The 223,207-nt window shown below is 64.2% G+C and carries 205 protein-coding genes, 3 tRNA genes and 1 pseudogene (2 of these 209 running past the window's edge); 102 read left to right on the top strand and 107 right to left on the bottom strand.

All coding sequences use genetic code 11. The annotated features are described in order from the left end of the window. The 4 genes in view from AC07R1_RS10110 to AC07R1_RS10095 are tightly spaced (at most 31 nt apart) and all read left to right on the top strand, a layout consistent with a single transcriptional unit that may run on beyond the window. Positions 1–658: the 3' portion of an SDR family oxidoreductase gene (locus tag AC07R1_RS10110; RefSeq protein ID WP_072452517.1), read on the top strand. 125 nt of this gene lie to the left of the window's left edge; only the last 658 of its 783 coding nucleotides appear in the window; the start codon falls outside the window, past its left edge; the stop codon is at positions 656–658. Between the two features lie 2 nt (positions 659–660). Beyond that, on the top strand, positions 661–1,119 hold the full coding sequence (locus AC07R1_RS10105; RefSeq protein ID WP_370059417.1) for a MaoC family dehydratase: 459 nt from the start codon (positions 661–663) through the stop codon (positions 1,117–1,119). 31 nt (positions 1,120–1,150) lie between these two features. Continuing rightward, positions 1,151–2,353 (top strand): acetyl-CoA C-acyltransferase, encoded by a 1,203-nt coding sequence (locus AC07R1_RS10100; RefSeq protein WP_342402311.1) that lies wholly within the window; start codon positions 1,151–1,153, stop codon positions 2,351–2,353. Positions 2,354–2,362: 9 nt separating this feature from the next. Further along, the gene (locus AC07R1_RS10095) at positions 2,363–2,746 is read left to right on the top strand and encodes a steroid Delta-isomerase (RefSeq protein ID WP_072452523.1); all 384 of its coding nucleotides are present in this window, start codon (positions 2,363–2,365) and stop codon (positions 2,744–2,746) included. Between the two features lie 45 nt (positions 2,747–2,791). Here AC07R1_RS10095 and AC07R1_RS10090 read toward each other — a convergent pair whose 3' ends face one another. After that, positions 2,792–3,262: an SRPBCC family protein gene (locus AC07R1_RS10090; protein WP_262212545.1), complete on the bottom strand. Its 471-nt coding sequence runs from the start codon at positions 3,260–3,262 to the stop codon at positions 2,792–2,794. 63 nt (positions 3,263–3,325) lie between these two features. Next, positions 3,326–4,102, bottom strand: coding sequence for an SDR family oxidoreductase (locus tag AC07R1_RS10085; RefSeq protein ID WP_342402314.1), 777 nt, complete (start codon positions 4,100–4,102; stop codon positions 3,326–3,328). 160 nt (positions 4,103–4,262) lie between these two features. Here AC07R1_RS10085 and AC07R1_RS10080 point away from each other — a divergent pair, with 160 nt between their 5' ends. Genes AC07R1_RS10080 through dmpG form a run of 4 tightly spaced genes read left to right on the top strand, consistent with a single transcriptional unit; the run spans position 4,263 to position 7,852 of the window. After that, the gene (locus tag AC07R1_RS10080; protein WP_370059415.1) at positions 4,263–5,090 is read left to right on the top strand and encodes an alpha/beta fold hydrolase; all 828 of its coding nucleotides are present in this window, start codon (positions 4,263–4,265) and stop codon (positions 5,088–5,090) included. After that, positions 5,087–5,878, top strand: a complete 792-nt coding sequence (locus tag AC07R1_RS10075) for a fumarylacetoacetate hydrolase family protein (protein ID WP_495110486.1) — start codon at positions 5,087–5,089, stop codon at positions 5,876–5,878. The genes AC07R1_RS10080 and AC07R1_RS10075 overlap by 4 nt, the downstream gene beginning before the upstream one ends. Positions 5,879–5,895: 17 nt before the next feature. Beyond that, entirely contained in the window at positions 5,896–6,804 is a 909-nt protein-coding gene (locus tag AC07R1_RS10070; RefSeq protein WP_475264154.1) for an acetaldehyde dehydrogenase (acetylating), read from the top strand. Between the two features lie 13 nt (positions 6,805–6,817). Then, positions 6,818–7,852: a 4-hydroxy-2-oxovalerate aldolase gene (dmpG, locus tag AC07R1_RS10065; RefSeq protein WP_072452537.1), complete on the top strand. Its 1,035-nt coding sequence runs from the start codon at positions 6,818–6,820 to the stop codon at positions 7,850–7,852. A 36-nt stretch (positions 7,853–7,888) separates the two neighbouring features. On the opposite strand, the gene AC07R1_RS10060 is transcribed toward dmpG, so the two are convergent. The 3 genes from AC07R1_RS10060 to AC07R1_RS10050 form a co-directional block, all read right to left on the bottom strand. Continuing rightward, on the bottom strand, positions 7,889–8,050 hold the full coding sequence (locus AC07R1_RS10060; protein ID WP_176876786.1) for a hypothetical protein: 162 nt from the start codon (positions 8,048–8,050) through the stop codon (positions 7,889–7,891). 137 nt (positions 8,051–8,187) lie between these two features. Then, a complete protein-coding gene (locus tag AC07R1_RS10055; protein ID WP_072452539.1) occupies positions 8,188–9,318 on the bottom strand; it encodes a helix-turn-helix transcriptional regulator in 1,131 nt (376 codons plus the stop codon). Positions 9,319–9,456: 138 nt separating this feature from the next. Continuing rightward, positions 9,457–10,500 (bottom strand): 3-ketosteroid-9-alpha-monooxygenase, oxygenase component, encoded by a 1,044-nt coding sequence (locus tag AC07R1_RS10050; protein ID WP_072452541.1) that lies wholly within the window; start codon positions 10,498–10,500, stop codon positions 9,457–9,459. 177 nt (positions 10,501–10,677) lie between these two features. Here AC07R1_RS10050 and AC07R1_RS10045 point away from each other — a divergent pair, with 177 nt between their 5' ends. Next, a complete protein-coding gene (locus AC07R1_RS10045) occupies positions 10,678–11,514 on the top strand; it encodes an SDR family NAD(P)-dependent oxidoreductase (RefSeq protein WP_072452543.1) in 837 nt (278 codons plus the stop codon). Next, a complete protein-coding gene (gene lipP1, locus AC07R1_RS10040; protein WP_495110485.1) occupies positions 11,504–12,430 on the top strand; it encodes a LipP1 family hormone-sensitive lipase in 927 nt (308 codons plus the stop codon). The genes AC07R1_RS10045 and lipP1 overlap by 11 nt, the downstream gene beginning before the upstream one ends. Before the next feature lie 95 nt (positions 12,431–12,525). On the opposite strand, the gene AC07R1_RS10035 is transcribed toward lipP1, so the two are convergent. Continuing rightward, the gene (locus AC07R1_RS10035) at positions 12,526–13,227 is read right to left on the bottom strand and encodes an EthD domain-containing protein (RefSeq protein ID WP_123724920.1); all 702 of its coding nucleotides are present in this window, start codon (positions 13,225–13,227) and stop codon (positions 12,526–12,528) included. 270 nt (positions 13,228–13,497) lie between these two features. Between AC07R1_RS10035 and AC07R1_RS10030 the strand changes: the two genes are divergently transcribed. Next, positions 13,498–13,941, top strand: a complete 444-nt coding sequence (locus AC07R1_RS10030; RefSeq protein ID WP_495110484.1) for a nuclear transport factor 2 family protein — start codon at positions 13,498–13,500, stop codon at positions 13,939–13,941. Positions 13,942–14,057: 116 nt separating this feature from the next. Here AC07R1_RS10030 and AC07R1_RS10025 read toward each other — a convergent pair whose 3' ends face one another. Together AC07R1_RS10025 and AC07R1_RS10020 are read right to left on the bottom strand one after the other, a co-directional pair. Next, positions 14,058–15,443 carry a DUF1329 domain-containing protein gene (locus tag AC07R1_RS10025; protein ID WP_123724918.1) on the bottom strand — a complete coding sequence of 462 codons (1,386 nt, stop codon included), beginning with the start codon at positions 15,441–15,443 and terminating at the stop codon, positions 14,058–14,060. Between the two features lie 23 nt (positions 15,444–15,466). Continuing rightward, on the bottom strand, positions 15,467–17,044 hold the full coding sequence (locus tag AC07R1_RS10020; RefSeq protein WP_072452552.1) for a DUF1302 domain-containing protein: 1,578 nt from the start codon (positions 17,042–17,044) through the stop codon (positions 15,467–15,469). Between the two features lie 255 nt (positions 17,045–17,299). Here AC07R1_RS10020 and AC07R1_RS10015 point away from each other — a divergent pair, with 255 nt between their 5' ends. Then, positions 17,300–19,048, top strand: coding sequence for an FAD-dependent oxidoreductase (locus AC07R1_RS10015; protein WP_495110483.1), 1,749 nt, complete (start codon positions 17,300–17,302; stop codon positions 19,046–19,048). Further along, positions 19,045–19,923 (top strand): SDR family NAD(P)-dependent oxidoreductase, encoded by an 879-nt coding sequence (locus AC07R1_RS10010; protein ID WP_368994729.1) that lies wholly within the window; start codon positions 19,045–19,047, stop codon positions 19,921–19,923. Before AC07R1_RS10015 ends, AC07R1_RS10010 begins: the two co-directional genes overlap by 4 nt. A 228-nt stretch (positions 19,924–20,151) precedes the next feature. On the opposite strand, the gene AC07R1_RS10005 is transcribed toward AC07R1_RS10010, so the two are convergent. The 6 genes from AC07R1_RS10005 to AC07R1_RS09980 form a co-directional block, all read right to left on the bottom strand. After that, a complete protein-coding gene (locus AC07R1_RS10005; protein ID WP_495110482.1) occupies positions 20,152–21,726 on the bottom strand; it encodes a FadD3 family acyl-CoA ligase in 1,575 nt (524 codons plus the stop codon). A 157-nt stretch (positions 21,727–21,883) separates the two neighbouring features. Beyond that, positions 21,884–22,630 (bottom strand): SDR family NAD(P)-dependent oxidoreductase, encoded by a 747-nt coding sequence (locus AC07R1_RS10000; RefSeq protein ID WP_072452559.1) that lies wholly within the window; start codon positions 22,628–22,630, stop codon positions 21,884–21,886. 101 nt (positions 22,631–22,731) lie between these two features. Beyond that, positions 22,732–23,823, bottom strand: coding sequence for a 2Fe-2S iron-sulfur cluster-binding protein (locus AC07R1_RS09995; protein ID WP_495110481.1), 1,092 nt, complete (start codon positions 23,821–23,823; stop codon positions 22,732–22,734). 2 nt (positions 23,824–23,825) lie between these two features. After that, entirely contained in the window at positions 23,826–24,593 is a 768-nt protein-coding gene (locus AC07R1_RS09990; protein WP_072452561.1) for a glucose 1-dehydrogenase, read from the bottom strand. Next, the gene (locus AC07R1_RS09985; protein ID WP_495110480.1) at positions 24,581–26,251 is read right to left on the bottom strand and encodes an FAD-binding protein; all 1,671 of its coding nucleotides are present in this window, start codon (positions 26,249–26,251) and stop codon (positions 24,581–24,583) included. The genes AC07R1_RS09990 and AC07R1_RS09985 overlap by 13 nt, the downstream gene beginning before the upstream one ends. A gap of 8 nt (positions 26,252–26,259) precedes the next feature. Next, positions 26,260–26,775, bottom strand: coding sequence for a flavin reductase family protein (locus tag AC07R1_RS09980; protein WP_072452564.1), 516 nt, complete (start codon positions 26,773–26,775; stop codon positions 26,260–26,262). Between the two features lie 258 nt (positions 26,776–27,033). Between AC07R1_RS09980 and AC07R1_RS09975 the strand changes: the two genes are divergently transcribed. The 12 genes from AC07R1_RS09975 (at position 27,034) to AC07R1_RS09920 (ending at position 39,312) form a co-directional block, all read left to right on the top strand. Then, positions 27,034–28,218 (top strand): acyl-CoA dehydrogenase family protein, encoded by a 1,185-nt coding sequence (locus AC07R1_RS09975; RefSeq protein ID WP_342402335.1) that lies wholly within the window; start codon positions 27,034–27,036, stop codon positions 28,216–28,218. Positions 28,219–28,340: 122 nt separating this feature from the next. Next, positions 28,341–29,462, top strand: coding sequence for an LLM class flavin-dependent oxidoreductase (locus AC07R1_RS09970; RefSeq protein ID WP_072452567.1), 1,122 nt, complete (start codon positions 28,341–28,343; stop codon positions 29,460–29,462). A gap of 210 nt (positions 29,463–29,672) precedes the next feature. After that, positions 29,673–30,578, top strand: a complete 906-nt coding sequence (locus tag AC07R1_RS09965) for a VOC family protein (RefSeq protein WP_072452569.1) — start codon at positions 29,673–29,675, stop codon at positions 30,576–30,578. Then, positions 30,575–31,462, top strand: coding sequence for a CoA transferase subunit A (locus tag AC07R1_RS09960; protein WP_072452570.1), 888 nt, complete (start codon positions 30,575–30,577; stop codon positions 31,460–31,462). The genes AC07R1_RS09965 and AC07R1_RS09960 overlap by 4 nt, the downstream gene beginning before the upstream one ends. A gap of 12 nt (positions 31,463–31,474) precedes the next feature. After that, on the top strand, positions 31,475–32,272 hold the full coding sequence (locus AC07R1_RS09955) for a CoA-transferase subunit beta (protein WP_072452572.1): 798 nt from the start codon (positions 31,475–31,477) through the stop codon (positions 32,270–32,272). 27 nt (positions 32,273–32,299) lie between these two features. Next, complete coding sequence (locus tag AC07R1_RS09950) at positions 32,300–33,169, top strand: enoyl-CoA hydratase (protein WP_072452574.1); 870 nt, start codon at positions 32,300–32,302, stop codon at positions 33,167–33,169. Positions 33,170–33,171: 2 nt separating this feature from the next. After that, on the top strand, positions 33,172–34,239 hold the full coding sequence (locus AC07R1_RS09945; protein WP_072452576.1) for an NAD(P)H-dependent flavin oxidoreductase: 1,068 nt from the start codon (positions 33,172–33,174) through the stop codon (positions 34,237–34,239). A gap of 11 nt (positions 34,240–34,250) precedes the next feature. Continuing rightward, entirely contained in the window at positions 34,251–35,006 is a 756-nt protein-coding gene (locus AC07R1_RS09940) for an enoyl-CoA hydratase family protein (RefSeq protein WP_072452578.1), read from the top strand. 10 nt (positions 35,007–35,016) lie between these two features. After that, a complete protein-coding gene (locus AC07R1_RS09935; protein ID WP_072452580.1) occupies positions 35,017–36,183 on the top strand; it encodes an acyl-CoA dehydrogenase family protein in 1,167 nt (388 codons plus the stop codon). Between the two features lie 10 nt (positions 36,184–36,193). Continuing rightward, entirely contained in the window at positions 36,194–37,270 is a 1,077-nt protein-coding gene (locus tag AC07R1_RS09930) for an acyl-CoA dehydrogenase family protein (protein ID WP_072452582.1), read from the top strand. Further along, on the top strand, positions 37,263–38,411 hold the full coding sequence (locus AC07R1_RS09925; protein ID WP_072452584.1) for an acetyl-CoA C-acetyltransferase: 1,149 nt from the start codon (positions 37,263–37,265) through the stop codon (positions 38,409–38,411). Before AC07R1_RS09930 ends, AC07R1_RS09925 begins: the two co-directional genes overlap by 8 nt. A 25-nt stretch (positions 38,412–38,436) precedes the next feature. Continuing rightward, positions 38,437–39,312 (top strand): SDR family oxidoreductase, encoded by an 876-nt coding sequence (locus AC07R1_RS09920; protein WP_072452586.1) that lies wholly within the window; start codon positions 38,437–38,439, stop codon positions 39,310–39,312. 6 nt (positions 39,313–39,318) lie between these two features. Here the strand turns inward: AC07R1_RS09920 and AC07R1_RS09915 are convergent, their stop codons facing one another. Continuing rightward, positions 39,319–40,086 (bottom strand): AraC family transcriptional regulator, encoded by a 768-nt coding sequence (locus AC07R1_RS09915; protein ID WP_370059406.1) that lies wholly within the window; start codon positions 40,084–40,086, stop codon positions 39,319–39,321. A gap of 99 nt (positions 40,087–40,185) precedes the next feature. Between AC07R1_RS09915 and AC07R1_RS09910 the strand changes: the two genes are divergently transcribed. The 7 genes from AC07R1_RS09910 (at position 40,186) to AC07R1_RS09880 (ending at position 48,847) form a co-directional block, all read left to right on the top strand. Beyond that, positions 40,186–41,319: an MFS transporter gene (locus tag AC07R1_RS09910; RefSeq protein WP_065363183.1), complete on the top strand. Its 1,134-nt coding sequence runs from the start codon at positions 40,186–40,188 to the stop codon at positions 41,317–41,319. Positions 41,320–41,468: 149 nt separating this feature from the next. Next, entirely contained in the window at positions 41,469–42,542 is a 1,074-nt protein-coding gene (locus AC07R1_RS09905) for an NAD(P)-dependent alcohol dehydrogenase (protein ID WP_026020156.1), read from the top strand. A gap of 92 nt (positions 42,543–42,634) precedes the next feature. Beyond that, positions 42,635–43,546 (top strand): universal stress protein, encoded by a 912-nt coding sequence (locus tag AC07R1_RS09900; protein WP_174395604.1) that lies wholly within the window; start codon positions 42,635–42,637, stop codon positions 43,544–43,546. Between the two features lie 433 nt (positions 43,547–43,979). After that, positions 43,980–44,363: a DUF2946 family protein gene (locus AC07R1_RS09895; protein WP_495110479.1), complete on the top strand. Its 384-nt coding sequence runs from the start codon at positions 43,980–43,982 to the stop codon at positions 44,361–44,363. 118 nt (positions 44,364–44,481) lie between these two features. Further along, on the top strand, positions 44,482–46,650 hold the full coding sequence (locus tag AC07R1_RS09890) for a TonB-dependent receptor (protein ID WP_495110478.1): 2,169 nt from the start codon (positions 44,482–44,484) through the stop codon (positions 46,648–46,650). A gap of 53 nt (positions 46,651–46,703) precedes the next feature. Then, positions 46,704–48,182, top strand: a complete 1,479-nt coding sequence (locus tag AC07R1_RS09885) for a PepSY domain-containing protein (RefSeq protein ID WP_495110477.1) — start codon at positions 46,704–46,706, stop codon at positions 48,180–48,182. Positions 48,183–48,316: 134 nt separating this feature from the next. Next, the gene (locus AC07R1_RS09880; protein WP_011062343.1) at positions 48,317–48,847 is read left to right on the top strand and encodes a DUF3087 domain-containing protein; all 531 of its coding nucleotides are present in this window, start codon (positions 48,317–48,319) and stop codon (positions 48,845–48,847) included. A 25-nt stretch (positions 48,848–48,872) separates the two neighbouring features. Here the strand turns inward: AC07R1_RS09880 and AC07R1_RS09875 are convergent, their stop codons facing one another. Beyond that, on the bottom strand, positions 48,873–51,473 hold the full coding sequence (locus tag AC07R1_RS09875; protein ID WP_495110476.1) for a hypothetical protein: 2,601 nt from the start codon (positions 51,471–51,473) through the stop codon (positions 48,873–48,875). Positions 51,474–51,805: 332 nt separating this feature from the next. Here AC07R1_RS09875 and AC07R1_RS09870 point away from each other — a divergent pair, with 332 nt between their 5' ends. Beyond that, positions 51,806–52,588 (top strand): sulfite exporter TauE/SafE family protein, encoded by a 783-nt coding sequence (locus AC07R1_RS09870; protein ID WP_011062341.1) that lies wholly within the window; start codon positions 51,806–51,808, stop codon positions 52,586–52,588. A gap of 16 nt (positions 52,589–52,604) precedes the next feature. Here AC07R1_RS09870 and AC07R1_RS09865 read toward each other — a convergent pair whose 3' ends face one another. After that, the gene (locus tag AC07R1_RS09865) at positions 52,605–53,225 is read right to left on the bottom strand and encodes a LysE family translocator (protein ID WP_495110475.1); all 621 of its coding nucleotides are present in this window, start codon (positions 53,223–53,225) and stop codon (positions 52,605–52,607) included. A 203-nt stretch (positions 53,226–53,428) separates the two neighbouring features. Here AC07R1_RS09865 and AC07R1_RS09860 point away from each other — a divergent pair, with 203 nt between their 5' ends. Next, the gene (locus AC07R1_RS09860; protein WP_145714180.1) at positions 53,429–55,876 is read left to right on the top strand and encodes a PAS domain-containing protein; all 2,448 of its coding nucleotides are present in this window, start codon (positions 53,429–53,431) and stop codon (positions 55,874–55,876) included. 9 nt (positions 55,877–55,885) lie between these two features. On the opposite strand, the gene AC07R1_RS09855 is transcribed toward AC07R1_RS09860, so the two are convergent. The 3 genes from AC07R1_RS09855 to ampC all read right to left on the bottom strand — a co-directional run bounded on the left by AC07R1_RS09855 (position 55,886) and on the right by ampC (position 58,896). Then, a complete protein-coding gene (locus AC07R1_RS09855; RefSeq protein ID WP_495110474.1) occupies positions 55,886–56,581 on the bottom strand; it encodes a hypothetical protein in 696 nt (231 codons plus the stop codon). A 129-nt stretch (positions 56,582–56,710) separates the two neighbouring features. Continuing rightward, the gene (pcsA, locus tag AC07R1_RS09850; protein WP_011062338.1) at positions 56,711–57,427 is read right to left on the bottom strand and encodes a phosphatidylcholine synthase; all 717 of its coding nucleotides are present in this window, start codon (positions 57,425–57,427) and stop codon (positions 56,711–56,713) included. A 296-nt stretch (positions 57,428–57,723) separates the two neighbouring features. Continuing rightward, a complete protein-coding gene (gene ampC, locus AC07R1_RS09845; RefSeq protein WP_011062337.1) occupies positions 57,724–58,896 on the bottom strand; it encodes a class C beta-lactamase in 1,173 nt (390 codons plus the stop codon). Between the two features lie 227 nt (positions 58,897–59,123). Between ampC and AC07R1_RS09840 the strand changes: the two genes are divergently transcribed. Then, the gene (locus tag AC07R1_RS09840) at positions 59,124–59,999 is read left to right on the top strand and encodes a LysR family transcriptional regulator (RefSeq protein ID WP_011062336.1); all 876 of its coding nucleotides are present in this window, start codon (positions 59,124–59,126) and stop codon (positions 59,997–59,999) included. Positions 60,000–60,002: 3 nt separating this feature from the next. Here AC07R1_RS09840 and AC07R1_RS09835 read toward each other — a convergent pair whose 3' ends face one another. From AC07R1_RS09835 to AC07R1_RS09815, 5 genes are all read right to left on the bottom strand, one after another. Further along, on the bottom strand, positions 60,003–60,221 hold the full coding sequence (locus AC07R1_RS09835; RefSeq protein ID WP_011062335.1) for a YXWGXW repeat-containing protein: 219 nt from the start codon (positions 60,219–60,221) through the stop codon (positions 60,003–60,005). 91 nt (positions 60,222–60,312) lie between these two features. Then, the gene (locus AC07R1_RS09830) at positions 60,313–60,780 is read right to left on the bottom strand and encodes a periplasmic heavy metal sensor (protein WP_011062334.1); all 468 of its coding nucleotides are present in this window, start codon (positions 60,778–60,780) and stop codon (positions 60,313–60,315) included. A gap of 8 nt (positions 60,781–60,788) precedes the next feature. Beyond that, on the bottom strand, positions 60,789–61,220 hold the full coding sequence (locus tag AC07R1_RS09825) for a hypothetical protein (RefSeq protein WP_011062333.1): 432 nt from the start codon (positions 61,218–61,220) through the stop codon (positions 60,789–60,791). Next, the gene (locus AC07R1_RS09820; RefSeq protein WP_015636390.1) at positions 61,217–61,798 is read right to left on the bottom strand and encodes an RNA polymerase sigma factor; all 582 of its coding nucleotides are present in this window, start codon (positions 61,796–61,798) and stop codon (positions 61,217–61,219) included. The genes AC07R1_RS09825 and AC07R1_RS09820 overlap by 4 nt, the downstream gene beginning before the upstream one ends. Before the next feature lie 48 nt (positions 61,799–61,846). Continuing rightward, positions 61,847–62,164: a YXWGXW repeat-containing protein gene (locus tag AC07R1_RS09815; RefSeq protein ID WP_015636389.1), complete on the bottom strand. Its 318-nt coding sequence runs from the start codon at positions 62,162–62,164 to the stop codon at positions 61,847–61,849. 540 nt (positions 62,165–62,704) lie between these two features. On the opposite strand from AC07R1_RS09815, the gene AC07R1_RS09810 reads away from it, so the two are divergent. Next, positions 62,705–63,520, top strand: a complete 816-nt coding sequence (locus tag AC07R1_RS09810) for an AraC family transcriptional regulator (RefSeq protein WP_011062330.1) — start codon at positions 62,705–62,707, stop codon at positions 63,518–63,520. 205 nt (positions 63,521–63,725) lie between these two features. Further along, entirely contained in the window at positions 63,726–64,142 is a 417-nt protein-coding gene (locus tag AC07R1_RS09805) for a hypothetical protein (RefSeq protein WP_011062329.1), read from the top strand. A 17-nt stretch (positions 64,143–64,159) separates the two neighbouring features. Here AC07R1_RS09805 and AC07R1_RS09800 read toward each other — a convergent pair whose 3' ends face one another. From AC07R1_RS09800 to AC07R1_RS09790, 3 genes are all read right to left on the bottom strand, one after another. Beyond that, on the bottom strand, positions 64,160–64,606 hold the full coding sequence (locus AC07R1_RS09800; protein ID WP_011062328.1) for a GNAT family acetyltransferase: 447 nt from the start codon (positions 64,604–64,606) through the stop codon (positions 64,160–64,162). Between the two features lie 41 nt (positions 64,607–64,647). Further along, positions 64,648–65,094 (bottom strand): hypothetical protein, encoded by a 447-nt coding sequence (locus AC07R1_RS09795; RefSeq protein ID WP_015636386.1) that lies wholly within the window; start codon positions 65,092–65,094, stop codon positions 64,648–64,650. Between the two features lie 69 nt (positions 65,095–65,163). Further along, a complete protein-coding gene (locus AC07R1_RS09790; RefSeq protein ID WP_123430448.1) occupies positions 65,164–65,739 on the bottom strand; it encodes a helix-turn-helix domain-containing protein in 576 nt (191 codons plus the stop codon). A gap of 124 nt (positions 65,740–65,863) precedes the next feature. Between AC07R1_RS09790 and AC07R1_RS09785 the strand changes: the two genes are divergently transcribed. The 4 genes from AC07R1_RS09785 (at position 65,864) to AC07R1_RS09770 (ending at position 70,173) form a co-directional block, all read left to right on the top strand. After that, the gene (locus AC07R1_RS09785) at positions 65,864–66,016 is read left to right on the top strand and encodes a hypothetical protein (RefSeq protein WP_011062326.1); all 153 of its coding nucleotides are present in this window, start codon (positions 65,864–65,866) and stop codon (positions 66,014–66,016) included. Positions 66,017–66,109: 93 nt separating this feature from the next. Beyond that, positions 66,110–66,610 carry a sigma-70 family RNA polymerase sigma factor gene (locus AC07R1_RS09780; protein ID WP_011062325.1) on the top strand — a complete coding sequence of 167 codons (501 nt, stop codon included), beginning with the start codon at positions 66,110–66,112 and terminating at the stop codon, positions 66,608–66,610. Positions 66,611–66,653: 43 nt separating this feature from the next. Next, complete coding sequence (locus tag AC07R1_RS09775; protein WP_065363193.1) at positions 66,654–67,637, top strand: FecR family protein; 984 nt, start codon at positions 66,654–66,656, stop codon at positions 67,635–67,637. A gap of 97 nt (positions 67,638–67,734) precedes the next feature. Continuing rightward, a complete protein-coding gene (locus tag AC07R1_RS09770) occupies positions 67,735–70,173 on the top strand; it encodes a TonB-dependent siderophore receptor (protein WP_495110473.1) in 2,439 nt (812 codons plus the stop codon). A 257-nt stretch (positions 70,174–70,430) separates the two neighbouring features. Here AC07R1_RS09770 and AC07R1_RS09765 read toward each other — a convergent pair whose 3' ends face one another. Continuing rightward, a complete protein-coding gene (locus AC07R1_RS09765) occupies positions 70,431–71,582 on the bottom strand; it encodes an MFS transporter (protein ID WP_011062322.1) in 1,152 nt (383 codons plus the stop codon). Between the two features lie 241 nt (positions 71,583–71,823). Between AC07R1_RS09765 and AC07R1_RS09760 the strand changes: the two genes are divergently transcribed. Further along, positions 71,824–72,294 (top strand): Lrp/AsnC family transcriptional regulator, encoded by a 471-nt coding sequence (locus AC07R1_RS09760; RefSeq protein WP_445495198.1) that lies wholly within the window; start codon positions 71,824–71,826, stop codon positions 72,292–72,294. Positions 72,295–72,475: 181 nt separating this feature from the next. Next, positions 72,476–73,465, top strand: a complete 990-nt coding sequence (locus tag AC07R1_RS09755; RefSeq protein ID WP_495110472.1) for a diaminopimelate epimerase — start codon at positions 72,476–72,478, stop codon at positions 73,463–73,465. A 69-nt stretch (positions 73,466–73,534) separates the two neighbouring features. Here the strand turns inward: AC07R1_RS09755 and codA are convergent, their stop codons facing one another. The 16 genes from codA to AC07R1_RS09675 all read right to left on the bottom strand — a co-directional run bounded on the left by codA (position 73,535) and on the right by AC07R1_RS09675 (position 87,722). Then, positions 73,535–74,791, bottom strand: coding sequence for a cytosine deaminase (gene codA / locus AC07R1_RS09750; RefSeq protein WP_072444590.1), 1,257 nt, complete (start codon positions 74,789–74,791; stop codon positions 73,535–73,537). Positions 74,792–74,961: 170 nt separating this feature from the next. Beyond that, complete coding sequence (gene codB, locus AC07R1_RS09745; RefSeq protein WP_019092929.1) at positions 74,962–76,233, bottom strand: cytosine permease; 1,272 nt, start codon at positions 76,231–76,233, stop codon at positions 74,962–74,964. A gap of 172 nt (positions 76,234–76,405) precedes the next feature. Beyond that, positions 76,406–76,603, bottom strand: a complete 198-nt coding sequence (locus AC07R1_RS09740; RefSeq protein WP_011062315.1) for a helix-turn-helix transcriptional regulator — start codon at positions 76,601–76,603, stop codon at positions 76,406–76,408. After that, positions 76,600–76,974, bottom strand: coding sequence for a hypothetical protein (locus AC07R1_RS09735; protein ID WP_065363198.1), 375 nt, complete (start codon positions 76,972–76,974; stop codon positions 76,600–76,602). Before AC07R1_RS09735 ends, AC07R1_RS09740 begins: the two co-directional genes overlap by 4 nt. 86 nt (positions 76,975–77,060) lie before the next feature. Beyond that, on the bottom strand, positions 77,061–77,684 hold the full coding sequence (locus AC07R1_RS09730; protein WP_011062313.1) for an NUDIX hydrolase: 624 nt from the start codon (positions 77,682–77,684) through the stop codon (positions 77,061–77,063). A 101-nt stretch (positions 77,685–77,785) separates the two neighbouring features. Next, positions 77,786–78,757: an ABC transporter ATP-binding protein gene (locus AC07R1_RS09725; RefSeq protein ID WP_342402374.1), complete on the bottom strand. Its 972-nt coding sequence runs from the start codon at positions 78,755–78,757 to the stop codon at positions 77,786–77,788. Then, positions 78,754–79,749 (bottom strand): ABC transporter ATP-binding protein, encoded by a 996-nt coding sequence (locus AC07R1_RS09720; RefSeq protein ID WP_342402375.1) that lies wholly within the window; start codon positions 79,747–79,749, stop codon positions 78,754–78,756. The genes AC07R1_RS09725 and AC07R1_RS09720 overlap by 4 nt, the downstream gene beginning before the upstream one ends. Beyond that, positions 79,746–80,645, bottom strand: coding sequence for a D,D-dipeptide ABC transporter permease (ddpC, locus tag AC07R1_RS09715; RefSeq protein WP_015636372.1), 900 nt, complete (start codon positions 80,643–80,645; stop codon positions 79,746–79,748). Before ddpC ends, AC07R1_RS09720 begins: the two co-directional genes overlap by 4 nt. A 1-nt stretch (position 80,646) precedes the next feature. After that, complete coding sequence (locus tag AC07R1_RS09710; protein ID WP_011062309.1) at positions 80,647–81,663, bottom strand: ABC transporter permease; 1,017 nt, start codon at positions 81,661–81,663, stop codon at positions 80,647–80,649. A 118-nt stretch (positions 81,664–81,781) separates the two neighbouring features. Next, positions 81,782–83,356 carry an ABC transporter substrate-binding protein gene (locus AC07R1_RS09705; protein ID WP_011062308.1) on the bottom strand — a complete coding sequence of 525 codons (1,575 nt, stop codon included), beginning with the start codon at positions 83,354–83,356 and terminating at the stop codon, positions 81,782–81,784. Positions 83,357–83,504: 148 nt separating this feature from the next. After that, a complete protein-coding gene (gene ddpX / locus AC07R1_RS09700) occupies positions 83,505–84,062 on the bottom strand; it encodes a D-alanyl-D-alanine dipeptidase (RefSeq protein ID WP_015636370.1) in 558 nt (185 codons plus the stop codon). Positions 84,063–84,094: 32 nt separating this feature from the next. Then, a complete protein-coding gene (locus AC07R1_RS09695; RefSeq protein ID WP_015636369.1) occupies positions 84,095–84,955 on the bottom strand; it encodes a MurR/RpiR family transcriptional regulator in 861 nt (286 codons plus the stop codon). A gap of 140 nt (positions 84,956–85,095) precedes the next feature. Next, complete coding sequence (locus AC07R1_RS09690; protein ID WP_011062305.1) at positions 85,096–85,602, bottom strand: nucleoside 2-deoxyribosyltransferase; 507 nt, start codon at positions 85,600–85,602, stop codon at positions 85,096–85,098. Positions 85,603–85,619: 17 nt separating this feature from the next. Next, positions 85,620–86,072 (bottom strand): GNAT family N-acetyltransferase, encoded by a 453-nt coding sequence (locus AC07R1_RS09685; RefSeq protein WP_015636367.1) that lies wholly within the window; start codon positions 86,070–86,072, stop codon positions 85,620–85,622. Between the two features lie 83 nt (positions 86,073–86,155). Then, positions 86,156–86,512 carry a 6-carboxytetrahydropterin synthase QueD gene (gene queD / locus AC07R1_RS09680; protein ID WP_011062303.1) on the bottom strand — a complete coding sequence of 119 codons (357 nt, stop codon included), beginning with the start codon at positions 86,510–86,512 and terminating at the stop codon, positions 86,156–86,158. A gap of 130 nt (positions 86,513–86,642) precedes the next feature. Continuing rightward, positions 86,643–87,722 (bottom strand): patatin-like phospholipase domain-containing protein, encoded by a 1,080-nt coding sequence (locus AC07R1_RS09675; RefSeq protein ID WP_342402385.1) that lies wholly within the window; start codon positions 87,720–87,722, stop codon positions 86,643–86,645. 161 nt (positions 87,723–87,883) lie between these two features. Here AC07R1_RS09675 and AC07R1_RS09670 point away from each other — a divergent pair, with 161 nt between their 5' ends. From AC07R1_RS09670 to AC07R1_RS09655, 4 genes are read left to right on the top strand one after another with little or no spacing between them, the layout of a single operon-like run. Beyond that, positions 87,884–88,192 carry a PepSY domain-containing protein gene (locus tag AC07R1_RS09670; RefSeq protein ID WP_011062301.1) on the top strand — a complete coding sequence of 103 codons (309 nt, stop codon included), beginning with the start codon at positions 87,884–87,886 and terminating at the stop codon, positions 88,190–88,192. After that, on the top strand, positions 88,192–88,509 hold the full coding sequence (locus tag AC07R1_RS09665; RefSeq protein WP_011062300.1) for a PepSY domain-containing protein: 318 nt from the start codon (positions 88,192–88,194) through the stop codon (positions 88,507–88,509). The genes AC07R1_RS09670 and AC07R1_RS09665 overlap by 1 nt, the downstream gene beginning before the upstream one ends. Further along, a complete protein-coding gene (locus tag AC07R1_RS09660; protein ID WP_011062299.1) occupies positions 88,509–89,177 on the top strand; it encodes a response regulator transcription factor in 669 nt (222 codons plus the stop codon). The genes AC07R1_RS09665 and AC07R1_RS09660 overlap by 1 nt, the downstream gene beginning before the upstream one ends. Continuing rightward, positions 89,174–90,487 carry a sensor histidine kinase gene (locus AC07R1_RS09655; RefSeq protein WP_495110471.1) on the top strand — a complete coding sequence of 438 codons (1,314 nt, stop codon included), beginning with the start codon at positions 89,174–89,176 and terminating at the stop codon, positions 90,485–90,487. Before AC07R1_RS09660 ends, AC07R1_RS09655 begins: the two co-directional genes overlap by 4 nt. A 58-nt stretch (positions 90,488–90,545) precedes the next feature. Here AC07R1_RS09655 and AC07R1_RS09650 read toward each other — a convergent pair whose 3' ends face one another. Continuing rightward, positions 90,546–91,301: a methyl-accepting chemotaxis protein gene (locus AC07R1_RS09650; protein WP_401402980.1), complete on the bottom strand. Its 756-nt coding sequence runs from the start codon at positions 91,299–91,301 to the stop codon at positions 90,546–90,548. Between the two features lie 102 nt (positions 91,302–91,403). Further along, positions 91,404–92,474 (bottom strand): annotated as a pseudogene (locus tag AC07R1_RS09645) (cache domain-containing protein); the annotation flags it as partial. A gap of 566 nt (positions 92,475–93,040) precedes the next feature. Here AC07R1_RS09645 and AC07R1_RS09640 point away from each other — a divergent pair. Together AC07R1_RS09640 and ctpM are read left to right on the top strand one after the other, a co-directional pair. Continuing rightward, positions 93,041–94,357, top strand: a complete 1,317-nt coding sequence (locus tag AC07R1_RS09640) for a Na+/H+ antiporter family protein (protein ID WP_170866353.1) — start codon at positions 93,041–93,043, stop codon at positions 94,355–94,357. A 191-nt stretch (positions 94,358–94,548) separates the two neighbouring features. Further along, positions 94,549–96,228: a methyl-accepting chemotaxis protein CtpM gene (gene ctpM / locus AC07R1_RS09635; protein ID WP_011062295.1), complete on the top strand. Its 1,680-nt coding sequence runs from the start codon at positions 94,549–94,551 to the stop codon at positions 96,226–96,228. 149 nt (positions 96,229–96,377) lie between these two features. Here the strand turns inward: ctpM and trhP are convergent, their stop codons facing one another. After that, on the bottom strand, positions 96,378–97,703 hold the full coding sequence (gene trhP / locus AC07R1_RS09630) for a prephenate-dependent tRNA uridine(34) hydroxylase TrhP (RefSeq protein WP_019092843.1): 1,326 nt from the start codon (positions 97,701–97,703) through the stop codon (positions 96,378–96,380). 159 nt (positions 97,704–97,862) lie between these two features. Here trhP and AC07R1_RS09625 point away from each other — a divergent pair, with 159 nt between their 5' ends. Then, entirely contained in the window at positions 97,863–98,924 is a 1,062-nt protein-coding gene (locus tag AC07R1_RS09625; RefSeq protein ID WP_011062293.1) for an AI-2E family transporter, read from the top strand. Here AC07R1_RS09625 and AC07R1_RS09620 read toward each other — a convergent pair. The 3 genes from AC07R1_RS09620 to AC07R1_RS09610 all read right to left on the bottom strand — a co-directional run bounded on the left by AC07R1_RS09620 (position 98,921) and on the right by AC07R1_RS09610 (position 100,022). Further along, on the bottom strand, positions 98,921–99,103 hold the full coding sequence (locus AC07R1_RS09620; RefSeq protein ID WP_495110470.1) for a hypothetical protein: 183 nt from the start codon (positions 99,101–99,103) through the stop codon (positions 98,921–98,923). The genes AC07R1_RS09625 and AC07R1_RS09620 overlap by 4 nt on opposite strands. 107 nt (positions 99,104–99,210) lie before the next feature. Then, positions 99,211–99,405, bottom strand: coding sequence for a hypothetical protein (locus AC07R1_RS09615; RefSeq protein ID WP_011062291.1), 195 nt, complete (start codon positions 99,403–99,405; stop codon positions 99,211–99,213). A 248-nt stretch (positions 99,406–99,653) separates the two neighbouring features. Beyond that, on the bottom strand, positions 99,654–100,022 hold the full coding sequence (locus AC07R1_RS09610) for a hypothetical protein (protein ID WP_015636359.1): 369 nt from the start codon (positions 100,020–100,022) through the stop codon (positions 99,654–99,656). Positions 100,023–100,271: 249 nt separating this feature from the next. On the opposite strand from AC07R1_RS09610, the gene AC07R1_RS09605 reads away from it, so the two are divergent. Next, entirely contained in the window at positions 100,272–101,090 is an 819-nt protein-coding gene (locus tag AC07R1_RS09605; protein ID WP_495110469.1) for a shikimate 5-dehydrogenase, read from the top strand. A 110-nt stretch (positions 101,091–101,200) separates the two neighbouring features. Here AC07R1_RS09605 and AC07R1_RS09600 read toward each other — a convergent pair whose 3' ends face one another. Then, on the bottom strand, positions 101,201–101,851 hold the full coding sequence (locus AC07R1_RS09600; protein ID WP_011062288.1) for a YceH family protein: 651 nt from the start codon (positions 101,849–101,851) through the stop codon (positions 101,201–101,203). A gap of 219 nt (positions 101,852–102,070) precedes the next feature. Then, the gene (locus AC07R1_RS09595; RefSeq protein ID WP_495110468.1) at positions 102,071–104,590 is read right to left on the bottom strand and encodes a flavin-containing monooxygenase; all 2,520 of its coding nucleotides are present in this window, start codon (positions 104,588–104,590) and stop codon (positions 102,071–102,073) included. 177 nt (positions 104,591–104,767) lie between these two features. On the opposite strand from AC07R1_RS09595, the gene AC07R1_RS09590 reads away from it, so the two are divergent. Both AC07R1_RS09590 and AC07R1_RS09585 read left to right on the top strand, forming a co-directional pair. Beyond that, positions 104,768–105,790, top strand: coding sequence for an AraC family transcriptional regulator (locus AC07R1_RS09590; RefSeq protein WP_495110467.1), 1,023 nt, complete (start codon positions 104,768–104,770; stop codon positions 105,788–105,790). Positions 105,791–105,862: 72 nt separating this feature from the next. Next, positions 105,863–106,372, top strand: a complete 510-nt coding sequence (locus tag AC07R1_RS09585; RefSeq protein ID WP_011062285.1) for a DUF1993 domain-containing protein — start codon at positions 105,863–105,865, stop codon at positions 106,370–106,372. A gap of 136 nt (positions 106,373–106,508) precedes the next feature. Here the strand turns inward: AC07R1_RS09585 and sstT are convergent, their stop codons facing one another. Next, a complete protein-coding gene (gene sstT, locus AC07R1_RS09580) occupies positions 106,509–107,741 on the bottom strand; it encodes a serine/threonine transporter SstT (protein ID WP_015636354.1) in 1,233 nt (410 codons plus the stop codon). A gap of 341 nt (positions 107,742–108,082) precedes the next feature. Between sstT and AC07R1_RS09575 the strand changes: the two genes are divergently transcribed. Beyond that, positions 108,083–109,240, top strand: coding sequence for an MFS transporter (locus tag AC07R1_RS09575; protein WP_019092848.1), 1,158 nt, complete (start codon positions 108,083–108,085; stop codon positions 109,238–109,240). Here the strand turns inward: AC07R1_RS09575 and nhaR are convergent, their stop codons facing one another. Beyond that, positions 109,241–110,146 carry a transcriptional activator NhaR gene (gene nhaR / locus AC07R1_RS09570; RefSeq protein ID WP_019092849.1) on the bottom strand — a complete coding sequence of 302 codons (906 nt, stop codon included), beginning with the start codon at positions 110,144–110,146 and terminating at the stop codon, positions 109,241–109,243. It lies immediately after the preceding gene. A gap of 134 nt (positions 110,147–110,280) precedes the next feature. Here nhaR and AC07R1_RS09565 point away from each other — a divergent pair, with 134 nt between their 5' ends. Both AC07R1_RS09565 and AC07R1_RS09560 read left to right on the top strand, forming a co-directional pair. Then, positions 110,281–110,532, top strand: coding sequence for a hypothetical protein (locus AC07R1_RS09565; protein WP_011062281.1), 252 nt, complete (start codon positions 110,281–110,283; stop codon positions 110,530–110,532). Positions 110,533–110,562: 30 nt separating this feature from the next. Further along, positions 110,563–111,318 carry a TerC family protein gene (locus AC07R1_RS09560; RefSeq protein WP_011062280.1) on the top strand — a complete coding sequence of 252 codons (756 nt, stop codon included), beginning with the start codon at positions 110,563–110,565 and terminating at the stop codon, positions 111,316–111,318. A 79-nt stretch (positions 111,319–111,397) separates the two neighbouring features. On the opposite strand, the gene AC07R1_RS09555 is transcribed toward AC07R1_RS09560, so the two are convergent. Next, entirely contained in the window at positions 111,398–111,568 is a 171-nt protein-coding gene (locus AC07R1_RS09555) for a hypothetical protein (RefSeq protein WP_011062279.1), read from the bottom strand. A 222-nt stretch (positions 111,569–111,790) separates the two neighbouring features. On the opposite strand from AC07R1_RS09555, the gene AC07R1_RS09550 reads away from it, so the two are divergent. Next, positions 111,791–112,465, top strand: a complete 675-nt coding sequence (locus tag AC07R1_RS09550; protein WP_495110466.1) for a peptidase C39 family protein — start codon at positions 111,791–111,793, stop codon at positions 112,463–112,465. 53 nt (positions 112,466–112,518) lie between these two features. On the opposite strand, the gene pbpG is transcribed toward AC07R1_RS09550, so the two are convergent. Continuing rightward, on the bottom strand, positions 112,519–113,457 hold the full coding sequence (gene pbpG, locus AC07R1_RS09545) for a D-alanyl-D-alanine endopeptidase (protein WP_011062277.1): 939 nt from the start codon (positions 113,455–113,457) through the stop codon (positions 112,519–112,521). A gap of 282 nt (positions 113,458–113,739) precedes the next feature. Beyond that, positions 113,740–114,594 (bottom strand): bifunctional methylenetetrahydrofolate dehydrogenase/methenyltetrahydrofolate cyclohydrolase FolD, encoded by an 855-nt coding sequence (folD, locus tag AC07R1_RS09540; protein ID WP_011062276.1) that lies wholly within the window; start codon positions 114,592–114,594, stop codon positions 113,740–113,742. Between the two features lie 280 nt (positions 114,595–114,874). On the opposite strand from folD, the gene AC07R1_RS09535 reads away from it, so the two are divergent. From AC07R1_RS09535 to AC07R1_RS09495, 9 genes are all read left to right on the top strand, one after another. After that, positions 114,875–114,951 (top strand) — tRNA-Arg (locus tag AC07R1_RS09535). 32 nt (positions 114,952–114,983) lie between these two features. After that, positions 114,984–115,059, top strand: a tRNA-His gene (locus tag AC07R1_RS09530). 57 nt (positions 115,060–115,116) lie between these two features. After that, positions 115,117–115,201: transfer RNA gene (locus tag AC07R1_RS09525), tRNA-Leu, on the top strand. 411 nt (positions 115,202–115,612) lie between these two features. After that, the gene (gene tig, locus AC07R1_RS09520; protein WP_011062275.1) at positions 115,613–116,923 is read left to right on the top strand and encodes a trigger factor; all 1,311 of its coding nucleotides are present in this window, start codon (positions 115,613–115,615) and stop codon (positions 116,921–116,923) included. Positions 116,924–117,015: 92 nt separating this feature from the next. Continuing rightward, entirely contained in the window at positions 117,016–117,651 is a 636-nt protein-coding gene (gene clpP / locus AC07R1_RS09515; protein WP_011062274.1) for an ATP-dependent Clp endopeptidase proteolytic subunit ClpP, read from the top strand. A 112-nt stretch (positions 117,652–117,763) separates the two neighbouring features. Continuing rightward, positions 117,764–119,047, top strand: a complete 1,284-nt coding sequence (gene clpX, locus AC07R1_RS09510; RefSeq protein WP_011062273.1) for an ATP-dependent Clp protease ATP-binding subunit ClpX — start codon at positions 117,764–117,766, stop codon at positions 119,045–119,047. Between the two features lie 162 nt (positions 119,048–119,209). Then, positions 119,210–121,606, top strand: a complete 2,397-nt coding sequence (lon, locus tag AC07R1_RS09505) for an endopeptidase La (protein ID WP_011062272.1) — start codon at positions 119,210–119,212, stop codon at positions 121,604–121,606. Positions 121,607–121,754: 148 nt separating this feature from the next. After that, positions 121,755–122,027, top strand: coding sequence for an HU family DNA-binding protein (locus tag AC07R1_RS09500; RefSeq protein ID WP_011062271.1), 273 nt, complete (start codon positions 121,755–121,757; stop codon positions 122,025–122,027). Positions 122,028–122,253: 226 nt separating this feature from the next. Then, positions 122,254–124,125 (top strand): SurA N-terminal domain-containing protein, encoded by a 1,872-nt coding sequence (locus AC07R1_RS09495; protein WP_495110465.1) that lies wholly within the window; start codon positions 122,254–122,256, stop codon positions 124,123–124,125. 69 nt (positions 124,126–124,194) lie between these two features. Here the strand turns inward: AC07R1_RS09495 and AC07R1_RS09490 are convergent, their stop codons facing one another. Beyond that, on the bottom strand, positions 124,195–125,160 hold the full coding sequence (locus AC07R1_RS09490; RefSeq protein ID WP_011062269.1) for an AraC family transcriptional regulator ligand-binding domain-containing protein: 966 nt from the start codon (positions 125,158–125,160) through the stop codon (positions 124,195–124,197). Between the two features lie 66 nt (positions 125,161–125,226). Here AC07R1_RS09490 and AC07R1_RS09485 point away from each other — a divergent pair, with 66 nt between their 5' ends. Continuing rightward, positions 125,227–126,105: a sterol desaturase family protein gene (locus tag AC07R1_RS09485; RefSeq protein WP_495110464.1), complete on the top strand. Its 879-nt coding sequence runs from the start codon at positions 125,227–125,229 to the stop codon at positions 126,103–126,105. 58 nt (positions 126,106–126,163) lie between these two features. Here the strand turns inward: AC07R1_RS09485 and AC07R1_RS09480 are convergent, their stop codons facing one another. Continuing rightward, positions 126,164–127,369 (bottom strand): MFS transporter, encoded by a 1,206-nt coding sequence (locus AC07R1_RS09480; RefSeq protein WP_495110463.1) that lies wholly within the window; start codon positions 127,367–127,369, stop codon positions 126,164–126,166. 124 nt (positions 127,370–127,493) lie between these two features. On the opposite strand from AC07R1_RS09480, the gene AC07R1_RS09475 reads away from it, so the two are divergent. Both AC07R1_RS09475 and AC07R1_RS09470 read left to right on the top strand, forming a co-directional pair. Beyond that, positions 127,494–128,393 (top strand): LysR family transcriptional regulator, encoded by a 900-nt coding sequence (locus AC07R1_RS09475; RefSeq protein ID WP_011062266.1) that lies wholly within the window; start codon positions 127,494–127,496, stop codon positions 128,391–128,393. A gap of 92 nt (positions 128,394–128,485) precedes the next feature. After that, the gene (locus AC07R1_RS09470) at positions 128,486–129,331 is read left to right on the top strand and encodes a DUF2242 domain-containing protein (protein WP_495110462.1); all 846 of its coding nucleotides are present in this window, start codon (positions 128,486–128,488) and stop codon (positions 129,329–129,331) included. Positions 129,332–129,336: 5 nt separating this feature from the next. Here AC07R1_RS09470 and aceE read toward each other — a convergent pair whose 3' ends face one another. Continuing rightward, complete coding sequence (gene aceE, locus AC07R1_RS09465) at positions 129,337–132,012, bottom strand: pyruvate dehydrogenase (acetyl-transferring), homodimeric type (RefSeq protein WP_495110461.1); 2,676 nt, start codon at positions 132,010–132,012, stop codon at positions 129,337–129,339. Between the two features lie 160 nt (positions 132,013–132,172). Here aceE and AC07R1_RS09460 point away from each other — a divergent pair, with 160 nt between their 5' ends. Beyond that, the gene (locus AC07R1_RS09460; protein WP_053152753.1) at positions 132,173–132,643 is read left to right on the top strand and encodes a MarR family winged helix-turn-helix transcriptional regulator; all 471 of its coding nucleotides are present in this window, start codon (positions 132,173–132,175) and stop codon (positions 132,641–132,643) included. 11 nt (positions 132,644–132,654) lie between these two features. On the opposite strand, the gene AC07R1_RS09455 is transcribed toward AC07R1_RS09460, so the two are convergent. Next, entirely contained in the window at positions 132,655–133,743 is a 1,089-nt protein-coding gene (locus AC07R1_RS09455; protein ID WP_495110460.1) for a transketolase-like TK C-terminal-containing protein, read from the bottom strand. Positions 133,744–133,957: 214 nt separating this feature from the next. Here AC07R1_RS09455 and AC07R1_RS09450 point away from each other — a divergent pair, with 214 nt between their 5' ends. Next, complete coding sequence (locus tag AC07R1_RS09450) at positions 133,958–134,083, top strand: hypothetical protein (protein ID WP_011062261.1); 126 nt, start codon at positions 133,958–133,960, stop codon at positions 134,081–134,083. A 28-nt stretch (positions 134,084–134,111) separates the two neighbouring features. Here the strand turns inward: AC07R1_RS09450 and AC07R1_RS09445 are convergent, their stop codons facing one another. Together AC07R1_RS09445 and AC07R1_RS09440 are read right to left on the bottom strand one after the other, a co-directional pair. Beyond that, positions 134,112–135,152 carry an AraC family transcriptional regulator gene (locus tag AC07R1_RS09445; RefSeq protein ID WP_077934513.1) on the bottom strand — a complete coding sequence of 347 codons (1,041 nt, stop codon included), beginning with the start codon at positions 135,150–135,152 and terminating at the stop codon, positions 134,112–134,114. 4 nt (positions 135,153–135,156) lie between these two features. Further along, entirely contained in the window at positions 135,157–136,287 is a 1,131-nt protein-coding gene (locus AC07R1_RS09440) for a carbon-nitrogen hydrolase family protein (protein WP_015636340.1), read from the bottom strand. 509 nt (positions 136,288–136,796) lie between these two features. Between AC07R1_RS09440 and AC07R1_RS09435 the strand changes: the two genes are divergently transcribed. The 4 genes from AC07R1_RS09435 to AC07R1_RS09420 all read left to right on the top strand — a co-directional run bounded on the left by AC07R1_RS09435 (position 136,797) and on the right by AC07R1_RS09420 (position 142,495). Further along, on the top strand, positions 136,797–137,864 hold the full coding sequence (locus tag AC07R1_RS09435; RefSeq protein ID WP_495110459.1) for a fatty acid desaturase: 1,068 nt from the start codon (positions 136,797–136,799) through the stop codon (positions 137,862–137,864). Positions 137,865–138,012: 148 nt separating this feature from the next. Beyond that, positions 138,013–139,158, top strand: a complete 1,146-nt coding sequence (locus AC07R1_RS09430) for an EstA family serine hydrolase (protein WP_011062257.1) — start codon at positions 138,013–138,015, stop codon at positions 139,156–139,158. A gap of 160 nt (positions 139,159–139,318) precedes the next feature. Further along, positions 139,319–141,358 carry an NADPH-dependent 2,4-dienoyl-CoA reductase gene (locus AC07R1_RS09425; RefSeq protein ID WP_011062256.1) on the top strand — a complete coding sequence of 680 codons (2,040 nt, stop codon included), beginning with the start codon at positions 139,319–139,321 and terminating at the stop codon, positions 141,356–141,358. 207 nt (positions 141,359–141,565) lie between these two features. Next, the gene (locus AC07R1_RS09420; RefSeq protein WP_495110458.1) at positions 141,566–142,495 is read left to right on the top strand and encodes a 1-aminocyclopropane-1-carboxylate deaminase/D-cysteine desulfhydrase; all 930 of its coding nucleotides are present in this window, start codon (positions 141,566–141,568) and stop codon (positions 142,493–142,495) included. Here AC07R1_RS09420 and AC07R1_RS09415 read toward each other — a convergent pair. The 3 genes from AC07R1_RS09415 to AC07R1_RS09405 form a co-directional block, all read right to left on the bottom strand. After that, a complete protein-coding gene (locus tag AC07R1_RS09415; RefSeq protein WP_011062254.1) occupies positions 142,486–143,040 on the bottom strand; it encodes a cytochrome b in 555 nt (184 codons plus the stop codon). The genes AC07R1_RS09420 and AC07R1_RS09415 overlap by 10 nt on opposite strands. A 202-nt stretch (positions 143,041–143,242) precedes the next feature. After that, complete coding sequence (phnX, locus tag AC07R1_RS09410; protein ID WP_495110457.1) at positions 143,243–144,070, bottom strand: phosphonoacetaldehyde hydrolase; 828 nt, start codon at positions 144,068–144,070, stop codon at positions 143,243–143,245. A gap of 101 nt (positions 144,071–144,171) precedes the next feature. Continuing rightward, entirely contained in the window at positions 144,172–145,281 is a 1,110-nt protein-coding gene (locus tag AC07R1_RS09405; protein WP_019095128.1) for a 2-aminoethylphosphonate--pyruvate transaminase, read from the bottom strand. A 110-nt stretch (positions 145,282–145,391) separates the two neighbouring features. On the opposite strand from AC07R1_RS09405, the gene AC07R1_RS09400 reads away from it, so the two are divergent. Then, the gene (locus AC07R1_RS09400; protein WP_161466494.1) at positions 145,392–146,252 is read left to right on the top strand and encodes a LysR substrate-binding domain-containing protein; all 861 of its coding nucleotides are present in this window, start codon (positions 145,392–145,394) and stop codon (positions 146,250–146,252) included. Positions 146,253–146,423: 171 nt separating this feature from the next. Here the strand turns inward: AC07R1_RS09400 and AC07R1_RS09395 are convergent, their stop codons facing one another. Continuing rightward, the gene (locus AC07R1_RS09395; protein WP_011062250.1) at positions 146,424–147,311 is read right to left on the bottom strand and encodes a LysR substrate-binding domain-containing protein; all 888 of its coding nucleotides are present in this window, start codon (positions 147,309–147,311) and stop codon (positions 146,424–146,426) included. A 286-nt stretch (positions 147,312–147,597) separates the two neighbouring features. On the opposite strand from AC07R1_RS09395, the gene AC07R1_RS09390 reads away from it, so the two are divergent. The 3 genes from AC07R1_RS09390 to AC07R1_RS09380 all read left to right on the top strand — a co-directional run bounded on the left by AC07R1_RS09390 (position 147,598) and on the right by AC07R1_RS09380 (position 151,226). Continuing rightward, positions 147,598–148,923, top strand: coding sequence for an MFS transporter (locus AC07R1_RS09390; RefSeq protein WP_019095130.1), 1,326 nt, complete (start codon positions 147,598–147,600; stop codon positions 148,921–148,923). Positions 148,924–149,021: 98 nt separating this feature from the next. After that, complete coding sequence (locus tag AC07R1_RS09385) at positions 149,022–150,413, top strand: FAD-dependent oxidoreductase (protein WP_047337316.1); 1,392 nt, start codon at positions 149,022–149,024, stop codon at positions 150,411–150,413. Between the two features lie 108 nt (positions 150,414–150,521). Beyond that, on the top strand, positions 150,522–151,226 hold the full coding sequence (locus tag AC07R1_RS09380; RefSeq protein ID WP_011062247.1) for a YebC/PmpR family DNA-binding transcriptional regulator: 705 nt from the start codon (positions 150,522–150,524) through the stop codon (positions 151,224–151,226). 65 nt (positions 151,227–151,291) lie between these two features. Here the strand turns inward: AC07R1_RS09380 and AC07R1_RS09375 are convergent, their stop codons facing one another. The 4 genes from AC07R1_RS09375 to zapE form a co-directional block, all read right to left on the bottom strand. Next, positions 151,292–152,605 carry a leucine-rich repeat-containing protein kinase family protein gene (locus tag AC07R1_RS09375; RefSeq protein WP_065363217.1) on the bottom strand — a complete coding sequence of 438 codons (1,314 nt, stop codon included), beginning with the start codon at positions 152,603–152,605 and terminating at the stop codon, positions 151,292–151,294. An 89-nt stretch (positions 152,606–152,694) separates the two neighbouring features. After that, positions 152,695–153,063 (bottom strand): hypothetical protein, encoded by a 369-nt coding sequence (locus AC07R1_RS09370; RefSeq protein WP_495110456.1) that lies wholly within the window; start codon positions 153,061–153,063, stop codon positions 152,695–152,697. Beyond that, entirely contained in the window at positions 153,050–153,664 is a 615-nt protein-coding gene (locus AC07R1_RS09365) for a hypothetical protein (RefSeq protein WP_047337314.1), read from the bottom strand. Before AC07R1_RS09365 ends, AC07R1_RS09370 begins: the two co-directional genes overlap by 14 nt. After that, a complete protein-coding gene (zapE, locus tag AC07R1_RS09360) occupies positions 153,661–154,791 on the bottom strand; it encodes a cell division protein ZapE (RefSeq protein ID WP_495110455.1) in 1,131 nt (376 codons plus the stop codon). The genes AC07R1_RS09365 and zapE overlap by 4 nt, the downstream gene beginning before the upstream one ends. A gap of 240 nt (positions 154,792–155,031) precedes the next feature. Between zapE and AC07R1_RS09355 the strand changes: the two genes are divergently transcribed. From AC07R1_RS09355 to AC07R1_RS09325, 7 genes are all read left to right on the top strand, one after another. After that, complete coding sequence (locus AC07R1_RS09355) at positions 155,032–155,532, top strand: Csu type fimbrial protein (protein WP_401025856.1); 501 nt, start codon at positions 155,032–155,034, stop codon at positions 155,530–155,532. Positions 155,533–155,634: 102 nt separating this feature from the next. Continuing rightward, the gene (locus AC07R1_RS09350; RefSeq protein ID WP_011062241.1) at positions 155,635–156,171 is read left to right on the top strand and encodes a Csu type fimbrial protein; all 537 of its coding nucleotides are present in this window, start codon (positions 155,635–155,637) and stop codon (positions 156,169–156,171) included. Positions 156,172–156,191: 20 nt separating this feature from the next. Next, positions 156,192–156,728, top strand: coding sequence for a Csu type fimbrial protein (locus tag AC07R1_RS09345; protein ID WP_015636327.1), 537 nt, complete (start codon positions 156,192–156,194; stop codon positions 156,726–156,728). A 4-nt stretch (positions 156,729–156,732) separates the two neighbouring features. After that, complete coding sequence (locus AC07R1_RS09340; protein ID WP_015636326.1) at positions 156,733–157,233, top strand: Csu type fimbrial protein; 501 nt, start codon at positions 156,733–156,735, stop codon at positions 157,231–157,233. A 46-nt stretch (positions 157,234–157,279) separates the two neighbouring features. Beyond that, positions 157,280–158,071 (top strand): fimbrial biogenesis chaperone, encoded by a 792-nt coding sequence (locus AC07R1_RS09335; RefSeq protein ID WP_015636325.1) that lies wholly within the window; start codon positions 157,280–157,282, stop codon positions 158,069–158,071. 119 nt (positions 158,072–158,190) lie between these two features. Next, the gene (locus AC07R1_RS09330) at positions 158,191–160,548 is read left to right on the top strand and encodes a fimbria/pilus outer membrane usher protein (protein ID WP_495110454.1); all 2,358 of its coding nucleotides are present in this window, start codon (positions 158,191–158,193) and stop codon (positions 160,546–160,548) included. A 32-nt stretch (positions 160,549–160,580) separates the two neighbouring features. Next, positions 160,581–161,570, top strand: coding sequence for a Csu type fimbrial protein (locus tag AC07R1_RS09325; RefSeq protein WP_011062236.1), 990 nt, complete (start codon positions 160,581–160,583; stop codon positions 161,568–161,570). A 3-nt stretch (positions 161,571–161,573) separates the two neighbouring features. On the opposite strand, the gene AC07R1_RS09320 is transcribed toward AC07R1_RS09325, so the two are convergent. Further along, on the bottom strand, positions 161,574–162,299 hold the full coding sequence (locus tag AC07R1_RS09320; RefSeq protein WP_065363221.1) for an anti-sigma factor family protein: 726 nt from the start codon (positions 162,297–162,299) through the stop codon (positions 161,574–161,576). Beyond that, a complete protein-coding gene (locus AC07R1_RS09315) occupies positions 162,296–162,802 on the bottom strand; it encodes an RNA polymerase sigma factor (RefSeq protein WP_065363222.1) in 507 nt (168 codons plus the stop codon). The genes AC07R1_RS09320 and AC07R1_RS09315 overlap by 4 nt, the downstream gene beginning before the upstream one ends. A gap of 167 nt (positions 162,803–162,969) precedes the next feature. Here AC07R1_RS09315 and AC07R1_RS09310 point away from each other — a divergent pair, with 167 nt between their 5' ends. Beyond that, the gene (locus tag AC07R1_RS09310) at positions 162,970–164,055 is read left to right on the top strand and encodes a catalase family peroxidase (RefSeq protein ID WP_065363223.1); all 1,086 of its coding nucleotides are present in this window, start codon (positions 162,970–162,972) and stop codon (positions 164,053–164,055) included. Continuing rightward, on the top strand, positions 164,052–164,591 hold the full coding sequence (locus AC07R1_RS09305) for a cytochrome b (RefSeq protein WP_011062232.1): 540 nt from the start codon (positions 164,052–164,054) through the stop codon (positions 164,589–164,591). The genes AC07R1_RS09310 and AC07R1_RS09305 overlap by 4 nt, the downstream gene beginning before the upstream one ends. A gap of 21 nt (positions 164,592–164,612) precedes the next feature. Here AC07R1_RS09305 and AC07R1_RS09300 read toward each other — a convergent pair whose 3' ends face one another. Next, positions 164,613–165,833 (bottom strand): MFS transporter, encoded by a 1,221-nt coding sequence (locus AC07R1_RS09300; protein ID WP_495110453.1) that lies wholly within the window; start codon positions 165,831–165,833, stop codon positions 164,613–164,615. 104 nt (positions 165,834–165,937) lie between these two features. On the opposite strand from AC07R1_RS09300, the gene AC07R1_RS09295 reads away from it, so the two are divergent. Next, positions 165,938–166,393: a winged helix-turn-helix transcriptional regulator gene (locus tag AC07R1_RS09295; protein WP_047337356.1), complete on the top strand. Its 456-nt coding sequence runs from the start codon at positions 165,938–165,940 to the stop codon at positions 166,391–166,393. A gap of 36 nt (positions 166,394–166,429) precedes the next feature. On the opposite strand, the gene AC07R1_RS09290 is transcribed toward AC07R1_RS09295, so the two are convergent. Both AC07R1_RS09290 and AC07R1_RS09285 read right to left on the bottom strand, forming a co-directional pair. After that, the gene (locus AC07R1_RS09290) at positions 166,430–167,584 is read right to left on the bottom strand and encodes a M14 family metallopeptidase (RefSeq protein WP_011062229.1); all 1,155 of its coding nucleotides are present in this window, start codon (positions 167,582–167,584) and stop codon (positions 166,430–166,432) included. 490 nt (positions 167,585–168,074) lie between these two features. Further along, positions 168,075–168,422, bottom strand: coding sequence for a DUF6124 family protein (locus AC07R1_RS09285; protein WP_015636319.1), 348 nt, complete (start codon positions 168,420–168,422; stop codon positions 168,075–168,077). Positions 168,423–168,553: 131 nt separating this feature from the next. Here AC07R1_RS09285 and AC07R1_RS09280 point away from each other — a divergent pair, with 131 nt between their 5' ends. Beyond that, the gene (locus tag AC07R1_RS09280) at positions 168,554–169,219 is read left to right on the top strand and encodes a LexA family protein (protein WP_011062227.1); all 666 of its coding nucleotides are present in this window, start codon (positions 168,554–168,556) and stop codon (positions 169,217–169,219) included. Between the two features lie 53 nt (positions 169,220–169,272). Here the strand turns inward: AC07R1_RS09280 and AC07R1_RS09275 are convergent, their stop codons facing one another. The 4 genes from AC07R1_RS09275 to AC07R1_RS09260 are packed head-to-tail and all read right to left on the bottom strand — an operon-like array spanning position 169,273 to position 174,834. Further along, entirely contained in the window at positions 169,273–171,219 is a 1,947-nt protein-coding gene (locus AC07R1_RS09275) for an acetyl/propionyl/methylcrotonyl-CoA carboxylase subunit alpha (protein WP_342402403.1), read from the bottom strand. Then, positions 171,219–172,034, bottom strand: coding sequence for a gamma-carboxygeranoyl-CoA hydratase (locus AC07R1_RS09270; RefSeq protein ID WP_495110452.1), 816 nt, complete (start codon positions 172,032–172,034; stop codon positions 171,219–171,221). The genes AC07R1_RS09275 and AC07R1_RS09270 overlap by 1 nt, the downstream gene beginning before the upstream one ends. A gap of 17 nt (positions 172,035–172,051) precedes the next feature. Beyond that, positions 172,052–173,659: a carboxyl transferase domain-containing protein gene (locus AC07R1_RS09265; protein ID WP_015636317.1), complete on the bottom strand. Its 1,608-nt coding sequence runs from the start codon at positions 173,657–173,659 to the stop codon at positions 172,052–172,054. Between the two features lie 11 nt (positions 173,660–173,670). After that, positions 173,671–174,834 carry an isovaleryl-CoA dehydrogenase gene (locus AC07R1_RS09260; RefSeq protein ID WP_015636316.1) on the bottom strand — a complete coding sequence of 388 codons (1,164 nt, stop codon included), beginning with the start codon at positions 174,832–174,834 and terminating at the stop codon, positions 173,671–173,673. A 228-nt stretch (positions 174,835–175,062) separates the two neighbouring features. Here AC07R1_RS09260 and AC07R1_RS09255 point away from each other — a divergent pair, with 228 nt between their 5' ends. Beyond that, positions 175,063–176,766 carry an AMP-binding protein gene (locus tag AC07R1_RS09255; protein ID WP_495110451.1) on the top strand — a complete coding sequence of 568 codons (1,704 nt, stop codon included), beginning with the start codon at positions 175,063–175,065 and terminating at the stop codon, positions 176,764–176,766. 611 nt (positions 176,767–177,377) lie between these two features. Here the strand turns inward: AC07R1_RS09255 and AC07R1_RS09250 are convergent. The 3 genes from AC07R1_RS09250 to AC07R1_RS09240 form a co-directional block, all read right to left on the bottom strand. Further along, positions 177,378–178,277: a hydroxymethylglutaryl-CoA lyase gene (locus tag AC07R1_RS09250; protein WP_248764852.1), complete on the bottom strand. Its 900-nt coding sequence runs from the start codon at positions 178,275–178,277 to the stop codon at positions 177,378–177,380. A 62-nt stretch (positions 178,278–178,339) separates the two neighbouring features. After that, positions 178,340–178,744: a MerR family transcriptional regulator gene (locus AC07R1_RS09245; protein ID WP_011062220.1), complete on the bottom strand. Its 405-nt coding sequence runs from the start codon at positions 178,742–178,744 to the stop codon at positions 178,340–178,342. Positions 178,745–178,869: 125 nt separating this feature from the next. Beyond that, the gene (locus AC07R1_RS09240; protein ID WP_011062219.1) at positions 178,870–179,805 is read right to left on the bottom strand and encodes a LysR family transcriptional regulator; all 936 of its coding nucleotides are present in this window, start codon (positions 179,803–179,805) and stop codon (positions 178,870–178,872) included. Between the two features lie 179 nt (positions 179,806–179,984). Between AC07R1_RS09240 and AC07R1_RS09235 the strand changes: the two genes are divergently transcribed. Then, positions 179,985–181,214, top strand: a complete 1,230-nt coding sequence (locus AC07R1_RS09235) for an acyl-CoA dehydrogenase (RefSeq protein WP_011062218.1) — start codon at positions 179,985–179,987, stop codon at positions 181,212–181,214. A gap of 42 nt (positions 181,215–181,256) precedes the next feature. Here AC07R1_RS09235 and AC07R1_RS09230 read toward each other — a convergent pair whose 3' ends face one another. Then, positions 181,257–182,639, bottom strand: coding sequence for a substrate-binding domain-containing protein (locus AC07R1_RS09230; protein ID WP_019092828.1), 1,383 nt, complete (start codon positions 182,637–182,639; stop codon positions 181,257–181,259). A gap of 294 nt (positions 182,640–182,933) precedes the next feature. Here AC07R1_RS09230 and AC07R1_RS09225 point away from each other — a divergent pair, with 294 nt between their 5' ends. Further along, entirely contained in the window at positions 182,934–183,266 is a 333-nt protein-coding gene (locus tag AC07R1_RS09225; protein WP_011062216.1) for a DUF1508 domain-containing protein, read from the top strand. Positions 183,267–183,314: 48 nt separating this feature from the next. Here AC07R1_RS09225 and xthA read toward each other — a convergent pair whose 3' ends face one another. Then, on the bottom strand, positions 183,315–184,127 hold the full coding sequence (gene xthA, locus AC07R1_RS09220; protein WP_011062215.1) for an exodeoxyribonuclease III: 813 nt from the start codon (positions 184,125–184,127) through the stop codon (positions 183,315–183,317). A 176-nt stretch (positions 184,128–184,303) separates the two neighbouring features. Here xthA and AC07R1_RS09215 point away from each other — a divergent pair, with 176 nt between their 5' ends. The 3 genes from AC07R1_RS09215 to AC07R1_RS09205 all read left to right on the top strand — a co-directional run bounded on the left by AC07R1_RS09215 (position 184,304) and on the right by AC07R1_RS09205 (position 190,421). Next, positions 184,304–184,954: a GNAT family N-acetyltransferase gene (locus AC07R1_RS09215; RefSeq protein WP_011062214.1), complete on the top strand. Its 651-nt coding sequence runs from the start codon at positions 184,304–184,306 to the stop codon at positions 184,952–184,954. Positions 184,955–185,019: 65 nt separating this feature from the next. Further along, positions 185,020–186,747, top strand: coding sequence for an autotransporter assembly complex protein TamA (locus AC07R1_RS09210; protein ID WP_015636311.1), 1,728 nt, complete (start codon positions 185,020–185,022; stop codon positions 186,745–186,747). Continuing rightward, entirely contained in the window at positions 186,744–190,421 is a 3,678-nt protein-coding gene (locus tag AC07R1_RS09205; protein ID WP_495110450.1) for a translocation/assembly module TamB domain-containing protein, read from the top strand. The genes AC07R1_RS09210 and AC07R1_RS09205 overlap by 4 nt, the downstream gene beginning before the upstream one ends. 4 nt (positions 190,422–190,425) lie before the next feature. On the opposite strand, the gene AC07R1_RS09200 is transcribed toward AC07R1_RS09205, so the two are convergent. From AC07R1_RS09200 to AC07R1_RS09180, 5 genes are all read right to left on the bottom strand, one after another. Further along, the gene (locus AC07R1_RS09200) at positions 190,426–192,906 is read right to left on the bottom strand and encodes a fimbria/pilus outer membrane usher protein (RefSeq protein ID WP_495110449.1); all 2,481 of its coding nucleotides are present in this window, start codon (positions 192,904–192,906) and stop codon (positions 190,426–190,428) included. An 85-nt stretch (positions 192,907–192,991) separates the two neighbouring features. Next, positions 192,992–193,741, bottom strand: a complete 750-nt coding sequence (locus tag AC07R1_RS09195) for a fimbrial biogenesis chaperone (protein ID WP_495110448.1) — start codon at positions 193,739–193,741, stop codon at positions 192,992–192,994. A 72-nt stretch (positions 193,742–193,813) separates the two neighbouring features. Further along, complete coding sequence (locus AC07R1_RS09190; protein WP_495110447.1) at positions 193,814–194,395, bottom strand: fimbrial protein; 582 nt, start codon at positions 194,393–194,395, stop codon at positions 193,814–193,816. 268 nt (positions 194,396–194,663) lie between these two features. Further along, on the bottom strand, positions 194,664–194,834 hold the full coding sequence (locus AC07R1_RS09185; protein WP_019092833.1) for a helix-turn-helix domain-containing protein: 171 nt from the start codon (positions 194,832–194,834) through the stop codon (positions 194,664–194,666). 21 nt (positions 194,835–194,855) lie between these two features. Continuing rightward, the gene (locus tag AC07R1_RS09180) at positions 194,856–198,029 is read right to left on the bottom strand and encodes a hybrid sensor histidine kinase/response regulator (RefSeq protein ID WP_495110446.1); all 3,174 of its coding nucleotides are present in this window, start codon (positions 198,027–198,029) and stop codon (positions 194,856–194,858) included. A 618-nt stretch (positions 198,030–198,647) separates the two neighbouring features. Here AC07R1_RS09180 and AC07R1_RS09175 point away from each other — a divergent pair. The 4 genes from AC07R1_RS09175 (at position 198,648) to AC07R1_RS09160 (ending at position 203,413) form a co-directional block, all read left to right on the top strand. Continuing rightward, positions 198,648–199,130: a MarR family winged helix-turn-helix transcriptional regulator gene (locus AC07R1_RS09175; protein ID WP_011062206.1), complete on the top strand. Its 483-nt coding sequence runs from the start codon at positions 198,648–198,650 to the stop codon at positions 199,128–199,130. Continuing rightward, complete coding sequence (locus AC07R1_RS09170; protein WP_011062205.1) at positions 199,120–200,589, top strand: efflux transporter outer membrane subunit; 1,470 nt, start codon at positions 199,120–199,122, stop codon at positions 200,587–200,589. Before AC07R1_RS09175 ends, AC07R1_RS09170 begins: the two co-directional genes overlap by 11 nt. A gap of 14 nt (positions 200,590–200,603) precedes the next feature. Then, positions 200,604–201,806, top strand: coding sequence for an HlyD family secretion protein (locus tag AC07R1_RS09165; protein ID WP_011062204.1), 1,203 nt, complete (start codon positions 200,604–200,606; stop codon positions 201,804–201,806). Positions 201,807–201,883: 77 nt separating this feature from the next. Then, the gene (locus AC07R1_RS09160) at positions 201,884–203,413 is read left to right on the top strand and encodes a DHA2 family efflux MFS transporter permease subunit (RefSeq protein ID WP_053152697.1); all 1,530 of its coding nucleotides are present in this window, start codon (positions 201,884–201,886) and stop codon (positions 203,411–203,413) included. Positions 203,414–203,607: 194 nt separating this feature from the next. On the opposite strand, the gene AC07R1_RS09155 is transcribed toward AC07R1_RS09160, so the two are convergent. Both AC07R1_RS09155 and AC07R1_RS09150 read right to left on the bottom strand, forming a co-directional pair. Then, positions 203,608–204,360, bottom strand: coding sequence for a UDP-2,3-diacylglucosamine diphosphatase (locus AC07R1_RS09155; RefSeq protein WP_011062202.1), 753 nt, complete (start codon positions 204,358–204,360; stop codon positions 203,608–203,610). Continuing rightward, positions 204,357–204,860: a peptidylprolyl isomerase gene (locus AC07R1_RS09150; protein WP_011062201.1), complete on the bottom strand. Its 504-nt coding sequence runs from the start codon at positions 204,858–204,860 to the stop codon at positions 204,357–204,359. The genes AC07R1_RS09155 and AC07R1_RS09150 overlap by 4 nt, the downstream gene beginning before the upstream one ends. 270 nt (positions 204,861–205,130) lie before the next feature. Between AC07R1_RS09150 and AC07R1_RS09145 the strand changes: the two genes are divergently transcribed. Together AC07R1_RS09145 and cysS are read left to right on the top strand one after the other, a co-directional pair. Next, positions 205,131–206,831, top strand: coding sequence for a glutamine--tRNA ligase/YqeY domain fusion protein (locus AC07R1_RS09145; protein WP_495110445.1), 1,701 nt, complete (start codon positions 205,131–205,133; stop codon positions 206,829–206,831). Positions 206,832–206,849: 18 nt separating this feature from the next. Then, the gene (gene cysS / locus AC07R1_RS09140) at positions 206,850–208,232 is read left to right on the top strand and encodes a cysteine--tRNA ligase (RefSeq protein WP_053159449.1); all 1,383 of its coding nucleotides are present in this window, start codon (positions 206,850–206,852) and stop codon (positions 208,230–208,232) included. Positions 208,233–208,300: 68 nt separating this feature from the next. Here the strand turns inward: cysS and AC07R1_RS09135 are convergent, their stop codons facing one another. The 14 genes from AC07R1_RS09135 to AC07R1_RS09070 form a co-directional block, all read right to left on the bottom strand. Beyond that, entirely contained in the window at positions 208,301–208,618 is a 318-nt protein-coding gene (locus tag AC07R1_RS09135) for a helix-turn-helix domain-containing protein (protein ID WP_053152691.1), read from the bottom strand. Next, complete coding sequence (locus AC07R1_RS09130; protein ID WP_053152689.1) at positions 208,605–208,955, bottom strand: hypothetical protein; 351 nt, start codon at positions 208,953–208,955, stop codon at positions 208,605–208,607. Before AC07R1_RS09130 ends, AC07R1_RS09135 begins: the two co-directional genes overlap by 14 nt. Before the next feature lie 237 nt (positions 208,956–209,192). Beyond that, positions 209,193–210,656 (bottom strand): NADH-quinone oxidoreductase subunit NuoN, encoded by a 1,464-nt coding sequence (gene nuoN / locus AC07R1_RS09125; protein WP_495110444.1) that lies wholly within the window; start codon positions 210,654–210,656, stop codon positions 209,193–209,195. A gap of 7 nt (positions 210,657–210,663) precedes the next feature. After that, positions 210,664–212,196, bottom strand: a complete 1,533-nt coding sequence (gene nuoM, locus AC07R1_RS09120; RefSeq protein ID WP_015636298.1) for an NADH-quinone oxidoreductase subunit M — start codon at positions 212,194–212,196, stop codon at positions 210,664–210,666. Between the two features lie 39 nt (positions 212,197–212,235). Then, on the bottom strand, positions 212,236–214,089 hold the full coding sequence (gene nuoL / locus AC07R1_RS09115) for an NADH-quinone oxidoreductase subunit L (protein ID WP_011062194.1): 1,854 nt from the start codon (positions 214,087–214,089) through the stop codon (positions 212,236–212,238). Further along, positions 214,086–214,409, bottom strand: coding sequence for an NADH-quinone oxidoreductase subunit NuoK (gene nuoK, locus AC07R1_RS09110; protein ID WP_011062193.1), 324 nt, complete (start codon positions 214,407–214,409; stop codon positions 214,086–214,088). The genes nuoL and nuoK overlap by 4 nt, the downstream gene beginning before the upstream one ends. A 4-nt stretch (positions 214,410–214,413) precedes the next feature. Continuing rightward, positions 214,414–214,914: an NADH-quinone oxidoreductase subunit J gene (gene nuoJ, locus AC07R1_RS09105; protein WP_011062192.1), complete on the bottom strand. Its 501-nt coding sequence runs from the start codon at positions 214,912–214,914 to the stop codon at positions 214,414–214,416. 9 nt (positions 214,915–214,923) lie between these two features. Beyond that, positions 214,924–215,472, bottom strand: a complete 549-nt coding sequence (gene nuoI, locus AC07R1_RS09100) for an NADH-quinone oxidoreductase subunit NuoI (protein WP_003223795.1) — start codon at positions 215,470–215,472, stop codon at positions 214,924–214,926. Between the two features lie 11 nt (positions 215,473–215,483). Continuing rightward, on the bottom strand, positions 215,484–216,491 hold the full coding sequence (gene nuoH / locus AC07R1_RS09095; protein ID WP_011062191.1) for an NADH-quinone oxidoreductase subunit NuoH: 1,008 nt from the start codon (positions 216,489–216,491) through the stop codon (positions 215,484–215,486). Beyond that, on the bottom strand, positions 216,488–219,202 hold the full coding sequence (gene nuoG, locus AC07R1_RS09090) for an NADH-quinone oxidoreductase subunit NuoG (protein ID WP_495110443.1): 2,715 nt from the start codon (positions 219,200–219,202) through the stop codon (positions 216,488–216,490). The genes nuoH and nuoG overlap by 4 nt, the downstream gene beginning before the upstream one ends. Positions 219,203–219,339: 137 nt before the next feature. Beyond that, entirely contained in the window at positions 219,340–220,695 is a 1,356-nt protein-coding gene (gene nuoF / locus AC07R1_RS09085; RefSeq protein ID WP_011062189.1) for an NADH-quinone oxidoreductase subunit NuoF, read from the bottom strand. Beyond that, a complete protein-coding gene (nuoE, locus tag AC07R1_RS09080; protein WP_011062188.1) occupies positions 220,692–221,189 on the bottom strand; it encodes an NADH-quinone oxidoreductase subunit NuoE in 498 nt (165 codons plus the stop codon). The genes nuoF and nuoE overlap by 4 nt, the downstream gene beginning before the upstream one ends. A 2-nt stretch (positions 221,190–221,191) precedes the next feature. Continuing rightward, a complete protein-coding gene (gene nuoC, locus AC07R1_RS09075; protein ID WP_011062187.1) occupies positions 221,192–222,973 on the bottom strand; it encodes an NADH-quinone oxidoreductase subunit C/D in 1,782 nt (593 codons plus the stop codon). Between the two features lie 70 nt (positions 222,974–223,043). After that, on the bottom strand, positions 223,044–223,207 hold the end of the coding sequence (locus AC07R1_RS09070) for a NuoB/complex I 20 kDa subunit family protein (RefSeq protein WP_011062186.1). 511 nt of this gene lie beyond the right edge of the window; the window shows 164 of its 675 coding nt (coding positions 512–675); the start codon falls outside the window, past its right edge; it ends in the stop codon at positions 223,044–223,046.

Raw genomic sequence — 223,207 nt, 5'->3', positions numbered from 1 at the left:
GGCGTTGATGCTCAGTGACATTCATCCGGGGCGGCTGGCCGAGGCAGTGGCGGGCATTCGCCAGGCCACCGGGCTTGAGGCGGTGCACGGCGAGTTGTGCGACGTTGCCGACGAAGCCCAGGTCCGGCATCTGGTGGCCTGCGGCGAGCGCGAACTGGGCGGGGTCGACGTGCTGATCAACAACGCCGGCCTTGGCGGCTCGCGACGCTTGCTGGACATGCCCGACGCGGAGTGGCAGCGGGTGCTGGATGTGACCCTCACCGGGACCATGCGCATGACCCGGGCGATCCTCCCGGGGATGATCCGCCGTGGTGCCGGGGTCATCGTAAACAACGCATCGGTGCTGGGGTGGCGGGCCCAGAAAGAACAGTCCCACTACGCCGCGGCCAAGGCCGGGGTCATGGCCCTGACCCGCTGCGCGGCGCTGGAAGCGGCTGAACACGGGATTCGTATCAACGCCGTCAGCCCGAGCATTGCCATGCACGACTTCCTGCGCCGCAGCGCACCGGCGGCGGTGCTTGAGCACCTGGCCGCCGGTGAAGCTTTCGGCCGCGCCGCCGAGGTCTGGGAAGTGGCCAACGTGATGATGTTCCTGGCCAGCGACTACAGCTCCTACATGACCGGGGAAGTGCTCTCGGTCTCCAGCCAGAGGGCCTGAACATGCCGCGGATCTTTGCCTCGCCCGCTGCCCTGGCCGATGCCGTCGGCGAGGAGTTGGGCGTCAGTGACTGGCTGCTGCTGGAGCAGGGGCGCATTGACCTGTTCGCCGATGCCACCGGCGATCACCAATGGATTCACGTCGATCCGGTGCGGGCCGCCAGCGGGCCTTTTGGTGCCTGCATTGCACATGGCTACCTGAGCCTGGCCCTGGTCAACCTGTTCCTGCCGCAAATCGTCGAAGTCCGCGGGCTGGCGATGGGGGTCAACTACGGTTGCGATCGGGTGCGCTTCCCCGCGGTGATCAGCGTCGGCTCGCGGGTGCGCGGCAGTGCCCGGCTGGTGGCCGTGGAGCAGGTCAAGGGCGGGGTCCAGGCGACCCTGCGGGTCAGCGTCGAGATCCAGGGCCAGGAACGTCCTGGCTGCGTGGTCGACACCATCAGTCGTTACTACCCGGCCTGAACCGGCCAGTTGTCTATTCGAGGATCAGAGCATGAACCAAGCCGTCATCGTTTCCACCGCTCGCACACCGATCGGCAAGGCCTTTCGCGGTGCCTTCAACGACACCGAGGCACCGCGCATGGGTGGCCATGTGGTGCGCGAAGCGCTGCGCCGCGCCGGGGTCGAGCCCGGTGAAGTGGATGATGTATTGATGGGCGCTGCTGCCCAGCAAGGCACTCAGGGCTACAACCTGGGACGCCTGTGCGCCATGGCCGCCGGCCTGCCCGCGACAGTGGCCGGGATGGCTCTGGATCGCCAGTGCGGCTCGGGGCTGATGAGCATCGCCACAGCGGCCAAGGGCATCATCTGCGATGAAATCGAGATTGCCGTGGCCGGTGGCCTGGAGTCGATTTCCCTGGTGCAGAACAGCCACAAGAACACCTACCGCAATCAGAGCGTGGCGGTGATCGAGCAAGACCCGCGAGCCTATATCCCGATGATTGAAACCGCCGAGATCGTCGCCCAACGCTACGGTATCTCGCGCCAGGCCCAGGATGCCTACAGCCTGGAGAGCCAACTGCGCACTGCCCGTGCCCAGGAGGCCGGGCGTTTCGATCGGGAGCTGGCGCCGATGAGCAGCCGCAAGGCGATCTTCGACAAGGCCAGCGGCGAAACCCGTTACGAAACCCTGACCCTGCAGCGTGACGAGTGCAATCGCAGCGACACCAGCCTGGCCAGCCTCAGCGCCCTGGAGCCGGTGTGGGGCGGTGGCGAGTGGTCCGGGCCCGGAAGCTTCATCACCGCCGGTAACGCTTCGCAGTTGTCCGACGGCGCTTCGGCCTCGGTGCTGATGAGTGCGCGGATGGCCGAGCGCCGCGGGCTGGAGCCCCTGGGTATCTACCGTGGCCTGGCGGTGGCCGGCTGCCACGCCGATGAAATGGGCATTGGCCCGATCTACGCGATTCCCAAGTTGCTCAAGCGTCACGGCCTGACGGTGGATCACATCGGCCTGTGGGAGTTGAACGAGGCCTTTGCCTGCCAGGTACTGCATTGCCGCGACACCCTGGGCATTCCCATGGAGCGCCTGAACGTCAACGGCGGCGCCATTGCCCTGGGGCACCCGTTCGGCATGTCCGGGGCGCGCATGGTGGGTCACGCCCTGATCGAGGGCCAGCGCCGTGGCGTGCGTTATGTGGTGGTCAGCATGTGCATTGGTGGTGGCATGGGGGCCGCCGCCCTGTTCGAAGTGGTCTAGGAGGCAGTAATGATCAGTAGCGAACGAATCCAGGCGATCATGGCCGGCTACGTGCAAAAGGTGGATGCCGGCGACATCGAGGCGATTGTCGCGCTCTACGCCGAGGACGCCGTGGTGGAAGACCCGGTGGGCCAGCCAGCGTTGCGCGGCCTGGCTGCCATTGGCGACTTCTATCGCCAGGGGCTGGGCCAGATCAAGGTCGCGGCGACTCTCACCGGACCGGTGCGGGCCACCCTCAATGGCTGCGGGGCAATGGCTTTTCGCGTCGATATGCTCTGGCAGGGCGAGCCCTGCTCGTTGCAGGTGATCGATGTCATGGAGTTCGACGAGCAGGGCCTGATCCGCTCGATGAAGGCGTACTGGGGCCCCGTCAACATCCAGCCGCAGGGCTGAAGGCCAGGGCGGCGGGGCGCCGTGTGCCTGCCTCGCCGCAACCTGCTACTTGAAGTCCGGATTCTGGGTGCGCCCGGTCTCGTAGAACGCCTTGAGATTCTCGGCGATCTGCCTCACTACCTGGTTCATGGCTTTGCCCAGCAAGCGTTCCACCAGGCGGCCGCCGTGCATCTGGTAATGCAGGCTGGTGATGACCCGGGTCGCGGGCCCGTCGCCCAGCAACTGATAGTGGAAGCATGCCTGGCGAAAGGGAAAGGGCGCACCGGCCTGTTCCCGGTGCAGGCGCAGGACAAAGCCCTGGCCCTCCTGCCACTGCACCACGCTTTCATCCAGCCATTGCCCGCCTTTGCGAAATACCCGGCGGCTGGCGCCCACCTGCTGTTCCGGCCCCGGGTGCAGGCGGCAGCCGGTCAGCCCTGGAACATAATGCGGGGCCAGGCGCAGATCGCGCAGGATGGCCCAGGCAGCGGCGCTGTCGAGGTTGAGCAGGACACTGTGGCTGGCAATTGCGGACATTGATGCCTCCTGGAAACGTTGAGCGATCTGCCGCCAGCGGCGGCAGCGTTTGGCATACAGGGTTCAGGCCCGGGCCTGGGCCGCATCGAGAAAGGCCGGCCGCTCGCCGCCGCCATGCACCAGCAGATCGCTGCCGCTGACATAGCGGGCCAGGGGCGAGGCCAGGTACAGGCAGGCATCCCCGATGTCTTCGGGGCGGGCCAGGCGTTGCAGGGGAATGCCGGCGGCGACCCGTGCCAGGCCGGCGGCGTCGCCATAGTGCAAGGCTGCCTGCTCGGTGAGAATCAACCCGGCACTGAGGCTGTTGAGGCGCACCTTGGGGGCCCACTCCACCGCCAGTGAACGAGTCAGGCTCAACAGCCCCGCCTTGGCTGCGCCGTAGGCGGCGGTGCCGGGGGAGGGGCGACTGGCGCTGACACTGGCGATATTGATGATGCAGCCGCCTTCGGCCTGGGCCTGCATCACCCGATTGGCCTGCTGGCAGAGGTTCAATGGTGCCAGCAGGTTGAGGCGGATGATCGCCTCGCTGAAGCGCGGCGAGGCGCTGGCGGCTTCGGCATGAGGCGCGCCCCCGGCATTGTTGACCAGCACATCGAGCCGGCCACAGCGCTCCAGCACCTGGTCGATCAGCGCCTGGGACTGCTCTGCCTGTCGCAGGTCGCAGGTGAAGAACAGGGCCTTGCGTGCGGCGCAGGCGGGCACCTGCTCCGGAGCCTGGCGCCCGCAGATCAGCACCGTGGCGCCACAGTCCAGAAAGCGCTGGCTGATGCCGCGCCCAACGCCCTTGCCACCGCCGGTGACCAGCACCACGCGGCCCTTGAAATCCATCGGATCGTGCATGCCTGCCTCGTTCTGGGCTGTTGTCGAGGCGTTGATCCTAGAGCGCGTGCCCTGGCCCTCCAACGTCCAAAGGGACTAGGTGGGCTAGTCCTGTCGGACGATGTTGCAGGCTCGTGGGCTGCCCACAATCGGCCCACTACAACAGGCCGGAGGACCGGAGATGAAGGCTTCAGCACAGGGGCGGACAGTGACGCTGCCCAACGGTATGCAACTGCATTACCAGGACATGGGCAGCGGCGATCCGGTGGTGTTCATCCACGGTAGCGGCCCGGGTGCCAGCGGCCATAGCAACTTCAAGGGCAACTACCCGGCGTTCGCCGCCGCCGGCTATCGCTGCATCGTTCCCGACCTGCCGGGCTACGGCGCCTCGGACAAACCGCTGGCCCAGTACACCCTGGACTTTTTCGTCGAGGCCCTGAGTGGCCTGCTCGATGCCCTGGACATTGGCCGCTGCGTGCTGATCGGCAACTCCCTGGGTGGCGCGATTGCCCTGCAACTGGCGCTGGACCAGCCACGGCGGGTCAGCCGCCTGGTGCTGATGGCCCCCGGTGGGTTGATGGACAAGGAGCAGTACTACCTGCGCATGGCCGGTATCCAGCAGATGGCCGCAGCGTTTGCCCAGGGGGAGTTGCGGGACGCCGCCGGCATGCGTCGCCTGCTGAGCCTGCAACTGTTCGACCCGAGCCTGATCAGCGACGAAACGGTCGCCGAGCGGGTCGCGGTGGTGCAGGAGCAACCCCAGGAGGTGCTGTCCACCATGCAGGTGCCGAACCTGACGGCGCGCCTGGCCGAGCTGAGTTGTCCGATCCTCGGTTTCTGGGGCGTCAACGACCAGTTCTGCCCGGCCTCCGGGGCGCAGACGTTGATGGAGCATTGCCGGCAGATCCGCATGCTGCTGCTCAGCGAATGCGGGCACTGGGTGATGGTCGAATACCGCCAGCTGTTCAACCGCCAGTGCCTGGACTTTCTTGCAGAGCCGCAGCCATGAGCCAGACCCTGAAACAGCAGTACGGCGAAGAGCTGTACCAGGCCCTGCGCCAGGGCCGGACCTTAGCACCGCTGACTGAACGCTGGCCGGCCATCAGCATCGAGGACGCCTACCAGATCTCGTTGTACGGCATCCAGCGGCGGGTGGCGGACGGCGATCGTATCGTCGGCAAGAAGATCGGCGTGACCTCGGCGGCGGTGCAACAGATGCTCGGCGTGCACCAGCCGGATTTCGGCTTTATCACCCAGGGCATGGCATTTGCCGACGGCGCGAGCATTTCCCTGTCGGGCAACCGCCTGATCCAGCCCCGGGCCGAGGGCGAGATCGCCTTCAAGCTCAAGCACGACCTGCTGGGCCCCGGCGTCACCGAGGCCCAGGTGCTGGCCGCCACCGAATGGGTGGCGCCGTGCTTTGAAATCGTCGATTCGCGGATTCACGACTGGCGCATCCGCATCCAGGACACCGTGGCCGACAACGCTTCCTGCGGGGTTTTCGTGCTCGGGGAGGAGCGGGCCGACCCACACCACCTGGACCTGCCCAACCTGCGCATGCAGGTGTTCAAGAACCGCTGCCAGATCAGCGAGGGGCTGGGTTCGGCGGTGCAGGGCAACCCCCTGACCGCGGTGGCCTGGCTGGCCAACACCCTGGGCGCTTTCGGGATTGCCTTCAAGGCCGGGGAAATCATTCTCTCCGGGTCCCTGGTGCCCCTGGAGCCGGCCCGGGCCGGCGATCACTTTTCCTTGACCATCGATGGCCTGGGCAGTGCCCGGGTGTCGTTCTGCGCCTGACCCAAGGGGGTATGTGAATGAGCAAGAAACTCAAGGCGGCCATTATCGGCCCGGGCAATATCGGTACCGACCTGTTGCTCAAGATGTGCCGTTCAGAATGGATCGAACCGGTGTGGATGGTGGGTGTCGACCCGCAGTCCGCGGGCCTCGAACGCGCCCGGGAGCTGGGCATCAAGACCACCTCGGACGGGGTGGCCGGTTTGCTGCCCCACGTCCTGGACGACGATATTCGCATCGCCTTCGACGCCACCTCGGCCTATGTCCACGCCGAGAACAGCCGCCAGCTCAATGCCCTGGGGGTGATCATGATTGACTTGACCCCGGCGGCCATCGGCCCGTTCTGCGTGCCGCCGGTGAACCTGCGGCAACACGCCCAGAGCCTGGCGCTGAACGTCAACATGGTCACCTGTGGCGGCCAGGCGACCATCCCCATGGTGGCCGCGGTGGCCCAGGTGCAGCCGGTCAGCTACGGCGAGATTGTCGCCACCGTGTCTTCGGCCTCGGTGGGCCCGGGCACCCGGCAGAACATCGACGAATTCACTCGCACCACCGCCGAGGCTGTGCAGCGCATCGGTGGTGCCCGGCGCGGCAAGGCGATCATCGTCATCAACCCGGCCGAACCTGCACTGATGATGCGCGACACCATCCACTGCCTGACCGACCAGGAGCCCGACCAGGCGGCGATCCGCGCCTCGGTGCTGCGCATGGTCAAGGAAGTGCAGCGCTATGTGCCGGGCTACAAACTGATCAACGGCCCGGTGTTCGACGGCAACCAAGTGAGCATCTACATCGAGGTCGAGGGGCTGGGGGATTTCCTTCCCAAGTCCGCCGGCAACCTCGACATCATGACCGCCGCCGGCTTGCGCACCGCCGAGATGTTTGCCGAAGAAGCCCACCGGGGCGCCCTGCAACTGCCTGTTCGTTGACCGGAGAATTGCCATGAATCTGCAAGGTAGAAGCGTTGTTCTGCACGACATGAGCCTGCGTGACGGCATGCACGCCAAGCGCCACCAGATCAGCCTGGAACAGATGATCTCGGTGGCCACCGGGCTCGACGCGGCGGGGGTGCCGCTGATCGAGATCACCCACGGCGACGGCCTTGGCGGCGCGTCGCTGAACTATGGCCTGCCGGCTCACAGCGACGAGGAGTATTTCGCCGCGGTGATTCCGCAGCTCAGACAGGCCAGGGTCTCGGCACTGCTGCTGCCGGGCATCGGCACCCTCGACCACTTGCGCATGGCCCACGAGCACGGGGTGAGCACGGTGCGGGTGGCGACCCACTGCACCGAGGCCGATGTCTCCAGCCAGCACATCGGCATGGCGGCGAAGATGGGCCTGGATACGGTGGGGTTCCTGATGATGGCGCACATGCTCAGCGCCGAGAAACTCCTGCAGCAGGCGCAACTGATGCAGAGCTACGGCGCCAACTGCATCTACTGCACCGACTCGGCGGGCTACATGCTGCCCGATGAAGTCAGCGAGAAGATCGGCGTGCTGCGCCAGGGGCTCAACCCCGGGACCGAGGTCGGTTTCCACGGCCACCACAACCTGGGCCTGGCGATCGCCAACTCCCTGGCGGCGATCGAGGCCGGGGCGGCGCGCATCGATGGTTCGGTGGCGGGGCTCGGTGCCGGGGCGGGCAATACGCCGTTGGAGGTGTTTGTGGCGGTGCTGGAGCGCATGGGTGTCAGCAGCGGGGTGGATCTGTACGCGATCATGGATGTCGCCGAAGACCGGGTGGTGCCCATGCTCGACCAGCCGATCCGGCTCGACCGTGATGCGCTGACGCTGGGGTACGCCGGGGTCTACAGCTCGTTTTTGCTGTTCGCCAAGCGTGCCGAGCGCAAGTACGGCATCTCGGCCCGCGAGCTGCTGGTGGAGCTGGGCCGGCGCGGCACCGTCGGTGGCCAGGAAGACATGATCGAAGACCTGGCGCTGACTCTGTCCCGGGCCCGTGGCGTACTGCCCACCTGATGCACAGGGCGCACCCTGGACACCCACACCGGGGGTTCAGGGCAGCAGGCCGCGTACCTGGGGCGGATAGCAGGGATTGGCGGCGCACTGGCTGAGCATGCTGGCGGCACGGTAGGCCGGTTTCTTGAAGACCTGATAGGCGCCGGCACTGGTGCCGATGATGATGAACAGCAGCAGACAAAGGGTGGATTTGCGCATGGCGAGCCTCCACGGCGGTGTTGTTCTTGTAGGTCGACCTTATGTCGTAGCCCTGGGTCCGGCCTCGTCCGATTGGACTAGCCGGCGGGACGCGAGCCGAGTGGTGCAGCGTCAGCCGGCGAACCTTCTTCGGGCGCTCAGCCCAAGGTGGCCACACTGCGCAGGATCAGGCGCACCAGCATGGTCTGGCGGGTGACCCCGGTCTTGGAGAAGGTCGAGCGCAGGTGGGCGCGGGAGGTGTTGCGGCTGATGCCCAGCTCCTGGGAGGCTTCGTCCAGGGTCAGGCCGTTGGCCAGGAGCATGGCCAGTTGGGTTTCGGCCGGCGTGAAGTCGAACAGCACCCGGACGATCTCCTGGGGCGCGCAGGACTGCTGCTCCGGGTCACTGATGAAGATCACTACCGTGGGGCAGCGCTTGCCTTCGCTCCAGGCCGAGAGCGGTACCGAGCGTACGATGATGCCCAGGTCGGCGCGCCCCGAGGGCCGTTGCACCCGCAGCGCCTCGACCACCGAAGGGTTGCTGCGTTTATGCGACAGCAGCGACTGTTTCACCAGGCGGCGAAATTCCTGGGTGTCGCGGGCGGTGCCGACCTGCAGGCCGTCGTTGACCAGTTTGATGCCGTCCTTTTCCTGGATCAGCCGCTCGGCCACCTGGTTGGTCTGCAACACCTTGCCGGTCTCGTCGAGGATGATGGTGCCGACCGCCATCTGGTCTACGGCGCCAGCATAGAGATTGCGCTCGGTTTCGATGCGGTTGAGCTTCATGTGCATCTTGATCGAGCGTTCCAGGTGCGGCACGAACTGCGCCAGCAGCTCCTTTTCCTGCTGGTCGAATGGCTGGTCGTCGCGTCCGCGGCTGATGCGCAGGCGACACTGGGCGCCTTCACTGGTGTTGATGTCGGCGCCCAGGATATGGAACACCCCCACCGGCTCCAGAAAGTTGCGGTAGAACTCCGATTGCAACCAGTCGTCGTTGGAGACGAACTCCGCCAGGGTCACCACCTGGCGGTTGGGCAGGTCGACGAACGGATCGAGGCTGAAGAAGTGAGTGTTGTAGGAGGTGGTGACCTCGCTGGAGCTGCCGGTGGTGTTGACCATCAGCCCATCCACCTGGGCGCTGGGTGGGCGCAGGATAAAGGTCACGTATTTGCTGTTCAGATGGAGGTTGAGCTGGTTGAGGAAGGTGGCCCATGGAATGTTTTCCATGGGCCCCTGGTAGAGATTGCCGATCAGGTCACTGAACGTCTCAAGGCTGAGGTTCTTCTGCATGGCGAAAACCGTTTTTATTATTGTTTGGGTAGTAGCGGTGGCCGAGAGTAGGGTCGGCATCGCTGGCGCGCAATGGTTCTTGCAAAGCATCTGATCGGCAGCTCTCCGGGGCGGATCAGGGGTGAAAAAGGTCCTGTGTCAGAGGTTCTGGCCCTCGCGTACGATGAAGTCCCGTGCCTCCTGGGTGCCGGCCGGCAAGGCTTCGATATCGGTGTAGAACTGCTCGTACCATTTGCGCAACTGGTACACCGGGCCGTCACCGTCGCACAGCAGCGGATTGTCCACCCGGGTCTTGCTGTGCCAGATCGCCACGTCCTCGTAGAAGGCTTCCTGGGCCTGTTGCACATAGGCCTTGGCCATCGCTTGGTTCTGTTCTTCGCTGAGGCCGGGGATCTTCTTCACCAGCACTCCGTAGCGCAGGGTGAAACTGTCCAGGTCGATGGGTACGTGGCAGTTGAGCAGGATCGAATGGATCGGCTGGCCGTTCATCGCGCCGGTCATTTCGGTGATCTGGTAGGCCGGCCCGAAGTAGGTGGCGGTGGTGCTCAGCTCGCTGTCGCCGGACAGGCGTTCGCTGCGGGCGCGCATTTCCTGGGTGGCCAGATGGCCTTCGAAGCGGTTGCTGAAGGCCTGCACCGGGGCACCATGGACTGTGCCGAAGTGCGCCATGTCGGCGACGTTGTCGATCAGTTCACGGCAGTTGGTCTCGATCTTCAGCTCCGCCACTTCCCAGTTGGCCCATTGTTCGTCGAAGCAGGCGTCGATCCGCGGTATGCGCTGCTGCTCGATGGGCGGGTTGCCTTGGGGGTCATTCCAGACAAACAACAGTTGGTTTTCCTCCATCAGCGGCCAGCTCTTGATTCGTGCCCGTGGCGGAATCCGCTTGGCGTAGGGAATGTCGTCGCAGACGCCGTCGGCGCCCCAGCGCCAGGCATGAAAGGGGCAGCGCAGCGCGTTGCCTTCGATGCAGCCGGTGCTCAGGTCAGCGCCCATGTGCGGGCAGTAGCCGTCAAGAATGTGCAACTGGCGGTCTTCGCCCTCGAACGCCACCAGCCGGGTGCCGAACACATCCAGGCGGTGGGCCTTGCCGTCGCGGTACTGGGCCGCCAGCCCCAGGCAATGCCAGCCTCTGGCGTAGCGTGATTGCAGGGGTTGAGTCTCGATTCGGTGCAGGGTGTTCATCTCTTGTTCTTCTCCGGGTCACGGTGGGGCCGCCGTGGCCTCAGGCCGAAGCCCGGCGGTGCTTGCACTCCTGATCGATTCTGCCGCCCCTGTGCCTTGGGGCATCGTCTGAATGGACGATGGCCAGTGCCGGCCAGCCGGCTCTACTGAGGCCTTTGACCACCGCAGGAGTTATCGATGAGCAGTCAAACAGGGCAGGTAGCAGTGATTACCGGCGCCGCCAGCGGGATTGGCCGGGGCCTGGCCGAAGAGGCCGCACGGCGTGGCATGCGCCTGGTGCTGGCGGACCTGGATGCCCCCGGGCTGGCTCGGGTCTGTGACGCCTTGCGGGCCAACGCAACCGAGGTGGTGAGCCGGGTTACCGATGTTGGGCAACTGGCCCAGGTCGAGGCCTTGCGCGATTGCGCCGTCGAGTCCTTTGGTGGCGTCGACCTGCTGTTCAACAATGCCGGGGTGATGCAGACCGGCTACAGCTGGGAGATCAGCCAGGCCCAGTGGCAGCGCATGCTCGACATCAACCTCAACGGAGTGATCCACGGCATCCGCAGTTTCCTGCCGCTGCTGCTGCGCCAGGGCCGTGGTGGCCATGTGATCAACACCGCGTCCCTGGCCGGCTTGCTCAGCAGCCCGTTGCTGGCGCCTTACAACGTCACCAAGCAGGCGGTGGTGGCGCTTTCGGAAACCCTGCATTACGAACTGGCGCTGCTGGGCGCGCCCATCGCGGTTTCGGTGATCTGCCCGGGCCCCGTGGCCAGCGCCATCATGGGTTCGAACCAGCACAGCGATGCCGCTGGCGATGGCTTGAGCCAGTTGCTCGATGGACGCATTCGCGAGGGCATGAGCCCCGCCGAACTGGCCACGCTGGTGTTCGATGCCATCGATGCCAAGCGTTTCTGGGTTTTGCCCCACAAGGATTTCAAGGAGGCCCTGCAGCGCCGGGTGCGCAGCATCCTCGACGAAACCAATCCGCAGTTCCGTATGCCTGACACCGAGGGGGCCGACCATGTCTCTTGATCCGCAGATCGCCGCTGTACTGCAATCTCTGGAGGGCTTGGCGCCGCCGGACTTCAGCCAGCTGGACGCGACCCAGTACCGGCAGTTCGCCGATAACCTGATGGCCATGCCCCCTGGCGCGGCCATGCATGAAGTGCGCGAGTTGCGCGTGGCTGGCGATGCCGGCGAACTGGATGCCCGGCTCTATCGTCCGCTGGATCAGGAGCGCCTGCCGCTGCTGGTGTTCTTTCATGGTGGCGGTTTCATCATGGGCACCCTCGATACTCACGATTACCTGTGCCGGGCCCTGGCCAGCCAGACCGGGGCCGTGGTGGTGTCGGTGGCTTATCGGCTGGCACCGGAGGCGGCTTTCCCGGCCGCGCCGCTCGATTGCTACGCGGCCATGTGCTGGCTGGTGGAGCACGCGGCCGAGCTGGGTATCGACGGCTCGCGCCTGGCGCTAGCCGGGGACAGTGCCGGTGGCAACCTGGCCTTGGCGGTCAGCCGCCTGGCATCGCAGCGCCAGGGACCGAAGATCCGCCACCAATGCCTGTTCTATCCGGTACTCGACGCCGCGTGCGACAGCCCTTCCTACCGCGACTTTGCCGAAGGCTACATGCTGACGGCCGCGATGATGAGGTGGTTCTGGAGCCTGTACGGTGCCGGAGCCTCCCTGGTCGATGAACCGCTGGCCTCGCCGTTGCGCGCGCAAGATCTGGGCGACCTGCCGCCCACGACCTTGATCACCGCCGGGTTCGACCCGCTGCGCGATGAGGGCGAAGCCTTCGCCAGGCGCTTGCAGGCAAGCGCTGTACCGGTTCGGTTGCAGCGCTGCGAGGGGATGATCCATGGCTTCATCAGCCTGTCGCCCTTTGTCGAACGCGCCGCCCAGGTGCTGGCACAAGCAACGGCAGAGCTGCGCAAGGCGCTCGGCTGAAGCGACAGCGTCGGCCTTCGGGTGGCGAAGCCCGATACCAAAGCCCGACGCCTGGCGTCGGGCTTTGGCGTTGCGCGAAAGTGCCCGGCCAGGCGTCAGAATCGATATTGGCTGGTGGGCAGTACATCGATCTTGTCGAAGTCGATAAAGCGCGCACAGCTTTGCATCATGGCCGCCAGGTTTTTCTCGAACCGTGCTTCGTCCCCCGTTGCGTCGAAGAAGGCCTGGGGGTCGGTCATCGCCGCGGGCGGGAAGCATTCCTCGACAATGGCGTCGATGGGCGGCGCGTCCGGGGTCAGGGCCGCCACCACCAGGTTCTGCACGTACTGGAAGTTGTCCTGGGTGACGATGGCAACCTCTGTGTGCTGGTTGCGCCATATCTCCAGCCAGGCCTGCGGGGTCAGGCGCGGCGGGCGTGTCAGCAGGGCCACCTGGGCGAAGCCGTAAGTCCGCTCACCGGGTGAGGGAGGGAAACGGGTGTTGCGGATCGCTTCGGACTCGCACACCAGATAGGCCGCCAGGCGGGTCGTGGCCTGTGCCAATACCCGGTCGAAAGGCGCCCGGGGAGCGGCGTTGGCGCTGTCCAGCCACAGCGACAGGCAGGCATCCGGCAGCGGTGGCCGGTTCTCCTGGCGCAGGGCCGCAGCGGGAGCGACTTCGCTATCCGCCAGGTTCAACTGCAGGCCCTGGGCGCCCAGGGCCTGCAGTTGCCCTATGACCTCGTGGCGCACGTGCCGGGCGAATGTTTCATCGGTGCTGCTGGGGTCACGCCAGAGCAGATAGATGACTTTTTCCATGGCGGGCAGATTCCTCTGTTGATGGTCGACGGCAGGTGGGTCCTGCGAAGGACAGGGTCGGGCCTGAGCCACTTTGCCGAATCCACCAAACGGACTAGTGCCCGTGGGGCAACCGCTTCGTGAGTGGGATCGAGCGCCAGGGGCTAGTCCCAACAGACGATCAGCCGGCGCCGGCCGGTCGATACACTTCCTGGCATGTGCGGCTGGTGAACAAGCACGCACGATGACCGCCACCCGGCGTCGATCCACGATGATTGCGAGGCCTGTGCCATGACTCTTGAACAACGTATTGCCCGCCTGGAGGCGCTAGAAGCGATCCGCCAGTTGAAGCATCGCTACTTGAATGCTTGTGACTTGAAGCAGGTGGAGGTGATCCGCGACTGCTTTGCCGAGGGCGAGATACTGATCGACTACGGCCCACTGGGCAGCTTTCGCGATCGCGACAGCTTTCTCGCGCTGTATCAGGAACTGGCTTGCCAGCCACGAGTGATCGACATCCACCATGGCGCCAACCCGGAGATTGAATTGTTCGGCGAGGATCAGGCCCGGGGGCGCTGGGCGCTGTACTACTTCAACCTGGATGCCGAGAGTGGCGCCACGCGCCAGTTGGGGGGGATCTACCAGGACCGCTACCGGTGTATTGCCGGGCAATGGAAGCTGGTCGAATGCTGTTTCAGCGCGCACTCGATGGTGGCAGGGCAAGTACCAGCCTGAGCCTGAAGCGCCGCAGGCAGGCGATTTTGCAGCCTGCCGGGCATGGCTGGCGGGCTGGCCCGCCAGCCGGCGCGATAGCCAGCCCGGGAGTGTGAACCGCCCGGGCCAGCCGGGGTTCAGCGGGTACCGAGCTTGCGCAGGTTGCCCGGGGTGAAGTCGTCATCGACGAAGTTGCTGGCATTGAGCTTGGCCGGTTTCTGGTCCACCAGCAGTCGGTCGACCAGGTAGGAGCCGGCGATCAGGTCCTGGTAGATCCCCAGGCGCGCCTGGTAGCGCTGCATCTCATAGGCGTAGACCGAGGTTTGCATGTTGGTGCGCCACAGCTGGCCACGGCTGTCGTAGTTGTCGGCCAGGGTGGCGGCCCAGGTGTCCTCGTCAAGGTAGAGCACGCGCTTGGCATAGATATGCCGTGCGCCTTCCTTGAGGGTCGCCTGCAGGACCCAGACCCGGTGCTTCTCGTAGCGCATGTACTGCGGGTTGACGTGGCCGGTGGTGGCGAGAATCTGCGCAAGATTCACGCTGGAATCGTCGATCCGGTAGTTGTGATAGGGAATGTAGATCTCTCGTTTGCCGATGATGGTCCAGTCGTAGCGGTCCGGAGCGCCGTTGAACAGGCGGTCCTCGTCCTGCACGCGAAAGCCTCCGGCGCCGGTGGGCGAGTCATAGGCAACCGTTGGTGCGCGTCGGACCCGGCGTTGCCCGGGGCTGTACTGCCAGGCCTGGCGCGGCGCGGCGGTGGGGGTGATGAACTCGCGACCGACGATGATCTCGCCCTTCTTGCGGATCGGCTCCAGGGTGGTCAGAAGGAAGTTGGTGAGCACGCCGTTGGCGCTTTCGGGGGTCTTGTCCGGGGCCGACCAGATCGAATAGATCTTGTAGTTGACCTGCTCCAGCACCTGCTCCTTGTTGGAGTACACCACCGCCTGCTGGTAGTTGGCCTCCTCGGTGTAGGCGCGGCCGGCCAGGGTGTGGTTGAACATCAGTTCACTGCCGTTTTTGGGGATCGGGAACGGCGAGGCGGCCCAGGCGTTGCGGGTGTCGTTGCCGTCGTTGATCAGCTCGGCGTTGACGGCGTTTTTCCTGATGTCGTCATACAGTCGCTGGTCGAAGCGAAAGTCCCGGTGGCTGGGGTATACCGGCATGGTGAAGGTCTGCGGGTAGCGTTTGAACAGCGCCTTCTGCCCATCGGTGAGGTTGGCGGCGTACTGCTGCATGTTCGCCGCGGTGATCACGAACAGCGGTTTTTCCGCCGCATAAGGATCGGGGTAGGGGCTGCCGGGGCCGTCGTACTTGAGCTGAGGGGGCAGGCCCAGCCACTTTCCCGACCAGGCAGGAATGCTGCCGTCGGCGTTGCCGGCCCGCTCCGCACCCATGGGGGTCAGGTCCCGGTCTAGCCGGGCGGCTTCCTCGGGGCTGACCTTGGCCTGGGTCGCCAGGCTTGCGGCCAGCAGGCTGGCGGCCAGGGTCGTGCGCAACAACTGAGTGTAGATAGTGCTCGACATGCTGTGCTCCTTGGGGCAGGGAATCAGAACCGGTACTTGAAGTTGAGGGCGAGGTTGTCGCGGTCCGCCAGCGGGCTGTTGTTGGCGTTGCCCAGGTAGGCGTTGTAGCGGGCCTCGATGGTGAAGTTGCCGAGGTAGCGCCAGGAGCTGCCGATGCTTGCGCGGTCGTCGCCCTGGCCCGAGTTGATCGAGCCCACCAGGGAGCTGTCGTTGTGCGCGGCGGTGCTGAAGGTGATCGGGACCGAGAGGTCCCAGCCGGTGAACACGTCGTTGTAGTCAAAGCTGGCCTGCACTGTGTAGCCCCAGGCCGAGCGGTCGTAGAGCAGCTTGTCGGTACCCGGCAGGCTGAACCCCGGGGCCAGCTGGGTCGGCTGCGAGCTGTCGTTGCTCAGCACCTGGTTGTACACCAGCTCGCCAGTCAGGGTGGTGTTGTCGGCCCATGAAGTGGGCCCCAGCACTTCGATCACCGAAACCTGGGCTTGCAGGGTCTTGGCTCGCACCGGGCTGGCGAAACCGTTGTCCACCATCACCGGCTGGCCGTCGCGGTAGCTGACCTCGCCGGCGATGCTGGTGTCGCCAAGCACCGTGGAGAAGCTCGCGCCGTACTGATCGATGTTGTCGAAGTAGATTGCCCGGTAGCTGCCCAGCTGGCTCTGGAAGTCCAGGGACGGGGTCTTGTCGTGGTAGCGCGAGTAGTACAGGCCGAACTCGGTGTTGTTCAGCGATTCGGCGGCGTAGGTGAAGGCCAGGCCGTATTGGCCGCTGTTGCTCGGGGTGTCGTTCTTCAGGCGATGGACAAAGCCTGTGGCGTCGTTTTCCCCTCCGCGATCGATGTAGTCGGTGGTGGAGAAAAAGCTGCCCACGCCGAACAGGTCGGTCTTCTGCCACTGGTACTGGTAGTAGGCCTGGACGTCCAGGCTGTCGCTCAGGCTGAACTGGGTGAACAGCTGGCCCACCGGCAGCAGCACTTCCTTGACCTCGACCCCGGGGGTGGTCGACTTGGTGGCGTCCACCGGGCTCTGGGCCGCGGAGATCCCCGGGTAGAACAGGCTTTCGCCCCAGCTCACCACCTGCTTGCCCAGGCGCACGTTGAGGTTGTGCCCGGACAGGTTCCAGGTGCCATAGGCATAAGCGTCCAGCAGGCGCAGGTCGTTGCGGTGCTGGTCGATGGTGTCCTGGGAAAAACGGTCGGGACGGCTGCAGTTGCCGCCGGCAAAGCAGTTGGAGGTGCCACTGGGGTTGTCGTTGTCGCGGTCGTAGACGTTGTCGTAGAAGCCGTCGGCGCGAATGAAAAAGCCGTAGTCGTCACGCCAGCGCAGGTTGGCTTCGGTAAGAAAGCCGCTGCGATTGTTGATCAGGCTGCCCCTGGCGAAAGCGTTGTCGCCATCGTTGCCGTTGGCATTGGCCACCAGCTTGTGGCTCCGGGATTCGGTACGCCAGGCCAGGCTGTAGGTCAGGGTGGTGTCCCAGTCGACAGTCAGATCCTCGTTGGGCTGGAAGGTCATGGCGCTGGCCGGTCCGCCCAGCCCGCCGGCCAGTATCAGCAGGGCAGTGTGCAGTCGGGGGAGTAGCGATGGTGGGGCGATTATTGTTTTTGTCATCTCGTCCTCGTGCCCAGGTCAGGCCCGCCCGACCTGCGATGTAAGGGGGGGGAAGTGCAGCAGGAGCGACTATGGAAGCAGCGGCCCGCCCGGACATCGTCCAACCAGACTAAGTGTTTTGGCCGTGGCGGGCGCTAGTCCCATTGGACGATGCCCGGGCCTCGAGGCTGCCGAACAATCCCGGGACCGACTGCGCCGGAGTCCGGGCCGGTGGCGGCGGCTTCCTGCCTGTAGGCGCCTTGCGGAGATGCGCGGATGAAACACGCCAAGATCAAATGGGATGAGTGCTGCGATGTATTGGTGATAGGTTCCGGCGCAGGAGGCATGACCGCCGCGCTGCGGGCCCATGACCTGGGGCTGAACACGTTGCTGATCGAGAAGAGTGGCGAATACGGCGGCACCTCGGCGGTGTCCGGCGGTGGCATCTGGATTCCCGACAACCACCGGATCCAGGCCCTGGGCGGTAGCGATTCGGTGGCCGAAGGGATCGCCTATGTCCGCGCGGTGACCCACGGCGAGATCGACGACGGGCGCATCGAAGCCTATGTCGAGCAGGGCCGGGACATGGTCCGCTACCTGGAGGCGCAGACCCGGGTGCGCTTCGAGGCCCAGCCCGCTTACTCCGACTACTACCCGCAGGTGCCCGGTGGCAAGCCCGGCTATCGCTCCATGGACCCGCAACCCTTCGATGCCGCCGAGCTGGGCGAGGAGTTCCTGCGCATGCGGGCGCCTTCCCCCGGCACGCTGATGATGGGGCGCATGGCGATGACCATGAAGGAGGCGCAGGTGCTGCTGTGTCGTGGCCCCGGCTGGCTGCGCCTGACCCTGCGAGTGATGTGGCGCTACTGGCGTGATCGCGAGGGGCGGCGGCTGTCGCGTCGCGACCGTTTCCTGACCCTGGGCAATGCCCTGGTGGGCGCCTTGCGCTGTTCGCTGCAGGATCGCCAGCGGCCGCTGTGGCTCAACTGCGCCTTGCAGGAACTGCTGATTGTCGGTGAGCGAGTCGGCGGCGCGCGGGTCTGCCGCGACGGCCAGACCCTGAACATCAAGGCGCGCCATGGGGTGATCATCGCCGCCGGTGGCTTCGAGCGTAACCAGGCCATGCGCGAGCAGTACCTGCCGCAGCCGTCCCAGGCCCGGTGGAGTGCCACGCCACCGCACAACACCGGCGACGGTATTCGTGCCGGCCAGGTGATTGGCGCCCGTACTGCCTTGATGGACCACGGCTGGTGGGCGCCCACTACCCGGGTTGCAGGTGAGGAAAAGCAGCGTGCGCTGTTCGTCGAGCGCACCTTGCCTGGCTGCGTACTGGTGAACTCGGCAGGGCAACGCTTCGTCAACGAGGCGGCGCCCTATACCGATATTGTCTATGCGATGTATGAGAACAACCGGGCCGAAGCGGTCAGCGTGCCGTGCTGGATGATCTTCGACGCCGAGTTCCGCCGCAAATACCCCTGCGGCGCGCTGTTGCCCGGTTATGCCCAGCCCGACTGGCGGCTGCCGGAACACCTGCAGGACTACTTCTACAAGGCCGCCAGCCTGCCGGACCTGGCGGCGCAGATCGGCATCGACGGCCCGGGCCTGATGCGTAGCATCGAGCGTTTTAACATCATGGCCCGGGAGGGCCGGGACCAGGATTTCAACAAGGGCGAGTCGCTGTTCGATCGCTACTACGGCGACCCCCACGTCGGCCCCAACCCTTGCCTGGCGCCCTTGCTCAAGGCGCCGTTCTACGCGGTGCGGGTGGATGCCGGGGACATTGGCACCAAGGGCGGCCTGCTGACCGATGCCAACGCCCGGGTGTTGCACGAGGACGGCCATCCGATCCTCGGTCTTTACGCAATCGGCAACAGCGCCGCATCGATGATGGGGCGCACGTATCCGGGAGCCGGCTCGACCATCGGCCCGGCGATGACTTTCGGCTATATCGCCGCCAATCACATCAAGACGCAAAGCCTGCGCCAGTCGCAGCCGGCGTCCTTTCTGGCAAGGAGCAGTCAATGAAGAGCAAGGAACCCCAGGTGGCCCTGGTCACCGGTGCCAGTCGCGGCGTGGGCCGTGGCATCGCCCTGGCCCTCGGGGCACAGGGCATGACCGTCTACGTGACCGGGCGTGCGCCGGAAAAGGCCGGGGCACGGCTTTATGAACAGGCGCTGCAAGGTTCATTGGCGGACACCGCGGCAGCCATTACCGCCGCCGGTGGCCGGGGCATCCCGGTGGTCTGCGAGCATGCCGACGACGCCCAGGTGCAGGCCCTGTTTGCGCGGATCGCCGAGGAGGCCGGCCACCTCGATCTGCTGGTCAATAACGTGGCCGCCATCCATGAGCGCTTGATCGAGCCCGGGCCGTTCTGGGACAAGCCCCTGGAGTTGGTGGATATCCTCGATGTCGGCCTGCGTTCGGCCTACATCGCCAGTTACTACGCCGCGCCGTTGTTGCTGCGCAGTGCCCAGGGGCTGGTCTGTTTCACTTCGTCGTTCGGCGCCGGCTGCTACATGCACGGCCCCGCCTACGGAGCGCAGAAGGCCGGTTGCGACAAGCTGGCGGCGGACATGGCAATCGATTTTGAAGGGCGTGGCGTAGCGGCGCTATCACTGTGGCTGGGGCCGCAGTTGACCGAGCGCACGCGGATTGTCGGCGAGCACCACGGCGAGCAGTACCAGGCCTTTCTCGCGGACGCCGAGACCCCGCAGTTCAACGGCCGGGTCATTCATGCGCTGCTCAATGATCCCGGGCTGATGAGCCTGTCCGGGCAGACTCTGATCACCGCGGAAATCGCCCCGGGCTATGGCATCAGCGAGGATCAGGGGCGCCAGCCGCCGTCCCATCGCTCATTGCTGGGCGAGCCCCGGCGCCAGCATCCGGCGCGGGTGATATAAACCCCGGCGCAACGAGCGCAAATTAGCCGGTGGCTAGGGAGCTTGCTCCCGCGGGGGGCGGAGCCGCCCCAATGCCAGCCACCGGGTTTCGGCACTCGCACACTGATTCAGGCATTCCACAGGCACCGCGCAAAGCGGCGGCAAAAACGCGGCAGTCAGGCTCCGCAGGCTGGCCCGTCCCAAGGAGGGACGCGCCTCGCCAGCCGCACTTGGCACCCTGTGCCAGCCTCAATTGCGGCTTTCGGCCCACTGGCGCAACACCTGCTTGGTCACCTTTCCCGCCGCGTTCAGCGGCATGGCTTCCAGCACCTGGAATCGTCGCGGCACCTTGTAGTTGGCCATCTGTTCTCGGCACCAGCCCAGCAGTGCTGTCGATTCCAGGAGTTGTCCCGGCGTGGCCAGGACAAAGGCCATGGCCACTTCGCCGAGGCGCTCGTCCGGTATACCTATTACCGCCGCCTGGGCCACCCCGGGAAACTTCAGCAGGCACTGCTCGATTTCCGCCGGATAGACGTTGAAACCGCCGGTAATGAACATGTCCTTGAGGCGGTCGGTGATACGCAGGTAGCCCTGCTCGTCGAGGACCCCGACGTCACCGGTATTGAGCCAGCCATCGGCGTCCAGCACTTCCTGGCTGGCTTGCGGGTCGTTGAGGTAGCCCTGCATCAGGTTGTAGCCGCGGATCTGTATTTCCCCGGGGACATTGGGCGGTTGGCACTGGCCGTCGGCGGCGACGATCCGCACCTCTACCCCGGGCATCGCCCGGCCGCTGGTCTGGGCGACTCGCAGCGGATTGTCGCCGGGGCGGCAAATGGTGGCGAAACCGCAGACTTCGGTCAGGCCGTAGGCCGTGACGATGGTGGCAAAGCCCAGCTCGTCGCGCATGCGTCCGATCATGTCCACCGGGATTACCGCGGCACCGGTCACCGCCACCCGTAGTGAGGACAGATCGTAGGCATCGCGCCGGGGGTGAGCCAGTAGCGACTGATAAAGCGTCGGCGGGCCGGGCAGCACGCTGATGCGCTGGCGCTGCACGCATTCGAGCACCGCGTCGACGTCGAACACCTGCTGGGGAATGATGGTCGCACCGCGCATCAGCGCCGCCAGCCATCCCGCCTTGTAGCCGAAGGAGTGGAAGAACGGGTTGACGATCAGGTAGCGATCGCCTTCGCCCAGGCCGACCACGTCGCTCCAGTCGCGCACTACCCGCAGATTCTGCCCATGGCTGGTCATCACGCCCTTGGGCTTGCCGGTGGTGCCGGAGGTGAACAGTACATCGGACAGGGTTTGCGGGCCGAGCTGTTCCTGACGCAGGCGCAGGCTGCTGCCGGGCACTCGGCCGGCCAGGGCCATGAAACTGTCCCAGTCCAGGGCCGCCGGCGAGGGCGAGCGCAGGCTGATGATCTGGCGCAGTTCAGGCAGGCTTTCGCCGGCAAGCATCTGCGGATAGTCGACGCCGAGGAACTCACCGATGGCGAACAGCACGCAGGCGCCGCTCTGGCGCAGGATATAGCCGGCCTCGTTGCCCTTCATCCGGGTGTTGAGCGGCACCAGGGCGGCGCCGACGCTTTGCAGGGCGCCGGCGGCGACAATCCACTCCCAGGTGTTGGGGGCCCAGATCGCCACTCGGTCCCCGGCCTTGACCTCCAGGGCCAGCAAGGCCCGGGCGGCCTGCTGACGCAGGCGGTCGAGCTGCAGGTAACTGATGCTGCCGGCGTCCTCGATGGCCGGGCGGTCGCCGTAGGCCAGGGCTGCCCGGGCGAACAGATGAGCGATGGTGGGAGCGTTGAGCGCAGACGGCATGGTGCCTCCTCAGGCAGAGGATTGTTGAATGAAGGGGGAGGCGGCCTGGCAGAGAGCCAGGCCGCTAAGAACCTGTTCACGATCTGCTGCGCTTAGCTCATGCGGCGTTAAAAGTGCCTGAGCGTCGCTCGCTAGATCGTGAACAGGCTCTAACCACTCAGGCTGGCGGTGGCGCGAAGCGGCGGCCGGCAGAGAAACCGCCGTCCACGGCGATCATCTGGCCGCTGACGAAAGAGGCCTCGTCGGAGGCCAGAAACAGCGCCACGGCGGCCACTTCTTCCGGTTGCCCGGAACGGTTGAGCATGTGCTGGGAAGCGAAGTAGGCGTGGAATTCGGCCTGTTCGCGGACCATGCTGGTCATCGGCGTTTCGATCAGCCCCGGGCACAGGCCATTGACGCGGATGTTGGCGTAACCGTAGTCCACCGCCATGGAGCGGGTCAGCTGGTTGATACCGCCCTTGGACACGTTGTAGGCGACATTGCCGTCGCAGCCTTGCAGGCCGAAGATCGAGCCAATGTTGATGATCGAGCCGCCGCGTTGCGCCTCCATGGCTCCCAGCAGGTACTTGCTGGTGAGCATGCTGCCGGTCAGGTTGATGTCCAGCACCCGTTGCCAGTTGGCGGTGCTGGTCTGGGTCACGCTGCCCTGGTCGGCGACGCCCGCGGCATTGACCAGCACATCGACCCGGCGATAGTGGCCGATGATTTCTTCCATCACCTGTTCGACCTGGGCCTCGTCGCGCACGTCGAGGGTCATGAAGCGCCCGGGAAAGTCCGCCGGTGCGTTGCCGATGTCCAGCCCCACCACCTGGGCACCCTCCGCGGCGAAGCGCCGGACGCAGGCCAGACCGATACCTGAAGCCGCGCCGGTGACCACCGCGACCTTGTTTTGCAACCGAGCCATGCATACACCTCTTTTATTGTTGTAGGCCAATCCTGGCGGTCGAGTCTAATCGTTGCCCGGCGCTGCCGGGTCGTCCGTTGAGACTAGAGGCGCAGGCGCCCCTAATCCGGAAAGCGCACCCGCACCACCGGCGTGTCGGGGTGGCTCTGGCAGGCCAGCGTCCAGCCATCGGCCAGCTCCTGGGCACTGAGCACGGCGTTGTGGGCCAGCCGTGTGCGGCCCTGTTCCACCCGGCACATGCAGGCGCCGCAGATGCCTTCCTCGCAAGACGCCGGCACCTCCAGCCCGGCGGCCCGGCAGCTTTGCAGCAGAGTCTGCCCCGGGTGCCAGGCCAGGCTGTGGGCCTGGCCTTCGAGTTCGACGGTCAGGCTCTGGCAGGACTGCCCGGCGGTGTGCTCGACCTGCTGCTGTGCCTGGGGTTGCGGGTCGGGCGGCGACAGGAAACGCTCGACATGGATCGCCTGGCGTGGCTCACCCAGGTCTAGCAGGGTGCTTTCCACAGTGTCCATGAAGGGCGCCGGGCCGCAGATGAAATACTCGCCGCCCCGGCGCGCATGCAGCAGTTGGCGAACCTGGGCCGCAGTGACGAAACCCTGAACCGAGTCCAGCAGGTGCAGGACTTCCAGACGCGGCTCGTGGGTCCGGGCCAGCTGTTGCAGTTCGTCCTTGAAGATCACCGAGGCTTCGTCGCGGTTGGCGTAGACCAGGGTCACCGGCCGGCGCCCGGCGTGCAGCACCGACTTGAGGATGGAGAACACCGGGGTGATGCCCGAGCCGCCGCCGAACAGCACCAGCGGACGCTGCTCGTCGCTATCGGCATTGTTCTCCAGGCAGAAGTGCCCGGCCGGGGGCAGCACCTCCAGCCAGTCACCGACCTGCACCTGCTGGTTCATCCAGTTCGATACCCGGCCCCCGGCCACACGCTTGATCGTGACCTTGGGCTGTGGATCGCACAGGGGCGAGCTGGCCATGGAATAGCAGCGGGTCAGCAACTGGCCCGCGCAGGGCACGCGAAAGCTCAGGAACTGCCCCGGTTTGTAGCGAAAACGCTCACGCAACTCGCTGGGGACATCGAGCACCAGGGAGCGGGCGTCGGCGGTTTCCTCGATCACCGCGGCCACCTGCAGGCGATAGCTGCCAGCGGCCGATGCGGCGCTGTCCGATACGCTGGCGTTGAACATTGGCGTGCCCATCTTCACCTCGGCTCATAGATCCCGCTGATCAGTTGCGCGTTGTCGACGAGTATCTCCGCGCCATTGACGAAGCGCGATTCGTCGCTGGCCAGGAACAGCACCGCGTTGGCCACATCACGCGGCGCGCACATGCGGTTCATCGGGTCCTGGTCGAGGGTTTCCTGGGGCACCGACTGGCCGCCGATGAGGGCCTGGGTCATCGGTGTGTTGATGCCGTCCGGGTGCACGCTGTTGCAGCGGATGCGGTAGCCCTGCAGCTTGCAGTGCACGGCCACGGAGCGAGTCAATGCCGCCACCGCGCCCTTGGAGGCGGAGTAGGCGCAGAACAGCGGCAGACCGCCCAGGGCCGCCACCGAGGACATGTTGATGATCGAACCGCCGCCGCTGTGCTTCATCGCTGCGATGGCGTACTTGCAGCCCAGGAAATAGCCGTCGCTGTTGACGGTCAGCACCTTGCGCCACAGCTCCAGCGACGTGTCCTCGATATTGGCCATGGCCAGGATCGCCGCATTGTTGACCAGCACATCGAGGCGACCGAAGTGCTGCACGGTGGTTTCCACCACCCGCTGCCAGTCGTCTTCGCGGGTGATGTCGTGGGCCAGGAACAGGGCGTTTTCGCCGATCTGCGCAGCCACTTGGTGGCCGGCTTCCTGGTTCACGTCGGTCAGTACGACCTTGGCGCCCTGGCTGGCCAGCAGCAGGGCGTCCTCACGGCCGACACCGCTGGCGGCGCCGGTGACGATGCAGACTTTGCCTTCTACACGTTGCATGGTGATTCTCCTGATGGTGCGGGTTGAGCCGCGGTTTGCCCGGCCACATGACGGGCGGCCCGGCGCGCGGAATAGATGCAGTCGGCCAGAGACAGGCCCGACACATAGAGGTTGGAAGCGACGCCCACGGCGTTGCGCCCGGCGCTGTAGAGGCCGGCGATCGGTGTGCCCTGGGCATCCAGCACCTGGCTGCTTCGTTCGCAGACCCTGAGGCCGCCGAGGGTGATCACCGGGCAAGGGAACAGGCGGCTGGCAAAGGACAGGTCGAGGACATACCAGGGGCCCTGTTCCAAGGAGGCGAGCATGGCCGCGGACTTGCCAAACGGATCGGCGCATTCGCCCCGGGCGCTCTGGTTGTAGCGCTCGACGCTATCTTTCAAGGCCTGCTCCGGCAGGCCGCAGCGCCGGGCCAGGGTTGCCAGGTCGTTGCTCCGTCGGGCGTTGAACAGCAGGTTGAGCAGCACTGGCAGGCGCTGGAACTGCCAGACCTGGCCCGGGCCTATCTGTTTCAGGGCCTGGCGCACCAGTGTCCGGTTGAGCACCAGCAATGCACGCCCCTGCTGCTGTTCGACCATCGCCTGGCCAAGGGTGGCGCCATATTGCTCTTCGTTGGCGTAGCGCTGGCCCTGGCCATTGACGATCAAGCCCCGGGCCCACGCCAGGGGCGGGTTGATGAAACGCCAGGCGCTGACCTTGTCCATCCGCGCGACAGCGGCGCCCACGCTCTGGCCCAGGGCGATGCCGCTGCCGTCGCAACCACCGGCGCCCAGGGGCAGGCCGGCAAGGTAGCGCGGCGCATGCTCGGCTACCCAGAGGCGGTTGAGAATGAAACCGCCGGCGCTCAGCAGGACGCCTTTTCTGGCGCTGATCAGCCGGCGTTCGGCGCTGCTGGCTTCGATGCGTTGTTGCCGTTTGCGCAGGTGGCGGGCCAGGGCCGGAACATACATGTGCAGGGCCTGGGCCCAGCGCTCGAGGCGTGCATGGCGGTGCGCGGCGCGGCTATCTGGAGCCAGGCGCCAGGCTTCGACGCCGACCACCCGCTGTTGATCGTCGACCACCAGGCGGCGTACCGCGCATTGGCTCTGCAGGCGCACGCCCTTGGCCAGGGCGCTGTTCTTGAGCGCCTGGAACAGGTGCGCTCCGGACAGGCCCGGGCCTTTGCAGCGATGGCCTCGGGGAGCGGGGGCCGCCAGCGCTGCATAGCGCGGCAGGGCTTCGTTGCCCGAGTAATAAAGATAGAAGCGGTCGCTGGGGTAGGAGGTCTTGTGCGGTGGCACGCTGGCTTCAAAAGCCACGCCCTGGCGCTCCAGCCATTGCAGTTGCCCGGGACTGGCGGCGCAGAAGTCGGCCAGGGTGCGCTGGCCGACGGCATCGCCGACTTCCTCGCGCAGGTAGTCGAACATCGCCTCGTGGCTGTCGTTGTAGCCGGCCTGGCGCTGGTAGGGCGTGCCGCCGCCGGCATAGATCACCCCGCCGCTGAGGGCGCTGGCGCCACCGCCGGCAAAGCGGTCCAGGGCCAGCACCTGCAGGCCCTGCTCGGCGGCCTCGATGGCGGCGCAGGCTCCGGCGGCACCGAAGCCCACCACCAGCCAGTCACAGGCGTCGTCCCAGTGGGGCGGGGCGTGAGTGTCGATGCGCAGCGGCGCGCGGCAGTCCATGTCCCGAATCAACCGGCGCAGGCCTGGGTTTGGGCCGGCTGGGCGGTGGTGGTGTAGCGGCCGTCGAGGTAGACCAGCGGGGTGATACTGGGGCTGGTATGGATGCGCACGATACGCCCGATGAACACAGTGTGGGTGCCGTAGCTGAAGTGCCCGTCCTGGCGGCACAGAATCGCCGACTGGGCGTCCCCCAGGTAGGGAATGCCTTCGTCGCTGGTCAGCCAGTTGCCGCTGCTGAAGCGTGCCTCGCCCTTGATTGCGCCGCTGCACAGGTGGGCCAGGGCCTGCTGCTCCAGGCCGAGGATGTTCACGCAGAACCCGGCACCGGTGGCCAGGGCTGCGTGGGAGGAGGCGCTCTTGTTGATGCAGATCAGCAGCGATGGCGGCTCGGTGCTCAGGGAGTCCACCGCGGTGGCGGCCATGGCAAAGCGCTCGGCGCCGTTGCTGGTACTGATGATGGTGACCGACTTGGCCAGGCGGCGCATGGCCTGGAGCATGTCTGCTTGCAGATTGACGTCTTTCATCGCACAGCCCTCGTTCGTGGTGCATGGAGTGCGATGAATTCTGGCAACGGGGCAGGGGGCCAACATCGTCCAAGGGGACTAGGACCTGTCGTCAAACAGCAACAGGCCCTGACCCCGGAGGAAATCCGGAAGCCCGGGCATATGGTCCGTTTGAGGGATGCCGGGTGGGCGGACGGTTGTTTGAATGCGCCGCAACAGGCGGTTGCCCGCCGTAGCACGCGCGCCCCGGCGGACGGGGTTCCCAAGGAGAACGACCTGATGCTCAACCACGATGTGCTTCGCCAGCGTCTCTACCAACAGGCCGAGGAACTGGTGCCGGTCCTGCGCGAACGAGCGGCCGAGGCCGAGCGGCTCGGCCGCTTGCCGGACCAGACCCTGAACGATTTTCAGCAGGCCGGGTTCTTTCGCATTCTGCAACCGGCACGCTGGGGCGGTTACGAACTGGAGCCGAATGATTTCTTCCGGGTGCAGATGACCCTCGCCGAGGGCTGCATGTCGTCTGCCTGGGTGCTGGGGGTGGTCGCGATCCACAACTGGCAACTGGCGCTGTTCGATGACCGCGCGGCCCGGGACGTGTGGAGCGAGGACAGCAGCGTGCTGATTTCCTCTTCCTATATGCCGGTGGGACGGGTGGCGCGTACCGAGGGTGGTTTCACCCTGAGCGGCCGCTGGGGCTTCTCATCGGGCTGCAAGCACTGTGACTGGGTGTTCCTCGGCGCCATGGTGCCGGCCGCGGAACCCGGCGGCGCGCCGGACTACCGGACCTTCCTGGTGCCGCGCCAGGACTACCAGATTCTCGACAACTGGGACGTCATGGGACTTGCGGCCACCGGTTCCCACGACATCCTGGTGGAGAACGCCTTCGTTCCCGAGTACCGCACCCATCGTGCCCTCGACGGGTTCATGCAGGACAGCCCGGGCAACGCGGTCAACGATGCCCCGCTGTACCGCCTGCCGTTCGGGCAGATCTTCGTGCGCGCAGTGTCGTCCTCGGCCATCGGAGCCCTGCAAGGAGCGGTCGCGCAGTTCATTGCCCATAACCGGGCTCGGGTGGGGGTCAATGACGGTCGCAAGATGGTCCAGGACCCAGCGGCCCAGTCGGCCCTGGCCAACGCCATGGTATGTGTCGACGAATGCCGGACGGTGCTGCTGAGCAACTTCGAGTTGATGCTGCAACGGGCCCGGGAGGGTACGCCACTGGGCATGCAGGAGCGGGTGAAGATGCGCTACGACTCGTCGCTGGTGGTGCAAAAGTGCGCCACGGCGGTGACCGACCTGATGTTCAACAGCGGCGCCTCGACGATCTTTCGCGGGCACGGCATCAACCGCGCCTTCCGCGACATCCATACCGGCCGTGCCCACGTCGCCAACCATCCGGCGAAGTACGCCTGGAACCTGGGCAGCGTCGCCATGGGCCAGGACAGCAGCGACTTTTTCCTCTAGGCGGCAGGCCTCGACAGCCCTAGTCCGTTTGCGTGATTCCGCCGGCCGGGCTTTGCCCGAGCATGCAGGCCAAGGCACGAGCAGCACGCCGAGCCTGCTTTTTACGACCACAAGGATCGAGCATGAAATTTTCCCTGATTTATGAAGCCCAGACCCTGGACGCCAGCCGTGCCGGCGATCGGCAGGTCTTCGAAGAAACCGTCGAGCAGGCCGTGCTCGCCGACCAGTTGGGGTTCGACACGTTCTGGTGTGTCGAGCACACGGCGCTGACCAACTATTCGCACATGTCCGCCCCGGAAACCGTGCTGGCCTTTGTCGCCGGCAAGACCGAGCGCATCGGCATCGGTCACGGCGTGGTCTGCCTGCCACCGGCGATGAACCACCCGGTCAAGGTCGCCGAGCGCATCGCTACCCTCGACCTGCTGTCCAAGGGCCGGGTGCATTTTGGCGTGGGCAAGGGCGGCACCCAGCAGGAGGCCGGGACCTTCGGCTACGACCTGGCGACCCTGCAACCGCAGATCGACGAGGCCATGTACCTGATCCCGAAAATCTTCGTCCAGGACGAAATCGAGCACCACGGCGACTTTGTGCAGATCCCCAAGCGGCCGATCCACCCCAAGCCCTACCAGGACCCGCACCCGCCGATGTACCTGGCCTGCACTAACACTGAATCGCTGAAGAACGCCGGCGGCCGGGGCATGGGCGCCCTGGTGCTGGGCTTTGGTGGCCCCGAGGAAATCGCCAAGAAGGTCGAGGTCTATCACCAGGCCTGGGACAGCCGCGACCCTCGCCAACAGGTGGGCTTCCGGCCCAACCGGCACATCGCCGCGCTATGCCCGGCGATCGTCCTCGATGACAACCTGGAGGCGCGGCGCATTGGCATACGCGGCCAGCGCTATTTCATGGAGTCCCTGGGCTACTGGTACGGCGGCGGCGAGCGCCCGGACCCGGCGAAGTGGCAGGACGATACCTACGTCGACGGCAGTGGCCAGAGCGTGATCAAGTCGCGTTTTGCCTCCGAGGAGGTCAGCGTGGATTTCTCCGATCCGACCATGGCCATGATGAACCCCAACCACGCCTACGGCACCGTGGATGACTGCATCGGCTATGTGCAGCGCCTGGTGGATGCCGGCGCCGACGAGATCCTGTTCATCTGCCAGATGGGCACCGTGCCGCAATGGGCGCAGTTGGAGACCCTGCGCAATATCGGCGAGAAGGTCATTCCGCATTTTCGCAAGGCCTGACTCTTAGCGCTGCAAGCTTTTGGCCACGCCGCTTTGCCGTAAGGGCAAAGCGGTTTTTTTGTTTTTGCGCCGGGGCATTTACGGCCGCTTTCGGCACACAGATGCGCTAGTCCCATTGGACGATGCCGGGGCCGCGCTCAGGCGATTAAATCCTGCTGCATAAGGCCTCCTTGCCAGGAGGACGGGTTGAGCTGAACGAGGAGTGCTTGCATGGATATTCGCGGGTTGGGCTACGTCACCTTGCGGTCACGGGACCTGTCGCAGTGGCGCCATTACGCCAGCCAGGTGCTGGGGATGATGGTCGTGCCGGGGGCTGATGAGCAGCACTTGTACCTGAAGATGGACGACCGGCCCTACCGGATCCTGGTCCAGCACAGCAACGAGGACGGCTTCGGCGCCTGCGGCTGGGAAGTGGCCGGAAAGGATGCCTTCGAGCAGGCCCTGGCGCAGCTGCAACAGCACGGGGTGACAGCGCACCGTGGCAGCGCCGCGCAGGCCGAGGAGCGCAAGGTCCAGGAGCTGGCGCATTTTCTCGACCCCGATGGCAACCGCCATGAAGTGTTCTGGGGACCGCGCCAGGATTTCGCCCGGTTCGTCTCGCCGGTGGGGCTCAAGGGGTTTGTCACCAACGACCTGGGCATGGGCCATGTGGTGCTGCCGGCGCCGAGCTTCGAGCGCTGCCGCGAGTTCTATGAGCAGGTCATGGGGTTTGGTCTCTCCGACCTGATGAAGGTGCGTTTCACCCCCGACCCGGCCGAGCCGCAAAAGGCTTTGCACTTTCTGCACTGCAACAACGCCCGCCACCATTCCCTGGCGATCTTCGAATGCCCCATGCCCCATGGCTGCGTGCACCTGATGGTGGAGGTCCAGGGGCTGGACGAAGTCGGTCGCGCCCTGGATCGGGTCCACGCCCACGGGGTGAAGCTTTCCGCGACCCTGGGCCAGCACACCAACGATCAGATGATTTCCTTCTACATCAAGACCCCATCGGGCTTTGACCTGGAATACGGCTGCGACGGCCTGGTGGTGGACTGGCAGCAACACACGCCGTTCGAGAGCACGGTGGTCAGCCATTGGGGCCATGACTTCAGCGTCGGCCGGGAGCAAGCACAATGAGCCAGGACAAGACCCTGAGCACCGCGCAGATGGTCGCTCAGTTGCGCGATGGCATGACCCTGGGCATCGGCGGCTGGGGGCCGCGGCGCAAGCCCATGGCACTGATCCGCGAGATCCTGCGTTCGGACCTCAAGGACCTGACGGTGGTCGCCTATGGCGGCGCCGACGTCGGCATGCTGTGCGCCGCCGGCAAGATCCGCAAGCTGGTGTTCGCCTTTGTCTCCCTGGATTTCATTGCGCTGGAGCCTTACTTCCGCAAGGCTCGCCAGCAGGGCGAGTTGCAGGTCATGGAAATCGACGAAGGCATGCTTCTGCTGGGGCTGCGGGCGGCAGCGATGCGCGTGCCGTTCCTGCCCACGGCGGCGGGCCTGGGCACTGATGTGTTGCGCCACAACCCCGAGATCAAGCTGATCGCCTCGCCCTACGCCGACGCCCGGGACTGGGTGGCGATGCCGGCGCTGAAGCTGGATGCGGCGCTGATCCATGTCGACCGTGCCGACAGCCGAGGGCTGTGCCAGATCGGCGGACCGGACCACTACATGGATGACCTGCTGGTGCGTGCTGCGGCCCGTACCTACGTGACCTGCGACGAGCTGCTGGAGCGCGACACCCTGCACAGCGATCCGGGGCAGGCCCGGCAGGTGTTCTGGGAGCCCAACCTGACCAGCGCCGTGGCCCATGTGCCCGGTGGTGCGCACCCGTCTTCCTGTGCACCGCTGTATGGCTTCGATGTCGCGCATTTCAATACCTACAACGCCTCTGCGCAGCGTGCCGATGGCTGGCAGGAGTACCGCCGCGAGTACGTCGACTGCAGCCATCAGGACTACCTGGACAAGGTCGGCGGCCTGAAGGCCATCCGCCAACTGCCGTTGCCGATTTTCTAAGGAAGCCTCGCCATGAACAGCAGCACTTACAGTCTCGCCGAACTGATGATCTGCGCGGCCTCTGAAGCCTTCGCCGAGGACGGTGACGTCCTCGCCACCGGGATCGGGGTGATCCCGCGGCTGGCCGCTTCCCTGGCCATGCTCAGTTGCAACCGCCAGTTGCTGATGACCGACTCCGAAGCCTGGCTGGTGGCCGAGCCGGTGCCCCTTGGCCCGCGTGATGGTTACCAGCCCAAGCGCGATGCCTGGATGGGCTTTTCGCGGATCTTCGACAACCTCTGGGGCGGGCGGCGCCATGCCATGGTCGGCCCGTCGCAGATCGATCGTTTCGGCCAGGGCAATATTTCCTGCATTGGCGACTATGCCCGGCCCAAGGCACAGATGCTCGGGGTGCGCGGTTTTCCCGGCAACTCCATCAGCCATGCCAACTCGTTTTGCGTGACCAGCCACAGCCGTCGGGTGTTCGTCGAAGGCGAGGTGGATGTGGTGGCTTCGGTCGGCTACAACCCGGCGCGCCTGGCCCGGGGCTGGTCCCTGGACGACATCGACCTGCGCCTGATCGTCAGCGACCTCTGCGTCCTCGATTTCCAGGGCCCGCAACGGCAGATGCGCGTGCGTTCGCTGCACCCCGGGGTGAGCCTTGCCCAGGTGCAGGACAACACCGGCTTTGCCCTGCATGTGCCGCAGCATTGCCCGACCACGGCGGCACCCACCCTTGAGCAGTTGCAACTGATCCAGCGCCTTGATCCGCACAACCTGCGGGCCCTGCAACTCAAAGACAACCCGCCGGGGCTGCGCAGCGTCGGCTGAGCGGAGCCCGTTTCGGAGAGCCAAGCAATGCCTGAACACAACGATAAGAACCCGGAGCCTGTGGTGCTGTACGAAGTGCGCGAGGGAGTGGCCCTGGTCACCCTGAACCGTCCGGAGTACCACAACGCGCAGAATTCGCGCATGACCTACGCCCTGGACGCAGCCTTTCGCCGGGCCTGTGACGACGACGGGGTCAAGGTCATCGTGCTGCGCGGCGCCGGCAAGCATTTCTCCAGCGGCCACGACATCGGCACCCCGGGCCGCGACGTCGACCAGAGCTTCGAGCGTGCCAGCCTGTGGTACGACCATGTCGACAAGCCCGGTGGCGAGTTTCTCTATGCCCGGGAGCAGGAGGTCTACCTGGGCATGTGCCGGCGCTGGCGGGAGATGCCCAAGCCGACCATCGCCATGGTCCAGGGGGCGTGCATTGCCGGCGGATTGATGCTGGCCTGGGTCTGCGACCTGATCATCGCCAGCGACGACGCCTACTTCGCCGACCCGGTGGTGCGCATGGGCATTCCTGGGGTCGAGTATTTCGCCCATGTGCATGAACTCAATGCCCGCATCGCCAAGGAGTTCCTGTTCCTCGGCGAACGCATGCCAGCGGCTCGGGCGCTGCAGATGGGCATGCTCAACCGAGTGGTGCCGCGTGCCGAGCTGGAGCGGGAAACACTGGACATTGCCGGGCGCATCGCGCAGATGCCGCGCCTGGGCCTGCAACTGAGCAAACAGGCGGTGAACAACGCCGAGGACCTGATGGGCAAGCGCTCCAGCATGGACATGGCTTTCGGCCTGCATCACTTTGCCCATGCCCACAACGAACTGGTCTCCGGCGACCGGCTGGGGGGGTACGACGCTCGGGCCATGGCCCGTTCCCAGCGCCGCGAGGGTGCCTGAACATGGCGATTGCCCTCGATACGCCGCTGACCGAACTGCTCGGTTGTCGCTACCCGATCATCCAGACCGCCATGGGCTGGGTCGCCGACCCCAGGTTGGTGGCGGCCACCGGCAATGCTGGCGGCTTCGGCTTTCTCGCCGGGGCCACCATCGAGCCGCAGCAGATGGAGGCGGCAATCCTCGAAACCCGGCGTCTGACGGCGCAGCCGTTCGGGGTCAACTTCCATCTGTACCAGGCCAATGCACCGCAGATTGTCGAACTGGTGCTCAAGCACCGGGTGCGCGCGGTGAGCTACAGCCGTTCGCCGGGCCAGCAGATGATTGCCCGGCTCAAGGACGCCGGGGTGGTCTGCATTCCCACGGTGGGCGCGCTCAAGCACGCGCAGAAGGCGGTGGCCATGGGCGCCGACGCGGTAGTGGTGCAAGGCGCCGAGGGCGGCGGGCACACCGGCACGGTGCCGACCTCGCAGTTGCTGAGTCAGGTACTGGCCGCGGTGCCGGTGCCGGTGGTGGCGGCTGGAGGGTTCAAGGACGGCGCCGGCTTGGTGGCCGCCCTGGCCCAGGGGGCGGCGGGCATCGCCATGGGCACGCGCTTTCTGATGAGCGCCGACAGCCCGGTGCCCGCGGCGACCCTGGCGCGTTACCTGGCGGTCAGCGACCCGGCGCAGATCATCGTCAGCCGGGCCGTCGACGGCATGCCGCAGCGGATGATCCGCAACGAATTGCTCCAGCGCCTGGAAACCGGTGGAGCCTTGCGCCGCCTGTGGCTGGCCCTGGGAAGCGGGCTGGCCTACCGCCGGCACAGTGGTCTGAGCCTGGTCCAACTGTTGCTGGCGGCCTTGAACCAGCAGCGGAGCGGCGGGCTGACCCTGGCCCAGAGCCTGATGGCCGCCAATGCACCGATGGTGATCCAGAAAGCCATGGTTGAAGGCCTTCCGGCCGAAGGTGTGCTGCCTGCCGGTCAGGTTGCCGCCAGCATCGACAACCTGCCCGGCTGCGCCGAATTGATCGAGCAGATCGTCCAGGACGCGCAAGCGCGCCTGGAGGACCTGTGCCGCCGTCTCTCGTGAAGGAGCCCCCCATGCAAGCATTCAAAGTGAGTATCGAAAACGGCATCGCCGAGCTGGTGTTCGACCGGCCCCCGGTGAATGCCTTCAACTGCCAGGGCTGGGCCGACATCGCCCGGGAAATCCAGCGGCTGGGCCAGGCCCCTGAAGTCCGGGTGATTCTGATCCGGGCCGAGGGCCGGGGCTTCTGCGCCGGGGTCGACATCAAGGAGCTGGCTGCCGACAGCGACCTGATCGTGGCGGTGAACAAGGGTAACTACGACACCTTCAAGGCCATTCATCGCAACCCCAAGCCGGTGATTGTCGCGGTCCATGGCTTTGTCCTGGGCGGCGGCATCGGCATCTGCGGCGCCGCCGACCTGGTGCTGGCCGCCGACTGCGCGCGCTTCGGCGTGCCGGAGGTGGACCGCGGGGCCATGGGCGGCGGCGCGCACCTGCAACGGTTGTTTCCGTTGCAGAAGGTGCGCCACATGTACTTCACCGGACAGATGATCGATGCCGCCGAGGCCTGGCGCCTGGGGGCGGTGGAGCGGGTGGTCAAGCGCGAGGAGCTGCGCGCGGCGGCCCTGGAGGTGGCCCGGACCATCGCCGCCAAGAGCCCGGCCATGATCGCCCTGGCCAAGGAAGCCTTGAATGCCATCGAGGATGGCGACCTCGAAGACAAATACCGCCGTGAGCAAGGCTTGACCCTCGAAGCCTATCGCTCGCTGGACTCCCAGGAAGCCCGTGACTCGTTCGTCGAGAAGCGCGCTGCTCACTTCAACGGCTGAAGGCACTTGCATGAATCTGAACTACACCCCCGCGCAGCAGGCGCTGCGGGCCGAGGCCCGGGCCTGGCTGGAGGCCAACGTGCCCGACCAGCCGCTGGCTTCCTTCGACACCGAACAGGGCTTTGCCCAGCACCGGGCCTGGGAGGCCAGGCTCAACCAGGGGCGCTGGGGCATGGTCACCTGGCCCCGGGAGATGGGCGGACGCGGCTGCGACCTGATCCAGTGGCTGATCTTCGAAGAGGAGTATTACCGCGCGGGGGCTCCGGCGCGGGTCAACCAGAACGGTATCTTCCTCCTCGGTCCGACCCTGATGGAGTTCGGCACTGAAGAGCAGAAAATGCGCTTCCTGCCGGCCATGGCCACGGGTGAGCAGATCTGGGCCCAGGCCTGGTCCGAACCCGGTGCCGGCTCGGACATGGCGGCGATCCGCTCGCGGGCCGAACGGGTCGGCGACCACTATGTGCTCAACGGCCAGAAAACCTGGTCGACCCGGGCAGTCTGGGCCGACTGGGCGTTCGGGATCTTTCGCACCGACCCCGAGTCCCGGCGCCACCACGGCCTGACGTTCATCCTGGTGCCCCTGGACAGCCCGGGGGTGACCGTGCGGCCGATCCGCCAGCTCAACGGCCTGCCGGGTTTTGCGGACATCTTCTTCGATGACGTCAAGGTGCCGCTGGAGAATGTCCTGGGCGGCGAGGGCCGGGGCTGGCACGTGGCGATGTCCACCGCCGGTTTCGAGCGCGGGCTGCTGCTGCGTTCGCCGGCGCGCTATCAGGAAAGCGCGCGCCGCCTGGTGCAGCTGTACCAGGCCAACCGCGCCAGCGCCGACCTCGACCCGAGTATCGGCGAGGCGGTGATGCGCGCCTGGCTCGATGCCGAGGCCTATACCCTGAACACCTACATGACCGCTTCGCAGTTGGTCCAGGGCGGCAAGATTGGCCCGGAATCGTCCACCAACAAGATCTTCTGGTCCGAGCTCGACCAACGCTTGCACGAGATTGCCATGAGCATTCTCGGCCAGCGCGGCGAGTTGCTGTCCGATGCTCCTGCGGCCGGCGACGTCGGCCAGTGGCTGGAGGGCTTCCTGTTCGCCCAGGCCGGTTCGATCTACGCCGGGACCAACGAGATCCAGCGCAACATCATTGCCGAACGCATGCTGGGCATGCCCCGGGCCTGAGGAGCAGACCATGGATTTCAGCTTTACTCCCGATCAATTGCTGTTCCAGGACAACCTGCGCAAGTTCCTGATCAACGAGGTGCCTCCGGAACGCTTGCGCGAGCTGTGGCAAAGCCCCAGCGGCCGTTGCGAGCGGCTCTGGGGCCAGTTGTCGGACCTGGGCCTGAACCTGCTGACGGTGCCCGAACAATACGGTGGCATGGGCCTGCAAATGGTCGATGTGGTGCTGCTGGCCCAGGAGTGTGGTTATGCCGCCCTGGCCGAGCCCTGGGTGGACACGGCGCTGATCGGCGTGCCGCTGCTGGCGGCCCTCGATGAGGCTCGGGCAGCGCTGAAGCAGCACTGGCTGACGCGTATCGCCGAGGGCGGCACGCGGCTGGCGGTGGCGCAGCCGGGGCAGGTTCTGGTCAGCGATGCCCATGTCGCCGACCTGCTGTTACTGGCCCACGGTGATGAGGTGCATGCGCTGGAGCCGGCGGCGGTGCGTCTGGTTCGCAACGAATCGATGGACCCCAGCCGCCAGTTGTTCCAGGTCCACTGGACGCCCAGCGCTGCCACCTGCGTGGCCGACGCTACTCAAGGCCGACAGCTCTGGGCCGAGGCCTTCAATCGTGGCGCTGTGGGGACGGCGGCGCAGTTGCTCGGCCTGGCCCGGCGCATGGTCGACCTGGCGGTGGACTACACCTTCGAGCGCAAGCAGTTCGGCCAGCCGGTGGGGTCGTTCCAGGCGGTCAAGCACCTGATGGCCAATGTCGCGGTGCAGGTCGAGTTCGCCAAGGGCCCGCTGTTTCGCGCGGCCTGGGCCCTGGATCAGGGTGGTCCCGGCCTGGACGCGCACGTCTCTCACGCCAAGCTGGCCTGTGCCGAGGCGGCCTTGCTGGCCGCGAAGAACGCGATCCAGGCCCATGGCGCCATGGGCTACACCTGGGAAGTCGATCTGCAACTGTTCATGAAGCGTGCCTGGGCCCTGGACAAAACCTGGGGCGACCGTTGCCTGCACAAGGCACGGGTGCGCCAGGCGCTGTTCGACCCGCAGGCGCCGCTTGGCGCCGGCCAGACCTTTGAATGTGGAGGCAGACATGCCTGAAGCCTATATCGTTGATGCCCTGCGTACCCCCACCGGACGGCGCAAGGGCGGCCTGAGCCGGGTCCACGCCGCTGACCTGGGGGGCCATGTGCTGCGCGCTCTGGTGGCACGCAACGGCATCCCCGAAGTGGACTACGACGACGTGATCTTCGGTTGCGTCGACACCATTGGCCCCCTGGCCGGGGATATCGCCCGGACCAGCTGGCTGGCTGCCGGGCTGGCCGAGGAGGTGCCCGGCACCACCATTGACCGGCAGTGCGGTTCGTCCCAGCAAGCGGTGCATTTTGCCGCCCAGGCAGTGATGAGCGGTACCCAGGATGTGGTGATCGCCGGTGGTGTGCAGACCATGACCCAGATTCCCATCGCCTCGGCCATGAGCGCCGCCGAACCCCTGGGCTTCAGCGATCCGTTCAGCGGTTCCGAGGGCTGGGTGCGGCGCTACGGCCCGCAGCCGCCGACGCAGTTTCGCGCGGCGCAGATGATTGCCGAGAAGTGGGGGCTGTCCCGGGGGGCGCTCGAGGAGTACGCCCTGGAGTCCCATCGCCGGGCCTTGCAGGCGCAGGAACAGGGGCGCTTTGCTCGAGAGATCCTGCCCCTGGCTGGGGTCGAACAGGACGAGACGCCGCGCCACACCAGCCTGGCGCAAATGGCCGAGCTGGAATTCCTGTTCGGTTGCGACCGGGTGACGGCGGCGGTATCCAGCCAGACCTGCGATGCCGCCAGCGCGCTGCTGATCGTCTCCGAAACCGCGCTCAAGCGTTATGGCCTGACCCCGCGCGCGCGTATCCATCATTTGAGCGTGCGCGCCGCCGACCCGATCTGGATGCTCACCGCGCCGATCCCCGCTACCGCTCATGCCCTGCGCCGCGCCGGCATGCGCCTGGAAGACATCGACCGGGTAGAGATCAACGAAGCCTTCGCATCGGTGGCCCTGGCCTGGCTCAAGGAAACCGGTTATCCCCACGCCCAGACCAACGTCAATGGCGGCGCCATTGCCTTGGGTCATCCCCTGGGCGCCACCGGCACCCGGCTGATGTGCAGCCTGCTGCATGAGCTGGAGCGCAGTGGTGGGCGCTTTGGCCTGCAGACCATGTGCGAAGGCGGCGGCCAGGCCAACGTGACCATCATCGAACGTTTGTAGAGCAGCAGCCCGAGGACTCGTAAAGATGAATATCTGTGAAAACCGCGTTGTGATCATCACGGGGGCCGGCGCAGGCCTGGGCCGCTGCTATGCCCTGGCTTTTGCCGAGGCCGGCGCCCGGGTGCTGGTCAATGACATCAATCGCGCAGCGGCCGATGCGGTGGTAACGCAGATCACCGGCCAGGGCGGCAGCGCCGTGGCCAACAGCGACGACATCACCGACTACGAGGCGGCCGGACGGATTGTCCGGCAAGCCCTGGAGTGCTTCGGTGATCTGCATGTGCTGGTGAACAACGCCGGAATTTGTCGCGACCGCATGTTCAGCAGCCTCAGCGAGGCCGACTGGGACCAGGTAGTGGCCGTACATCTCAAGGGCCATTTCTGCATCGCCAGCCACGCCGCGCGCTACTGGCGGGATCGGGCCAAGGCCGGGGTTGCGGTCAGCGGGCGGATCATCAACACCAGTTCCGGGGCCGGCCTGCAGGGCTCCGTCGGCCAGTCCAACTACTCCGCGGCCAAGGGCGGCATCGCCTCCCTGACCCTGGTCCAGGCCGCGGAGTTGCAGCGTTACGGGGTGACCGTGAATGCCTTGGCTCCGGCGGCGCGAACCGGCATGACCGAGCAGGTGTTCGCCGAAGTGATGAAGAAGCCCGAGGCCGGTTTCGATCACTTCGCTCCGGAAAATGTCGCGCCGCTGGTGGTCTGGCTCGGTTCTGAGGAGTCTGCGGGGGTCAGCGGGCAGATGTTCGAGATCGAAGGCGGCAAGCTCGCGCTGGCCGAGGGCTGGCGTTCCGGGCCGAGTCTGGATCGCCAGGCGCGCTGGGAGGTGACGCAGATAGGTGCGGCGGTGGCGCAACTGCTGGAGCAGCGGGCGCCGGCACAGAAGGTCTACGGTAGCTGAGGCCTTTCAGGTGTTGAAATACGCCCGCGGCGTGGTGCCGGTCATGGCCTTGAAGAAGGCGATGAAGATGCTGTCGCTGGCAAAGCCCAGTGCGCAGGCGCTGTAGCCGATGCCGCGGCCTGTGGCGAGCAGTTCGATGGCGCGCATCAGCCGCCACTGCTGGCGCCATTGCTGGTAGCTCAGGCCGGTTTCACGCTGGAAGATCCGGCCGATGGTACGGCTGCTGGCGCCGACCCGGGTGGCCAGTACCTGCAATTGCGGCGGCAGTTGCTCCAGGTCCGCCAGCAGCGGTTGCAGGCGTTTGTCCCGGGGCAGGGGCAGCGACAGGGGCTGGTGCAGGGCCTGGCGGATTTCCTCGATGCACAGGCCCAGCAGGTGCGGGTAGCGGCCCTGGCTCCAGTCGCAGTCAAAGGCGGCCTGGGCCATGGGTTCCAGCACGGCCTGGAGCAGCGGGCTGACTTCGATCACCGCCACTTCGGCCGGCAGGCGCTGGCTCAGTTCGGCGCTGAAGTACAGCGAACGGTAGTCCACGCTCTGCTGCATTTGCGCGCGGTGCGTGACCCCCGGGGGAATCCACGCCGCCCGCGAGGGCGGCAGCAGGCACAGGCGATGGTCCAGGGTGATCCGCGTGCAGCCCTGGCGGGTGTACAGCAATTGCCCGCGGCGGTGGCGGTGCAGGCCGGAGTCGTGGTCGCCGAGGGTCGCGGCGATGCCCAGCAGGGGGGCGTCGAAGCGGTCGGGGTCGAAGAGTGCCTGTGGTTCGAGCCAGGCCATGATTGGCGTATTTCCGATGTTTGTTGGCAGGGTTGCGATAATACGCCAGGCGCCGCTGCCTAGAATCGCCGGCATGTTTTTTTTGCCGAGCACTGCCTGATGAATCCCCGTTCCCTGCTGCCCCTGGCCCTGGCCCTGCTGATGTTCCCGCAGCTCGCCCAGACCCTCTACAGCCCGGCCCTGGCCGATCTTGGCCGGGCCTTTGGCGTGGCCCCCGCGCAAGCGGCCCAGAGTCTTTCGGTGTTTGTCCTGGGGTTTGCCCCGGGGGTGCTGCTGTGGGGGCGCTTGAGCGATCTTTGGGGCCGGCGCCCGGCCTTGCTGGGTGGCCTGACGCTGTATGTCCTGGCCATCGGGCTGCAATTGCAGGTGCAGAGTTTTACCGCGCTGTTGCTGTGCCAGGCCCTCGCCGCCCTGGGCGTGGCGGCGGGCTCGGTGGTGACCCAGACCCTACTGCGCGACCTGTTTCGCGGCAGTGAACTGGTGCGGGTGTTTTCCCTGGTGGGCATGTTCCTGGCGGCCAGCCCGGCCATTGGCCTGTTCAGTGGGGCCGGGCTGGTGCGGGCCTGGGGCTACCAGGGCGCGCTGGCCGGGTTGCTGGTGCTGGCCCTGGCCTTGCTCGGCTGGTGCGCCCGGGCCTTGCCGGAAACCCGTGCGCCGGCGCCGCACCTGGCGCCCCTGGCCGGGACCTTGTGGCAGATGCTCAGGGACCCGGGCATCTGGCGCTCGGCGCTGCTGGTGGCGCTGTTCAATGTGGCCTTGCTCAGCTACTACAGCCTCGGGCCGTTCCTGTTTCGCGACCTGGGGTGGGGCGAGCAGGGCTTTGGTTACAGCGGTGCGGGCCTGGCCCTGGCTTCGGGGCTGGGGGCCTGGCTCAATCGTCGGCTGCTGGGGCGGGGCTGGTCCGGTGACACCCTGCTGCGGCTGGCGGCCCTGGCGGTGACCCTGGGTGGCCTCGGGGTGACAGCGCTTGGGCACAGCCTGTGGTTGCTGCTGCCCATGCTCGGCGTGGTGCTGGGCTTCGGCCTGGCCATCCCCAATATCCTCGGCTCGGCGTTGGCGGCCTACAGCGACCGGCTGGGCAGCGCCGGGGCCGGGTTCGGCCTGTTCTACTACCTGCTGATTGGCGCCGGGTTGCTGTTGGTGGGCTGGGGCCAGGCCCTGGGGCCGACCCTGGGCCTGTGCGGGGTTGCGGCGCTGTTGTTGTGCCTGGTGCGGCGCCGGCAGCAGGGCTGAAGGGCGAGTTTGCGACACACGGTCGCCCCAGCGGCCGCCAAGGGGCCATTGTTTGACCATGATCAAGCCCTTCCCCGGGGTATCCGCGCAGTCTGTCAGCAGACCTGCGGATTCGCGCAGACCCCTTCCCGGCAATGGAGATCGGCAACATGGCCAAGATGAAAGCAGCGGTATTCGTGGAGAAGAACCGCATCGTGCTGGAAGACAAGGACATCCCCGAAATCGGTCCGCTGGACGCCCTGGTGCGGATCACCACCACCACTATCTGCGGCACCGACGTGCACATCCTGCGGGGTGAATACCCGGTGGCCAAGGGCCTGACCATCGGCCACGAGCCGGTGGGGGTGATCGAGCGCCTGGGCTCCCAGGTACGCGGCTTCCACGAGGGCCAGCGAGTGATCGCCGGGGCCATCACCCCCAGCGGCCAGAGCTACGCCTGCCTCTGCGGCTGCGGCTCCCAGGACGGCCCGGACACCCGCCACGGCTTCCGCGCCACGGGCGGCTGGAAGTTCGGCAACACCATCGATGGCTGCCAGGCCGAATACGTGCGTGTGCCGGACGCCCTGGCCAACCTGTGCCCGATCCCCGACGGCCTGAGCGATGAAGAAGTGCTGATGTGCCCGGACATCATGTCCACCGGTTTCTCCGGCGCCGAGCGTGCCGAGGTGAACATCGGCGACAGCGTGGCGGTGTTCGCCCTGGGCCCCATCGGCCTGTGCGCGGTGGCCGGAGCCAGGCTCAAGGGTGCCACCACCATCATTGGCGTCGACACCGTGGCCGCGCGCATGAGCGTGGCGCGGGAGCTGGGGGCGACCCATGTGGTGGACTTCAAGCAGGGCGACGTGGTCAAGCAGATCATGGACCTCACCGACGGTCGCGGGGTCGATGTGTCGATCGAGGCCCTGGGCACCCAGGGCACCTTCGAGTCGGCGCTGCGGGTGCTGCGCCCGGGGGGCAAGCTGTCGAGCCTGGGGGTTTATTCCAGCGACCTGCGCATTCCCCTGGATGCCTATGCCGCCGGCCTGGGCGACCTGAGCATCCTCAGCACCCTGTGCCCGGGCGGCAAGGAACGCATGCGCCGGCTGATGGAGGTGGTCGCCAGTGGCCAGGTGGACCTCAAGCCGCTGGTGACCCACCGCTTCAAGCTCGACGATATCGAGGCCGCCTACGAGCTGTTCGCCAGCCAGCGCGACGGCGTGATGAAGATCGCCATCACCCCATGACCCGTGTCACCGGGCGCCCTTGATACCGGTCAAGGCGCCCGGTAGCACGGCATTCCACACTCAAGCTCACGTATCGCCCAAGGAGGAGCACCATGAGCCAGTACCAGCGTCTGTTGCTGATCGCCGATCCACAGCAGCACCAATCCCCCGCGGCGCGCCGTGCCGTTGCCCTGGCCCGGGCCAGCGGCGCGGCGCTGCACGCCCTGGTGTTCGTCGAACCGCCGGCGCGCACCTACCTGTGGGAAGAACACCTGGAAGACAGCGAGCGCGAAGCCTACCTGCAGCGCCACGAGCGCTGGTTGCAGGTGGAAGCGCAGTGGATGGCCGAGGAGGGCGTGCAGGTCACCACCCAGGTGATCTGGAGCACCCAGGTGCTCAAGGACATGCTCGCCTACATCGACGAGTTCCGGCCTGACCTGCTGATCAAGGACGTGACCCTGGAGTCGGCCCTCAAGCGCGTGTTCGTCACCCCGCTGGATTGCCACCTGCTGCGCGAGGCGCCGGTGCCGGTGCACCTGGTCAACGACGCGCCGCACAAGCTGCCCCGGCGGATTGTCGCCGCGGTGGACCCGGCCCAGTCCGACACCCAGATCCGCGGGCTCAATACCCAGATCATCCAGACCGCCCACGCCCTGGCCCTGCAATGCGACGCCCAGTTGCACCTGCTGTACGCCTACGACCTGATGCCGATGCTCGATGGCGTGGCGCCGGTGGCGTCCACCGCCTGGAGCGTCAACTGCCTGGACGAGTTGCGCGATTCCCTGCACAAGGAATTCGAACGCCTGGGGGATGAGCACAACGTGCCCCAGGAATTCCGCCACTTCATCATGGGCCCGCCGGTGCCGGGCATCGCCCAGTTCGTCGACGAATACCTGGTGGACGTGGTGGTGATGGGCACGGTGCACCGCACCGGCTTTGGCCGCTTGATCGGCAGCACCACCGAACGCGCCTTGTACTCGATGCCGGGGAGCATCCTGGCGGTGAAGGCGCAAAACCAGAACTGAAGCCCTCGCTTGGACCCCGCCAGCGGCCAACCTCAGCCCGGATCATCGCCCTGGCGACCTGGCAGGTACGGCAGCCGCGGCGGGGGCTGTGTGTCGGGGCACATAGCCTGACGATAAGGATGAAGGGTGACGCTGCTTGTAACCGCTGCCGAGCTTGCGAGGCTGCGACAAGGGCCGCAGGACCTTCAGCACTCTCAAGAGCGGCGCCTGCTTCGCAGTCGTTCGCAGCCTGCGGCGGCTACAGGGACCGCATGGGCTGGGAGCTGCTTTGAAGGTGAGGCGATGCGCCTTCTTTTTAGTTCTGGTCCGACACTGCACTCTTCGGGAGTCGGCTATAAAGCTCGCCACAACCTCACCGCTGGCAGGCCCATGAGTCTCGCTTACCCTGCATGGGTGATTTTCCGCCGCTTTTTTCACTGTTAATCTTGCCGCCATGACCCATGCCTCCCCCCATCGCCCCCACATTGCCTGGACGCTGTATTTCTGCGTGCTGTTCAACGTGTTCGTCTGTGGCCTGGGCCACGGGCAGATGGCCGGGCTGGAGCTCAATGGCGTCGGCGGGCAATTCTGTTCCGCCATGAGCAACCCGGGCCCGGCCCTGGACGGCGACTTCAGCGATCAGGCCGCCGCCGGTGGGTTGAGCACGTTCATGTGCCCATTGTGCTCGGCCGTGAGCCTGGGCATCGCGCTGCTGTTTTGCCTGGGCTGGATGCTGCGCCGCCAACGCCCGCCACGGCTGGGGGGCGAGCAACGCAGCAAGGCACCACCGCGCTCTTGCTGGCCTGCGCTCAATCCCCGGGCACCTCCTCTGGGCTGACTCGCTCCGGCGACCGTCATCGGCGGTCGCGCTTTCTCGTCCTCCGGCACTAGCTGCACGGTCGCTCCGGCGACTGCTGCCGGACGCTGTTCGATGATTTTTTTTCGAGTCCGAGTCCATGAAACACCTCAATCGCTCCCCCCACTGCGCGGCGCTGTGCTGCGCCCTGTCGTTCAATGCCCTGGCCGACTCCCCGCTGGAGTTGCCGCAGATGCGCATCAGCACCGACGAAGAACGCAAGATCGGCCTGCAACTCGATACCCAGGGCAGCACCGGTTCGCGCCTGGGCCTGACGCCCCGGGAAACCCCGGCTTCGGTCAGTGTGGTCAACCGCCAGCAGATCGAGCAGCGCGGCGCCGCCAATACCCAGGACATCCTGGCCAGCGTGCCGGGGATGAACGCGGCCTCGTCCCCCGGGGTGCCGGGCTTCGTGTCCTATCGCGGCTTCTCAGGGGCGCAGATCACCCAATTGTTCAATGGCATCAGCGTGCAGTACGACTCCATCGCCGCGCGCCCGGTGGACAGCTGGATCTACGACCGGGTCGAGGCCGTCGGCGGCCCGTCGAGCTTTCTCTACGGCGCCGGCGCGGTGGGCGGTTCGATCAACTACATCACCAAGCTGCCGTCGCGCACCGAGTCGTTCAATGAAGGGCGGGTCAGCTATGGCTCCTACGACAGCACTGAAACCTCCTTCGGCTTCAACCACGCGCTGAACGAGGGGGCCGGCCCGCGGCATTACGCGCGCCTGGACCTCAGCCACACCACCAGCAACGGTTATGTCGACCGTGAACAGCGCGACGCCTGGACCACGGCCTTCTCCCTGCTGACGGATTTCAACGACCAGCTGTCCCACACCCTGGCCTACGAGTACCAGGACGAGCGCGTCGACAGCCCCTACTGGGGAACCCCGGCGCTGAACCCGTTGGGGGGCAAGATGGAGGTGGACAAGAGCCGGCGCTTCAAGAACTACAACGTCCGTGATGGCCGTTACGAACAGCGGGTGCAGTGGTTGCGCTCGATCATCGACTATCAGGTCGATGACCGTACTTCGCTGCGCAACACCCTGTACCACTACAACGCCGACCGCGAATACCGCAACCTGGAGACCTACGCCTACAACAGCGACAACAGCCAGGTGGTGCGTTCCGGCATCCTGCTCCAGCGCCACGCCCAGGAGCTCAACGGCAACCGCTTCGAGCTGCTGCATCACAACACGCTGTTCGGCCTGGACAGCCAATGGTCGGCGGGCATCGACTACAGCCACAACGTGATGAGCAACTTCCCGCGCTCGGTGTCGGGCTCACTGCCCGGCGTTGATCCGGGCGATTTCGACCCGGGCAGCTTCTGGGACTTGCCCGGCATGCAGCGCGGCTTCGACAAGAACCGCCGCAACCAGGTGGACACCTGGGCCCTGTTCCTGGAAAACCGCCTGCAACTGAGCGAGCGCCTGTCCCTGCTCAGCGGCCTGCGCCACGACCAGATCGACCTGCAGGTGACCAACTACCGCGCCGTCACCGAGGCCAACCCGGCGTTTTTCCAGCGTAAGTACCGCCCGACCACCGGGCGCCTGGGGCTGGTCTACGAGCTGACCCCGGCGGCCAACGTGTACGTGCAATACAGCACCGCCGCCGACCCGCCGGCGGGCATCCTGACCACCGCCAGCTATGGCCAGGTGCGCGACTTCGACCTGAGCACCGGCAACCAGTGGGAGGTCGGCAGCAAGGTCGATTTCCTCGACGGCCGCGGCTCGGCGACCCTGGCCGCCTACCGCATCGAGCGCAAGAACCTGTCCACCGCCGACCCGAGCAACCCCGGCAGCAGCCAGCCGGTGGGGCAGCAGTCTTCCCGGGGCGTGGAACTGGCGGCGTCGCTGCGGGTGACGCCCAGGCTGCTGGCCGAAGGCAACTTCGCCTACGTCGATGCCCAATACGACGAGTTCTATGAAAACGTCGGCGGGCGCCCGGTATCGCGCAAGGGCAACAGGCCTACCAACACCCCGGACAAGGTCGGCAACCTGTGGCTGACCTATGACCTGGCGCCGTCCTGGCAGGTGGGCAGCGACGGCCGCTACGTGTCTTCGATGTACGCCAATGCGGCCAACAGCCGCTACGCGCCGGCCTACACGATCTTCGGTGCCTTTGTCGGCTATCAGGTGAACGCCGATACGCGGATCACCGGGCGGGTGCGCAACCTCACCGATCAGGTCTACGCCCGCACCACCGCGCCGAGCCAGCTGTACCTGGGGGCGCCGCGGACCTTCGAACTGGCGCTGCAAACGCGCTTTTAACCTGAGCCAGCGGGGCGCCCGGTGGCGCCCCGCGCATCTGCGAGTTGCCTGTGATGAAGCGTTACCTGTACCTCTGGCACCGTTGGCTGGGCATCGTTGCCTGCCTGTTCATGGCCCTGTGGTTTATCTCCGGGGTGGTGATGCTGTATGTCGGCTACCCCAAGCTGACCCCGGCCGAGCACCTGGCCCACCTGCCGGTGCTGCAACTGGAGCCTGCCCCAGCCGACCTGGGGCAGGTGCTGCACGCCGCCGATCCGCACCAGCCGCCCACCCGCATCCGCCTGACCACGGTGGCGGGGCAGCCGCGCTACATCCTTGAATACCCCGGGCCGCGCAAGGTGGCGGTCGACTCCCAGAGCGGCCTGCCGGCGGCGCCCCCCGATAGGGTCGAAGCCCTGGCCGCGGCCCGCCAGTTCGCCCCCGAAGCGGTGGCGCGTGATCGTGGCGTCGTGCAGGAAGACATGTGGAGCCTGTCCCGGGCCCTGGATGCCGACCGGCCGCTGCACCGGGTGGCCATTGCCGATGCCGAGCGGCGCCTGCTGTATATCTCCGGCACCACCGGCGAGGTGGTGCGTGACGCTACCGCCAGTGAACGCGGCTGGAACTGGATCGGCGCCTGGCTGCACTGGCTGTACCCGTTGCGGGGCATCGGCATCGATGGCGCCTGGGGGCCGATCGTCACCTATCTGTCCCTGGCCGCCACCCTGATGGCGGTGCTCGGCCTGGCGGTGGGCGTGCTGCGCTGGCGCTTCAAGCGCACCTACCGCAACGGCTCGCACTCGCCGTACCAGGGTTTTGCCCGCTGGCATCACCTGGGGGGCATGCTGTTCGGCGTGCTGCTGATCACCTGGATCTTCAGTGGCCTGATGTCGATGAACCCGTGGAAGCTCTTCAGCAGCGCCCAGCCCTTGTCGGTGGCGGCGTACCAGGGTGGTCCACTGGGCGCCCTGGCCTTCCCGCTGAATGCCGGGCAGGTCCTGCAACGCTTTGCCGATGACGGCCTGCAGGCCCGGGAACTGGAGTGGCGGATGATCGCCGGCAAGGGGTATGTGATTGGCTATGACGGCGCCGGGCGTACGCGGATCTTCGACATGGCCGGGGATCGGGTCCAGCGCCGGTTCCACCCCGGCACCTTGCAGCAGGCGGCCTGGGCCATCCGGCCAGGGCAACCGATGCTCGTCGAGCAACTTGCCGCCTACGACTTCTATTACTACGCCCGGGAACCGCAAAGCATGATGGGCCACCTGCAGCAGCGCCTGCCGGTGCTGCGGGTGCGTTTCGACGACCCGGCGCAGACCTGGCTGCACCTGGACCTGCACACCGGCGCCATCGTCGGCCAGTTGGACCAGCCGCGCCGCGCCTCGCGCTGGCTGTTCGCCCTGCTGCACAGTTGGGACTGGCTGCCGCTGCTGGCCAACCGGCCGTTGCGGGATCTGTGGATGATCGCCTTCAGCGCCGGAGGTTTGCTGGTCAGCGCCAGCGGGGTGGTGCTGGGCTGGCGGCGCCTGGGGCGGTCGTTGCAGCGGCGTTGACGCGGGGGCAGGGGAATACACCGACCTGGATCAGCCTAATGGGATATTTTTCCCGTTTAACCCACCGGCGGCCGGTCCAGCGGTGATAATGCGCGCCAGCCACTCACGTTCAGCCATTGGAGCCCGTCGCGCCCATGTTCGTCATCACCCCGCAGGACCCTGAGACTTACCGTCGGCAAACCCGGCGCAGCACCTTGATCATCGCGCTGGTGTTCATTGCCCTGGCCATGCTGTTTTCCAGCGCGGCGGTGGCGCTGTTCGGCCAGCCCGGCGGGGACAACCTGCTGTGGAACGCGGCAGGTGTATTCACCGGCCTGCTGATCAGCGCGGCGTTGTTGCGCAGTGTGTTCTGGAGCAAGCCGTGGATGGCGGCGGCGGTCTATGGCTGGCGCCTCAAGCGCAGCCTGATGCGGGTGACCAACGTCATGCACCAGGTCACCGCCGGGGTTGCGGCGGGTGATCCTGCGGCCCTCAAGCTGCTGCGCTTCTATCACCTGGGGCTGATCCAGATGCACCAGCTGGACGCCAACTCCAGCGCCCACGGGCAGATGCACGGTGAGGTGGAGCGGCATCTGGCGCTGCTGGCCGAGCATGGCATCGACCCGCACCAGGAACGCCTTGAAGCGCAATGGCTGGAAGCGGTGAAGCGGCACAAGACCCCTTGACCGGCAGGCCCCGGTGCTGCCGGGGCTATTGCAGATACCGCCACAACGCCTGGGCAATCTCGCTGGGCTGGCACTGGGTGCCGAAGACTGCCTGGCCAATGCTCAGGCCCAGTTGCCGGTAACTCTCGAACTGCGCCTCGTCGAAAAACTGATCCACGGTGCTCTGGTTGGGAAAGCCCGGATTGGTCCGGGCGTAGTTCAGCACGTCCGGCGTCAGCCCGGCGATCAGCCGAGGCTTGAGCACCAGGATCCGGCAGTGGGGCGTCTGGCACAGGTCATCGTCACTGCCCGGGGAGTGGGCATGGACGTTGAGCAGCAGGGCGCATTTCTGGTTCTCGGCGCTCGGTGGCTGGCGGAATTCCTCAAGGCTGGCAAACACCGTCTTGAGCTGCGGATGGCTCAGAACCCCCTGGTCTTCGCGGATCTCCAGCGCCTGGTCGATGCGCGCCAGGCGCACCAGGTTGGCCAGGTCGTCGAACTGGTAGTCGGGGTCGCAGCCGGCGTCGCAGGTGACGATCAATTCCACCTTGCGCTCCTTGCGCAGCAGTTCGTAGGTACCGGTGTTTTCGAAGTGCCCGCCGTCTGACAGGTACTGGTAGTCGCGGCGGTAGCCGTGAAAGCGCGCGGTCAGTTCATAGAACAGGTAGGCCTGGGTGCCGTAGCGGGTCCAGGGCTTGAGGTCCCGGGGCACCCAGTGCTGTTGCCCGGGGTCGAGGAAGTGGCTGGGCCACCAGATGCCCAGGCGCACGTTGGCCAGCCCCAGCACCAGCGACATGCCGAGGCTGGTGGCGCGACCCAGGCCGGTGCTGAAGGCGGCGCCGGAGACGCCGATCCACTGGCCCAGGGTCAGCGGGCTCATGATCTCCGAGGCCGGGCCATGGTCGAGGTCGCGACGATAGGCCGTGCCATCGAGAATGTAGCGTTCTGCCGGGCATTCGGCGCTGGGGGCCGGGCTGTCGGGTGCCCAGTTCGGCGCGATGCACAGCGGCTTGCCCTTGCGGTCGCGCTGCACCAGTTGTTCGGCCGGGTCGACGGTCAGGTTCATGGTGACGTTGATCAAGTGCACCGGGCCGGCACTGGGGCTGGCGTAGTACTGCTGCAGCGACAGGTCGTCGCTGGACATGGGCTCGGCCACGCTCATGTAGGTGCGGCGCTGTGCGGCCGGGCCGTTGAAGCGTCGGCCATTGGAGGCGCCCAGGTAGGCGCGGATCAGCCGCGCCGAGTAGAAGGCCTGCAGCGATGAGGTATTGAGGAAACCGATGAAGCGCCCGCTGATGTGGGTCAGCACGGCCGCCAGCAGGCTCAGCGCCGCCAGCCGCCAGGCCACCGCGTGGTCGCCGGACACCACCCCGCCGTCGTGGGCGATCCACTGCACCAGCAAGCCCCAGCACAGGCACAGCAGGCTCAGCAGCAGGCCGCCGGCAATCAGCGCGAGCACGTCCAGCGGCAGCTTGTGCATCCAGCCCGGCAGGCGTTTTTCATCCTTGAGCAGGGCCAGGCGCCGCACCAGCCACACCAGGCCCACCAGCAACAGTAGGCTGCCCAGGGCCCTCAGGTCGTGCAGGTAGCTGTACAGCGCCTGGGCCGCAGTCACCAGCAGGGCGAGAAAACCCAGCACCGCCACCGCGGCCATCGCCCGGCCCAGGGCGCGGGTGATCTGCACCCGATAGTTGCGCACGCTGTTGGCGCAGGCGTTGTCCTTGGCCGGGTCGCGGTTGTCGGCCAGGCGCCGCACCAGTTGCCGGGTGATCAGCAAGGCGCAGCTGCCCACCAGGGCACAGCCCAGGGTCAGGGCGCCCACGGCCTGCCACTGGGCCAGCCAGTAGGCCAAGGCGCCGCTGAGCCACAGGCCGATGACTATGCCGAGCATGATCCGGTACGCCGCGTTGCCCATGCTCGGCGGCCGGTCCAGGTCGCCCTGGGGAATGACCAGCCAGTACGCCACGGCGCAGGGCAGGGCGAACAGCACGCCGGCCATCAGCGGCCAGAGCAGCAGGTTGGCCTGGCTCAGGACCTGGAACAGGCTCAGCAGGCTGAGCAGCAGCACGATGGGCAGGCCGATCATGGCCTGCAGCGACAGCCAGTTGCGCCAGGTCATGGCCAGGGCGTAGAGCATGTCTCCGGAGCCGGTGGGGGTCAGGTAGCGGCCGTTTTCCCGCAGCCAGGCCGCGGGGCCCTGGCCCGGTGGCCGGGTGGCGTAGTCGACGCCGGTGCTGATGCGCCCCGGCGGCTCGAAGCGCAGGGCCTGGTAGGCGCTGTGGGCGGCATGGGCCACCGGGTCCTGGGGAGCCTGCGGCTGCAGGCGCCCGGGGAGGAACAGGCTGCTGAAGAAACTGCCGATATAGCCACCGCCGCTGACCGTGGACAGGTAGTCGATGCGCGACAGCAGGCTGTGTTCGCGTGCGCCCGCAGGCTGTGGTTGCGCCACGACGGGGGCCGGAGCCCGGGCCATGGCCTGCAGCACCCCAAGGCCGAAGGTTGCACTGCGAATGCCGCCACCGGACAGTGCCAGCCCCCAGTTGCCCCGGCCGGGTGCGCCGGTTTTGGGGGCTTCCTGTTGCAGGCTCTGGCGCCTGAAGCGGATGCGTTGGTGCTCGATCTGGTACGAGGTGTCGGCAGAGGTCATGGGCCTTCCTTGGAATCGGGTGTGAGGCACGAGCCAGGGGGAGTGCCAGGCCGGGTGCCCCGGCAAGCGTCAGGCAGAATACCGGATGCCGCGGCCCAGATGTGCAGCGCAGAGCGTTCGGCGTCTGTCGGCAAGTGTTTTTTTTAGCCGCGTGCCAGGGGCGCCGTGGCATGTGGCGGCTGCAATTGCGCAGGGGCTGCCATGCGCCTTGTGCATGAAAAAAATGGTCCTGGTTATAACGTTAGATTTTATTCATATAAATGGACATAAGCTTTAGCCGCTATGCTGCCGCCAGTTTTTGACCTGGCCGCGTGATTTGTAGGGCTTTATTGATGGATGTGGGTAACTTCGGTTTTGTAGTCGCGGGCCTGGTAGTGGGTTTCATCGTAGGCATGACGGGTGTGGGGGGCGGTTCGCTGATGACCCCGATCCTGCTCTGGTTCGGCATCAACCCGGCCACGGCCGTGGGCACCGACCTGCTGTACGCGGCCATCACCAAATCCGGTGGGGTGCTGGTGCACCAGAAGAACCGCAACATCGACTGGCGCATCACCGGCTGGCTGACCCTGGGCAGCGTGCCGGCGGTGGCGCTGACCCTGTGGTTCCTGAAGAATCTCGACACCGACCCCCAGGCCCTGAACGCGGTGATCAAGCAGGGGCTGGGGTTCGTCCTGCTGCTCACGGCCCTGGCCATTGTCTTCAAGAAGAAACTCATGGCCTTCGCCCAGCGCCATGGCAGCGACTACCAGCCCAGCCCCGGCGGGCTCAATGGCCTGACCGTGGTCACCGGGGTGATCCTGGGCACCATGGTTGCCTTGACCTCCATCGGCGCCGGTGCACTGGGCACCGTGGCGCTGTTCATCCTCTATCCGTTCCTGGCCACCAAGCGCCTGGTGGGCACTGAAATCGCCCACGCCGTACCCCTGACCCTGGTGGCAGGCCTGGGCCACGCCAGCATGGGCAACATGGACTGGCACCTGCTGGGTTTCCTGCTGATGGGCTCCTTGCCCGGGATCTGGATCGGCAGCCACATGACCGGGCGCATTTCCGACGAGATCCTGCGCCCGTGCCTGGCGGTCATGCTGTTTTCCATCGGTTACAAGCTGGCCTTCTGAAACCTGGCGCGGCGTTTCAGCTGCGCCGATACAGCGCTAGAAACCCCGCCAGCGCCGGCATCGCCGCACCGCAGCATTGATTGAGCCGGCGCATGCCGCTGGCGGTCAGGAACTTCGCCGCCTGCACGCCACCCGCGGCGTACAGCCCCATCACCAGCACCTCCACCACCGCAGTGACCAGCGCCAGAGTGGCGTACTGGATGAAGACCGGCTGGGCGGGGTCGACGAACTGCGGCAGGAACGCGGTGAAGAACAGCAGCACCTTGGGGTTGGTCATGGCCACCGAGAAGCTGCGCCGGAACACCTCGACGCACCGTGACCCGGCCTGCACCTGCTGGGCTCCGAGGGCCTGGGGCGCACTGCGCCAGAGCTGGATGCCGAGCCAGGCGAGGTAGCACACCCCGAGCCATTTCAAGGCCATGAACAACTGCTGCGAGGCCATCAGCATGGCCCCCAGCCCGAGGCCCACGGCAGCGATGATCAGCACATCCGAAAGCGCCGCACCGGCCATGCCTACCGCCACCAGCTGGCGATTGCGCGAGGTGCCGTTGGCCATGGCCAGGAGTGAGGTCGGCCCGGGAATCAGGGCACCGATAAAACAGCTGGAGGTGTAGAGCAGCAAGGTGGTGGTATTCATCGCGCAGTTCTCGGCGGGCAGGTGGCAATGCCGGTGCAGAATGCCCCAGGCCGGCGCGGGTTTAAAGGCATTCGCCGGGCACTTTGGCCGCCGTTGTCGAATCAGCGTTGCCGCTTGCCAACTTCTGCGGATCCACGGGGTCAGTTATCCTGCGCTGGCCATTGGATGGCAGTGTTGCCTTTTTCCTTTTCTGTGATGTGTTCATGACTACTTCCCCACCTCGTGGTGCAGCGCCCAAGACCTCCCGCGGCGGCGAGATCGGTGCTGCAATCCGTCGCTTCGACTGGTCGCAGACCGCGGTGGGCCCTCGTGAAGGCTGGCCCGGCCTGCTGCGCAGTACCTTGAGCCAGATGCTCGAGTCCCCGGAGAGCCTGTACCTGCTGTGGGGGCCGCAGATGCAGTTCTTCTTCAACGATGCCTACCGCCCGGTCCTCGGCCCGCGCCTGGCCAATGCCCTGGGGCAGACCATCCAGACCCTCTGGGCCGATGCCTGGCCGGATGTCCAGCCGATGGTGGAGCAGGCGTTTCTCGGTTACTCCTGCCGCCACGAAGACCTGCCGGTGAACATGCAGCGCTACCCTGGCGAAGAGCTGACCTGGTGGTCGTTCTCCATGAGCCCGGTGTATGACGAGGACGACGAACAGGTGCTCGGAGTGCTGTGCCACACCGTGGAGACCACCGATCGCGTGCTGCTGGCCCGGCACGCCCGGCAGACCGAGGCGCATCTGCGCGAAACCCGCGAGCTCAATACCCGGGTGCTGGCCGCCAGCAACGACTGCATCAAGGTGCTGGACCTCGATGGCCAGCTGTCGTTCATGAGCGAAGGTGGCCTGCGGGTCATGGAGGTCAGTGATTTCAATGCGGTGCGGGGCTGTCCCTGGCCGGACTTCTGGCAGGGCCAGGGCCACCAGGAGGCCCGGGATGCCATTGCTGCCGCGCGCCAGGGCCGCTCGGCGCGGTTCCAGGGCGCCGCCGACACCCTCCAGGGGCGCACCAAATGGTGGGATGTGCAGGTTACGCCGATGCTCGACGCGGCCGGCCAGCCGGAGAAGATCCTCTGCATTTCCCGGGACATCAGCGCCACCCGCGAGGCGCAGGAGGAACTGCGGCGGCTCAATGAGTCTCTGGAGCAGCGGGTCCAGGAGCGTACCCAGGAGCGCGACCGGATCTGGCAGCTGTCCACGGACCTGATGCTGGTGGCGGACTTCAATGGCCGCATCGTCGCCGTCAACCCGGCCTGGACCCAGCTCCTGGGCTGGCAGCGCGAGGAACTGGAAGGCAGCAGTTTCTACGATTTCATCCACCCCCAGGACAGCCTGGCCGCAGCGGGGGCGGCGGCCGATCTGTCCCGGGGCGAGAGCTTTTCGCGCTTCGAGAACCGCTTTCGCCACCGCGACGGTTCCTATCGCTGGATGGCCTGGAGCGCCGTGCCGGACCCGCGCCACATTCACGCCGTGGGCCGTGACATGCAGGCCGAGCGCGAGGCCGCCCAGGCGCTGCGCAAGACCGAGGACATCCTGCGCCAGGCGCAGAAGATGGAGGCGGTGGGGCAACTGACCGGTGGCGTGGCCCACGACTTCAACAACCTGCTGACGGTGATCCGCTCTTCCACCGACCTGTTGCGCCGCAACCTCAGCGAAGAGCGCCGGCAGCTGTACATCAAGGCGATTTCCGACACCGTCGACCGCGCCAGCAAGCTCACCGGCCAGCTCCTGGCGTATGCCCGCCAGCAGAACCTGCGCCCGGAGACCTTCGACGTCGGCGCCAGCGTGCAGTTGCTGGCGCAGATGATCAATCCACTGATCGGCGCCTGCATCGAACTGCGTATCGAGTTGCCGCAGCAGCCTTGCTACATCCACGCCGATGCCGGCCAGTTCGACACGGCGCTGATCAATATGGCGGTCAATGCCCGGGATGCCATGCAGGGCGAAGGCTTGCTGGTGGTGGCTGTGGAGCGGGTGGCGCAGATTCCCCCCAGTGCCAGCCAGGGTGCCCAGGCCGGGGACTTTGTCGCGGTATCCCTGACTGATACCGGCGCCGGCATCGACCCCCAGCAGATCGAACGGATCTTCGAACCCTTCTTCACCACCAAGGAGGTGGGCAAGGGCACCGGCCTGGGCTTGTCCCAGGTGTTCGGTTTCGCCCAGCAATCGGGTGGCGGCCTGGCGGTGCACAGCCAGCCGGGGCAGGGCACGTGCTTTACCCTCTACCTGCCGCGCGCGGAGGCCCTGGCCGGCTTGCCGACGCCAACCCAGGCGGTGGTGCCGATGATCGACGGCCAGGGCATGACCCTGCTGGTGGTGGAGGACAATCCCGAAGTCGGCGTGCTGCTGGCCCAGTCCCTGAACGAGCTGGGCTACCAGACCGAATGGGCCACCAGCGCGGCGGAGGCCCTGCGCCGCCTGGGCGAGGAGCGGACCCGATTCCAGGCGGTGTTTTCCGATGTGGTGATGCCGGGCATGAGCGGTATCGAACTGGCCAGCCGGATCCGTTGCGACTACCCGCGGTTGCCGGTCATCCTCACCAGCGGCTACAGCCCGGCCCTGGCCCAGGGCCAGACCCGGGAATTCGTGTTCCTGCAAAAGCCCTACTCGGTGGCGGAACTGGCCCTGGCCCTGAGCGCGGCGATCGGCCAGCCCGAGGTGCCGTAGGCACCCGTTTCAACTCAGGCTGGCTTCGATCACCAGGACATTGGCGCTGGCGGTGCGCACGTTGAAGCAACGCGTGGGGCTGATGGTGGAGCCTGCTTCGATCAGCACTTCCTGTTCATGTTCCATGCCGGCGCCGCCTTTGCGATAGACCACGGCCTTGCGGTTGCCGTAGGGCGCGCTGAGGATCCAGATCGCCGGGGCGGGGTTGAGGGCCGGGAGCAGGTCGTTGTACGCATGCCAGGCGGCAATCTGCGGGCACAAAGAGGTCGAGAGCGGTTTGTTGGTGACGAAGGTTGCTACCTCGCTCGGGCGGCAGGAACCACCGTGGAACAGCACCTGGCCGGGGGCGATAAACCGTCCGAAGTGCCTGACCTCGGTATTCAAGGTGTCCGCAGTGAACTTGCCAGATGCTCTTTGATACTCCTTGAGCGGTGCGGAATCCTTGAGGTAGGGCATGGCCGCCTTGGCTTGCCTGAGCTGGGGGTGCACATGGAGTTGGCGGCGGAATTCGTTGACCACGCCCGAACCGCCGTAGTGGCCCAGGGTATGCAGCACAAAGTCCCTGGCGTTACGCACGGTCTGTTGCACGCGCAAGGGCCGGGTTGGCCAGTTGTTCTTCAGCTCGGCCTCGTGATACAGCCGTTCCCGCTCATCCGGAGGGCTGTCGCTGATGGGGTAGAGGTCGATCAAGGGAAGGTGGGTCATGGGGGGCTGGCCTGGTACTCATCCGCGGCGGGCGGCGGGCAAATAGTCGCCAAGCCTCTGCTGCAGAGGCTTGGGCGCAGGAGTCTTGCATGCTTGCCGGGCCCCGGCAATGGTTCGCGCGGCCCGGGTTCAGCTGGCCTTGCTGAACCATTCCTGGGCCGAACGCCACAGGCACACGCCGAGAAAGTAGGCCGATGCTGCCAGCCACAAGCCCATGATCGGCGGGCTGTGCAGCGGGTGGCTGAGGATCAGCAATGCGCCGCTGAGCAGCCAGACGAAGGTCACGATGATGTTCAGCCCCATCCACTTGCGTACCCGGAACGGATGCAGGAACTGCACCCGGGTGGCGGTCAGCAGGGCCAGGGCGAAGATGCTCAGCAGGCTCAGCCAGGGGCCGGGCTCGATCAGATAGAAGCACAGGGCGACCACGTTCCAGGCCGCGGGAAAGCCCTGGAAGTAGTTGTCGTGGCTCTTCATGTTGACGTTGCAGAAACACAGCAGCGACGACAGCAGGATCAGCGAGGTGGCCAGCAGCGCGCTGTATTCCGGCAGGGGAATGTAGCGGTAGATGAACAGCGCCGGGATGAACACATAGGTCAGGTAGTCGATCACCAGGTCCAGCACGGAGCCGTCGATGTTGGGCAGCACCGAGCTGGTCTTGACCTTGCGCGCCAGGGAGCCGTCGACGCCATCCACCAGCAGTGCCACCCCCAGCCATAGCAGGCAGGCCTTGGGCTGGTTGTCGAACAGTGCCAGGGTGGCGAGCAAGGCACTGACCACCCCGGTGGCGGTGAAGCCATGGGCGCCCCAGGCTTTGATTCTGGCGATCTGCAGGGTCGATATCACGGACGTTTCTCCAGCGGCTGTGGTGCCCGGGCGATGTCCGGCGCAGCAGCGCCGGCAAGCCTGGCCAGGTTGCAGTTATCGACCGGAAAGCCTGGCAGAAGGTTCAGCGCGAACCTTGAATCAGGCCCGGCGCCGCAAGCGCCGGGCCAGTGGCTGGCCTGGCCCGAGTGCGCGGTCGAGGGGGCTGGTTTGAGTCTAGGCGCCACTCTGGACGAGGCAACAGAAAAAACGCCACGTGACCGAAGGTCAGGTGGCGTTGCGGGCAGGCGCAGGCACCGGAGGGGCTGCCGGGTTGATTACTTCCCGGTCTCCAGGGCCGTGAGGATGGCGTGGGCGGCCTTGATCCGTTCCTCGTTGGGGTAGTTCTTGTTGGCCAGCAGGACAATGCCGATCTGCTGGCTCGGCACGAACACTACATAGGCGCCGAAACCGCTGGTGGAACCGGTCTTGTTGTACAGCGCGTCGGCCTTGGGGGCTGCGGCGGGGGTCAGCCATTGCACCGGGTGCGGCTCAAGGGCCATGGCCGATGAGTTGCCCGCCAGCAGGCGTGCCAGGGGCACCGGGTAGGCGTAGCGCTCCCAGCCCAGGCCCTGGGTCATGTCGCCGACCTGGTAGTAGCCGCTCTGGGTCGCCACCATGGCTTGTTGCAGGGGGCGGTCGAACTGGCCCGGTTGCAGGTTGCCGGCAATGAATTGCAGCAGGTCCGGGGCGCTGGTCTTGACCCCGTAGGCTTCGGCATCCAGCGGCCCGGGGCTGAGGCGGATCGGCCGGTTCTGCTTGTCGTAGCCCTGGGCGTAGTGCCCCAGTTGGTCCTTGGGCAGATGGATGTAGCTGTGCTTGAGGCCGAATTTGGGAAACAGCGTCTGCTCCATCAGCCGGTCGAAGGGCTGGCCCAGGCTGCGGGCGGCCAGATAGCCGAGCAGGCCGATGCTGGGGTTGGAATACTGGCGTTGGGTGCCGGGGCTGAAGGTGGGTTTCCAGGTGTTGTAGTAGTCCAGGGTCTTGTCTTCACCCTGCACCTCGTCGGGGAACTGCAAGGGCAGGCCACCGGCGGTGTAGGTGCCCAGCTGCAGCAGGCTGATGCCGTCGAAGGCACTGCCGCGCAGGGCCGGCAGGTACTGGCTGGCGTGGTCCTCAAGGGCCAGCTTGCCGCTGGCCTGGGCGTAGCCGGCGAGGGTGGCGGTGTAGGTCTTGCTCACCGAACCCACCTCGAACAGGGTGTCGTTGTCCACCGGCTGTTGATTGTCCTTGGAGGCAACCCCGTAGTTAAAGTAATGTCGCTTGCCGTTGGCGATGATCGCCACCGCCATGCCGGGAATGCCCTGCTGGTGCATCAGCGGGCGGATGGTGGCGTCCACGGTGGTTTTCAGAGCGCTGTCCGCGGTGGTCTCGGCGAAGGCGCTGGAGGCGCCCAGTAGCAGTGCGCAGGCGCTGATGACGCTTAGTCCGGTCAAGGTTGTGTGCCGCATGATTGGTTGGTTTCCCTGGGTTCTGGTTATGTACGCCGCGTTTGTCCCAGCGGCTTTGCGGCCCCGGCGTTCTTCGTGGGAACGCTCCGGGCGGCCTGCCCGCGAAGCCTTCCTGGCACAGGAGGGCGTGGCCGGTGCTGCGCGAGCGAGGCCAATGTAGGCAGTTTACGGCACATCGACAAACGACCATATTTCGCACGAGCCATTAGAAAAACTAGGGAATGCCCATGCTCCGTCCCCATCTGCCCCTGAATGCGCTGCGGGCTTTCGAAGCCTCGGCCCGGCACTTGAGTTTCACCCGTGCGGCCATCGAGCTGTGCGTGACCCAGGCGGCGGTCAGCCACCAGGTCAAGAGCCTGGAGGCCCAGCTCAACGTCACCCTGTTCAAGCGCCTGCCCAGGGGCCTGATGCTCACCAGCGAAGGCGAGACCCTGCTGCCGGTGCTGCGCGAATGCTTCGACCGCATCGCCCAGACCCTGGGACGATTCGAGGGTGGGCACTATCGTGAAGTGCTGACGGTGGGCGCGGTGGGCACCTTCGCCGTGGGCTGGCTGCTGCCGCGGCTGGAGGACTTCCAGGCACGCCATCCCTATGTCGACCTGCGCCTGAGCACCAACAATAACCGGGTGGACGTGGCGGCGGAGGGCCTGGACTATGCCATCCGCTTTGGCACCGGGGCCTGGCACGGCATCGAGGCGCTGGCGTTGTTGCAGGCGCCACTGTCGGTCTTGTGCGTGCCGGAACTTGCCCGCCAGTTGCACAGCCCGGCGGACCTGCTGGGGCAGACCTTGCTGCGCTCCTACCGCACCGACGAATGGCCGCAGTGGTTCCAGGCGGCGGGGCTGGGGGCCAACAGCCTGTTGCCCCAGAGCGTGGTCTTCGACTCGTCCCTGGGCATGCTCGAAGCGGCGCTGCAAGGCCTGGGCGTGGCCCTGGCGCCGCCCTTGATGTTCCAGCGCCAGTTGGCCAGTGGCGCGGTGGTGCAGCCCTTCGACATCGGCATTGTCACCGGCAGCTACTGGCTGACCCGCCTGCAATCCCGGGCCGAAACCCCGGCCATGGGCGCGTTCAAGGCCTGGCTGCTGGAAGCGGTGGCCGGCTAGCCATCAATAGCGCCAATGCCCCGGTGTCCAGACCCACTGGCCGGCGTGCCAGCGGTAATGCCCGGCAACCCAGTGATAGCTCGGCGCCGGCGCCATCGGAATCACCTCGACAATGGGCGGCGGCGGTGGCGGCCGGCGAGGATGGGCCGGGGCCACCACGCAGCCTGCCAGGGTGGTGCCAAGCAAGGTGGCGATGAGAATGCTTTGGATCGTACGAAGCATGGGCGGTTTCCTGAGGGGGGCAGTGGGCCCGCGGCCATCGCGGGCGGTTGAGGGTTGAACGTGGCCCGGGGCGAAATCCGTCGCCGGGCCTTCAATCTCTATTGGCTGCGCGGTTTTTCCCCGGGCCCCGCAGGTACATGGCGTCCACCAGTTGCTGGCGCTCCTTGAGCGACAGGCTGCCGGCAAAGTCGGCCAGGACCTCGTCGACCCGGGCCCGCAGGGCGATGTCGGCATCCCGGGACTTGCCCAGTTGGGCATCCAGGGCATTGCGGTCCAGTGGTTCGGCCCCCAGTTCACGCACCACCGCCTGGCGCGCCTCGCGCCCGGCGATGATCAGCGGCTGGCTATCGATGCGAGTCTGGCGCAGCAACTGGCGCAACTGGCGCCGGCGCTCTTCCGGCATCTGCGCCATGGCCTGGCGCAGGCCGTGCTGGGGTACCGCCAGGGCCTGGGCCGGCTTGGGGTGGCCAAGCCACTGATAGAGGCCGCCGGCCACGCCGCCGATCAGGAACACGTTGATCAGCAGCGACAGCACCAGGCAGGTTTTCAGCGCACGCATGGACAGGCTCACTGTTCGGCCTCCTCGGCATTGATGCTCAGGACGAATTCCGCATCGCTCTGGTCGAACACGCTGGGCAGGGCCTCGGCGGAGGTCGACAGCGGCAGGCTCAGGGCCACCGCAAGCATGCCGGCGGCGACTCCGGTAAGGCCGACCCCGACCCAGCCCAGGGAGGCCAGCCAGCCGGCGTAGCGGCTCCAGAACGGCGCGCCGGGCTGCTGCGCGGCGGCGATGATGCGCTGGGCCAGGGCCGGGCTCGGTGCGGGCACCTGGTAGCGGTCCAGCTGGCTGTCGAGCCAGTGCGCCTGGCGCAGGGCTGCCACGGCCTGGGCATCACCGCAGTCGAGCAGGGCCTGGGCGGCGGCGCGTTCAGCGCTGGGCCAGCGTTGCAGGTCGGCGCCATAGGCGTCGGCCAGGTGCACGAAGCGTTCGGGGGTCATGGTTTTCTCCTTCCTGAGAGGTCCGCGCCGGGGGCCTCGGCGAGGTGGCTGCGCAGGTTGCGCCGGGCCCGCGACAGCAGGCTTTCCAGGGCTTCGACGCTGATCTGCATCAGCGCCGCGGCCTCGGTGTTGGACAGTTCCTGGTAGTACTGCAGGACGATCGCCTCGCGCTGGCGATCCGGCAGCTGGTCCAGGGCCTGGGCCATGCGCCGGCTCTGCGCGCTGGCCTCCAGTTGTTCATCGGGCGCCGGGCGGGTGTCCAGTGCCTCGCAGGCGTGCTCGCTATCGACCGGCACATGCTCCTTGCGCCGGCGCAGGCGGTCGTAGCACAGGTTCAGCGCCACCCGGTGCAACCAGGTGTCGAACCGTGCCTGTTCGCTGCGCCAACTGGCGGCCTGTTTCCAGATCCGCAGGAAGCTCTCCTGGGCGATGTCCCGGGCTTCGTCGGCATCCCCCAGCAGCCGGCTGGCCAGGGCCAGCAGGCGCGGCAGCTTGCGCGTGACCATTTCCTTCACGGCCTGCGCGTCGTTGTTGCCGATGCGTTTGAGCAACTCCAGATCCGGGTCGGTTTCGTTCAAGTGGGCAAGTCTCGGTGCGCTAACGGGGTAGTCCAGGGCATCACGGCATCAGCGCACCCAGCGGCCTTCGACCCAGTACCAGCGCGGCCCATGGGCCTGCCAATGGCCGGGCATCCAGTGCCCGCGCTGCATCACCGGTTGCCAGTGGCCGGGCACCCAGACGTAGCCGTGCCCGCGCCAGCGCCAGTTGCCGCGGTCCCAGGCGTAGCCGGGGCGGGCCACCGGCATCGGCTCATAGCGCATGGGCGGTGGTGCCTGCTGGATGATGATGGTTTCGGCATAGGAGGGCGTGCTTGCCAGCGCACCAAGTGCCAGGGGGATCAGCAGCAACGTGCGCAGACGCAGCAGGGAACGGACAAGCTTCATGATGACTCCTTCAGGCCTGCGTTCGCTGATGAACGCAGCTGATGGGTTCAACGATAGATGGGCGGGGAATCCGTCGCGGGCAAATGAAATTTTTATCCGCGCCCGGTTCAACCCGGGTTCAGCTGGCGGGGGCAGGGCGCGGGCAGCGGCGGCTGGAAATATTTGTGCAGGGGCGGCGACGGATCTCTGCGCGCTGCGCCGTTGAATCAGTAACCGTGCAGCCACGGCTGGCGATGGTCGCCAGTGGCGCTTGCCGGTCGTATCACTGAACCCATGAGGAATTCACCATGTCCCGTCGCATTGCACTGCTGATTGTCATGGCCACCCTGCTCTCCCTGGGCGGTTGCGTGGTTTACCCCGGGCACTACCACGGCTGCTGCTATCGCTATGGCTATTACCGCTAGGGCGCTGGGATGAATAGCGGTGTGCCCCGCGGTTCTTGGCTAACCCCCAGGGGCCCGGCACAATCCTCGACCTTGCAGGGCTTGCCTGGCCGTCAGACGGATGGCGGGCATGGCCCGATGCCGTGGAGGAAGGTGGATGCCCGTCTTGAACGAACAGGATCAGCCCCAGGATCCGGATGCGATTGCGCGCCCGGTGTGCGCCTTGCGCATCTCGACTCAGGAACAGCGCTGGGAGCGGCCGTGGCACAGCCATCGCAAGGCCCAGCTGCTGTTCCCATTGTCCGGCGTGCTCAGTTGCGAGAGCGCCGAGGGCCTGTGGCTGGCCCCGCCGCAATGCGCGGTATGGATCCCCAGCGCCACCGACCATCGGGTCCAGGGGTTGGAGAACGCCCTGGGCTATTGCCTGTTCGTCGAACCCGAGCATGCCCGCTCACTGCCGCAGGCCTGCTGCACCCTGGCAGTGTCGCCCCTATTGCAGGAGCTGCTGCAACGCTGCGCGCAATTGCCCTATCTCTATGACCAGCAGGGTGCCGAGGGGCGGTTGATGGCCGTGGCCCTGGACGAGCTGGCGGCGGCGCCCCGGGAGCAGATCCACCTGCCCATGCCCCGGCATGAACAGCTGCGGCGCCTGGCCGGGCAGATCCTTGAACAGCCGGAACGCCGCCTGAGCCTTGGGCAATGGGCCGAGCAGATCGGCCTCAGCGAACGCAGCCTGAGCCGTCTGATTGTGGCCGAGACCGGCCTGAGCTTCGGCCGCTGGCAGCGCCAGTTGCACATTCTTCTGGGGCTCAAGCAATTGGGCCGGGGCGACTCGGTGGAACGGGTCGCGCTGACCCTGGGCTATGACAGCGCCAGCGCCTTTATCCGCATGTTCAAGAAAGCCGTCGGCCAGCCGCCGGGGCGCTTCTTTGCCGAACGCCGCCAGGCCCTGGAACACGACCTACCCCTGTAGCCGCTGCCGAGCCCGCGAGGCTGCGCAAAGGCTCGCAGGGCCTTGCTTGACGCACACCAGCGCCTGCAAAACCGCCACGGCCACCTCCATCACTGCGGTCGTTTGGCCGGATTGATCAATAATTTGTCAATCTCGACTGATGCGGACAGGTTCATACGGGAAGATGATAACCATTCTTGTTTGTCAGCTTTCTTGAGGTGTTCCCATGTACTTCGATCATCAGCATTTTCCCCTGGTCTGGATGCGCCCCGCCAAAGGCGCCGGGCAGCCGGGAGTCGAGCCGTTCCAGCAGTTGGAGGCGTTGATGCAGCGCGGTCAGGCCTTTGTCCTGATGAGCGATGCCATGCCCGATCCTGCGCAGCGCAACACCGAGCAGAGCAAGGCATTGCTCAAGCAGGGGGCGTTATGGATGAAACGCAACAAGGCGGCGATCCGTCGCTGGATCAAGGCCATGATCGTCATCGCCCCGGAACCCGAGGCCCAGGCCGGGGTCGAGGCCTTTGCCGATACCTATGAAAAGTTCTGGGGTTATCCGCTGTTGCACAGTGCCTCGCCGCTGGCGGCCGCCAGCCTGGCCCAGCAACTGCTGGCGCCACCGCGCAGCAACCGGCACAACTGGTGAGGGCGGGGCGGCGGCCCCTAGCCACGCAGGTGTTCGGGGAGGTTGGCGCTGATCACCTTGCCCATGCTGATCCGCGGTTCGACCTGATAGCCCAGGGCCTGGTAGAAGCTTTGCACGGCGGCGTTGCTGCTGAGGATCTGCAGGTTGATCTTCAGGCAGCCGCGGCCCTGCAGGGCTTGTTCGCCATGGCGCACCAGGGCTCGGCCAGTGCCGAGCCGGCGCTGTTGCGGGTCCACCGCCAGGGCGTAGAGCCAGCCGCGGTGGCCGTCATAGCCGGCCATCAGGGTGCCTATGACCTGTCCTTGGTCCAGGGCGACGAAGAACAGAGCGTCATCCACCGCGAGCTTGCGGTCGATGGCCAGGCTCGGGGTGTTGTGGGCCGTGTCGTAGCCGAAGCTGCGGTTCCACAGGTCGATCACGGGCTGGCGATGGTGGGGGTTGCTGTATTCGACGATCTGGATCATGGCGTGGCTCGCTAAAGTGGGGGAGCACAGAAGGGCGGGTTTCAGTCCTGATGGCCGGGCCAGGTTTCGGTGGGGAAATAGGCCTCCAGCCCCGGTTCCTTGTGGTCCACTCCGTCCCGGGTCCAGTAGCAGCTCAAGCGTGAGTAGTTGTCCAGGTCGCCGCGCACCAGGCAGGTGGCGTTGTGCCCCGGCCAGCTGAAACGCAGCACATCGGCCTCGGCCATGGTGGCCCGTTCCACTTTGCCGGTGGCGGTGGTGGTCTTGCCGTCGATGGTCTTGACCAGGGTCAGGGCCTGGTTCTCGTAGCGGATCACCGCGGTGCCCGAGTAGGTCGGCCCGCCATCGGGCTCCTTGCCGATCAGCATGAACTGGCCGGGCACCATGCTGTAGTAGATGTGAAGGTCCTGGTCCTGCTTGGGGGCGGCCTGGGCAGCAAGGCTGGCCAGCAGCAGGCCGAGGAGGGGCGCGCGGCGGGAGAAATACGGCATTGATGCTCACTCCTGTTGAGGCGGGGGGCCATGATTCCAGACTTGGCCCTGCAGATAAATGCCCGGGCTCTAGCGATGTTCGATGATCAGGATCGCCGTGGTGTCGGCCTCCAGGGCTTCGAACACGTGGGGCAGGTCGGCGCTGTAGCGGATGTAGTCGCCGGCCTCCAGGCTCACCGGGCTGTCCGCAGGCCCGGCCAGGGCCCGCCCGCTGCAGATCACCAGGTGTTCCACGGTGCCCGGCAGGTGGGCCTTGGACTGGCGCGCCTGGCCGGGTTGCGCCTTCAGGCGATACAGGTCGCGCTGCGCCCCCGGCGGGCAGTCATCGAGCAGGGTCGCCGCGTAGTGGGCATCCTCGGCATGGGCGGTGGTGCCTTCGTGGGCACGGATGACTTTCAGCTGATGCGCCGGTTGCTGGAAAAACCGCGTCACCTGCAAGCCCATGGCCTGGGCCAGGGCCCACAGGGTCTCGATGCTCGGGTTGCCCAGCCCGGCTTCCAGCTGGGACAGGGTGGACTTGGCCACCGCGGCCCGCTTGGCCAGTTCCGAAACGGAGAAACCAGCGTTCAGGCGCTCGCGCTTGATGGCCATGGCCAGCAGGCCGATGGGCGACAGGGAGGTTGGGTCGTTCGTTTTATCGTTCATATCTCTATTAAATCATCCTTGATTCTCTTGACGCAGATAAATTTTGCTGTTCATTATATCGGTTAATTGTTCGGTATAAATAAAACAAGGGCGCCGAGATGAACCGATTGTACAAGGCGGGCCCATGGGCCTGAGCCTGCGCCTGATGGTCATTCCGTACCACGAAATCTACCTGGCCGTGCATTGCCTGGCCCACCTGCAACAGTGCCTGGGGGACTGGCTGGTGGCGGGGCAGACTCACCTGTTTGTCGAGTCGCCGCGCTGGTACAGCCGCTAGGGCCGACCGCCGGGCGCGAGGTGGGCGGTGAATCCATTGCCTGCATTAATGCGAAGCATTACTATTCACGCCCCACTTCCCCAGCGCCCCGCGATGACAGCCAAGCCGCCCCGCAGACCAGGCTTTTTCGAGCACTACGAAGAGTTGATCGGCACCTGGACCCGGCGCTTGCGCAATCGCCAGCAGGCCGAGGACCTGGCCCACGACACCTTTGTCCGGGTGCTGGAATCCGATGCCGCCACGGTGCAGCAGCCGCGCGCCTACCTGCATCAGACCGCGCGCAATATCGCCGTGGATGCCTTTCGCCGAGAAGACCGGCGCGGTGCCCTGGAAGAACAGGGGGTCCACCTCAGCGTGTCGCCCAGCGGCGACCCGGAGCATTTCATGCACGCGATCCAGTTGGCCGATTCCATCGAACGGGCGCTTGGCGAGTTACCGGTCAACTGTCGCAAGGTGTTTGTCTGGCAGAAGATCGAGGGCCTGACCCAGGCCGAGATCGCCGAGCGCCTGGGGCTGTCAAAGAACATGGTGGAAAAGTATATGATCCGCACCCTGCGGCATCTGCGCGACCGTCTGGACGGGTCGGCCCCATGATCAGTCGTGGCGATTTCTCACCCTCTGCCAAACAGGAATTTGCATGATGGACAGCCGCGATTGCGCCAGCGCGCAGGCCAGGATTCGTGACGAGGCGGCGGCCTGGTTCACGCGGCTGCAGGAGCCCGAGGTGAGCCCGGAGCAGCAACTGCGGTTCCAGCAGTGGCTGGCCGAGGATCCGCAGCACCGGCACGAGTTCCAGTTGCTCGAAGCCCTGTGGGCGGCCACCGACCTGGTGCCCAGGGCGCGCCTGCAAGCGCTGTGCGCCACCCCGCCGGCCAAGGCCCGGCGGCGCCCGCTGCTGCGCTTTGCCCTGGCTGCCGGGGTGGCGACGCTGGCCGTGGGCCTGGGGCTGTTCAGTGGCCTCAACCAGCCGGTTTCCTACAGTGCGCAATTCGTGACCGCCCTGGGCGAGCGCCGCCATGTGGCCTTGCCCGATGGCTCGCAGGTCGACCTGAACAGCCGCAGCCACCTGCAGGTGCGTTATGCCCGGAACCAGCGGCTGATCGAGCTGGTGGAAGGCGAAGCCCTGTTCAACGTCGAGCACGACACGGATCGGCCCTTCGTGGTGGCGGCGGGAGCGGGCAAGGTCACGGTCACCGGCACCCGCTTCGATGTGCGCCGCGATGAACGCCAGACCCGGGTGGCGGTGGAGCAGGGCCGGGTCAAGGTGCAGGGGCGCGACGCCGCGACGGATGATTTCATTGCCCTGACCCCGGGCCAGGGCACCCATGTCGATGAGCACGGCAAGGTGGCTCAGGCCTACGCGGTGAACCCCGAGGCGCTCACGGCCTGGCGCAGCGGCAAGCTGGTATTCAACAACGCCTCCCTGGCCGAGGTGGTGGCCGAAGTCTCGCGTTATCGCGAACAGCCCCTGCGGGTGGCCAGCGCCGCAGTGGGTGAGCTGCGCCTGACCAGCGTGTTCAAGTCCGACGACACCCAGGCCCTGCTCAAGGCCCTGCCGAGCATCCTGCCGGTGGAGGTGCGGACCCTTGCCGACGGTAGCCAGGAAATTTTTTCACGTTAGATTCAGGTTTTTTTTCAGTTCATCGTCTTCTTGTCCAACTGCAACTGGTTTGCATTAACAGACGCACCTTTGTGTGATCGACAGGACTGCCGCCGACGTGAAAAAAATAGCCGTTTCTCCCGCCGTATCCCCGTTGCCCGCGCGCCGCTGGCTGCCCCTGGCCCTGGCCCTGGCGGTCAGTGCGGCCTTGCCCCAGGCCCAGGCCGGGCAAGCCGCCATTCACATCCAGGCCCAGCCGCTGGGCCAGGCCCTGAGCCAGTTGGGCCTGCAGACCTCGTTGCAGGTGTTCTTCAGCCCCGAGCTGGTGGTCGGCAAGCAGGCCCCGGCGGTGGACGGCAACCTGTCCCCGGAACAGGCCCTGGGCCAGTTGCTCCAGGGCAGTGGCCTGCAATACCGGATCGACGGCGGTTCGGTGACCCTGAGCCCGGCTCCGGCAGCCACGGGCGGTGCCCTGGAACTGGGCACCAGCAGCATCAGCGTGGTGGGCGACTGGCTGGGCGATGCCGATGTGCAAAAGGTCCAGAACCACCCCGGTGCACGTACGGTGATCCGCCGCGAGGCCATGGTGGAGCAGGGCGCGATGAACGTCGGCGACGTGCTGCGCCGGGTGCCCGGGGTGCAGGTCCAGGATGCCAACGGCACCGGTGGCAGCGATATTTCCCTGAACGTCGGCGTGCGCGGCCTGACCTCGCGCCTGTCGCCGCGCTCCACGGTGCTGATCGACGGCGTGCCGGCGGCCTTTGCACCCTATGGCCAGCCGCAGTTGTCCATGGCGCCGATTTCCTCCGGCAACCTGGACAGCATCGATGTGGTGCGCGGCGCCGGTTCCGTACGCTACGGGCCGCAGAACGTCGGCGGGGTGATCAACTTCGTGACCCGGGCGATTCCGGAAAAGGCCACCGGGGAAATCGGCACCACCCTGGAAACCTCACGGCAGGGTGGCTGGAAGCACATCGACACGGCTTTCCTTGGCGGCACTGCGGACAACGGCCTGGGGGTGGCGTTGCTGTATTCCGGGGTCAACGGCAATGGCTACCGCGAGGGCAACAACGGCAACGACATCGACGACGTGATCCTCAAGACCCACTGGGCACCCACCGAGCAGGACGAGTTCTGGTTCAACCTGCATTACTACGACGCCACCGCCGACATGCCCGGCGGCCTGACCCAGAAGCAGTACGACGCCAAGCCCTACGACTCCGATCGCGACTGGGACAACTTCAGCGGCCGGCGCAAGGATGTGTCCTTCAAGTACCAGCGCCAGGTCGACGACCGCACCCAGTTCGAAGTGCTGACCTACTACTCCGACAGCTTCCGCGGCAGCAACATTGCCGCCAGCGACCAGAAGACCCTGGTCTCCTACCCGCGCACCTACTACACCTTTGGCATCGAGCCACGGGTGTCCCATGTGTTCGACCTGGGGCCCACCACCCAGGAAGTCAGCGTGGGTTATCGCTACCTCAAGGAAGGCATGCATGAACAGGCCAGCCGCGTGGCCCTGGTGAACAACCAGCCGGTGCTCACCGCGGATTCCGACGGCCATGTCTACCAGGACCGTACCGGCGGCACCGAGGCCAATGCCTACTACATCGACGACAAGATCGACGTCGGCAACTGGACCATCACCCCGGGCATCCGCTTCGAGGACATCAGCACCAACTGGCACGACCGGCCGGTCCCGGGCACCAACGGCGTGCGAGTGCAGGAGAAGCGCCGCAGCATCGACAGCAACGAACCGCTGCCGGCCCTGAGCGTGATGTATCACCTGTCCGATGCCTGGAAGCTGTTCGCCAACTACGAGACTTCCTTTGGCAGCCTGCAGTACTTCCAGCTGGGCCAGGGCGGCAAGGGCGACCAGACCGCCAACGGCCTGAGCCCGGAGAAGGCCAAGACCTACGAGATCGGCACCCGCTACAACGATGATGTGTGGGGCGGTGAAGTGACGCTGTTCTACATCGACTTCGACGACGAGCTGCAATACATCAGCAACGACGTGGGCTGGACCAACCTGGGGGCCACCAAGCACCAGGGCCTGGAGGCCTCGATGCATTACGACCTGGCAGCCCTGGACCCGCGCCTTGACGGCCTGACCGCCAACGCCGGCTTCACCTACACCCGCGCCAGCTATGAAGGCGAGATCCCCGGCTTCAAGGGCCGCGACCTGCCGTTCTACTCGCGCCAGGTGGCCACTGTCGGCCTGCGCTACGACATTGACCGCTGGACCTACAACATCGACGCCTTCGCCCAGTCCAAGCAGCACTCGCCGGGCACCGGGGTGAACGCCAACGGCAGCTTCAACGGCAACTACATCACCGATGGCAGCGCCGATGGCCGGTACGGCGACATGCCGGGTTATGTGCTGTGGAACATCCGTGGTGGCTATGACTTCGGGCCGCAGTTGTCGAACCTGAAGCTGGGGGCCGGCGTGAAGAACGTCTTCGACCGCCAGTACTTCACCCGTTCCAGCGACAACAACTCGGGGATCTACGTGGGCGCGCCCCGGACCTTCTTTGTCCAGGCCAGCGTCGGCTTCTGACCCCCGCAACAGGCGCCGGCTTGCCGGCGAATCCCCAGAGCGGCGCAGGTTCTGGGAGATGGGCCATGGCTGGCGGCCCCTCGCTGGCAAGCCAGCTCCTACAGGGAAGGCGGCGCCTGTAGGAGCCGGCTTGCCGGCGAATCCCCCGAGCGGCGCAGGTTCTGGAGGATGGGCCCTGATTGGCGGCCCCTTCGCTGGCAAGCCAGCTCCTACAGGGAGGGCGGCGAATCCCTGGTGCAATGCTGTGCTTTAGTGGCTCAGACCTTGAGCACCTTGCCGCTGGCGGCCACCGCCAGCAGCAGGACGGCGATCAGGCCGAAGGCCGCGCTCAGGCTGCTGCCATGGGCAATGAAGCCGATCACCGCCGGCCCGGCCAGGATGCCGGCGTAACCCAGGGTGGTGATGGCCGGCACGGCGATGCTTTCGGGCATGACGTTCTGCTTGCCCACGGCGGTGTAGAGCACCGGCACTATGTTCGAGCAACCCGCGCCCACCAGGGCATAACCCACCAGCGCCGCCTCCCAGGCCGGGGCCAGGGTCGCCAGCAACAGGCCAGCGGCGGCGGTGGTGCCGCCGATGATGATCACCCGGCGCGCGCCCAGGCGATGGACGATGGCATCGCCCGTCAGGCGGCCCAGGGTCATGGTCAGGGCGAAGGCGGCGTAGCCCAGGCCGGCGTAGGCGGCATCCAGGTCGCGCTCGGCGGTGAGGAAGACCGCGCTCCAGTCCAGCACCGCGCCTTCGGCGAGGAACACCACGAAGCACAGGCAGCCGATGAACAGCACCACACCATGGGGCACGGCAAAGGCCGGGCCCGAGCTCTGGCTGCCATAGGGCAGCATGTGCGGCGCGGCCTTGAGCAGCGCCAGCAGCATCAGGGCGATCACCACCAGGGTCGCGCCCAGTGGCGACAGGCCCAGGCCGAGCAGGGCGCTGACCCCCGCGGCGCCGACGATCCCGCCCAGGCTGAACAGCCCGTGAAAGCCCGACATCATGGTCTTGCCGCTGGCCCGCTCGACAATCACCGCTTGCAGGTTGACCGTGGAATCCACGCCGCCCAGCCCGGCGCCGAACATGAACAGCGCGGCCATCAGCAGCGGAATCGAGGTCAGGGTGGCCAGCAAGGGCAGGGCCAGGCAGATCAGCAAGGTGCCGCCGGCCATCACTTTGCGGCAGCCGAAGCGCCCGGCCAGGGCGCCGGCAATCGGCATCGCAAGGATCGAACCCACCCCCAGGCACAGCAGCAACAGGCCCAGGGTGCCTTCGTCGAGCCCGGCCCGGGCCTTGGCGTAGGGCACCAGCGGGGCCCAGGCGGCAATGCCGAAGCCGGCGATGAAAAAGGCGATGCGCGTGGACATCTGTTCGAGGCGGCCGGGGGTGGCCTGGAAGTGGGTGTTGCTGGCAGTCATAAAAATCCTTGGCGATCGAACTCGCTGCCGGCCGCCTGATGCCCCCATGGCGTGATGGCGGCCGGGTGGGGATTGTGACAAATCTGGCCCTCGAAGGTTGCAGAAATCCGCAGCGCAGTGCTTCTGCACAGGGTTGCGGGTGAAATAAATTTGCGCAGGCTGGCGGTTTGTTTCGCATAATCGGCGGCTGTGCACAAAAACGTTGCAGTGCGTGCCGTTCCTTCCCGGAGTTTTCCTGCCCATGAATGCCAGCCTCGACGCCTACGACCTGAAGCTGCTCGCCGAGCTGCAACGTGACGCCAGCACCGCGCAAAGCGAGCTGGGGCTGCGGGTCAACCTGTCCACCGCGGCGGTCAACCGGCGGCTCAAGCGCCTCTGCGACGAGGGGGTGATCGAGCGCTACAGCGCCATCGTCGCGCCGGACGCCCTGGGGCACGAACTGAGCATTATCGTCGAGGTGGAAGTGGAGAGTGAGCGCATCGACCAGATCGACGCCCTCAAGCGCAACTTCCAGGTCTGCCCCCAGGTCCAGCAGTGCTACTACGTGGCCGGCGAGTGCGATTTCGTGCTGATTTTCTGCGTGCGCAACATGGCCCAGTACACCCAGCTGACCCGCGAACTGTTCTTCGACAACCCCAACGTCAAGCGCTTCAAGACCCTGGTGGCGATGAACCGGGTCAAGGTCGGCCTGGAAGTGCCCACGGCCGGCTGAGGTTCAGGGGGCCTGCGGGGCTTGCCCGAGAAAGCCACGAACCCAGGGGCTTCTGTGGCAGGTGGCGTCGGCTGGGGTACCGCGCACAGGTCGTCTTGCCGGCCTGAGCCGGTGTTGTCCTCTGGTCGAGCCGCCGGTTTCTCCGTAATGTCAGCGGCTCGGTTTTCCAGGAGGCGGTGTGATGGCGGCGTTCTACGATGCACGGGGCAACATCTATGGGGTGGTGACACCCGCGCGGTTGCGCAGCCTGGGGGTCGCCTTGCCCGACAGCGCCGCCCAGGCCGCGCGGGACCGGCGCTTGTGGAGCGAGCAGGCCATCGCCGCCCTCTGTGACTGGGCTCCGGGCACCCGCCCGCCGGGGGCCAAGGCCCACCGTAGCGACGGTCTGCTGGTGGGGCCGTTCCAGGACGTGGCGCCCTTCGATCTGCTGATCGTCAACACCGACGGCACCCTGGCCGAGCGCAGTGGCAATGGCCTGACCATCTTTGCCCAGGCCCTGGCCGAGCAGGGGTTGCTGGCCGAGCAGGGGCCAACCCTGTTGCAGGTGCACCATGACCAGCCCACCGGTACCTCGCCGGTGGCCACCGTGGTGGAGCCGGCCCGGGTGGCGGGGGTGCCAGGGTTCTGGCTGGACCTCGGCCAGCCGTCCTTCGGGCCCGAGGCGGTGGCCGCCATTGGCGTCGAGGCGGTGACCTTGAACGGTCGCGAGCTGAGCCGGGTGGCGCCGTTGCAGGCACTCGACCCGCGGTGGGAGCATAGCCAGTTCGTGCGCATCGGCAACCCGCACTGCGTGACCCTGCTGGAGGATGCCGAGGCCTTGCCCGGCAACCCGCAGATGCTCGAAGCGCCCCTGGCCGAAGGGCTGACGGCCACTGCTTTTGCCTTGCCCCTGGGCAGCGGCGAACCGTGCCCGGCGGGGGTCAACCTGCAATGGGCGGCGCGGGAATCGGCGCAGCGCATCGTCGCCCGGGTGTTCGAACGCGGCGAAGGGCCGACCGCCTCTTCGGGCACCAGCGCCAGCGCCGTGGCCTGCGCGGCGTGGCGGGTGGGCTGGGTCAAGGCTGGCGAGGTGCAGGTGGTGATGCCCGGCGGCACCGCGCCGTTGCGCCTGGAGGAACAGGATGGCGAGCTGCGCCGGGTCTGCCTGTTTGGTCAGGCCGTGCGCTTGTAGCTTCTTGCCGGCGAAAGCGATCTGACGGGCGCCTTCGCCGGCAAGCTGGCGCCTACGGTTTTTTGCAGGTCATGCGTCTTGCCATTGCACCTGGGCCATCTGCCGTTGCATCAGCACTTTGCCGTGGCGGATGGAGTACAGCGCCAGGCCCTGGCTGCGGATCATTTCGTAATCGCTGTCGGCAGACAGGATCAGCAGGTTCGCCGGGCGACCTTCTTCGATTCCGTAGCGCTCGCCCAGGGCCAGGGCCTTGGCGCTGTTGTCGGTGACCAGGTCCAGGGCGTTCTGCAAGTTGCGGTAGCCGAGCATGTGGCAGATGTGCAGGCCGGCTTCCAGTACCCGCAGGATGTTGCCGTTACCCAGGGGGTACCAGGGGTCGACAATCGAGTCCTGGCCAAAGCACACGTTCATCCCGGCCTCCAGCAGCTCATTGACCCGGGTCACGCCGCGGCGTTTCGGGAAGCTGTCGAAGCGCCCCTGCAGGTGGATGCTTTCGGTGGGGCAGGAGACGAAGCTGATGCCCGAATGCCCCAGCAGGCGGAACAGCTTGGCGCAATAGGCGTTGTCGTAGGAGCCCATGGCGGTGGTGTGGCTGGCGGTGACCCGGGAGCCCATGCCCCGGCTGCGCGCTTCTTCGGCCAGCACTTCAAGAAAGCGCGAATGCGGGTCATCGGTTTCGTCGCAGTGCACGTCCACCAGGCAATCGGTGCGTTCGGCCAGGTCCATGAGGAACTTCACCGAGCTCACGCCCTGGTCCCGGGTGTATTCGAAGTGCGGAATACCGCCCACCACATCGGCGCCCAGGCGGATGGCTTCTTCCATCAGCTCGCGGCCGTTGCGGAACGATTCGATGCCCTCCTGGGGGAAGGCGACGATCTGCAGGTCGATCAGGTGCGCGCTTTGCTCGCGCACTTCGAGCATGGCCTTGAGGGCGGTGAGGTCCGGGTCGGTGACGTCGACATGGGTGCGTACATGCTGGATGCCGTGGGCGGCCAGGGCGCGGATGGTCTTGTGGGCGCGGGCGCGGGTGTCTTCGGCGGTGATGGTGGCCTTGCGTTCGCCCCAGCACTCGATGCCTTCGAACAGGGTGCCGCTCATGTTCCAGCGCGGCTCGCCCGCGGTGAGGGTGGCGTCCAGGTGAATGTGCGGTTCGACGAAGGGCGGCACCACCAGGTTGCCGCCGGCATCCAGGTGCTCGGGGCCGAAGGCCGGCGCGGCGGTGGGGGCGTCCGGGCCCTGCTGGACGATGCGGGCGATGCGGCCGTTTTCCAGGTGCAGTTGGTGCAGGCCTTCACGGTGGCGCAGGCGGGCGTTGGTGATCAGCATCGGAGCGGTTCCTCGGGTCGGGCAATCAGCGGTTCAGCCGTGGGATCCGGGCGGCGGCCCTTGTCCCTCGGTCATTGGGCTGTGCTTCAACCGGTACCGGTCGAAGCAGGCAGGTGGTTCGGGGCGGGTCATGATAGACCCGGAACGCGCCGGGAGGGCAAGGCCCGGGTTCAGGCCCGGGCGTCGAGGGTGGCGCTGGTGCGGGCGCCGAGCCAGGCGCTGAGCAGGACATAGCTCAGGCTGGCCACGCCGATGCCCACCAGCGGCGCGACCCAGGGCGAGCAGAAGGCCGCCAGGGTGCCCAGGCCATAGGCGGCCAGGCCCGGCCAGTTCCAGGCCGGCAACTGGCTGTCGGCCAGGCGCGGGTAGCGGCCACGCCAGCGGTAGAAGAAGTCCGCCATGATCACCCCGCCAATCGGCGGAATCACCGTGCCCAGCAGGATCAGGTAGGGCACCAGCAGGTCGTACATGCCGAGCATCGCCAGCAGGGTGCCGATCAGCGCGCCCACCAGGGTCACGGTCTTGCGCCGGTCGGTGCGCAACAGGTTGCAGCCGGCCACGGCGAAGTTGTAGATGGTGTTGTCCTGGGTGCTCCAGATGTTCAACAGCAGCATGGCCATGGCCGCCATGGCAAAACCCTGGAGCAGCAGCACTTCGACCACGTCCGGCTGCTGGTAGACGATGGCGCCGTAGGCACCGATCAGCACCATCAGGCCGTTGCCGATAAAGAAGCCGATCAGGCTGGCGCTCACCGCCACCCGCGCCGAGCGGGAAAAACGGGTCCAGTTGGTGGCCTGGGTGGCGCCGCTGACGAAGGTGCCGAACACCAGGGTGATGGCGCTGGAAAGGTCCAGGCTGGCGCTTGGCGTGACCCCCAGCAAACCGTCGAGGCCGCCGACCTGCCGGGTGGCCACCCACATCGACAGCAGCAACAGCAGGCCCATGGCCGGCACCGCGATCCAGGACAGGATCTCCAGGCCGCGATAACCGATGTAGGCGGTGGCGCAGAAGGCCATGCCGAACAGCAGCATCAGCCCCAGTACCGCACCCGGATCCAGCTGGAAATACTTGCCCAGCACCACCGCGGCGGTGGCGGTGCCCCAGGCGTACCAGCCGATCTGGGTGAAACCCAGGATCAGGTCGCTGAGCTTGCTGCCCCGTTCGCCGAAGCAGAAGCGCCCCATCAGCACCGTGTTCAGCCCGCTCTTGAAGGCGATGTAGCCGAGGCTGGCGGCGTAGATCCCCAGCAGTAGGTTGCCGACGAGGATCACCACCAGCAGGGTGGTGAAGTCGAAGGCCACCCCCAGCTTGCCGCCGGCGAACATGGTGGCAGTGAAGAAGGTGAAGCCCAGCAGCACCATGGCCATGGAGGCCAGGCCCTTGCGGGCGTGCTGCGGAACTTCGCTCAAGGGGTAGTCGTTGCCGGGTTCGTGCTGGGTCATGGGCCTGTCCCTGGTCGCAGTGATGCCACGCTGTTGCAGGCGCCGTGCCAATCCTTGACGGCAGGGCCGGGCGCCCCAGCAGTTATAGCCGATGCCCGTGCCCCTGCACCGGGTGCCTGTGGCCCGGGGGCGAAAGCGGTGCACCCTTGGGCCAGATTGGTTCACCGGCGGTTCAGTCCTCGTCGGGGCTGAAAATGCTTTCGATGGGCATCTCGAAGGCCCGGGCAATCTTGAACGCCAGGGGCAGGCTGGGGTCGTAGCGCCCGGTCTCGATGGCATTCACCGTCTGCCGTGACACCTCGAGGCGGGTGGCCAGTTCGGCCTGGGACCAGCCTTGCCGGGTGCGCAGTTCGCGCAGTTGGTTGTTCATCGGTAGCGCCGCACGCCGGCCACCGTGGCCAGGGCCCAGACCAGCCCCATCACGGGCCATACGTAGAACATCGAGAGCCGGGGCAGGCCGGCGGTTTCCAGGAAGCCGTAGCTGAAGGTGATCAGCGCGGTGCAGACAAAGGACAGGCCCAGGGCTTCGAGCTGGATGCGCCGGGCCAGTTCGTCCATGCGTCGCAACTGGCGCACCACCGCCAGGGCCATGGCCACCATGGGGACCACCGGCACCAGGGCCAGGGCGATCTTGCCCGGGCCCGGGTTCATGTCCGCCAGCCAGTGGCTGCTCAGCAGCACGCAGGCGATGTAGGCCAGCAAGGCCAGGCCGAATTCCCTGAAATAGCGTTTGGTGCCCATGGGCGATCTCCTTTTAGTAAAGTGTCCTTTACATTAGGGGAGGCGCTTTTTCATGTCAAGGGTGCTTTACATTAACGCCGTCACGCTCAGTCGAAGAGGGCCACGCTGCGCCGGCCTTCGTGGAAGTCGAAGGCCTCCTGGATATCCCGTTCCACAGTGCGTCCCTGGGACAGCGGCGGCAACTGGTCCGGGGCGAAGAACGCCGCGTCGCTGGTTTCGCTGCCGGCCATCGGGGCCTCGGCGTCTTGCCGTTCGCAGAGGAAGTAGAGCTTGTAGAAGTCCCGGTGATCGGGCTTGTAGGGCCCCTTGGCCTTGTGCCGCAGGCCGTACAGTTGGCGCACCGAAACCTGCAGCCCGGCTTCTTCGCGGATTTCCTTGATGATGTTCTGCGCCGCCGACAGGCCCACATCGGCGTAGCCCCCGGGCAAGGCCCAGAGGCCGTCGTGCTGCTCGCGCACCAGGAGGATCTTGCCGTCCTCGATCAGCGCGCCGCGCACTTCCACCATCGGCGTCGAGTAGCGCTGGGCGAAGTCCGAGACCAGTTCGTTGATGCGTTCCAGGGGCACGTTGCCCAGCTGCGCGAGCATGTCGTGGGCGATCTCGGCGACTTCCTGGTAGCGCTCGCGATCATGCACGTCGCGGCAAAAATGCAGGCCGGTGGAGGCGATGGCTTGCAGGCGTTTGGCGTGGGTCAGCCAGCTGCTTTCCATGAGAGAGGTTCCTGCAACGTCAGAGAGAAGGCGCTTGTTTTAAGCCCTGGGCGCGCCGGGAGCAAGCACCACGCCGTGGCCGGCGGCGTGGCGCGGTGGGATCACCCGGTGAGCTGTTGCCGATGGCAACGCACTTGCTGCGTCGCATCGCCCAGCAGCTGTTGCGGCAGCTCGCAGCCCGGGCCGCGGCGGCTGCAGCGGTCGAAGAAGAAACAGCCGGCGGGCAGCTTGCGGTTGCCCGGCAGTTCGGTGGGCGCCGAGAGCTGGCTGTCCGCCAGGGGGGCGCCCAGGCGCGGCACTGCATCCAGCAGCAGTTGGGTGTAAGGGTGGCGCGGGCGCTCCAGCACCTGTTCGGCGCTGCCCAGCTCCACGATCTGCCCCAGGTACATCACTGCCACCCGGTCGGCCATGTGCCGGACCACCGAGACGTTGTGGGAGATCAGCACGAAGGTCAGGCCGCGGCTGCGTTGCAGGTCCGCCAGCAGGTTGAGGATCTGCGCCTGCACCGAGATGTCCAGGGCCGAGGTCGGCTCGTCGAGGACGATGATGTCCGGGTTCGACGCCAGGGCCCGGGCAATGGCGATGCGCTGGCGTTGGCCGCCGGAGAACTGGTGCGGGTAGCGCTCCAGGTATTCGCCGCGGATGCCTACCTGCTGCGCCACCTTGGCGGCGATCTCGCGCATCTGCGCCATTGGGGTGTTGCCCAGGGCGAACAGCGGCTCGGTGATGATCTTCCAGATCGGCAGGCGCGGGTCGAGGGACGACTGCGGGTCCTGGAACACGATCTGCACGTGGCTGTGGCGCTCGCGGTCGCTGGCGTAGGCCCAGCGCAGGTCGCCGCTGCTGGGCTTGACCAGGCCCATGAGCAGTTGCGCCAGGGTGCTCTTGCCGCAGCCGGATTCGCCGACGATGCCTAGGGTTTCCCCGGGGCGCAGTTCCAGGTCGATGCCGTTCAGGGCATGGGCGAAGGCCCGTGGCCGGCCCAGCCAGTCATTGCTCAGGGGAAAGCGCACCTGTACATCGTTGAGGCGCAGCAGCGGCTCGCTGCCGGCCCGGGGTTGCGAAGCATTCATTGGGCGGACTCCGGGGCAGCCAGCCAGCAGGCGCTCTTGTGCTGCTGGCTGGCGTTGATCGAATGCAGCGGCGGCCGTTGGGCACACACCGCCATGGCCTGGCTGCAGCGCTCGCGGAAGGTGCAGCCGCCGGGCAGGTGGGCAAGGTTGGGCACCTGCCCGGGAATGGTCAGCAGCGGCTCGCCGGGGCGCACTTGCTCCGGCAGGCCGCTGAGCAGGCCACGGGTGTAGGGGTGTTGCGGGTCGAGCATGACCTGGGCAGTACTGCCTTGCTCCACCACGGCGCCGGTGTACATCACATAGACCCGGTCGCAGAACTGCGAGACCACCGCCATGTCGTGGGTGATCAGGAGGATCGCGGTGCCCCGTTGCCGGGCTTTCTCGCGCAGCAACAGCAGCACCTGGCGCTGCACGGTCACGTCCAGGGCGGTGGTCGGCTCGTCGGCGATCAGCAACTGCGGATCGCAGGAAAACGCCAGGGCGATCATCACCCGCTGGCGCATGCCGCCGGACAGCTCGAAGGGGTAGGCCTGGAGCACCTGCTCGGGGTCGGCGATGTGCATGTCGCGCAGCAGGGCGATGGCCTTGGCCCGGGCCTCGTCCTGACTCAGGCGCTGGTGATGGATGATCACGTCGAGCATCTGCCGGCCGATGCGCCGGGTCGGGTTGAGGGCGGTCATCGGTTCCTGGAAGATCATCGCCGCGTCGCGGCCACGGATCTGCAGCAGCTGTTTTTCCGGGGTGGCGAGCATGTCGCGGCCCAGCAGGCTGAGGCTGCCGGAGGTGATGCGGTAGCTGCGCTCGGGCAGCAGGCGCAGGCTGAGCATGGCGGTCACCGACTTGCCCGAGCCGGATTCGCCGACCACGCCGACGATTTCCCCCGGGTTGACGTGCAGCGACACGCCGTTGAGGGCCTGCACATTGCTGCGGTAGGCGGGGAATTCCAGGCTCAGGTTGTCGATGTTGAGAACGGCGGATGAGCTCATGGTCATTTCCCCTGTTGCCGTGGGTCGAGCAGGTCACGGATGCCGTCACCCAGCAGGTTGAAACCGGTGGCGGTGAACAGGATCGCCAGCCCGGGAAAGGTCGAGTACCACCAGTTGTCGAGGATGAAGTTGCGCCCGGTGGCCACCATCGCCCCCCATTCGGCGGTGGGCTGCTGCGCACCCAGGCCAATGAAGCCCAGGGCCGAGGCCATGAGGATGGCGCTGCCGATGTCCAGGCTCAGTTGCACCAGCAGCGGCGGCATGGCGTTGCGCCCCACGTGCCAGCTGACGATGTGCCAGCGCCCGGCGCCGTAGGTCTGGGCCGCCTTGACGTAGCCCATCTGGCGGATGCTCAGGGCCTGGCCCCGGGCCAGGCGCACATAGAACGGAATGCGCACCAGGGTGATCGCCAGCATGGCGTTGAACAGGCTCGGGCCCAGGGCGGCGGCCAGGGCCATGATCAGCACCAGCGATGGCACCGAGAGCATGATGTCCATCAGGCGCATGATCAGGCTGTCGAAGCGCCCGCCGATGATCCCCGACAGGCAGCCCAACAGGCCCCCGGCCAGGCACGAGGCGAAGGCCACGAACAGGCCCACGCCCACCGACTGGCGGCTGCCGTGGAGCACCCGGCTGAACAGGTCGCGGCCCACTTCGTCGGTGCCGAACCAATGGGCGGCGCTGGGAGCGGCCAGGCGCTGGGCCAGGTTCAGGGCATTGGGATCATGGCTCGACAGCCAGGGGGCGAAGGCCATGCACAGCAGCACCAGCAGGGTCATGCACAGCCCGGCGATGGTCAGCGGGCTTTGCCGCACGCGGTAGCCCAGGTAGGCCAGGCGGGTGCGCCAGCCGCTGGCCTGGGCGGTGGGTTGTGGCAGGGGAATGTTCAAGGGAGCGGACATCTCAACTTACCTCGCCAATGCGCGGATCGATCACCCGGTACAGCAGGTCGATCGCCATGTTCAGCAGCACATAAATGAACGACACCAGGATTGCGAAGCCCATCACCGCCGGGAAATCCAGGGCCTGGATCGACTTCACCACGTAGGCGCCCATCCCCGGCCAGGCGAATACCGTCTCGGTCAGTACCGCGCCGTACAGCAAATCGCCCAGGGTCAGGCCGAGCACCGTCACCGAGGGGATCAGGGCGTTGGGCAGGGCGTGGCGCAGGATCACCGCCCAGCGCGACAGGCCGTAGGCCCGGGCGGTGCGGATGTAGTCTTCGCCCAGTTGGTCGAGCATGGCCGAGCGGATCTGCCGAGCCACCACCCCGAGGTTGACGAAGCCCAGGGTCACCGCCGGCAGGATCAGGTGCTGCAGGGCATTGAGGAACAGCGGGATGTCCCCGGCCAGCAGCGAGTCGATCAGGTAGAAGCCGCTGACCGTGGGCGGCGGCTCCAGGCCTTCGTCCAGGCGCCCGCTGCCGGGCAGCCAGCCGAGGTGGCCGTAGAACAGCACGATCAGCCCCAGCCCCAGCCAGAACGCCGGGGTGGAAATGCCGGTGACCGCCAGGGTGCGGGCGATCTGGTCGATGAAGCGGTTGTGATAGACCGCCGACAGCACCCCCAGCGGCACCCCCACCAGCACCGACAGCAGCAGGGCGGCCAGGGCCAGCTCCAGGGTTGCCGGAAAGAAGCTCTGCAGGTCCTCCAGCACCGGGCGGCTGGTGCGGATCGAGGTGCCCAGGTCGCCGTGCAGCAGGTCGAGCATGTAGCGCCCGTACTGCTGGTACAGCGGCAGGTCCAGGCCCAGCTGGTGGCGGATGTTCTGCACGATGGCATCGCTGGCCCGGTCGCCGGCGATCAGCCGCGCCGGGTCACCGGGAATCAGGTGCGAGATGGTGAAGGTAATCAGCGAAACCCCGACCACGACCAGCAACAGGCCGAGCAGGCGTTTGCGCAACATATTCAGGAAGGCCATGAGGCAACCTCGTTAACGCTTGACGAACGGCAGGGGGCACGACGGCCCCTCGCCGGGGACACGGCAACCCGGCGCCGCCCCGTTTCAGGGGCCGGCGACGGGGAACGCAGGGCCGGTCCTACTTGCTGATTTCGGCGATGTTGAACACCTGTTCCAGCATCGGGTGGAACACGTAGCCCTTCACCGAATCGCGCATCGGCAGGCTGTAGTTCTTCTGGTACAGGTAGGCGTAGACGTTGTCCTTGAGGACGATCTTCTGCGCCTTCTGGTACAACTCGATGCGCTTGGCGGTGTCGTTGGTGGCCGCGGCATCGCGGATCAGGCTGTCCACCTCGGGGTTGCTGTAGAACGAGCGGTTGCCCGGCAAGCCCTGCAGGCTGGAGTCGAACCAGAAGTTCATGAACATGTAGGGGTCGGCGAAGTCCGGGCTCCAGGAGCCGATGGCCACGTCGTAGTCGCCCTTGCCCACCCGTTCACGCATGGTGGCGTTGGCCAGCTTCTCCATCTTCAGGTTGATGCCCAGGGGCGCCAGGCCCGCTTGCAGGGTCAGGCCGATGGACTCCCAGTTGGCGTCCTTGTCCGAGTAGAGGTAGGTCAGGTTGCTGATTTTCTGCGGGACCTTGGCCAGGCTGGCCTTGGCGCCGTCGAGGTTCTGCTGCATCAGCGGCAGGCTCGGGTCGTGGGCCCACATGCCGTCGGGGATCGGCCCGTTCATCAGCTTGGCCTGGCCCTTGAGGATGCCGTCGACGATGCCCTTGTAGTCGATGGCCTGGACCAGTGCCTGGCGCGCTTCGACGTTGTCCAGGGGCGCACGCTTGTTGTTCAGGTACAGGTAGTTGACCCGCAGCGAGGGGAAGGTCTGGATCACGATGCCTGGCTTGCCGGCCAGGGTGCCGAGCTGGTCTTCGGGCATGTCCTCGATGATGTCCAGGTCGCCGCGTTCCAGTTGCAGGCGGCGCACCGAGGCCTCGCTGATGATCTTGATCACCACCTTGTTCAGGCTCGGCTTGGGGCCGGCGTAATAGCTGTTGGGTTCCAGCGTCAGCGCCTGGCCCTTCTGCCAGTTGCTCAGGCGGAAGGCCCCGGAGCCGGCGGTGTGGGTCGAGAGGTAGGCGTTGACGTCCTCGCCCTTGTTGGCCACGTCCGGGTTGATGATGCCGCCGCCGTTGTGGGCCAGGGTGTAGAGGAAGGGCGCGTAGGGTTTCTTCAGGGTGAAGCGCACGGTCAGCGGGTCGACCACGGCCACGCTCATGTCATCCGGGAAGGCGCCGGACGGGCCTTGCTTGAGCTGCATCAGGCGGTCGAAGGAGAACTTCACCGCGGCGGCGTCCACCGGCTTGCCGTCGTCGAACTTGTTGCCCGGCTTGAGCTTGAAATCCCAGGTCAGGTTGTCGGCGGAGGTGCTCCAGCTCTCGGCCAGGTCGCCCTGGACTTCGGTGCTGCCCTTGCCGTTCTCGACCTTGTAGGTCACCAGCTTCTGGTAGGCCGGGTAGGTCACGGCCCAGTCGTTGTTGTCGATGGTCACGGCGGGGTCGAGGGTCTGCGGGTCGGCGGCCTTGCCGATCATCAGGGTGTCCTTGGGCGCGGCGGCGCTGGCTGCCTGCCACGCGCCCAGGCTCAGGGCGGCGCACAGCAGGGACAGGGCGACACGGGTGGACAGACGCACATCAGGGTGATTGCGGTTAGGGGTCATGCCGGTTTCCTTGATCATTCGATGTTGGGAAGTTCGTCAGGTTTTTTATAAAAGCTATAACCGGGCAGTTGTTGCTGAAGCAGTGTTGCAGTAGGACCGGCTTGGGGCAGTTAGCTGCCTGTTGTTGTGGCCGGTGGGGAACGGGAAATCAGTGTTCGAAGGGCTGGTCGTGCTCCTGGATCAGGGGAAAGTCCTCGGCGTTGGGCAGCTCGTAGTGCCACCACTCGGTGGGGATCGCCTCGAAGCCGGCGCTGAGCATGATCCCCAGCAGCATCAGGCGGTTGCGCTGCACCTGGGGCGGCAGGTCGCTGTAGAACTGGTGCGACTTGGGCTCCATGGCGTCGAAGGCGGTGCCCATGTCCAGCGGCTCGCCGGTTTCATCCACCAGGGTCAGGTCCACGGCCACGCCCCGGGTGTGGTGCGAGCCCAGGCGCGGGTCGCGCACGTAGTCCGGGTTGGGCAGGGCCTGCCACAGCAGGTGCTGGGCGTAGGCCGGGCGGTAGGCGTCGTAGATGCGCAGGCCCAGGCCGGCCATGCGTGCCAGCTGGCTGGCCTTGTACAGGCAGGCTGCGGCGTCCTTGTGCAGCAGGCAGCGGGCGTTGCGATAGATCACCTGGCCGGCCAGGTTGTCGGCGCTGGCGTAGATCAGGTCGATCTGAAGCTGATGGCGCTGGGCGTCGATTTCGACAAGGGGGCTGTTGTTCACTCACTCACTCCATCTGGGTTAACGCTTGAAGGTCAGGACTCGAACTGGCCGAAGGCTTCCTGCAACTGTCGGTTCTTGGCCAGGCGCTGGTCCAGGCGCTCGCCATAGCCCTCGGCCACGGCGGACACCATCAGGTTGAACAGGCAGGTCAGGGGCGCGAGGGAATCCCAGAACTGGCCGACATCGGTTTTCAGTTGCAGCAGGTCCAGCGGGTAGTCCCGGGCCCAGGGGCACTGCAGGTCGGTGACCAGGGCCAGGGGCAGGGCGTTGGCATTGGCCACTTCGCAGAAGGTCTGGGTGATGCTGGAGTAGGCGCGAAAGTCGGAGATGATCGCGTAGGGCTTGGCAAAGCCGGAGTTCAGGGTCTCGGCGTAGATGCCTGAAAGCCCGTCCACGTAGTAGACCTTGGGCCGGATGTATTCCAGGTGGCTGTGGAAGGCGTTGAGGATGCCCCGGGTCGACTGGATGCCGATGATGAACACCGCGTCGGCCTCGACGATCTGTTGCACGATGGCGGCGAAGGGCTGGCTGCGGGCCAGGCCATAGACATGCTGGATGGCCTCGATCTCGCGATGCATCGAGCGCTCCAGGGCATCGTCCTGATGGGCTTCGCTGCGAAAGGCGCCGAGCCGATCGGTGATCAGCCAGGAGGCCGGGGCATCGCCGCGCAGGCCTTGCTTGACGTCATCCAGGTTGCGATAGCCCAGCGAGCGCAGGAAGCGCCCCACGGAAATCCCCGTGGTGCCGGCTTGCTGGGCGATGCTGTCGGCGGTCTCGAAGGGCAACTGCTGGAGGTTGGCCAGCAGGTAGGTGGCGATGCGCTTGCCGGTGGGGGTCAGGCTTGCAAACTGCTGTTCCAGGGTGACTTGGAAACTGTTCTTGTCCATGACCATCTCGCCGGGCGTTCGCTGGAAATGTTATTTGTGTTTCATTTTTGTATCTCGTGTTAGAAACATAACATCGGCTTTCGCGACAAGACAAGGCTTTTGTCCGGGGTGGTCGTTTTCGGCAGAAAGTGACGTTGCCGGCTATCTCAGCCCGATGGAGGGGAAGCGCTCAGCCAGCACCCGAGGTCGAAGATGGCGGCTTCCACACTGCTGCTGCGGCCGCTCCAGCTGCAGGCCAGCATCAGGTTGCGCGGCAGGTTGAAGTCCTCCACCGCAAAGCCCTGGGCGTCGCGCCCGGCGTGATCGTGGGGCACCTGCCGGCGCAGGGTGGCGGGGCCTTCGAAGTAGGCCCACACCGGTTTGCCCAGGGCGACCGCCGCGCCCACTTCGAAGGCGGTGCCGGAATCCGGCTCCAGGCCGCGAAAGTCATTCAGGTTGGCCAGCAATGCATCGCAGCCGCGGATCATCTGCAGGTTCTGCCGGTAGATCCACTGCGCGGTGGCTTCTGGCGTGAGGCGAGGTGGCGCCTGGTTATCCAGGGGAAACAGGCCGTGCAGGCCCTGGGCGCTGCACAGTTGCTTGAGGTATTCGCCATGGGCCGGGGCGTCGGCGCGAAACACATCGAAGCCGGCGAGGTAGATACGTGGAGGCATGGAGAGGGCTCCTGGGTTCAGTCCAGTGGCTTGCTCATGTACACCCGGTGCAGGCCGTGCTCCACGGCGCGGTGGGTTTCCACGTAGCCGTGGCGGCTGTACAGGGCGATGTTCTCGCTCATGGCTGCGTTGGTGTACAGGCGCACGCAACTGTGACCGGCGGCCACGGCCTGTTGTTCGGCAAAGGCCAGCAGTTGCCGGCCATGGCCCCGGCCCTGTGCCTCGGGGTGGACCGCCAGGTTGTCCAGCAGCAGGGCTTGATGGGCGTCCAGCAGGACAACGAAACCGGCGATTGCCTGCTGCTCCTCCAGGACCCAGACCTGCCGGGCCAGCACCAGGCACGAATAGTCTTCGAGCATGGGCGCCGGTTCCCGGCCGATCCGCGCGATATAGGGCGCATAGGCGCGCTTGGCGATGCCTTCGATGGCGGCGAGGTCGGGCAGGGCAGCGGGGCGAATGGTCGGCGGCATGGGCGCGAGTGCTCGGGTAACGGCGGGGTGGGGCAATCATAGGCATAAAAAAACCACCCCGTGGGGTGGTTTCTTCGGTGGGCTTATTCGCCGCGGTAAATGCAGCCGCTGGTGCAGGTTTCGTGGATGCGGATCGCACTCAGCTCCGGCAGCAGGGGCTTGAGCTCATTCCAGATCCATTTGGCCAGGACTTCGCTGGTGGGGTTTTCCAGGCCGGGAATGTCGTTCAGGTAGTTGTGGTCCAGGCGCTCGTACAGCGGCTTGAAGATCGCCTTGATTTCCGAGAAGTCGCGGATCCAGCCGGTGTGTGCGTCGACCTCGCCACTGAGGTGGATCGCCACCTTGAACGAGTGGCCATGGAGGCGGCCGCACTTGTGGCCCTCGGGCACGAAAGGCAGGCGGTGGGCGGATTCGAAGGTAAATTCTTTGAAGATTTCCACAGTGTCGGTCAGCTCTGTCAGATGGCTATCGCCCGGGGGCGAGTTGAGGCAGGCGGCGAGTTTATCAGCTTGCCCCGGCGCTTGCGGAAAAACCCTGACTAAAGGGTCAGTCCGCAGCGGCAAGCCTTCTCTAGAGGCTCTGCAGGCGCTCGCCCAGGCGATTCTGCGCCGCCAGTTCGAGGAATTCGTCCCCCAGGCGCCGGCTTTCGTCCATGGCGCTGCGCCAGTATTTTTGCCGGCCGGCGTCATCGCCCATGAAGCGCTTGAAGTCGTTGCGGTCCGGCAGCTTGCCGTAGGGCAGGCGCGCCAGGTATTCCTTCGATGGCGCCAGCAGCAAGACGTCCCGCAGGCGCTCCGGGCTGGCCCGGCGCCAGGGCAGGGTCTTGTCGAACCAGCCGGGGATCACCCGGTCGGTGAAGTGCGGGTAGAGCACGATGTCGCTGCCGCTGTAGGGCAGGTCCAGGTGGTAGTCCAGCAGGCCGCCGTCGCGGAAGGTGCCGGCCCCGGCGCCGGGCAGATCGCGCACGCCCTGCATGACCATGGGGATCGAGCCCGAGGCCAGCAGCGCCTGGCGCAGGTTGCCGCGGTCCAGGGGCACGAAGCGCGAGGGGAAGTCTTCCAGGGTGTGCAAGGGCGGGGCCAGGCGCGGGTCGTGCAGCACCAGGCGCTCGAAGTGCCGGGCCAGGCGCGCGCGGCCCCGCAGATTGTCGGCGATCACCGAGGACAGCCCCAGGCCGAGGCGCCCGCGATGGTCGTCGGCGAGCAGGCCGTGGCTTTTGACCACCATGATGTTCAGCCGGTAGTGAGGGTTGTCGAGGATCGAGGCGTCGCGGCCCTCCAGCAGGTCCTCGAGCATGCGCCGGGAGCTCTGGCTGATCTGCGCCATGGTCACGCCCTTGGCAAAGCTCTGGGCGTTGTACAACTGGCCGAGGCGGCGGATGCCTTCGGCGGCGTCCGGCAGGCAGGCGCTGGCGAAGCGCCAGGAACCCACCGAGGCGCCGATCAGCGAGCGTTCCCGGGGCGCCGATGGCAGCCATTCACCGAACAGCGCCAGGTCCAGGCCCTGGATGCCCAGGGCCTTGGGGCCGCCGGCGGCGCCGGGCAAGGTGCCGACTTCACGGGGGTGCAGGCCTTGCCGGCGGATGCGGGCCAGGGCGCGGGGGCCGGCCTTGAGGGTCAGGGCGGGAAACTTGATATGGATGGCGGTCATACCGGGCTCACTCTTGAATCAGCCGCCGAGTATAGAGACACCTGGGGCCGCGGGCCGAGTGAAACCTGTGTCAGACCCATGCTGGCCATTCAGTTTCAATTAAGTTGCCTTGGGTATGGTCTGCGGCATCGGCCTTTGGCCACCGACTTTGGAGAACTGCCATGAAGACCCTTGCCGCGCTGTTCGGCGCCAGCCTTGTCGCCCTGACCGCCAGCCTGGCCCACGCCCGCGACCTGGGGCCGGACGAAGCCCTGAGACTGCGCGACGCTGGTACCATTGTGTCCTTTGAAAAACTCAATGCCACGGCCCTGTCCCGGCATCCTGGGGCGAGCATCAGTGAAACCGAGCTGGAAGAAGAGTACGGCAAGTACATCTACCAGGTTGAACTGCGCGACCCGCAGGGGCTGGAATGGGACCTGGAACTGGACGCCGTGAGCGGCCAGGTACTCAAGGATCATCAGGACACCTAATGAACCGCACTCTGCGCACCGCCGGCAGCCGTGCAGCCCTGGCGCTGCTGCTGTTCTGCTCCCTGGCCATGGCCCGCGACCTGGACCAGGACGAGGCCCTGCGCCTGCGCCAGCAAGGGGTGATCCTGCCCCTGGAGCAACTGCTCAAGCAGGCCATGGACCGTTACCCCGGGGCCAAGCTGCTGGAGGCCGAGCTGGAAGAAAAGCACGATGTGTACATCTATGAAGTCGAGCTGTTGACTGTGGACGGGGTGGTTCGCGAGCTGGACCTGGAAGCCGCCACCGGGCGTTTGTTGAAAGATGAGGAAGACGACTGATGCGCCTGCTTGTGGTGGAAGACCACGTATCCCTGGCCGATGAACTGCTTGAAGGCCTGAACCGCCAGGGCTACGCCGTGGACTGGCTGGCCGACGGCCGCGACGCGCTGTACCAGGGCGCCAGCGAACCCTATGACCTGATCATCCTCGACCTCGGCCTGCCCGGGGTGCCGGGCCTGGAGGTGCTGCGAAAGTGGCGCGCCGATGGCCTGGCAACGCCGGTGCTGGTCCTCACCGCCCGCGGCTCCTGGGCCGAGCGCATCGAGGGGCTCAAGGCCGGCGCCGACGATTACCTGAGCAAACCGTTCCATCCCGAAGAGCTGCACCTGCGGGTCCAGGCCCTGCTGCGCCGCTCCCATGGCCAGGCCAACCAGCAGACCCTGCAGGCCGCCGGGCTGCACCTGGACGAGGGCCGGCAATGTGTGGTCCGCGACGGCCAGGATGTCTTGCTGACCGCCGCGGAGTTCCGCCTGTTGCGCTATTTCATGCTGCACCCGCAGCAGATCCTGTCCAAAAGCCACCTGGCCGAACACCTCTACGACGGTGAAACCGAGCGCGATTCCAACGTCCTTGAAGTTCACGTCAACCACCTGCGGCGCAAGCTGGGCCGCAGTGTGATCGAAACCCGCCGCGGCCAGGGTTATCTGTTCGGCGGAACCGCTTCGTGAGATCGATCCAGCGCCGCCTGAGCCTGGGCCTGATCACGGTGATGGTGGTGGTCGGGCTGCTGCTGGCGCAGACCAGCCTCTGGCTGTTCGAGGTGGGCCTGCAACGCTACCTGGAAGCCGGCCTGCGCAACGACAGCGAGAGCCTGCTGCTGGCCCTGGTGCGCGGTCCTCAGGGGCTGCAGCTGGATGAACGGCGTCTGTCGCCGGCCTACCAGCGGCCGTTTTCCGGGCACTATTTCCGTATCGATTTTGCCGATGTGCACTGGCGCTCGCGCTCGCTGTGGGACCAGGAACTGCCGCAACTGGAGCGCGCCGGCCTGCAGGGCAACCTGCAACTGGGGCCGGAGGGCCAGCAACTGCTGGTGCTGCGCAGCGACTACAAGCGCCTCGGGCAGTCGATCTCCATCAGCGTGGCCCAGGACTACACCCCGGTGCGTGAAAGCTTCCAGCGCATGCGCCAGATCGGCCTCGGGCTGGGGCTGGCCGGGCTGCTGCTGATCCTGCTGCTGCAACGCCTGACCGTGCGCCGCGCCCTGCGCCCGCTGGAAACCGCCCGCGAGCAGATCGCCCAGTTGCAACAGGGCCAGCGTTCGCAACTGGATGCCCAGGTGCCGGTGGAACTGGAGCCCCTGGTGGCGCAGATCAACCACTTGCTGGCCCATACCGAAGACAGCCTCAACCGTTCCCGCAATGCCCTGGGCAACCTGGGCCATGCCTTGAAGACCCCGCTGGCGGTGCTCCTGAGCCTGGCGTCGAGCCCCAGGCTCGACGGCCACCCCGAGGTGCGCAGGATGCTCCAGGAACAGTTGGAGCAGGTGCAGCAGCGCCTCAATCGCGAACTCAACCGCGCGCGGCTGGCGGGGGATGCGCTGCCCGGGGTGCTGTTCGAGTGCGATGCCGAGCTGCCGGGGCTCCTGGCGACCTTGAACATGATCCATGGCCAGCACCTGGAACTGAGCTACCAGGCGCCACCGGGGCTGCGCCTGCCCTGGGACCGGGAAGACCTGCTGGAGCTCTTGGGCAACCTGCTGGACAACGCCTGCAAATGGGCGGATGCCCAGGTGCGCCTGAGCGTGGAAGAGCGGCCGCAGGGCTTCTGCCTGGCGGTGGACGACGACGGTCCGGGCATTCCCGAAGCGCGGCGCGATGAGGTATTCGGCCGGGGCACGCGCCTGGATGAACAGACCCACGGCCACGGGCTGGGCCTGGGCATCGTGCGCGACATCGTCGACGCCTGCGGTGGAACCCTGAACCTGGGGGAAAGCGAGTGGGGCGGCTTGCGGGTAGAGATCGAACTGCCCAGGCGCTGAACTTGCCGGGCGCCAGGTTCGGCGCCCGTGGCGGCTATCGCAGCCTGCGGCAGCGGGGTCAGACGCGGAACTGATCCATCAGGCTCTGTTGCTGGTTGGCCAGGCTGTTGAGCGACTGGCTGACCCGCGCCGATTCATTGGCCTGCTCCGACAGCGATTCGGTGACATCGCGAATGGTCGCCACGTTGCTGTTGATCTCTTCGGCCACCGCGCTCTGCTGTTCGGCGGCGCTGGCGATCTGCAGGTTCATGTCGCTGATCACGGTTACCGCATCGCCGATCTGGCGCAGGGCGGTGACCGCCTGGCCCACTTGTTCGACGCTGCCCTGGGCCTGGCGATGGCTGTTGTTCATCGAACCCACCACCTCCCGCGTGCCGTTCTGCAGTTGCTCGATCACCAGGCGGGTTTCTTCCACCGACTCCTGGGTGCGCTGGGCCAGGTTGCGCACCTCATCGGCCACCACCGCGAAGCCGCGGCCGGCTTCCCCGGCGCGAGCGGCTTCGATGGCCGCGTTCAAGGCCAGCAGGTTGGTCTGCTCGGCAATCGAGCGGATCACTTCCAGTACCGTGCCGATCTGCTCGCTGTTGGCGGCCAGGCCTTCGACCTGGGTCATGGCGGCGCTCATGTCGGCGGCCAGCAAGTCGATGCTGCGGGTGGTGTGGTCGATCACGTTCAGGCCCTGGCGGGTGGCCTGGTCGGCATCCCGCGCGGCCTGGGCGGCCTGGGCCGCGCTGCGGGCCACGTCCTGGGCGGTGGCGCTCATTTCATGGGAAGCGGTGGCCACCTGGTCCACCTGGCGATACTGCTGCTCCATGCCGGCGCTGGTCTGGGTGGCGATGGCCGAGGACTGGTCGGCGGTGCCGCGAGCGTCCTGCACCGAGCGTTTTACCTCGGCGATGATCGGCTGCAGCTTGTCCAGGAAGCGGTTGAACCAGCCGGCCAGTTGGCCCAGTTCGTCCTGCTTGTCGTAGGCCAGGCGCCGGGTCAGGTCGCCTTCGCCGCTGGCGATGTCTTCGAGCATGTGGGCCACGCCGAGGATCGGCCGGGTCACGCTGCGGGCCATCAGCCACACCAGCAACAGGCCCACCACCGCGGCCAGCAGGCCCAGGCCGAGCTCGATCAGGGTGCCGCTGTTGTTGCGCGCATCCAGCTCGCTTTTCAGGGCTTCGGCCGGGCCTACCAGGACTTTTTCCGGCACATCCAGCAGTACGCCCCAGGCCTTGCCACCGGGGATCGGGGTGAAGGGCGCCAGCACCTTGAGTTCACGGTTGCTGTGCAGGCTCTGGGTCTGGGTGCTGTTGGCCAGCAGGCGGATCAGCTCGGCGCCGTTGGTGGTGTCGACGCTGTCCAGGCGCTGGCTGAGCTTGCTGGCGTCCGGGCTGTAGCCGGCCAGCAGGCCCACCGGGCTCAGGATGCTGACGTTGGTCTGGCCGGCATAGAGGCGCTTGCTGGCGCTCTGGCTGATGGCCTGGAGGCTGTTGAGGTTGATGTCCACCGACAGCGAAGCGATGACTTTGCCGTCCACCATCAGCGGGAAGACGATGCTGGTCATCAGCACCTTCTGGCCGTCGATGTCATAGAAGTAGGGTTCGATCACGCAGGGCTTGAGGGTGCTGCGCGGGCAGGTGAACCAGGCGTTGGCCGGCTGGCCGCTGGGGCCGGTGCGGGTGTCGCTCATGTCGCTTTCGGGCAGTGACATGGAGGTCAGCTTGCCCGGGGTGGGTTGGGACCAGTACAGGGCGAAGCGGCCCTTTTCGTTGCTGCCCAGTTCGCTCTGGCCGCCGAACAACTCGTCCTTGCCGTCCAGGGCGTTGGCTTCGAACACCAGGGACAGGCCCAGCAAGTCGGGGTTGGCCTGCAGCGCCGACTTGACCTGGCGGGTCAGGTCCTCGCGCAGGTCGAAGGCGTCGAGGAAGCGTTTCTCGGCCTGTTCCCGCAGGAACAGCACCTGGCGCGAGAAGCCGTGGCCGTATTGATAGGCGTCCATGAATTGCTGGCGAATGCCCAGTGCCTGGACTTCACCCTGGGCCTCGATCCGCGCCTGGGCGGCTTCGTTGAGCATCTCCATGCTCGAGGCCTTCACCAGCTCGGAGCTGAGCTCCATGCGATACAGCGAAAGCCCCACCAACAGCGACACGATGCCCAACAGGCAGAGTCCGGCCAGCAAGGTGATTTTCCATTGGATGGAAAGTTGTCTGAGCGACATGGAGACGTCCTTTATTCGATAAATATCTGAGACTTTGCACTGTAGCGGCCGACCAATGGCGTTCTTTAAACGCTTGTTCGAAATAAACCGCGAGGCGCTGGGGCTGCTGTGCAGCCCAGCGCGAGCAAGCTCCCTCACCACGGGTACGGGGTTGGTCTTGGGGGCTTTACGAGCAAGCTCGCTCCTGCGGGCGGCGGGGTGCGGGGTTTTGACAAGCCGGGTCGGCTGCTGCAAAGTGCGCCCCCCTAATAAGAACCTCTTTCATTTCGATGTCGGCAGCCCGCTGCCTTCCGGTCGGTCACAGGCTTTTGCGCCATTTTTAGCGGCGCAGTAATGAGGTAACGATGATTAACGCAGTAATTGCCGCGGTTGGCGTAATGCTGGTGCTCAGCCTGTCCCGCGTGCATGTAGTGATCGCCCTGATCATTGGCGCCCTGGTGGGCGGCCTGGCCGGCGGCCTGGGCATCGAGGCCACGCTCAAGGCCTTCAATAGCGGCCTGGGGGGCGGTGCCACCGTGGCCATGTCCTACGCCTTGCTCGGTGCTTTCGCCGTGGCGATTGCCAAATCCGGGCTGGCCCACGCGTTGGCGGACAAGATCCTGCTGCTGGTGGACCGGCAGGACGCCAACGGCGGCGGCCAGGTCAAGTGGCTGCTGATCGGCCTGCTGTGGGTGGTGGCGATTGCCTCGCAGAACATCCTGCCGATCCACATTGCCTTCATTCCGCTGCTGGTGCCGCCGCTGCTGTATGTGCTGACCAAGCTGCAACTGGATCGCCGGCTGATCGCCTGTGTGATCACCTTCGGCCTGATCACCCCCTACATGTTCCTGCCGGTGGGTTTCGGCAACATCTTCCTCAACGAAATCCTCCTGGCCAACGTGGCCCGCAGCGGCGTCGATATCAGCCAGGTCAACGTCACCCACGCCATGGGCATTCCCGCCCTGGGCATGCTTTGCGGCTTGCTGCTGGCGTTCTTCAGCTACCGCAAGAAGCGCGTCTATGACCTGGACCGCATCGAGAAGGTCGAGCAGGTGGCGGTGCAGTACAACCCGCGGACCCTGCTGGTGGCCGCGGCGGCCATAGTCGCGGCGTTCGTGATCCAGCTGCTGCTGGACTCGATGATTATCGGTGCCTTGTGCGGTTTTCTGATTTTCTCGGTGTCGGGCATCGTGCGCTGGCGCGAGACCGACGAGCTGTTCACCGAAGGCATGAAGATGATGGCCATGATCGGCTTCATCATGATCGCCGCCTCGGGGTTCGCCGAAGTGATGAAGGCCACCGGCGAGGTCAATTCCCTGGTCCAGGCCTCGGCGGCCTGGATCGGCCACAGCAAGGGCGTGGGCGCCTTGCTGATGCTGCTGGTGGGCCTGCTGGTGACCATGGGCATCGGCTCGTCGTTCTCCACGGTGCCGATCCTCGCGGCGATCTTCGTGCCTTTGTGTGTGCAACTGGGCTTCAGCCCGCTGGCCATCGTCTGCATCGTCGGCACCGCCGGTGCCCTGGGCGATGCCGGTTCGCCGGCCTCGGACTCGACCCTGGGACCGACCTCGGGCCTGAATATCGACGGCCAGCACCACCACATCTGGGACACCGTGGTTCCGACCTTCCTGCACTACAACCTGCCGCTGCTGGCCTTCGGCTGGGTGGCGGCCATGGTCCTCTGATCATCTCGCTCTCGTAGACGTCGGGGGTTGTCGTAGGAGCTGGCTTGCCAGCGAAGGCATCGCCAAGGTCGGTGCAAGGCTCGAGGGCCCCTTCGCCGGCAAGCCGGCTCCTAGGGGTTCAGGCTCAACTTTTTTTTTGGCGTGCCGTTAACGGCATATCACGCCAATAAAAAACCAAGAGTGAGCCCCCTATGCGCTTGAGCCTGAAGGCCAAAGTCCTGTCCCTGGCAGTACTCCCGGTACTGCTGTTCGCCCTGGTGATCAGCCTGAGCACCGTGCTCATGCTGCGCCAGCAGGCACAGAAGGAAGTCGAGGAAACCCGCAACCGGCTGCTGACTGAAGCCAAGGCCACCCTGCAGAGTTATGTGGAAGTCGCGCTGACTACCGTCAAGCCGCTCTACGATGCGGCGGCGCAGGGCGATCAGGCCGCCCGGGCCGAAGTGGTCAAGCTGCTGTCCAATATCAGCTATGGCAAGGACGGCTACTTCTTCGGCTACGACTCCGAGACTGTGCGCCTGTTCAAGGGCAACAGCCCGGACGGCGTGGGCAAGAGCTTCAAGGACAACCGCGACCCCAATGGGGTGTACGTCAACCGCGAGCTGGTGCGGGTCGGCAAGGACGGCAGCCACTATGTGCAATACAGCTCGACCCAGCCGGGCAGCGACGTGCTGGTGCCCAAGCTGGGCTACACCGAGTACCTGCCCAAGTGGGACATGGTGCTGGGCACCTCGGTCAACCTCGATGGCATCGACGCCCAGGTCGCCGCAGTGCAGAGCAGCGTCAACCAGCGCATGGAAGGCATGGTCCTGAGCATCCTCGGGATCGCCGCGGTGGTGCTGGTGGTGATCGCCGCCCTGGGCATGCTGGTGGCCAACACCATGCTGCGCCCGCTGAACCTGATGAAAGCCAACCTCGACGATATCGCCGCCGGCGAGGGCGACCTGACTCGGCGCCTGGCCATTACCAGCCAGGACGAACTGGGGCAGTTGGCCGGCTCGTTCAACCGCTTTGTCGACAAGATCCACGGCCTGGTGCGGCAGATCACCGAGATGACCGGCCAGCTCACCGAACTGGTGACCCAGGTCTCGGATCAGGCCCAGCGTTCGGAACAGGCCATGGAGCGCCAGCGCCACGAGACCGATCAGGTGGCCACGGCGATCAACGAAATGTCCTCCGCAGCCCACGAGGTGGCCCGCAGTGCCCAGGGCGCAGCCGTTGCCGCCCAGCAGACCGATGAAGAGGGCCAGGCGGCCAAGCGCGTGGTGGATGGCAGCATCCAGCAGATCCATGCGCTGGTCAGCGATATCCGCAACAGCGGTACTTCCCTGGACAGCCTGCAGCAGGACGTGACGTCGATTGTCAGCGTGCTGGACGTGATCCGCTCGATCGCCGAGCAGACCAACCTGCTGGCCCTGAACGCCGCCATCGAAGCGGCTCGGGCCGGGGAGGCCGGGCGCGGTTTTGCGGTGGTGGCCGACGAAGTACGGGCCCTGGCCAGCCGCACCCAGCAGAGCACTCAGGAAATCCAGGGCATGATCGACCGCCTTCAGCAGGGCACCCGGGTGGCGGTGGACGCCATGCGCCGTTCCAGCGATGCCGGCGACGGCACCTCGGTGAAGGCCAACGAAGCCGGGGCGTCGCTGGACACCATGGCCCAGTTGATCGGCACCATCAATTCGATGAACGCGCAGATTGCCAGTGCGGCGGAAGAACAGACTGCGGTGGCCGAGGAGATCAATCGCAGCGTGCATCAGATCGCCGTGGCGGTGGACAGTGTGGCCGATGAAACCCAGCGCGGCGCCCAGACTTCCCGCAGCCTGGCGGACCTGGGTCAGCGCCTGGGGCGGCTGGTGGGACAATTCCGTATCTGAGGGCGGGGCGCCGGTGGCTGGTGTAGCCGCTGCCGAGCCTGCGAGGCTGCGAAAAGCCCCGAAGGGCCTTGCGTGGCGGTCTTTTGGCAGCCCACCAGAATGTCCCACCGCCCCCGTCAGCAGCTACATCAGGGTGTTAACTGCACGGCTCAGGCGCTGATATCGCGCATCAGCAGGCCAAAGCGCAGGTCCACCTGATCAGGGATCGGCAGATACACCGTATGGCCGTCCCCTGGCGCCACTTCGATGGCTTCGCCCTTGGCGTTCTGCAACTGGTGCAGGTCGAAGTGGAAGTTGCCCCGAGGGGTCATCAGTTCCATGTGATCGCCCAGGGCGAAACGGTTTTTCACCTTCACTTCGGCCAGGCGGTCGCGGCGTTCGCCGGTCAGTTCACCGACGAACTGCTGGCGCTCCGACACCGAGCTGCCGTTCTGGTAGTTCTGATACTCGTCATGCACATGCCGGCGCAGGAAACCCTCGGTGTAGCCGCGCTGGGCCAGGGACTCCAGATCGCTCATCAACTGGCGGTCGAACTCGCGGCCAGCGGCGGCATCGTCGATGGCCCGGCGATAGACCTGGGTGGTGCGTGCGCAATAGAAGTGCGACTTGGTGCGCCCCTCGATCTTCAGCGAGTGCACGCCCATGCGGGTCAGGCGCTCCACGTGCTGCACCGCCCGCAGGTCCTTGGCGTTCATGATGTAGGTGCCGTGCTCGTCTTCGAAGGCCGGCATCAGCTCGCCCGGGCGATTGGCTTCCTGCAGCAGGAACACCTGGTCGGTGGGGGCGCCCAGGCCCAGGGTCGGCTCCGGCTGGTAGCTCTGCACGATGTCGCCCACGGCATTCTCGGTGGCCGCCTGGGCGCTGTATTTCCAGCGGCAGGCATTGGTGCAGGTGCCCTGGTTGGCGTCGCGCTTGTTCATGTAGCCCGACAGCAGGCAACGCCCGGAGTAGGCCATGCACAGCGCCCCGTGGACGAAGACTTCCAGCTCCATGCCCGGCACCTGCTGGCGGATTTCCTCGATCTCCTCCAGGGACAGTTCCCGGGACAGGATGATCCGGGTCAGGCCCTGCTGCTGCCAGAACTCGACGCTGGCCCAGTTCACCGTGTTGGCCTGCACCGAGAGGTGGATCGGCATCTGTGGGAAGTGCCGGCGTACCAGCATGATCAACCCCGGGTCGGACATGATCAGCGCATCCGGGGCCATCTCGATCACCGGCGCCAGGTCCTTGAGGAAGGTCTTGAGCTTGGCATTGTGTGGGGCGATGTTGACCACCACGTAAAAGCGCTTGCCCTGGGCCTGGGCCTCGCGGATGCCGAGGGCCAGGTTGGCATGGTCGAATTCGTTGTTGCGTACCCGCAGGCTGTAGCGCGGCTGGCCGGCGTACACCGCGTCGGCGCCATAGGCGAAGGCGTAGCGCATGTTCTTCAGGGTGCCGGCGGGGGCCAGGAGTTCGGGTTTGGCGAGGAGCGTCATGGGGCTGTCGGTCGCAAAAGGTCGCGAGGGTAAGCCAGTGCGCTAGGGTATTCATTGATCTGGATCTATGCCGACAGCAGAAAAAACGGCACTCGGCGCCGCGGCCGGGGACTAAGCCTCAGGACGCTGATTTTCCGCGTGACAGACCTGGACCTGTAGATGAACCAAACCAACCTGCAAAACAAAAGCCTGCTGCTGTTGCTGGCACTGGTGACCCTGGCCTTTATCTGGATTCTGCTGCCGTTCTACGGTGCGCTGTTCTGGGCAGTGATCCTGGGCATTGTCTTCGCCCCCTTGCAGCGTCGGCTGCAGGCCCGCTTCGGCTGGCAGCGCAACTTGACGTCCCTGTGCACCCTGTTGATCTGCCTGGTGATCGCGATTCTGCCGGTGATCATCACCAGCGTGCTGCTGGTGCAGGAGGGGGCCGAGCTGTACAAGAAAATTGAAAGCGGCCAGCTGGATATCGCCGCCTACCTGGCTCAGTTCAAGCACAGCCTGCCGCCGTACTTCCAGCACCTGCTGGACCGCTTCGGCCTGGGCGAACTCAAGGGGCTGCAGGAGAAGGTGGTCAAGAGCGCGATGCAGGGCAGCCAGTACCTGGCGACCCAGGCTTTCAGCTTCGGCCAGGGCACCTTCGAGTTCGTGGTGAGCTTCTTCATCATGCTCTACCTGCTGTTCTTCTTTCTGCGCGACGGCCCGGAGCTGGTGCGCAAGATCCGCACCGCCGTGCCCCTGGCGGAATACCAGAAGCGCCGCCTGCAATTGAAGTTCAACCGAGTGGTGCGCGCCACGGTCAAGGGCAATGTGCTGGTGGCGGTGACCCAGGGCGCCCTGGGGGGCTTGATCTTCTGGTTCCTCGACATTCCCAGCGCCTTGCTCTGGGCGGTGCTGATGGCGTTCCTGTCACTGTTGCCGGCCGTGGGGGCGGGGATTGTCTGGGGGCCGGTGGCGGCCTACTTCCTGATCAGCGGAGCGATCTGGCAAGGGGTGGTGCTGGGGCTGTTCGGGGTGTTCGTGATCGGCCTGGTGGATAACCTGCTGCGGCCGATCCTGGTGGGCAAGGACACCAAGATGCCGGACTACCTGATCCTGATCTCGACCCTGGGAGGGCTGGCGATCTTCGGCCTCAACGGCTTTGTCATCGGGCCCCTGATTGCCGCGCTGTTCATGTCCAGCTGGGCCCTGTTCGTCGAGACCCGGCCCCGGGTGCAGTTGCCCTAGGGCTGGACGATGTGCAGCGCCAGTTGCCGGGACAGGGTCTGGGCGGCGGGCAGGGAGGTCAGCGGGCCGCTGACCATCTCGCCGTCGCGCACCAGGTACCAGCAAGCCAGCAACCCCAGTTCCCTGAGCGATGCGGGGACCGCGCTGCCGATGACGGACATGATCTGAATCTTGGGCATGACAACCTCCTCGATCTGAGGGGGTTACCTTACAAAGCCCCAAGTGCTACGAAAAATCACCCAATCTGATAGTGGACATTGATGCCGGTGCTACCGCAGCCGGCAGTTCAGTCCACCACCTGGTCGAGCATGTGCAGCACTTCCTGCTCGTTGAGCAGGCCCTTGCGCACCAGGTTCTGGGCCAGCAGCGAGAGGAACTTGGCGCTGCGGTGGCCTTCCAGGTGCTTGAGTTCGGTCAGGGCGTCGTACACCCGGCTGGAGGTGCAGAGGCCGGCGACGCGGTGCGGGTTTTGCGTGGGCATGGATTCGTCCTTGTTGTTATGGGCCTGTGGCGAGCGGACTGTGTCGATCTTGTCGTCCTTGAATGACACAAACATGACAGTCGCATGTCGCTCACCGCAGCCGTGGGATCAGTACACTATTGCCAGATTTAAACGCAAATACTGTTCCAGTCACGACATGCTTGAGAATTATTCAGACATTCGGATAGTGGCAAAATGCAACAAGCCCCGCTTTGGGGGCGGGGCCTGTTGTTTGATTCTGCCAGTGCTTACCAGCGGCCGGGACCCGGGCCGTAGTAGTAATGCGGGTGGCCGTAGTAACCGCGAGGTGGCCCGTAGTACACCGGTGCCGGGCGGTAGTAGACCGGTTGCTGCACATAGACCGGTGCCGGCTGGTAGTAGACCGGTGGTGGCGGTGCGGCATAGACCGGCTGCGGTTGGACATACACCGGCGCTTGCTGCACATAGACCGGGCGATCCTGGTTGGCGATCACCGAACCCACTACGGCAGCGCCGACAACAGCACCCAAGGCGGCGGGCCCGACCCAGCCACCACCACCGTGGGCTGAAGCCTGGCCTGCGACAGCGAGTGCACCAATGAGCAAGGCTATCTTGGGGATTTTGGAGATCATGGTCATTCCTCGGTTCAACCCCAGCGTTTATGGTCTGCACCAGACTCAAGAACTGACGCGGGGATACTTCTAAGACAGCGGTTCCTGCGAAATCTGCACAGCCGCTGAGTAAATATTGTGTAAGGTCTGTACCGGTCTCTTTACCGTCATCCCTGGGCGGTGGCGAAGGCCGGTGAACACGCGCCGATATGATCAGGCCAAGCGGCGCGCCAGACCAATCCCGTCCATCTGAAAGTGCCGAGCGAGGAAACCGATATGCAAATGAACCCCAACAAAGACACTCAGTTGTGCATGTCCTTGTCCGGGCGCCCGGGGAATTTCGGCCTGCGTTTTCACAACCACCTGTATGAGCAGTTGGGTCTCAATTTCTACTACAAGGCCTTCAGCAGCCAGGACCTGCCCGGCGCCGTCGCCGGGATCCGGGCGCTGGGCATCCGCGGTTGCGGGGTGTCCATGCCGTTCAAGGAAGACTGCATCGCCCTGGTGGATGAGCTGGATGCCTCGGCCCGGGCCATTGCCTCGATCAATACCATCGTCAACACCAACGGCCATCTCAAGGCCTACAACACCGACTACATCGCCGTGGCGCAATTGCTCGCGGGCCACGGGGTGCCTCGAGAGTCGAGCTTTGCCCTGCGCGGCAGCGGTGGCATGGCCAAGGCCGTGGCCAGTGCCTTGCGTGATGGTGGTTATGCCAACGGGGTGATCGTGGCCCGCAACGAAGTGGCCGGGCGCGCCCTGGCCAGCTCCCTGGGTTATGAGTGGCAGGCCGAGTTGGGCAGCCTGCGGCCGCAGATGCTGATCAACGTCACCCCGATCGGCATGAGCGGCGGGCCAGAGGCGCATCAGCTGGCGTTCGACGCCGAGGCGATAAAGGCGGCGCAGACGGTGTTCGATGTGGTGGCGGTGCCGCCGGAGACGCCGTTGATCCTGCGGGCCCGGGCCGAGGGCAAGCAGGTCATCACCGGGCTGGAAGTGATTGCCATCCAGGCGCTGGAGCAGTTCGTGCTTTATACCGGGGTGCGCCCGAGCGAAGAGCAGTTCCAGAAGGCCGTGGCCTTCGCCCGCCCCTGAGCCCGAAGCCCTGTCACCGCTGCCGCAGGCCGCGACAAGGCCCGCAGGGCCAGCAGGGCCCTGAAGCCCCCTTCGAGGTCGATCGCAGCCTGCGGCAGCGGCTCCGGGGTTCAGCCTTCGAGTTGGGCCAGGCGCTCTTCCAGGGCAGCGATCCGCGCTTCCAGTTCTTCGATGCGTTCCACTGAAACCGCGCCGCCGGCGCTGCGCTCAACCGGGTTGCTGCGGGCGGCGAGGATTGCCTCGATGTCCGCCGGGTCACCCAGGGCGTGGGTATAACGGTCTTCGCGCTGGCCGGCCTGCCGCGGAATGTGCAGGGCCAGGCCCCGGGCAATCAGGCGTTCGAGCTGGTGCAGGACCTGTTCGCTGTCTTCGAAATCATGCATGCGCCCGCTACGGGTCAGCAGTTCGTTGACCGTCTGCGGGCCACGCAGGAACATCAGGCCGCACAGGATCAGTTGCGCCGGCACCAGTTCCAGGGCCTTGTCCAGGCGCTGTTCCCAGCGGTCGGCGCGGCTGCCCATCACCAGGCGGGTGAAGCCCCGGGCTTCGAGGGCACGCAGGCTTTGCCCGACCTGGCCCTGGGTCAGGTTCATCACCGGTTCGCGGCTGGTTTTCTGATTGCAGGCAATCACCAGGGCGTTGAGGGTCAGGGGATAGGTTTCCGGGCTGGTGGCCTGCTTTTCGATCAACGAACCCAGGATGCGGATATCGGTACTGCTCAAGCGCAGTGCTTCACCGGGTGTGTCGTGCTCGCTGCTCATAAGTGCTGGTCCCTTGGTCACTGATGGATGGATCATGAAAAAACGCCACCGGGCGCTGGAACAGCGTCCGGGTTTTCTGCGTGGCCGGGTCGGCCACTTTCGAGGGGCTCTGTTTTACCTCCAGAACCCGGATCTTGCCATCAGAACTTGGCGCGGCCCGCGCCGGCGCCGGTTGACCGGGCCGCCCCCGCCACCATGCTTTGGGCGAGGGCGGCCGGTTCAGCTGGGTTGCGGATCTGTTGCAGGCTGTGTCGTACGGGGTGAGTCGGCTGCCTGCGGGGCTTGGCCTGCGGTCTCCAGGCACTGGCGGGCAAACCGGGCGAGGCCCAGCAGGGCGTTTCTCGCGGAGCGCAGGTAGAACGCCTGCAACTGGAACACATGCCAGCGGCCCTGGTGGATTTCCAACTGGCAAGCCACCCCGGACTGCCTGGCACGCTCAGCCAGGCGCGTGGAGTCGGATAGCAGCAGTTCCTGGTCGCCCACCTGGATCAGCATCGGTGGCAAGCCGCGCAGGTCTGCTTCCAGGGGGCGGTGGCTCAGTGCTTGAACGGGCGCTGCGTAGGCCTTGAGGGCTTGCTCCAGCCAGTCGCGGCGGATCATCGGGTCGGCCTCCTGGCGCGATTGCATGCTGGCGCCGCCCAGGTCCGGATCGGTGACCGGCGACAGCAGCATCAGCCCGGCGGCAATCCCGTCTCCACGCTCCTTCAGGGCCAGGGCCAGGGCCAGCACCAGGGCGCCGCCGGCGGAGTCGCCGGCAATCAGCAGCTTGTCCGCCGGGCAGAGCTGGGCGCGGATCGCGTCGTAGCAGGCCAGGCAATCCTCCAGCGCGGCGGGGTAGGGGTGTTCCGGGGCCAGCCGGTAGTCCGGCACCCACACCGCGCAGCCGCTGTCTCTGGCCAGGCGGCTGGTGACGCTGTAGTGAGAGCGCGGGCTGCCCAGGCAGAAGGCGCCACCGTGCAGGTAGAGAATCACCCCCTTGGGCGCCCTGGTTCCGGGTTCGACAATCTGCAACGAGAGCCCGTCCAGCTGCATGCTCCGGCGGTTCACGCCCAGGCAGCCGGCCATCAGCCATGACAACCGGTCGACGATCTTGCGCTGGCTGGCCAGGGGCCGGGGCGGGCCGATCAAGGCCCTGAAACTGACCCGCAGGAAAACCCGCAGGAAGGCTGCGTTGGCCCGCTCCAACCAGTCCTGGGGGGCGGCTATGCGTTGCCCGTCGCAGGCTGGGGATTGGGTGTCCAGCGGGCTGGACAGGCGATAGGCCGCCAGCCCGGCATAGCGCGCCAGCCAGCGGTAGGACCAGGTGAAGCCTGGCCAGTTGGTGCTGTTGTGCCCCCGTTCGTCGACATACCAGCTCTTGCAGCCGCTCCACACCGAAGTGGCCAGGCGGCGCTGGATGCCCAGTTGAAAGCGCTGGTGGCGCTGCTCGTCTACTTCCACATGGCTGGCGCCGCTGTCCAGCAGGGCCTGGCGGGCCTGCATGACGTGGGAAATCTGGCTTTCCAGCATATGGATGATGGAGTTGTGGCCCAGGTTGGTGTTGGGCCCGTAGAGCATGAAGAAGTTGGGAAAACCCGGCACGCTGATGCCCAGGTAGGCCGCCGCGCCACCTTGCCAGGCCTGGTTCAGGTCGAGCCCGTCGCGTCCGGTGATGCGCATGGGCGAGAGGAACTCGGTGGCGGCGAAACCGGTGCCATAGATGATCGCGTCCACGGCGTGTTCCTCGCCGTCCAGGGTTTCGATGCCGTGCTCGGTGATCTGCCGGATGCCTCGGGTCAGCAGGTGCACATGGGGCTGGTCGAAGGTCTTGAGGTAGTCGTTGGACAGCAGGATGCGCTTGCAGCCGATGGGGTAGTCCGGGGTCATCTGGCGGCGCAGTTCGGGGCTGGCGACCGAGGTGTGCAGCAGCTTCTTGAACGGGCCACCGACCACCCACTTGGTCAGGCCCTGCAGGCGCGTGAAGCCCAAAGCCCGGGATTCGAAGTGCAGGTAGTGGGCCGCACGCACCAGCTTCATCTTCCAGGGTTGGCGCAGGAAGCGCTGCTTTTCCTCGGCACTGTAGGGGCGGTCGGCCTTGGGCATGATGTAGGCCGGTGAGCGTTGGAAGACCTTGAGTTCGGCCACCTGCCTGGCAACCTCCGGGACGAACTGGATGGCCGAGGCGCCGGTGCCGATCACCGCCACCCGCTTGCCCGCCAGGGGATAGTCATGATCCCAGTGGGCGGAGTGGAAGACCCGGCCGCGGAAGCTGGCCATGCCCGGCAGGTCGGGCAGGGCCGGGCGGCTCAACTGGCCGGTGGCGCTGATCAGCAGGCGGGCGGCATGGCGCTGGCCATCGGCGCAGGTGACATGCCAGCAGGCATTGGCGGTATCGAATTCGGCATGGCGCACCTCGGCGCCGAAGCGGATATGGGGTTTGAGCTCATAGACGCCGGCACAATGTTGCAGGTAACCATGGATTTCTGCCTGGGGCGCGAACACTCGGGACCAGTGCGGGTTGGGTTCGAAGGAAAACGAATACAGGTGCGAGGGCACGTCGCAGGCAGCGCCGGGATAGCTGTTGTCGCGCCAGACGCCGCCCACGTCCTGGCCTTTTTCAAGAATGACGAAACGGTGCACGCCCGCCTTGCGCAGGGCGATGGCCATGCCCAGGCCGCCAAAGCCGCTGCCGATGATGATGGCCTCCAGCGGTGTGGCCGAGTCGGGGGCGGGGTGTGTAGCAGGTGCGAATTCGCGCATGACGACCTCGTTGTTATTGTTGTGCGGCGCAGGGTTGATGCTCCCGGGGCCACTTCCTTGTTTCTGCGGTGCAGCCCCGATCAGTGAAGCATGCGGGGAATAAACCGTGGACCCCATGCTGTAACGGGACAAGTGCTTTAGTATTTGGGCCAACACCTTTCTTCACGAGCCGCGCCCATGAGCACTCAGTCGTTCACCCGGGGACCGTCCAGCGCCTTGCTGCTGCTCGGTTTCGGCTGCGAAAAGGGCTTGGCGCCAGCGCGGTTGCTGGCCGGTTGCGGGCTGTCCCGGGAGCAGTTGCAAAACCCCAACAGCCTGCTGTCGGCGGCCCAGGAGTTGCGCCTGGCCAGTAACCTGCTGGCGCTGCTCGGCCAGCCCCGGGGCCTGGGGTATGCAGTGGGGGCGCGTTATCACTTCTCCACCTATGGCCTGTTCGGCTACGGCCTGATCAGCAGCGCCACCCCGGCGGATGCCCTGGCCCTGGCCTTGCGCTTCCTGCCGCTGACCTATGCCTTTGCCGAGATCGGCTACCGGGTGGAGCCGGGGCTCGGGGTGCTGACCTTTGCCGAGCCTCGGGTGGCGGACCCCTTGTTGGCGCAGTTCCTGTTACAGCGGGACATGGCGGCCGCCGCGACGCTGATGCAGGAAATAGTCGGTGCGGATTTTCGCCTGCTGCGTTTCGGCCGCAGTGTCAGCCCTGAGCTGGAAGGGGACGAGCCGGCGCAGATTCTCGGGGTGCCCGCCGACTATCGGGCCGACGCCAATACCCTGGCCTTCGACCGGCGTTTCCTGCACCGGCCCTTGCCCCAGGCCAACCCGCTGACGGTGGCCATGTGCGAGCAGATGTGCGCGCAGTTGCTGGAGCGGCGACAGGCCCATCAGGGGGTTGCCGCGCTGGTCCGCCAGCACCTGGATGCCGTGCCGGCGGCAAGCGTACCGGACTTGCCGGCCATGGCCCGGCTGCTGTGCACCAGCGTGCGGACCTTGAAGCGACGCTTGCAGGAGGAGGGCACCTGCTATCGGCAGGTACTGGCCGGGCATCGAGGCGCCCGGGCCCTGGAGTTGCTGGGCAATCCGCGGCTGAGCCTGTCCCAGGTTGCCGAAAGGCTTGGCTTCAGTGACCTGTCGAGTTTTTCCCAGAGCTTCAAGCGCTGGTTCGGCGTGGCCCCCAGCGTGTATCGCCAGGAGCGCTGCGGATAAAGGCCCCGTGCTGGCGTGCTGTGGCTATAATCGCTGCTCGCTGTATTCCCGCCATTCCCTGTCGAGACTGTCATGACTATTTCCCTGTACGCCGCTTCCGTTCCTGTCTTCAAGCAAATGCTCAATGCCTTGAGCGACGTGCTGCACAAGGCCGAAGCCCACGCCACGGCGAAGAACATCGAGCCCAACGCCCTGCTGCAGGCGCGCCTGTACCCGGACATGTTCCCGTTGGTGCGCCAGGTGCAGATCGCCGTGGACTTCGCCAAGGGCGTATCGGCGCGCCTGGCCGAAGTCGAGCTGCCCAAGTACGACGACACTGAAACCACCTTCGCCGACCTGCAGGCGCTGATCGCCAAGGTCCTGGCCTTTATCGACGGCATCCAGCCGGCGCAGATCGATGGCAAGGAAGGCATCGAGATCGTGACCCGTCCGGGCACCCCGAAAGAGAAGCGCTTCAGTGGCCAGTCCTACCTGCTGACCTACGGCCTGCCGCAGTTCTTCTTCCACGTCACCACCACCTACGCAATCCTGCGTCACAACGGTGTGGAAGTGGGCAAGCGCGACTACATGGGCGCGTTCTAAACCCCAGGCGATAAAAAAGCCCGGCCAGGTTGACCCTGGCCGGGCTTTTTTGTGGCTGCTGCCGCAGGCTGCGAACGGTCCGCAGGGAGCGGGTTCGGCAGTGGCTACAGGGCCATGCCGATCCGGGATGTGCGCATCAGGCCGAGGCTTGCGCCTTGTCTTCCTGGGCCATGCACGCGGCGGCGGTGAAGAGTACGTCGGTGGAGGAATTCAGCGCGGTTTCCGCCGAATCCTGCAGCACGCCGATGATGAAGCCTACGGCCACCACCTGCATGGCGATTTCGCTGGGAATGCCGAACAGGCTGCAGGCCAGGGGAATCAGCAGCAGCGAGCCGCCGGCCACGCCGGAAGCACCGCAGGCGCAGATGGCCGCGACCACGCTGAGCAGCACGGCGGTGGGCAGGTCGACGGCGATACCGAGGGTGTGCACGGCGGCCAGGGTCAGCACGGTAATGGTGATTGCCGCGCCGGCCATGTTGATGGTGGCGCCCAGCGGGATCGACACCGAGTAGGTGTCTTCATGCAGGCCCAGGCGCTTGCTCAGTTCCAGGTTGACTGGAATGTTGGCCGCCGAGCTGCGGGTGAAGAAGGCGGTGATGCCACTTTCGCGCAGGCAGGTCAGCACCAGCGGGAAGGGATTGCGGCGGATCTTCCAGAACACGATCAGCGGGTTCATCACCAGGGCCACGAATAGCATGCAGCCGATCAGGACCGCCAGCAGGTGCAGGTAGCCGAGCAGGGCGTTGAAGCCCGAGGTGGCCAGGGTCGAGGCCACCAGGCCGAAGATCCCCAGGGGCGCGAAGCGGATCACTACGCGCACGATGACGGTCACCCCGTTGGACAGGTCATCGAGCACGGTGCGGGTGGTCTCGCCGGCATGGCGGATGGCCACGCCCATGCCAATGGCCCAGGCCAGGATGCCGATGAAGTTGGCGTTCATCAGGGCGCTGACCGGGTTGTCCACAACGCTCAGCAGCAGGCTTTGCAGCACTTCGGTGATCCCGCCGGGCGCGCTGATGGCCACGTCGTGGGTGGACAGCACCAGGGCGGAAGGAAACAGGCTGCTGGCGATCACCGCCACCACGGCGGCGGCGAAGGTGCCCAGCAGGTAGAGCACCAGGATCGGCCGGATATGGGTTTCCTGGCCGTGCTTGTGGTTGGCGATGGAGGCCATCACCAGCACGAACACCAGGATCGGGGCCACGGCCTTGAGCGCCGAGACGAATACCTTGCCGATAAAGGTGGTGGATTTCGCCACCTCCGGTGCCAGCAGTGCCAGGGCGATACCGGCGATCAGGCCGATAACGATCTGCGTGACCAGGCTCAGGCGTTTGAGGGAATGCAGAAAGGAAGGGGGTGAAGCGCTCATAGCGGTATCTCTGTTTTTTTTAATGTGCGGAGCCTGCCGGTCGCCAGCGCCGGTGGTTGAACCGCCAGGCACAGACGCAGTCTGAAAAGGCGACGGGCGATCGAGACGTTTGAAGGGTAGACGAACTCGACAGGGCCTGTTTTCAGCAGGGGGCGGACTTTATCACAGCAGGCCGGGGTTACCGCGTCGATGTGACGATCTGCCACTTGCCCCTTGCAGAGCCGTGCACGCGGTGGTTGCCCGGAGCCGGGCGCACTCTGTTAAGATTCGCCATCCCCTTTTTCTATCCAGTCAGCGGGCCCTTCGGGCTGTCGCTGCTGTCGCTGTTTCTGGAGTTCTGCATGCTGTTGCCCATCCTGCTGTTGTCGGCCGCCGGTTTTACCGTGCTGACCACGGAGTTCATCATCGTCGGCCTGTTGCCGTCGATTGCCCGCGACCTGCAGGTCAGCGTGTCCCAGGCCGGGCTGCTAGTGACCCTGTTCGCCTTTACCGTGGCTGCCTTCGGGCCATTTCTGACCGCCTACTTCGCGCGTTTTCCCCGCAAGAAGCTGTTTATCAGCGTGCTGGTGATGTTCGGCCTGGCCAATACCCTGGCGGCGCTGGCGCCGAACATCTGGGTGATGTCCCTGGCGCGGCTGGTGCCGGCCCTGGGGTTGCCGGTGTTCTGGGCCCTGGCCAGCGAGACGGCGGTGGACATCGTCGGCCCGGACTACGCCGGGCGGGCGATTGCCAAGATCGGCTTCGGCATTGTCTGCGCCACGGTGTTCGGGATTCCCGTGGGCACCCTGATTGCCGATGCGTTCGGCTGGCGCAGCGCCTTCGGCATCCTGGCGGTGGTGGCGTTCGCCAAGGCCCTGTTGCTGTTTATCTACCTGCCGCAAACCCGCCAGCACAACGAGCAGGTGAGCCTGCGGGCGCAGTTTCGCATCCTGCGCAGCCCGCTGATGCAAGGGCATGTGCTGCTGTCGATCCTGGTATTTAGCGGCATGTTTACTGCCTACACCTACCTGGCGGACATACTCGAGCGCCTGGCCGGGTTCGACGGTGCATTGGTGGGCTGGTGCCTGATGGGCTTTGGCGCGGTGGGCCTGATCGGCAATTCCCTGGGCGGCCGGGCGGTGGACCGTCACCCGCTGATCGCCTCCATGGTGTTCTGCGCACTGATGATCGGCGGCATGGTAGCCCTGGTGCCGAGCATTCATTCGACCCTGGGGCTGGCAGCGGCCATGGCCATCTGGGGCGTGACCCAGGCGGCGATGTTCCTGGTGAGCCATGTGCGCTTGATCAAGGCGGCTCCCCAGGCGCCGGCCTTCGCCGCTTCGTTGAACATTGCCGGGGCCAACCTGGGCATTGGCCTGGGGGCAATGGTCGGCGGCCGGGTGATCGATACCCTGGGCCTGGGCAGCCTGGGGTTCGCGGCCTCGGGTTTCATTCTGCTGTCGATCGCCCTGGCGCTGCTGCTGATGAAGCTCAAAGCGCCGAGTGCCTGCGCTTCCTGATCAGAGATTGAGGGGCGTGAACAATTCCCGTCGCGCCCCTTCGGTAATGGCCACGATGCCGGGGTGCTTGACCTTGCGCTCCACGGAAATGGCGTAGAACGACTCGGCCACGGCATCGGTCTGGCCAATCAGTTGCACTCCGTACTGTTGCATGACCTCGTCGGCAATCACGCTGGGGGCGATGAAGATTCCACTGCCGGATTGGCCAAAGGCCTGCATCAGGGCGCTGTCGTCGAATTCACCGATGATCCGTGGCTGCAACTGTTGCTCGGCGAACCAGCGCAGCAGGCGGCTGCGGACCACGGTTTCCTGCCCGGGAATCAGCAGTGGCGCGCCGTGCAGGCCCCGAGGGAAGTCAGCGCCGTGCCGCCGCGCCAGCTCCTCGGTGGCGAAGAAACTGATGCCGCATTCCCCGAGCTTCTGGCTGTAGCCCTTGATGTCCAGGTGCGAGGGCATCGGGCTGTCGGAAATCACCAGGTCCAGGCGCTGGATGGCCAGGTCCGCCAGCAGGCGTTCGAGCTTGTCTTCGCGACAGGTCAGGCGGATCGGCTCGCTGAGCTCCATGGTCGGGGCGATCAGGCGATAGACGATGGACTTGGGCACCACATCCGCCACGCCGACCCGGAACTGGATCTGCTGTTCGTCGGGGCGGGCGCGGAGCATGGCTTCCAGCTCGCCCCCGAGCTGGAACATCTGCTCGGCGTAGGGCAGGGCCTGGCGTCCGGCTTCGGTCAGCTCCAACTGACGGCCAACCCGGCGAAACAATTCGATGCCGTAAGTCTGTTCCAGCAGGCTGATCTGGCCGCTGATGGTTTGCGGGGTCAGGTTCAACTGGTCGCAGGCGCGGACGATGCTGCCGGTCTTGGCCACAACCCAGAAATAATGCAGCTGGCGGTAGTTGAGCATGGGCACATTCAGTTCGTAAAAAGCGAAGTATAACTGCTAAAAAAACGAATTTTCCTGAAGTATCACTCTCCTTAGAATGCCTCGCTATCGCCGGGGCCCTACTTGGTCCCGTCCGTTCTATCGAGGAATACGGCATGTCTTTCAAAACCTTGGGCGCAGCGTCGCTGCTGGCCCTGTCTATGCTGACCCTGGCGGGTTGTGACCAGGCGGAAAAAAGCGCGCAGCAGATGCTGGGCAAGGCGGCGGAGTCGGCCAAGCAGGCCATCGACGATACCCACAAAGCGGCGGAACAGGCGCTCAGCGATGCGACTCAGAGCGTGACCGGCAAGGAAAAGCCAGAGGACGACAGCGAGAAGAAACCAGCGCCTGCGTCCCAGGAAATCTGATCTTTCATACAACCGAGTCAGGATTGACCCATGGATTACCTTTTACAGCTCGCTGCAAGCCCCACCGCCTGGGTCGCCCTGGCCACCCTGGTGGTGATGGAGATCGTGCTTGGCATCGATAACCTGATCTTTATCTCCATCCTCACCAACAAGTTGCCGCAAAAGCACCGGGCCAAGGCACGACGCATCGGTATCGGCATGGCCTTGATCCTGCGCCTGGCGCTGCTCAGTACCATTGCGTTCATCGTCCAGCTCACTGAGCCGGTGATTGAAGTGATGGGGCAGAGTTTCTCCTGGAAGGACATGATCCTGATTGCCGGTGGCCTGTTCCTGGTGTGGAAAGCCACCACGGAAATCCACCACAGCATGGACCCTGAACCTGAGCAGGCCAAGAACGAGACTCCGGGCGTGGCTATCGGCTTTGCCGCAGCGATCGGTCAGATCCTGTTGCTGGACATGGTGTTCTCCATCGACAGCATCATTACTGCAGTCGGCATGACCGAGCATTTGCCGATCATGATCATTGCCGTGGTGGTGTCGGTGCTGGTGATGCTGCTGGCGGCCGAACCGCTGGCCAAGTTCATCAATGACAACCCGACCGTGGTGATGCTGGCCCTGGGCTTCTTGATCATGATCGGCATGACCCTGATCGCCGAAGGTTTCGGCGCCCATGTGCCCAAGGGCTATGTGTATGCGGCGATGGCCTTCTCGGCGGCCATTGAGAGTCTCAACATGCTGGCCCGCCGGGCCCGGCAGAAGCGTCAGGCGGCCCATAGCGACGCTTGATCCGCAGCCATGACTGGCGGCCGCCTGTACTCCTTGGAGTCAGGCGGCCGCTTTGTTTCAGGGGTAGGGGAAACCTTGATCAGTGGGCAGCGGCAGGACGCCGGGCGCTCTTTCCAGCCTTGATGGCGGGGGCTGCTTGCCGGGGCTGATGATGGTGGCGGCGGGTGATGCGCAGCACGCCCCAGAGCATAGCGGCGGCTACCGCCAGCCAGCCGAGGATCAGCATCAGGATGGTCGTTGTCAGGCTCATAAGTGCCTCCTTTATGCCCCGTGCGGGGCACACACTCTTAACAATCGACAGTCTAGTAGCCTGTGTGTTTCAAGCTATTGACCAATAGTCGAGAGTCTTCGAACACTTCGCTCTATGGTTTTCAATTAACTGGCGCCTAACGCTATACCCTTGCCCGCGGGCGCCCTATTATCAGGGCCCCAGCCGGAGGCGGGTCGCCCGGTGTCTGAATTGAGAGCAAAGATGGTGCGGGTATTTCCTCGGTTTCGAGTGGCGCTGCTGGCCAGCGCCTGTGTCTTGGCCCTGGCCGGTTGTGCCGGTAGCGTGCAGCCTGACATCCAGCGCCTGCCGGAACGTGTCGAACTCAACAGCGTGCCGTCTTTCCGTGGCCAGATGTACCAGAGCGGCCCAGGTGCACTGGCCAGCATGCTGTCGCAGCAGGGCGTGGTGATCACGCCCGGTCTGCTGGACAAGCCATTGCATCTGCCGGGTGCCGAGGCGCAGTTGCAGCAGAACATGCAGAACCTGGCGCGTGAATACGGCATGGTCGTCTATCCCCTGGATAACCAATTGTCGGCGTTGCTGACGCAGGTGGCGGCGGGTTACCCGGTGCTGGTGCGCTTTACCGAGGGTTCGACATTCTGGGCTGAGCCGCGCTATGCCGTACTGGCCGGCTACAACCGCGACAAGCAGACAGTGCTGTTGCGTGGGGCGAAAAGCCGTCGGCAACTGATGAGCTTCAGCGAGTTCGAGTCATCCTGGAAGAATGCCGGCAGCTTTGCGGTATTGATCCAGGCCCCCAACCAGTTGCCGGCCAAGGTGGATCGCCAGCGTTGGTTGAAAGCCGTCAATGAATTGTCCCAGGCCGGCCAGGAGCAGGCGGCAGCCCGGGCGAGCAAGGCACTGGACAGTCATTGAGTGTGCTACAGACAACAACGGCGCCTGAGGGCGCCGTTGTTTTTTGCCGGGTATCAGTGTGAGGCCTGGGGAGCGGCGACCTGACGGTTCTTCAGGTTCTTGTCCGCTTTGTAGCGCAGGGCGACGTCCGGTACCGAGCCGCTCTTACCGGTTTCGACCCAATTGCGGATGCGGCTGGCATCGGCGAAGTGGGTGTATTTGCCGAAGGCATCGAGAATCACCAGCGCTACCGGGCGATTACCCATGCTGGTGACCAGCACCAGGCAGTGGCCGGCCTGGTTGGTAAAGCCGGTCTTGGTGATCTTGATGTCCCATTTTTCCTTGTTCACCAGATGGTCGGTATTACGGAAGCCCAGGGTGTAGTTGGGCTTGCGAAAGGCTACGGTCTTTTCCTTGGTGGTACTCAGTTCGCTGAGCAGCGGGTACTTGCGCGAAGCCACCAGCAACTTGCTCAGGTCACGGGCGGTGGAAACGTTGTGGATCGACAGGCCTGTAGGCTCCACGTAGCGGGTGTGGGTCATGCCCAGGGACTTGGCCTTGGCGTTCATTGCTGCGATGAACGCCGCGTAGCCGCCCGGGTAGTGATGGGCCAGGCTGGCGGCAGCGCGGTTTTCCGAAGACATCAGGGCGATCAGCAGGGTGTCCCGGCGGCTCAGCTCACTGTTGAGCTTGACCCGGGAGAACACCCCTTTCATTTCCGGGGTATCGCTGATGTTCATGGAGATGTATTCGTCCAGGGGCAGCTTGGCGTCCAGGACCACCATGGCGGTCATCAGCTTGGTCACCGAGGCGATGGGGACTATCACGTCCGGGTTGCTGGAATAGATGACTTTGTTGGTCTGCAGATCCAGCAGCAGGGCGCTGCCGGACGCGATATGCAATTGTGAAGTGTCTCTTGGCGCCGCGGTGGTTTCGCTGGCGTCGACGCTGTGCGCGATCAGTGTGCCGGACACAGCAAACAACAAGCTGAGAATGGAGAGACGAATTTTCACGCGGGCGGACTCGATAAAGAATGGATATGCCGTTGGGTAACGGGCTTTCTGGGAAAAACGTTACATTTTATGAGTATGGCTGAAGAACTGTCGATTGTTCTTCCACGGTCAGCCGAAAGCCCTTAAAAATAAAGAAAAAACACGTTTTTTTCCTGAACGGTAGGGCTTTGCGCAGCAATGGGCGTGGGCTAAGAGTCAGGGGTGATAAAGAGCCCGGGTGGCCTTTAATTTCAGAATAAAAAAACCCGCCATTGGCGGGTTTTCTGTTGCGGGGTAGCAAACTCAGCTGTGCAGCGATTCGGCTGCGTACAGCGTGTTTTCCAGCAGGCAGGCGCGGGTCATGGGGCCGACGCCACCAGGTACTGGAGTGATCCAGCCGGCGCGGGGCAGGGCGGTTTCATACACCACATCACCCACCAGCTTGCCGTCGTCCTGGCGATTGATGCCAACGTCGATGACGATTGCGCCTTCCTTGATCCACTCGCCCTTGACCAGGCCCGGCTTGCCGGCGGCAACTACTACCAGGTCGGCACGGCCGACATGACCTGCCAGGTCCTTGGTGAAGCGGTGGGTCACGGTCACGGTGCAACCGGCCAGCAGCAACTCCATGGCCATCGGGCGACCAACGATATTGGAAGCGCCGACAACCACTGCATCCATGCCGTACAGATCGGCACCGGTGCTTTCCAGAAGGGTCATGATGCCCTTGGGGGTGCAAGGGCGCAGCAGTGGAATGCGCTGGGCCAGGCGACCGACGTTATAAGGATGGAAACCGTCCACGTCTTTGTCCGGGCGAATACGCTCCAGTAATAGAGAAGCGTCCAGGTGCTCGGGAAGCGGCAACTGCAGCAGGACGCCATCGATGTTCGGGTCATCGTTGAGGCGGTCGATCAAGCCGGCCAGGTCCTCTTGAGTGGTGTTGGCGGGCAAGTCATAGGCTTGGGAAAGGAAGCCGACCTCTTCGCAGTCTTTACGCTTGTGCGAGACATAAACTTGAGAGGCCGGGTCGCTGCCGACCAGAATCACCGCGAGGCCTGGAGTACGCAGGCCTTGCTGGCGACGCTCGGCGACGCGTTTGGCGATCTGCTGGCGCAGGCTAGCGGCGATCGCCTTGCCGTCGATTAGTTGTGCAGTCATGACGCGTGATTAACCATCGAGAGGGTGAGAAAAAGAGAACGCATTCTCGCATGTCGGAACGTGAGGGCAAAGGCGCTTGGTCTGCAAATTCCCCTAAGCCCTTTAATTAAATGAATTTTTTTCAAAAAAGAGTTGACGACCTAACGGACCGTCTATAACATTCGTCGCACTTGTCGGGCACAGCCTAGCACTGGTTAAGAAGGTCGGGCAGAGTTGATGTTTAACTCGTAACGACTGAAAGCAATTAGTTTGTAATCGTTAAAGAATACAGATTAATAAGGCGCCCGTAGCTCAGCTGGATAGAGCATCCGCCTTCTAAGCGGATGGTCGCAGGTTCGAGTCCTGCCGGGTGCGCCATTAGGCAGCTTTGGCACAAGTAACGCAATATGGTGGGCGTAGCTCAGTTGGTAGAGCACAGGATTGTGACTCCTGTTGTCGTGGGTTCGATCCCCATCGTCCACCCCATATTCGAAGAAGGCGCCAGATTAATAGTCTGGCGCCTTTGCTTTAAAAGCTTGTTACGCGGACGTGGTGGAATTGGTAGACACACTGGATTTAGGTTCCAGCGCCGCAAGGTGTAAGAGTTCGAGTCTCTTCGTCCGCACCAATAAAGTAGCTAGTTAATAGCAGATAACGGCGCAGCACCTGAAAAGGGCTGCGCCGTTTTCGTTTCTGGATTCGATACCTCTAAGTGGCTGCATCCGATGAGCCGGTTGAGTGGCAGAATGTTGTCCTTTGGTCGTTGAAGGTTCCGGGTTTCAGCTATTGGCTGGCGTTTTTCAGGGGAGTGCTGAACGACTCCTTCTATATATAGAAGGGTTGAAGTAGAGGCCCTGGTTTGGTTCGCAATATTTGCTCTCATGGCGAGGCTCAATCCTTTGTCCCCGCCTTCACATTGCCGGCGGTTTTTTACCCGTTTTCAGTAGGGTGACTTCTTGAGTTTGACCCTCTAGAATGCATGCCCTTGATTCTGGGGTCGGAAAACGGCCGGCTAACGTCTGTGCAACGAGGAATATCCATGCAAGTTTCTGTTGAAAATACTTCTGCTCTTGAGCGCCGCATGAGCATCACCGTGCCGGCTGAGCGCATCGAGAGCCAGGTCAACAAGCGTCTGCAGCAGACTGCCCAAAAGGCCAAGATTCCAGGCTTCCGTCCTGGCAAGGTTCCAATGAGCGTGATCCGTCAGCGTTACGAGGCTGATGCGCGTCAAGAAGCAGTAGGTGATGTGATCCAGGCTTCCTTCTATGAAGCCGTTGTCGAGCAGAAGCTGAACCCTGCCGGCGCTCCTTCGGTCGAGCCTAAAGTGCTGGAGAAGGGCAAGGACCTGGAGTACGTTGCCACTTTTGAAGTGTTCCCAGAGTTCACTGTTGCCGGTTTCGAAAACATCGCCGTTGAGCGCCTGAGCGCTGATGTGGCTGATGCCGACCTGGATAACATGCTGGAAATCCTGCGCAAGCAGAACGTGCGTTTTGAAGTGGCCGATCGTGCTGCGCAGAACGACGATCAACTGAACATCGATTTCGTTGGCAAGGTCGACGGTGAAGTCTTCGCTGGCGGTTCGGCCAAGGGTACCCAGCTGGTGCTGGGCTCGGGTCGCATGATTCCTGGCTTCGAAGAAGGCCTGGTAGGCGCCAAGGCGGGTGAAGAGCGCGTCCTGAATCTGACCTTCCCTGAGAACTATCAGAACCTGGACCTGGCCAACAAGGCCGCCGAGTTCACTGTGACTGTCAATAGCGTTTCCGAGCCTAAGCTGCCAGAGCTGACCGAGGAGTTCTTCGCTCAGTTCGGTATCAAGGAAGCAGGTCTGGAAGGCTTCCGCGCCGAAGTTCGCAAGAACATGGAGCGCGAACTGCGTCAGGCCATCAAGTCCAAAGTGAAGAATCAGGTCATGGACGGTCTGCTGGCCTCCAACCCGATCGAAGTACCGAAGGCGCTGCTGGACAACGAAGTTAACCGTCTGCGCGTTCAAGCTGTCCAGCAATTTGGTGGCAACATCAAGCCGGATCAACTGCCAGCCGAGCTGTTCGAAGAGCAGGCCAAGCGTCGCGTGGTGCTGGGTCTGATCGTTGCCGAGGTTGTTAAGCAGTTCGATCTGAAGCCTGATGAAGACCGCGTTCGCGAGCTGATCCAGGAAATGGCTTCGGCTTATCAGGAACCTGAGCAGGTCGTGTCCTGGTACTACAAGAACGAGCAGCAATTGAACGAAGTTCGTTCGGTTGTGCTGGAAGAACAAGTTGTGGATACTGTTCTGCAGAAAGCTAGCGTGACCGACAAATCGGTCTCCTACGAAGAAGCGGTCAAGCCGGTAGAAGCACCTCAAGCCGACTGATTTTCTTCTCGTTCGAAGCACACACCATAAGCCAGCCTTCGCGCTGGCTTATGCGTATTCAAGACGTGACTATTTGGGAGTGACTGCAGAGCATGTTCCGTAATTCGTATATTCAGCAGAACTCTGATATCCAGGCCGCAGGCGGCCTGGTCCCGATGGTTGTCGAGCAGTCCGCTCGTGGCGAGCGCGCCTACGACATCTACTCGCGCCTCCTCAAGGAGCGAGTGATCTTTCTGGTGGGCCCTGTAGAGGACTACATGGCCAACCTGATCTGTGCGCAACTGCTGTTCCTTGAAGCGGAAAACCCGGACAAGGACATCCATCTCTATATCAACTCCCCGGGCGGTTCGGTGACAGCTGGCATGTCGATCTACGACACCATGCAGTTCATCAAGCCTAACGTTTCAACCACTTGTATTGGCCAGGCATGCAGCATGGGCGCGTTCTTGCTGACAGCCGGCGCTCCAGGCAAGCGTTTCTGCCTGCCAAACTCCCGAGTGATGATTCACCAGCCACTGGGCGGTTTCCAGGGCCAGGCATCGGATATTGAAATCCATGCCAAGGAAATCCTCTTCATCCGTGAGCGTCTCAACACGCTGATGGCCAAGCATAGCGGGCGCACCCTGGAAGAAATCGAGCGCGATACCAATCGCGATAACTTCATGAGCGCCGAAGCTGCGCGTGAGTACGGGTTGATCGACGAAGTCATCAACCAGCGCCCCGCTTAAAATAAGCAGCTCAAAATAGGCATGGTCGGTTGTTCCGATCAGTGGCGGGCTTGAAAAAGCCCGCAATAGCCTTCATCTTGTGTTGCAAGCCTATCGGATTTGGATCGAACGAATGACTGACACCCGCAACGGCGAGGACAACGGCAAACTGCTTTATTGCTCCTTCTGTGGCAAAAGCCAGCATGAAGTGCGCAAATTGATTGCCGGCCCCTCGGTCTTTATCTGCGACGAGTGCGTCGACCTGTGCAATGACATCATCCGTGAGGAGGTGCAGGAAGCACAGGCCGAGAGCAGCGCGCATAAATTGCCTTCGCCTAAAGAAATCAGCGGCATCCTTGATCAGTACGTGATTGGTCAGGAGCGTGCAAAAAAGGTTCTAGCAGTAGCGGTGTACAACCACTACAAGCGTCTGAACCAGCGTGACAAGAAGAGTGACGACGTCGAACTTGGCAAGAGCAACATCTTGCTGATCGGCCCTACAGGTTCGGGTAAGACGCTGTTGGCCGAAACCCTGGCTCGCCTGTTGAATGTACCTTTCACCATCGCCGATGCCACTACCCTGACCGAAGCCGGTTATGTGGGGGAAGACGTCGAGAACATCATTCAGAAGTTGCTGCAGAAGTGCGACTACGACGTAGAGAAGGCCCAGATGGGCATTGTCTACATCGATGAGATCGACAAGATTTCCCGCAAGTCTGACAACCCTTCGATTACCCGGGATGTTTCCGGCGAAGGCGTTCAGCAAGCCCTGTTGAAGTTGATTGAAGGCACGGTTGCCTCTGTTCCGCCGCAAGGTGGTCGCAAGCATCCGCAGCAGGAATTCCTGCAGGTCGATACCCGTAACATCCTGTTCATCTGTGGTGGTGCGTTCTCGGGTCTGGAAAAGGTTATTCAAAACCGTTCCACCAAGGGCGGCATCGGTTTCAACGCAGAAGTTCGCAGCAAGGAAGAAGGCAAGAAAGTCGGTGAATCCCTGCGTGAAGTCGAGCCTGACGATCTGGTCAAGTTCGGTCTGATCCCGGAATTCGTCGGTCGTTTGCCAGTCCTGGCGACCTTGGATGAGTTGGACGAAGCGGCATTGATTCAGATCCTCACCGAACCGAAGAACGCCTTGACCAAGCAGTACGCCAAGTTGTTCGAGATGGAAGGTGTTGACCTGGAGTTCCGTACCGATGCCTTGAAGTCCGTCGCCAAGCGAGCCCTTGAACGCAAGACTGGTGCTCGTGGCCTGCGCTCCATTCTTGAAGGTGTTCTGCTCGACACTATGTATGAAATCCCCTCGCAGTCCGAGGTGAGTAAAGTAGTGATCGACGAAAGCGTTATTGAAGGCAAGTCCCAGCCACTGTACATCTATGAGAACAGTGAGCCGACGGCCAAGGCGGCGCCAGACGCGTAAGCGTCGCGCTGTTGGAATGAAAGAAGGGGCCTTCGGGCCCCTTTGTTTTTAGCGCCTTAAAGTGCTGTCTTTGAGCTTGTTTTTTTTCCAGGCAGCCCCCATCTTGGTTTCAAGCTTACTTCCATCTGTTTACGGCCTTACGGCCGCCGTAGAGGCGAAATCATGAAGACAACCATCGAATTGCCTCTCCTGCCATTGCGTGATGTTGTGGTTTATCCGCACATGGTTATCCCGCTGTTCGTGGGGCGCGAGAAGTCGATCGAAGCCCTCGAGGCAGCGATGACGGGCGACAAGCAGATTCTCTTGCTGGCGCAGAGAAACCCTGCTGATGACGATCCCGGTGAAGATGCACTCTATCGCGTAGGTACCATTGCGACTGTCTTGCAGTTGCTCAAATTGCCTGATGGCACCGTCAAGGTATTGGTTGAAGGCGAACAGCGTGGTGCTGTTGAGCGCTTCAGCGAAGTTGATGGCCATTGCCGTGCCGAAGTCTCCCTGATTGACGAAGTCGATGCTCCTGACCGTGAGTCGGAAGTGTTTGTTCGCAGTCTGCTGTCCCAGTTCGAGCAGTACGTGCAACTGGGCAAGAAAGTCCCTGCCGAGGTGCTGTCGTCCCTCAATAGCATCGATGAGCCAAGCCGCCTGGTGGATACCATGGCTGCGCACATGGCGTTGAAGATCGAGCAGAAGCAGGAAATCCTCGAGATCATCGATCTGTCCGCTCGGGTCGAGCATGTCCTGGCATTGCTGGACGCCGAGATCGATCTGCTGCAAGTGGAAAAGCGCATCCGTGGTCGCGTCAAGAAGCAAATGGAGCGCAGCCAGCGCGAGTACTACCTGAATGAGCAGATGAAGGCCATTCAGAAAGAACTGGGTGATGGCGACGAAGGGCACAACGAAATCGAGGAGCTGAAAAAGCGTATCGATGCCGCAGGCCTGCCAAAAGACGCGATGACCAAGGCTCAGGCCGAACTGAACAAGCTCAAGCAGATGTCGCCGATGTCTGCCGAGGCTACTGTGGTCCGCTCTTATATCGACTGGCTGGTTCAGGTGCCGTGGAAGGCACAGAGCAAGGTTCGTCTCGATCTGGCACGTGCCGAAGATATTCTCGATGCCGACCACTATGGCCTGGAAGAGGTCAAGGAACGGATTCTCGAATACCTCGCCGTACAGAAGCGGGTGAAAAAGATTCGTGGCCCGGTACTGTGCCTGGTGGGGCCTCCTGGGGTGGGTAAAACCTCCCTGGCGGAGTCGATCGCCAACGCTACCAACCGCAAGTTCGTACGCATGGCCCTGGGTGGCGTGCGTGACGAGGCGGAGATTCGTGGGCATCGTCGGACTTACATCGGTTCGATGCCAGGAAGATTGATTCAAAAGATGACAAAGGTGGGGGTGCGCAACCCACTGTTCTTGCTCGACGAAATCGACAAGATGGGCAGCGATATGCGCGGTGATCCGGCCTCGGCATTGCTCGAGGTGCTGGACCCCGAGCAGAACCATAATTTCAACGATCACTACCTGGAAGTCGATTACGACTTGTCCGATGTGATGTTCCTCTGCACCTCCAACTCGATGAATATTCCGCCGGCCTTGCTGGACCGGATGGAGGTGATTCGTCTGCCTGGCTACACCGAGGACGAGAAGATCAACATCGCGGTCAAGTACCTCTCGCCCAAGCAGATTCAGGCCAACGGCCTGAAGAAGGGCGAGCTGGAATTCGAGCCGGATGCGATCCGCGACATCATTCGCTACTACACCCGCGAGGCCGGTGTACGCGGCCTGGAGCGGCAGATTGCCAAGGTCTGCCGCAAGGCGGTGAAAGAGCATGCGATGGAAAAGCGCTTCTCGGTGAAGGTCACTTCCGACCTGCTGGAGCACTTCCTCGGCGTGCGCAAATTCCGCTACGGCCTGGCCGAGCAGCAAGACCAGATCGGTCAGGTGACCGGGTTGGCATGGACTCAAGTGGGCGGTGAACTGCTGACCATCGAAGCCGCTGTGGTTCCGGGCAAGGGCCAGTTGATCAAGACCGGTTCCCTGGGCGATGTGATGGTCGAGTCGATCACAGCAGCACTGACCGTGGTGCGCAGCCGGGCCAAGAGCCTGGGCATTCCCCTGGACTTCCACGAGAAGCGCGACACCCATATCCACATGCCAGAAGGGGCGACCCCGAAAGACGGCCCCAGCGCGGGTGTAGGCATGTGCACGGCGCTGGTTTCGGCGCTGACCGGCATTCCGGTGCGGGCTGATGTGGCAATGACGGGGGAGATCACTCTGCGTGGTCAGGTATTGGCTATCGGCGGGTTGAAAGAGAAATTACTCGCCGCTCATCGGGGTGGAATCAAGACAGTGATCATTCCGGAAGAGAATGTTCGCGATTTGAAAGAAATTCCTGACAATATCAAGCAGGATCTGCAGATTAAACCGGTTAAATGGATTGACGAAGTCCTGCAAATTGCGCTGCAATACGCGCCGGAGCCCTTGCCGGATGTGGCTCCCGAGATAGTCGCAAAGGACGAAAAACGCGAGTCTGACTCTAAGGAAAGAATTAGCACGCATTAGTACGCATTAGCCTGGGGGGCTTCCTTGACAGCTTTTTAGAGCCCTTGTTATAAAGCGGCTCTTAAGTGTCTGTAGGCCATTCAGCACTCGTTTTTGCTTTCACCAAAAAACTTAGAATCATACTCATAGATATATAAGGGGACTTAGAGTGAACAAGTCGGAACTGATTGATGCTATCGCTGCATCTGCTGATCTCCCGAAAGCTGCTGCTGGCCGTGCGCTGGACGCAGTAATCGAATCCGTTACTGGCGCTCTGAAGGCCGGTGACTCTGTGGTGCTGGTTGGTTTCGGTACTTTCTCCGTAACTGATCGTCCAGCGCGTATCGGTCGTAACCCACAGACCGGTAAGACTCTGGAAATCGCTGCTGCTAAAAAGCCAGGTTTCAAAGCCGGTAAAGCACTGAAAGAAGCCGTTAACTAAGTTTCTTCAGGGTCTTTGCCCATCCGGGTCGGGGTCATGCCTGATCTGGCAGCGGGGCGCTAGTCAACCGGTCTACCACCGGTTCACGCCGAGGGTCGCGGGTTTAACCTTCGTCCGCTCCGCCAGTTACGAGAAGGCGCATCCTCGGATGCGCCTTTCTTCTATCCGGACTCTACCCACGCTCCACGGTTGCTCAAATTGAAGTACAACCGTTTCTGGGGGACGCATGCTGCAGAATATCAGGGACAATTCACAAGGCTGGATTGCCAAAACCATCATCGGGGTTATCGTCGCGCTGTTGGCGTTGACGGGATTCGATGCCATTTTCAAGGCCACTACCCACAATCAGGACGCGGCCAAGGTCAACGGTGAGGAAATCACTCAGAACGAGTTGAGCCAGGCCGTCGACATGCAACGTCGTCAGTTGATGCAGCAGCTGGGCAAAGACTTCGATGCCTCCCTGCTGGACGAGAAGATGCTGCGCGAAGCTGCTCTCAAAGGGCTGATCGACCGCAAGCTGTTGCTGCAAGGTGCGCAGGATTCCAAGTTCGCGTTCTCCGAGGGTGCGCTGGACCAGGTCATTCTGCAAACGCCGGAATTCCAGGTTGATGGCAAGTTCAGCCCCGAGCGTTTCGACCAGGTGATCCGTCAACTGGGTTACACCCGCCTGCAATTTCGCCAGATGCTGACTCAGGAAATGCTGATCGGCCAGGTACGCGCCGGTCTGGCAGGCAGCGGTTTTGTCACCGACGCCCAGGTGCTGGCATTCGCCCGTCTGGAAAAGCAGACCCGTGACTTCGCTTCCCTGACCATCAAGGCCGACCCGGCAGCGGTAAAGCTGACCGACGATGAGGTCAAGGCGTACTACGACCAGCACGCCAAGGAGTTCATGACTCCGGACCAGGTGGTGATTGATTACATCGAATTGAAGAAGGCCGCCTTCTTCGATCAGGTCAGCGTCAAGGACGAGGACCTGCAAGCGTTGTATCAGAAGGAAATTGCCAACCTGTCCGAGCAACGCCGCGCCGCGCACATCCTCATCGAAGTCAATGACAAGGTGAATGAGGCCCAGGCCAAGGCCAAGATCGAAGAGATCCAGGCACGTCTGGCCAAGGGCGAAAGCTTCGAGGCACTGGCCAAGGAGTTCTCCCAGGACCCGGGTTCGGCCAGCAACGGCGGCGACCTGGGTTTCGCAGGTCCTGGCGTCTATGACCCAACCTTCGAGAAAGCCCTGTACGCCTTGAACAAGGACCAGGTATCGGCGCCGGTACGTACCGACTTCGGTTTCCACCTGATCAAGCTACTGGGTGTCGAAGCGCCGGAAGTGCCGAGCTTCGCCAGCCTCAAGGGCAAGCTGACCCGGGATCTGAAGACCCAGCAGGTCGAGCAGCGTTTCGTCGAGGCCACCAAGCAACTGGAAGACTCGTCGTTCGAAGCGTCCGATCTGGCACAACCGGCCCAGGACCTGAAGCTGACTGTCCACACTTCCGCGCCATTCGGCCGTGAAGGTGGTGACGGCATTGCAGCCAACCGCGCCGTGATACAAGCGGCGTTCAGCACCGAAGTCCTCGATGAGGGTGCCAATAGCACCGCCATCGAACTGGACCCGGAAACCGTGGTAGTGCTGCGTGCCAAGGAGCACCGCAAACCTGAGCAACTGCCACTGGAAAGCGTTGCCAGTGCCATTCGCACGCAATTGGCCAAAGAGCACGCCAGTGCCGCGGCCAAGACCAAGGCTGAAGAGCTGATCGCCAGCCTGCGCGACGGCAAGACCGCGCTGAACAAGCCGGTGGATGGCCAGGACTGGAAAGTCGCGCATGCCGTGACCCGTGGCCAGGAAGGGATCGATCCGGCCGTGCTGCAGGCGCTGTTCCGCATGACCAAGCCTGAGTCCAAGGACAAACCGACCTTCACCAGCGTGACCCTGCCTAATGGCAACCTGTTGGTGCTGCAGCTCAATGGTGTCAACGAAGCCGCTGCGCCGACCGAGGAAGAGAAGGCTCAATACCGTCGCTTCCTGGCCTCGCGGGTAGGGCAGCAAGACTTTGCCGCCTACCGCAAGCAGCTGGAAAACCAGGCGGACATCAAGCGTTACTGATGCCTGACCCACAGTGTTGAAAAGACCCCGGCCGCAATGCCGGGGTCTTTTTTTGGGCTGAAAAAAACCTCAGCCAAGGGCGTTCTTCCAGCGTTTGCGTGCATGCAGGTAGGCCGCCTGATCGTTGTAGCCCAACTGCAGGGCAATCTGGGCCCGGGATTCGCCTTGCAGTTGCAGGTGCATTTCCAGCTCGGCGCGGGTCTGGTCGAGCAATTCGCGAAAGCTCAACCCCTGTTCGTCCAGGCGTCGCCGCAGCGTTCGCGGGGTTTGATGCAGTTGCGCGCAAAGGCTTTCCAGGGTTGGTGAGTGGCCGGCGGCCAGGGCCTGGCGACAAGCCGCTGCCACCTTGGCGGCCCAACCGCTCTGTCGCCGGTGCAGGGCCACCCGTCGATCCAGCTCCTCGCTCAGCAGTTCCAGCATGCCGGCGTGGCGGGTTTGCAGCGGCAGTTGCAGGGTTTGCGGGTCGAAGTAGAAACGGTTGGCCGGGCAATCGAATTCGATCCGCTCGCCGAACCAGTGATGGTACTGCGCGTGATAGGCCGGGCGCGGATGGCTGAAGCAGGCCAGTACCGGCTGCACTGCAAGGCCGGTGCCACGGCGCAACTGAGTGATGGACATGACGCCATAGTGCTCGATCAGGTAGCGGCCGAGTGGCGCCGATGTGTCGATATCAACCTCGACACCGGCCCCCCGGGTATCCGTCACCAGCTGTACCCGGTCGGTATCCGAACCCAAGGGCGCGTAGCGCACCCAGAACGCCATGGACGCGGCGACATCCGGACAGTACAGGCTGGCGTGGGCGATCACGTGCCAGTCCTGGGGGGTGAAGCGTTCGAACAGCTTGAGGCCGATGGCCGGCTCCAGCGCTGCCGCGGCGCGCCACAGCTGCTCCAGCTGCAGCAGGTTGTAGTCCTGCTGGGGGCCGGTGTTCTGGTCATCGAGAAAGCGTTGCAGGACTTCACCCAGGCGCCCGCGATGGAAACGCGGGGCCATGCCCTTGGCCGGATCTCGCGGAATTCTGTCCAGTTCGCGCATAGAGCGGGCTGCCTTGCTGATCTCTAATGGTGGGGCGATGCCCACAAGGATAAGAGCGAGAATGCCATGAACCACGACCTGCTGACCAACAACCCGCTGCTGATCGTTTCGGCGATCTTTGTGTTTTTCATCCTCCTGGAAATCGCCTGTTCGGCCTTTGGCCAACCTCGCGGCCAGCGCCGTGATGTGTTGATCGAGGCGGTGGGCTCAAGCCTGTTGCTCGGTGTGACCTTTCCCCTGGTGATGTGGGCCAGCGGCGCGCTCATGCAGCTATCGCTGCCCGAAGCAAAGGGAGCACTGGCACAGATCCCCTGGGTACTCGGCCTGCTGCTGTTCCTGGTCTTCGATGACATGGCCCAGTACTGGTGGCACCGCTTGACCCACCGCGTACCGGCGCTGTACGCGTTGCATCGCGCGCACCATTCGGCGCCCTACATGAGCATTCGCATCGTCTACCGCAACAACAGCTTCTATTACCTGCTGATGCCCGGCATCTGGTTCTCGGGAGTGCTGATTTATCTGGGGCTGGCGCCGGTCTACTACGGTTACCTGATTCTCAAGATGACGGTGATCTTCGCCGCTCACAGCAGTGTGGCCTGGGATGACAAGCTGTACCGCATCGGTTTTCTGCGGCCGCTGATGTGGTTGCTGGAGCGGGTCTTTTCTACGCCGTCCACCCATTCGGCGCACCACGGCCTGAGCGCCGAGGATGGTGTGACCCATTACAAGGGCAACTTCGGCAACCTGCTGTTCCTCTGGGATGTGCTGTTTGGTACGGCGAAGATCACTCGGCGCCGGCCCGTTGCCTATGGCATCGAACACTTGGCACCCGTGAGCTGGACGCAAGAGTTGTTCTGGCCGCTGGTACGCAGCCGTAAAGCCCGCTCCAGTGCAGGGGCGAAGGTAGAGGGCGCCTTGCCGGCGAACCCTGCTTCGCAAGGCTAGGCATTCTTTCACGAGCCCTGGTGCTGGAGCCCCGGCCACCCGAGCCGGGCGCCGGATTTCAAGCTCGGGCAGGGAAGCCCTGGCGCCGGGCGTTCATCGCCACCAGCAAGGTCACCAGCAACAGGGCGGCAATCACCCAGGGGAAGGTGGCCACGCCCGGCCCCTGCAGCAGCAACGCGCCGCCCAGGCCGCCACCGGCGATTGCCAGGTTCCACAGGGTCACCAGCATCGACTGCGCGGTATCGGCGTGCTCGCCGGCGGCCTTGGCCAGCGCAGTCTGCAGCAAGGTGGCCATGCCGCCAAAGGACAGCCCCCAGATAGCGATTGCCCCATAGATTGCCAGTGGCCGGTCGCCGAGCAGGCCCAGCAGCAGGGTCGAGCCGATAAACAGCAGACAGCTGGCCAGTACCAGCTCACGCAGCCAGCGGTCGATCAGCAGGCCCACCAGCCAGATGCTCAGCAAGGCGGCCAGGCCGAACACCAGCAACACCCGCTCGATTTCCCCGCCAAGCCCGGCCGGCTCAAGAAAAGGCGCGATGTAGGTGTAGAGAATGTTGTGGCCCAGCACATAGGCGAAGGTCACGAACAGCACCGGCCGGATCCCCGGCAGGGTCAGGACACGACTCAGCGACAGGCGCTTCTGCGCCCGCAGCCCGGGGAAGTCCGGCACTTGCACCAGTACCCAGCCGATCAGGCCCAGGGTCAGCACAGTCATCACGGCGAAACTCATGCGCCAGCCCAGCAGGGCGCCCAGCCAGGTCCCGGCGGGCATGCCCACCGACAGCGCCAGCGGCGCGCCGAGCATGGCCAGGGTAATCGCCCGGCCCTGCAAGTGTGGCGCCACCATGCGGCTGGCATAACCTGCCACTAGGGCCCAGAGCAAGCCGGCGAAGACTCCGGCAAAGAAGCGCGCCACCAGGATCAGGCTGTATTCGGTGGAGAGGGCCGTGATGCTGTTGACCACGGCGAAACCGCCGATGGCGATCAGCAGCAGGGGCCGGCGCCGCCAGCCCTGGGTGAGGAGGATCAGCGGAATGGCCGCCAGCAGTGAGCCCAGGGCGTAGACGGTCACCAGTTGGCCGATCAGCGCTGCAGACACGCTCAGGTCGGCACTCATCTGCGGTAGCAGGCCGGCGGGCAGGGTTTCGGTCATCAGGGTGATGAACCCGGCAGTGGCCAGGGCCAGCAGGCCGCCGACAGGCAGGCGTTCGTGGGTTGTGGCAGGTACTTGCAAGGGTTCGCAGGCATTGACGCAATTGCTCATGGAAAGGCCCCGATGGGTGGGTTCGGAAGTGAGGGGCCTAGGGTAGGGCGCTGTTCATGGCGGAAAAATAGGCTAAGGTTCCGAACTTATCGGACACAGGTGTCCTTAATTTCGGAGCGGCGCGATGGACTGGCTCGGCAGTATCCCGGTGTTTATGCAGGTGGCGGAAACCCGCAGCTTCACCGAAGCGGGGCGCCTTCTGGGAGTCTCTTCCTCGGCGGTTGGCAAAAGTATTGCCCGTCTGGAGGAGCGCCTGGAGACTCGTCTGTTTCATCGCACCACCCGCAGCATCAGCCTCACCGCCGAAGGCGCCGGATTCCTCGAACGCTGCCGCAGGATCGCCGCCGAAGTCGAGGCGGCGGAGTTCCAGCTATGTGACTCTTCCAGCGCGCCGGTGGGCAAGCTGCGGGTCAGCGCGCCGCAGGTCCATGGGTTGTTGATGCCGGTACTGGCCGAGTTCATGCAACGCTATCCGCAGATCGAGCTGGATATCGACCTCTCCGATCGCATGGTGGATGTGGTGGAAGAGGGTTTCGACCTGGTAGTGCGCACCGGCAACCCCAAGGACTCGCGGTTGCTGGCCCGGCAGCTGGGGCGCTTTCGCATGGTGCTGGTGGGCAGCCCCGGCTATTTCCAACAGCGCGGCGTGCCGCAGACCCCGCAGGAATTGCGCAGTCACTCCTGCCTGCGGCATACCTTTCACCACACCGGCAAGCTCGAGGCCTGGCCCTTCAAGGTTCAAGCGGATGCGCCGGAGCCGGTGCTGCCCACTCGCCTGACCAGCAGCTCCATCGAGGCGGTGGAGCACGCGGCGCGCAGCGGGCTGGGCATTGCCTGCCTGCCGGACTTCATGGTCCAGGCCGCGGTGCGCCGTGGCGAGTTGCAAACCGTGCTCGACCCATACCTGGAGCACAACGGCGCCTTCTGGGTGTTGTGGCCCTCGAGCCGACATGCAGCGGCCAAGCTGCGGGTGTTGATCGAGCACTTGAGCGAGCGACTTTTTCCGGCAAACAGTGGTCAGTAAACTGATGAGAAATTTAAGGCACCAATTACCCGCGCTGCGGGACGCTGATCTGTTGCACAATACGCGCCGGAGCGTTTTCCTCAGGATTCTCGATGTTTAAATCATTTCATCTGCGCGCCACGGCCGGGGGGTTGCTGCTGTCTGCGGTGGCCGGCTGTTCGTCGCACAAGACCGCCATCTACGAGCACGAAAGCTTCGATGATTCCGGCACGTTTTCGCGCAATTACCCGGTGAGCGATGCCGCCTCCTGTGAGGCCGCGCGGCGTGCCCTGCTCAGCCAGGGCTACATCATCACCAGCAACGATCCGAAGCTGGTCAGCGGCCACAAGAGCTTCCAGCAGACCGGCGAGACCCACCTGGAAATCAGCTTCAACGTGGTTTGTGCCCAGGACGGCAGCGGCGACCAGCGTTCGACGATGTTCGCCAACGCCCTGCAGGACCGCTATGCGCTGAAGAAGGTCAACAACTCGGCCAGCCTCGGCGTGGGCGTGCTGGGCTCGGTGTCGATGCCGATCGGCTCTACCGATGATTCGATGGTCAAGGTGGCCAGCGAAACCGTGTCCTCGGCCAAGTTCTATGACCGCTATTTCGCCCTGGTGGAGTTGTTCCTGCCCCAGGAAGCGAAGAAGGCGGCGCATATCGAAGAGAAACCCAAGGCCGACCTCGGGGTTCCCGAGAACAAGCCCGAGGCGCCAGCCAAGCCCGAGCCCAAGGCGCAGCCAGTGGTCGAGCCTGCCCCTGTGGCCGCGCCGGCACCCGCCACCGAGCCTGAGCCTGCGGTCTCGCAACCCCTGGCTCCTCCGGCCGAGGCGGCGCCGATAGTGCCGGCAGCCAGCAGCGAGCCAGCGCCCGCCACACAAACCGTCACGCCGCCACCGGCCAGCAACCTGCCGCCGCCCAGCGAGCCGATTCCGGCCCTGCCGAGCAGCGGGCACTAAGGCACCTAGACCGAGCTCGGGTCGACTTTTTCAGCGTCGATCCGATAGCGACTCAAGGCTTCGCCGACCTGGCTGTAGGGTATCTCCCCGTCATCGGCCAGGGCTTTCAACGCCGCCAGGGCGATGAAATGCCGGTCCACCTCGAACAACTGCCGCAGGTTTTCCCGGGTATCGGACTGGCCGAAGCCGTCGGTGCCCAGGGCGACGAAGCGCCGACCCTCGACGAAGGGGCGGATCTGGTCGGCGAACAGTTTCATGTAGTCGGTGGCCACCACCAGCGGGCCTTGATGGCCTTCCAGGCATTGCTCGACATAGGCCGCTCGCCGAGGCTGCTGCGGATGCAGCAGGTTCCAGCGCTCCGCCGCCAGGCCCTGGCGGCGCAGTTCGGTGAGGCTGGTGGCACTCCAGATGTCGCTCTGCACCCCGAAGTCCTTCTCCAGCAGCTGCCCGGCGGCGATCACCTCGCGCAGGATCGAGCCACTGCCCATCAGTTGCACCCGCGGGGCTTTGGCGCCCTGGGCGGTGCTTGAGCTGAAGCGGTACAAGCCCCTGAGAATGCCTTCGCGAGCACCTTCGGGCATGGCCGGTTGCGGGTAGTTTTCGTTGAGCAGGGTGATGTAGTAATACACATCCTCCTGCTGCACATACATGCGCTGCATGCCTTCATGGATGATCACCGCCAGTTCATAGGCGAAGGTCGGGTCGTAGGCGATGCAGCAGGGGATCACCGAGGCGAGGATATGGCTGTGGCCGTCGTCGTGCTGCAGGCCTTCGCCCATCAGCGTGGTGCGCCCGGAAGTGGCGCCCAGCAGGAAGCCCCGGGCCCGCGCATCGCCGGCGGCCCAGGCCAGGTCACCGATCCTTTGGAAACCGAACATCGAATAGAAGATGTAGAAGGGCAGGGTCATGACCTGGTGGTTGCTGTAGGAGGTACTGGCGGCGATCCATGAGGAAATCGCCCCGGATTCGTTCAGGCCCTCCTGCATGATCTGGCCGTCCTTGCTCTCCTTGTAGTAGCTCAGTTGCCCGGCATCCTGTGGGGTATAGAGCTGGCCCACCGCCGAGTGGATGCCGATCTGGCGGAACAGGCTTTCCATGCCGAAGGTGCGCGACTCGTCAGGCACGATCGGCACCACCCGCTTGCCGATCTGCGGGTCCTTGAGCAGGGTGCCGAGGATGCGCACGAAGGCCATGGTGGTGGAGATCGCCCGGTCGCCGGTGTCCTTGAGCTGGGTGGCGAAGGCTTCCAGGGCTGGGATCTGCAGCGGTGCGCAGTCGTTGTAGCGAGCCGGCACATAGCCCCCCAGGCGGCTGCGACAGGCTGCGAAGTAACGGCCTTCCGTGCTGTCCGCCGTGGGCTTGAGGTAGGGCATTTCAGCCAGTTGCTCATCGCTGACCGGCAGTTCGAAGCGATCACGGAAGGCCTTCACTGCCTCGGCCCCCATCTTCTTCAGCTGGTGGTTGATGTTCTGGCCTTCGCCGGCCTCGCCCATGCCGAAGCCCTTGACGGTTTTCGCCAGGATCACCGTGGGCCGGCCGCTGTGGCGTACTGCGGCGGCATAGGCGTTGTAGACCTTGAGCGGGTCGTGGCCGCCCCGGGAGAGCTTCCAGATCTGCTCGTCCGAGAGATCGGCCACCAGCTCCAGCAATTGCGGGTACTTGCCGAAGAAATGCTCGCGCACATAGGCGCCGTTCTGCGACTTGTAGTTCTGATAGTCGCCATCCACGCACTCCATCATGCGCTGGCGCAGCAGGCCGCTGCGGTCCTTCTCCAGCAGCGCGTCCCAGCCGCTGCCCCAGATCACCTTGATCACGTTCCAGCCGGCGGCGCGGTACAGGCTTTCGAACTCCTGGATGACCTTGGCGTTGCCCCGTACCGGGCCATCGAGGCGTTGCAGGTTGCAGTTGACGACGAAGATCAGGTTGTCGAGTTTCTCCCGCCCGGCCAGGGAAATCGCCGCCAGGGATTCGGGCTGGTCCATTTCGCCGTCGCCGAGGAAGGCCCAGACCTTGCGCCCCTGGTGCTGCTTGAGCCCGCGCAGTTCCAGGTAGCGCATGAAACGCGCCTGATAGGCCGCGGTGATCGGCCCCAGGCCCATGGATACAGTGGGGAACTGCCAGAAGTCCGGCATCAGCCTGGGGTGCGGATAGGAGGAAATGCCCTGGCCGTCGGCCTCGCGGCGGAAGTTGTCGAGCTGGGCGGCGCTGATCCGGCCTTCCAGGTAGGCGCGGCCGTAGATGCCTGGGGAGGAGTGGCCCTGGATGTACACCATGTCACCGTCGAAGCTGTCGCTGCGGCCGCGGAAGAAATGATCGAAACCCACGTCGTAGAGCACGGCTGCCGAAGCATAGGTGGCGATGTGGCCGCCCACGCCCGAATGCTTGCCGGCGCGCAGCACCATGGCCATGGCGTTCCAGCGGATCATCGCGTTGAGCTTGCGCTCGGTCTCCAGGTCGCCGGGGTAGGGCAGCTGCCGATCGGGGGCAATGGTGTTGATGTAGGGCGTGGTCACCCGGCCATGGAAGTCGCCGTGGCGTGCCACGTCGAAATCCAGCAACTGGTCGATCAGGTAATGGGCCCGCGGGCGACCTTCCACCGTCAGCACCGACTCCAGAGAGTCGAGCCACTCGCGGGTTTCCTGGGGATCGTTATCGAGGGTTGCACTGTTGTTCTGGGTCATACCTGGCTCCGTGTTGGGCGGGGTTCCAGCGCGCGGATTCTTGTGGAATCGGAGGGTATTCGGCGCCGGGAAAAGTAATTGCAATTGCAACTACATGGCCGAATCTATCCCGGCATGCGCTACTATTGCAACCCTTCTTCAAACCTTCGGATGGTGTGGCATGTCTTCAAAAGAGCCCGATGTCTGGTTCCGTTTTGTCAGGGCTCACCGGACAGTGATTCGCGAAATCGAGCGCCGCCTGGCCCAGGCCGGCTTGCCGGCGTACGCCTGGTACGACGCCCTCTGGGGCCTGGAAAGCGGCGCCGAAGGTACCCGGCGCATGCACGAATTGGCCGATGTGCTGGCCATCGAGCGCTACAACCTCACACGCCTGGTGGATCGCCTGGAAAAAGACGGCCTGGTGCAGCGCTCGCGCTGTGAGGGCGATGGTCGCGCGGCCTTTGTCAGCATCACCGACGAAGGCCGAAAGCTGCGCAAGAAGATGTGGAAAATCTACGAGGCGACAGTGGCCGAGCTGTTTCTCTCGCAACTGGACAGCGAGCAGAAACACGCCTTTGCCGATGCCCTGGAACGCACCGCGACCCTGGCTCGGGCGGCGGCCAATGGTGGCGACACAGGCTCCAGGGGCTGAGCCCGGTACCGTCAGGGCAGGCCATAGGTCGCCATGGCCTGTTCCACGCATTGCATGGGCAATTGCCCAGCGTCTGCCAGGCTCTTGAGCGCCAGCACGGCGATCCAGCGAGCCTCGGGGCAGCGGCCGCGTCGCGGGTCGCGGGCGGCATCGAAGGAGTCGGTGCCCAGGGCCACCAGCTCGGCCTTGAGGTGAGGGCGTAGCTGTTCGGCCACCGCCTGGCCGTAGCCAGTCACTGCAATCACGGGCGCCGAGTCATCCGCCAGGCAGCGCTGCAGGTGTGAGCCGCGCTTCTCCTGCCCAGGATGCAGGCGATTCCAATGCTGCGCCGCAGCCGCTTCCCGCGCCAGGCGGGTGTAGCTGGGGCAACTCCAGAGCTGGCTGGCCACCTTCCAATCACGCTGCAGCAGATCCGCCGCGGCCCTGACCTGGGCAAACGCCCGGCCGGCGCCCAGCAGTCGCACGTGCCCCGCCGCTGGGTGGGCAGTGGTGTCCGTCACCTTGTACATCCCCTGCAATGCGGCTTGCCGTTGCTCGGGCGTCAGTTCCAGTTGCAGCTCATGGTCATGCAGGGCCAGGTAGTAGAAGCCTGGCTGGCCCTCGATATACAGGCGTTGCAGGGCCTCCAGGATAATCGCCTCGGCCTCCGCGCCAGTGGCCGGGTCGAATGGCAGGCAGTGCGGGTTGTGGGCCAGCCACAACGCCAGTGACGGGTCGGCACCCTTGGGCCATGGGGAGGTTTGGGTCTCACTGTCGTTGCAGAGGATGCCCCGCGCCGCGGTCTCGGCGCTGACCGCGCACAACTGCGCCGAAGAACTGCAGCGGTGCAGATAGAGCAGGGGTTTTTCCGCGCTGTCGGTGGAGAACCACAATGGCCAGGCGCTGATCCGGGTACTCCTTTGTGGTGCGCCGTGGCTGCGCACCACAAAGGACTGGCGTGCGGTGCGCCGGTCCAGCTCCAGGGTATTGGCCATCTCCAGCACGGTGTTGAGTGGCGAACCGCCAGGGGGGCGGGCGCTCCTGAGCAGGTCCAGGCAGGCCTGGGCCGCCTGTTGCGCGGGGGCCTTGTGGCGAGTGGGGAAAAGTGAGGATGGGTTCATGCTCGGCGCCGTCCGCAAGGGGGGAGAGCGGCTACCCTAACGGATCGGCAAATATGATTGCAATTGCAATCGTTGCAGTTGCATCTGTGTTCGAGGGTTAAATTCCTCACGGGCTGTTACGTTTTAATGATAGAAATCCTGACCTGTGGGGTAGTATTTTTTCTGTCATCCCGGCACTTTATGCTGATCCCGATGGTCATTAGGCACAGGGCTATTGAACAAGGTCTTTCAACAACGGAAAAAGGAGTCCGCCATGGACGAATACCAAGAGGAACTGCTGGAGTATCAGGCTTTCGAGCTGGATCCTCTGGAACCTGCAGAAGACGCCACCGAGCTGTAACGCCGGTGGCGTTTTTTTTACCGTTTCTCTAGCCGAATTGTCGGTGGCTGCGGCGAAAATCCCCGGGGGTCTGGCCATTCCAGCGCTTGAAGGCCCGTTGAAACGCCTCGGCTGAGGCAAAGCCCAGCAGATAGGCAATCTCCCCGAACGCCAGTTCAGTATCGCGAATGTAGGTCATGGCCAGGTCGCGGCGGGTGTCATTGAGAATCGCCCGGAACTGCGTCCCTTCTTCCGCCAGCTTGCGCCGCAGGGTCCAGGTCGGCAGCTTCAGGCGCATCGCCACTTCTTCCAGGCCCGGCTCGCGACCGCCATTGAGCAACGGCCCCAGCATCTGAATGATGCGTTCGCGCAGGCTGCGGGTGCGGGTCAGTTGTTCCAGTTCTCTCTCGCACAACTGCACCAGATGCCGCCAGGTGCTCGGGCAATGCTGCGGGTTGCGCAGGCCCAGGCTGGCCTGGCTCAGGCGCAGCTGGTTCTGTTCGGCGCCGAACTGGATAGGCGTGGGGCCGAGTACCGCATAGGCCTCGTGGTAGTCCGGGCGCTGGAATTCGATATCGATCTGTTCGGCGTGGATCGCCTGGTCGGCGACGCTGGACAACTGCTGCAGCCAGCCGGAGATGATCGAGTCCACCACGAAGCGGTTGTAGGCGTTGTACGGGCTGATGGAGTAGAAGCACAGCCAGGCGCCGCTGGCATCCTCGTGAAAGCTCGACTGGCCGCGATAGTTGGAGCCATACAGAGCTTCGAAGCGGGTCAGGCAGCGGGCGGCTTCGCGCACGGTGGGGGCCTGGGCTGCGGTCACTCCGGCCAGGCCGGCCTGGCTCAGCCGGCTCAGGCGGCCCATGCGCAAGCCCAGGGCCGGGTCTCCGGTCAGCTGGATCGCCCCGTGGCCCAGGCGCATGTAGCGCGGGATTGACAGCCGCGCTCCGGCTTCGGCCAGGCGCGCGGCGTCCAGGGCGTACTGTTCCAGCAGGGGGGTGGGGTCCTGCCCGTAGCTGAGGACTGCGTCCACCAGGCTATGGACGAAGCCCACCGACAAGTCGCCCAGGCGCATCGGTGGGGTTTTCATTGGCCTACAACCAGATGTTCAGCAGGCGGGCGCCGCGGTTGCCGTCGTCGGCAAAGGTCTGGCCGTTGCTGTTGATGAAACTCTGGCCACTGCTGCGTTGGTCCCAGAACTGGCCGCGCAGGAACACGCTGACCCCGGCGCTGGCCAGGCTGCTGGGTGCGCGCGCAGTCAGTGTCAGGCGATGCCAGGCCTCCCCCTCGCTGACTTCCTCGGGCTTGAGGCTGACTTCGCTGGGGGTGGCGATGCTCTTGTATCCGCGCCAGGGTTTGTCCCAGCCATCACGGCCCATGACAAAGGCCGGGACCGCCACCAGTTGGGCGTGCTGGTCATTGAGCTTGCGGTAGTTGTCGGGGTACCAGCTGTCGCTGCCGATCAGCACACCGAGGCGCCCGGCCGGGGTGTCGATAACCTCCAGCGCTTTGTCGGCATCGCCCTTCACGTAGCCGCTTTCGGCATAGGTCGGGTAGATCTGCCGCTGGGGCTGGCCCATGGGCAGGCCATCGCTGCCAAACACCAGGCTGCTGTTGTACAGGGCGCCGCTGCCGATCTGCAGGTTGCCCTGGCTGACACTGGGTTCTGGAAGAATGATGCTGCCGGCCACCAGGGTCACATGAAACTCCTTGGCCAGGCCGCCGAACAGCGACTGATAGTCCCGAGCCATCCTCTTGGCCTTCATGCGCAGGTACGCATCGTCCAGGCGGCTGTCACCCCTGGCGCTGATCAGCGCCTTGAGAAACGGCAGCGGGTTGCTCACCGCCAGCCAGTTCATTGCCTCTTTCAGAGAGGTGGCCTGATACAGCTCATTCTTTTCACCACTGACCATCAGCCAGGTGCCGACATGCTCGGGCAGCACGACGATGGTCTTGTCGTTGACCAGGCCCTTGTCACGGGCTTGCTGCATGTAGGCCGCAAGCTTGCGATGCAGGCGCTCGATGCTCTGGTAGTCGGTGGGGAACAGCTCGGGCTGGATTGCCAGCAGGTTGCCGTGGTCGGCAGGCACACCCTGGTCCACCGCGAGCTGGATACGCAGGTCCGACAGGTAGTGCGCCCCTGGACGATCACGGGTCCAGATGGCGTAGCTGGTGATGGCGGCAAGCAGGGCCAGGGTGAGGGTGATGTAGAGAAGTTTGCGCATGGGAAAACAGTCAGCGGCCGTGTGCTGGATCGTGACATTTCTCGGATATTTGGGCCAAAGGTACAGGAAAACAGTGTGTTAGAGCGGTTTTTTGCATGAAATGGGTCATTTTCCGTGGCGTCTCGGGCTTTTCCCTGGGCTGCGCCTGCGATGTCGCCTCAGGAGGGAGAGGGCTGGCAGGGTGCTGCGGTCCTGCGTCGAGCGAGTCAGGTTTAGTGCAGTTGCCCCTACTTTCGTTGAAGTTTGAGGTTTTGCACGTTGATGGGTTGTTCGACAATGAAGCAATCTTGAAAGTTCTTCAGGACTTACCCAAAGAGGCTCAGTAGTGGCGAACTAATTGTTCCAAAGTGGACTGCTGGGTCATTCATAACAGTTGTTAAAAAAACCAGCGGTCCAGGGGGCCACTTATCAGTTGTAGCCGCCGTTTCGGCCCAATTGGTTGTTTTGCTATCGAAGTATGTCTTTCTATTGAAGTTCGCCTCCACTCATTTTCTTCAAAGGATGAAGTGATGAACTCCATAGAAAAGGAACTTGATTGCGGTCGCTCCGTAACTGACCAGCAAAAGATCGAAGAAGTCACCCGCCAAATTACCGAGCATGGTAACGAACTACGCAGACGCTATCCTGTCCTGAACTATCAGAACGCCCTGGGTGCAAGTGCCATGGCTGTTTCGGTGACAGTTATGGTGGTGACTGGTGTGTTGTATGTGAAGGGCATCATGCCCGCGTGGTTGTGCATCTTGGTAAACGCGCTGTCGACCTCGATCATTCATGAACTTGAACATGACCTGATTCACCGTCTGTATTTCCGGAAACAGCCTCTGGCCCATAACTTCATGATGCTGCTGTGCTGGCTGACGCGCCCGGGAATGCCCAGCCCCTGGCTCAGGCGCGGCCTGCACTTTCATCATCACAAGGAATCCGGAACCGCCACCGATGTCGAGGCCTGGATCACCACCAGCGGCAACCCCTGGGGCATTCTCAGGCTGCTGAAGCTGATGGATGGCTTCCTGTTCGGCTTTGTGAATGCGGTCTGCGCACCGGGCTGGCGGCAGAAAATGAAACTGCTGGCCAGGATCATTCGCCTCAATACCCCTTTCGGGCTCCTGTACTGGGGCAGCTGGTATGTGTTCCTGGGTTATCACTTGTCTACCTGGCTGGGCGGCCTGGCAGGAGTGCCGCCACCAAGTTCGCCGTTAGTGCTGCAAGTGATGAACGTGATCGATTGTGCAGTGGTCATTGTTGTTGCGCCGAATATGATTCGACAGTTCTGCCTGTATTTCATCAGTTCCAATATGCATTATTACGGTGATGTTGCGCCACGCAATGCTCTACAGCAAACCCAAGTAATGAACCATTGGCTGCTGTGGCCGTTCCAGTTGTTCTGTTTCAACTTTGGCAGTACTCACAGTATTCATCATTTTGTCGTGAAAGATCCTTTTTATCTTCGACAGATGACGGCGCCCTATGCCCATGAAGTCATGGCGAAGGCCGGAGTTCGTTTCAATGACTTCGGTACCTACAAGCGCGCAAATCGTTTCAAGTTGGATACGGGCAACTTTCAGTCCAGAGGCTGAAGGTCTTTTGCACCTCTATTGTTCTCGTTATCACAGGTTTGCATTGCCGTTGACGAATGCAACCGGCCTCTTGGTTTCGGTTTTTAACTCATGCTGACCCTGGCCGACTCTCGCCAGGGCGGCATGACGATGGATGGGAGTTTTGAGAATGGAAGCGCAAGGAACATGTGCGAAGGGTTTCGAAGCCGTGCTGCACGCCTTCGAGGCAATGTTCGATGATCCCCAGGAGCGCGGCGCCGGGCTCTGTGTGCAGGTCGGCGGCCAGACCGTGGTCGACCTGTGGGCCGGCGTGGCGGACCTGGAGGGCAACAAGCCGTGGCACCACGGCACCCTGGCCAATACCTTCTGCACCATCAAGCCCTTGGCCGCAGTGGCTGCCCTGATGCTGGTGGAGGAGGGCAAGCTGGAGCTCGACGCGCCGGTGGCCCGCTACTGGCCCGAGTTTGCCCAGGGCGGCAAGGGGCGGGTCACCGTGCGCCAGGTCATGACCCACACCTCCGGCATACCGGCGCTGCGCGGGCCCAATCACAACGCCATGATGTATGACTGGGAGCACATGGTTGAGATCCTGGCTGCCGAGCCATTGTGGTGGCAGCCAGGAACCGGGTTGGGGTATGCCACCACTATCTTTGGCTGGGTCATCGGTGAGTTGATTCGCCGGGTTGACGGTCGAGAGCCTTGCACCTTCATCCACGAGCGGATCACCCGGCCCCATGACCTGGAGGTTTACCTGGGGGTCGAGGAACAGGATTTTGAGCGTATCGCGCATTTCGATGCCGCCGAGGGGCGGGTGGGCGACTACTACTCGGAGGACCTGCGCAAGGTGATCATTGCCGAGCCGGAGCATGTCGCGACCCTGGCCTTTACCAACCCGGGCATGGTCCCCCGGCGCACCTGCGACCCCCGCTGGTGGGCCTATCGGCAGCCGGGGGTCAACGGCCACAGCACCGCCCATGGCCTGGCCGGCTTTTACAGCGCATTGCTGGGGGGCCGCCTGATCGGGCCCGACCTGTTGAGTGAGTTCACCCGCGAGCACAGCAATGACATGGATCGCATCTGGCGACGCCCCATGCGCTATGGCCTGGGCTGCATGATGGAGCAACCGGCCGATCCGGCTGCCTCCCTCGGCATGGGGCCCGAGACTTTCGGTCATATCGGCCTGGGCGGCCCGATCAGTTTTGCCGACCCCGAACGCGAGGTGAGCTTCGGCTTTGTCACCACCACCTCGGGCCGGCACACCATGATCGATCCCCGTCCGCAGCAACTGGCCGCGCTGGCCTACGCGGCACTTTAATAGGAAGGGGGGGATGGTAAAAGGGTGTGCGTTCTGATCATTAAGTTGTCAGTTACGGTCATTGAGTGCCCGATGTTCTGCTCTTAGTCTGTGCAGCACTACTGATGGAAGCCGCAGAGCTTCCGCATTTTTCCGTGATTGCCCGATCTGGAGTGACACCATGGCTGGAGCACCTTACCCGCATTTGCTGGCCCCCCTCGACCTGGGTTTCACCACCCTGCGCAACCGCACCCTGATGGGGTCGATGCACACCGGTCTGGAAGAAAAGCCCGGCGGCTTCGAGCGCATGGCGGCGTACTTTGCCGAGCGTGCCCGGGGCGGCGTGGGCCTGATGGTCACCGGCGGCATCGGCCCCAACGATGAGGGCGGGGTGTATTCCGGCGCCGCCAAGCTGACCACCGAAGAAGAGGCACTCAAGCACCAGATCGTGACCCGTGCGGTGCACGAGGCCGGCGGCAAGATCTGCATGCAGATCCTTCATGCCGGGCGTTATGCCTACAGCCCCAAGCAGGTGGCTCCCAGCGCCATCCAGGCACCGATCAACCCGTTCAAGCCAAAGGAGCTGGACGAGGAAGGCATCGAGAAGCAGATCCGCGATTTCGTCACCTGCTCGACCCTGGCCCAGAAGGCCGAGTACGACGGTGTCGAGATCATGGGCTCGGAAGGTTATTTCATTAACCAGTTCCTGGCCGCCCACACCAACCACCGCACCGATCGTTGGGGCGGCAGCTATGAAAACCGCATGCGCCTGCCGGTGGAAATCGTCCGTCGGGTACGTGAGGCGGTGGGCCCGAACTTCATCATCATCTTCCGCCTGTCGATGCTCGACCTGGTGGAAGGCGGCAGCACCTGGGAAGAGATCGTGCAACTGGCCCAGGCCATCGAGCAGGCCGGCGCCACCCTGATCAACACCGGGATCGGCTGGCACGAAGCGCGGATCCCCACCATCGCCACCAAGGTGCCGCGTGCCGCATTCAGCAAGGTGACGGCCAAGCTGCGCGGTTCGGTGAGCATTCCGCTGATCACCACCAACCGCATCAACACCCCGGAAGTCGCCGAGCAGATCCTCGCCGAGGGCGATGCCGACATGGTCTCCATGGCGCGGCCATTCCTGGCCGACCCGGACTTCGTCAACAAGGCCGCCGAAGGCCGCGCCGACGAAATCAATACCTGCATCGGCTGCAACCAGGCGTGCCTGGACCACACGTTCGGCGGCAAGCTCACCAGTTGCCTGGTCAACCCGCGCGCCTGCCACGAGACCGAGCTGAACTACCTGCCGGTCAAGCAGATCAAGAAGATCGCCGTGGTCGGTGCCGGCCCGGCGGGCCTGTCCGCCGCTACCGTGGCTGCCGAGCGTGGGCATCAGGTGACCCTGTTCGATTCCGCCAGCGAGATCGGCGGCCAGTTCAACATCGCCAAGCGAGTGCCGGGCAAGGAAGAGTTCTTCGAGACCCTGCGCTACTTCAAGCGCAAGTTGCAGACCAGCCATGTCGAGCTGTGCCTCAACACCCGCGTCGATGTGCAGCAACTGGTGGCCGGCGGCTTTGACGAAATCATTCTGGCCACCGGCATTGCCCCTCGCGTGCCGGCGATTCCCGGGGTGGAGCACGCCAAGGTCCTCAGTTACCTGGACGTGCTGCTGGAGCGCAAGCCGGTGGGCAAGAGCGTGGCGGTGATCGGTGCCGGCGGCATCGGCTTCGATGTTTCCGAATTCCTCGTGCACCAGGGTGTGGCCACCAGCCAGGATCGCCAGGCGTTCTGGAAGGAATGGGGCATCGACACCCAGCTCCAGGCCCGTGGCGGTGTGGCCGGGATCAAGCCCGAGCCCCATGCACCAGCGCGGCAGGTGTTCCTCTTGCAGCGCAAGAAGACCAAGGTCGGCGACGGCCTGGGCAAGACCACCGGCTGGATCCATCGCACCGGTCTGAAGAACAAGCAGGTGCAGATGCTCAACAGCGTCGAGTACCTGAAGATCGACGATGCCGGCTTGCATATCCGTATCGGTGAGGCCGGCGAACCCCAGGTGCTGCCGGTGGACAACATCGTCATCTGTGCCGGTCAGGATCCGCTGCGTGAACTGCAGGACGGCCTGGTGGCGGCAGGGCAGAACGTGCACCTGATCGGTGGTGCCGATGTGGCCGCCGAACTGGACGCCAAGCGCGCCATCAACCAGGGTTCGCGTCTGGCGGCCGAGCTGTAACGGCCTGCCGTCCTGTAGCCGCTGCCGTAGGCTGGGCACGAGGCCGCAGGACTCGCCCAGCGGGCAATCGCGCTGCAACCAGCGAGCGCGGTTGCCTGTCTTGCGGGTTCTGCGATCCCGTTCGCAGCCTGCGGCAGTGGCTACAAGGATGAGCCTGGGCCTGGAGCTGATAGACTGCGCAGCTTCTTTCCCGAACCCCCGCTGCCGATGTCCTTCCCCGAATCCTTCGACTGGTTACCCCACGCCCCGCTGCAACGGCTGGAGCTGGACTGGCTGTCGCGGGCCGGGGTCGAGGTGGCGGTGCTGCGCCTGGACCTGATCGACCCGCTGATCAGCGGCAACAAGTGGTTCAAGCTGACCGAACACCTGGCGGCGGCACGTACCGCCGGTGCCCACGGCATCATCAGCCTGGGGGGCGCCCATTCCAATCATCTGCATGCGCTGGCCGCTGCTGGCCGGCGTTTTGCCTTTCCCACCGTGGGTCTGTTGCGTGGCCATCCACAGGACACACCGACGGTGCTCGACCTGCAAGCCTTCGGCATGCGCCTGCACTGGCTGGGCTATGGCGGTTATCGCGCGCGCCACGAGGCGGGTTTCTGGACGCCCTGGCAGGCCAGGTATCCGGAGTTGTACCCGGTGCCGGAAGGTGGCGGTGGCCTGGCCGGCGCAGCGGGCTGCATGACCCTGCGCGATCAGGTGCGGCGGCAGTTGCCGAGCCTGGGCTGGAGCGACTACCACGGCTGGTGGCTGGCCGCCGGCACGGGCACTACCTTGGCCGGGCTGGTGCTGGCGGAGGCCGGAGCGCATCCGGTCTACGGCGCCCTGGCGGTCCCCGAGGATCACGGGGTGGCGCAGCAGGTCGAGGGGATCTTGCAAGAGGCCGGGCAGGGCCGCGGCGGTTATCAACTGCTGGACAGCAGCCGCGGCGGTTTTGCCAAGGTCGATGAAGTGTTAAGCGGGTTTATCCGGCTCACTGAACAACAATGCGCTCTACCGCTTGAACCCTTGTACACCGGCAAGGCCCTGCTGGCTTTGCAGGAACAGGTCCAGGCCGGGCGTTTCGCCCCGGGTTGCCGGTTGATCTTTGTGCATACCGGCGGCCTGCAGGGCCGCCGCGTGCTGTTGGCTCAGGCCTGACCGCGCTTGCGCCACATGCGTTGCAGAGTGTTGTCGCGCATCACGTAGTGGTGGTAGAGCCCGGCCAGGGCGTGCAGCCCGATCAGCCAGTAGCCGACCGTACCCAGCAGTTCGTGCCAGCCCTGGAGCTGCTTGGCCAGTGGCTTGTTCTCGGCCAGCAGCAGCGGCAGGTCGAGGCCGTAGAACATCACCTGATGGCCCTTGGCGCTGGTGGTCAGCCAGCCGAGGATCGGCATGGCGATCATGAACAGGTACAGCGCCCAGTGCATCAGGGTCGACAGCAGCCGTTGCCAGTGGGGCGGGGTGGGCAGGATCTTCGGCGCTACGCCCTGGGCGCGAGCGAACAGGCGCAGCCAGACCAGCGCAAACACTGTCAGGCCGAGCATGAAGTGGGCTTCGACAATCAGCGTGCGACCACCGCTGCCTTTGGGGAAGATGCCGCGAAATTCGATACAGGCGTAAACCACGGCCAGTAGCACCAGCATCAACCAGTGCAGGGCGATCGTCATGGTGCTGTAGCGAGACTCAGTGTTTTTCCAGGGCATACGGGACATCCTCGGTCATCAGGTCTGAAGCCTCCGTTCTTGAGCGACGGAGTGCTTTAACTGTAATCCGCTTTATGCCGGTCTGCCTGGAGCTGTAGCGGCTTTTATCGCCCCCCTGTGCAGCGCCGGGGCGGTGGGCGGGTATGAAAAAAACGGCGGCCCCGAAGGCACCGCCGTTTTTTAATATTGCCCCGTGCCTGAATCAGTTGCCCTGGGGCATTTCCCCCCGGGCCAGGCGCTGGTTGATGTCGGCGATCACCTGGGGCAGGTCGGCGATGGTGTCGATCAGGTAGTGCGGGCGCGAAGCCTCGAACAGCTTGTGGATGCGCTTGCGCTCGCTGGCCAGGGTGTCGCTGGCCAGGGCCCGGTAGCCTTCGTAGGTCAGGCCCAGGGCATTGCCCGAGCAGGTCAGCGCCACGGTCCACATGCCGGCGCGGCGGCCTTCGAGAATGCCCGGTACGGTGTCGTCGATCTTCACGCAGGCGGCCACGTCGTCGATGCCCAGGGCGATCACGTTGGCCAGGGCCTGGGCTGGCCATGGGCGGCCGTTGGGCACTTCGTCGGTGGCCACCACGTGGTCGGCGGTGTAGCCGTTGGTGGCGGCCAGGGCTACCACCTTGTCCATCACCTGCTTGGGGTAGCCGGAGCAGGAGCCGATCTTGATCCCCTGTCCACGCAGCTTGGCGATCACCTCCAGGGCGCCGGGGATCAGCGCCGAGTGCTCGGCGATCTTCTCGATCTGCAACGGCATGAAGCGTTCGTAGATAGCGGTCACATCGGCGTCAGTCGGGGTGCGGCCGAAGACCTTGCGATAGCGCTCGGCCACCTCCGGAAGGTCGCACAGGGTGCGGATGTGGTCCCACTTGCCCATGCCCATGGGGCCGCGGGCCTCTTCGATGGACATCTGCACATCGAACTCGGCGAAGGCTTCGACAAAGATCTGGGTCGGGGCAAAGGAGCCGAAGTCGACCACGGTGCCGGCCCAGTCGAGGATCGCCGCTTGCAGCTGAGAAGGGTTGCTGTAGTTCATGGTTTCGATGCCTGTGTAGGAGCGAGCTTGCTCGCAAAAAAGGTTCGGTATCGCGTCGCCTGATTCGCGAGCAAGCTCGCTCCTACAGGCTCGGTGGGGAGTCAGATGTCGAGGACTTCCATCTCTTGCAGCACTTCGGCGATGGCGGTGACGGCAGCCTGCATGCCGCGGCGGTCGACATGGCCGATGCAGCCCACGCGGAAGGTTTCGACCTGGGTCAGCTTGCCCGGGTAGAGGATGAAACCCTTGGCCTTGACCCGCTCGTAGAAATCCTTGAACTGGTAGCGGGGATCTTTCGGGGCGTGGAAGGTGACGATGATCGGTGCCTGGATCGCTTCCGGCAGAAAACTGCGCAGGCCCAGCTCGCCCATGCCGTCGAGCAGTGTCTGGCAGTTGTCGGCGTAGCGGGCGTGGCGCGCCGGCAGGCCACCTTCCTCGGCGTATTGCAGCAGGGCTTCGTGCAGCGCGGCGACCACGTGGGTCGGCGGGGTGAAGCGCCACTGGCCGGTCTTGGCCATGTAGCTGTGCTGGTCGTGCAGGTCCATGGCCAGGGAATGGGCATTGCCGCCGGCCTGGGCCAGGGAGGCCTTGGCAGCGAAGACAAAGCCCATGCCGGGCACGCCTTCCAGGCATTTGCCGGAGGCGGCGATCAGCGCATCGAAGGGGATCTCCCGGGCATCGATGGGTAGCGCGCCGAAGGAACTCATGGCGTCGATGATCAGGCGCTTGCCATGGCTGGCCACCACCTGGGCGATTTCCGGCAGCGGGTTGAGGATGCCGGTGCTGGTTTCGCAGTGGATCAGCGCCACGTGGCTGATGCTGCTGTCGGCCTGGAGCAGGCGCTCGACATCCGCGGCCGTGGTGGGTTGGTCCTCGGCGGTTTCGAAGGTGCTGAAATCCCGGCCGAGCACTTCGCAGATCTTCGCCAGGCGCTTGCCGTAGGCACCGTTGATCAGCACCAGGACCTTGCCGTCGCGGGGCACCAGGGTGCCGATGGCCGCTTCCACGGCGAAGGTGCCACTGCCTTGCAGGGGCACGCAGTGATGGCTGTCGGCGCCCTGGATGATGGCCAGCAGCTGTTGGCACAGGCTGGCGGTCAGCTGGTTGAAGCGGTCATCCCACGAACCCCAGTCCACCAGCATTGCCTGGCGGGTGCGGGCGGAGGTGGTCAGGGGGCCGGGGGTAAGCAGGATTGGCTCGGCGATGCTCATGCTGTGTCCTCGAAAAGGTGGGGATGACGCTACGGGGACTAAATTGCAGTTTGCCTTGTCATCAATCAAATTGTTTGTTGTTATGCCAGCCATCAGTGAGGCCGATAGCTATGAACCTGTTTCAACTCCGCGCATTCGACGCCGTGGCCCGGGAAGGCAGCTTTACCCGGGCCGCCGGGCGGCTGTTCATCAGCCAGCCGGCGGTCACCGGGCATATCAAGGCCCTGGAAGAGCATTACCAGATCACCTTGCTGCGGCGCACTGCGCGCCGGGTGGAACTGACCGAAGAGGGCATCAAGCTGGCGGCCATTACCCGGGCCATGTTCGGCCTGGCGGAAGAGGCCCAGGCCATGCTCGAGGCCAACCGGCAATTGCTCACCGGGCGCCTGGAAGTGGCAGCGGACGGCCCCCATCTGGTCATGCCGATGCTGGCCAGCCTGCGGGCGCGCTACCCGGGGGTGACGGTCAACCTGCGCCTGGGCAATGCCCAGGAAACCCTGGCGGCGCTGTTGTCCGAGCATGCCGACGTGGCGGTGCTGACCGAGGTCGAGCCGCGCAAGGGCCTGCACCTGCAAAGCCTGGGCGAGTCGCGGATCTGTGCCCTGGTGCCCGATGGGCACCCTTGGCTGGAACTGGCTGAGGGCGTCGCCATCGAGCAGTTGGACCAGGTGATCATGGTGCTGCGCGAACCGGGTTCGATCACCCGCCGGACGTTCGATGAGGCCTGTGGGCTGGCCCAGGTCCAGCCCCGGGTGCTGCTGGAGCTGGACAGCCGCGAAGCGGTGACCGAGGCGGTGGCGGCGCACCTGGGGGCGGGCATTGTCAGTTCGGTGGAGGTTGGCCACGACCCGCGGGTGCGCACGGTGCCGATCCGCGGTGCGGGGCTGGTCAACCGGCACATGATCGGCTGCGTGGAGCGGCGCCGGGACCTGCGCCTGATTCAGGCGTTTTTCGCCCTGGCTCCAGCCTGAGCCCACCTCCACTCTTGTAGGAGCTGGCTTGCCGGCGAAGAGGCCCGAAAGATCGCCTTCGCCGGCAAGCCAGGCTCCTGCGGTAGCGGTGTCTGGGGGATCGCTTTCGCCGGCAAGCCGGCTCCTACGGTAGTGGTGCCTGGGAGATTGCCTTCGCCGGCAAGCCGGTTCCTACAGGGCGGTGGGGGAGGCCAGGCTTTCGCGTACCAGGTCGAGGAAGGTGGCGACGATCCGTCGCGAACTCTGTTCGCGCAGGCACACCAGGGTTTCGGTCAGGCGCCGCTGGCAGTCGACGATCGGCAGGGCGCAGACCCGGGCGTCGGCGCCGAACTCCGCCGCCGAGACCACCCCCACGCCAATGCCCACCACCACTGCTTCGCGCGCGGCTTCGCGACCTTCCACCTGGATGGTCGGGCGGATGCGCAGGCCGGCGCGGTTCATTTCCTCTTCCAGGGTCTGGCGGGTTACCGAGCCGACCTCCCGCAGCACCAGGGGCGTGTCGTCCAGGTCGGCGAGGCAGATGGACTGGCGGCCGGCCCAGGGGTGGTGACGGGAGACGAACGCCACCATCGGGTCGTTGCGCAGGGTCAGAGACAGCAGGCGCTCGTCGTCCACGGCCCGCCCCAGCAGAGCCAGGTCGGCCTGGTAATTGAACAGGCGCAGCAGCGATTCATCGGTGTTGCCGGTTTCGATCTTCACATTGATCCCGGGGTACAGCTCGCAGAATCGAGCGATCTGCGGCAGCACATGCACCGGGGCATCCACCGCCAGTACCAGGCTGCCGGTCTGCAAGGCCCGGGACTCCTGCAGCAGCTCCTTGGCTTCGGCTTCCACCACGAACAGGCGCTGGGTGATGGCCAGCAGGCGCTCGCCCAGGTCGGTCAGGCGCACCGAGCGCTTGTTGCGATGAAACAACAGCACCCCGAAGCGCTCTTCGAGCTTGCGCACCTGGTCGGAAATCGCCGGCTGCGTCAGGTACAGGCGTTCGGCCGCCCGGGTGAAGCTGCCGTGCACCGCCACGGCGTGGAAGGCTTTCAATTGGGCGTGGGAAACCGACATGGGCCAGACCTCTTACAAGCTGAGCTTATATTTGAAATACGATAAATCGATTTCATTTATTAGTCAGTAATTGCTTCCATCCCTGCAAGCCCAGTGACCGGTCGGTCGACCGGCACCGGGCCCTGAGGCCTGTGCGTGCAGCTTCGGTCCCCGAAACGGGCCGGCAACAGGACTCATCTGACCAGCAGCGCCCGCCGCGAGGGCCCTGCTGCAGTGCTCAAGAATAAAAAACACAGGCGTTTGCTTCGCATCCTGCCGGCACACTCACCCTGAGGTCAGAACCACAATGAACAAGCAGATCGGCACCATCAAACGTTGGCGCGTGCAGATTTTCGCCATCACCTGGATCGCCTACGCGGCGTTCTACTTCACCCGCAAAGCCTTTTCCGTCGCCAAGCTCGGGATCGCCGACGATCCCGACTTCACCCTCGACAAGATGGCCATGGCCAACCTCGATGCCATCTACCTGGCGGCCTACGCCGTAGGGCAGTTCACCTGGGGCATCTTCGCCGACCGCTTCGGCCCGCGGGTGGTGGTGCTGGGCGGCTTGCTGATTTCCGCCGCTGCGGCGCTGGTGATGGGCAGCTTCGCCACCTTGCCGGTGTTCGCCACCTGCATGCTGGTCCAGGGGCTGGCGCAGTCCACGGGCTGGTCGGGGCTGTGCAAGAACATCGGCAGTTTCTTTCCCGCCGGGCAGCGCGGCAGGGTGCTGGGGCTGTGGAGTTCCTGCTACGCCTTCGGCGGCCTGGTGGCCTCGCCCTTTGCCGGCTGGTGGGCCTATACGCTGATCGGCACCTGGCACGCGGCGTTCATTTCCAGTGCGGTGGTGGTGGGCCTGACCGCGGTGCTGTTCTTCATCTTCCAGCGCAATACCCCGGAGGACGTGGGCCTGCCGGCCGTGGAGCCATTGCCCCCGCAGAGCGCCGAAGAAGACGCCGCCGAACGGCGCATGAGCGTCTGGGAACCGCTGCGCGAGATCCTGCGCAACCGCACGGTGCTGATCCTCGGGCTGTCGTACTTCCTGCTCAAGCCGGCGCGTTACGCGATCCTGCTGTGGGGGCCGGTGATCGTCTACGAACAGATGCCCTCGGTGGGCAAGGTGGGGGCGGCGATCGTGCCCACCAGCTTCGAGCTGGCCGGGCTGCTGGGGCCGGTGATGATCGGCCTGGCCTCGGACAAGCTGTTCGGCGCCCGGCGCATGCCGGCCTGTGTCATCAGCCTGCTGGCGCTGACCCTGTCCCTGGCGCTGTTCATGGGCGCTCTGCATACCGGCAGCGTCGTGCTGGTGATGGCCCTGCTGTTTTTCATGGGCCTGACCCTGTACGGGCCGGACTCGATGATCTGTGGCGCTGCAGCCATCGACTTCGGCTCGGCCAAGGCCGGGGCCACCGCGGCCGGTTTCGTCAATGGCTGCGGCTCGGTGGGCGCGGTGCTGGGTGGCCTGCTGCCGGGTTACTTCGACACGGTCACGGTGTTCATCGTGTTTGCCGCCTGCGCCCTGGTCTCGGCCCTGGTGCTGGTGCCGTACTGGAACAGCCGGCCCCAAGGGCTCGAGCCGGTGCGCGCACTCGTTCCCAATGGACCTTTGCTGATCAAACCGCTGCGTACCTGACTTTCGGGCCTCTTCGCCGGCAAACCGGCTCCTACGAAGGCTTGTAGGAGCAGGCTTGCCAGCGAACCCACTCGCCGTTTTTTACCTGGAGACTCACCATGCGACCTTTCTGGCTGGAACAGGCCCTGCAACAGCAACCCTCACCGGCGTGCCCGCCACTGTCGGGCGATACCACCTGCCAGGTGGCGATTGTCGGCGGCGGCTACACCGGGCTGTGGACCGCCATCATGCTCAAGGAGCAGAACCCCGGGCTGGACGTGCTGCTGATCGAGGCGGATATCTGCGGCGCCGGTGCCAGTGGGCGCAACGGCGGCTGTGCGCTGTCCTGGTCGGCCAAGTACTTCACCCTGGAGCGGCTGTTCGGTGTCGAGGAGGCCGTGCGCCTGGTCAAGGAATCCGAGCAGAGCATCTATGCCATCGGCGCCTTCTGCGAGCGCTACGGGGTGGATGCCCAGTACCGCCTCGACGGCACTTTGTACACGGCCACCAACCCGGCCCAGGTCGGCTCCACCGATGGCGTGATCGCTGCGCTGGAGCGCCGCGGCATCAACTCCTTCGACAAGCGACCCCTGGCCGACGTGCAGCGCATGGCCGGTTCCAGCCAGCATCTGGAGGGCTGGTATTCACCGGCGGCGGCCAGCGTACAGCCGGGCCTGCTGGTGCGCGGGCTGCGCCGGGTGGCCCTGCAACTGGGCGTGAGGATTCATGAGAACACCGCCATGACCGGGCTGGAGGAGGGGCGCCCGGCGCTGTTGCGCACACCCATGGGGCAGATCCGCGCCGAGCGCGTGGTACTGGCGATGAATGCCTGGATGGCCCGAGCCTTCCCGCAATTCGAGCGCAGCGTGGCGATTGTTTCCAGCGACATGCTGATCACCGAGCCGCGGCCCCAACTGCTGCAGCAGATCGGCCTGACCAGCGGCGTGACGGTGCTGGATTCGCGGATCTTCGTGCACTACTACCACAACACCCCGGACGGTCGGATCATGCTCGGCAAGGGCGGCAACACCTTCGCCTATGGCGGGCGGATGCTGCCGGTGTTCGACCAGCCGTCGCCCTACGCCGGCTTGCTCAAGCGCAGCCTGGGGCAGTTCTTCCCGGCCTTTGCCGACGTGCCGGTGGCGGCCACCTGGAATGGCCCGTCGGATCGCTCGGTGACCGGCTTGCCGTTCTTCGGCCAGATGAGCCGCGCGGGCAATGTGTTCTACGGTTTCGGGTATTCCGGCAGCGGCGTCGGCCCCTGCCATATGGGCGGGCAGATCCTCGCCTCCCTGGTGCAGGGGCTGGACAACCCCTGGACTCGCTCGCCGCTGGTCAATGGCCCCCTGGGCTACTTCCCGCCGGAGCCGATCCGCTACCTGGGTTCGCTGGTGGTGCGCAACGCCATCCGCCGCAAGGAACGGGCCGAGGACCACGGGCGCCGGCCGCGGCACCTGGATGTGCGCCTGGCGCGTTTCGCTGCGGCGGCCGGCAAGGCCGACAAGGGCTGAAGCCTGCCAGCCACTGACTTTTTGGTCGATCAGGGCCTTGAGGACGTATAAACTTGCCCATCGCGTCGGCCAAATCCAACTCGACGCCATAGATCAAGAGAGTGAGTAATGGGCGCACAGTGGAAGGTTAAACACAAAGAAGCGGCAGCCAATGCCAAGGGCAAGATTTTCGGCAAGCTGGTCAAAGAGATCACCATCGCCGCACGTAACGGCGCCGACACCGCCACCAACGCCCACCTGCGGCTGGTGGTGGAACAGGCGAAAAAGGCTTCGATGCCCCGCGAGACCCTGGAGCGTGCCATCAAGAAAGGCTCGGGCCAGCTGGGCGAGACCGTGCAGTACCACCGCGTGACCTACGAAGGTTTTGCCCCGCACCAGGTACCCCTGATCGTTGAATGCGTGACCGACAACATCAACCGTACCGTGGCGGAAATCCGCGTGGCGTTCCGCAAAGGCCAACTGGGCGCTTCGGGTTCGGTGTCCTGGGATTTCAACCACGTGGGCATGATCGAGGCCTCGCCGGACAGCCCGGACGCCGATCCGGAACTGGCCGCCATCGAGGCTGGAGCCCAGGACTTCGAGCCGGGCGAAGAGGGCGCGACCCTGTTCCTGACCGAGCCTGCGGACCTGGATGCGGTACAGAAAGCCCTGCCCGAGCAAGGATTCACCGTGCTTTCGGCCAAGCTTGGCTACCAGCCGAAGAACCCGGTCAGCGGCCTGAGCGATGAGCAGATGGCTGAAGTCGAGGCGTTCCTCGAAGGCCTGGACAACCATGACGACGTGCAGGACATGTTCGTCGGCCTGGCAGGCTAAGGCGATTCGCCGGCCAGCCGGCTTCTGCATACCTCTGTAGGAGCCGGCTGGCCGGCGAAGCTGTTTTAAAGCCCCGCCAATTCCTCGCAGACCTGGGTAAAGCCCGGTCGCGCCAGTACCTCCGGCTGGCAGCAGCGCTGCACCAGCGCCGCCAGTTTCTGCTGTTGCCCCAGGCTCAGCGAGCCATCCCCGCGCTCCAGCAATTCCTCCAGCAAGATGCCGAAGGCCCGCACTTCCAGGCGTTGCAGCGCCCGGCTTTGCACGGTGTCGTCCTGGGCATGGAAGGACGCTGCGCCAAAATCCCCCAGCAGGCAGTCGCCCTGGGCGTTCCACAAGGTGTTGTGGCCATAGAGGTCGCCATGGGTGATGCCCTGGGCGTGCAGGTGCGCGCCCACCGAGGCAATGCCCCGGGCGATGCCCAGGGTTACGTCGGCGTTGAAGCGGGTGTCGTCCGGGTAGATGTCCCGGGAGCAGGAGTCCAGGCTGGGCAGCGCTGCAAGGTTGGCAAAACTTTTGTCGATCAACTGCATCACCAGGCCGTTCTGGCCCTGGGGGTGGTCGAGGATGCGTCCTTCGACGCGGATCAGGTTCGGGTGCAGCCCGGCGCTGATACAGGCGTTCATTTCGTGCAGCGGCGAGCCGTCGCTGGTCATCTCGCCCTTGTACAGCTTGACCGCCACCGCCCGCGGCGGTTGCCCGGCGGGCTGCCATTGCGCCTGGTGAATCACCCCCGAGGCGCCTTCGCCCAGGCGCTGTTCCAGGGTCAGTTCGCTCCAGGGGATGGTCGGAGTGGATTCCAGGGCCGTGGCATCGGCTTCCGACTCCAGCGGGTTGCCGGCATAGGCCAGCCAGGTCAGGCGCGGCAGGGCCAGGAGGAACGGCGGCAGCTCGGTCAGGCGGTTGGCGGCAATCCGCAGCAGTTCCAGGCGGTGGCACTGGCCCAGGCTTTCGGGCAGGCGGGTCAGGCGGTTGCCGGCGAGCATGAGTTTTTGCAGCAGCGGGCGCTGGCCCAGTTCTTCCGGCAGCTCAGCGATGCGGTTATCGGTGAGGATCAGCCAGCGCAGCTGCGGTGGCAGGGCGGCGGCCGGCACCCGCTCGATGCGGTTGGCCTTGAAGCCGATCATGCTCAGTTGCAGGCATTGGCCGAGGCAGGCCGGTACTTCACTGAACCGGTTGTCGGAGCAGAACAGGATGCGCAGGCGAGTGAGCCGGTGCAGGTCCTCGGGCAGGCTACTCAGGGCGTTGCCACTGAGGTTGAGGATCTCCAGGGAGTCGGCCAGATCGAAGATTTCCCGGGGGAACTCAGTCAGCCCGCAGGACAGGTCCAGGCGCTTGATGCCGGCCAGTTGGCCAGCCCGCAGTTGGGCAAGGGTATCCATGAACAGCGTCAACACTCGAAAGAAGAAAAAGGCGGGCAGAATAAAGCAGTTCGGCGGTTTTTGCTGCCTGAGCGGCCATGGGATGGGGGCTATTGGGTTTCCAGCAGCCTGAAGGCCAACGCGCCTGCTCCTTGAAGGTAGTCGGCAATCAGGGTCAGGTCGGTCTTGCGGCCTTTGGACCACAGCTGGCAGGCCACTCTCATGGTCGATGGCTCGGTGCCCAGCGGGTAAAGGTCCAGGGCCACCCGGCCGCTGCGGTCTGGTTGGAATGCCAGGTCATAGGGCGCAAGGGCCAGGTCGCCGGCCTGTTCTCCCGAGCTGTCCAGCTCTTCGAGGATTTCTGCATAAATGGCCGGGCTCACGCCAACTGCCGCCAATGCCGTTGGCTGGGCATGTTCAATGGCGCGCAAGAGTGCCTCTGCCAGTCGGTAAATCTCTTGGCGGTCAAATGCTTGCATCTTGCAGTGCTCCAGCCAGCCGGCGAAATGCCGCGGGTTGCCTGGAGTTCCCGGCCTCAGCCAGCATCGACTCCAGGCTGTGGTGCTCCAGGGTATTTTTTACCGATCCGGTGGCGGCTCTGCCCAGCGGGCTTTCCAGGTCGAAGTCGCTCTCCAGGGTTGCAAGCAGGTAGGCGCCCTGGCGGCTCCATTGGTTGAAACGCATGACGTGCCGGTCATCCAGAATCACCGCGCCTTCCTGCTTGTCGTCCGAGAAATGGAAAGCCAACTGCGAAGGGGGCAGGTTTTGCTGGGCCGCAAGGCGTTTCCTGTACTTGAGCACCGACGTCAGCCGGGCCCCAGGGGCCAGGTTGAAGCCACTGCCGACCCGTTGCCGGTCAAGGAAGTAGCACTTGAACAGCACCTCCAGGGTTCGCTGGTGGTAGCGCGTCGTGCAGCTTTTTTCATACTGGTGAAAGTCCTGGGGCTCGCCGACCCGCTCATAGCCTTTGGCCGCCAGTTCAGCTGCCGAGAAACTCTCCAGGCCAAATAGCCGGGAGTGCTGGAGGGTTGAATCTTGCAGGTGCAGGCACACCAGCTCGCAAAAGCTGATCGAACTCATGTGGCTATTCGCTCAAGCGGGTGCTCGGGGCCGATTTCCTGCAATTGCCCGAGGCGGCTGCGGGTGCGGGCCAGGTCGATGGCGTGGCCGTCCAGGCTTTCGGCCAGCGGGCGCTGGCCGATCAGCAGCAGGCGCTTGTCCTGGTCGTAGAGCACGTCGATCAGGTTGATGAAGCGCTGCTGGGCGGCGATCGAGCACTCCGCCAGTGGCGGCAGTTCATCGATGATCCAGGTGTCGAACTGGCGGCTCAGTTCCAGGTAGTCCATGACTGCCGTGGGCTGCTGGCACAGGTCGTTGAATTCGAAGCGGATGCTGCGCTGCTGGCGCTGGCGGGTGGTCAGCTGGCGGCTGCCGACCTGCAGCAGCGTTGCCGGGGCATGGCGTTCGGGCAGCTTGAGCGCCTGGCGCTGGGCCGCGGTGCCGGGCCAGAGATACTGCCCCCGGGTAAAGGCCTGTTGCTCGTGGGTTTGCGCGTGGGTCCGGTAATCCTCGGCACCGCCGACTTCCATGACCTGCATGCGCGCGTTGATCAGTTCGATCACCGGTTTGAAGCGGGCATGGTACAGCGGGTTGGGCAGCAGGCCTTCGGGGGCGTAGTTGGAGGTCACCAGCAGCACGATGCCGCGCTTGAACAGGGCCTTGAACAGCCGGGTGATGAGCATGGCGTCGCCGATGTCGTGGACATGGAACTCATCGAAACACAGTACCCGGCACTGGCGGAGCAGCTCGTCCAGGGTGGTTTCCAGGGCATCGGCCTGCTGTTGGTGGCGAAACATGCCCTGGTGCAGTTGGGCGAAGAAGTCATGGAAATGCAGGCGCTGTTTCTCGTCGATGGGCAGGGCGCGGAAGAAGCCGTCCAGCAGCCAGCTCTTGCCCCGCCCCACGGCGCCATACAGGTACAGGCTCGGCGCCTGCGGGGTGGCCTGCTCCAGGGCGTCGGCCAGTTGCCCCATGCGCTCGATCACCTGCAACTGGCCATGGCTCAGGGTGTAGCCCAGGTCCTGGGCCTTATGGCGAAAGTAGTCATGGATCAGCGCGCCAGCGGCGCTCGGGCGGCGGGCGGGCCTGGCGAACAGGCGACGCCAGGGAGATCGAGTCTGTGCAGATTTTGGCGGTAAAGCGGCCAATGGTGATTACCCCGATGGTTCCAGGCCGCTCACCTTAAGAGCGGCGCGCCAATTTAACCAATAGAAAATGCCCCGGCCAGTCATCTCGAAAAGGCATGGCTGCAGCCGTGCCGGCGCAGCGCTCATGCCGTGAGCAATTAATACGCTAACTGGCGGTTTCCCCGCGGGTTGCTAACCTGACTTCAGCGAATGCTCCTCATAAGGATTGAGGCCTTGAATGGATATAAGGGTGTGGCAGTGATGAGCGCATTGCTCAGCGCGACAGCAGGGGCCGCGGACTTGCAGGTGCAGGTCCGGGTCGATGTGCTGCGTGGCTGCCAGTTGGTCGGCCAGCAGCGCGAAGCGGGGATCGAACAGCTCGGTACCCTGGACTTCGGCAGCACCGCACGCCTGGACGACCCGGCCGGGCCCTTGTCGGCGGCACTGCCGGGCAGCCGCCAGCCGCGCCTGGAATGCAACCCCGATACCCCCTATCAGATGCGCATCGACGGCGGCCTGCACGGTGGTGTCGGCGAAGTGCGCTACCTGGCCAGCAACACCCGGGCCGGCAAACCCATTCCTTATCGCCTCTACCAGGACCCGGCCCGGCGGATTCCGCTGCCGGTGAATGTACCGGTCAGTGGCCGGGTGCCGGATTCCGGCATGGTGGACCTGCCCTTGTACGGGCGTATCGAACCTTTGGCCGAGATCCCCCGGGCCGGCGGTTATTCCGATGTATTGAAAGTGACCCTGACCTGGTAGGGCCGGGGCATGGATGCTGCCACGAGTAACGGGGCAGAGCAGGGAGGGCGGTTCATGGTGAACGGCCCATGTGGGAGTCCTGATGGAACTGGGATGGCTGCAATGAAAGGCAGGACCTGGACGATTGTCGCCCTGGGTTCGTTGTGCCTGTTGGCGGACGATGCCCAGGCGGCAATCAGCGGGCAGATCCAGGCACGCCTGGTGATTACCGCTGCCTGCCAGGTCAGCAGCGGCGGCGATCCGTCTGCCAGCCCGATCGGCGACCCGGGCATGCTCAACTTCGGCCAGCAGGGCCCGACCTGGGTCGCGCCGATCAAGGCCAGCCTCACCAACAGCGCCGAGGGCCAGCTGCAGGTGGCCTGCAACTCCTCGGTCACCGGCTTCACCGTGACCATCAATGGCGGCCTCAACGGCGACGGCACGACCCGGCGCTTGAGCAATGGCCGCCAGACCATCCCCTATCGATTGTTCGTCGATGCTTCCGGTAGCGACAGCTACAGCATCGGCCAGCAGCGCAATTTCGCAGTGAGCAGCGGCAGACGGATTCCCATCCCGGTGTTCGGCTCTGTGGTCGCGAATACCCGCGCGGTTCCGGCAGGGCTCTACACCGACACCCTGACCATCACGCTGGATTGGTAAACCATGAGAGGACACACATCATGCACGCGCTTGTATCCAGAATCGGCTGGCCTCTGTTGGGGCTGGTCATGGCTTCAACGGCCAATGCCGCCACCACGGTCACCGGGCAGATCAGCTCGACCCTGATCCTCACCAGCAGTTGCCAGGTCAACGGCGTCGGCGGCAGCACCGGGCTGAACTTCGGTGCCCTGAACTTCGGCACCACCAACAGCCTGTTCACCACGGCCACCGGCCAGGTGCTGGGCGGCGGTGGCGGCGCGCTGTCGATCCTCTGCTCCACCGGCACCACGCCGACCCTGACCATCCAGGGCGGCGCCAATGACGGCAAGTCCACCGGTGGCACCCGGGCCCTGTTCGACGGGGTGGCCAACTATGTGCCCTATGACCTGTACACCGACTCCGGGCATTCGCAGATCGTCGCGATCAACGGCGTGATCAACCTGGCGCCAAGCACCGGGGTGGCGCAAACCGTGAACCTCTATGGCCAGGCGGTGGGCAAGGCGGGGCTACCGGCCGGCACCTACACCGATACGGTGTCCGTGCAACTGACCTTCTGATGCCATGGCCAGCCACGCTTGTGCGCTGCTGCTCCTGGCCTGCGCGAGTGCCTGGCCGGGGTGGATCGCTGCGGCCACCAGCCAGAGCTTCCAGGTCAGCGCCACCATCACCGCCGGGTGCCTGGTGGTGGGGGGCGTCAGCAACTACGGCAGCCTGGCCTTCGGCAGCCAGTCGGCGCTGTCCACCAGCACGGTCAGAGTGGCGCTCACCGGGGGCGTGCAGTTGCAGTGCACGCCGGGTGTGACCCTGAACATGACGGTGGACGGAGGCCAGTACAACAGCAGCGGCCGGCACATGCAGCTCAATAGCGGCAGTGCGCGGGTGGCCTATCAGTTGTTTCGCGATGCGGGCTACAGCCAGAGCCTGGGGATAGGCCAGAGCGTGGCCGTGGCCTACAGCGATGCCAATAACATCAGCCTGCCGATCTACGGGCAGGTGCAGTTGCCGGGCAATCAGCCTGGGGGGACGTACAGCGATGTGCTGCAGGTGCAGCTGTCGTGGTGATGGGGCGCATTCATAACCAGCCGGCAGGCGGACAAGGAGTAGCAGTATGCATTTACCTTTGCAGGGCATGCGGGGGACCGGTTATCTGATCCTGGCGGGGCTGTTGGCAGTTGTACCCAGGGTCCAGGCCGCCAGTTCGGTGCTGATCTGGCCGATCGACCCGGTACTGGAGGCCGATCAGCAGGCCAGCGCGCTGTGGCTGGAGAACCGCGGTACCGAGACCGCCAACCTGCAGATCCGGGTGTTTGCCTGGAGCCAGAGCGGCTTTGCCGACCAGTACCAGAACCAGCGCGATGTCATCGGCAGCCCGCCGGTGGCGAAGATCGAGCCGGGGCAGAAGCAACTGGTACGCCTGACCCGCACCCGCGAGGTGCCACCGGGGCAGGAGCTGGCGTACCGGATCATCATCGACGAGATTCCCTCGGCCAAGCCCATCACCCCGGAAGGGGATGCCAAGAGTGCGGCAGCGATCCGCTTCCAGATGCGCTACTCGGTGCCTTTGTTCGCCTATGGCGCCGGGCTGTGGAGCAAGGAAGACACCTCCCGTCCACGCGATCCCAAGGGGGCCGGCGTGCCGGACCTGAGCTGGCGCAAGGTGGCAGTGGACGGCAAGACGTTTTTCGAGCTGCGCAACCAGGGCGCGGTGCACGCCCGCCTGACCGATGTGGCCTTCAAGCAGGGCGGGCAGGCCCGGCCCGTGGCGCCTGGGCTGCTGGGCTATGTGTTGCCCGGGGCGGTGATGCGCTGGCCGGTGCCGGAAACCCTGGCGGCCGAGTCGACCCTGCAACTGCGGGTCAATGGAGCACCGCAGGTACAGGACCTGGCGCCTACGCACTGAGCCTCGGGCGCAACGCGGCCGCCAGTCGGACGGCCGGTGGGGAGAGGTACGGACGGATGTGAGCGCGGTGGCGCATCCGCCCCGGGATGGAGATGTCCATAGATGGACTTGAGCCCGCAATGAGCCAGGACCCGGCTCGGCGTTTTCGCAGGTGGCAAGGGCTGGTGACCGGCCTGTGTAGCCTGATGCTGGCCGCAGAGGTGCCGGCGGGCGAACTGCCGCCGCCGCCCAGCAGCCTGGAGTCGATGGCCGATGCACAGCTGTTTCTGGAACTGGTGATCAATCAGATGAACACAGGGAAGGTGGTGGCGGTGGAGCAGCGCTCCGGCCGGCTGTTTCTGCCGGCGCAGACCCTACGTGAAACCGGGATCAAGCTGCCCGAGGGGCTGGGCGCCGAGGTCGACCTGGACAGCCTGCCGGGCCTGCACAGCGACTACGACAGCCAGGGCCAGCGGCTGCTGCTGGACGTGCCGCCCGACTGGCTGCCGGAGCAATTCATCGGCAGCCGCCAGGCCTACCCACGGACCCCGGCCCTGAGCAGCTTCGGCGGGTTGCTCAACTATGACCTGTACCTCAACGACACCGATGACGGCGGCACCTACCTGGCGGCCTGGAACGAGGTGCGGCTGTTCGACTCCTGGGGCACGCTGTCCAACACCGGGCAGTACCGCCAGACCCTGTCGGGGGTTGGGAACAGCTCCCTGAACAACGGTTACCGACGCTATGACACCACCTGGCGTTTTTCCGACGATGAACGCCTGCTGACCTACGAGGCCGGCGACCTGATCAGTGGTGCCTTGCCCTGGAGCAACTCGGTGCGCCTGGGCGGGGTGCAACTGTCCCGGGATTTCTCGGTGCGTCCGGACCTGGTGACCTATCCCTTGCCGCAGTTCGCCGGGGAAGCAGCGGTGCCGTCCTCGGTGGACCTGTTCATCAACGGCTACAAATCCAGCAGCGCCGACCTGCAGCCCGGCCCCTACACCCTGACCAACATTCCCTTCATCAACGGCGCCGGCGAAGCGGTGGTGGTCACCACCGATGCCCTTGGCCGGCAGGTGTCCACCACGGTGCCGTTCTACGTCACCAGCACCTTGCTGCAAAAGGGCCTGACGGACTTCTCGGTGGCCGCGGGCACCTTGCGCCGGGACTACACCCAGCGCGACTTCGGCTATGGCCCGGGGGTGACTTCCGGCAGCCTGCGCTACGGCCTGAGCGACAGCCTGACCCTGGAAGGCCATGCCGAAGCCTCGGACTCCCTGACCCTGGGCGGGGTCGGCGGCAACCTGCGGCTGGGGCAGTTCGGGGTGATCAATACCGCCGTCAGCCAGAGCCGTTTCGACGGCGACGGCGGCCAGCAGTTGAGCCTTGGCTATCAGTACAGCAGCCAGCGCTACAGCGTCGCCTACCAGCGGGTGCAGCGGCGTGATCAGTACGCCGACCTGACGGTAGTCGACAGCCCCTACACCAGCCTCAGCCAGCGTAGCGAGCAACTGACCCTGAGCCTCAACCTGGAGCGCTTCGGCAGCCTGGGCGCCGGTTATTTCGACGTGCGCGCCGCCGACTCGACCCGTACCCGGCTGTTGAACCTGACCTGGAGCAAGCCGCTGTGGCACAGCAGCAGCTTCTACCTGTCGGCCAACCGCGAGATCGGCGACAGCCACTGGGCCATGCAGGCACAACTGGTGATCCCCTTCGACCTGCACGGCAGCCTGAGCCTGAGCAACGAGCGCAGCAAGACCGGGGAAAACCGCCAGCGGGTCAACTTCAGCCGCTCGGTGCCGATCGAAGGCGGGGTTGGCTACAACCTTGGCTACGCCACCGGCAGTGGCGCCCACTATCGCCAGGCCGATGTGACCTGGCGCCTGCAGTCGGTGCGCCTGCAGGCCGGGGTCTATGGCACCAGCGATGCCGAGACCCGCTGGGCCGATGCCAGCGGTTCACTGGTGTGGATGGACCGCCAGGTGTTCGCCGCCAACCAGATCGACGACGCCTTCGTGGTGGTCAGTACCGACGGCTACAAGGACATCCCGGTGCGCTATGAAAACCAGCTGGTGGGCCAGACCGACAAGAACGGCCATCTGCTGGTGCCCTGGAGCAGCGCCTATTACCGCGGCAAGTACGAGATCGATCCGCTGAACCTGCCGGCCAACGTGCAGAGCCCGAATGTCGAGCAGCGGGTGGCGGTGCGGCGTGGCAGCGGCTACCTGCTGGAGTTTCCGCTGCCCCGGATCATTGCCGCCAGCGTGGTGCTGGTGGACGCCCAGCAGCGCGAGCTGCCCCTGGGCAGCAACGTCACTCATGAGCAGAGCGGGGCGCGGACGGTGGTCGGCTGGGATGGGCTGGTCTATCTGGAAAACCTCGCGGCCCAAAACACCCTGCACGTGGAACTGGCCGACGGCAAGACCTGCCGGGCGCAGTTCGACATCGACATGCAACAGCAGCAGGTGCCGTTGATCGGCCCGCTGGTCTGTCAGTAACGGCGGTATCACCGGATCAAGGAGCGTGGCGTGTGAATGCGGGCAAGGGATGGCGACAGGCAATACTGGGGCTGCTGGCGAGCGTGCTGTCGTGCACGGCCCAGGCACTGTGCACGACGGTCCCGACCGCGCCGGCAGGCTTCGGTACCGTCAGCTCGATCCTGGTGCGCACCACCTCGCAGCCGGCCTCCACCACCAATGCCGGGCTGAGCTGTACCGGCTCGCTGCTGAGCATTCTGGCCAGCAACGATCATTTCTACGCCACCATCACCTCCACCACCAGCGGCATGGTGGGACCTACCGGCGACGTCATCAGCTACACCCTGTACGCCAACAACAGCACCAGCTATCCGATCACCCGCGGGGTGCAGTTCGACTTCGCCCGCAATTCCATCATCGACCTGCTGGGCCTGCTGGGCAGCCCGACCGTGGCCAAGACGGTGCCCATCTACCTGGGTACCCTCACCGGCAGCAACGTTGCGGCGGGGGTCTATACCGAGAACCTGAGCATTCTCTGGAGCTGGAACTATTGCTCCGGAATCGGCGCCCTGGGGATCTGTCTGGGCAGGGATGTCGGCAGCGGTACCCAGAGCCTGACCGTGAACATGACGGTGTCCAACGATTGCGTGATCACTGCGCCGAACATCAGTTTCGGCAGCGCGCCGGTGATCAGCGCCTTCGCGACGGTGACCGGGCAGACCATCAACCTGGCCTGCACCAAGGGCAGTGCCTACACCGTGGGCCTGAGCGACGGCCAGCACCCGGTGAGTGCGGGGGGGCGCAGGCAGATGATTTCCGGCAGCAACTACCTGGCCTACGACATCTTCAAGAGTGCCGGTAGCACCCGCTGGGGCAGTGTCGGCAGTGCCCGGCGCTCCAGCACCGATGCCGAGGTGAACCCCGGCAACGGCCTGGGCACCGGCAGCCAGATCTTCAACTACAACGCCAGGATCTACACCGACCAGAGCACCCCGCCGGCCGGCACCTATATCGACAACGTGGTGCTGGACGTGGGCTTCTGAGGGCTACAGGGGAATTTCCGCCGGGCCGACCATGGCGTAGTTGTAGCCCTGGCCGGACCAGTACTGCGCCTGCAACGGGCCCTCGCGGCGGCTGCCCGGGGGCAGCAGCTTGTTCTGCGGCCCTGGCGGGCGGATGTAGAAGCTGACCTTGCGCCCCTCGCGATCCTCGTACAGCACCATGGCCGCCGGGCCTTGCTCGGTGCTCAGCAGGCGCCCGCTGACGGCCCTGAACCCGGCCCCCTGCAGATCCGGCAATGGGCTGGCCTGGGTGAAGTAGCGGTCCAGCCAGGCCTGCATGCTCTGATTGCCCTGTACCTTGAAGTCGGCGGGGAGCATGCCCTGTTCGGCAAACAGACGATAGGCCTGCAGGGCGTCGGTCATGGGCAGCACGCTGCTGCCGGCCAGGGTCAGTTCCCGCGCCTGCCAGCCGCTCAGGCCGCCCACGCCCACCGCCATCAGGAGCACCGCGGCACTGGCCAGGCGGCGCAGGCTACGTTGCTTCAGGCGCGCGCGGATCTGCACAGGGTCCAGCGCCGGGTTGGCCGGCTGCAGCAGGGCACCACCCAGGGCCGCCCGCAGGTGCTGGGCGTCCTGCTGCCAGGCCTGGACCCGGGCCGCGACCTGCGGGTGGCTGGCCAGGTAGTGCTCCAGCAGCCGGCGGTCCTGCTCACTGAGTTGGTGATCGACATAAGCGTGCAAGTCGCTGTCGCTGGGGGGCAGGCTGATCATTTGAGTATCCGTAGAGAAGGGCTGCTGATTTCGCCGTCGCTGAGTTGGCGCAGGGCCTGGCGGGCCCGGGACAGGCGCGACATCACGGTGCCGGTGGGCACCTGGAGAATCTCGGCGATCTCCTTGTAGCTCAAGCCTTCCACCGACACCCAGAGCAGCAGGGCGCGCTGTTCGGCATTCAGGCGGTCGAAGGCTTCCAGGGTCGATTGCGCCATCACCGTGCGCTCCACCGAGGGCTGGCTGTCGTCACGGCCGGTGAAGAACTCCAGCATCCGCGCGTAGCGTCGGGAACGCCGGTGGGCATCGAGGAACTGCCGGTAGAGGATTTCGAACAGCCAGGCCCGCAGGTCGCCTTCGGGGCGTTTCCCGGTCCATCCGGCGAGGGCGCGTTCCAGGCAGGCCTGCACCAGATCGTCGGCGCTGCTGGGCTGGCGCGTCAGGGACAGGGCAAAGCGGCGCAGCCTTGGAATCAGCGGGCGTAGCTGTTGGTCGAGATCGTTCATGAAATCCTGCGGATGCTGGGCCAGTCACTAGGCTTGAGGCTAGGAAGACGCGCCGCACAGCAGGTTATTCCAGCCGCAGGAAAATAAATACCGGTCGTGGAATAACCCTGGGCGAGCTGCGTCTGACAGGTCCTTGCCCTCATGGCTATGCGTATTGGAGATGTCCCATGGTTGATCCTTCATCAAAGCCCGACCGCCCACCCCTGGGGCCTGTCAGCCTGACCCTGCGCCTGGGGGCAATCGCCCTGGTGGTGGCCGTCGCTGCGGGGGCTCTGGCCTATGTGCATGGCAGCCTCGATCCCGGTCGCCTGACCCCCAAGGCCCTGGTGGATGTGCTGGAAACCAACAATGGCGTGCACCCGGGGTATCGCCGCAACCATGCCAAAGGGGTGTGCGTCATCGGCTACTTCGAAAGCAGCGGCGAGGCCCGGGCCTACTCCACGGCGCTGGTGTTCAATGAGGCACGCACGCCGGTGGTGGGGCGCTTTGCCCTGCCCAGTGGCAACCCCTATGCGCCGGACAGCAGCGTGCCGATCCGCAGCCTGGCGCTGCGTTTCCTCCAGGCCAACGGCCAGCAGTGGCGGACCGGGATGAACAGCATGCCGGTGTTCCCGGTGGGCACTCCCGAAGCCTTCTATCAGTTGCAACAGGCCGGCTCCCCTGATCCGGCCACGGGCAAGCCGGACCCGAGCAAAGTGCCGGCATTCTTCGCCAGTCATCCCGAGGCGACGCCGTTCCTGCAATGGGTCAAGGGCGCCAAACCTTCGGCCAGCTATGCCAGTGAAAGCTACAACGGGATCAATGCCTTCTACCTGGTGGATGGCAGCGGCAAGCGCCAGGCAGTGCGCTGGGGGGTAGTGCCCGAGACCCGGGATGGGCCTGATGCAGGCAGTGCCCCGCAAGGCGCCGACTACCTGGAGCAGGACCTGGTTCGGCGCCTGGCCCAAGGGCCGCTGCGCTGGCGCTTGCAGATCACCCTGGCGGCGCCCGGCGACCCCACGGATGACGCCAGCAAGGCCTGGCCGGCGCAGCGGCCGGTAATCAACGCCGGGACCCTGGTGCTGCAAAGCACCCAGGCGCAGAACAGCGGCGAGTGTCGGGACATCAATTACGACCCGCTGATCCTGCCCAGCGGCATCCAGGCGTCCGACGACCCCCTGCTGGCAGCGCGCTCTGCGGCCTACGCCAGTTCCTACCTGCGTCGCACCAGCGAAGTCAGCCAATTGCCCGGCGCCCAGGAGCCACGTCCATGAATAGCCAACCTCGACATTTCGCTCCCCTGGCGCGCCTGCTGCACTGGCTGATGGCGTTGCTGATCATCGCCATGCTGTTCATCGGCGCCGGCATGGTGGCGTCGGTTTCCGCGCGTCATGAATGGCTGATCCACCTGCACAAGCCCCTGGGGATCGCCATCCTGCTGTTGGTGCTGGTGCGCCTCTGGGTGCGGTTTTACACCCGACAACCGCCGTTGCCGGCAGACCTGCCGGGCTGGCAGGTGCTGGCGGCCAAGGCCTCCCATGTGCTGCTGTACGCCTTGATGCTGAGCCTGCCGCTGCTGGGCTGGGGCATGATCTCGGCGGCCGGCGACCCGGTGATGCTCGGCAGTTCGCTGCAACTGCCGGCGATCCTGCCGGCCAATGCCCAGCTGTTTGCGGTGTTGCGCAAGGCCCATGGTTATCTGGCGTACCTGCTGTTTTTCACCGTGCTGCTGCACCTGGCCGCGGCGCTGTTCCATGGCTGGGTGCGTCGCGATGGCGTGCTGCAGAGCATGCTGCGCGGCCGCGGTTGATTGAACTCGGCGGCGCCGGGCTCAAGTGGCGCAACGCACCCTGGCCGCGGCTTTGCCCGGGGCCAGGCTCCATAGCCAGTAGATCAGCGCCACGCCGTTGATCCCGGCACCCAGCAGGCAGACCCCGGTCCAGCCGGCCCAGGCATAGGTGGCGGTGGCGGCGATGGAGCCTGCGGCGCTGCCCAGGGAATAGAACAGCATGTAGCCGGCGGCCAGTCGGCTCTGCGCCTCGGGGCGCACGCTGTAGATCAGGCTCTGGCTGGTGACGTGCACGGCCTGCAGGCCCAGGTCGAAGCTGATTACCCCGAACAGCAGGGCCCACAGGGACGATTGAGTGAAGGCAATGGGCAGCCAGGACAGCAGCATCAGGCCCAGTGCCAGGCCGCTGGTCCACTGCGCCAGGCCGCGGTCGGCCAGGTGCCCGGCCCGTGCCGCGCCCAGGGCGCCTGCCGCGCCGGCGAGGCCGAACAGGCCGATCTCGGTGTGGGACAAGGACAGTGGCGGGGCACTCAATGGCAACACCAATGGCGTCCACAGCACGGTGCCGGCGGCGAAGATCAGCATCGCCAGCACCGCCCGGTCCCGCAGCACTTTTTCCTCCCTGAACAGTTGCAGCAGCGAACCGAGTAATTGCCCGTAACCCTGGGTGGCCTTGGGTTGCTCGTGGGTAGGCAGGGTTTTCCACAGGGCCAGGGCCACCAGCAGGGTCAGCCCGGCGGACAACAGATAGACCGAACGCCAGCCCGCCAGGTCGGCCATGGTCCCGGCCACGGTACGGGCCAGCAGGATGCCTACCACCACGCCGCTGGTGACCATGCCCACGGTTCGGCCGCGTTGCTCTGCCGGGGCCAGGTTGGCGGCGTAGGCCACCAGTACCTGGGTTACCACCGCCAGCAGGCCGATGCAGGCCATGCCCAGCAGCAGCCAGGCGCTGCTCGGGGCCAGGGCCACGGTGAGCAGGGCCAGCACCGAGAGCAGGGTCTGGGTCACGATCAGCCGTCGCCGGTTGTACAGGTCCCCCAGGGGCACCAGCAACAGCAGGCCCAGGCCATAGCCGACCTGGGTCAGGGTGATGACGATGCCCACGGTGGCCGGCGCCAGGTCGAAGGTATGAGCCATGGCATCCAGCAGTGGCTGGGCGTAGTAGACGTTACCCACCGCCAGACCGCAGGCGATGGCGAACAGCAGCACCACTTTGGTGGAAAGAGCAGGCGAGGCATGAGGGGAAGAATTGGCTGACATGTTGGGCTCCGAGTTTTGGTTTCATAATGAAACCAGTTGTACGGTAAAGATCGCGGTTTTATATTGCAACCACTTTCCTTTGGCCTGATCGGAGAATGCCCTACATGGTCAAGCGCACCAGCCTGCAAGATGCCGAGTGCCCGGTTGCCCGCTCACTGGACGCCATTGGCGACTGGTGGTCGCTGCTGATCGTGCGGGATGCCTTTGACGGAATCCGCCGTTTTGGCGAGTTCCAGCGCAACCTCGGCATGGCCAAGAACATCCTGGCCACACGCCTGCGGACCCTGGTGGAACATGGGGTGTTCGAGGTTGTCCCGGCGTCCGATGGCAGTGCCTACCAGGAGTACGTGCTGACGGAAAAGGGCAAGGGGCTGTTTCCCCTGATCATCGGCTTGCGCCAATGGGGCGAAGCGTTTTTCTACCAGGAAGGGGAAGCGCATTCACGGATGGTCGACCGGCAGACCGGGCAGCCGTTGCGCGCGCTGGAACTGCGCTCGGCGGACGGGCGCTTGCTGGGGCCGGAGGATTGCCGGCGGGTGCCGGTCGGGGAGGGTGACTGAGGGCTGCGCAACGGGGGGCGCAGCCCTCAGTCGGGTTCAGCGCAGGTGATCCACCAGGTCGGCCAGGGTGCTCAGCACATCCTTGCCCAGTTGCATGGAGCGTTTGCCCGACCAGCCGGTGAGCGGGTTGGGGTTGTCATCGTGGTCCTTGAAGGGCATTTCCAGGGTCAGGGCCAGGCAGTCGTACTTTTCCCCGACGGCATTGCAGGCCAGGGCCATGTTGGCCTGGCCGGGTTTGTCCCGGGTGTAGCCGTGGGTGGTCTGGAAGTCCCGGGTCTGGCGTTTCAGGTGGCTGCGGAAATGCTCCTCGAGCTTCTCCAGTCGCGGGGTGTAGCCCGGGTTGCCTTCGCAGCCGGCGGTGAACACGTGGGGAATCTCTTCATCGCCGTGCACATCGAGAAACAGGTCGACGCCGTATTGTTCCATCTGCTGCTGGACGAACAGCACTTCCGGGCTGAGTTCCTGGCTGGCGGTCTGCCAGGCACGGTTCAGGTCCTGGCCCTGGGCGTTGGTGCGCAGGTGGCCGTGGAATGCGCCGTCGGGGTTCATGTTCGGCACCAGGTACAGGTCGGCCTTGGCCAGTAGCGCGTTGAGCTCCGCATCATCGTGACGGAACAGGCGCTCGATCACGCCCTCCATGAACCATTCGGCCATGTGCTCACCGGGATGCTGCTGGGCGATGATCCAGATCTTGCGTTGGCCTGGCGCGCCGCTGCCTTTGCGCAGCAACTGGATGTCCCGGCCTTCGACGCTTTTACCCACGGCCAGCAACTCGGTGCCGGCCTTGGTCAGGGCCTGGTCGATCAGCCAGTCGTGGCGGCCACGGCTGTAGGGTTCGAAGTAGGCGAACCAGGCATGGGTCTGGGTGGCTTCCAGGTTGAAGCGCAAGGCGTCGCCTTCGAAGATCGTCGGTACGCGAAACCAGTTCACATGGTCGTAGGAGGCCACTGCCTGGTAGCCGGTCCAGGCTTTGTTGTAGGAGGACTGGCTGGCGTTGGTCAGGCGAAACCAGTGTTCCTGGCCGACATGCAGGCCGCTGACCTTGAAATGAAACCACTGGAAGTGCGGGCTGCGGGTATCCGGGCGGATGGCCAGCAGTGCCTGCAACGGGTTGCTGATATCCAGTACGTCGATGTTGCCACTGTCGAAATCAGCGCAAATATCAAAAGAAGTGTGATTGCCCACGGTCATAATCGATTCCTTATCAGGATTGTTATGAGCGCTACTCTACACAGAAGGGGGGGTAAAAGAAGGGGGGCGTCGTCCTTGACGCAGACGAAGCTTAGTGGCTATGCGATTGATTCTCAAGCGCTACTTTTTGATTTGCGAGGCTTTTACGACGGGCGTTTGCTTGCAAAAGGACATTCTTTTGCTATCATCGCCGCCATTATTTTTTGCGACACCTACAGTCTTCATTAGCCTGAAGCCAAGCCAGAAAAACTGGCAAAAAAAAAAGACCCGGCAAAAAGCCGGGTCAAAAACCGTGATTAGCCTGATGAGGAGATAATCCAAAGGTCCGACCTAAGGTCCTTTGGGCTATCGACTGATCTCGCGACCAGTTGCTTGCAATAATAATCATTATCATTTGCAAGTCAAATGTTTTTCCCCGCCTTCCGGAAAATATTTTTTCCACTTCCGTTTTTTCCCGTCGCTGGCTTCACGTCCAGCCGTGCGCAGGGCTTCAGTTCGACTCAACGCGCTGGCTTTCCAGTGATTTGTCCACCAGGGCCTTGGCCAGATCGATCATGTGCACCACTGAAAACGCCAGGTCGCGATTGGCTCCCCGCAGATTGTCCGCTGCATCGTAGGCGGTGGCCGCTGCACAGCGCAGCAGGTCGGAAGCGTGGATCATGGCTTCCTCGCTGCTCAGGCTGCGCCTGATTTCGAAGAACTTCTCTTCCTTGTCTGACTCGGTAATGGCCGGCTTCAAGTAATAGTCCATTGCGCGTCGGGCAGCCTGGCTGTCCTTGAGTGAGCTTAATGTGGTCTCTGTATCGAGTTCCGGCACGTCCTTGCTGCTTGTGTTCATGAAGTGTTCTGCCCTGTCTGAGAAAGGAAATAGGGGTAGGCCGATGTTAATACACATTGTAATTGTGACGGGATTTCAAATACTACAAGTTGTGTGTTGAGGCTGGAAATACACAACGTATTGTTCGGCCCATGGACAAATGGATCGAGTTGGTCAAAGCCAACATGAAAGGCCGCAAGGTCACACAGGAAAAGCTCGCCGAGCGCCTGGGCATGTCTCAAGGGGGTATCGGTCACTGGTTGAGCAAGCGCCGCCAACCGAAGATCGAAGACATGAACCGGGTGCTGGAAGAGATCGGCATGGGCTTTCTCGAAGTGGCCCTGGTGGTCCGCGAGAAACCCTTGCTAGGAGACGATGGCGAGCCCCTGGCAGACGGGCCTGCGCTGCTCAACAAGTACAACCCGTACTTCCGTTACCCGGTGAGCGATTGGCGGGTGGCCGGCGAGGTTCGCGAAGACGGGCAGCCTGCCTACGTGCCGGAGCGCTACGAGCTTTCCGACTATCAGGCCCGGGGCGCGGCATTCTGGCTGGTGGTGGTCGGCGACGCGATGATCGCTCCTAGCGGTCTGAGCATCAGCCAGGACATGCTGATCCTGGTGGACCCGGCGATTGGCGCCGAACCCGGGAAGTTGGTGGTTGTACAGTGTCCTGGTAGTGACGAGGCGATCTTCCGCAAGTTGGTGCAAGAGGGTGGTTTGCGTTACCTGGTTCCGCTCAATCCTACTTATCCGAAGATGCTCTACAGCGACAAGTGCCGGATTATTGGTGTAGTCGTACAAGCTACTGCGAAGTTTTAACTTTCCCTAGAAGCCCCTTCCTGCAAACAGGAAGGGGCTTTCTTACTTGGGAGTTATTCCAACTCCACCAGTGCACTGCCTTCGCTGACCATTTCGCCTTCCTGGCAATACAGCGCCTTGATGACCCCGGCCTGGGGTGCACGAATGCTGTGTTCCATCTTCATGGCTTCCAGCACCACCAGTTGGGCACCGGCCTCGACGCTTTGACCCGGGCTGACCAATATCCGAACGATGCTGCCATTCATCGGCGCAGTCAGCCCGCCTTGCTGGCTATGGCTGGCTTCGGCCGCGGCAATCGGGTCATAGGCGCTGACGGCATGTGTGTCGCCCTGCCAGTTCAGGTACAGGGTGTCGCCGCGACGGATGGCCCGGTGCTCGCGGCGCAGTCCCTGTTGCTCTGTCCATAGGTGCTCGCCCTGCAGCTCAAAGGCCGCAGTGCGAGCGCCAAGGCTGATGGCCTGATCCTGGCCGGCGCAGCTCAGGTGCAGGCTGGTTTGCGCTGGCAGGCCGTTGCGCCAGCCGTTGATGGCGGACCATGGCGAGTCGGGATCATCGCTTCGTGTGAGTGGCGGCTGGCTCTGGCTGAAGGCGTGGGCGGCGGCTTGCCAGAAGTCTGCACTCAGCTCGCCTGCGGCTGGCAGCAACTGCTCCTGATAGCGAGGGATAAAGCCGGTATCCAGCTGCGCTTCGGCAAAGGCCGGGTGGGCAATGATGCGCCGCAGAAACGCCAGGTTGGTCTTCAGGCCACCGATGACGAACTCGTCGAGCATGCTCAGCAACCGCAGGCGCGCCTGCTCGCGGTCTTCGCCCCAGGCAATGAGCTTGCCCAGCATCGGGTCGTAGAAGGGCGAAACGCTGTCGCCTTCCTCGACACCGCTGTCCACCCGCCGACCGGGGCCTGCAACCGATTCGCGGTACAGCTCCAGGCGCCCGGTGGCCGGAAGAAAGTCGTTGGCCGGGTCTTCGGCATACAGCCGTACTTCGATCGCATGCCCGCGTAGCGGCACCTGCTCCTGGCTGATGGGCAGGGTTTCGCCGCGGGCCACGCGGATCTGCCAGGCCACCAGGTCCAGGCCGGTGATGGCCTCGGTGACCGGGTGTTCCACCTGCAATCGGGTGTTCATCTCCATGAAGAAGAACTCGCCACGGGCATCCAGGAGAAACTCCACGGTGCCCGCGCCCACGTAGCCAATGGCCTGGGCCGCGCGCACCGCGGCTTCGCCCATGGCCTTGCGCAGTTCGGGGCTGAGGCCCGGGGCCGGAGCTTCCTCGACCACTTTCTGGTGGCGGCGCTGGATCGAACAGTCGCGTTCGTTGAGGTACAGGCAGTTGCCGTGCTGGTCGGCAAACACCTGGATCTCCACGTGCCGTGGCTTGAGCAGGTACTTTTCCACCAGCATCCGCGAATCGCCGAAGGACGACTGGGCTTCGCGCTGGGCCGAGGCCAGGGCTTCGGCCAGTTGGCTGACGTCCTCGACGACTTTCATGCCCTTGCCGCCACCGCCCGCGGTGGCCTTGAGCAGCACCGGGTAGCCGATGCGTTCGGCGGCATTGCGGAAGGTTTCCAGGTCCTGGGCTTCACCGTGGTAACCCGGAACCAGGGGCACCCCGGCGGTTTCCATCAGCGCCTTGGCTGCCGACTTGCTGCCCATGGCGTCGATGGCCGCGGCAGGCGGGCCGAGGAAAATCAGCCCGGCGGCTTCGATGGCTCGGGCAAAACCGGCGTTCTCCGAGAGAAATCCATACCCGGGATGGATGGCCTGGGCGCCGCTGGCCCGGGCGGCGGCAATCAGCTTGTCGATCTGCAGGTAGCTGTCGGCAGCCTTGCTGCCGCCCAGGTCCACGCGGATATCCGCTTCACGGCTGTGCCGGGCGTCGCGGTCGGTAGCGCTGTGCACGGCCACGGTGGTCAGGCCCAGGGCCTTGGCGGTGCGCATCACCCGGCAGGCGATCTCGCCGCGGTTGGCCACCAGCAGGGTGTCTAGAACAGGGGCGCTCATCAACGGGACTCCTTGGATGTGGTCTCGGACTGCCAGCTGGGCGGGCGTTTTTCCAGGAATGCCCGCAGGCCTTCCTGGCCTTCGGCGCTGACCCGGATGCGGGCGATGGCGTTTTCGCAATAGCGACGCAGGGCGGTGGTCAACGCGCCGTTGCCCACTTCCCGCAGCAGGTCCTTGCTGGCGCGCATCGCCTGGGGACTGTTGAGCAGCAGATTGTCGACCCACTGCTGGACCTGTTGATCCAGCTCTGCGGCGGGATAGCTTTCTGCCAGGAGACCGATTTCCCGCGCCCGCTGGCCGCCAAAGCGTTCGGCGGTGAGGGCATAGCGGCGGGCAGCGCGTTCGCCGATGGCCTGGACCACGAACGGGCTGATGACCGCTGGTGCCAGGCCGATGCGCACTTCGGAGAGGCAGAACTGCGCCTCGTCACTGCCGATGGCCATGTCGCAGCAACTGATCAGGCCCAGGGCCCCGCCAAAGGCCGCGCCTTGCACCACCGCCAGGGTCGGGATCTTCAGCTTGGCCAGGTTGTACATCAGCTCCGCCAGTTCCCGGGCGTCGTCGAGGTTGGTGTGGTAGTCGAGCTCGGCCGATTGCTGCATCCAGGCCAGGTCGGCGCCGGCGCTGAAATGCCGGCCGCGCCCGCGCAGCAGCAGGAAGCGCAGGTTCGGGTCGCCCTGCACCTGATCCAGGGCGAGGATCAGTTCACGGATCATTTCGGCGTTGAAGGCGTTGTTCTTGTCTTCGCGGCTGAGCCACAGGGTGGCGAAGCCTCGAGGGTCACGCAGCAGTTCCAGGGTATTGAAGTCGCTCATGTTCTTCTCGCGCAGGATTACATGCGGAACACGCCGAAGCGGCTCTGTTCGATGGGGGCGTTGAGGGCCGCAGACAGGGCCAGGGCCAGCACGTCACGGGTTTGCGCCGGGTCGATGACGCCGTCATCCCAGAGCCGTGCGCTGGAGTAGTAAGGGTGCCCCTGATGCTCGTACTGGTCGAGGATCGGCTGCTTGATCTGGGCTTCCTGGGCGGCGTCGAAGCTTTGCCCGCCGCGCTCGGCCTGTTCGCGCTTGACCTGCACCAGGACTCCGGCGGCCTGCTCGGCCCCCATCACGCCGATGCGCGCGTTGGGCCACATCCACAGGAAGCGCGGGTCATAGGCCCGGCCGCACATGCCGTAGTTGCCGGCACCGAAACTGCCGCCGATGATCACCGTGAACTTCGGTACCTGGGCGCAGGCCACTGCGGTCACCAGCTTGGCGCCGTGCTTGGCGATGCCGCCAGCCTCATATTTCTGCCCCACCATGAAACCGGTGATGTTCTGCAGGAACAGCAGCGGAATCCCGCGCTGGCAGGCCAGTTCGATGAAGTGCGCGCCTTTTTGCGCGGCTTCGGCGAAGAGGATGCCGTTGTTGGCGAGGATGGCCACCGGGTAGCCGTGCAGGTGGGCGAAGCCGCAGACCAGGGTGGTGCCGAACAGGGCCTTGAACTCATCGAATACCGAACCGTCCACCAGCCGGGCGATGACTTCACGTACATCGAACGGCTGCTTGGGATCGGCCGGGACCACGCCATAGAGTTCGTCGCGGGCATACAGCGGAGCGATCGGCGTGCGTTGTTGCAATTGGCCCTGTTTGTGCCAGTTGAGGTTGGCCACGCTGCGCCGGGCCAGGGCCAGGGCGTGCTCGTCGCTCTCGGCATAGTGGTCGGCGACCCCGGAAATCTTGCAATGCACATCGGCGCCGCCCAGGTCCTCGGCACTTACCACTTCGCCGGTAGCGGCTTTCACCAGGGGAGGGCCGGCGAGAAAGATAGTGGCTTGTTCACGGACCATGATGGCTTCGTCGGCCATGGCCGGAACATAGGCACCGCCGGCGGTGCAGGAGCCCATCACCACGGCGATCTGCGGGATGCCCTGGGCGCTCATGTTGGCCTGGTTGAAGAAGATCCGCCCGAAGTGCTCGCGGTCCGGGAACACTTCATCCTGGCGCGGCAGGTTGGCGCCGCCGGAGTCCACCAGGTAGATGCACGGCAGGCGGTTCTGCTGGGCGATGGTCTGCGCCCGCAGGTGCTTTTTCACCGTCAGCGGGTAATAGGAACCGCCTTTCACCGTGGCGTCGTTGGCCACGATCATGCATTCGACGCCTTCCACCCGGCCGATACCGGCAATCACGCCAGCGGCGGGTACGTCTTCGCCATAGACCTCATAGGCGGCCAGGGCACTGATTTCCAGGAACGGCGAGCCGGGGTCGAGCAGGCGGTTGATGCGCTCGCGGGGCAGCAGCTTGCCTCGCGAAGTGTGGCGCTCCTGGGCCTTGGCGCCGCCGCCTTGCTGGACCTGGGCGAGCAGGCTGTGCAAGGCGTCGACCTGGGCCAGCATCGCCTCGCTGTTGGCCACGAACTCCGCCGAGCGCGGGTTGAGCTGGGTATGCAAGATTGCCATGGACAGCTCCGTTAGCGGGTTTCGTTGAACAGTTCGCGACCGATCAGCATGCGGCGGATCTCGCTGGTGCCGGCGCCGATCTCGTAGAGCTTGGCGTCGCGCAGCAGGCGGCCGGCGGGGAATTCATTGATGTAGCCGTTGCCGCCCAGGATCTGGATTGCGTCGAGGGCCATCTGGGTCGCGCGCTCGGCGCTGTAGAGGATCACTCCGGCGGCATCCTTGCGGGTGGTTTCGCCGCGCTCGCAGGCTTGGGCCACCGCATACAGGTAGGCGCGGCTGGCGTTGAGCTGGGTGTACATGTCGGCGATCTTGCCCTGGATCAGCTGGAATTCGCCGATGCTCTGGCCGAACTGCTTGCGGTCGTGGATGTAGGGCACCACCAGGTCCATGCAGGCCTGCATGATCCCGGTGGGGCCGCCGGAGAGCACCACGCGCTCGTAGTCGAGGCCGCTCATCAGCACTTTGACGCCACCATTGAGCACGCCGAGGATGTTTTCCTCCGGCACTTCCACGTCATCGAAGAACAGCTCGCAGGTGTTGGAGCCGCGCATGCCCAGCTTGTCGAACTTGTTGCTGCGGCTGAAGCCTTTCCAGTCGCGCTCGACGATGAACGCGGTGATGCCGTGGGGGCCTTTCTCCAGGTCGGTCTTGGCGTAGATCACGTAGGTGTTGGCATCGGGGCCGTTGGTGATCCAGGTCTTGCTGCCGTTGAGCACGAAATGGTCGCCGCGTTTGTCGGCCCGCAGCTTCATCGACACCACGTCGGAGCCGGCATTGGGTTCGCTCATGGCCAGGGCGCCGATGTGTTCGCCGCTGATCAGCTTGGGCAGGTATTTGCTCTTCTGTTCGTGGTTGCCGTTGCGGTTGATCTGGTTCACGCAGAGGTTGGAGTGCGCGCCGTAGGACAGCGCCACCGAGGCCGAGCCGCGGCTGATCTCCTCCATGGCCACCACATGCGCCAGGTAACCCAGGCCGGCGCCACCGTATTCTTCCGCCACGGTGATGCCCAAGAGGCCCATGTCGCCGAATTTGCGCCACATGTCGGCGGGGAACAGGTTGTCGACATCGATCTGCGCTGCCCGGGGTGCCAGCTCCGCCTTGACGAAGGCCTGGACCTGTTGGCGCAGCATGTCGATGGTTTCACCGAGGGCGAAGTTCAGGGTCGGGTAACTCATGGCGGGGCACCTTCAAACTTGTTTTTATTGAGGGAACAGGATGTCGAGAGCGGCGCGGCCTGGCTCTCACCTTTACGTTAACGTAAACCTGCGACCGATGGCTGTCAATCGCCCTTTACGTAAACGTCAACTTGCGCCAGAGTAGCGAGGCTTTCGATTGGAGCCAGGCTGTTTTGCACCTTTCGCCTGGCTCCTGCACACCCACTAATAAAGACAATAGGGGTCGTCATGGAACACTCGGGTTTCCAGCCGGATCGCAGTTACACCCGTGGTACGCAATACCAGCCGCTGCTGGCGTTGACCATCGGCCAGGCTTTCGATAACACCGTCGCCGCCTATCCCCAGGGCGAGGCTCTGGTGGTGCGCCACCAGCAGCTGCGCTACACCTGGCAGCAACTGCGCGAGGCGGTCGACCTGCATGCCCGGGCGCTGCTGGCCCTGGGGCTCAAGACCGGCGATCGCCTGGGGATCTGGGCCCCCAACTGCGCCCAGTGGTGCATCGCCCAGTTCGCCAGCGCCAAGATCGGCGCGATTCTGGTGAACATCAATCCGGCCTACCGCAGTTCCGAGCTGGAGTATGTGCTCAGGCAGTCCGGCTGCCAGTGGCTGATCTGCGCCGGCGCCTTCAAGACGTCCGATTACCACGGCATGCTCCAGGGCCTGGTGCCCGAGCTGGCGGAACAGTCCATCGGCCAATTGCACAGCGAGCGGTTACCCGAGCTGCGCGGGGTGATCAGCCTGGATGCGCAGCCGCCGTCGGGTTTCCTGCCCTGGTCGCAGCTATCGGCGCTGGGGGCGGGGGCCACGGCCGAGCAGTTGCAGGCGCGCCAGGACAGCCTGGATTTCGACCAGCCGGTGAATATCCAGTACACCTCCGGCACCACCGGTTTCCCCAAGGGCGCGACCCTGAGCCACTACAACATCCTCAACAACGGTTACATGGTGGGGGAGAGCCTGGGCCTGACTGCTGCCGACCGGCTGGTGATCCCGGTGCCGCTGTACCACTGCTTCGGCATGGTCATGGGCAACCTGGGGTGCATCACCCACGGCACCACCATGATCTACCCCAATGACGCCTTTGACCCGCTGCTGACCTTGACCGCGGTGGCCGAAGAGCGCGCCACCGGCCTGTACGGCGTACCCACGATGTTTATCGCTGTGCTCGATCAGCCCCGACGCAGCGAGTTCGACCTGTCGAGCCTGCGGACCGGGATCATGGCCGGGGCCACCTGCCCGATCGAGGTGATGCGTCGGGTGATCAGCGAAATGCACATGAGCGAAGTGCAGATCGCCTACGGCATGACCGAAACCAGCCCGGTGTCGCTGCAGACCGGGCCGGACGACGACCTGGAACTGCGGGTGACCACCGTGGGCCGGACCCAGCCGCACCTGGAGAGCAAGATCATCGACGAGGCCGGCAATGTGGTGCCCCGCGGCACCATCGGTGAGCTGTGCACCCGGGGCTACAGCGTCATGCTCGGTTACTGGAACAACCCTGAGGGCACCCGCGAGTCCATCGATCAGGCCGGCTGGATGCACACCGGTGACCTGGCCACCATGAACCAGCAGGGGTACGTGTGCATTGCCGGGCGCAACAAGGACATGATCATTCGCGGTGGCGAGAACATTTATCCACGAGAGCTGGAAGAGTTCTTCTTCACCCATCCTGCGGTGGCCGATGTGCAGGTAATCGGCATCCCCTGCGACAGGTACGGCGAGGAGATCGTCGCCTGGATCAAGTTCCACCCCGGCCATTCGGCCAATGAGCTGGAGCTGCAGACCTGGTGCAAGGAGCGTATCGCGCACTTCAAGACGCCGCGTTACTTCAAGTTCGTTGAAGAGTTTCCCATGACCGTGACCGGTAAGATCCAGAAGTTCCGCATGCGCGAAATCAGCATCGAGGAGCTGCGTGAGCGCATGAACAAGGGGTGAACCCGGATGGAGCGTGCATCGGCGCCGGTGCACGCTTTATGGGCAGCAAAGAGGGATTGCAGAAAGCACAAAGGGGAGCCGAAGCTCCCCTTTAATTTTGTCGTTGCGTGCTCTTTTTTTATTATTGAGGGGCGGTCTATTGTTGTTTTTGGCAACCGTTGCCCTTTACTGCTGTTTTTGGCGATCCCCATCCGGGATCAAGAGCAAACGTATTTTTTTGAGCGCTGATTCAATGTGTCGCCAGGGCGATCCAACCAGTTCGGGAGCTACCTCAGGGTAGTTTTATTGTTCTCTGACCGGTTGCGGGTGGCTCTTGCAAGCCCTCCTGCACAGTGCATCCTCTCCAAAAAAATCTGTTAGCTGCGTCTCTGCCGTGTTGTTTTTGTTATCTCAGAGTCGTTACGTCTTATTTTTATTAGGTTTGCTGCTTTTTATTCTTGTTATGCCATAGAGATAGCAGAAGCCGTGCCAACTTTTTAAAGTCCTTTAAAATCAATGGTTTGATAATTTTGTAGGACAATCTGTACCGCAACAAATTCGACAAACTGTTTCCGTGTTACTCGTTCCCGCCCCAGATCGGAGTGGCCGGTAACACCCGGCCGCACAATGCCTCAGCTGGCGTTACGCGCCTTGGCCACGCGGGAGCCGGTGGGGCGCCCCAGCACGTTGCAGATCTGCCGGCCGGCGTCGATCAGGCGGTCCATGTCGAGACCGGTATGGATGCCCAGGCCATTGAGCAGGTAGAGCACGTCTTCGGTGGCGACGTTTCCGCTGGCGCCCTTGGCATAGGGGCAGCCGCCGAGGCCGGCGATGGAGCTGTCGAACACCGCGATGCCTTCCAGCAGGCTGGCGTAGACATTGGCCAGGGCCTGGCCGTAGGTGTCGTGGAAGTGCCCGGCGAGTTTTTCCCGTGGTACCTGGGCGCCTACCACCTCGAACATGCGCCGGGTGGCACCGGCGGTGCCGGTACCAATGGTGTCGCCCAGAGAGACCTCGTAACAGCCCATGTCATGCAGTTCACGGGCGACCATGGCCACCTGTTCCGGGGCCACTTCACCTTCATAAGGGCAGCCCAGCACGCACGACACGTAACCGCGCACGCTGATGCCGTGCTGCTTGGCGGCGTCCATGATCGGCACGAAGCGTTCCAGGCTTTCGCTGATGGAGCAGTTGATGTTGCGCTGGGAGAAGGCTTGCGAGGCCGCGGCGAACACCGCCACTTCCTTGACCCCAGCCGCCAGGGCATCTTCGAAACCCCGCAGGTTGGGCGCCAGTGCGCCATAGACAACCCCGGGCTTGCGCTGGATACGGGCGAAGACCTCGGCTGAACCGGCCATCTGCGGCACCCATTTGGGTGACACGAAACTACCGACTTCTATGTAGCCCAGGCCGGCGGCGGTGAGGGCATCCACCAATTGCACCTTGTCTTCGACGCTGATGGGCTGGGCTTCGTTCTGCAGGCCGTCGCGGGGGCCGACTTCGATCAGGCGTACATGGCTGGGGAGTGACATAGAGGTTCACCTTCTTATAGGGAGTGGCGGATACCGGCGTCCGGGCGCAGGTGTGCCGATGATTATCGGGCGGTGCTTTTCTGGTTCAGGATGGTCTGTTCCAGCGCCTGGGTGCAGCGCTCTTCGGCGGTGTCCAGTTCCAGCTTCATCTGTTCGATGTCGAGCAGTTGCTGTTCGAGCTGTTCGCGACGCTCGGCGATTTTCGCCAGCATGCTGTGCAGCTGCTTCAGGTTGCCGCTGCTCGGGTCGTAGAGCTCGATCAGTTCGCGGCACTCGGCCAGGGAAAAGCCGATGCGCTTGCCCCGCAGGATAAGTTTCAGGCTGACCTTGTCCCGGGGCGAATAGATGCGCTCCTGGCCACGGCGTTCGGGAGCCAGCAGGCCCTGCTCTTCATAGAAGCGGATGGCCCGGGTGGTGATGTCGAGCTCGCGGGCGAGGTCGGAAATGCTGTAGGTCTGGCTGCTCATGGAGGCGCTCAAGAGGGGGCTTGGCGCTAAGCTAAAGGCAGGTTGACGTATACGTCAAGCAGTCCGAGCCGATCCCGTTCGCCGGCAAGCCGGCTCCTGCAGCGAGGGCTTGCCGGCGAAAGGGCTCAGGCGGTCTGCTGGTCGAGCTTCTTTTCGTAGGCCGTGACCTGCTGGCAGAGCTCGATCATCTGCTCGCGCATCCAGCGGTTGGCCGGGTCCTGGTCGGTGCTCTCGTGCCAGTACAGGTGGGTTTCCACCGGCGGGACATCATTGACCGGCAGGTTGAACGCGTGCAGTTCATGGCGACGGGCAAAGCGCTCCGGTACGGTCATCACCATGTCGGTCTGCTGCAGCACCTGGGAAGCCATCAGGTAGTGCTGGGAGCGCAGGGCGATCTTGCGCTGGATACCCATCTTGCCCAGGGCCAGGTCGACATGCCCGAGGCCGCTGCGGCGGCTGGAGATATGGATGTGGGTCAGGGACAGGTAATCGTCCAGGCTGAATTTTTCCTTGCCTGCCAGCGGGTGGCCCTTGCGCATGGCGCACACATAGCGGTCTTCCATCAGCTTGACGTGACGCACCTGGGGGTCGGTATTGAGCGGTGCGTCGACGGCAAAGTCCAGGCGCCCGGCTGCCAGCTCCTTGGTGGTTTCCCGGCGCTTGGAGAGAAAGCTTTCGATGATCACCGCCGGCGCCAGGCGCCGCAGGCGCTGGAACAGTGGTGGCAGGATCACCGCTTCGGTGAGGTCGGTCATGCTGATGCGGTAGGTCTTGACCGCTTGCAGGGGGTTGAAAATGCGACTTTCCTGGACCGAAACCCGCAGCAGCGACAGGGCATTGCGCACCGGCCCGATGATGTTCTGCGCCATGGGCGTGGGCACCATGCCCTGGGCGGTACGCACGAAGAGCGGGTCGTTGAAGGTCTCGCGCAGGCGTGCCAGGGCGTTGGATACCGCCGGTTGGGTGATGCCGACGATCTGCCCTGCACGGGTCAGGTTGGCTTCGGTGTAGATCGCATCGAAAACGATGAAGAGGTTGAGATCGACCTTGCTCAGATTCATTGCGCTGCACTCTTATTGTTAGGGCCTGTGGGAGGGCTTGGAAGCCTGTCGGATCAGCCGATCATATATCGGTGATGAATGTTAATACACGCCGAGAATAGGCTAGGTAAATTTTCGTAGCTGATCTAGCATCGATTTCAGTCCTCCAACACCCGATCGTCACAAAGGTAGAGCTGCCCATGGAATTCGCCTATTCCCCCAAGGTTCAGGAACTGCGTGAGCGTGTCACCGCGTTCATGGATGCCTATGTTTATCCGGCTGAAGCGGTCTTCGAGCGTCAGGTTGCCGAAGGCGATCGCTGGCAGCCGACCGCCATCATGGAAGAGCTGAAACTCAAGGCCAAGGAGGCCGGGCTATGGAATTTGTTTCTGCCTGAGTCGGAGTTGGGGGCAGGCCTGACCAACCTTGAGTACGCGCCGCTGGCGGAAATCATGGGGCGGTCGTTGTTGGGCCCGGAACCCTTCAACTGCTCGGCACCGGATACCGGCAACATGGAAGTGCTGGTGCGCTACGCCAACGAAGAGCAGAAACAGCGCTGGCTGGAGCCATTGCTGCGTGGCGAGATCCGCTCCGCGTTCGCCATGACCGAGCCGGACGTGGCGTCCTCCGATGCCACCAACATGGCGGCCCGTGCGGTACGCGACGGCGACCAGTGGCTGATCAACGGCAAGAAATGGTGGACCTCGGGCGCCTGCGACCCACGCTGCAAGATCCTGATCTTCATGGGCCTGAGCAACCCGGATGCGCCGCGTCACCAGCAGCACTCGATGATTCTGGTGCCGGTGGATACCCCCGGGGTTAAGATTGTTCGCCCGTTGCCGGTGTTCGGCTACGATGACGCGCCCCATGGCCACGCCGAAGTGCTGTTCGACAACGTCCGGGTGCCCTACGAGAACGTGCTGCTGGGTGAGGGCCGTGGTTTCGAGATTGCCCAGGGCCGCCTTGGCCCGGGCCGGATCCACCACTGCATGCGTTCCATCGGCATGGCGGAGCGGGCGCTGGAACTGATGTGCAAGCGTTCGGTGAACCGTACTGCCTTTGGCAAGCCGCTGGCGCGCCTGGGGGGCAACATCGACAAGATCGCCGACTCGCGGATGGAGATCGACATGGCCCGGCTGCTGACGCTGAAGGCCGCGTACATGATGGACACCGTGGGCAACAAGGTGGCCAAGAGCGAGATTGCCCAGATCAAGGTCGTGGCGCCGAACGTGGCCCTGCGGGTGATCGACCGGGCGATCCAGATCCACGGCGGGGCCGGGGTCTCCAACGACTTCCCGCTGGCCTACATGTATGCGATGCAGCGTACCTTGCGCCTGGCCGACGGCCCGGATGAGGTGCACCGCGCGGCGATCGGCAAGTATGAAATCGGCAAGTATGTACCCAAGGAGCTGATGCGCAGCGGGCATTGAGGGCGATGCGGCCGGCCTGTCGAAAGGCCGGCCGCTGTGAGTTCAGTACACCCAGACCTCCACGCGGCGGTTCTTGATCCGCCCTTCGTCGGCACTGTTGGCCGCTACCGGCAACTCGGCGCCAAAGCCGCGAATCTCGCGAAACACCACGCCGCTCTTCACCAGTTCCCGGCGTACCGCCATGGCTCGCAGTTTGGACAGCAGGGCCGCGCGGGCCGGATCGTTCTTGGCGTCACCGAAGCCGGCCAGGGTCACCTGGCGGTTCATCTTGCCGTGCTGGCGCAGGTAATCCAGTACCCGATTGAGGTCCTGGCGGGCCTTGTTGTCCAGGCTGGCGCTGCCCTCCTCAAAACGAAAGTTGACCGTCAGGCGCTGCGCCTGGCGGGTGAGCGCCTGATAAGCCTCCGGCATCTGCGGGCCGGGAGCGACGCGCATGGCCTGCACGGTCTGGGCGATAAAGCCGTTGGCGGCGACGATGGCCTGGCCCTTGCTGCCCTGGGCAAAGCTCACCAGGGCATCGGCCCAGGGGTTCTGCCCATTGGGCGGCAGGTACAGATACAGGCGCCGTGACAGCGGGTAATCCTCGGTGGCGATCAGGCTGTTTAGCGGCAGCATCGGCTGTGAGTCGCCGTCGACAATGGCCACCGCCTTGGCCTGGCGCACATAGGGCAGGCCGATGAAACCTATGCCCTGGGGGTCATGGCTGACCGCGTCGGACAACTGCTCGCTGGATTCGAAACGTTTTGCGCCGGGGCCCAGGGTCTTGCCGCGACGGCTGAGTACCAGTTCCTTGAAGGTGTCGTAGGTGCCGGACTGGTCATCCCGGGCATAAAGATGTACTGCGCCGCCAATGCCACCCAGTTCTTCCCAGGTCCTGGCTTCGCCGCTGAACAGCCGGGCCAGTTGCTCGGTGTTCAGTTGGTTCAGCGGGTTGTGCGGATGCAGGATGATTGCCAGCCCGTCGATGGCGATCACCTGTTCGGCGCTGGGGCTTTTCAGGTCCCCCAGGCTTTCAAGGTCCACCAGCTCGCTGTCCTTGATCGGCCGTGAAGCGGCGGCCAGGTCGGCCCGGGCGGTTTTCAGAGCGGCAAAGCCGGTACTCGAACCGTGGGCGGCCACTTCCACCCGCACCGCTCGGCCCTGGGCGGTTTGCCCCACCACCTGTTGTTCATTGTCTTTGCCACTGGCGGTGATCCTGATATCGCGCAGGCCCTGTTCTTCCATCAGGCCCTTGACCAGGGCCGGGCCCAGCCGGGCGCCGATGGTATTGGAGCCTTGGATGCGCAGGACCGGCGCATTGTCCGGGGCTGGGGGCAGGGCGGCGAATACCGACCAGGGCAGGGCGTAGCAAACGAAACCGATCAGAAACAGGCTGATGGTCCGGCACCAGATATCTCGTTCGCTGACGGTGGAAGCGCGGGGCATGGCGGCACTGGCCTTCTATATAGAGGGAGGAGGTAAGTGCTGGGGACATTAAGTCAGGGAGGTGACAGGGATGTGACGGACGGGGCTATTTGCAGAGAAATGGCGAAAGTCCTACATCATAAATAGCTGTTTTCTCTAGATTTTTTGAGATTTGTCCTAAAGACCAACCTCGGAACGGCGCGTAGAGTGGGCAACTTTGTCTGGCGGGGATTGGGGCGACTGCCAACGCGTCATCCCCCGCGGATGCCTCGGCAGTGTTGAGCTGCTATTTCGTAGTGTGCAAAGGAGTTACAAATGAGTGCCTGGTTCGAGCTGAAGCAGTATGGCAGTGGTGCATGCAGATTCTTGCTGAAGACAAAGGAGGCGCAGACCATGCTTCAAAGCGACCGCTACCCTTGCCGGGACAGTGCCGAGGCGGCTCTCGGCCTGTTCCGCGCACACTGCGCTTCCCCGGAACGCTACGTCAAGAAAATTTCGTCGGGCGGCAAACCTTTTTTCAAGCTCAAGTCCGGTAAGGAAGTGATTCTGGTCAGCCACTTGTACGATTCGGAAGCCACCCTCGAGAGCGCCATCAGCGCTATCGCCAGTGCCGGTACCACGGAGCGGGTCGAGCACATACAGCTGTAACCGCAAAAAAAAAGCCCATCGGCAGATGGGCTTTTTTGTGCCTGTCGATCAGCCCAGTTCGAGCCAGATCGGCGCATGGTCCGAAGGTTTTTCCATGCCCCGCAGTTCATAGTCGACCCCAGCGTCCTTGACCCGTGGCAACAACCCCTGGGAAGCCATGATCAGGTCGATGCGCAGGCCGCGCTTGGGTTCATCCTCGAAGCCGCGGCTGCGGTAGTCGAACCAGCTGAAGCGGTCGTTCACCTCGGGGTTCAGGTGACGAAAGCTGTCCACCAGGCCCCAGTTCTTCAGGCGGGCCATCCACTCGCGCTCTTCCGGCAGGAAGCTGCACTTGCCGGTCTTCAGCCAGCGCTTGGCGTTCTCGGCGCCGATGCCAATGTCGCAATCTTCCGGGGAAATGTTCACATCGCCCATCACCACCAGGGGCTGGTCATTGCTGAAGCGGCTTTCCAGCAGGTGCTGCAGATCCTGGTAGAAGCGCTCTTTGGCCGGGAATTTGGTGGGATGGTCGCGGCTTTCGCCCTGGGGGAAGTAGCCGTTCATGATGGTCACCGGGGTGCCGTTGGCATCGGCGAAGGTGCCCCAGATAAAGCGCCGCTGGGCGTCTTCGTCGTCACCTTCAAAGCCTTTATGCAGGGCCAACGGTGCCTGGCGCGAGAGCAGGGCTACGCCGTAATGGCCTTTCTGGCCGTGGTAATGCACGTGGTAGCCCAGGGCCTGGATGTCGGCAAGGGGGAACTGTTCGTCGGCGACCTTGGTTTCCTGCAGGCCGATCACGTCCGGCTGGTGTTTGTCGATCAGCGCCGCCAGCTGATGGGGGCGGGCACGCAGCCCGTTGATATTGAACGAGACGATTTTCATGGTCGGCGGTCCTGGCAAAACAGCGATGCTAGCTGACAACGCCCGGGCCGGCCAGCGTGGCGGCGTGGCGGATGCGCTGCTAATGTCCCAGGGGCGCGGGAACGATCAGCGGCGCGCAGGGCTCGTACTAACAAGAACGCGGCCATTTGAGCCGGGTCCAGGGGAGAGTGACCGTCATGCCTGATTCCTCCAATGTCATCGCCGATATTCACCAGCTCGACAGCGGCTATTCCCGCGAAGCGCGGTCGCTGCTGTACCAGGCCTACCGCCATGAGCCGACCTTCGGCTTCATTTTCGAAGCCGATCGCCCCGGCTACGAACAGCGGGTACGAGCCACAGTGCGCGAATTGGTGAAGCAGCATTTTCTTCAGGACCTGCCGGCCATCGGCCTGCTGGTCAATGACCGGCTGATCGGTATCGCCCTGATCGCGCCGCCGCAACGGCGCCTGGGCATCACCGAAAGTTGGGCCTGGCGCCTGCGCATGGTGCTCAGCACCGGGTTTCGCTGCACCCAGCGCTATCTGGAGTATCACCAGGCGGTGCAGGCCTGCCTGCCCAATGATGCGGTACATGTGCTGCCGCTGCTGGGGGTGCATCCGCAGTTTCAGGGCCAGCATTTCGGCGAGCAATTGCTGGCGGCGGTGCACAACTGGTGCGCCGTGGACGAGCATTCCCAGGGTGTGGTGCTGGACACCGGCAATCCGCGTTACCTGGAGTTCTACAAGCGCCAGGGCTATGAAGAGATCGGTGAGATTGCGGTGGGGCCGGTGCGTGAGCACGTATTTTTTCACCCCAACCCGCAGCACTTACAAAGAGCAACAGCCTGATATAGAACTTTCCGTGCACCTGAGCGCTCTATCGCCCTCCCAAGCTCGTGATAGCATCCGCGCCTATGAAGTTTCCAGGAAGATTTACCAGCGGCTTTTTGCTGTTGTTCACAAGCTGTGCGGCGCTGGCGCAGAGCGAATTGGATGTCAGGGTCAAGCCCGCCAATGACGAGTTGAAGGCCAATGTGGAGGGTTACATTGGCAGTGTCGGCGATCGCGATGAAGAAGCCTTGCTGCGGTTCAGCCGGGGCGCCGAGGAGCAGGCGAAGAAAGCCGCCCAGGCCCTGGGCTACTACCAACCGCATATCCAGAGTGAGGTGCGTGGCGGTGACAAACCGCGCCTGACGTTGCGGATCGACCCCGGCGAACCGGTGCACCTGCGCAACGTGACAGTCCGGGTCGAAGGCCCGGCGGCCTCCCTCAAGTCGTTTCGCCTTCCCGACGGCGACCAGCTCAAGCCGGGTGCCGTGCTCAATCATGGCCATTACGAAGACGCCAAGCGCCTGATCCAGAACCAGGCTTCGCGCTATGGCTTTTTCAGCGGGCGCTTTACCCAGCAGAAACTGTCGGTGGACCCCCAGGCAGGTGTCGCGGACATCGACCTGGTCTATGACAGCGGCCCGCGCTACGCGCTGGGCAAGGTCAGCTTTAGCGGCGACTCCCTGTTCGATGAAGACCTGTTGCGGCGCATGGTGCCGTTCAAGGCCGGCGCGCCCTATGACTCCGAACTGATTGCCGAACTCAACCAGGCCCTGCAGTCGAGCGGCTACTTCGAGGGCGTGCGGGTGGACGCCGCGCCTACTGCCGCCGAGCACGAGGTGATTCCGGTGGCGGTCCAGCTGGAAACCCGCAAGCCCCGGACCATGGGCCTCGGCCTCGGCTATTCCACCGACGTGGGGCCGCGGGTCAAGGCCAACTGGACCCGGCACTGGGTCAACCCACAGGGCCACAGTTACGGCTGGGAGGCGGAAGTTTCTGCCCCGCGGCAGAACGTCGGCCTGTGGTACGACATTCCCCTGGACCCGCCTTTGACCGACAAGCTGCGGTTCGCCGGTGGTTACCAGAATGAAGAGATTGCCGGCACCGATACCCTGAGTAAGTTGCTCACCATCGGTCCCGAGTGGCACAGCAAGTTGCCCAGCGGCTGGCAGCGGGTGCTGTCGCTGAAGTATCAGCGAGAGGAATATCGCCTCGGGGACGACTCGGGCCTGAGTAATCTGCTGATGCCTGGCCTGACTTATTCCTACCTGCGCAGCGACAATCGCATCGACCCGCATAACGGCTATCGCATTCAGTTCGACACCAAGCTGGCCAAGGAAGGGGTCGGTTCCGACACCAACCTGCTGTATGGCACGGTGCTGCTCAAGGGCCTGACCACGGTCTGGGATAATCACCGCTTTCTCGGGCGAGTGCAGTTCGGTGGCAGTGCCACCAATGGCTACAAGTCGATTCCGCCGTCCTTGCGCTTCTTTGCCGGTGGCGACCAGAGCGTTCGGGGCTACGACTATCAGACCCTGTCACCGGAAAACTCCGAAGGCGATCGCATCGGCGGCCGCTACATGGTGGCCGGTAGCGTCGAGTACCAGTATTCGATCGCCGAGAAATGGCGGATCGCGACCTTTGTCGACCAGGGCAACTCTTTCAACAAGTTGGAGCTGCCTAACCTCAAGACCGGGGTGGGCGTCGGCGTACGCTGGGTTTCGCCAGTGGGACCGATCCGGGTCGACCTGGCCCACGCGATGAATGACGACGGCGGCATCCGCTTGCACTTTTCCATGGGGCCAGAGCTTTGAAGCGTGGTTTGAAGATAACGCTGCTGGCGATTGTTGCGCTGGTGATCCTGATCATTCTGGCCGTGGCCAGCGTACTCGGAACCCAGGCTGGCAGCCGCTGGGCCCTGGCGCGAGTGCCGGGGCTGACCCTGGACAATTTCGAGGGCCGCCTTGGCGGGCACTGGAGCGCCGATCATTTGCTCTGGCAACAGGAGGGCAACCGGGTCGAGCTCAACGCCGTGCAGTTCACCTGGTCGCCCGGCTGCCTGCTGCGCATGACCCTGTGCATCGAGCAGTTGGAAGCCGATCAGGTCAGCCTGCTGTTCCCTCCGAGCGGCGAAACCGAAACCAGTTCGGAGCCCATCAGCCTGCCGGAATTGAAGCAGCCGTTGGCCATCGAGTTGGGGCAAGTGCGTGTGGGCAGCCTGCTGTTCAATGGCAGTGAAGAACTCAAGACCCTGCAGCTGGCGGCGCACTGGACTGCCCAAGGCCTGCAGATCGACTCTTTGCACCTAAAGCGCGATGACCTGAGTCTGGACCTTTCCGGGCTGCTGCAACCCAGTGGCGACTGGCCCCTGACCGCCCAGGGCAACCTCGGCTTGCCCGCTCCCGGCGGTGGCCCCTGGTCCCTGGCGTTGAAGGTTGAAGGCGACCTGCTCAAGACTCTGCAGCTCAATGCCGACAGCAGTGGCTACCTGCAAGGGCAATTGAGCGGCCAGTTGCAGCCCCTGGTGGAGAACCTGCCGGCCCAGGTGCGCATCACTGCCGACGGGTTCAAGGCCAGCGCCGATCTGCCGGACACCCTGCAACTGGATCAGCTGGAACTGACTGGCCAGGGCGACCTGAAAAGCGGCTACCAGCTCGCCGGCAAGGCCAGCCTGCCGGCGGAGCAGGGCCCGGTGGCCCTGTTGCTGCAAGGCAAGGTCGACGCCAAGGGCGCACAGATTGCCGCCCTGGACCTGAGCGCCAACGACAAGCAACACCTCAAGCTCAGTGGGCAACTGGACTGGAGCGAAGGTTTCGCCGCCGAGGCCAAGCTGGCCTGGCTGGACTTCCCCTGGCACCGCCTGTATCCGCTGATTGACGAGCCGGCGGTGCGGGTCCGCAGTTTTGATGCCGAAGTGGCTTACCGTGACGGTAACTACCTGGGCAACTTCAAGGGCGACCTGGACGGCCCGGCAGGCGCGTTCAGCCTGAGCAGCCCGTTCAGCGGCGACCTGACGAAAATCTATCTACCGCAGTTCAAGCTGGCGGCGGGCCAGGGCAAGGCCGAGGGCCACCTGAACCTGCAGTTCGCCGACGGCATTGCCTGGGATACCGCCCTGGATCTGTCGGCCATCAACCCCGCGTACTGGGTGGCGGAGCTGCCCGGAACCCTGGCCGGCCCCCTGCGCAGCCAGGGCGAAATGAAGAACCAGCAACTCAAGCTCAATGCCAACCTCGACCTCAAGGGACGCTTGCGTGGACAGCCGGCGGTTCTCCAGGCCAAGGCCGACGGAGCGGGCGAGCAATGGACCCTGGGCGCGCTGGACATCCGCCTGGGAGACAACCGGATCAACGGCTCCGGCAGCCTGCAACAGAAGATCGCCGGCCAGCTGGAGATCAAGATGCCGCGCCTGGGTCAGCTCTGGCCCGAGTTGCGTGGGCAGCTCAACGGTCGGCTGGACCTGGCCGGCACCCTCAAGGCGCCACAGGGCAAGCTGGACCTGGCCGGGCAGCAACTGGCCTTTGCCGAAAACCGCCTGCAGAACCTCAAGTTGGACGCCACTCTGGATGGTGCGCAAAAGGCCCAGGTGGACCTCAAGGGCAGCGGGATTCAACTGGGCGACACGCAGTTGGGGACCCTGACCCTGGCCGGCCAGGGCGACATCAAGAAACAGAAACTGCAACTGGACCTGCAAGGGCCGCTGTTGAAACTGGCCCTGGGCCTGGATGGCGTCCTGGACCAGGGCAACTGGCGCGGGCGCCTGGCCAGCGGTGATGTACAGACCGGCGGCCAGGACTGGAAGCTGCAGAACCCGGCCCGGCTTGAGCGGCTGGCCAACGGCACGCTGAACTTCGCTGCCCACTGCTGGGCCAGCGGCGATGCCAGCCTGTGCGGTGAAGACCAGCGGCTGATGCCGGACCCGAAACTGCGTTATCACCTCAAGCGTTTTCCCCTCGACAGCCTGGCGCAGTGGCTGCCCAAGGATTTCGCCTGGAAGGGCATGCTCAATGCCGATGTGCAACTGGACTTGCCGGCCAGCGGGCCCCAGGGCCAGATCATGCTGGACGCCAGCGGTGGCACCCTGCGGGTCAAGGAAAAGGACCAGTGGCTGGATTTCCCCTATCAGGCGTTGAAGCTCAATACCCGCCTCACCCCGCGGCGCATCGACACACAGTTGCAGTTCGACGGCGGCAAACTGGGTGAGCTGATGCTCCAGGCGCAGATCAATCCGTTGCCGAAAAGCAAACCGCTGTCCGGTGATTTCCGCCTCAGTGGCCTGGATCTGTCCGTGGCGCGGCCGTTCGTGCCCATGGTGGAAAAGCTCAGCGGCAGCCTCAATGGCAGCGGTCGTTTGTCTGGCGGCCTGCTGGCGCCTCAGGTCAACGGCAACGTGCAGTTGTCCGGGGGCGAGGTGTCCGGCTCCGAGTTGCCCATCAGCCTTGAAGACCTGCAACTGAGCGCGCAGATCGCTGGCGAGAGCGTGCAGCTCAACGGCGGCTGGAAAAGCGGCAAGGCCGGGCAGGGCAGCCTCAATGGCAACATCACTTGGGGCCGGGCGCTATTGGTGGACCTGAGCCTCAAGGGCACCCAACTGCCGGTGACGGTGGAGCCCTATGCAGCGCTGGAGGTGGCGCCGGACCTGAAGATCTCGCTGCAGGAAGAAAAGCTGGCGATTGCCGGCAAGGTGCTGATCCCCAAGGGCCAGATCACCGTGCGCGAATTGCCGCCCTCGACGGTCAAGGTCTCCGACGACACGGTGATCGTCGGCCAGCAGACCGACGACGGCAAAAAGCCCATGGCCATGGCCATGAACATCGATGTGGAGGTGGGCCAGGACAAGCTGGCCTTCAGCGGTTTCGGCCTGACTGCCAACCTGCAGGGGCACGTGCACATTGGTGACAACATGGATACCCGCGGTGAGCTGTGGCTCAACGACGGCCGCTATCGGGCCTACGGCCAGCGCTTGACCGTGCGTCGTGCGCGGCTGCTGTTTGCCGGCCCCATCGACCAGCCTTACCTGGACATCGAGGCCGTGCGCCAGACTGACGACGTGATTGCCGGCATCCGCCTGAGTGGCAGCGCCGAGCAACCGGCGACGCAGATCTTCTCGGAGCCGGCCATGAGCCAGGAACAGGCGCTGTCCTATCTGGTTCTGGGGCGCCCGCTGACGTCCACCGGTGAAGACAACAACATGCTGGCCCAGGCGGCTCTCGGGCTGGGGCTGATGGGCAGCTCGGAACTGACCGGCGGCATTGCCAAGAACCTGGGCATTCAGGACTTCCAACTCGATACCCAGGGCAGCGGCAACAACACCAGCGTGGTGGCCAGCGGCGCCATTTCCGAAAGGCTCAGCCTGCGCTATGGCGTCGGGGTCTTTGAGCCGGCCAGTACCATCGCTCTGCGTTACAAGCTGAGCAAGAAGGTCTATCTGGAAGCGGCGAGCGGTTTCGCCAGCTCCCTGGATATCTTTTACAAGCGCGATTTCTGAGGAATCAGGGGCGGCACACCAGTGTCGCCCGCTCATAGTTCAGCGCCTTGTTGCGTTCGGGCAACGCATAAGGCGCTTCACAGCGCTGGCCCTGCCAGTTGATGGTCAGGGTACCGGCGTCGGCTTCAACCAGCGCCAGAGCCTTGCCACCAGGGTCAGAGATCGCCAACTGTTTGCCGGCGCTGTCTTCGAGCGACGCGCCAAACGGAATCGGCTGGTGTCGAGCGTCGAACAGCGCGAACTGCACTCGCCGTCCGGTCTTGCTGGTGTAACGCGCCAGCACCACGGCACCACGACGTGGCACCACTTGCCGGGTTGCGCTGTCGATCTCGATATCGGCGCCCAGGTCTCGAGTGTCGAGGTTGATCCAGTTCACGCGATAGGGCTGCGCATTGGGGACCACGGCGAAGCCGTTGCTGCCGGTCCTGGCTCCGGAGAAGCTGCCGATTTTCACCCCTTCCACGCCTTCGACCTGCGCCAGCGCGAACGTCTCGCCCACGGTCTGTCCCAGGTTGATCCCGCCGCCATGGCCGACGATCGAGCCTGACAGGTTAAGGTTTTGCGAGTTGTAGCCGCGCCCCTGGCTGTAGCCGGCACTGATATCCATTACCGAGGTGCGGGTACTGAGGTTGACCGAGCCTGAGCTGCCTCCAGTGCTGCTGTTGCCGGCTTGCACCGAGTAATAGGTGTCGCTGTCTTGCGACAGATAGCCGTTGATGCCCATTTGCGTGGTGTCGCCGGACTTCTGCGTGCTGGCCGAGATGAAGGCGCGGGGTGCACGAGGCTTGGAGCCCAGCGGGAACGATACGGACAGGTTCACCAGCGTGTCATTGTTCGCCGGCCCGTAGTTGCCGACATCCTTGGAGTAGGTGGCGCCGAGGTTGTAGCTCACATCGCCCCAATAGTTGCTGTAACCCGCCGACAGGCTTTGCGAACCACCGCGTCCCCAGTAACGCTGGTCGCTGGCGTTGATGTAGATGCTGCCGTATCGCTGGTTTCGGCCCAGGCTCTGGTTGACGGTCAGGTCGGTACGGGTTTTCGAGTTGCCGATACGCTTCTGGCCGTCGTTGCTCAGTTCCTCGACGTGCTCGGTGAGGGTGCGATAGCCCTCGGTCGAGTAGCGATAGGCGGCGAGGGTGAAGTTGGTGTCGGTGCCGGTGAACGTCTTCGCATACAGGGCGCGCAGGCTGTTGCCGGTGATGGTTGCGCCGAAAGTGCTGCTCATGGAGTGGGTCAAGTCCAGTGAGACGGCACCGATAGTCGTATTGCGGCCAGCTCCGACGGACAGCGCCTTGAAGTTTTCCGAGGCCTGCACCCCGATGATCCCGGACAAGTTACTGCTGATGCCGTACGCCAGGGTGCTGCTGACAAATTGCGGTGACTTCTGGTCATCGCTGTTGCTGTTGTACTGGCCGGCCGAGACGCTGTACTTCAACTGGCCCTCACGGACCATGATCGGCAGGCTGGAAAATGCCTGCACCGTCACCCGGCGGCGACCATCGGCTTCGATAATCGTCACTTCCAGGTCGCCGTTGGAGCCGCTGGGGTAGATATCGCTGATCTCGAACGGCCCCGGCGGCACATTGGCGGTGTAGAGAAGGTAGCTGTCCTGGCGGATCTCCACGGTGGCGCTGGACTGCGCAATGCCCCGAATGATCGGCGCATAACCGCGCTCGCTGTCGGCACGCATGCCGTCGTCGGACGCTAGCTTCAGGCCGCGATAGCGCACGCTGTCGAACAGGTCGGCATCTGAAAAGATATCCCCGGCGCTGAACTGGCCTTTCAGGGCAGTCACGTCATGTTGCAGATAGCTGCGGTTACTTTTGAATGTACTAGGGCGGCCGGTGCTGCTGCTGAAGTTCGATTCGTTACGCAAGCGCCAGGCGCCGAGGTTGATGCCGTTGCGCAGGCCGACGTTGTTGGACAGGGTACTTTCACCCCGAGTGCCGTTGCGGCTGCTGCTCAATTGATAGTTGATGAACGCGGCGGGAACGCCTTCGTCCCACAGGGCCGGGTCGACATAACCACGTCGGCCACGCGCCATGGCGCTTTGCGGGACACTGACCATCAAGCGCAGGCGGGGCACGTCGTAACGCACGCTGGCGTGATCGATCAAGGCGGGCAGGTCCAGGCAGGTGTCGGGATCATCGCTGCCCAGTTTGCCGCTGGCCTGCAGCTTGCCGATGTCGACCCCCAATTGCTGCACCATCTCCAGAGTCAGGCAGGCCTCGATCTTGTTCGTGCCGGGAGAACGACGAAAATCGATGTCGCGGCGCCCGACCAGCGTCTCGTTGCCGTACAGGTCCACCCGATAGATGCCGGGCAGCACGCGGCTGCTGGCGAGCAGTGATTGCAGATCGACAGAAGACGTTGCGCCTTGCAGAAACGAGGTATTGAACTGTTCTTCGTCATCGGCAAGGCAGGTGCAGCTGAAAACCAGGGCAATCGAAAACGGCGCCCATCCGTCGCGCTTGAGTAAAAACATTCAGGAACCCTATATCACCTCCGATACGAACTAACGGAGCGAAGAGAAATACAGTGGAAGTGCAGCCGTCACAGCGGCACGTAAGTTATGGGGTTTGTTTATTCAAACTGGCTCGGGTATCAGCACTGTTGGAAAGTTGCGCGCCATAACGATCTTGTGCGCCATAGTCATTAATACTGCTGAATGAAATGTGGGCTGTATTGGCGTTGTGAAGTTGTTTAAGGGGGAAGCTTTTTTGTTCGCCGGGGGCAATCATCATCGAATCGAAGGGGTGTTCACTGATGGTGCCGGATTGAAGTGTGATATTTGCAATCGACACGTGATACCGGCCTGGGTTATTCACCACCAACAAGCTCTTGCCGGCTTGTTCTGTCAGGCGCCAGGTCAGTTCGCTCGGTGCCAGATAGGCGTTGTTTTTCAGGCCTGCCGGGCGGAAGAACACCTTGATGCGCTGGCGCACGGCCAGTTGCAACGTGTTCTCGGATTTTGCCGCTTTAGGGATCTCTTGCACATTGAGCCACACCACCGACTCGCGGTCGGTCGGCATGCCCGCACCTTCGTAGATCACCCGCAATATTTGCTGCTCGTCGCCGCTGACGCGCACCAGGGGCGGCGTCACAGCAAAGGGTACGGCTGCGGTTTCGCTGGAGTCGGTGTCGATCCACGACTGGATCAACACATCTTCACCGCTGTTACGCACGGTGATTCCGGCCTCCTTGTGCTGGCCGTCGAAAATCAGACGGGTGCTGCTCAAGGAAATTCCGGCCATGGCCTGATTGACCGCGAACAGGCCCAGCAGGCCTGCACATAAGGACAGTGAGTGACGATAAAACATGAGGGCTACCGCGCAAGTGAATGAGGATGCAGGGCCGAACGGCCCCGCACCAGGCTTGTGTGTTCGCGCGGGTTATTCGTATTGCAGCGTGAACGGCAGGGTGGCGTCGCCACGACCGGCAACAGCCAGTTTCGGATCGACGGTGGTTACGTAGGCTGCGGAGAATTTGAGGGTGGCGTTGCTGTCTTGCAGAGTGTTTTCGATTTTTGCGGTGCTCGGCGAGCTGAGGTCGATCACGGCGCCATTGGAATCAAGCAGCGCAATGCCGATACCTTTCGCAGCACCCAGGCCGTCGATCAGGCGAAGCACGTTGGTACCGGGCGCGAGACCCGAACCTGCGCCCGTGGTTGGTTCGAAGATCATTGCGACCTTGGTGCCGGCGTTGCAGTTGATCTTCATGCTGAAGTTTTCGACGTTCAGGGTGCCGTTGCCTTTAGGCGCGCTGGGAGTGCCCATGTCTTTGATCGACACTTCGCCCATGTCGATCGCAATGGTTTTACCCTTGCCAGCGCCCTCAACGGAGCAGGCATCGTTGTTGATGGTACCGGTGAAGTTGATAGTGCCACTACCGGCCTTGACGGGGTCATCTGCCAGGGCGTTGCCAGTGGCGGCGATGATCGAAAGGGCGAGAAGTGCGCGAGTTAGCTTTTTCATGTTGTTTTCCAATGGTTAGGTTTAAAACAACAACACGATATAACGCGAATTTTTGGTGGTACATCAGACGATTCCTAGAAGTTGATTGCAATTGGAATGTAGTTGTCTGTTAGTTTGAGTTGGTTGTTGTGTATGGTAATTCAAGTTTTTATAGTTGCTGTTGACTTCAAGTTTGCTCGTGGCGAACATCTTTTGAATGCTTGTTATCTTTGCGCTCTCAAGTCAGTCGTCTCTGACTCCCTCTCCCGGAATAAATAAACGCACTATTTTATTTTCCTTTAGCAACAGGTGAGTAAAGCGCTGTTAGCACCAGCACGTTGGGGAGGTGCCGCGTCAGGTATTCCATCAGTGCGAAAGCATTGGCCACGCTCAACCCGCTCTCGTACCCCACCGGGACGATGGGGTGGTCATCGGCAATGGCAACCTTGAGGGTTTCCATGGCTGATTATCCGCGTTGAAATTATTCAAGGGTGCCCAGCAGGTCTTTCAATCGAGCCAGATTCTGGCGTACCTCCAGGTCCAGGGCGTGGGTCAAGCTCAGGCCGTTCAGGCGGCACTCCAGCTCGACGAAGGTTGTGGCCAGTTCTTCGAGCTGTACCGCACCCAATGCACCGGCCATGCTGTGCAGCTGTTGCGCCACGCGATGGGCATCGGCGTTGTCCAATGCCGTCAGCGTGGTCTGCATGTCCTGGCGCAGCGTCGTGACAAAGAGTTCGCGCATTTTCGGTGACAGCTTTAGAGGGGCAACGCTGGTCGCCGGCAGGGCGATTTTGCAATGTCTTTCCAGGTGCGCGCGCAGGGTGGCGAGGTTCAGTGGCTTGACCATCCAGGCGTTCATGCCGACGTCGGCGCAGCGCTCGCCTTCTTCGCGCAAGGCGTTGGCGGTGACGCCGATAATCGGCAGCGTCTGATCCTGAAGCCGTAACGCCGTGGCCAATTGGTAGCCGTTCATGACCGGCATGTTGACGTCGGTCAGCAGCAGATCGAAGCGTCCGGGCGACCACTGCGCCAGGGCCAGCTCGCCATTGGCCGCGACGACCACCGAGCAGCCCAGCACTTCCAGTTGCTCCTTGATGATCGCCGAGTTGATCACATTGTCTTCCGCCACCAGCACTTGCAGATTCAACTGCCGGGGCTTTTCCGGCGACGAAGGTTGGCTGTCGGCGCTGACGCCGTGCTGGGCCTGGTAAATCGCCCAGGCGATCGCGCGGACATCATGGGCGTCGACTTCTCGGTCGGTACCGCGCAATTGCGCAGGGTTGGGGCCATCCGCCCTGGCGACGACCTTCGGACCGGGCCAGGCCGCGGTATCGGCCAGGGGGGAAAGCTCTACCAGCAGTGCCGATGACACCGGTGTATCGGGCCTCAGCGGGCGGCAGTCGAGGCCAAAACGGTTGAGCCAGGCGATCAGGTGTTGTGCCTGCTCAGTGACCTGCGCACGCACATAGACGGTGCTGCTGCCGGGGTTGAACACAGGGCAACCGGCCAGCTCACCGGGTGCGTGTTCCAGTGCGAGTTGAAGGGTGAAACTGCTGCCGAGCCCGGGCTCGCTGACTAGGTTCAACTGGCCCGCCATCAACTCGCACAGCCATTTGCAAATGGCCAGTCCCAATCCGGCACCGGCCTGTTCAGTGGCATCGTTGACCTGATAGAAAGGGTCGAACAGTTGTTGCTGTTGCGCCAGGGAAATTCCTCCTCCCGAATCGCTGACCTGCCACTGCACGTGGGCGCGGCCATCGTCGCTTTCCAGCAACTGAACCCGCAGCACCACGCGACCGTTATCGGTGAACTTGATGGCGTTGCTCAGCAGGTTGTTGAGGATCTGGCGAATCCGTATCGGGTCACCGCGCAACCGGTCCGGCAGCGCCGGGTCGATGCAGGCATAGAGCAGCAGGCCCTTGGATCGGGCGAAGGCGCTGTAGGTGCGCACGGTGTCTTCGGTCAGTTGCAGCGGGCAGAAATCCTGAAGTTCGAGGGTCATCTGTCCGGCTTCGATTTTCGACACATCCAGCACATCGCTGATCAGTTGGAACAACGTGGCGGAGGAGCGCTGGATGGTGTGCAGGTAATCCTGCTGGCGCGGGGCGAGCGAGGTCAGGCCGAGCAGCTCCAGAGTTCCCAGCACGCCGTACAGGGGAGTGCGGATCTCGTGGCTCATGGTAGCGAGGAAGCGGCTCTTGGCCTGGTTTGCCGAGTCGGCGGCCTGGCGCGCTTCTTCCAGCGCCGCCGCATCTTCGACATGCCGGGTCACGTCATGCAACGCACATAACCAGGCGTCCTGGCCCTGATAGCGGGTGGGCACAAAGGCGACGTGCAGGTGGCGCCCATTGATTTCAAGATCGGCGTGACCGGGGCCCGTAAGGGGTGTGAGCAAGCTCATCAGTTGGCCGTTATCGTGCCATTGCTGGGCGCGCTGGTTTTCCAGCAGTACGTGGTGATCGCTGCGGCGAATCACGCACAGGCCGGTCGGCGCCGTATCTATCACCGTGCGGCTGAACGCCTCGCTTTCGGCAATGCTGGCGTGCGCCCTCTGCGCGGGCAGGATGACCCGGGCCTGGTACCAGCGATTGACCGCCCGACTGCAACCGAGTAGCGCAAGCGCCAGAGCAACCAGGCACAGCAATGGCCACAGCGCGTAGTCGAGGAAACTGCGCAGGCTGATGACGTAGATCGCCGTCCAGTGTTGCTCCCCGGGGCTGCTCAGTTTGAACACCAGGCCGTCGCGGTTGAAATTCACCCCTTCATCCAGCACCTGGCCGGGTTTCAGAGCACCGGTCAATACCACGCCACGGGGGGTGATCAAGGTGAAGTCATCGTAGATCGACCACTGCATCAGCCGTTCGATGTTGTTGACCTGGGACAGGTTCATCAGCGAGCCCAGTACCACCCAGGTATCGGCGCCCTCGACGGTCAATGCGGTTTTCGCCAGGTTGATACTCACGTAAGCCAGCAGGGTGGGCGCGCTCTTGTCGTCCTCGGAAGAGACATAGGGTTCCCAGCGCACCTGAAGATCTGGCAATGGCGAGTTGTGCCCGCGCAGGCGTTTGTTCACCTGGGTCATCACATCGACTAGATGGCCCGTCTGCATCGGTAACTGCCCCGTACCGCGCAAACGCCCGACGGAGGGTACGGCCAGGTCAAAATTGTCGGGGCCATTGATCAGGACAACCTGCGGAGACTGATAGTGCGAGGCCGACCAGAACGCGCTGTAATAGGCCGCCAGATGGGTACCCAGCGCAAAGATTTTCGGGTATTGGCTGGGGGCAATCCTGTCCGTATTGATCTTCAAGCTATAGGGCAGCGAAAACGGCAGGCCGCGGCCTTCGTAAATGTTCGGCCCTTCATCGGGCAGGGGTTTTTTTGAGTAGGGCGGCAACATGGCATTGGGCAGCCGTTCGCCCTTGGCGCTTTCCCGGGCAATATCCTGCAGGAACACTTCCTGTTCGTGGACATTCTCCATCAGCCGGGCAAAGTGAAATTGCAAGGTTTCGCGCCGCTCTTCGATCATGCGCGTCACCCCCACATAGCTGATGCCCAGCAACAGCAGCACCAGGGCGCCGAGCACCAGCAGGCTCTTGTTCAGGCGCGATGAACTGCTGGCGAGTTTCTCCAGAAAGGCGTTGGGATGTGGCATTAGAGGGCCTGGGCAGCAGTGATGGGAGAGCCGTTGGACACAGTGACCTCGATGGCAAGTGACGGGTATCAACACCCGCTTGCCAATCCGTACGCGTTTGCCGGCCCGTCATGGGACAGCAACTGCCGGAATTGATCCGAAGACATGGCGTGAAAGATCAGGAAATCCTGAATCTGAGTGCAGTCGATTTTATGCAACAGATCAAGTTCTTGCGCGGTCTCCAAGCTTCCCGTCATCACCGTTAGACCCGACGGGTGACCGAGCCGAGCAATGCAGGTCGGCGCCTACGCCAGTCCTCGTTGGCGTTGCAGTCGTGCACCTGTATGCGCTCCATCTTCAATTCGCTGAAGGAGGGTGATACCGGGGGCACGTGCGAGCCATAGCCTTTGTCGAAGTCATCGTGGAATAGGCCAACCCCGATGATTCACAGGCAGCAGGCAGAGGGATGGAAACGACCCGTCGCCAGCAGGTTGGCGATGACGCTCGCCTGTTCAACATAAAGACCCAGTCCATTGGTCAACTAATTACAAAGCAACCTAACTATTGCGTTGACATTCGCTGCCTAGGCAGTAACATCTCGACATATATTCACTGCCTAGGCAGTTATTAGGTGAGCACATGAAGCATTTCACCCCGGACGAATTCAAAACCTGCCATCTCGGCCTGTTGCTGGGCCGCGCCGCACTGCTCAAGGACCGGATCATCGACACCCACATGGAACCCCACGGCATCACTGCCGCGCAGTTCAAAGTGTTGATCATCATGGCCCAGTTCGGCGTCGATACCCCGGCCGAGCTGTGCCGGCACCTGTCGCTGGACAGCGGTTCGATGACACGCATGCTCGATCGTCTGGAGCAGAAGGGCTTCCTGGCTCGCCAACGCAGCGAAGGTGATCGCCGCCAAGTGCAACTGACCCTGACCGAACAGGGCCAGCAGTTGACGGATCGGCTGCCGCAGATCGGCGCCGACGCGATGAATGAACTGGCTGGCGCGATCTCCCCGGACGAGTTGAAGACCCTGGAATACATCCTCAAGAAAATCCTGCTGGCCGCCGGTGACCCGATCACCATCCAGCGCTTAGGTGAACACAATGAGCAGTAAGACCTTGCGCAGCAGCCTGACGCTGGTGCTGTCGGCGATGATCCTTGCCGGATGCGCCAATTACAGCGGCCTCGATACCCAAGGCAAAAATCTCGACGCGAAAAGCCTGAAGGCCGGCCAATCCCTCAACGGTGTGACCCTGTCGCCTGCGGCATGGCCGAAAAGCGACTGGTGGACCAGCCTTGGCGATCCACAGCTCGACGGTCTGATCCGCGAAGCCCTGCGCGACAGTCCGGACATGCAGATCGCCGCCGCCCGTGCCCATCAGGCCAGCGCCGCCGCGTATGCCGCCGATGCCGAACGCTATCCGACCCTCGACGCCAGCGCCGGCATCAGCCGTTCGCGCCTGGCCAAGGATCAGGATCCGCTGGGGCAGGGCGATGCCTACGCCACCGTGCGTAACATCAGCGCCGGCTTCAATTACAACTTCGACCTGTGGGGCGGCCAGCGTGATGCCTGGGAAGCCGCACTCGGCCAGGCTCGTGCTGCTGAAGTCGACCGTCAGGCCGCGCAATTGACCCTCGCCGCCGATGTGGCCCGGGCCTACAGCGATCTGGGGCAGGCGCACATCGTCTATGACCTGGCCAGCGACGATCTCAAGCGCACCAGGCAAATGCTCGATCTGAGCCAGCGTCGCTTGAGCGCCGGGATCGACAGCCAGTACCAGCTCCAGCAAACCCAGAGCCTGGAAGCCAGTTCCGAAGCCAGCCTGATCGACGCCGAAAAACGCCTGAGCAGTGCGAAAATCGCCCTGGCCGTGCTGCTCGGCAAAGGCCCGGATCGCGGCAGTGAAATCGCCCGGCCCAAAGTATTGCAAGCCAGCGCCGTGGCAGTGCCCTCGGTTCTTCCGGCAGAGCTGCTTGGCCGCCGCCCGGACCTGGTTGCCGCCCGCTGGCGTGTAGAGGCCGCGAGCAAAGACATCGATTCGGCGAAAACCCGCTTCTATCCCAACCTGAACCTTACGGCGTCCGCCGGTGCCGAATCCTTGTTGGGTGACGCAATGTTTGGTTCGGCCAGTCGCTTCTTCAGCATCGCCCCGACCATTTCGCTGCCGATCTTCGATGGCGGGCGCCTGCGCGCCAACCTCGATTCGCGTGACGCCGATTACGATCTGGCGGTGGCGCAGTACAACAAAAGCCTGGTGAAAGCGCTGGGTGATGTCAGCGACACGATCAACCAGTTGCGTGACATCGGCCGGCAAATCGGCGCGCAACAGCACGCCACCGATATTGCTCAGGATTCCTATAACACCGTGGTCCAGCGTTACGGTTCCGGCATCGGCAACTACCTGGACGTGCTCAGCATCGAGCAGCAACTGCTGCAGGCCCAACGTCAGTTGGCCAACCTCAATGCCGAGCAGATCGATCTGTCGATTCAACTGATGCAAGCGCTGGGCGGGGGCTTTCAGGGCGAGACCCTGAGCGCAGCCAACGCCATTCCAGCCACGCCGCACAACTAATTCAGGTATTTGTCATGGCCACTGCCGAAAACACCCAAGCTCAAGACAACTCGCAAGACACCGGCAATCCGCGCAAGCGCAAAGTGATGCTGCTGGTGCTGGCCATTGTTGTAGCCCTCACCGGTGCTGGTGTCTGGGCTTATCACGAATTCATCGGGCGCTGGAATGAGAGCACCGATGACGCCTACGTCAACGGCAACGTCGTTGAAATCACTCCGCTGGTGACCGGTACCGTGGTCAGCATCGGCGCCGACGATGGTGACCTGGTCCACGAAGGTCAGGTGCTGATCAACTTCGACCCCAACGATGCCGAAGTCGGTCTGCAAAGTGCCCAGGCGAAACTGGCGCGTACCGTGCGTCAGGTTCGCGGCCTGTACAGCAATGTCGACGGCATGAAAGCCCAGGTCAACGCGCAACAGGCCGAAGTGCAGAAGGCTCAGGACAACTTCAACCGCCGGAAAAACCTTGCCGCTGGCGGCGCGATTTCCCAGGAAGAACTGTCCCACGCCCGCGACGACCTGACCTCGGCGCAAAACGCCCTGGCCAACGCCAAGCAGCAGTTGAAAACCACCAGTGCGCTGGTCGATGACACCGTGGTCTCGTCGCACCCGGACGTGATGTCGGCGGCTGCGGATCTGCGCCAGGCCTACCTGACCAATGCGCGCAGCACCCTGATCGCGCCGGTCACCGGTTACGTTGCCAAACGCACCGTGCAGCTGGGCCAGCGAGTGCAACCAGGTACGGCGTTGATGGCGGTGATCCCGCTGGATCAACTGTGGATCGATGCCAACTTCAAGGAAACCCAACTGCGTGATATGCGCATCGGCCAGCCCGTGGACATCGAGTCCGACATCTACGGCAGCAGCGTGAAATACAGTGGCACCGTCGACAGCCTCGGCGCCGGCACCGGCAGCGCGTTTGCTCTGTTGCCCGCGCAAAACGCCACCGGCAACTGGATCAAGATCGTGCAGCGTGTGCCGGTGCGGATTCACATCAATGCCGAAGAGCTGGCCAAGCACCCACTGCGGGTTGGGCTGTCGACCAATGTTGAAGTGAACCTGCATGACCAGAGCGGCCCGGTACTGGCGCAGCAACCGCAGCAAAAGGCCTCGTTCAGCACCAACGTCTACGACCGGCAGTTGGCCGAAGCCGATGCGATGATCGCTCAGCTGATCCATGACAACAGCGCTGTGGTCAGCAAAACCGCGCAACGCTGATTCGCCACTGACCCTGTGGGTGCGAGCATGCTCGCCCCACAGGGGCGCAGCGCCACCCCGGTTCCAAAGGATTCGCGATGAGCAATAACGCTTCTTTCACGCCGCCCAGCCTGTTGCTCAGCACCATCGGCCTGTCGCTGGCGACCTTCATGCAGGTGCTCGACACCACCATCGCCAACGTGGCGTTGCCGACCATTTCCGGCAACCTTGGTGTGAGTTCGGAGCAGGGCACGTGGGTGATTACCTCGTTCGCCGTGAGCAATGCGATTGCGTTGCCGCTGACCGGCTGGCTCAGCCGGCGCTTTGGCGAGGTAAAACTGTTTCTCTGGGCGACGATGCTGTTTGTGCTGGCCTCGTTTCTCTGCGGCATCTCGACCTCGATGCCTGAGCTGATCGGCTTTCGTGTGCTGCAAGGCCTGGTGGCCGGGCCGTTGTACCCGATGACGCAAACCCTGTTGATCGCCGTTTATCCACCCGCCAGGCGCGGCATGGCCCTGGCATTGCTGGCAATGGTCACGGTGGTGGCGCCGATTGCTGGTCCCATTCTTGGCGGCTGGATCACCGACAGTTACAGCTGGCCGTGGATTTTCTTCATCAACGTTCCGATCGGCATTTTTGCGGTGATGGTGGTGCGTTCGCAGCTGGCCAAGCGCCCGGTGGTCACCAGCCGTCAGCCGATGGACTACGTCGGGCTGATTTCGCTGGTCATTGGCGTCGGCGCGTTGCAGGTGATCCTCGACAAGGGCAATGACCTGGACTGGTTCGAGTCGAACTTCATCATCATTGGTGCGGCGATTTCGGTGATCGCGCTGGCGGTGTTCATCATCTGGGAAATGACCGACCAACATCCGGTCGTCAACCTGCGGCTGTTCGCGCACCGCAACTTCCGCATTGGCACGATAGTGCTGGTGCTGGGCTACGCCGGGTTCTTCGGTATTAACCTGATCCTGCCGCAATGGTTGCAGACCCAGATGGGCTACACCGCGACATGGGCAGGGCTGGCGGTGGCACCGATCGGCATCCTGCCGGTGCTGTTGTCACCCTTTGTCGGCAAGTACGCGAACAAGTTCGACCTGCGCCTGCTGGCCGGGCTGGCATTCCTGGCCATTGGCCTGAGCTGCTTCATGCGTGCCGGTTTCACCAATGAAGTGGACTTCCAGCACATCGCCCTGGTGCAACTGTTCATGGGCATCGGCGTGGCGCTGTTCTTCATGCCGACCCTGAGCATCCTGATGTCCGACCTGCCACCGCACCAGATCGCCGACGGCGCTGGCCTGGCAACCTTCCTGCGGACTCTGGGGGGCAGTTTTGCGGCGTCGCTGACCACCTGGATCTGGATTCGCCGGGCAGACCAGCATCACGCTTACATGAGCGAAAGCATGAGCATCTTCGACCCGGTCACCCGGGATGCGCTGAACAATCTCGGAGGCGCGAGCACCAAGGCTTACGCGCAACTGGATCAAGTCCTGACCAGCCAGGCATACATGCTCTCGACCGTGGACTACTTCACCTTGCTGGGCTGGGGCTTCATGGGCCTGATTCTGCTGGTCTGGCTGGCCAAGCCGCCATTCGCTGCCAAGGCCGGCCCAGCCGCGGCGGGGCATTGATGCCTTTCGTCGCAGGCGCTGGCGTCCGAAAGGGTCATGCAAGGCTTGCTGGCCCCTTCGCCGGCAAGCCGGCTCCTACGGTAGGGCATCTGTTGTAGGAGCGGGCTTGCCAGGGAAGGCGCCCGACAGGGCCATGCAAGGCTTGCTGTTCCCTTCGCCGGCAAGCCGGCTCCTACGGCAGCGAGGGCGTCCGTTCAGGGCGAACCGGGCAGCGCCAGTTGCGTCGGTACGAAATCGAACGCCGCCAGTTGGAAACCCTGCTCATCCACCTGCAGCGCCCAGCCCTGACGGTCCCAGTCCCCCAGCACAATGCGCTTGGCGGCTTGTTCGCCGATCTGCAGCTTGTGGATCGCCGGGCGATGGGTGTGGCCGTGAACCAGGGTGCGCACCCCGTGTTCCTGCATGACCTGCGGTACCTGGTCCGGGGTCACATCGACAATGTCGTTGGCCTTCATGCGGGTCTGGGCCCGGCTTTCGTTGCGCAGCTTGCGCGCCAGCTTGCGCCGGGTGCCCAGGGGCAGGTGGCGCAGAATCCACAGGCTCAGCGGGTTGCGCAGGTAGCGGCGCATACGCATGTAGGCTTCGTCACGGGTGCACAGGCTGTCACCGTGCATCAGCAATACCGGCTCGCCGTAGAAGTCGACGACGCTGGGATCCTTGAGCAGGGTGGCGCCGGCCGCCTTGCAGAAGGCCTTGCCGAGCATGAAGTCGCGATTGCCATGCATCAGGAAGATCTGCGTGCCGCTGTCGCTGAGCTCGCGCAATGCCTGGCAAATGGAAAGCTGGTAGGGGGTCATGGCATCGTCGCCGATCCATACCTCGAAAAAGTCCCCGAGGATGTACAGCGCCTCGGCGGCGCGGGCGCGCCCACCGAGTAATTCCAGAAACGCCCGGGTGATGTCCGGGCGCTCCTCTTCCAGATGCAGATCTGAAATCAGCAGTATCACTCAATGATCTCGGCTTTCTCGATGATCACGTCGTCTGCGGGTACGTCCTGGTGGCCGGACTTCATGGTGGTGGCCACGCCCTTGATCTTGTCGACCACCTCGGTGCCGGCGATCACTTTGCCGAATACGGCGTAGCCCCAGCCCTGCACGGTCTTGCCGCTGTGGTTGAGGAAGCTGTTGTCGGCAACGTTGATGAAGAACTGCGCGGAAGCCGAATGCGGCTCCATGGTGCGGGCCATGGCAACGGTGTACTTGTCGTTGGAAAGGCCGTTGTCAGCTTCGTTCTGGATGCTTGGACGCTTGTCTTTCTTTTCTTTCATGCCAGGTTCGAAGCCGCCGCCCTGGATCATGAAGTTACCGATGACGCGGTGAAAAACGGTGTTTTCATAGTGACCGGCTTTCACGTATTCGACGAAGTTGGCCACGGTCAACGGGGCTTTCTCGGCGTTCAGTTCCAGCACGATCTCGCCGTGGTTGGTGGTCAGTTTGACTTGGGTCATGGTCGGTACTCTTTATAAGGAGAAGCGTTTTCAAGAAAATCCTGGGTATCGGGACGCGTGGGCAGCCCGGACCGGTTTGGCCATCTTGCAGCCAAGGAGCGCAGTTTAGCGTGACAGCCACGAATTTCGAGGCTGTTTTTTCACCGGCCTGCCATTAATAGCCGCAGTTTTAAAGCTGCGCTCTGTCAGGCACTTGACAGCATCGGCTATGATATCCGTTTTGATTTGTCAGGCCGCACCCGGCCACGCACTTGTACGTTCAAGGATCCTATGAGCAAGCCCACTGTCGACCCTACCTCGAATTCCAAGACTGGACCGGCCGTACCGGTCAACTTCCTGCGCCCGATCATCCAGGCGGACCTGGACTCGGGTAAGCACACACAGATCGTGACCCGCTTCCCTCCGGAGCCCAATGGTTACCTGCACATCGGTCACGCCAAGTCGATCTGCGTGAACTTCGGTCTGGCCCAGGAATTCGGTGGCGTCACGCACCTGCGTTTCGACGACACCAACCCGGCCAAGGAAGACCAGGAATACATCGACGCCATTGAAAGCGACGTCAAGTGGCTGGGTTTTGAGTGGTCCGGCGAAGTGCGTTATGCCTCGCAGTACTTCGACCAGTTGCACGACTGGGCCGTGGAACTGATCAAGGCGGGCAAGGCCTATGTCTGCGACCTGACCCCTGACCAGGCCAAGGAATACCGCGGCAGCCTCACCGAGCCAGGCAAGAACAGCCCGTTCCGCGATCGCTCGGTGGAAGAGAACCTGGACTGGTTCGCCCGCATGCGCGCTGGCGAGTTCCCGGACGGCGCCCGCGTGCTGCGGGCCAAGATCGACATGGCCTCGCCGAACATGAACCTGCGCGACCCGATCATGTATCGCATTCGCCACGCCCATCACCATCAGACTGGTGACAAGTGGTGCATCTACCCCAACTACGACTTCACCCACGGCCAGTCGGACGCCATCGAAGGCATCACCCACTCGATCTGCACCCTGGAGTTCGAAAGCCACCGTCCGCTGTACGAGTGGTTCCTCGAGCACCTGCCGGTGCCCGCGCACCCGCGTCAGTACGAGTTCAGCCGCCTGAACCTGAACTACACCATCACCAGCAAGCGCAAGCTCAAGCAACTGGTGGATGAGAAGCACGTCAATGGCTGGGACGATCCGCGCATGTCGACCCTGTCGGGCTTTCGTCGTCGTGGCTACACGCCGGCGTCGATCCGCAACTTCTGCGAGATGGTTGGCACCAACCGCTCCGACGGCGTGGTCGACTACGGCATGCTGGAATTCAGCATCCGCCAGGATCTGGACCAGAACGCACCCCGCGCCATGTGCGTGCTGCGTCCGTTGAAAGTCGTGATCACCAACTACCCGGAAGGCCAGGTCGAGAATCTCGAACTGCCGCGTCACCCTCAGAAAGAAGCGCTGGGCGTGCGCCAGCTGCCGTTCGCCCGTGAAATCTACATCGACCGTGACGACTTCATGGAAGAGCCGCCAAAGGGCTACAAGCGCCTGGAGCCTAACGGCGAAGTGCGCCTGCGTGGCAGCTACGTGATCCGTGCCGATGAAGCGATCAAGGACGCCGAGGGCAATGTCGTCGAGCTGCGTTGCTCCTACGACCCGGACACCCTGGGCAAGAACCCTGAAGGCCGCAAGGTCAAGGGCGTGATCCACTGGGTGCCGGCTGCCGCCAGCGTCGAGTGCGAAGTGCGTTTGTACGATCGTCTGTTCCGTTCTCCGAACCCGGAGAAGGCCGAGGACAGCGCGAGTTTCCTGGACAACATCAACCCTGACTCCCTGCAAGTGCTCACTGGTTGTCGTGCCGAACCCTCGCTGGGCAACGCACAGCCGGAAGACCGTTTCCAGTTCGAGCGCGAAGGCTACTTCTGCGCGGATATCAAGGACTCGAAACCAGGCGCTCCGGTATTCAACCGTACTGTGACCCTGCGCGACTCCTGGGGTCAGTGATTCAGTCAAGGAACTAACGTGCTAACGATCTACAACACGCTCACCAAGAGCAAAGAAGTCTTCAAGCCGCTGGATGGCAACAAGGTGCGCATGTACGTGTGCGGCATGACCGTGTACGACTACTGCCACCTGGGGCACGGCCGCAGCATGGTGGCCTTCGACCTGATTACCCGCTGGCTGCGTTTCAGCGGGTATGACTTGACCTATGTGCGCAACATCACGGATATCGACGACAAGATCATCAATCGTGCCAATGAGAACGGCGAGGCCTTCGAGGCCCTGACCGAGCGCATGATCGCGGCGATGCACGAGGACGAGGCGCGGCTGAACATCAAGAAGCCGGACATGGAACCGCGCGCCACCGACCATATCCCCGGCATGCACGCGATGATCCAGACCCTGATCGACAAGGGCTACGCCTACGCTCCGGGCAATGGCGACGTGTACTACCGCGTCGGCAAGTTCATGGGCTACGGCAAGCTGTCGCGCAAGAAGATCGAAGACCTGCGCATCGGCGCGCGGATCGAAGTCGACGAGTCGAAACAGGACCCGCTGGACTTCGTCCTGTGGAAAGCCGCCAAGCCGGGTGAGCCGAGCTGGCCATCGCCTTGGGGTGACGGGCGTCCGGGCTGGCACATCGAGTGCTCGGTGATGTCCACCTGCTGCCTGGGCGAGACCTTCGACATTCATGGCGGCGGCAGCGACCTGGAGTTCCCGCACCACGAGAACGAGATCGCCCAGAGCGAGGCGGCTACCGGCAAGACCTACGCCAACGCCTGGATGCACTGCGGCATGATCCGCATCAATGGCGAGAAGATGTCCAAGTCCTTGAACAACTTCTTCACCATTCGCGACGTGCTCGACAAGTACCATCCGGAAGTGGTGCGTTACCTGCTGGTGGCCAGCCACTACCGCAGCGCCATCAACTACTCGGAAGACAACCTCAAGGACGCCAAGGGCGCCCTGGAGCGTTTCTACCATGCACTCAAGGGCCTGCCGAAAGTGGCGCCGGCCGGTGGCGAAGCCTTCGTCGAGCGTTTCACCCAGGTGATGAACGACGACTTCGGTACTCCGGAAGCCTGTGCCGTGCTGTTCGAGATGGTGCGCGAGATCAACCGCCTGCGTGAGAGCGATATCGATGCGGCGGCCGGTCTGGCAGCCCGCTTGAAGGAACTGGCCAGTGTGCTGGGCGTGCTGCAACTGGAGGCCGACGACTTCCTGCAGGCCGGTGCCGAAGGTCGGGTCGATGCGGCAGAAGTCGAGGCGCTGATCCAGGCCCGCCTGGCGGCCCGTGCCAACAAGGATTGGGCAGAGTCCGATCGGATCCGCGACCAGATCACCGCCATGGGCGTGATCCTGGAAGACGGCAAGGGCGGTACGACCTGGCGCCTGGCTGACTGAGCCTGCGTTCGCTGCAACAAGAAACCCGCCTGGTGCGGGTTTTTTGTTGCCCTTCGAACAGTGCAGGATCAGGCCAGCGAGGCGAGGCGCTCCACTGTATCGGGGTAGCGCTCCACCAGGCGTATCAAGGTCGTGGCCTGGGCGTTGGGTATGGCGCGGCCCTGTTCCCAGTTCTCCAGGGTGCGGGTGTTGGTGCGCAGGTACATGGCGAACACCGAGCGCGAGAGGTTGAGTTGCTGGCGGATGTTCATCACCTCGGCGGCGGTGATGGGGGGCAGCTTGTCGAGTTTCACTTTATGGCTGCGCAGGGTGATCTTGCCCTGGCGTTCCTGGGTGAGGGCGTCGATGCCTTCAACCAGTTCGGAAAAGATGTCACGTTTGGTCATGTCTTCTGGCCTCGATTTCACGTTCCAGCAGTTGTTTGAGCTGTTGTCGCTGCTGCGGTAGCAGGTCGTCCATCTGCTCCTTGTCGAACAGGGTGAAGAGCCAGAACTGTGCTCCTCCGGACCACCAGTAATAAATCACCCTCAGCCCGCCACGCCTGCCCTTGTTGCGTCGCTCATCGATGAAACGCATCTTGCGCAAGCCGCCAGTGCCCTGAATCAGAACGCCCGCGTGCGGGTGGCGCAGCAACTCGATCTGCAGTTCGCAGAACAATTCGTCGTCAAGGAAGCCCTTTCGGTATCGCGCAAATGCCGGTAGTTCAATAAACAGAGCATTCATTTCATACGCTTCCTGCGTATAGAGTGGATGGAGATACAGCTTTGGTCAAGGCCCGCTAGGCGCCGCGTTTGATCTGGCAGCAGTCTATGCCTGCGGCAGCGGGCTGAATGTCGGACCGGGCCGACGTGGCAGGAAGGGCGATTCCGAGTTTTGCTGGGAAGAGGGGAGGGCAGGGCCCTGAAATGCAAAACGGCACCCGAAGGTGCCGTTCTGTTTGTTGCGTTGAAACCTAAGCGATCAACCTGCCAGGCCCGAATGCTGGACCAGGGTCAGCAGCGGCTGTGGGTATACGCCGAGGAAGAACGCCAGGAGCGCGATGGCCAGCAGCATGACGCCACCGGCTTTCTGTTCCCAGTGCAGTTGGGCATCGACGCGGCGCAGGTTCGGCTCGATCAGGTACAGGGTGACCATCACTCGCAGGTAGTAGAAGACGCCGATGGCGCTGCCCATTACCAGGGAACCGACCAGCCACCATTGGTGCGCTTCGACACCGGTAGCGATGATGTAGAACTTGCCGATGAAGCCGGCGGTCAGCGGGATACCGGCCAGGGACAGCATCATCACGGTGAGGACGGCGGTCAGGTACGGACGGCGCCAGAACAGGCCGCGGTACTCGTACAGTGCGTCGGCGTCACGGCCTTTGTACGGCGAGGACATCAGGGTGATCACGCCGAAGGCGCCCAGGCTGGTGATCACGTAGGTGACCAGGTACACGCCGATGGCTTCCATGGCCAGGCCCTTGCTCGCCACCAGGGCGATCAGCAGGTAGCCGAAGTGGGCGATGGAGGAGTAACCCAGCAGACGCTTGAGGTTGCTCTGGGTCAGCGCCAACAGGTTGCCCACCAGGATCGAGGCGATGGCGATCACGGTCAGCACGTTGCTCAGGACACCGCTGCTGGCCACTGGCGACAGCTGGAACAGACGCACCAGTACCGCGAATACCGCCACCTTGCTGGCGGTGGCCAGGAAGGCGGCCACCGGGGCCGGGGCGCCTTCATAGACGTCCGGGGTCCACAGGTGGAACGGCACCAGCGACAACTTGAAGGCCAGGCCGATCAGCATCATGCCCAGGCCCAGTTGAGCCAGCAGGCTTGGCAGGCCGGTGGCGGCCAGGGCCTGGCCGATACCGCTGAAGCTCAGGCTGCCGGCTTCTGCGTAGAGCAGGGCCATGCCGAACAACAGGAAGCCCGAACCGGCTGCCGACAGCACCATGTACTTGATGCCGGCTTCCAGGGAGCGCTTGTTGAAGAAGGCATAGGCCACCAGGCCGTAGACCGGTACCGAGAGCAGTTCCAGGCCGATGAACAGGCCGGCCAGGTTCTGCGCGCTGACCAGTACCAGGCCACCAGCGGCGGCCAGCAGGATCAGCAGGTACAGCTCTTCACGGTTACCCGGGTAACCGCTGCTGCCATCGCCCAGGTAGGCGTGGGCCAGGGTGACGCAGGCCAGGGTGGCCACCAGGATCAGGGCCATGTACAGGCAGGCGAACTGGTCGATCTGCAACAGCGGGGTGACCGCCAGCGGTGCCACTTTCAGCACCGGGAAGATCGACAGCAATGCCAGGTTCAGACCGGCCACCGATAGCAGGAAGGTCTGGGCGTGGTTGCGCCGCCAGGCGATCGCCAGCATCACCACCACAAGGGTGGCGCTGGTGATCAGCAGCGGCGCCAGGGCTATAAAGTGTTGAATCGTAAAGTCCATAGCGCTCTTACCGGGCCGAAGCGAGTTGAGTGAAGGCGGTGCTGAGCCATTGCTGCACGCCATGCATGGTGGCGGCAGAGGTATCGAGGAACGGTTGCGGGTACACGCCGATGTAGATCAGCAGTACCGCCAGCCCCAGCACCATGATCAGTTCGCGAGCATCCATGCCGTGCAGCACCGCGTCCGACTTGGACGGGCCGAAGTAGGCACGGTGGATCATGATCAGCGAGTAGACCGAGCCGAACACCAGGCCCGAAGTCGCGATCGCGGTGATCCATGGAGCGCTGACGAAGGTGCCGATCAGGATCAGGAACTCGCCGACGAAGTTGCCGGTGCCCGGCAGGCCCAGGGAGGCGGCTGCGAAGAACAGGCTGATGGCCGGCAGGTAGGCGATACGCGACCACAGGCCGCCCATTTCACGCATGTCGCGGGTATGGGTGCGCTCGTACAGCTGGCCGCTGAGGATAAACAGCGCGGCTGCCGAAACACCGTGGGCCAGCATCTGGATCACCGCGCCCTGCAGGGCCTGCTGGCTGCCGGAGTAGATACCGATCAGCACGAAGCCCATGTGGGAAACGCTGGAGAAGGCGATCAGGCGCTTGATGTCGGTCTGGGCGAAGGCCAGGAAGGCGCCGTAGAAGATCCCGACCAGACCCAGGGTCATGGCGATCGGTGCGAACTCTGCCGAGGCGTTGGGGAACAGTGGCAGGGCGAAACGCAGCAGGCCGTAGGCCGCCGTCTTCAGCAGGATGCCCGCCAGGTCCACGGAACCGGCGGTCGGTGCCTGGGCGTGAGCGTCAGGCAGCCAGGAGTGGAATGGCACCACGGGCAGCTTCACCGCGAAGGCGATGAAGAAGCCGAGCATCAGGATGTACTCGGTGGCGGTGGACATCTTGGTCTTCAGCAACTGGGCGTAATCGAAGGTGATGACCCCGGTGTTGTTGAAGTTCACCAGCACCAGGCCCAGGATCGCCACCAGCATGATCAGGCCGGAAGCCTGAGTGAAGATGAAGAACTTGGTCGCTGCGTAGATCCGGGTTTTCTTGCCGTCTGCCGAGCTGTGACCCCAGAGCGCGATGAGGAAGTACATCGGCACCAGCATCATTTCCCAGAAGAAGAAGAACATGAACAGGTCCAGCGCCAGGAACACGCCGACCACGCCGCCCAGGATCCACATCAGGTTCAGGTGGAAGAAGCCCACGTGGCGCTGGATCTCTTTCCAGGAGCAGAGTACCGAGAGGATACCCAGCAGGCCGGTCAGCAGGATCATCAGCAGCGACAGGCCGTCCAGCGCCAGGTGCACGTTGATGCCGAAGCGCTCAATCCAGACGTGCTTGAACTCGATGGCCCAAGTTGGATCGGCGCCAGGCGCCGGAGCAAATGAATAGTTACCGTGGGCCCACAGCCAGAGGCCGAGGGCGAGTTCCAGGGTCATGGTCAACAGCGCAATCCAGCGGGGGAGGGTGGCGCCGAAGCGCTCACCCAGCCAGCACAGCAGGCCGCCGATGAAGGGGATCAGGATTAGCCAAGGCAGAATCATGACGGGCTCAATTCCTTTCGCAAGTTCGCAAGGTTCATATCAGACCGCTACCAGCACAATGGCGCCGATGACCAGCACGGCACCGGCTGCCATCGAGGCGGCGTACCAACGCAGTTGACCGGTCTCGGTACGGCTCAGGGAGGTGTGACCCCCTTTGGCCATACGCGGGATCAAACCGATGGTCTGATCGAGCGGGTCCTTGCGCAGTACGTGGCTGATGGCCAGGTATGGCTTGACGAACAGTTTGTCGTAGATCCAGTCGAAGCCCCAGGCGGCGAACCACCAGGCCGAGAGCAGACGCCCGATGCCGCTGTTGGCGATGGCGGTCACAACGCGACGCTTGCCAAGGAACAACAGGGCGGCCAGCAGGATACCGGCCAGGGCGATGGCGCCCGAGGCGATTTCCAGGCTGTGCTTGGCTTCGCCACCGGCATGGCCGACGCTTTGCGGCAGCACGCCATGCAGGGGCGGGGTGATCATCGCGCCGATCGCAGTGGACAGCACGATCAGTACCACCAGCGGCAGCCAGTGGGAGATCCCGTGGCCGGCGTGGGCTTCGGTCTTGGCTTCACCGTGGAAGGTGATGAAGATCAGGCGGAAGGTGTACAGCGAGGTCATGAACGCACCCACCAGGCCGGCGTACAGCAGGCCATGGTTGCCGCTGGCGAAGGCTTCCCAGAGGATCTCGTCCTTGGAGTAGAAGCCTGCGGTCACCAGAGGCAGGGCCGCCAGGGCCGCGCCGCCGACGATGAAGCTGGCGTAGGCCAGAGGCAGTTTCTTCCACAGGCCGCCCATCTTGAAGATGTTCTGCTCGTGGTGGCAGGCAACTATCACCGCACCGGAAGCAAGGAACAGCAGGGCCTTGAAGAAGGCGTGGGTCATCAGGTGGAAGATCGCGCCGTCCCAGGCGCCAACGCCCAGGGCCAGGAACATGTAGCCGATCTGGCTCATGGTGGAGTAGGCGAGGATCCGCTTGATGTCGGTCTGCACCAGCGCGGCGAAACCGGCCAGTACCAGGGTCACGCCGCCGACCAGGCCGACCAGGTGCAGGATTTCCGGCGCCAGGGTGAACAGGCCGTGGGTACGGGCGATCAGGTAGACGCCGGCGGTGACCATGGTTGCGGCGTGGATCAGTGCCGAAACCGGGGTCGGGCCGGCCATCGCGTCCGCCAGCCAGGTCTGCAGTGGCAACTGGGCAGATTTACCCACGGCGCCACCCAGAAGCATCAGGGTTGCCAGGGTGATCCAGAAGTCGCCGGCCTGGAATTTCTGCGGGGCCAGCACCAGCAGTTCCTGGACGTTCAGCGTGCCCACCTGTTGGAACAGGATGAACAGGCCGATGGCCATGAACACGTCGCCGATACGGGTAACGATGAAGGCCTTGAGTGCGGCGTTACCGTTGTTGCGGTTGCTGTAGTAGAAACCGATCAACAGGTACGAGCACAGGCCCACGCCTTCCCAGCCGAAGTACAGGAACAGCAGGTTATCGCCCAGTACCAGGAACAGCATGCTGGCGATAAACAGGTTGGTGTAGGCGAAGAAGCGCGAGTAGCCGGCTTCACCACGCATGTACCAGGACGCGAACAAGTGGATCAAAAAGCCCACGCCCACCACCACACCCAGCATGGTCACGGACAGACCATCCAGGTACAGGGCGAAGTTCGGTGCGAAACCGTCCACCGACATCCACTGCCACAGCACCTGGGTGTAGTGGCCACCCTCGGGCGGCGCGACGTTGAATTGCCAGATCACGTAGGCAGCAACGATGGCCGACAGGCCAATGGAGCCGACACCGATCAGGGCCGAGAGGTTTTCCGAGAGGCGTCCACGGGAGAACGACAGCAGCAGGAAACCGATCAGGGGGAATACGAAAGTCAGAAAGAGAAGGTTCATCCGCGCATCTCGCTGGCTGCATCGATATCGAGAGTGTGGAAGCGGCGGTACAGCTGCAGCAGGATCGCCAGGCCGATACTGGCCTCGGCGGCTGCCAGGCTGATCACCAGGATGAACATCACTTGTCCATCCGGCTGCGCCCAGCGGGCGCCCGCAACGATGAAGGCCAGTGCAGAGGCGTTCATCATCACTTCCAGGCTCATCAACACGAAGAGGATGTTACGGCGGACCATCAGGCCGACCAGACCGAGGCAGAACAGGATGCCGGCAACCGCCAGGCCATGTTCCATCGGGATAGTACCGAGAGAGATAGTAGGCATCGTATTACTCCTTCGCCTCGTTGCGGCCCAAGTGGAACGCCGTGACGGCCGCGGCAAGCAGCAGCATCGAGGCGAGTTCGACCACCAGCAGGTAAGGGCCGAACAGGCTGATGCCCACGGCCTTGGCGCTGACGGTGGTTTGACCGATACCGGCACCGCTCTGATGGCTGAACAGTACGTACAGCAGTTCAGCCAGCAGCAGCGCGGCCAGGATGACCGGGCCGATCCAGATGCCGGGCGTGAGCCAGATGCGCTCTTGCTGAGCCGCGGCCGGGCCGAGGTTCAGCATCATCACCACGAACACGAACAGCACCATGATGGCACCGGCGTAGGCGATCACTTCCAGGGCACCGGCGAACGGCGCGCCAAGGCTGAAGAAGGTCATGGCCACGGCGATCAGCGAAATGATCAGGTAGAGCAGGGCGTGCACAGGGTTGGTATTGGTGACCACACGGAGTGTGGAGACAACCGCAACACCTGACGCGAAATAGAAAGCGAATTCCATCTTTCTTCCTTAAGGCAGCAAGCTCTTCACGTTGATCGGCTCGGCTTCATTCTGCGCGGAGCCTTTTGGCTTACCGGCAATGGCCATACCTGCAACACGATAGAAGTTGTAATCAGGGTTCTTTCCGGGACCGGAGATCAGCAGATCTTCTTTCTCGTAAACCAGGTCCTGACGTTTGAACTCGGCCATCTCGAAATCCGGTGTCAGCTGGATCGCGGTGGTCGGGCAGGCTTCCTCGCAGAGGCCACAGAAAATGCAGCGCGAGAAGTTGATGCGGAAGAAGTCCGGGTACCAGCGACCGTCTTCGGTTTCAGCTTTCTGCAGCGAGATGCAACCCACGGGGCAGGCCACGGCGCACAGGTTGCAGGCTACGCAACGCTCTTCGCCATCGGGGTCGCGGGTCAGGACGATGCGGCCACGGTAGCGTGGAGGCAGGTAGACCGGCTCTTCCGGGTATTGCAAGGTGTCGCGCTTGCGAAAGCCATGGCCGAAGACCATGACCAGGCTGCGCAACTGGGTACCAGTACCCTTAACGATGTCGCCAATATATTTGAACATGGGTCAAATCCTCACTGAACCGCAACCGCAGGTGTGTTCCACAACACAACCGCAGCGGTTATCAGCAAATTGATCAGGGTCAGTGGCAGGCAGAATTTCCAGCTGAAGTCCATCACCTGGTCATAACGCGGACGCGGGATGGAAGCGCGCAGCAGGATGAACAGCATGATGAAGAACGCGGTCTTCAGTGCGAACCAGACGAAGGACAGTTGCGGCAGGATGCCGAACGGACCGTGCCAGCCACCGAAGAACAGGGTGACCAGCAGCGCCGAGATCAGGATGATGCCGATGTATTCACCGACGAAGAACATGCCCCATTTCATACCGGCGTATTCAATGTGGTAGCCGTCGGCCAGTTCCTGCTCCGCTTCCGGCTGGTCGAAGGGGTGACGGTGAGTCACGGCCACGCCAGCGATGAAGAAGGTACAGAAGCCGAAGAACTGCGGAATGATGAACCACAGGTTCTGCGCCTGGTACTCGACGATGTCACGCATGTTGAACGAGCCGACCTGTACCACGATGCCCATCAGGGCCAGGCCCATGAACACTTCGTAGGACACGGTCTGCGCCGAGGCACGCAAGCTGCCGAGCAGGGCGAACTTGTTGTTGCTCGACCAGCCGGCGAACAGTACCGCGTAGACCGACAGACCGGCCATGGCGAAGAAGAACAGCAGGCCGATGTTCAGATCCGCCACGCCCCAGGTCGGGGTGATCGGGATGATCGCGAAGGCGATCAGCAGGGCGGACATGGCCACCACCGGTGCCAGTGTGAAGATCACCTTGTCGGCAAACGGTGGAGTCCAGTCTTCCTTGAAGAACATCTTCAGCATGTCGGCTGCGATCTGGAACATGCCGAACGGGCCAACACGGTTCGGACCGTAACGGTCCTGCCACCAGCCCAGCAGGCGACGTTCGACGAAGCTCAGCAGCGCACCGGCGATCACTACGGCCAGCAGGATGACGATGGCCTTGACGACCGTCAGGATCACGTCGATCACTTCAGGGGTAAACCAACTCATTGTGCCGCCTCCTGCAGACCATCAACGGAAATGCCTGCGATTGCCGGAGGAATACCCGCCAGGCCGGCAGGCAGGCCCACCAGGCCAGCACCCAGCTCTTCGTTGATGCGCAGCGGCAGACGCAGGGTCTGGCCAGCCACGTTCACCGCGAGCAGGGCACCGTCGTTGACACCCAGGCGATCCGCTTCGGATTTGGCCAGAGCAACGTACGGAGCCGGGATGCGCTCCTGCACCGGAGCGGCTTTCGAAGAGTTTTCCTCGCTGCCGAACAGGTGGTAGAACGGCACGGCCTGCCAGGTGCCCGGGGCCGGGGAGAAGGCCCGTGGCACGCTGGCGAACCAGTTGAGGCGGTCGCCCTGGGTTTCGATCAGGCGAGTGCCCGGGTCACCGGCGCGCAGGTGGCCACCGACTTCGTCCTGGAACTTGTTCCAGGCCTGTGGCGAGTTCCAGCCCGGAGACCAGGCGAACGGCACTTGCGAGCGCGGTTCGACGGAGCCCGAGTAACCTTCCATGGAGTAGGCGAAGGCGGTATCCGGATCTTGCGGGGTACGTGGCTCGTGCACGCTCTGGTTGGCGCGCATGGCGGTACGGCCACTGTAGCGCAGCGGTTCGCGAGCCAGTTTCAGGCCCTTGATGCGGAACGCGGCGGATGGCGCGGCGTCAACGATGCTGGCCAGTTGCGGGGTGCTCGCGGCGCAGGCAGCGGTCACGTGGTCCAGCTGGGTCCAGTCCACCGGCTGGTTCAGCAAGGTACTGCGCAGGGCGTGCAGCCAGCGCCAACCTTCGTGAACCATGATGCTGGCGTCCAGGTAGGTTGGATCGAAGACCTGGAAGAAGCGCTGGGCGCGACCTTCCTGGCTGACCAGGGTACCGTCGCCTTCGGCAAAGCTCGCCGCCGACAGCACCAGGTGCGCGCGCTCAACGGTAGCGGTTTGTTGATGATCGGCGACGATCACCACCTTCGCCGCGTTCAGCGCTGCATCCACCTTGGCCGCGTCGGTGCGGGTGTACAGGTCGTTTTCCAGTACCACGATGGCGTCGGCACGGCCGTCGATCACCGCCTGCAGGGCCGCGTCCACGGATTCGCCGCCGAGCATGGCCAGGCCGAGGCTGTTGGCCTCTGGCACGATCAGACTGATGGAGCCGGCTTTCTCGCGTTGCTTCAGGGCCTTGGCAATGTTGGCCGCGGCTTCGATCAGCGCCTTGGAGCCCAGGGAGGTACCGGAAATGATCAGCGGGCGCTTGGCCGCCAGCAGAGCGTCGGCAATGCGTTTGGCCAGTTCCAGGGCTTCACTGTCCAGGCCTTCCACGGCAGGGGCACTGGCGTCGATGGCGTGGGCCACGGCGAAACCGATGCGCGCCAGGTCGTCTGGAGCGGCGTGTACACACTCCTCGGCCACGTCGTCGAGCTTGGTTTCAGCCAGGCTGGCGATGAACAGCGGGTTCAGCGCGTGCTGGCCGATGTTCTTCACCGCAGCGTCGAGCCAAGGCTGGACGCGCATGGCATCGGCCATTTCCTCGGCCTTGCCCTTGACCGACTGGCGCAGGGCCAGGGCCATGCGTGCGGCGGTCTGGGTCAGGTCTTCGCCGAGGACGAAGATGGCATCGTGGTCTTCGATGTCGCGCATGTTCGGAACCGGCAGCGGGCTGTCGTTCAGAACCTGCAGAACCAGGCGGATGCGCTCCAGCTCGGAGGCTTCGATACCGGAGTAGAAGTGCTCGGCACCTACCAGCTCACGCAGCGCGTAGTTGCTTTCCAGGCTGGCGCGGGGCGAACCGATACCGACGATGTTACGGCCGCGCAGCAGGTCTGCGGCCTGATCCAGTGCCTGGTCCAGGGTCAGCTTGGTGCCATCGGCCAGGCGTGGCTGGCGTGGACGGTCCTTGCGGTTGACGTAGCCATAGCCGAAGCGGCCGCGGTCGCAGAGGAAGTACTGGTTCACCGAACCGTTGTAGCGGTTCTCGATGCGGCGCAGCTCGCCGTAGCGCTCGCCCGGGGAGATGTTGCAACCGCTGGAGCAGCCATGGCAGATGCTCGGCGAGAACTGCATGTCCCACTTGCGGTTGTAGCGCTCGGAGTGAGTCTTGTCGGTGAACACACCGGTCGGGCAGACCTCGGTGAGGTTGCCGGAGAACTCGCTTTCCAGGGTGCCGTCTTCAACGCGACCGAAGTACACGTTGTCGTGGGCGCCGTAGACGCCCAGGTCGGTGCCGCCGGCGTAGTCCTTGTAGAAGCGCACGCAGCGATAGCAGGCGATGCAGCGGTTCATCTCGTGGGAAATGAACGGGCCGAGGTCCTGGTTCTGGTGGGTACGCTTGGTGAAGCGATAACGGCGCTCGTTGTGGCCGGTCATCACCGTCATGTCCTGCAGGTGGCAGTGACCGCCTTCCTCACAGACCGGGCAGTCGTGGGGATGGTTGGTCATCAGCCACTCGACGACACTGGCGCGGAACGCCTTGGATTCTTCATCGTCGATGGAGATCCAGGTGTTGTCGGTGGCCGGGGTCATGCAGGACATGACGATACGACCACGGGTGTCGTTCTCGTCGGTGTACTGCTTGACCGCGCACTGGCGACAGGCACCGACGCTACCGAGAGCGGGGTGCCAGCAGAAATAAGGGATGTCGAGGCCTAGTGACAGACAAGCCTGTAACAGGTTGTCCGCCCCATCGACTTCGAGCGCTTTGCCGTCTACGTGGATAGTGGCCATGGTTCAAAGTTCTTCGTTGGCCCGGTGTCAGCGGGCGTGGCTAATGGAATCTTGTTATGCGTGCGAATCAACACAGCCGTTCACGGCGTCATCGCACGTCGAGCGCAGGGCACGGGCCCGGCGCCCTCATTTAAGCGTTACGCGCCGACTACGATCGGTCGGGCCAGAGGCGGGACGGCGGCGCTGGTGGGCGCGATGCCGGCTTCGAACTCTGGACGGAAATACTTGATGGCGCTGCCCAAAGGCTCCACGGCACCCGGTGCGTGAGCACAGAAGGTCTTGCCCGGGCCGAGGAAACCCACCAGGCCCAGCAGGGTCTCGATGTCCCCTTGCTGGCCCTGGCCTTTTTCCAGGGCCATCAGCAGCTTGACGCTCCAGGGCAGGCCGTCGCGGCACGGTGTGCAGAAGCCGCAGGACTCGCGGGCGAAGAACTGCTCCATGTTGCGCAGCAGGGACACCATGTTGATGCTGTCGTCCACCGCCATGGCCAGGCCGGTACCCATGCGGGTGCCCACTTTGGCAATGCCGCCGGCATACATCTGGGCGTCTAGGTGCTCGGGCAACAGGAAGCCGGTACCGGCGCCGCCTGGCTGCCAGCATTTGAGCTTGAAGCCGTCGCGCATGCCGCCGGCGTAGTCTTCGAACAGCTCGCGTGCGGTCACGCCGAAGGGCAGCTCCCACAGGCCGGGGTTCTTCACTTTGCCGGAGAAGCCCATCAGCTTGGTGCCGTGGTCTTCGCTGCCTTCACGGGCCAGGGATTTGTACCATTCCACGCCGTCGCCGATGATCGCCGGCACGTTGCACAGGGTCTCGACGTTGTTCACGCAGGTCGGCTTGCCCCACACGCCCACGGCGGCAGGGAAGGGCGGCTTGGAGCGCGGGTTGGCGCGACGGCCTTCCAGGGAGTTGATCAGTGCGGTTTCTTCACCGCAGATGTAACGCCCGGCGCCGGTGTGGACGAACAGCTCGAAATCGAAACCGCTGCCCAGGATGTTCTTGCCCAGAAGGCCTGCGGCCTTGGCTTCTTCCACGGCACGACGCAGGTGCTTGGCGGCGGTGGTGTACTCGCCCCGCAGAAAGATGTAGCCGCGGTAGGTCTTGAGTGCGCGAGCACTGATCAGCATGCCTTCGATCAGCAGATGGGGCAGTTGCTCCATCAGCATGCGGTCCTTCCAGGTGTTGGGCTCCATTTCGTCCGCGTTGCACAGCAAGTAGCGGATGTTCATGGATTCGTCTTTGGGCATCAGGCCCCACTTCACACCGGTGGGGAAGCCCGCACCGCCGCGACCCTTGAGGCCGGCATCCTTGACGGTCTGCACGATGTCGTCCTGGGACAGGTCGGCGAAGGCCTTGCGGGCCGCCGCGTAACCGTTCTTGGCCTGGTACTCGTCGAACCAGACCGGCTCGCCGTCGTCGCGCAGGCGCCAGGTCAGGGGATGGGTTTCTGCGGTGCGCGCAATGCGGTTCGCAGGACCGAAAGAGGTCAGGGTCATACGTAGCCCTCCAACAGTTTGGCCACGCCAGCAGGCTGCACGTCGCCGAAAGTGTCGTCGTCGATCATCAGCGCCGGGGCCTTGTCGCAGTTGCCCAGGCAGCACACCGGCAGCAGGGTGAAGCGGCCGTCGGCGGTGGTCTGGCCGAGTCCGATGCCCAGCTCGCTCTGGATCTGGCTGACCACGGATTCGTGGCCGCCGATGTAGCAGACCATGCTGTCGCAGACGCGAATGATGTGGCGGCCCACTGGCTGGCGGAAGATCTGGCTGTAGAACGTCGCCACGCCTTCAACGTCGCTGGCAGGAATGCCGAGGATCTCGCCGATGGCGTAGACCGCGCCGTCAGGCACCCAGCCACGTTCCTTCTGGACGATCTTCAGGGCTTCGATGGACGCCGCGCGCGGGTCCTCGTAGTGATGCATCTCGTGCTCGATGGCCGAGCGCTCGGTTTCGCTCAGGGCGAAACGGTCTGTCTGGATAAGCGTGCTGTTCATGCTTAGCGGTCCACGTCGGCCATAACGAAGTCGATACTACCCAGGTACGCGATCAAGTCCGCGACCATGCTGCCGCGGATCACCGAAGGGATCTGCTGCAGGTGGGCGAAGCTTGGGGTACGGATCCGGGTGCGGTAGCTCATGGTGCCGCCATCGCTCGTCAGGTAATAACTGTTGATGCCCTTGGTCGCTTCGATCATCTGGAAGGATTCGTTGGCCGGCATCACCGGGCCCCACGAAACTTGCAGGAAGTGCGTGATCAAGGTTTCGATGTGCTGCAGGGTGCGCTCTTTGGGTGGCGGCGTGGTCAGCGGGTGATCCGCCTTGTACGGGCCTTCCGGCATGTTGCGCAGGCACTGGTCGATGATCTTGATGCTCTGGCGCATTTCCTCGACGCGAACCATGCAGCGGTCATAGGCGTCACCGTTGGCGGCCAGCGGGACTTCGAACTCGAAGTTCTCGTAGCCGGAGTACGGACGGGCCTTGCGCAGGTCGAAATCGCAACCGGTGGAGCGCAGGCCGGCACCGGTGACGCCCCATTCCAGGGCTTCCTTGGTGTTGTAGGCGGCAACGCCGATGGTCCGGCCCTTGAGGATGCTGTTCTGCAGGGCAGCCTTGGTGTATTCGTCGAGGCGCTTGGGCAGCCATTCGACGAAGTCCTTGACCAGCTTCTCCCAGCCACGCGGCAGGTCGTGGGCGACGCCACCGATGCGGTACCAGGCCGGGTGCAGGCGGAAGCCGGTGATGGCTTCGATCACGGTGTAGGCGCGCTGACGGTCGGTAAAGGTGAAGAACACCGGGGTCATCGCGCCCACGTCCTGGATGTAGGTGCCCAGGAACAGCAGGTGGCTGGTGATCCGGAAGAACTCGGCCATCATGATGCGGATGACGTCGACCTTCTCTGGCACCTTGATGCCGGCCAGCTTCTCGACCGAGAGCACGTACGGCAGGTTGTTCATCACCCCGCCGAGGTAGTCGATACGGTCGGTGTAAGGGATGAAGCTGTGCCAGGACTGACGTTCGGCCATCTTCTCGGCACCACGGTGGTGGTAGCCGATGTCCGGAACGCAGTCGACGATCTCTTCACCGTCCAGTTGCAGGATGATGCGGAAGGCACCGTGGGCCGAAGGGTGGTTCGGGCCGAGGTTGAGGAACATGTAGTCCTCGTTGGCACCGGAACGCTTCATGCCCCAGTCTTCCGGACGGAAGCGCGCGGCTTCTTCTTCCAGCTGCTGCTTGGCCAGGTTCAGGCTGAACGGGTCGAACTCGGTGGCGCGGGCCGGGAAGTCCTTGCGCAGCGGGTGACCTTCCCAGGTCGGCGGCATCATGATCCGCGAGAGGTGAGGGTGGCCGGCGAAGTCGATGCCGAACATGTCCCAGACTTCACGCTCGTACCAGTTGGCGTTAGGCCAGATACCGGTCACGGTGGGCAGGCTGAGGTCGCCTTCGGACAGGGCAACCTTGATCATCACGTCGCTGTTACGTTCGATCGACAGCAAGTGGTAGAACACGCTGAAGTCGGCACCTGGCAGGCCCTGGCGCTTGGTGCGCAGGCGCTCGTCCACGCCGTGCAGGTCATAGAGCATGACGTACGGCTTGGGCAGATTGCGCAGGAAGGTCAGGACTTCAACGAGCTTGGAGCGGGTAACCCACAGCACCGGCATGCCGGTGCGGGTGGCTTGGGCGGTGAACGCCTCAGGGCCAAAACGGTTATTGAGTTCGACGACCACATCCTGGTCGTCAGCCTTATAAGGCGGGATGTACAGAGCACTGCCTGTAGTCATGGTTTTTTATCGCTTTCGGTCAACGTAAAGAGTGAAGCCAGGTTCGTTTCTTTGTAAGAACAGAACTGGATCAGACTTCGTCAGGGCTGCGCAGGTTGGTGACCTGTATACGCTGTTCGCGGCGCTGTTCCTTTTGCGACGGCATCTCGGCGCGATACACGCCTTGGTCGCCGACGACCCAGGAAAGTGGGCGACGCTCCTGGCCAATGGATTCCTGCAAGAGCATCAGGCCTT

This window comes from Pseudomonas sp. GW821-FHT07F01 (assembly GCF_059418825.1).
This window is presented reverse-complemented; position numbering and strand designations above follow the sequence as displayed.

Coding starts and splice junctions, on each gene's coding strand:
- AC07R1_RS10105 (WP_370059417.1), top strand. CDS start 661: ATGCCGCGGATCTTTGCCTCGCCCGCTGCCCTGGCCGATGCCGTCGGC.
- AC07R1_RS10100 (WP_342402311.1), top strand. CDS start 1,151: ATGAACCAAGCCGTCATCGTTTCCACCGCTCGCACACCGATCGGCAAG.
- AC07R1_RS10095 (WP_072452523.1), top strand. CDS start 2,363: ATGATCAGTAGCGAACGAATCCAGGCGATCATGGCCGGCTACGTGCAA.
- AC07R1_RS10090 (WP_262212545.1), bottom strand. CDS start 3,262: ATGTCCGCAATTGCCAGCCACAGTGTCCTGCTCAACCTCGACAGCGCC.
- AC07R1_RS10085 (WP_342402314.1), bottom strand. CDS start 4,102: ATGCACGATCCGATGGATTTCAAGGGCCGCGTGGTGCTGGTCACCGGC.
- AC07R1_RS10080 (WP_370059415.1), top strand. CDS start 4,263: ATGAAGGCTTCAGCACAGGGGCGGACAGTGACGCTGCCCAACGGTATG.
- AC07R1_RS10075 (WP_495110486.1), top strand. CDS start 5,087: ATGAGCCAGACCCTGAAACAGCAGTACGGCGAAGAGCTGTACCAGGCC.
- AC07R1_RS10070 (WP_475264154.1), top strand. CDS start 5,896: ATGAGCAAGAAACTCAAGGCGGCCATTATCGGCCCGGGCAATATCGGT.
- dmpG (WP_072452537.1), top strand. CDS start 6,818: ATGAATCTGCAAGGTAGAAGCGTTGTTCTGCACGACATGAGCCTGCGT.
- AC07R1_RS10060 (WP_176876786.1), bottom strand. CDS start 8,050: ATGCGCAAATCCACCCTTTGTCTGCTGCTGTTCATCATCATCGGCACC.
- AC07R1_RS10055 (WP_072452539.1), bottom strand. CDS start 9,318: ATGCAGAAGAACCTCAGCCTTGAGACGTTCAGTGACCTGATCGGCAAT.
- AC07R1_RS10050 (WP_072452541.1), bottom strand. CDS start 10,500: ATGAACACCCTGCACCGAATCGAGACTCAACCCCTGCAATCACGCTAC.
- AC07R1_RS10045 (WP_072452543.1), top strand. CDS start 10,678: ATGAGCAGTCAAACAGGGCAGGTAGCAGTGATTACCGGCGCCGCCAGC.
- lipP1 (WP_495110485.1), top strand. CDS start 11,504: ATGTCTCTTGATCCGCAGATCGCCGCTGTACTGCAATCTCTGGAGGGC.
- AC07R1_RS10035 (WP_123724920.1), bottom strand. CDS start 13,227: ATGGAAAAAGTCATCTATCTGCTCTGGCGTGACCCCAGCAGCACCGAT.
- AC07R1_RS10030 (WP_495110484.1), top strand. CDS start 13,498: ATGACTCTTGAACAACGTATTGCCCGCCTGGAGGCGCTAGAAGCGATC.
- AC07R1_RS10025 (WP_123724918.1), bottom strand. CDS start 15,443: ATGTCGAGCACTATCTACACTCAGTTGTTGCGCACGACCCTGGCCGCC.
- AC07R1_RS10020 (WP_072452552.1), bottom strand. CDS start 17,044: ATGACAAAAACAATAATCGCCCCACCATCGCTACTCCCCCGACTGCAC.
- AC07R1_RS10015 (WP_495110483.1), top strand. CDS start 17,300: ATGAAACACGCCAAGATCAAATGGGATGAGTGCTGCGATGTATTGGTG.
- AC07R1_RS10010 (WP_368994729.1), top strand. CDS start 19,045: ATGAAGAGCAAGGAACCCCAGGTGGCCCTGGTCACCGGTGCCAGTCGC.
- AC07R1_RS10005 (WP_495110482.1), bottom strand. CDS start 21,726: ATGCCGTCTGCGCTCAACGCTCCCACCATCGCTCATCTGTTCGCCCGG.
- AC07R1_RS10000 (WP_072452559.1), bottom strand. CDS start 22,630: ATGGCTCGGTTGCAAAACAAGGTCGCGGTGGTCACCGGCGCGGCTTCA.
- AC07R1_RS09995 (WP_495110481.1), bottom strand. CDS start 23,823: ATGGGCACGCCAATGTTCAACGCCAGCGTATCGGACAGCGCCGCATCG.
- AC07R1_RS09990 (WP_072452561.1), bottom strand. CDS start 24,593: ATGCAACGTGTAGAAGGCAAAGTCTGCATCGTCACCGGCGCCGCCAGC.
- AC07R1_RS09985 (WP_495110480.1), bottom strand. CDS start 26,251: ATGGACTGCCGCGCGCCGCTGCGCATCGACACTCACGCCCCGCCCCAC.
- AC07R1_RS09980 (WP_072452564.1), bottom strand. CDS start 26,775: ATGAAAGACGTCAATCTGCAAGCAGACATGCTCCAGGCCATGCGCCGC.
- AC07R1_RS09975 (WP_342402335.1), top strand. CDS start 27,034: ATGCTCAACCACGATGTGCTTCGCCAGCGTCTCTACCAACAGGCCGAG.
- AC07R1_RS09970 (WP_072452567.1), top strand. CDS start 28,341: ATGAAATTTTCCCTGATTTATGAAGCCCAGACCCTGGACGCCAGCCGT.
- AC07R1_RS09965 (WP_072452569.1), top strand. CDS start 29,673: ATGGATATTCGCGGGTTGGGCTACGTCACCTTGCGGTCACGGGACCTG.
- AC07R1_RS09960 (WP_072452570.1), top strand. CDS start 30,575: ATGAGCCAGGACAAGACCCTGAGCACCGCGCAGATGGTCGCTCAGTTG.
- AC07R1_RS09955 (WP_072452572.1), top strand. CDS start 31,475: ATGAACAGCAGCACTTACAGTCTCGCCGAACTGATGATCTGCGCGGCC.
- AC07R1_RS09950 (WP_072452574.1), top strand. CDS start 32,300: ATGCCTGAACACAACGATAAGAACCCGGAGCCTGTGGTGCTGTACGAA.
- AC07R1_RS09945 (WP_072452576.1), top strand. CDS start 33,172: ATGGCGATTGCCCTCGATACGCCGCTGACCGAACTGCTCGGTTGTCGC.
- AC07R1_RS09940 (WP_072452578.1), top strand. CDS start 34,251: ATGCAAGCATTCAAAGTGAGTATCGAAAACGGCATCGCCGAGCTGGTG.
- AC07R1_RS09935 (WP_072452580.1), top strand. CDS start 35,017: ATGAATCTGAACTACACCCCCGCGCAGCAGGCGCTGCGGGCCGAGGCC.
- AC07R1_RS09930 (WP_072452582.1), top strand. CDS start 36,194: ATGGATTTCAGCTTTACTCCCGATCAATTGCTGTTCCAGGACAACCTG.
- AC07R1_RS09925 (WP_072452584.1), top strand. CDS start 37,263: ATGCCTGAAGCCTATATCGTTGATGCCCTGCGTACCCCCACCGGACGG.
- AC07R1_RS09920 (WP_072452586.1), top strand. CDS start 38,437: ATGAATATCTGTGAAAACCGCGTTGTGATCATCACGGGGGCCGGCGCA.
- AC07R1_RS09915 (WP_370059406.1), bottom strand. CDS start 40,086: ATGGCCTGGCTCGAACCACAGGCACTCTTCGACCCCGACCGCTTCGAC.
- AC07R1_RS09910 (WP_065363183.1), top strand. CDS start 40,186: ATGAATCCCCGTTCCCTGCTGCCCCTGGCCCTGGCCCTGCTGATGTTC.
- AC07R1_RS09905 (WP_026020156.1), top strand. CDS start 41,469: ATGGCCAAGATGAAAGCAGCGGTATTCGTGGAGAAGAACCGCATCGTG.
- AC07R1_RS09900 (WP_174395604.1), top strand. CDS start 42,635: ATGAGCCAGTACCAGCGTCTGTTGCTGATCGCCGATCCACAGCAGCAC.
- AC07R1_RS09895 (WP_495110479.1), top strand. CDS start 43,980: ATGACCCATGCCTCCCCCCATCGCCCCCACATTGCCTGGACGCTGTAT.
- AC07R1_RS09890 (WP_495110478.1), top strand. CDS start 44,482: ATGAAACACCTCAATCGCTCCCCCCACTGCGCGGCGCTGTGCTGCGCC.
- AC07R1_RS09885 (WP_495110477.1), top strand. CDS start 46,704: ATGAAGCGTTACCTGTACCTCTGGCACCGTTGGCTGGGCATCGTTGCC.
- AC07R1_RS09880 (WP_011062343.1), top strand. CDS start 48,317: ATGTTCGTCATCACCCCGCAGGACCCTGAGACTTACCGTCGGCAAACC.
- AC07R1_RS09875 (WP_495110476.1), bottom strand. CDS start 51,473: ATGACCTCTGCCGACACCTCGTACCAGATCGAGCACCAACGCATCCGC.
- AC07R1_RS09870 (WP_011062341.1), top strand. CDS start 51,806: ATGGATGTGGGTAACTTCGGTTTTGTAGTCGCGGGCCTGGTAGTGGGT.
- AC07R1_RS09865 (WP_495110475.1), bottom strand. CDS start 53,225: ATGAATACCACCACCTTGCTGCTCTACACCTCCAGCTGTTTTATCGGT.
- AC07R1_RS09860 (WP_145714180.1), top strand. CDS start 53,429: ATGACTACTTCCCCACCTCGTGGTGCAGCGCCCAAGACCTCCCGCGGC.
- AC07R1_RS09855 (WP_495110474.1), bottom strand. CDS start 56,581: ATGACCCACCTTCCCTTGATCGACCTCTACCCCATCAGCGACAGCCCT.
- ampC (WP_011062337.1), bottom strand. CDS start 58,896: ATGCGGCACACAACCTTGACCGGACTAAGCGTCATCAGCGCCTGCGCA.
- AC07R1_RS09840 (WP_011062336.1), top strand. CDS start 59,124: ATGCTCCGTCCCCATCTGCCCCTGAATGCGCTGCGGGCTTTCGAAGCC.
- AC07R1_RS09835 (WP_011062335.1), bottom strand. CDS start 60,221: ATGCTTCGTACGATCCAAAGCATTCTCATCGCCACCTTGCTTGGCACC.
- AC07R1_RS09830 (WP_011062334.1), bottom strand. CDS start 60,780: ATGCGTGCGCTGAAAACCTGCCTGGTGCTGTCGCTGCTGATCAACGTG.
- AC07R1_RS09825 (WP_011062333.1), bottom strand. CDS start 61,220: ATGACCCCCGAACGCTTCGTGCACCTGGCCGACGCCTATGGCGCCGAC.
- AC07R1_RS09815 (WP_015636389.1), bottom strand. CDS start 62,164: ATGAAGCTTGTCCGTTCCCTGCTGCGTCTGCGCACGTTGCTGCTGATC.
- AC07R1_RS09810 (WP_011062330.1), top strand. CDS start 62,705: ATGCCCGTCTTGAACGAACAGGATCAGCCCCAGGATCCGGATGCGATT.
- AC07R1_RS09805 (WP_011062329.1), top strand. CDS start 63,726: ATGTACTTCGATCATCAGCATTTTCCCCTGGTCTGGATGCGCCCCGCC.
- AC07R1_RS09800 (WP_011062328.1), bottom strand. CDS start 64,606: ATGATCCAGATCGTCGAATACAGCAACCCCCACCATCGCCAGCCCGTG.
- AC07R1_RS09795 (WP_015636386.1), bottom strand. CDS start 65,094: ATGCCGTATTTCTCCCGCCGCGCGCCCCTCCTCGGCCTGCTGCTGGCC.
- AC07R1_RS09790 (WP_123430448.1), bottom strand. CDS start 65,739: ATGAACGATAAAACGAACGACCCAACCTCCCTGTCGCCCATCGGCCTG.
- AC07R1_RS09785 (WP_011062326.1), top strand. CDS start 65,864: ATGGGCCTGAGCCTGCGCCTGATGGTCATTCCGTACCACGAAATCTAC.
- AC07R1_RS09780 (WP_011062325.1), top strand. CDS start 66,110: ATGACAGCCAAGCCGCCCCGCAGACCAGGCTTTTTCGAGCACTACGAA.
- AC07R1_RS09775 (WP_065363193.1), top strand. CDS start 66,654: ATGATGGACAGCCGCGATTGCGCCAGCGCGCAGGCCAGGATTCGTGAC.
- AC07R1_RS09765 (WP_011062322.1), bottom strand. CDS start 71,582: ATGACTGCCAGCAACACCCACTTCCAGGCCACCCCCGGCCGCCTCGAA.
- AC07R1_RS09760 (WP_445495198.1), top strand. CDS start 71,824: ATGAATGCCAGCCTCGACGCCTACGACCTGAAGCTGCTCGCCGAGCTG.
- AC07R1_RS09755 (WP_495110472.1), top strand. CDS start 72,476: ATGGCGGCGTTCTACGATGCACGGGGCAACATCTATGGGGTGGTGACA.
- codA (WP_072444590.1), bottom strand. CDS start 74,791: ATGCTGATCACCAACGCCCGCCTGCGCCACCGTGAAGGCCTGCACCAA.
- codB (WP_019092929.1), bottom strand. CDS start 76,233: ATGACCCAGCACGAACCCGGCAACGACTACCCCTTGAGCGAAGTTCCG.
- AC07R1_RS09740 (WP_011062315.1), bottom strand. CDS start 76,603: ATGAACAACCAACTGCGCGAACTGCGCACCCGGCAAGGCTGGTCCCAG.
- AC07R1_RS09735 (WP_065363198.1), bottom strand. CDS start 76,974: ATGGGCACCAAACGCTATTTCAGGGAATTCGGCCTGGCCTTGCTGGCC.
- AC07R1_RS09730 (WP_011062313.1), bottom strand. CDS start 77,684: ATGGAAAGCAGCTGGCTGACCCACGCCAAACGCCTGCAAGCCATCGCC.
- AC07R1_RS09725 (WP_342402374.1), bottom strand. CDS start 78,757: ATGAATGCTTCGCAACCCCGGGCCGGCAGCGAGCCGCTGCTGCGCCTC.
- AC07R1_RS09720 (WP_342402375.1), bottom strand. CDS start 79,749: ATGACCATGAGCTCATCCGCCGTTCTCAACATCGACAACCTGAGCCTG.
- ddpC (WP_015636372.1), bottom strand. CDS start 80,645: ATGTCCGCTCCCTTGAACATTCCCCTGCCACAACCCACCGCCCAGGCC.
- AC07R1_RS09710 (WP_011062309.1), bottom strand. CDS start 81,663: ATGGCCTTCCTGAATATGTTGCGCAAACGCCTGCTCGGCCTGTTGCTG.
- AC07R1_RS09705 (WP_011062308.1), bottom strand. CDS start 83,356: ATGACCCCTAACCGCAATCACCCTGATGTGCGTCTGTCCACCCGTGTC.
- AC07R1_RS09695 (WP_015636369.1), bottom strand. CDS start 84,955: ATGGTCATGGACAAGAACAGTTTCCAAGTCACCCTGGAACAGCAGTTT.
- AC07R1_RS09690 (WP_011062305.1), bottom strand. CDS start 85,602: ATGCCTCCACGTATCTACCTCGCCGGCTTCGATGTGTTTCGCGCCGAC.
- AC07R1_RS09685 (WP_015636367.1), bottom strand. CDS start 86,072: ATGCCGCCGACCATTCGCCCCGCTGCCCTGCCCGACCTCGCCGCCATC.
- AC07R1_RS09675 (WP_342402385.1), bottom strand. CDS start 87,722: ATGACCGCCATCCATATCAAGTTTCCCGCCCTGACCCTCAAGGCCGGC.
- AC07R1_RS09670 (WP_011062301.1), top strand. CDS start 87,884: ATGAAGACCCTTGCCGCGCTGTTCGGCGCCAGCCTTGTCGCCCTGACC.
- AC07R1_RS09665 (WP_011062300.1), top strand. CDS start 88,192: ATGAACCGCACTCTGCGCACCGCCGGCAGCCGTGCAGCCCTGGCGCTG.
- AC07R1_RS09660 (WP_011062299.1), top strand. CDS start 88,509: ATGCGCCTGCTTGTGGTGGAAGACCACGTATCCCTGGCCGATGAACTG.
- AC07R1_RS09650 (WP_401402980.1), bottom strand. CDS start 91,301: ATGGAGCAGCAGTATCGCCAGGTGGACCAGGTGGCCACCGCTTCCCAT.
- ctpM (WP_011062295.1), top strand. CDS start 94,549: ATGCGCTTGAGCCTGAAGGCCAAAGTCCTGTCCCTGGCAGTACTCCCG.
- trhP (WP_019092843.1), bottom strand. CDS start 97,703: ATGACGCTCCTCGCCAAACCCGAACTCCTGGCCCCCGCCGGCACCCTG.
- AC07R1_RS09625 (WP_011062293.1), top strand. CDS start 97,863: ATGAACCAAACCAACCTGCAAAACAAAAGCCTGCTGCTGTTGCTGGCA.
- AC07R1_RS09620 (WP_495110470.1), bottom strand. CDS start 99,103: ATGCCCAAGATTCAGATCATGTCCGTCATCGGCAGCGCGGTCCCCGCA.
- AC07R1_RS09615 (WP_011062291.1), bottom strand. CDS start 99,405: ATGCCCACGCAAAACCCGCACCGCGTCGCCGGCCTCTGCACCTCCAGC.
- AC07R1_RS09610 (WP_015636359.1), bottom strand. CDS start 100,022: ATGACCATGATCTCCAAAATCCCCAAGATAGCCTTGCTCATTGGTGCA.
- AC07R1_RS09605 (WP_495110469.1), top strand. CDS start 100,272: ATGCAAATGAACCCCAACAAAGACACTCAGTTGTGCATGTCCTTGTCC.
- AC07R1_RS09600 (WP_011062288.1), bottom strand. CDS start 101,851: ATGAGCAGCGAGCACGACACACCCGGTGAAGCACTGCGCTTGAGCAGT.
- AC07R1_RS09595 (WP_495110468.1), bottom strand. CDS start 104,590: ATGCGCGAATTCGCACCTGCTACACACCCCGCCCCCGACTCGGCCACA.
- AC07R1_RS09590 (WP_495110467.1), top strand. CDS start 104,768: ATGAGCACTCAGTCGTTCACCCGGGGACCGTCCAGCGCCTTGCTGCTG.
- AC07R1_RS09585 (WP_011062285.1), top strand. CDS start 105,863: ATGACTATTTCCCTGTACGCCGCTTCCGTTCCTGTCTTCAAGCAAATG.
- sstT (WP_015636354.1), bottom strand. CDS start 107,741: ATGAGCGCTTCACCCCCTTCCTTTCTGCATTCCCTCAAACGCCTGAGC.
- AC07R1_RS09575 (WP_019092848.1), top strand. CDS start 108,083: ATGCTGTTGCCCATCCTGCTGTTGTCGGCCGCCGGTTTTACCGTGCTG.
- nhaR (WP_019092849.1), bottom strand. CDS start 110,146: ATGCTCAACTACCGCCAGCTGCATTATTTCTGGGTTGTGGCCAAGACC.
- AC07R1_RS09565 (WP_011062281.1), top strand. CDS start 110,281: ATGTCTTTCAAAACCTTGGGCGCAGCGTCGCTGCTGGCCCTGTCTATG.
- AC07R1_RS09560 (WP_011062280.1), top strand. CDS start 110,563: ATGGATTACCTTTTACAGCTCGCTGCAAGCCCCACCGCCTGGGTCGCC.
- AC07R1_RS09555 (WP_011062279.1), bottom strand. CDS start 111,568: ATGAGCCTGACAACGACCATCCTGATGCTGATCCTCGGCTGGCTGGCG.
- AC07R1_RS09550 (WP_495110466.1), top strand. CDS start 111,791: ATGGTGCGGGTATTTCCTCGGTTTCGAGTGGCGCTGCTGGCCAGCGCC.
- folD (WP_011062276.1), bottom strand. CDS start 114,594: ATGACTGCACAACTAATCGACGGCAAGGCGATCGCCGCTAGCCTGCGC.
- tig (WP_011062275.1), top strand. CDS start 115,613: ATGCAAGTTTCTGTTGAAAATACTTCTGCTCTTGAGCGCCGCATGAGC.
- clpP (WP_011062274.1), top strand. CDS start 117,016: ATGTTCCGTAATTCGTATATTCAGCAGAACTCTGATATCCAGGCCGCA.
- clpX (WP_011062273.1), top strand. CDS start 117,764: ATGACTGACACCCGCAACGGCGAGGACAACGGCAAACTGCTTTATTGC.
- lon (WP_011062272.1), top strand. CDS start 119,210: ATGAAGACAACCATCGAATTGCCTCTCCTGCCATTGCGTGATGTTGTG.
- AC07R1_RS09495 (WP_495110465.1), top strand. CDS start 122,254: ATGCTGCAGAATATCAGGGACAATTCACAAGGCTGGATTGCCAAAACC.
- AC07R1_RS09490 (WP_011062269.1), bottom strand. CDS start 125,160: ATGCGCGAACTGGACAGAATTCCGCGAGATCCGGCCAAGGGCATGGCC.
- AC07R1_RS09485 (WP_495110464.1), top strand. CDS start 125,227: ATGAACCACGACCTGCTGACCAACAACCCGCTGCTGATCGTTTCGGCG.
- AC07R1_RS09480 (WP_495110463.1), bottom strand. CDS start 127,369: ATGAGCAATTGCGTCAATGCCTGCGAACCCTTGCAAGTACCTGCCACA.
- AC07R1_RS09475 (WP_011062266.1), top strand. CDS start 127,494: ATGGACTGGCTCGGCAGTATCCCGGTGTTTATGCAGGTGGCGGAAACC.
- AC07R1_RS09470 (WP_495110462.1), top strand. CDS start 128,486: ATGTTTAAATCATTTCATCTGCGCGCCACGGCCGGGGGGTTGCTGCTG.
- aceE (WP_495110461.1), bottom strand. CDS start 132,012: ATGACCCAGAACAACAGTGCAACCCTCGATAACGATCCCCAGGAAACC.
- AC07R1_RS09460 (WP_053152753.1), top strand. CDS start 132,173: ATGTCTTCAAAAGAGCCCGATGTCTGGTTCCGTTTTGTCAGGGCTCAC.
- AC07R1_RS09455 (WP_495110460.1), bottom strand. CDS start 133,743: ATGAACCCATCCTCACTTTTCCCCACTCGCCACAAGGCCCCCGCGCAA.
- AC07R1_RS09445 (WP_077934513.1), bottom strand. CDS start 135,152: ATGAAAACCCCACCGATGCGCCTGGGCGACTTGTCGGTGGGCTTCGTC.
- AC07R1_RS09440 (WP_015636340.1), bottom strand. CDS start 136,287: ATGCGCAAACTTCTCTACATCACCCTCACCCTGGCCCTGCTTGCCGCC.
- AC07R1_RS09435 (WP_495110459.1), top strand. CDS start 136,797: ATGAACTCCATAGAAAAGGAACTTGATTGCGGTCGCTCCGTAACTGAC.
- AC07R1_RS09430 (WP_011062257.1), top strand. CDS start 138,013: ATGGAAGCGCAAGGAACATGTGCGAAGGGTTTCGAAGCCGTGCTGCAC.
- AC07R1_RS09425 (WP_011062256.1), top strand. CDS start 139,319: ATGGCTGGAGCACCTTACCCGCATTTGCTGGCCCCCCTCGACCTGGGT.
- AC07R1_RS09420 (WP_495110458.1), top strand. CDS start 141,566: ATGTCCTTCCCCGAATCCTTCGACTGGTTACCCCACGCCCCGCTGCAA.
- AC07R1_RS09415 (WP_011062254.1), bottom strand. CDS start 143,040: ATGCCCTGGAAAAACACTGAGTCTCGCTACAGCACCATGACGATCGCC.
- phnX (WP_495110457.1), bottom strand. CDS start 144,070: ATGAACTACAGCAACCCTTCTCAGCTGCAAGCGGCGATCCTCGACTGG.
- AC07R1_RS09405 (WP_019095128.1), bottom strand. CDS start 145,281: ATGAGCATCGCCGAGCCAATCCTGCTTACCCCCGGCCCCCTGACCACC.
- AC07R1_RS09400 (WP_161466494.1), top strand. CDS start 145,392: ATGAACCTGTTTCAACTCCGCGCATTCGACGCCGTGGCCCGGGAAGGC.
- AC07R1_RS09395 (WP_011062250.1), bottom strand. CDS start 147,311: ATGTCGGTTTCCCACGCCCAATTGAAAGCCTTCCACGCCGTGGCGGTG.
- AC07R1_RS09390 (WP_019095130.1), top strand. CDS start 147,598: ATGAACAAGCAGATCGGCACCATCAAACGTTGGCGCGTGCAGATTTTC.
- AC07R1_RS09385 (WP_047337316.1), top strand. CDS start 149,022: ATGCGACCTTTCTGGCTGGAACAGGCCCTGCAACAGCAACCCTCACCG.
- AC07R1_RS09380 (WP_011062247.1), top strand. CDS start 150,522: ATGGGCGCACAGTGGAAGGTTAAACACAAAGAAGCGGCAGCCAATGCC.
- AC07R1_RS09375 (WP_065363217.1), bottom strand. CDS start 152,605: ATGGATACCCTTGCCCAACTGCGGGCTGGCCAACTGGCCGGCATCAAG.
- AC07R1_RS09370 (WP_495110456.1), bottom strand. CDS start 153,063: ATGCAAGCATTTGACCGCCAAGAGATTTACCGACTGGCAGAGGCACTC.
- AC07R1_RS09365 (WP_047337314.1), bottom strand. CDS start 153,664: ATGAGTTCGATCAGCTTTTGCGAGCTGGTGTGCCTGCACCTGCAAGAT.
- AC07R1_RS09355 (WP_401025856.1), top strand. CDS start 155,032: ATGAGCGCATTGCTCAGCGCGACAGCAGGGGCCGCGGACTTGCAGGTG.
- AC07R1_RS09350 (WP_011062241.1), top strand. CDS start 155,635: ATGAAAGGCAGGACCTGGACGATTGTCGCCCTGGGTTCGTTGTGCCTG.
- AC07R1_RS09345 (WP_015636327.1), top strand. CDS start 156,192: ATGCACGCGCTTGTATCCAGAATCGGCTGGCCTCTGTTGGGGCTGGTC.
- AC07R1_RS09340 (WP_015636326.1), top strand. CDS start 156,733: ATGGCCAGCCACGCTTGTGCGCTGCTGCTCCTGGCCTGCGCGAGTGCC.
- AC07R1_RS09335 (WP_015636325.1), top strand. CDS start 157,280: ATGCATTTACCTTTGCAGGGCATGCGGGGGACCGGTTATCTGATCCTG.
- AC07R1_RS09330 (WP_495110454.1), top strand. CDS start 158,191: ATGAGCCAGGACCCGGCTCGGCGTTTTCGCAGGTGGCAAGGGCTGGTG.
- AC07R1_RS09320 (WP_065363221.1), bottom strand. CDS start 162,299: ATGATCAGCCTGCCCCCCAGCGACAGCGACTTGCACGCTTATGTCGAT.
- AC07R1_RS09315 (WP_065363222.1), bottom strand. CDS start 162,802: ATGAACGATCTCGACCAACAGCTACGCCCGCTGATTCCAAGGCTGCGC.
- AC07R1_RS09310 (WP_065363223.1), top strand. CDS start 162,970: ATGGTTGATCCTTCATCAAAGCCCGACCGCCCACCCCTGGGGCCTGTC.
- AC07R1_RS09305 (WP_011062232.1), top strand. CDS start 164,052: ATGAATAGCCAACCTCGACATTTCGCTCCCCTGGCGCGCCTGCTGCAC.
- AC07R1_RS09300 (WP_495110453.1), bottom strand. CDS start 165,833: ATGTCAGCCAATTCTTCCCCTCATGCCTCGCCTGCTCTTTCCACCAAA.
- AC07R1_RS09295 (WP_047337356.1), top strand. CDS start 165,938: ATGGTCAAGCGCACCAGCCTGCAAGATGCCGAGTGCCCGGTTGCCCGC.
- AC07R1_RS09290 (WP_011062229.1), bottom strand. CDS start 167,584: ATGACCGTGGGCAATCACACTTCTTTTGATATTTGCGCTGATTTCGAC.
- AC07R1_RS09285 (WP_015636319.1), bottom strand. CDS start 168,422: ATGAACACAAGCAGCAAGGACGTGCCGGAACTCGATACAGAGACCACA.
- AC07R1_RS09280 (WP_011062227.1), top strand. CDS start 168,554: ATGGACAAATGGATCGAGTTGGTCAAAGCCAACATGAAAGGCCGCAAG.
- AC07R1_RS09275 (WP_342402403.1), bottom strand. CDS start 171,219: ATGAGCGCCCCTGTTCTAGACACCCTGCTGGTGGCCAACCGCGGCGAG.
- AC07R1_RS09270 (WP_495110452.1), bottom strand. CDS start 172,034: ATGAGCGACTTCAATACCCTGGAACTGCTGCGTGACCCTCGAGGCTTC.
- AC07R1_RS09265 (WP_015636317.1), bottom strand. CDS start 173,659: ATGGCAATCTTGCATACCCAGCTCAACCCGCGCTCGGCGGAGTTCGTG.
- AC07R1_RS09260 (WP_015636316.1), bottom strand. CDS start 174,834: ATGAGTTACCCGACCCTGAACTTCGCCCTCGGTGAAACCATCGACATG.
- AC07R1_RS09255 (WP_495110451.1), top strand. CDS start 175,063: ATGGAACACTCGGGTTTCCAGCCGGATCGCAGTTACACCCGTGGTACG.
- AC07R1_RS09250 (WP_248764852.1), bottom strand. CDS start 178,277: ATGTCACTCCCCAGCCATGTACGCCTGATCGAAGTCGGCCCCCGCGAC.
- AC07R1_RS09245 (WP_011062220.1), bottom strand. CDS start 178,744: ATGAGCAGCCAGACCTACAGCATTTCCGACCTCGCCCGCGAGCTCGAC.
- AC07R1_RS09240 (WP_011062219.1), bottom strand. CDS start 179,805: ATGAATCTGAGCAAGGTCGATCTCAACCTCTTCATCGTTTTCGATGCG.
- AC07R1_RS09235 (WP_011062218.1), top strand. CDS start 179,985: ATGGAATTCGCCTATTCCCCCAAGGTTCAGGAACTGCGTGAGCGTGTC.
- AC07R1_RS09230 (WP_019092828.1), bottom strand. CDS start 182,639: ATGCCCCGCGCTTCCACCGTCAGCGAACGAGATATCTGGTGCCGGACC.
- AC07R1_RS09225 (WP_011062216.1), top strand. CDS start 182,934: ATGAGTGCCTGGTTCGAGCTGAAGCAGTATGGCAGTGGTGCATGCAGA.
- xthA (WP_011062215.1), bottom strand. CDS start 184,127: ATGAAAATCGTCTCGTTCAATATCAACGGGCTGCGTGCCCGCCCCCAT.
- AC07R1_RS09215 (WP_011062214.1), top strand. CDS start 184,304: ATGCCTGATTCCTCCAATGTCATCGCCGATATTCACCAGCTCGACAGC.
- AC07R1_RS09210 (WP_015636311.1), top strand. CDS start 185,020: ATGAAGTTTCCAGGAAGATTTACCAGCGGCTTTTTGCTGTTGTTCACA.
- AC07R1_RS09200 (WP_495110449.1), bottom strand. CDS start 192,906: ATGTTTTTACTCAAGCGCGACGGATGGGCGCCGTTTTCGATTGCCCTG.
- AC07R1_RS09195 (WP_495110448.1), bottom strand. CDS start 193,741: ATGTTTTATCGTCACTCACTGTCCTTATGTGCAGGCCTGCTGGGCCTG.
- AC07R1_RS09190 (WP_495110447.1), bottom strand. CDS start 194,395: ATGAAAAAGCTAACTCGCGCACTTCTCGCCCTTTCGATCATCGCCGCC.
- AC07R1_RS09185 (WP_019092833.1), bottom strand. CDS start 194,834: ATGGAAACCCTCAAGGTTGCCATTGCCGATGACCACCCCATCGTCCCG.
- AC07R1_RS09180 (WP_495110446.1), bottom strand. CDS start 198,029: ATGCCACATCCCAACGCCTTTCTGGAGAAACTCGCCAGCAGTTCATCG.
- AC07R1_RS09175 (WP_011062206.1), top strand. CDS start 198,648: ATGAAGCATTTCACCCCGGACGAATTCAAAACCTGCCATCTCGGCCTG.
- AC07R1_RS09170 (WP_011062205.1), top strand. CDS start 199,120: ATGAGCAGTAAGACCTTGCGCAGCAGCCTGACGCTGGTGCTGTCGGCG.
- AC07R1_RS09165 (WP_011062204.1), top strand. CDS start 200,604: ATGGCCACTGCCGAAAACACCCAAGCTCAAGACAACTCGCAAGACACC.
- AC07R1_RS09160 (WP_053152697.1), top strand. CDS start 201,884: ATGAGCAATAACGCTTCTTTCACGCCGCCCAGCCTGTTGCTCAGCACC.
- AC07R1_RS09150 (WP_011062201.1), bottom strand. CDS start 204,860: ATGACCCAAGTCAAACTGACCACCAACCACGGCGAGATCGTGCTGGAA.
- AC07R1_RS09145 (WP_495110445.1), top strand. CDS start 205,131: ATGAGCAAGCCCACTGTCGACCCTACCTCGAATTCCAAGACTGGACCG.
- AC07R1_RS09135 (WP_053152691.1), bottom strand. CDS start 208,618: ATGACCAAACGTGACATCTTTTCCGAACTGGTTGAAGGCATCGACGCC.
- AC07R1_RS09130 (WP_053152689.1), bottom strand. CDS start 208,955: ATGAATGCTCTGTTTATTGAACTACCGGCATTTGCGCGATACCGAAAG.
- nuoN (WP_495110444.1), bottom strand. CDS start 210,656: ATGGACTTTACGATTCAACACTTTATAGCCCTGGCGCCGCTGCTGATC.
- nuoM (WP_015636298.1), bottom strand. CDS start 212,196: ATGATTCTGCCTTGGCTAATCCTGATCCCCTTCATCGGCGGCCTGCTG.
- nuoL (WP_011062194.1), bottom strand. CDS start 214,089: ATGAACCTTCTCTTTCTGACTTTCGTATTCCCCCTGATCGGTTTCCTG.
- nuoK (WP_011062193.1), bottom strand. CDS start 214,409: ATGCCTACTATCTCTCTCGGTACTATCCCGATGGAACATGGCCTGGCG.
- nuoJ (WP_011062192.1), bottom strand. CDS start 214,914: ATGGAATTCGCTTTCTATTTCGCGTCAGGTGTTGCGGTTGTCTCCACA.
- nuoI (WP_003223795.1), bottom strand. CDS start 215,472: ATGTTCAAATATATTGGCGACATCGTTAAGGGTACTGGTACCCAGTTG.
- nuoH (WP_011062191.1), bottom strand. CDS start 216,491: ATGAGTTGGTTTACCCCTGAAGTGATCGACGTGATCCTGACGGTCGTC.
- nuoG (WP_495110443.1), bottom strand. CDS start 219,202: ATGGCCACTATCCACGTAGACGGCAAAGCGCTCGAAGTCGATGGGGCG.
- nuoF (WP_011062189.1), bottom strand. CDS start 220,695: ATGACCCTGACCTCTTTCGGTCCTGCGAACCGCATTGCGCGCACCGCA.
- nuoE (WP_011062188.1), bottom strand. CDS start 221,189: ATGAACAGCACGCTTATCCAGACAGACCGTTTCGCCCTGAGCGAAACC.
- nuoC (WP_011062187.1), bottom strand. CDS start 222,973: ATGACTACAGGCAGTGCTCTGTACATCCCGCCTTATAAGGCTGACGAC.